This window comes from Reyranella sp. GW821-FHT12G01 (genome assembly GCF_058806575.1).
This window is the reverse complement of sequence record NZ_JBXAPV010000002.1, coordinates 783725-949448: the sequence shown is the minus strand read 5'-3', so window position 1 is coordinate 949448 and position 165724 is coordinate 783725. Positions and strand designations below refer to the sequence as shown.

Genomic DNA, 165724 nt, shown 5'->3' with positions numbered 1-165724 from the left:
ACCCCCTCCCCCCCCCCCCCCCCCCCCCCCCGACGGACTCTGTCTAGTTCTTCCCGTGCCCTTGCGGCATGGCGCCCATCGCCTCGGCGGTGAGCTGGACGTCGATGCTGCCGGCCTTCTCGAAGACCAGGGTCAGCGGGACCTTGGCGTCCTTGGCGATCGGCGCCTTCAGTTCCATGAACATGATGTGATAGCCGCCCGGCTTCAGCGTGACGGTGGCGCCCGGCGCGATCTCGAGGCCCTTGGTGAGCTCGCGCATGCGCATCACGCTGCCGTCCATCTGGACCTCGTGGATCTCGACCTTGTCCGACGCGGCGCTACGCGCGGAGACCAGCCGGTCGGCGGTGGTGCCCTTGTTGGTGATGGTCAGGAAGCCGCCGCCCGTGCGCGCCGAAGGCGGCGTGGCGCGCGTCCACGGCGTGGTGATCTCCAGCGAGCCGAGCTTGTAGTCCTGCGCCATTGCGGGCAGCGCGAGGAGGGAGACGGCGGCGGCGAGGATGAGGCGGCGGCAAAACATCAAACGGACTCCTGAGAGAAAACGAATTCGATTGCTCAGCGCTTCTTCTGTGCGTCGAGCCAGGCACGGACTTCAGCGAGGTTGGCGACGCCGGTGAGGACCGTCTCCTTGCCGTCGCGGTCGATCAGCAGGGTGCGCGGCAGTTCGCCCGCCCAGGCGGGATCGATCTCGTAGCGCAGCCGCTCGTTGAAGCGGTCGGCGAAGGCCCAGTTCTCGGCCTTGGCGAGATCGGCGCGCGTCAGCATGTCGGTCACGCGCGCGGGATCCTGCGGCACCGGATCGGCGGCGACGAGCACGAGCTTCATGTCGGGACGCTCGGCGCGCAGCTTGCCCCATTCCGGCATCTCGACGAGGCAGGGCGCGCAGGTCAGGCCCCAGAAATGCACGACGGTCGGCTGACCGTCGTGCGCCGCGCGCAGCTTGGACCAGCTTCCGCGTCCGAAGGCGTTAGGATCGGCGGCCTGTGCCCCGGTCGAAGCGACCGCAAACAGCAGGGCGAGAAGGAGGGGACGCATGTTCATGGCTGGTCCTCGAGCGGGATCAGGCGGTAGCCGTCGGCCTTGGTGAGCCAGGATAGATAGGCGCGGCCGGCGTGGGCGACCAGTAGTGGATGGTCGGAGGCGTCGTCGGTGTCGGCGACGGTGCGGGGATCGGTCCAGGTCCGGCCGCTGTCCTGGCTCACCTGCCAGCGCACGGACGACTTGTTGCCGTCGAATTCCTTCCACACGAGATGGAGCGCCGTGCCGTTGGCCAACAGGTAAGGCCGTGCCGGCTGGCGCTTGGGCGTCGACAAAGCGCGCGGCGCGCCGAACGGCGTGTCGCCATTGTCGGCGCGGGCATAGAACAGGCCCTTGCGCGCCGAGCCGTCGGTGAACCAGGCGACGTGATAGGAGCCGTCCGGCAGGATCGCGATGCTGGGGCCGTGATGCGGGCAGGCCTCGATCTTCCATTCGTCGGCGCTGACGCGGCGCACCGGGCCCGGCGTCTTCTCGTCCTTGAAGGTGACGACGCCGTGGTCGCGGATCGATCCGGGGAAGATGTTGCGGAACACGACAGCCGGCTTACCGGGACCGGCAAAGGCCACGCCGAGGCGGCAGCACTCGCATGTATTGTCGAGCGCGATGCTGGTCGGCCCGAAGCCCACCTCGCCGTCTTCCCAGGCATAAGCGAGCGCCGCACCGGGATAGGGCTTCCCGGCAGCGCGCGCCTTCGGCCCGTTGCGCTTGTCGAGCCAGGCGGCGAACACGCGACCGGTCGAGGGATCGACCGCCGCCGTCTCGAAGCGCTGGCTGGTCGTGTCGGCGGTGATCGGCGCGGGCTTGCTGAACGTCGCGCCATTGTCCTTGGAGCGCGAATAGAAGGCGCGGCCGTTGAAGTTGCGATCCTGGAAGATCGCGAAGGTGACGACCAGCTCGCCCTTCGGCGTGACCACGATGCGGGCGCGTGCGTCAGGGCCCCAGTCGAGGTTCATCGGTTCGGGCGTGACGGCGGCCGGCTCGGAGAAGGTCTTGCCGAGGTCGGTCGAGCGCACGACGACGATCTTGTCGGCCATCGCACGGGCCAGCCACAACGTGCCGTCCGGCCCGAAGGCCGGCGTGGCGGTAAAGGCTTCGGGCGTGCCGGCGGCCGGCTTGCCGTGCTGGTGCTGTGCGGCGGCGGTGCCGGCGAACAGCAGGAGGGCCACGAAGGCGAGAAGCGCGCGCATCAGAATTTCACCCTCAAGCCTGCGGTGGCAGTCAGCGGCATGCCGAGCTGCGGGATGGAGGTCGCACTGACCGTCGAGCCCTCGAACGACGTCGTCGTATAGCCCTGCGCCAGATACTGCACGTTCGTCAGGTTCTGGATACTGCCATAGATGTCGACGTCCTTCACCGGCGACCAGCGCATGCCGAGGTCGATCAGGGTCGCGCCGTCGTTCAACTGCGTGTGATTGGTGTCGTTCCAGTATTGCGGGAACGACTTCATCGACGCCGTCAGCACGAGGTTCTCGATCGGCCGCCATTCGACGCCGGCGGTGAACATGTAGCTCGGCACCTGGCCCAGCTGCACGCCGGTGCGCACCAGGGTCGGATTGACCGAGCTGGTGAGGTAGGCGTTGGTCTGGGTGAAGCCGCCGGTCAGCCGCAGCTGCTCGAACGGCTGCCAGGTGGCGATCAGCTCGACGCCCTGGAAGGTGGCGTTGCCGACATTCTGGTACTGGCGGACCGTCGTGAAGGCGGGGCTGAGGCCGGCCGCCGTCACGTAGGGCGCGGCGCAGGCCGGGTTGGTGTTACAGACCGTGATGAAGTCGATGAAGTTGGTCAGGTTGTTGTTGAAGTAGGTGCCGGAGAGGGTGAAGCCCTTCCATTCGAAGTCGAAGCCGACTTCCTGGCCGAAGTTCGTCATCGGCTGCAGGTTGGGATTGATCGTGGTGTAGCCGGTGCCGCTCGCGAACACGCGGTACATCTGGTTCATGCCCGGCGCGGAGAAGTTGCGATAGATCGCGCCGCGCAGGGTCAGCTCATCGCTGGCATGGAATTTCAGGCCAAGCCGCGGGTCGAAGCTCGACGCGCTGGCATTGGGCACGACGTTGTTGGTGCTCGAGTTCTGCGTGAGCACGCTGGCGTTCATCGCCTGCCAGAAGTCGCCGCGCAGGCCGACCGTGACGTCGAGCGGGATACCGCTAAAGCGGTAGGTGCCCTGCGCGAAGAGGCCCTGGAACCGGTGCTCGCCGTTCACCACGAACGTCGTGGGGTTGGCCGTCGCACTGGCGAACAGGTTGTTGTAGTCGGTGATCAAGGTGCGCCGCGCATCGACGCCGATCTTCACGTCGCGCAGCTCGCCCAGGTTGGCTTCGTAGAAGACCGAGCCGCCGATGTCGGAGTTGGGCGCGGCCTCGATCTGGCTGACGAACTGGTTGGTCGCGTTGATGTTGTTCAGCGTATAGGCGCCGCTCGCCACGTTGATGGTGCCGAACGAACCGCCGCTCAGCCAGCCGCTGAAGTTCAGCGACTGGTTCTCGTCGAACTTGTAGCTGCCGCCGGCCAGCAGGCGATAGGTCGACCAGTTGTTGTGGGCGAAGGTCCAGACCAGCCCGTCCTCGTAGGTCTGGTTCCAATAGCCCTTGGCGAAGAGCTTCAGGCTCTCGTTGGGCGTCAGGTAGACGCTGGCGGCGACATTGTCGGCCTTGGACGCGGTCGGCACGAGATTGACGTTCTGGTACTGCGCCGGCGTGAGGTTGTAGCCCGAGCTCTGGGCGTGATTGTAGGACAGCCCGACCTTCACCTTGTCGTTGACGACATAGTTGCCGGCGGCCTCCGCGGTCGAGGTGTTGTAGCTGCCGTAGCTGACGTCGGCCGAGACGCCGGTCTTCTCGGGCTGACGGGTGACGATGTTGATGACGCCGCCCATCGCCATGTTGCCCCACAGGCTGGTGGCGCCGCCGCCGCGGATCACCTCGATGCGCTCGACCGAGTTCTTCGGGATGGTGCTCCAGTTCATCGTCCGGAAGTACGGATCGTTCGCCGGCACGCCGTCGACCATGATCAGCGTGTTGATCGTCGTGCTGGTGCCGAAGCCGCGGATGTTCACCGGCTGGGCGGTCGGGTGGAGCTGGCCGGTCGGAATGTTGGGCAGCCAGACGCCGGGAATGCGGTTCACGAGCTGGTCGACGCCGGTCTCGGGCATCGCCTCGATCTGCTGGCGGGTCATCACCGTGGTGCTGACGTCGAGCTTCTCGAGGTCGGAGCCGCGGCCGGCGCTGACGGTGATGGGCGCCATGGTCACGGGCGCCGTGTTGCCGGGCGTAGCTGGCGGTGCGGCTGGATCGGCGACGGTGACCGGCGCGGGCTGCGCCCGGCCGAGCGCCGGTATCAGCGCCAGGGCTGCGAAGGCGGCGGCGGTGGCCGCACGAACGGATAACATGAAATCTCCCCACGAATGACAGACGAACGCGACGCACAGCGAAGTGCGTCGCGGGTTCAGGCGTCAGACGTGGGAGGGGGGACCGCGCGGTCGGTGAGGCCCGTCGCGGATGCCGACGGGGGCGAGCGCTTCGTCGTTCGCGGCAAAGACGATCGTCTCGGCAACGGGTTCGACGAGCAGGAAGGCGGTATCGGAGGGCTGGGCCAGGACCGGCGCGTGCGCCAGGCCGAGGCAGCATTCGTGGATCTTGCCGGCCTGCTGGCCGGGCGCCTGCGAGCGGTCCTCGTCGGCGCCGGGAAGGCAGAAGACGCCCCAGGTGCGGGCGGCGGCTTCCGGGCCGCCGTCGCGCATCAGGACGGCGTGGGCCAGCGGCTGGAAGAAATTGAGCGTGATCGCAAACAATGCCGCGGCGAAAGCCGCCGCGCGCCAGCCCCGGTCGGGTTGTCTGCGATCCATGGCCAAATTTACGCCCGAATGTGGGGGATGCGAAAGGGGACAGCTTGTCGCCCGGCGACCGCCCGGGGAAACAGGGTGTCTAGGCAAGAGGCTCCCGGCGGGATATTTGTCCGCCCGCAGCTTCTCGGGGGAGAAAGCCTATGGGTCGTAACGACATGCCGCGCGTCATCGCGGCTTTCCTGGACAGCGGCTTCGCCTGGTTTTTGGCGCGGCTGGTCCTGACCTTCGTCTTCTGGAGCGCGGGCCTCGCGCACATGATCGAGTTCCAGCACAGCGTGGTGGAGCTGAAGGGGCTGGGGCTCGAGCCGGCTCCCTTTCTCAACGTCGTGCTGGTCGCGACCCTGCTGATCGGTTCGTTGCTGATCCTGCTCGATCGCTGGCTGTGGCTGGGTTGCGGCATCCTGAGCGGCTTCCTGGTGGTCGCCATCGTGCTCGCCCATCCGTTCTGGAAGATGGTGGAGCCCGCCCGCACGCCGCACTTCCATGTCGCCATGGAGCATATCTCCATGATCGGCGCCTTCATGGTCTGCGCCGTCGCCGGCCGCCTGCGGGATTTGAAGCGGTAGGTCTAATCCAGCAGCGCCGCCAGGCGCTTGTCCTTCGTCTTGCGCGCGAAGCTGTGCAGCAGCCACATCGCGCCGCCCTGGAAGCCGTGGAAGGTGCGGCGACCGTCGCGCAGCTCCTCGAGGAACGTCACCAGCGGCACTTCGTGCGTGACGATGTTCTCGCCCTCGTCGAGTTTGGGCTCGGCGACCTTGCGCACGTCGAGCGCCACGAAGCAGTGCACACGATTGTTCAGGCGCGGCGCGTTGGCGAAGAAGGCGCCGAGCGGATGCCAGTCCGTGCCGGCGAAGCCGGTCTCCTCCAGCAGCTCCCGCTTCATATTCTCGATCGGCTCACTCGATCCCTCGATGATGCCGCTCGGCAACTCGACGACGGTCTGCCGCGCGCCATGGCGATATTCCTCGACCAGGACGATGTTGCCATCGTGCGTGATCGCAATGACGGTGACCCAGTCGGGCTGCTCGATGACATGGAAGGGCGTGAGCACGCGGCCGTTGGGCAGCTCGACCGTGTCGGACCGCAACGCCAGCCAGCGGTCGCGGTAATTGTATTTCGACTCCAGGACCTTCCACGGCCGGATAGTTGGACGGTCCTCTGCCACCTCAGACCGCCGTCCAGCCACCGTCGACCACCAGCTCGGCACCGGTGACGTAGGAGGATTCGTCCGACGCCAGGAAGAGAATGGCGTTGGCCACCTCGTCGACCTCGCCGGCGCGGCCGAGCGGCACGCCCTTCAGGGTCTTGGCGCGCTGCACCGGATCGGCGGTGCGGCCCGAGGTGCGCATCGGCGGCATCAGGCCCGGATGCACCGAGTTCACGCGGATGCCTTCCTTGCCGTGCTGCGCGGCGGCGGCCTTGGTGATCAGCCGCACCGCGCCCTTGGAGGCATTGTAACCGACGTGGATGTAGGGCTGGCCGACGATGCCGGAGATCGACGACAGGTTGATCACTGAGCCCGGCCCGCCGGTCTTGCGGATGGCGGCGATGCCGTACTTCATGCCGAGGAAGACGCCGGTCGAGTTGATGTCCATCAGCTTGTGCCACAGCGCCGTATCGTAGAGGTCTTCCGCCGCCGAGCCCGAGATGCCGGCATTGTTCACCAGCACGTTCAGCCCGCCATGCGCCGCCACGGTCTTGTCGACGGCGGCCTGCCATTCGGTTTCATTGGTGACGTCGAGATGCACGAAGGTCGCCGTGCCGCCGGCCTTCTTGATCTCCGCGACGACGGCTTCGCCTTCCTTGTCGAGCATGTCGGCCACCACGACGGCCTTCGCGCCCTCGCGCGCGAAAAGACGCGCGGTGGCTGCACCCATGCCGCTCGCGGCGCCGGTCACCAGCGCCACCTTGTCCTTCATTCTCATGGTTCGGGTCTCCTCAGGCGAGCTTGAGGCCGACGATGCCGGCCACGATGAAGGCGATCGAGACGATGCGGATCGTCGAGGCGGTGTCGCCGAAGGCCAGGATGCCCACGGTGAAGGCACCGACGGCGCCGATGCCCGTCCAGATGGCGTAGGCGGTGCCCATCGGGATGGTGCGTTGTGCCCACATAAGCAGCGCACCGCTCACGACGATGGCAACTGCGGCAAAGAGCAGCCATCCCGGCCGCACGCCTTCGTCGGTCCAGCCGAGCTTGAGGCCCACCGGCCAGCCGATCTCGCAAATTCCTGCCAGTAAAAGGCTGATCCACGCCATGTTTGTCTCCCCCGAATAGCCAGTGCTGTTTTGGCGCTGTCATTGACTGCAAGGTTACAGCCTGTAACGATCAAGGATTGCACGCATCTTGCAGCATAGCGAGGGCGGCATCGGGACGGGGACTAGGATCTTGGGAGTGTTGAAATGAACGAACGTGAACTGCGTGGCCTCATCGGGAAGGTGAAGGCCGGCAAGCTCTCGCGACGAGGCTTCGTGCGCAGCATGATGGCCGTGGGCATCGCCGCGCCGATCGCGAGCCAGATTCTCATGCATTCCGGCGTCGCGATGGCGCAGGCGGCCTCGACCTACAAGCCGACCAAGCGTGGTGGCGGCGGCCCGCTCAAGATGCTGTGGTGGCAGGGCCCCACGCTTCTCAACCCGCATTTCGCGGTCGGCACCAAGGACCAGGACGGTTCGCGCCTGTTCTACGAGCCGCTCGCCGCCTGGGATCCCGACGGCAACCTGAAGCCGAAGCTCGCGGCGGAAATCCCGACCAAGGAAAATGGCGGTCTCGCCGCCGACGGCACCTCGGTGACCTGGAAGCTGAAGCAGGGCGTCACCTGGCACGACGGCAAGCCGTTCACGGCCGACGACGTCGTCTTCAACTGGGAATACGCCAAGGATCCGGCGACCGCGGCCTACACGATCGCGTCCTACCAGGACGTCAATGTCGAGAAGGTCGACCAGTACACGGTCAAGGTGACGTTCAAGAAGCCGACGCCGTTCTGGGCCGACGCCTTCGTCGGCACGCGCGGCATGCTCATTCCGAAGCACCTGTTCGCCGACTTCATCGGCGCCAAGTCGCGCGACGCACCGACGAACCTGAAGCCGGTCGGCACTGGCCCCTACATGTTCAAGGACTTCAAGCCGGGCGATCTGGTGACGGGTGTCGCAAACCCGAACTACCACCAGGCCAACAAGCCGTTCTTCGACTCGGTCGAGATGAAGGGCGGCGGCGATGCCGTCTCGGCGGCGCGCGCGGTGCTGCAGACCGGCGAATTCGACTTCGCCTGGAACCTGCAGGTCGAGGACGAGATCCTCACGCGCCTGGAGAAGGGCGGCAAGGGCAAGGTCTCGATCACCCCGGGCGGCAACATCGAGTTCTTCCTGCTGAACACGACCGATCCGTGGACGGAAGTCGACGGCGAGCGGTCGAGCATGAAGACCAAGCATCCGACGCTCAGCGATCCGGAAGTGCGCAAGGCGATCGCGCTGCTGGTCGACAACAAGTCGATCCAGGACCACATCTACGGCCGCACCGGCCCGGCGACGCGCAACTACCTCTATGGTCCGGAGCGCTTCAATTCGAAGAACAACCCGATCGAGTTCAACGTCGACAAGGCCAACGACGTGCTCGAGAAGGCCGGCTGGAAGAAGGGCTCCGACGGCATCCGCGCCAAGGACGGCAAGAAGCTCAAGTTCGTCTACCAGACCTCGATCAACCAGCCGCGCCAGAAGACCCAGGCCATCATCAAGCAGGCGGCGCAGAAGGCGGGCATCGACATCGAGCTGAAGTCGGTGACGGCGTCGGTCTACTTCTCGTCCGACGTGGCCAACCCGGACACCTACACGAAGTTCTACACCGACCTCGAGATGTACACGACGACCATGGGCCAGCCGGATCCGGCGACGCACCTGCTCCAGTTCGCGTCGTGGGAAGCGGCCAGCAAGGACAACAAGTGGCAGGGCCGTAACATCACGCGCTGGCAGAGCCCGGAAGCCGACAAGCTTCTGCGCGATGCCGAGGTGGAGCTCGATCCCGTCAAGCGCGCCGCGATGTTCATCAAGGTCAACGACCTGGCCGTCCAGAACAACATCGTGATGGGCATCGTCGAGCGGCCCACGGTCTCGGCACAGGCGGCGAAGCTCAACTGCCAGATCAGCGGCTGGGACAACAACACGTCCGACCTCAGCGACTGGTTCAAAGACGCGTAGTCCGAAACGCCCTCCCCGCCTTGAGCGGGGAGGGCTTTTTATTTGCAGGTCCATCGCGTGAGCAGGCAGTACGTAATCCGGAAGCTCCTGATCATGATCCCGAGTCTGCTCGGGATCAGCATCGTGCTTTTCAGCCTCCTGGCCCTGGCGCCGGGAGATCCCTTCGACGAACTCGCGACCAACCCGGCGGTTCCGCCGGAAGTGCGCGCCGCTCTGCGCGCCAAGTTCGGGCTCGATGACCCGATCTGGATGCGTTACTGGCACTGGCTTGCCGCGCTGCTGCAAGGCGACTGGGGTTTCTCCTTCGTCAGCCGCATGGATGTGAGCACCCTGATCATGCAGCGCCTGCCGGTGACCCTGGTGGTCATCGGCGCCTCGCAGATCCTGGCCATCGCCGTCGCCATCCCGGTCGGCGTGCTGGCCGCGACCCGGCCCTATTCGCTGTTCGATCAGGTCGCCAACACCTTCGCCTTCATCGGCTTCTCGCTGCCGACGTTCTTCACCGGCCTGGTGCTGATCCTGGTTTTCTCGATCCAGCTCGACTGGCTGCCCTTCGTCTATCGCGCCGACATCACCGCGACCGGCTGGGCATTCTATTGGGAGCACATCAAGCAATCGATCATGCCGGTGACGGTGCTCGGGCTCTTCCAGGGCGCGGCTCTGGTGCGCTTCGTGCGCTCCTCGGTGCTCGACGTCATCCGCCTCGACTACGTCACCACGGCGCGGTCCAAGGGTATCGGCGAGCGCAAGGTCATCACCCGGCACGTCGTGCGCACCGCCCTGATCCCGGTCGTGACCCTGGTGGCGCTGCAGATGCCCATCGTGTTCAGCGGCGCCGTCGTCACCGAGCAGATCTTCCGCGTGCCCGGCATCGGCTCGCTGCTGATCACCTCGATGCTCTCCAACGACACGCCCGTCGTCATGGGCGTCACCTTCGTCTCGGCCTGCCTGGTCGTCATCTTCAACCTCATTGCAGATATCCTTTATGGCTGGCTCGACCCCCGCATCGCTTTCCGCTGACGCGCCCGTCGCGGCCGCCGCGCCGCGCAAGGCCCAGCGATTCTCACCCTGGCAGGAAGCGTGGCGTCGCTTCCGCCGACACAAGATGGCGCTGTTCTCGGCCGTCGTGCTGGGGCTGATCATGTTCGCCGTGCTGGCCGGGCCGTTCATCTGGCGCGTGCCGATCAACGAGATCGACTTCGCGGCCAAGCTGCAGGGCCCGTCCTGGGCCCATCCGCTGGGCACCGACGATCTCGGCCAGGACCTGCTGTCCCGCCTGATCTATGGCGGCCGCATCTCGATCGCGGTCGGCGTCGCGGCGATGGTCGTCGCCATCTTCTTCGGCCTGCTGGTCGGTTCGATCGCCGGCATGGCGAGCGGGCGGGTCGATGCGGCGCTGATGTGGGTCACCGACCTCTTCCTGTCGCTGCCGCAGCTCCCGTTGCTGCTGCTGGTCATCTACCTGTTCCGCGAGCCGGTGAAGGGCGTGCTGGGTGTCGAGGGCGGCGCCTTCGTGCTGATCGTGGCCGTCATCGGCGGCACGCGCTGGATGTCGGCGGCGCGCCTGGTGCGCGCGCAGTTCCTGTCCTTGCGCGAAAAGGAGTTCGTCGAGGCCGCCCGGGCGCTGGGCGCCTCGCGGCTGCGCCAGGTGCTGCAGCACATCCTGCCGAATGCCCTGGGTCCGGTGATCGTGGTCGCGACCATCGACATCGCCGCCGCCATCATCGCGGAATCGACGCTGTCGTTCCTCGGCCTCGGCTTCCCGTCGGACGTGCCGACCTGGGGCAGCGTGCTGCGCGACGCCAAGGACTACCTCGACATCGCGCCGCATTGGGCGCTGTTTCCCGGCTCGCTGATCTTCCTCACGGTGCTGGCGATCAACTTCATCGGCGACGGATTGCGCGACGCGCTCGATCCGCGACGTGTTCTCTAGGACTGGTGTAGCGTGGCCGAACCTCTTCTGGACATTCGCGGGCTGAAAACCTGGTTCAAGACCGACGACGGCATGGTGCGTGCCGTCGACGGCGTCGACCTCCACATCGATCGCGGCGAGACGCTGGGCGTGGTGGGGGAGTCGGGCTGCGGCAAGACCGTCACCGCGCGCTCGGTGCTGAAGCTGATCGACATGCCGCCCGGCCGCTTCGAGGACGGGCAGATCCTGTGGCAGGGCAAGGACCTGATCCCGCTTTCTATGGAGCAGATGGACAAGATCCGCGCCAAGGAGATCGCGATCATCTTCCAGGAGCCGATGACCTCGCTCAATCCGGTCTACACGGTGGGCGACCAGATCGCCGAGGTGATCGAGCTGCACCAGAAGCTCTCGCGCAAGCAGGCCATCGTGGCCGCGGCCGAGATGCTGCGGCTGGTGAACATCCCCAATCCGCAGCGCCGCGTGCACGACTATCCGCACCAGTTCTCCGGCGGCATGCGCCAGAGGGTCATGATCGCCATGGCGCTGTCCTGCCAACCCAAGCTGCTGATCGCCGACGAACCGACCACCGCCCTCGACGTCACCATCCAGGCGCAGATCCTGGAGCTGATGCAGGAGATGAAGGAGCGGTTCGGCATGGCGATCATGCTGATCACCCACGCGATGGGCGTGGTCGCCGAGACCTGCCAGCGGGTTACCGTCATGTATGCCGGCAAGGTCGTCGAGGAGGCGCCGGTCGAGGCGCTGTTCGGCAATCCGCGCCATCCTTACACGCAGGGCCTGATCCGCTCGATCCCGCGCGTCGATCGTTCGGCCGAGAAGAAGCAGCGGCTGGAGGCCATCGCCGGCACCGTGCCGAACCTGCTCGATCCGCCGCCGGGCTGCCGCTTCGCCTCGCGTTGCAAGTACGCGATGGACGTGTGCACCCAGGCCATTCCGCCGCTCAAGGAAGTCGGGCCGGGCCATTTCGTCAGGTGCGTGCTGTGAGCGCGCCCGTGGCGACCACGACTGCCGCGCCGGCTGCTGATACTGCCAAGCCGCTGCTCTCCGTTCGCGACCTGCGCAAGCACTTCGCCATCCGCGGCGGCATCCTCTCGCGCGTGGTCGACAAGGTGCATGCCGTCGACGGCGTCAGCTTCGACATCGGCGCCGGCGAGACGCTGGGTGTGGTGGGCGAGTCGGGCTGCGGCAAGTCGACGACCGGCCGCTGCATCCTGCGCCTGATCGAGCCGAGCTCCGGTGAGGTCTGGTTCCAGGGCAACGACGTGATGAAGATGAACCATGCCGAGCTGCAGGCGATGCGGCGGGACATGCAGATCATCTTCCAGGATCCCTATGCATCGTTGAACCCGCGCCTCACGATCGGCGCGATCATCGGCGAGGCGCTGACAATCCATAAGCTGGTCAAGTCGCGGCAGGAGCTGGAAGACCGCGTCGTGAGCCTGCTCGAAACGGTGGGGCTGCGGCCCGACCACATGCGGCGCTTCCCGCACGAATTCTCCGGCGGCCAGCGCCAGCGCATCGGCATCGCCCGCGCACTCGCCGTCGAGCCCAAGCTGCTGATCTGCGATGAGCCGGTGTCGGCGCTCGACGTGTCGATCCAGGCGCAGGTCATCAACCTGCTGGAGGACCTGCAGGAGCAGTTCGGCCTCACCTACATGTTCATCGCGCACGATCTCAGCGTCGTGGAGCACATCTCGACGCGCATCGCGGTGATGTATCTCGGCCGGGTGGTGGAGATCGCGCCGGCGGCGGAACTCTACGATACGCCGTTGCATCCCTATTCGGAGGCGCTGCTGTCGGCCGTGCCGATCCCCGACCCGACGATCAAGCGCAAGCGCATCATGCTGCAGGGCGACGTGCCCAACCCGATCCGCCCGCCGTCCGGCTGCCACTTCCACACCCGCTGCCCGATCGCACGGCCCGACTGCAGCCAGCGCTCCCCGGTGCTCGAGGAAAAGCGCCCGGGTCACTGGGCGGCCTGTCACTACAGGGACTAGGCGCTGCTTTCATATTCCTCTCCCCCTATCGGCGGAGAGGAGCTTGAAAATCACTTCTTCTCGGGAGCAGCCGGTGTCGGCGCCAATGACTGCACCGGCCGCGGCGTCTTGCCCGACGGCGTCACCGAGACCGTGGCCGTCAGGCCTGCCACGAGGCGGACCTCGGGCGGGATCGGGCCCAGGGCGATGCGGACCGGCACGCGCTGCGCGAGGCGCACCCAGGTGAAGTTGGGGTTGATGTTGGCCAGCAGGCCGACGCCGTCGACGCCGGCCTCGGCGATGCCGCGGCTCACGCCCTGCACGGTGCCCGGGATCACGACGTCGCCGGCCATGAGCTGGACCTCGGCCTTGTCGCCGTCGCGGACGTACGGAAGCTTGGTCTCCATGAAGTAGGCGTAAACGTAGAAGGCGTCGCTGTTGATGATGGCGAGGACCGGCGTGCCGGTATTGGCGTAGTCGCCGACGCTCGCGGTCAGATTGGTCACATAGCCGTTCACCGGCGAGCGGACTTCGGTGCGTTCCACATTGATGTTGGCCGTCTGGAGCGCCGCCACCGCCTGGTCGACCTCGGCTGCCGCCACGAGCGACGCGGCGCGGCGCGCCTCGACGTTGGCCGCCGAGATGGCGCCGGGATCGACCTTGAAGACGTCCTCGTCGCGCTTGGCGTTGTCCTTGGCGAGCTGCAGGCTGGCGCGCTTGTTCTCGACCAGCGCCTGGGCCTGCGCCTGCGCCGCGAGGAACCGGTCGCGTTCGACGACGAACAGAATGTCGCCCTTCTTGACCGCCTGGTTGTCGACGACGTTCAGCTTGGAGATCAGCCCCGACACGTCGGGCGCCAGGTTGACGATGATCGAGCGCACGCGGGCGTCGCGCGTCCACGGCTCGTACATGTAGACGTTCCAGAGCTTCCACCCGACCGCGACGGCGAGCACCGCCACGACGAGGGTGATGCCGACCCGGATCGCTTGCCTGCCTAGAGCCAACGCGTGCCTCCCGATAAGACCAGTCCCCCAAGGATTACGACAAAAAGCGCCGCGTCGAACAGCGGCCGATGCCAGATGAACGCATAGGCGCCGCTCCAGCTCAGCAGGCTGCGCAGGATCAGGAACGGCACCAGCGCCACCAGCGCCCACAGGAACATCGGCGGCAAGTAGAAGCCGAAGAAGTCGACCGGTTTCAGGCTCTCGATGCCGAGGGTGTTGTTCATGGTGTCACGATCAGGAAATCGCACGGGTGAGGAAGGCGCGGTCGATATCGAGCCGGTCGGCGATGAAATGCAACGAAGCCTGCGCGTGCGCCAGCGCAATCGTGCCGGCATCGCCCTGTATCTGCGGCAGCGCCGCGAGATCGGCGCGGGTCGAGGCCACTTCGGCGACCGCGGCATCGACGATCGCGGTGCGTGCCGCCAGCCCGTCGGCCGGCGCCAGGCGTTCGAAGCCCGAGGCCAGCGCCTCGAGGCAGGCCGCGGCGCGCGCCCGCGCTTCTTCGGGGAAGGACGGCGCCTCGATCCGGTTGCGCAGGCGGGCCAGTTCGAGGCTCATGGAGGCGAGGCCGAAGCTGCCGTTCATCATCTCGTCATCGGCGCTCCGCGTGAGGTCGAGGCGCGGCATCAGCTTCAGGAGCGCGAGCAGGATCGGCATGCGCGCGTTGATCTCGGGCCGCTCGCCGCGCGCCGCGCCCGGCACGGCACTCACCACGTCGATCCATTCGCGCTGCCGCGGCTGGGCCGGGTCGTAGGGCATGACCAGCGCGATCGTGAGCACGCCGCCGCACAGGCCGAGCAGCAGGCCGATCGCGTTGTCGATATAGGGGCCGAGGTCGAAGGTCGGCAGGTTGCCGAGGCCGACCTGCGTGGCGAAGAAGGCCGAGAAGACCGCCGCCGTGAAGGCATAGGCCGGCTTGGTCATCATCAGGCCCGCCGGGATCAGGATCAGCGCCAGGAAGGCCGCCAGCGGCACGAAATTGCCGGCCTGCGGCACGACGAAGGCCATGCCGAAGAAGCCGACGACCATCGACAGCGCCACGCTCATCACGAAGGAGGTCGCCATCTGCGCGGGGTTCTCGGCGGTGGCGAAGAACACCATCATCACCGCGAGGCCGGTCATGGCCATGGTGCCGGCGGTCCAGGCCGAGAAGATCCAGAAGACGCCGATCATCACGACCGCCGCGGCGGCGCGGGCGGCCTGGATCAGCGCCTTGGTCTGGTCGGGCTCGACGACGGCCGCCATGCGCGGTCCCGGCGGCTCGACCGCCGCGCCGCCCGTCGAGGCCGCGACGGCGCGGACGAGGCTCGCCACCATATCGCCGGTGCGCTGCAGGACCAGCAGGCTCTCGCTCACTTCGTCGGCCGGTGCGCGGCCCGCCAGCGCCTCGAAGCCGGTCCGGGCCTCGGCGATGGCCTGGCGTGCCTCGTCGAGGGTGCCAACGACGGCCGGCGAGTGCGGGCCGTCGGGCTCCGCGGCGATTGTGTCGAGCAGGGCCGCCACGCGCTCGAGCACGGGATCGAGCCGCGTGGTGATCGTCCGGTCGTCGCGGGCGCGCAGCTCGGTCAGCCGGATGAAGAGACCGCGCGCCACCGAGAGGAGGCCGAGGAACGCCCGCAATGTCCGCGACAGCGCCTCGTCGTCACGCTGAAGCGCCGGCGCCTCGAACACCGCGTACGAGCGGAGCGCGTCGAACTTCACGACGTCGCCCGCCATCTGCCGGCGCATCTCGTGGAAGCCTTCCTCGGTCATCTCGGGCTTGAGCACGGCGGCGGCGTAGCGCGCCAGCGCCGAGAAGGTCATGCGGATCGAGGCGTCCAGCGCGTCGCCGGCATAGCGCGGAAAGATCACGACATGGACGAGGGCCGTGCAGATGACGCCGAGCCCCACCTCGGTCAGGCGATCGCCCGCCATGCTCCAGGCCTGGTCGGGCGCGTCGACCGAGCCGAAGCCGATCAGCAGCGCCGAATAGGCGGCGAGCCCGAACCCGTAGGAGGCGAAGTTGCGCGACAGGGTGGCGCCGTAGGTGCAGACGGCAAGCCAGATCGCCATCGACAGGATGAACAGCGGCCCCGACTGCGCGAACAGGCCGAGCAGGACCAGCGCGAACACCGCGCCGCACGCCGTGCCGACCAGCCGGTAGGCGCTCTTGGACAGGATGGCGCCAACCATCGGCTGCGCCATCAGATAGACGGTGACGAGCGCCCATTGCGGCTCCTTCACCTCCAGCCAGTAGGAGATCAGCAGCGCGACGATCCCCGCGGCGAAGGTCTTCACCGAGTAGGCGAGGTCTTCTAGCGAGAAGGGCGACGTGAATGTGAAACGAGGCGTCACCGGCGGCCTGATCGGCGCCCGTACATCTCGGCTGGCAACTCCGGCGGTCTCGTTCATGGTCGTACTCGGACTATCGATCCTCACCAACTCCTCACCCTAGACCCGCTGAGGGACGAGGACTAGAAATCTGCGCCTAACAGCCGAGGGTCCCATGTCAGAGGATAGCAAGAAGAAGGAGAGTGCGATCCTCACCGAGAATGAGGAAGCGCTGTTTCAGATCATGAAGATCGTCATTGCGACCGTTGCGGCTGGCGATGCGGTCAAGGGCAAGCAGCTGGACGAACAGCTTACCTATCTGAAGAACGCCTTTTACTCGAACGGGAAGAAGAAGGCGGCGATCATGGCGGAGTCGATACGGATCGCGGCGTTCGCGTCGAGTCGCGATGCGGCTCGTCTGGCAAGCCTGCGGGGAAGCCCGAAGGGAACCGCTTAGTATTCCCGTTTCCACTTTCGACTGAGCTTCCGGCACCTTTGGTGCCCCCGGCCGGACTCGAACCGGCACGACCCTCACGGATCAAGCGATTTTAAGTCGCTGGCGTCTACCAATTCCGCCACGGGGGCCCCGCGCGGGTGACCATAGTGAGGGTCGATTCCCGTGTCATCCCGATCCGTCGTCCTGAGCGGAGCGCAGCGTAGTCGAAGGACCTCTTTTCGCTTCGACACACCGTGCGTTGGAAAAGAGATCCTTCGACTGCGCCGCCCGTTGGGCGGCTCCGCTCAGGATGACGGGTATTGCTTAGGTGCTCACCCTGCCGCGAAGCGCTTCGGCGACAGCGATTCTTCCGTAACGCCCAAGTCGGCGACTTCCGCCGGGAGGGGCTTGCCGAGGGCGAGGGCGGCGGCGAGCTGGCCGGCGGCGTAGCCGGTCTGGATGCCGTAGCCGCCCTGGCCGGCCAGCCAGAAGAAGCCCTCGATCTTGGGGTCGTAGCCGGCGACCAGGTTCTTGTCGTGCACGAAGGAGCGCAGGCCTGCCCACTTGTTCTTGATGCGGCGGATCTGCAGCGTGCTCGCGGTCTCGATCCGTTCGACGGCGGTGGCGACGTCGATCTCTTCGGGCTGCGCGTCGCAGGGCGCCGAGGGCGTCTCGTCAGCGAGCGAGCCGAGGAACTGCCCGACCTCGGGCTTGAAGTAGAAGCTCTCGTCGAAGTCGATCATCATCGGCAGCGGCCCGAGATCGAGGCCCTGCGGCGCGTCGAAGGTGAAGGCCGTGCGCCGCTTCGGCACCAGGCCGATCGGCACGCAGCCCGCGAGGCCGCCCAGCACGTCGGCCCAGGCGCCCGCGGCGTCGATGACGTTGGCCGCGCGGATGGCATCGCCGTCGCCGCGCAAGGTGATGTTCCACATCCCGTCGAGACGCTCGAGACCGAGAACCTCGGCGTCGAGCCGCAGCACGGCGCCCGCGGCGCGCGCGCCCTTCAGGAAGCCGCCGTGGATGGCGGCCACGTCCATGTCGTCGGCCTCGGGCTCGAACACCGCGCCGCCACCGGCAGCCTCGGGCTTGAGGATGGGGAGGCGGCGCAGCACCTCGGCCGGCTCGAGCCAGCGCACCGACGGCACCAGCCGTGCATAATCCGCGGCAGCAGCCTTCACCTCGGCTTCCTGCCCGGCATGGCCCGCGACCAGCGCGCCCCGGGGCGTCAGCAGCGCATGATCGGAGAAGCCCGCCGGGGGATTGCGATAGAAGCGGCCCGACGCGACCGTGATGGCGCGAATCTGGGCGCTGCCGTAGGTCTCCGAGTGCAGCGCGGCGGAGCGGCCTGTCGTGTGATAGGCGGGCACGTTCTCGCGCTCGAGGATGATCACCTTCGCATGGGGTGCGAGGTGAAAGGCGACGGAGACGCCGGCAATGCCGGCGCCGACAATGGCGAAATCGAAATCCTGCATGGGCGGCACATTGCAAGGTCGATGCCACGCCTGCAATAGTCGGCGCGCGAGGAAACGAGGCCCATGAACATCGCCCATCTGCTGCTGGGCTCCGCGCAGGAGTTCCGCGACCTGCCCGCGCTGGCGCGCGGGACGACCCTGCACCTCAATTATCGCGACCTCTGGCGCAAGGTCTCGGTGATGAGCACGCATCTCACCGGCCGGTTTGGCCTGTCGCGTGGGGATCGCGTGGCCTTCGCCATGAGCAACTGCGTCGAGTCGATCGAGGTCATGTACGCGATCTGGCACGCGGGCCTCTGCGCCGTTCCGATGAACGCCAAGCTGCATGCCCGGGAATTCGCGTTCATCCTGGAGAATTCCGGCGCCAGGCTCTGCTTCGTGACGCCCGACCTCGCCGACACCATCGCCGAGGCCGCGAAGGAAGCGCCCGGACTGAAGGAGATCGTGGACGTCACGACGCGCTCTTACACGTTCATGGCGGTGGGCGATCCCAGCCCGATCGCCGATGTCGAGCCCACCGATCTCGCCTGGCTGTTCTACACGTCGGGCACGACGGGACGGCCCAAGGGCGCGATGCTCACGCACCGCAATCTGCTGGCGATGACGCTCAACTACTTCGCCGACGTCGACCGGCCGCCGCCCGGCGGTTCGATCGTGCATGCCGCACCGATCAGCCACGGCTCGGGCCTGTGGAACTTCGCGATGCTGGCGCGCGGCTCGGTGCAGGTCTTCCCCGAGAGCGGCAAGTACGAGGTGCCCGAGACGGTCGAGCTGATGAATCGCTGGCCCGAATGCTCGATCTTCCTCGCGCCTACCATGGTGAAGCGGCTGATCGAGCATGGCAGCGTCGCCGACCTGAAACCCGATGCGCTGCGCCTCATCACCTATGGCGGCGCGCCGATGTACGTCTCCGATCTCAAGCGCGCGCTCGACCTTTTGGGCAACAAGCTGATGCAGCTCTATGGCCAGGGCGAGAGCCCGATGACCATCACGCATCTCAGCCGCGAGTATCACTGGGACCGCACCCATCCGCGCTGGGAGCAGCGCCTGGCCTCGGCCGGCCGCGCCGATTCCTGCATGGAGGTGCGGGTGGTCGACGAGGAGGGGCGCCAGCTTCCCGTCGGCGAGGTCGGCGAGATCATCTGCAAGGGCGATCCGGTGATGGCGGGCTACTGGAACAATCCCGACGCGACGGCGCGCTCGCTACGCGACGGCTGGCTGTGGACCGGTGATGTCGGCGCCTTCGACGAGGAGGGGCTGCTGACCCTCAAGGACCGCTCCAAGGACATGATCATCTCGGGCGGCTCCAACATCTATCCGCGCGAGATCGAGGACGTGCTGAACCTCCATGCCGGCGTCGCCGAATGCTCGGTGGTCGGCCGGCCGCATCCCGAATGGGGCGAGGAGGTCGTGGCCTTCGTCGTGGCGCGCGGCGGCGAGACCCTGTCGTCCGCCGAACTCGACAAGCTCTGCCTCGACAACATCGCCCGCTTCAAGCGACCGAAGGACTACAAGTTCATCGAGGCGCTGCCTAAGAACAATTACGGGAAGATTTTGAAGACGGAGCTGCGGAAGCTTTTGTGAAGGTGGAGGACAGGAACATGGGCAGTCTGATCGACTTCAAGCGTCCCGACGGATCGACCTGCAAGGGCTACCTGGCCGAAGCCGGGAAGGGCAAGCCGGGAATCGTCGTGATCCAGGAATGGTGGGGCCTCAACGACCAGATCTGTGGCGTCGCCGACCGCTTCGCGCGCGAAGGCTACAACGCGCTGGCGCCGGACCTCTACAAGGGTCGCGTGACGCAGAAGCCGGACGAAGCCAACCACATGATGAGCGGCCTCGATTTCGTCGGCGCGTCGGACCAGGACATCGCCGGCGCGGTCAAGCATCTGGCGGGCCTCGGCGGCAAGGTTGGCGTGATGGGCTTCTGCATGGGTGGCGCGCTCACCATCGCGGCCTGCGCGCGCATCGGCGGCATCTCCTGCGGCGTGCCCTTCTACGGCATCCCGCCGGGCCAGCTCGCCGATCCGGCCAAGATCAAGGTGCCGCTGCAGGGCCACTTCGCTAACAAGGACGACTGGTGCACTCCGGCCGCCGTCGATGCGCTCGAGAAGACGATGAAGGGTGCCGGCCAAAGCCCCGAGATCTTCCGCTACGACGCCGCCCATGCCTTCTCCAACGAGCGCAGCGAGGCCTACGACGTGAAGTCGGCGAACGCGGCGTGGGAGCGCATGCTCGGCTTCCTGAAGAAGCACCTCTGATTACTCCCGTCGTCCTGAGCGGAGCGAAGCCTAGTCGAAGGACCTCTTTTCCCTTCGAGACGTCGTGCGCTGGAAAAGAGGTCCTTCGACTGCGCCACCCTTCGGGTGGCTTCGCTCGGGACGACGGCGTTTTCCGATGACGATCCGTCCAGCCTTCGGCCTCGCCATCGTCGGGCTGGGCGCGTCGCTCGCCCCGCTCGACATCGCGGTCAACGTCGCGCTGCCGGCGATCACGGCGCATTTCAAGCTGGCGCTGGGCGACGTGCAGTGGCTCGTGATCTGCTACGTGCTGGTCTACGGCTCGCTGATGCTGGTGTGCGGCAAGCTGGGCGACCTGTTCGGGCACCGGCTGATCTTCCGCATCGGACTCGCGATCTCCGCGATCGGCTGTGCAGCTTGCGCGGCGGCGCCGGATTGGCCGCTGTTCCTGTGGGCGCGCGGCGCGCAGGGGATTGGCACGGCGCTGGCGCTGTCCTGTACGCCGGCGCTCGCGACCTCGCTGTTCCCGGAAAGCGAGCGCACCAAGGCGCTGGCGGGCTTCGCCAGTTCGATGGCGATCGCCGCCGCGGTCGGTCCGTTCCTGGGCGGCGTGCTGGTGCAGCTCTGGGGTTGGCCCGCCGTCTATTGGGTGCGCGTGCCGATCGCGCTCGCGACGCTCGCTTTGTCGGGCCTGCTGCCGGCGCCGAAACCCGATTCGCGGCCGTTCGATGCGCTGGGCGCGGTGCTGCTGGCGGCCTGCATGAGCACGCTGCTGCTCTCGCTGGTCTTCTCACAGCGCAAGGAGATCGCGGGCCTGTGGACGCTGGCGATGGCCGTCGTCGCGGTGGTCTTGATCGTGGCCTATGTCCGCCGCGCCAATCGCGCGCCCGAGCCGATCATCCGGCCGTCCCTGTTTGCCGATGCGCGCTTCACCATCCCCAACGTGCTGAATGCACTGGCCAACCTCGCGGGCTTCGCGATCCTGCTGCTGACACCCTATTACCTGGTGAACGTGCTGAAGCTCTCGCCGCTGGGTGTCGGCATCGTGCTGGCCATGACGTTCGGCGGCAGCCTGACCGGCGCACCGCTCTCGGCTTTCCTGGTGAAGCGCATCGGCCAGCGGCCCACCGTTTTCGTGGGCGTCGCGTGCGTGGGTCTCGGCCTGCTGCCGCTGGGCTTCACCGAGATCAACACGCCCGTGCTCGTGGTGGCAGCGCTTCTGGTGCTCGAAGGCATAGGGCAGGGCCTGCTCACCGTCGCCTACACCGACATCGTGACGGCGACGCTTCCCGCCCGCGATCGCGGCGTCGCGGGCAGCCTGTCGCTGCTGACCCGCACCATCGGCATCGTGGCCGGCGCCTCGGTCTTGACCGCGTTGCAGGCGCATGGCGCGCAAGGTTTCATGCACATGGCGGGCTTCCTCGCGGGCTATCGCTTCGCCTTCGTGGCCGCGGGCGGCGGCCTGTTGGCCGTGCTGTTCCTGTCGCTCTTCTGGCCGGGCGTATGGTCCTCGCAGCCCCTCAAGGCCAGGAGGTAGGCGGATGCTGACGACCCGTCTGGTGAAGGTGGCGATGGTCGCCGCGACGGCGGCCTTCGCAGGCCTGGTCACGGTGAACAACCTGGTCGACTACGGTTCGAACTACGCCTTCGTCGGCCATACCCTGTCGATGGACACGACCTTTCCCGGCAACGCGCTGCGCGGCCGCGCGATCGACAATCCCGCGATTTGGACGGCAGGCTACTGGGCGATCATCGCGGGCGAAGGCGCGGTCGCCATCCTCCTGGGCCTCGGCACGCTGCGCCTGTTCATGGCGCGTCATGCACCGGCTGCCACCTTCAACGCCGCCAAGCAGTTCGTCGTGCTGGGCGTCGGGTTGGGCTTCCTGCTGTGGTTCGGCGGCTTCATGGTCGTGGGCGGCGAGTGGTTCGCGATGTGGCAGTCCAAGACATGGAACGGCCAGGAGGCGGCCTTCCGCTTTTACATGACCTTGCTGGTCGTGCTGATCTTCGTGAACCAGCCCGACGGAGACCTCGCCCGATGAACACGACCCGCCGTTTCCTGCTCTGCGCCTGTGGGGCTGCTGGGCTGACCGCGTCGCTGCCGGCGGGCCTTAGGGCACGGACACCGCTGCCGACGATCACGATGGCGGAGCACGAGCGCTGCATGCGGCTGGCGATCGCCGAGGCGCGCGGCAATGCGATGTATCCGTTCGGCGCGGTGATCGTGCGGCCGGCCGCGAATGGCGGCGCGGGCGAGACGATGGCGCGCGGCGTCAACAATGCCGGCACGAACCCGATCCTGCACGGCGAGATCGCCTGCATGAACGACTATGTCCAACGCCACGGCAGCAAGGATTGGGAGGACATGGTCCTCTATACGACCGGCGAGCCCTGCTCGATGTGCATGAGCGCGCTGGTCTGGGCCGGCATCGGCGGCGTGGTCTTCGCCTCGTCGATCCAGGGAATCCTCGCGGCCGGTATCGGCCAGATCAACATCACCGCCAAGCAGGTGGCCGACGCCAGCCCCTTCTACAGCGGCCTGCTGCTGGGCGGCGTGTTGGCCGCCGAGACCGACAGGATGTTCCTGGAGCGCAAGCGCTGAGGCTGCTTACGGCAGCTTGATGTCGCCCTTCCGGACGATGTTGCCGAACATCGCGCTCTCGACGCCGATGCGCGCCTTGAAGTCCGCTGGATCGAGATAGGTCACGCGCATGCCGCCGCCATGGACTTTGGCGGCGATGTCGGGCGCGCGGACGGCGTCGGCGATGGCCTTGTCGAGGCGGGCGATCGCCTCGGGCGAGGTGCCGGCGGGCGCGAGGATGCCGAACCAGGACTCGCCGCCTTCCTTGCCGTAGCCGGTCTCCTGCAGGGTCGGCACGTCGGGGAAATCGGGATGGCGCACTTCGGCCAGGATCGCGAGCGCGCGCAAGCGGCCGGCCTTGATGTGCGGCAGGGTGGTCTGGTCGAACTGCGCCTGGATCTCGCCCGCCAGCAGCCCGTTGGTCGCCGGCGCGCTGCCGCGATAGGGGACGTGGGTCATCTTGATGCCGGCTTCGAGGCAGAGCATCTCGCCGAACAGGTGGGTGATCGTGGCGAGCCCGGCCGAGCCGTAATTCAGCTTGCCGGGATTGGCCTTCGCGTAGGCCACGAACTCCGCGACCGTCGTTGCCGGCACCGAGGGATGCACGGCGAAGGCGCCCCACGAGGTCGTCATGCGCGACACCGGCACGATGTCGCGATCGGGATCGAAGGGGATCGGCTGCAGGTGGCGCGTGATGCAGACCATCGCGGTCGTGGTGGTGAGGAACGTGTGATGGTCGACCGTCTGGTTCTTCACGAACTCCGCGCCGATCATGCCCGAGGCGCCAGCCTTGTTGTCGAACAGCACGCTCTGGCCCAGCAGGTGGGCGGCGCGCTCCATGACGATGCGGCTCGACACATCCGACGGGCCACCGGGTGGATAGGGGATGACGAGGCGGAGCGGCTTCGTCGGCCATTGCGGCTGCGCGAGTGCGGGAGTCGCAACTGCTGCCAGGGCCGAGGCGGTGAACGCGCGGCGACGCATGAACGCTCCTCCGATTCTTCTTTGTTGCCGGGAGCATTTCACGCGGACGTCCGGCTCGCCAGCTTCGTGTTAGAGTTCGGCCATGAAGCGGTTCGGCGATCCCAAGGTGGCGGCGGCCTTCAGGGCCTATGCGCCGGACGTGCGCGCCCGGTTGATGGCGCTGCGCGAGATCATCTTCGACGTGGCGGCGACGACCGACGGCGTCGGTGCGCTGACAGAGACACTGAAATGGGGCCAGCCCAGCTACCTCACCGAGGAGACCGGCAGCGGCACTACCGTGCGCATCGACCGGCTGAAGGGCGATAGCGGTGGCCATGCGATCTACTTCCATTGCCAGAGCGGGCTGGTCGGCCAGTTCCGCGAGCTCTATCCCGAGACCTTCGCTTACGAGGGTGAGCGGGCTCTCCTGTTCGGGGCGACGACGCGCGTTCCGGCCAGAGAATTGCGCCACTGCATTGCGCTGGCCCTGACCCATCATTTGCGGAAGAAGAGACAGAAATAGCGCGGGAGCGAAGCGGCATGTCGGACAAGCTGAAGGACAGGGTGGCGATCGTCGTCGGGGCGGGATCGAGTGGGCCGGGCTGGGGCAACGGCAAGTGCACGGCGCTCACCTTTGCGCGCGAGGGCGCCAAGGTGTTCTGCGTCGACCGCAAGCGCGCGGCGGCCGAGGAGACGGTCGGCCTGATCGAGAAGGAGATGGGCAAGGACGTAGCCGTCGCCTTCGAGGCCGACGCTTCGAACAATGCCAGCGTGAAGGCGATGGTCGATGCCTGCATGGACAGATGGGGCCGGGTCGACATCCTCGACAATAATGTCGGCATCGGCTCGCAGGGCGGCCCGGTCGAACTGAGCGAGGACGAGTGGCATCGCGTGTTCGACGTGAACGTCAAAAGCTTCTTCCTGACGGCCAAGCATGTGCTGCCGATCATGGAGGCGCAGGGCAAGGGCGCGATCGTGAACGTGAGCTCGATCGCCTCGATCCGCAGCCCCAAGGGTATCTCGTATCTCGCCTACAATGCCAGCAAGGGCGCGGTGAACTCGCTCACCATGGCGATCGCCTCGCAGTACGCGGAGAAGGGCATCCGCTGCAACGCGATCCTGCCCGGCCTGATGCACACGCCGATGATCGACTTCCTGGCCGAGCAGTACGCCAAGAACGAGAAGGACCACAATCAGGCCTACGACAAGATGATCGCCATCCGCGACCGCGCCTCGCCGACCGGCAAGATGGGCACGGGCTGGGATACGGCGAATGCGGCGCTGTTCCTGGCGTCCGACCAGTCGGCCTATGTGAACGGCCACCTGCTGGTGGTCGACGGCGGCATCACGCTGCGGGCCTGATCAGCGCCGGGCTCGCCTCAGGATCGTGCGGAAGACGATCGGGCCGGTGATGATGATCAGGAACATCCTGAAGAGATGGTGGGTCGCCACCATCGCGATCTCGATGCCGAGCGCCAGTCCGATCAGGCTCATCTCCGCGAAGCCGCCCGGCGCATAGCTCAGCACGGTGGCATCGAGGTTGAGGCCGGTCAGCGCCACCGTGATCTCGGCGAAGCCGACGGCGCAGCCGATCAGGATGACGGCGGCGCCGATCGAGGCCGCCATTTCCTTGTGCAGCTTGTCGAAGTTGGCGCCAACGAAGCGGCAGCCGATGCCGGTCCCGACCACGACCTGTGCCGCCGCGACGAGGAAGCCCGGCGGTTGAGAATTGGTCAGGCCGCTGAGATGGGCGATGGCGCTCATGATCATCGGCCCCATCATGAAGCTGGCGGGCAGGCGCAGCAGGCGGCCGGCAATGGCGCCGACGATGCCGCAGCCGATCAGGACGGCATAGTCCTTCCAGTCGTTGTTGGTCGGGCCGTGGACCATGGTGAGCACGCTGGTCTGCGCGCCGTTCACCAGCCGGTACCAGACCGGGATGGTGAGCACGACAGTGAGGATGCGCAGGGCGTGGGCGAGGGCGATCGCACGCTCCTCGCCTCCCATGGCGCCGCCCATGATGGTCATGTCGTTCAGCCCGCCGGGCATGGCGGCGAAGTAGCAGGTGACCTTGTTCCAGTCGGTGACGCGCCGCAGCCAGAGGTAACAGAGCGAGGCGCCGGTCATGGTCATGCCGGTCAGCACGCAGAGGCTCACCGCCCATTCGCCCAGTCGCTGCAGCAGCTCGGGCGAGAAGCCGGACCCCAACAGCACGCCCAGGATGATGATCATGCCCTGGCGCAGGCGTATCCGCATGCCGACGCGCAGGCCGAGGAAGGCCGCTATCGTCGAGAAGACGCAGGCGCCCAGCATCCAGGCGAGCGGCATGCGCAGCCAGTTGAAGAGGAAGCCGCCCGCCGTGCCGATGGCGATCGCCAGCACGAGCGGCTGCCAGCCCTCGTGGCCGATGATCTTCTTCTTTTCGGGCTTGAGGGGAACGTCGTTAGCGCTCAAGGAACGAACTGCTCCTTGAGGATACGCTCCTCGAGATCGTGCTCGGGATCGAACAGCAGGGTGAGGCGGGTATCGATGGCTTCCGTCACGATGACGTGGGCCACGTTGGCGATCTCCACGGAGTCGGCGGCCGCCGCCACCGGGCGCTTCTTGGGATCGAGGATCGAGAACTCGACCCGCGAGGTGCGCGACAGCAGCGCGCCGCGCCAGCGCCGCGGCCGGAAGGCGTTGATCGGCGTCAGGGCCAGCAGGCCCGCACCCAGCGGCAGGATCGGCCCGTGGGCGGAGAGATTGTAGGCGGTCGAGCCGGCGGGCGTCGCCACCAGCACGCCGTCGCAATGCAGCTCGGGCAGGCGCTTCTTGCCGTCGACCGCCACCTCGATGCGCGCGGTCTGCCGGCTGGAGCGCAGCAGCGACACTTCGTTGATGGCCAGCACCTCGGAGGCCTGGCCACGGGTGTTGTAGGCGACCATGCGCAGCGGGGTGAGCGCCACCTTGCGAGCCTTCTGCAGGCGCTGGAGCAGGCCGGTTTCCTTATAAGTGTTCAGCAGGAAGCCTACGGTGCCGAGGTTCATGCCGTAGATCGGCTTGAGGCGGCGCATGTTGCGGTGCAGGGCCTGCAGCATCAGCCCGTCGCCGCCCAGCGCTACGATGATGTCGGCCTCGGCCGGCGTCGCCGCGCCATAGCGCTTTTCGAGGCGCGCCTTGGCCTCGCGCGCCGTCGGGGTGGCGGCGCAAACGAAGGCGAGGCGGGGAGCGGGCGAGGGGCGGGAGGCCATCTGGGTGTCAGCAATGCTCTAGGTGCAAGAATCGTACTATAGCCGTCCGCTGTGTCGGTGCGATAAAATCCCCTCACAAAAGAAACCGCGAGGAGGAACGCGATGGAACTGGTCCCGCTGGCCGATGGCTTCGGCGTCGAAGTGAAGGGCGTCTCGCTGCTCGATGTCGCGATCGATGCCCAGGCCTATGCGGAGGTCCGCCAGGCCTTCGAGACGCATTCACTCCTTGTGTTCCGGGACCAGCAGATCGCCGACGATATCCAGGTCGCCTACAGTCGCGCTTTCGGGCCGCTGGAGCTGACCAAGGCGGCGTCGGTGGGCGAGAACAGCTTCTATTCGCGCCTGACCAATGTCGGCGCCCAGGGTGAGATCGTCCCGCCCGACCATCGCCAGGTGCTGGTCGCCAAGGCCAACGCGCTCTGGCACACCGATTCCTCGTTCAAGAAGACGCCGGCGCTGGCGTCGGTGCTGACGGCGCGCGTGCTGCCGGAGTCCGGCGGCGAGACCGAATACACGTCGACGCGGCTCGCCTGGGAACGGTTGCCGGCCGACCTGCAGGAGAAGCTGAAGAGCTCCGTCGCGACGCACTCCTATGCCAACAGCCGCGACCAGATCCATCCCGACCTCGCCAATGCCGCCGAGCGCGCGGCGCTGCCTCCGGTGCGCTGGCGGCTGAACTGGCGCAATCCGAGCAACGACCGTCGCGCGCTCTATGTCGCAAGCCATGCCTACGCGATCGACGGCATGGACGACCGCGATGCGCGCCAGCTCCTCGCGCAACTGCTCGACGAGGCGACGCGGCCCGAGTTCGTCTACAGCCACAAATGGCGCCAGGGCGATGCGGTGATGTGGGACAACCGCGCCATGCTCCATCGCGGCCGCCCCTGGGACTACGCGCGCGAACGCTCGATGGTGCGCACGACGATCTCGGCCACCGACGCCGACGGTCTCGGCGAGGTGAAGCCGCCGATGGTGCACTGATTTCATGTTCCTCTCCCCTTATCGGGGGAGAGGCACAAGATTGGCCAACCCATACACCTGTTGTGGGTCGTCGACGTCTTTCAAAGCGTACTGGCCGAGCGGTGTGGCGGCGGCTGTCGGCAATAGCGACGCTACGGCGTGCGAGAGCACGATCGACTGCCCCGAAGGCGCGCAGACCTTTTCCAGTCGCGCGGCATAGTTGACGGCGGGGCCGATCACCGTGAAGTCGAGGCGCGAGCTTGCGCCGATATTGCCGAACATGACCTCGCCGATATGCAGCGCCAGCCCGAAGCGCAGCACCGGCTGGCCCGCCGCGCTTCGGCGGTCGTTCAGCGCCGCGATCGACGTCGCGGCCTGAGCGGCGGCCTGGGTCGCACGCGCGACTGTCCCGGTGCGGCTGTCGGGTCCGTCGACCGGCAGCATCGCCAGCATGGCGTCGCCCATGAATTTCAGGATCTCGCCGCCCGCGGCCGACACGGCCGCGCCCATGGCGCCGAAATAGTCGTTGAGCAGGCAGATTACCGAATCGCGCGGCAAGGCATCGGAGGCGCGCGTAAAGCCGCGCAGGTCGCAGTACCAGATCACCGCCTCGATCGTCTGGCCGTCGCCGCGTCTCACTTCGCCGTCGAGGATGCGCAGGCCGGCGGCGCGCCCGACATAGGCGTCCAGCAGGTTGGCCGCGGTGTCGCGCAGGGAATGGTTCTCGACCACGCGCGTAAAGGCGAAGTGCAGGTGATAGAGCCGGTCGAGGTCTTCCTGCGCGAACCCGCCGGGCCGGTCGGACACGAGGCTGAGCGCATCGACATGGCCGTTGGAGAAGAACAGCGGCAGCGCCACGTAGTCGGTCGCGCCCTCGGCCTGGAGCTGGCGCAGGACAGGCGCCTGCGGCTCGGTGCCTTCGAGGCGGAAGCGGAAGATCTTGCGGTGCTGGTAGACGGCGGGCAGCGGATTGTCGCGATACTCCGCACCGGATTGGTAGCCGTGCGGGACGGAACCCGATTCGACGCCAAGGCCGCGCCGCCAGAAATAGCCCTTGCCGGAAAATTCCGGATGCAGCGTGCGCTGGAAGTAGGCGAGGCGGTAGAGCGGCAGGCCTGCCGCCACGATGTGCTCGCCGGTCGCTGCGATCAGCTCCGCCGTGTCGGCGATCCGGTAGGCCTCGGTGACAAACCAGCGGGCGAGCGGATCGCGGTAGACGCGACGCGAAGTCTCTTCGTCCATGCCGCCACATCCTAGCACGAGCCCGGTCATTCGTGCGGAGGGGGCATGCCGAGGCGATGATTGCGGTCCTGCGCGCGATCGCGCAGGGTTGGCGTCCCCAGAAGCGCTCCGGTGAAAGGCGCAGGGGGAGGGAACGAAAAAGACGTGAGCCTCATCGCGCGTGCGCCCGCTCTGGCGCCTTTCAGGATTCGGAGCTTCCGCTTCCAGTGGCCGGCCGATCTCCTCGCCTCCTGGGCGTTCGAGATGGAAGGCGTGATCCTCGGATGGTTCGTGCTGGTCTCGACCGGCTCGGTGCTGGCGCTGGCGGTGTTCGGCTCGCTGCAATTCCTCGGCACGCTGATCTCGCCGCTGTTCGGCATGGCGGGCGATCGCATCGGCAACCGCAACGTCCTGCTGCTGATGCGCTCGGCGTATCTCGTGCTGGCGGCCAGCCTGGCGACGCTGTTCCTGACCGGCCTCGCCGCCCCGGTGCCGGTGTTCATCCTCGCCACTGTCATGGGGCTGGTGCGCCCCTCCGACATCACGCTGCGCAACCTGCTGGTCGGCGAGACGATGCCGGCCGACTACCTGATGCGCGCCATGGGCGTGTCGCGGACCACCGCCGATTCCGCCCGCATCGTGGGCGCTCTGTCGGGCGCCACCCTGGTCGCGATGCTGGGCTCGGGCCTGGCCTATGTCGCGGTCTGCGGCGTCTACGCGGTCTGTCTGGCGCTGACCTTCGGGGTGGGGATCCGCCGCTTGCGCATCCTGAGCGAGGGCGAGGTGGCCCTCTCGGCGTTGAGCGCGCTGCGTCAGGGCTTCGCCTATGTCTGGTCGACGCCCGTGGTGCGCGCGGTGATGCTGCTGGCCTTCCTCGTGAACTTCGCGGCCTATCCGCTGACCGGTTCGATGCTGGCCTACGTCGCCAAGGACATTTACGGCATGGATCAGACCGGGCTTGGTTGGCTGATCGCCTGCTTCGCGGGCGGCGCGCTCGCCGGCTCGATCCTGCTGTCGATGTACGGCGCCTATATCCGGCCGGCGCGCACCATGATTGCCTGCGCCATCGTCTGGATGTCGCTGAACCTCGTCTTCTCGTGGATCACGGTGCCGCTGCCGGGACAGGTCGTCCTGTTCGTCTCTGGCTTCTTCCAGAGCTTCTGCATGATCCCGATGGCGGTGATCCTGCTCAGGGTCACTAACCCCGCGCTGCGCGGCTGCGTGATGGGCGTGCGCATGCTGGCCGTCTATGGCCTGCCGCTCGGCCTGCTGCTGTCGGGCCCGCTGGTCGAATGGAGCGGCTTCTCGGCGACGGGCACCTTCTACAGCGTGCTGGGCATCGTCTTCACCCTGGCGATCGCACTGTGGTGGCGCGCCGACCTGTGGGATCGCACGGCGCCCGTGAACGTGAGATAGGCGCAACCGGCGACGGGGCGTCGCGTTCCAGCCGGAATGCTCCATCGCCTCGCCAAGACCATCGCTCTGGCGATGGCCGCCTTTCTTGCCGCCGCGGCCTCCGCCGGTGCGCAGTCCTCTTCCGAAGAGAACAAGCCGCCACCCCGGCCCTCGGCGACCGAGGACGAGTTGCGCAGCATCTACACGTTCCAGGTCGAGAACGATGTCTTCAACCGCATCGGCAAGTCGGATCGCGACTATACCAGCGGCCTGCGGGTCGGCTGGCTGTCGCCCGCCATCACCGAGATGCCGCAGGGCGTCGTGGCGATGACCACGATCCCGACCTTTCTGGGCGAGGCTACGGCCGACTCGGTGATCCGCCGGTTTGCGATCTCGGCCGGGCAGAACATCTACACGCCCGAGAACACCTACGTTTCAAACCCTATCTACAACGACCGGCCCTATGCGGCGTGGCTCTATGCGAGCTTTGCGCTGCAGTACACCTACAAGCGGCACGACACGAAGACCGGGATAGACGAGCCGATGCGGCTCGACACGCTGCAGCTCGACGTCGGCGTGATCGGTCCGGCCGCCGGCGGCGAGTTCGTGCAGAATAATTTCCATCGGCTGATCGGTGTGGCGCAGGCCTACGGCTGGGCCAACCAGCTCCACAACGAGCCGACGGTCGGCCTCACTTTCGAACGGCGCTGGCGCACCGGGCGGGCCGTGCTGATCGACAATCCCAAGCTCGAAGTCGATTTTATCCCGCGCGCGGCCGTGGCCGTGGGCAACGTCGCGACCTATGCCAGCGCCGGCGGCACCGCCCGCATCGGCAAGAACCTGCGGGACGATTTCGGGCCGACGCGCGCACGGCCCGCGCTGCCGGGATCGGACGCGTTCATCGGCGACGGCAGCTTCGGCTGGTACCTGTTCGCGGGCTTCGACGGCCAGGCGGTGGCGCGCAACATCTTCCTCGACGGCAACACCGACGGCTTCAGCCAGCGCGTCTCGCACCGGCCCTTCGTCGGCGAGGTGCAGGCCGGCCTCGCGATCCTCTATCGCGGCATGCGGCTGTCCTACACGCAGATCCTGCGGACGCCGGAATTCTTCGAGCGAGATCGCATCACGCAGTTCGGCTCGGTCAATCTGACCTTCAGGTACTAAGGTCAAAATAAAAGGGGCGCCCGAAGGCGCCCCTTTGTCTGCCGGAGAGGGTCGCTATATGCGTCCCATCAACAGCAGGATGACCACGATGATGAGCACCAGGCCGATACCGCCGCTTGGGTAGTAGCCCCAGCCGCTGCTGTGCGGCCAGGTCGGCAGCGCCCCGACCAGTATCAGGATCAGGACGATCAGCAGGATGGTGCCCAACATTGCTTGCTCCTTAGTCTAGGTTCTTCTCGGCAAACGACCAGTTCGCGAGCTTGTCGAGCCAGGCCTGGATGTGGTCCGGGCGGCGGTTCTGGAAATCGAGGTAGTAGGCGTGCTCCCAGACGTCGGCGACGAGGAGCGGCTTGCCGCCGTGCGCGAGCGGGGTGTCAGCGTTGGCGGTCGTCTCGATCTTGAGCTTGCCGTCGGCGCCCTTCACGAGCCACGCCCAGCCGCTGCCGAACTGGCCGACGGCGGCAGCCTTGAAGGCCGCCTTGAACTTGTCGAGGTCGCCGAAGCTATCGTCGATCAGCGACTTCATCTTGCCGGTCGGCTCGCCGCCCTTCGGCGTCATGCTGTTCCAATAGAAGGTGTGGTTCCAGATCTGGCCGGCGTTGTTGAAGATCGCCTTGCCCTTCTCGTCCTTGGCCGACTTCTTCACGATCTCTTCGAGCGACAGGCCTTCATACGCGGTGCCGGGGACGAGCTCGTTCAGCTTGTCCACGTAGGCCTTGTGATGCTTGCCGTAGTGGAAGGAGATGGTGTTGGCCGAAACCACCGGCGCGAGCGCGTCATCGGCGTAGGGGAGTTTCGGGAGGGTGAAGTTAGACATAACGCGAGACCTCAAGCTGGCTAGCCCGGATCGACCCGGGCGGGCGGCGTCCGGTATGAACGCTCCTCACCTTATGACGTTGCGCGTTGCGATGTGGCTACGTTTTTTGCCGAAATATGCCCCGAAAGCCCTGATTTTGCGTGTGGGAACGGCCGGTCCGTGGAGCGGGCTCGAAGGGGAATCAAGTGAACGCGCGAAGCGCAGAGTCGGTTCCCACGACTTCCTCGCGGACATCTCGCGCGCATCTCATGACCTCTCGCAAAGCGACCGAGTCGATGTGCCGACGAGCTAATGATTCTCAGATGCGCGCGAGTGCTTCTCACGTGCGAGCAAGTCGTTCTCACTTGCTCGACTTCGATGCGTTACGAGCAGTTTTTTCAGCGAACGTTTCTCAGTCGCTCACTCTTCGGTTGCGCCCATAAAATCGCGGAGTATCTGTTGGAGATCGAATCAGTTCATAGGAGGTTTGCCATGAAGGGCAGCCCGCAGATCGTCGCCGAACTCAACAAGCTCCTGAAGAACGAGCTGACGGCGATCAACCAGTACTTCCTCCACGCCCGCATGATGAAGCATTGGGGCTTCGATCGACTCGGCAAGAAGATCTACGAAGAGTCGATCGGCGAGATGAAGCATGCCGACAAGCTCATCCAGCGCATCCTCATGCTCGACGGCTTGCCGAACCTGCAGGACATGGGACGCATCGCGATCGGCGAGACGGTGCCCGAAGCACTGGCGGCCGACCTCAAGCTCGAGACCGGCGCGCGCACCGCGCTCGTCGAGGCGGTGACGGCGTGCGAGGCGGCGAAGGACTATGTCAGCCGCGAGATCGCCGTCAGCATCCTCGAGGATGCCGAGGAGCATATCGACTTCCTCGAGACCGAGATCGGCCTGGTCGAACGGGTGGGCCTGCAGAACTACCTGCAGAGCCAGATGGGTGAAGGGAAGGGCCCGAGCTGATCGCTCGGGAATGCTAGCAGCGCAGCCGGCCTAGTCGGCCGCGAGCAGCGTCTGCTGGGGCGCACGCTCCAGGGCGGCGCATTCGTGGGCGATGGTCTGGGCGATTCGCTCGCGCATGTCGCAGGCGCAGGAGCCACACTGGGGGCTCTTGCCGCAGGCCCGGAAAACGTCGGCGGGACGCCGGGCGCCTGCCCGGACGGCATCGTCGACTTCACGCTCCCGAATCGCCTTACAAATGCAGATAAACATGCCTTGGAGGTCGTTTCTTCCCGCTGTTGCGACTTACTCGCAGGCGCAGAATAGGGGCGAGCACCCCGGCCGGTCAAGCCGGTCAAAAAGCCCCTGATTCGGGACTTTTCCCGGCCGAAGTGTAGAATCGGCCCCCATGACCCATCCGATTTTCAGCGAAGAACACGACCTCATCCGCGCCCAGATCCGGCGTTTCGTCGACGAGCGCGTCCGGCCCGAGGGGCCGAAATGGGAGGAGGCGGGCTTCGTCCCGCGCGACGTGCTGGCCGAGATGGGCTCGCTCGGCCTGTTCGGCCTCAGGGTGCCGGAGGCGCTGGGTGGCTCCGGGCTCGATGCGCGCGCCTCGGTCGTGCTGGCCGAGGAGGTCGGCCGCTCGACCCATGGCGGCTTCGCCATCACCGTGCTGGTCCATACCGACATGGCGAGCCCGCATCTCGTGCGCTTTGGCACGAAGCGCCAGCTTGAGAAGTACATGCCGGGCATCATCGCCGGCACGACCATCACCGCGGTCGGCGTCACCGAACCCGGTGCCGGCTCCGACGTGGCCGGCATCCGCACCCGCGCCGTGCGCGACGGCAATCACTACGTGCTGAACGGCACCAAGATGTTCATCACCAACGGCGTGCACGGCGATCTCTACTTCATCGCGGCCAAGACCGATCCCGACGCCAAAGGCAGCCGCGCCATCACCATGTTCATCGTCGAGAAGGGGACGCCCGGCTTCAAGGTCGGCCGCGCGCTCGACAAGACCGGCTGGCGCTCGTCGGACACGGCCGAGCTGATCTTCGAGGATTGCCGCGTGCCGGTGGAGAACGTGCTGGGCGAGGAGAACCGCGGCTTCTATTCGATCATGGCCAACTTCCAGACCGAGCGTCTGGTGATCGGTGCCATGGCGATGGCCGAGGCGCGCGAGGCGATCCGGCTCACCTTCGAGCACGTCAACCAGCGCACTGCCTTCGGCAAGCCGCTGTGGGACAAGCAGGCGATCCGCCAGCGCCTCTCCAAGCGGCTGGCCGAGGTCGAGGCGGCGCGGCAGCTCGTGCATCACACCGCGTGGCTCGATGCGCAGGGCGGCGATTGCGTCGCCCAGGTCTCGATGGTGAAGGCGCTGGCCGGCGACCTCGTGAACGAGGTGCTGTTCGACTGCGTGCAGTTCCACGGCGGCATGGGTTTTATGCGCGAGACTCCGGTGGAGCGCATGTCGCGTGATGTGCGCGTCCAGGCGATCGGCGGCGGCGCGTCCGAAGTCATGCTCGAGGAAATCGCCAAGCGTTTTGGCGCGGCGCTGGCGGATTAACTCAAAGTCGTCCTGAGCGCAGCGAAGGACCTTGCGGATCGAGCGGAGCACGCCTCGGCTAGCGCGAGATCCTTCGCTGCGCTCAGGATGACAGGTAGCGGCGTGTCGCTCGACCCTACTGCGGCGCGACCATGAACGGGCCGATGGCGGTGACGGCGCAGTCCGAGCCGCCGGCGTCGCGGCAGGCCTGCAGGGCAGCCGAGGTCGCGGCCTGTTCGTTCGGCTGGTTGCTTACGATGCCGATGCGGCCGTTGGGCGCCAGCGCCACGGCACGCCAGTCGTTGGCGATCAGGTACTGGTCGAGCGCCTTGAGCTGGGCGTCGTCGAGGTTCGACAGGTCCTGCGGTGTCAGCACGTCGATCGCGCGCATCGTCTGCGGGGTGCGGACCAGCACCTGGTCGTTCAGCGTGTAGACGACGCAGGGCCGTCCCGTGAGATGGCCGCAGATCTGCAGGTTACGGCGGATGGCGTCGGTGTCGTTCTCGCTCGGCGTCCACCAGTCGAACCGGTTGTGCCCCAATACCAGCGCGCGGTTATGGCGGTTCGGCACATAGAATTTGGCGAGGCGTTCGCGCGCCTGCGGATTGAGGAGCGGCGCGGTCGCGGGATCGAAGGCGACCGGCGGGGTCAGTTTGGCGGACGGAATGTAGGGCGCCGGCGGCATGGGCGGCGGGCGGAACGACCAGACCACATCGTTCTCGACCGCGTAGAGCATGCAGCGATCGTAGTCGCGCACGATCGGGACTTCCTTCGCCACCTTCCTGTTGCACTCCTCGAGGGCAACATGACGCGCGGTCGTCTCGTCGACCCGCTCGACCGCCATCGCGAAGATGCCGCGGACGTTCAGGGCGAAGGCCTTGGCGCCCTCGGCGTCGGCATAGTTCTGCAAGGCGCGCCAGCGGAAGTCGGGCGCGAAGGGAACGTCCTTGGCCACGAACTTGCGCATCGCAGGAGCGGCGGCTGGCGGCACGGCGGGCGTCGCCGGTGCCGTGGCGACAGAGGGTGGGGGCGCGGGCGTCTGCGGCGCGGTGGCGGGCGGCGGCGTGGGCGTCGTCGTCGTGCGCGGGGCGGACGTCGTGGCGACGGTCTCCGGCACCGGCCGGTTCGCGACCGGCAGGGCCGAGGTCGGCTCGGCGATCTGCAGTGACGCCGCGGGCGTGGGATGGCGCAGGTAGAAGGTGCCCGCGAGGGCCGCTAGGACCAGCACGCCGATCACGCCACCGGCCAGATAGAAGCGGGCGCGCGGCATCGCCTTGGCGGTGGCATGCGCGGGATGCGCCATGCCGGACGGCCGGCTGCCGTCGATCATCAGCCGGTAGGCATGGATCGGGCGGGGGATGTTCTTGACGTGCTGCTCGCCGATATCCTCGGCGCCCAGCATCAGCTTGCCGATGATCTGTTCGTGGACCGAGGCGGAGATGCAGACGCCGCCGGTCGCCGAGATCGATTCCAGCCGCACCGCGACGTTGACGGCATCGCCCATCAGGTCGTCGCCGCTCTCCACCACGTCGCCCAGGTTGACGCCGATGCGCAGCGTGAGCTGGTCGTCGGTGCCCGCCATGGCGTTGGCCGAGCGCATGGCCTCCTGGATCTCCAGCGCCGCGCGCACGGCTTCGACGGGACTCGCGAATTCCGCCAGCAGGCCGTCGCCCGTCATCTTGAAGACGCGGCCACGATGCTGGCGTACCAAGGTGCCCGCCGTATCCAGGCGCGCCGAGAGCAGCGCGAGCGCATGCTCCTCGTCGCGGGCCGACATGGTGCTGAAGGCCACGACGTCGATGGCGAGGATCGTGGTGAGCCGGCGGACGAGGTTGAGGTCTGTCATCTCGCGTTCGTTTTCCGCCGACAGGGTAGCATAGGGAGCGGCAGAGGACATGCTTGCGTGATTGCCCATGCTCTGCGAAGACCGGAGCATGCAGTCCTCAGAGCCCCGCTATTGGGAAGACTACGAAGTCGGCAGGAAATACCCGCTCGGCTCGACCAGTTTCACGGCCGAGGAAATCATCGAATTCGCCGAGAAGTTCGATCCCCAGTCTTTTCATGTGGATGCAGAGGCTGCGAAGTCCTCACTGTTCGGAGGCCTTTGCGCCTCGGGCTGGCATGTTGCTGCGAAACTGATGCGGCTGTTCGTCGACAGCTACGTCGACAAGCGCACTGCGCTGGGCTCGCCCGGCATCGACGAACTGCGCTGGCTGAAGCCGGTGAAGCCCGGCGACACGCTGACCGCCTGGGTCGAATGCGCCGATAAGGTGCCGTCCAAGAGCCGCCCGACCATGGGCGTGATCCACGAGCACTGGACGGCGATCAATCAGAACGGCGAGTTGGTCATGACCTCCAAGGGGGTCAACATGGTGCGCAGGAGGCCGGTATGAAGCGTGCGGTGAAGGGGCTCGACCATGTGGTGGTCATGGTCGACGGCATCGACGCGGCCGAGGCGGCCTACAAAAAGCTCGGCTTCCAGGTGCAGCCGCGCGGCTTCCACAAGAAGCTCGGCACCGCGAACCACCTGATGATCTTCGACACCGACTATTTCGAGATCCTGGGCGTGGTCGAGGATACCGAGTTCAACGCCGAGCGGCGCGAGTGGCTGAAGGCAGGCGGTGGCCTTGCCAACGTGGCGCTGGCGACCGACGGCGCGGACCTGGCGTTCGAGACCTTCAAGACGGCCGGGCTCAATCCCGATGCGCCGCTGTTCTTCGATCGCGCGGTCGAGGTGGCGGGCAAGACCGAGCTCGCCAAGTTCCGCACGGTGCGGATTCCCAAGATCAACATGCCGGTCGTCGGCTTCTTCGTCTGCGAGCACCTGACGCCCGAGTTCGTCTATCGACCGGAATGGGCCGCCCATCCCAACGGCGCGCGCGGCATCCTGGGCGTCACGGTGATCGCCGAGCAGCCGACCAAGTGGATCCCCGAGCTCGAGAAGTATTTCGGGCCGGATTCGGCCAAGCGCGAGGGCGACGGGCTGGTGGTCGACACCGGCACGCAGCCGATCCGCTACATGACGCCGAAGGACTATGCCGTGCGCTATCCCGGCATCGAGCCGGTGCGGCCGGGCGATCATCCCGCGCTGCTGACGGTGCGCGTCGAGAACCTCGCGGCCTGCGAGGATCTCCTGAAGAACAACGGCGTGAAGACGATCAAGCCCGACTCGGGTCGCCTCGTCGTGCCGCCGTCGGAAGCAGCCCATCTCACCCTGGAATTCTCGGAGCGTTAGTCTTCATGGCGTTCGATCTTGCCGACCGCGGCATCTACGGCTTCTCGACCACCGAAAACCTGCGCTTCGCCGACGTCGACGCCAACGGGCACATCAACAACGGCGCTTTCCTCGAACTGCTGGAGAATGCGCGCGTCACCTACCTGAAGCGTATCGTGCGCTCGGGCATGCCGCGCTTCCGGCTGGTGATCGGCCGCATCGAAGCCGACTTCAAGCGGCAGATGTTCTATCCCGGCACCGCCGTCGCCTGCGTCCGCATCATCGAGGCGCACGACCGCAAGTGCGTGATCGGCCAGGGCCTGTTCGACGGCGAGGGCAATTGCACCGCCGTCCAGAAGGTGATCATGGTGTCGCTGAACGAGGAGACGCACCGCGCCACACCGTTCGATCCCGTGGTGCGCGCCATGCTCGACCGGCTCGCCGCTTCCAAGGATGGACTCGACGCATGACCGCTTCCGCCCTGGCGCCCGAAGGCTTCCGCAAGCTCGAGGTCGGAGACGACTTCATCTCGCTGGTGGGACCGCTCTGGTTCAAGGCGGAGGAAGACGGGCTCCGGATCGGGCTTCCGCTCGAGAAGCGGCACGGCAATCCGATGGGCTGGGCGCATGGCGGCCTGCTCGTCACCGTGGCCGACATGGTGATGGGCGTGGGCTCGGGCTTCTCGACCGGCATGTTCTGGCCCCATCCCACGATCTCGCTCACCAGCGAGTTCGTGCGCGGCGCCAAACTGGGTCAATGGGTCGAAGGCAAGGCGCGTATCGCGCGGCGCACCCTCAATTTCTGCTTCTGCAGTTGCGATCTCGTCTGCGGCGGCGAGATCGTCCTGGTGGCCTCGGGCGTCTTCAAGGTGCCCGACCCGGACAAGATCCCCGAAGCCGCACGGGCTGCGGCGCTGTCGCCACCGTGGAAGCGCTGAGCGCTTCTCTGTCATCCTGAGCGAAGCGAAGGATCTCGCGCCAGCCAGGGAGTGCGTCGGTCGTTCCGTCAGGTCCTTCGCTGCGCTCAGGACGACCTTTATTTTTTGTCCTTCTTCCGCCGGTAGATCTGGTAGCGGTCGAAGTCCATCAGGTGTTCGTAGTTCTCGAAGGCGTCGGCGAACACCCGGTTCTGCATGAAGTATTCGAGGTAATCGAATTCCTTGCCCTGGCAGCGCGGGACGCCGGCGATGCGGTCGACGATCAACAGGTCGGGATGCTCGCGGGCGAAATCCTCGCTGAGCGTATCGAACACGAACTTTTCCGAATCGCCCATCGTGTCGGGCGGATTGTACAGGGCGGGGAAGTCGTCGCAGGTCGCGTAGACGCCCTGCAGCACCCACATGGTGAGGAACCGCGTGGTCATGCGGCCGCCGAGGTAGTTCACCATCGGCCAGAACGGATAGATGCCCGGCGACAGGACGAGGATGGTCCGGTTGGGCGCGTTCTGCTCGATGATGTGTTGCAGCCGGCCGCCGATCGAATCCTCGAACTGGCGCTGCTTGTAGAAGGGCGGATTGTAGAGCGCCGCCTGGAAGTAGAGCAGCACCATGAAGGTGGCGCAGAGCACGGCCACCGGCAGGCGGTGGGCGCTGCGGCTGATCGGCAGGTAGCGGTCGACGGTCTGCGAGACGGTGAGCGCCGCCAGCATGATCGCGGCGGAGAGCGCCGGCAGCACGTGATAGGGCCAGCCCTTGGCCTGGCCGATCGCCGAGAGCGCCGCGCCGACTCCAAACACGACCAGCACGCGGGCGGCGATCGTCTTGGTGAAGACGATGGCCAGCAGGCCGAAAATTGCCAGCGCGATCAGGGTTGGGCCCAGTACGTTGCTGGTCAGCACCTCGCGCCAGCCCGAATCGCCGATCGGCGCATAGGCCTCGATGGCGAGCGGCAGGACGAAGTGCCCGAACTCCGGGAACACCAGATACATGATCGCGAGATGCGCGACCGCCAGCAGGCCGATCGCCCAGGGGATCGGATCGGTGAAGGTCGTCCGCCAGCCGCGGCGCGTTAGCAGGTAGATCTCGACCGCGGCCGGGATCGCCAGGTAATGCGGCTTCATGGCCAGCGCCACGCCGGCCACCAGGCCGATGAAGATCGAGGACAGCCGCGTCGGGTTCACGCCTTCGGCGCGCGCCATCGAGGCGATCAGGTAGGGCGCGCAGGCCACGAACATGATGTGCTCGCGCTGGCCGAAATGCTCGTTGGGCAGCACCGAGAACAGGAACAGCAGCACCGGCGGCAGCAGCGCCTCGGTGAGCGCATGGTCGGCCGAGGGCACGAGATGGATCAACCGCCGGCAGGCCCAGAACGAGGCAAAAATGCCGGCCACGACCCAGGCCGTGAACCAGAATGTCACGGTGCCCGGCAGCAACTTCGCTGTCAGCACCGGCAGCCCGTGCACGATGAAGGTCAGCGGCAGGTTCTCGTCGAGAACCTCGACGTAGAGCTTCTCGCCGTTGATCCAGCGCGTCGACACGTCGAGGATCGCTGCGACGTCGTGATTGATGGGCGGGAAGAAGTAGCCGGCGAGCCAGAGGACCGGCAGCGCGAACAGCGGCACCAATAAGAGCCGCTCGATGCGCGGCGGAATGGTCGGGGGTTTGGTCTGAACGGTTGGCAAGGCGGTGGGAAGATATCATAAGCGGACAGGAAGAGGAGACTTCCCCGGGAGAGACGCCGCTTCATGGAACGGGCCGAATACGAGCTGATGCATGCGGTCGAAGACCGCATGTGGTGGTATCGCGGCCTGCGCCGGCTGGTCGTGGACCAGCTCGCCCGTGCGCTGTCGAACTCCCGGGCTGGCGGACCGGTGCTCGATGCCGGCTGCGGGACCGGGGGCATGCTGCACGTGATGGGGCCGGGCGTGGCCGGGCGGCCGACCATCGGCCTCGAATACGATCCGGTGGCCGCGAGTCTCGCCATGGCCAAGGCGGGGCGGCCGGTCGCCTCGGGATCGGTTAACGAAATGCCGCTGCGCGATGGAACCCTGGGCGGCTACGTTTCGCTGGATGTCCTGTGCCATGCCAACGTGGAACCCGCGCGTGCCCTGAAAGAGGCGCATCGTTGCCTCGGGCCGGGCGCGATCGCGGTCTTCAATCTGCCGGCCTATTCCTGGATGCTGTCGGCGCACGACAGGCGCGTCCACAATGCCCGCCGCTTCACCCGCGGCAAGGCCCGCGCCCTGGTCGCCGCCTCAGGCTTCCGTATTCTTCGTGCGAGCTACTGGAACACGCTCTTGTTTCCTCTGATGCTCCTCCATCGCCTGATCGAGCGCGACGACGCCCAGAGCGACGTGCGCGACTATCCGCGCTGGCTCGATACAATTTTCTCAACGGCGCTCGCCATAGAGCGGGCCGTCATCGGCGCCGGGCTCAGCCTGCCGTTCGGAGGATCCCTCATGATCGTGGCGGTGCGTGATGCCTGAGACTTCCGGAAATACTCCCGCCCTCTCGATCGTGGTGCCGGTCTACAACGGCGCGGCCACGGTCGGTGGCCTGGTCGCCGCGCTCCGCGCCCTCGAGATCGAGGGCGGGCTGGAGATCGTGCTGGTGGTCGACGGCAGCCCCGACAACAGCCTCGACGTCTGCAGGGAGCTGGTGGACCAGCCCGGCGCGCCGGTGATCGTGCTGAGCCTCAGCCGCAATTTCGGCGAGCACAACGCGGTGATGGCGGGGCTGGCGCGGGCGTGCGGCGACTACGTCATCACCATGGACGACGACCTGCAGAACCCGCCCGAGGAAGTGCGCCGCCTGTTCGAGCACGCCCGCGACGGCAACTACGACGCGGTCTACACCTATTACGAAGAGAAGAAGCACGAGGCCTGGCGCAACCTCGGCAGCCGCTTCACCAACTGGTGCGCCGACCGGCTGATCGACAAGCCGACGGGTCTCTATCTTTCGAGCTTCCGCTGCCTCTCGGCCTTCGTGCGCGAGCGCATCACCGCGAGCTACGAGGGGCCGTTCCCCTATGTCGACGGTCTGGTCTTCCAGGTGACGCAGAATGTCGGCCGCCTGCAGGTCAACCACCTGCCGCGCGCCGAGGGCCGTTCGAACTACACGCTGCGCCGGCTGATCCGGCTGTGGCTCGCGATGTTCCTGAACTTCTCGGTGATGCCGCTCCGCATAGCGACCCTGCTGGGGCTGGGGTTCGGCGCGCTGGGCGCGCTGGCCGCGGTGATCACGATCGTCGAGGCCATCGTCTCCGACAAGCCGCCACAGGGCTGGGCGTCGCTGATGGTCGCCGTGCTGGTGCTGGCGGGCGTGCAGCTCGTCGTGATCGGCATGATCGGCGAATATCTCGGCCGCATGTTCCTGGTCGTGAACCGCAAACCGCAATACCTGGTGCGCGAAGTGTTCCGGCGCGGCGCTGGCGGGCTCGACATCGAGCGTCCGAAGGTCGATACGCGGGCGGCCGGCCAGCCGCATCGCGAGCCATCTCGCGAATAGGCTGAAACGCCGGAGCCGAAGGGGGAGAGAAGACGGATGATGATCTATTACGTGGCGCTGGGCATCGGCATCCTGACCGGCATTGGCGGCCAGATGCTCCTGAAGGCGGGCGCCGACGCGCCGGATTTCATCAGCCAGCTGTTCCGCCCCTCGACCATCATGGGCCTGGCACTCTATGGCTCGGCCGCCTTCCTCTACATCGTCGCCTTGCGGAAGATCCCGGTCTCGGTCGCCTTTCCCAGCGTGTCGCTCTCCTATGCGATCGTTGCAGTGCTCGGGCACTTCCTTTTCGGCGAGCCATTCGGCATCAAGCAGATCGGCGGCATCGCCCTGATCGTGGGCGGCGTCGTTCTCATCAACCAGGCGTGAGGGGACGTTCCGTGGACTACGAGCAGATCAAGTACGAGACCAAGGACGGCATCCTCACCATCACGCTCAACCGTCCCGACAAGCTGAACGCCTTCACCGGCAAGATGCTGTCGGAGCTGCTCGATGCGATGGATCGCGCCGACCGTGACGACGACGTGCGCGCGGTGGTGTTCACCGGTGCGGGCCGCGGCTTCTGCGCGGGTGCCGACCTGTCGGGCGGCGCCAACACCTTCAACGCCGAGAATCGCGGGCCGGTCGATCCCGGCCTCGACGGCCATCGCGACGGCGGCGGCCTCTTCACCCTGCGCCTCTACGAATCGCTGAAGCCCACGATCGCCGCCTGCAACGGCCCGGCGGTCGGCGTCGGCATCACCATGCAGCTCGCCATGGACATCCGCCTCGCCTCGGAAGCCGCGCGCTACGGCTTCGTGTTCACGCGCCGCGCCATCGTCATGGAGGCCTGCTCGAGCTGGTTCCTGCCGCGCCTCGTGGGCCCGCAGCAGGCGCTGGAATGGGTGATGACCGGCCGCGTCTTCTCGGCCGAAGAGGCGCTGAATGGCCGCCTCGTGCGCTCGATCCATAAGCCCGACGACCTGCTGCCGACCGCCTATGCGCTGGCCCGCGAGATCGCCGACAACACCGCGCCGGTTTCGGTCGCGCTGAACCGCCAGATGATCTGGAAGATGCTGGGCGCGGACCATCCGATGGAAGCGCACAAGGTCGATTCCAAGGGTATCTACTCGCGCGGCAAGTCGGCCGACGTGAAGGAGGGCGTGACCGCCTTCCTCGAAAAACGCCCGGCCCGTTTCCCCATGAAGGTCAGCGACGGCATGCCGTCCTACTTCCCGTGGTGGCAGGAACGGAAGTTCAAGTAGCCCGATCCGTCGTTGCCCCTCCGTGAGGCTTGCGGCAAGCTGCCGGAAAACAAGCCTTTCGCGGAGGAAACGATGAGCAAGCTGCAGATGCGGCGCCGGACCCTGTTGGCAGCCGCCCCGATGGTGGTGGCGGCGCCCTATGTGGCGCGGGCGCAGGGCAAGCCCGAGAAGAGCAAGGTGATCCTCGCGGTCGGCGGCAAGTCCGCGCTCTACTACCTTTCGCTGACCATTGCCGAGCGCAAGGGCTTCTTCAAGGAAGCGGGTCTCGACGTCGAGATCAACGATTTCCAGGGCGGCGCCAAGTCACTGCAGGCCCTGATGGGCGGTAGCGCCGACGTGGTCGCGGGCGCCTACGAGCACACCATTCGCATGCAGCAACGCGGCCAGGACGTCACGGGCTTTGCTCTGATCGGCCGCGGCATGCAGATCGCCATCGCGCTGCGCAATGACGTCGCCGCCAAGGTGAAGGGCCCGGCCGACATCAAGGGGCTGAAGTTCGGCGTCTCCGCGCCCGGTTCGTCGACCCACATGCTGCTGAACTTCTGGGCCATCAAGGGCGGCCTGAAGCCCAGCGACGTGGTGGCGATCGGCGTCGGCGCCGGCGCGACCGTGGTGGCCGCGATCGAGAAGGGCGAGATCGACGGCGTCTCCCAGACCGATCCGGCGGTGACCGTGCTCACCGACAAGAACCTGGTGAAGGTGGTGGTCGACACGCGCACGACCAAGGGCAACCAGGAAGTGTTCGGCGGCGCCTTCCCGGCGGCCAGCCTCTATTCGCAATCCGACTTCATCAAGAAGAACCCGGGAACGACACAGGCGCTCGCCACCGCCATCGTGCGCGCCGACCAGTGGCTGCAGACGGCGTCGCCCGCCGATGTCGCCAGCACTGTGCCCGAGGGTTACCTGCTGGGTGACCGCGCTGTCTACGAGAAGTCGTTCGCGGGCGTGCGCGAAACCATCTCACCCGATGGCACGATGCCCGCCGGCGCGATGGAGAATTGTCTCAAGTTCCTGGTCGAGAGTGATCCCGCCATCAAGGCCTCGTCGGTGAAGCTCGCCGACACCTGGAACAACGAGTTCGCCCAGCGTGCCGCCAAGCGCAGCTAACCGGACGTGACGACCGCGAACGGAGTGCCGGCGCTCGCGCTGGCCGACATCACCTGCCGCTTCGCCGCGCGCGACGACGCGAGCAAGCCCTACACCGCCGTCGCCAACGCCACGCTGAACGTGGCGCGGGGCGAGTTCGTGTCGGTGGTCGGACCGACCGGCTGCGGCAAGTCCACGTTGCTCAACGTGGCGGCGGGGCTTCTCGAACCGTCGTCCGGCACGGTCGAGGTGTTCGGCGAGCGGCTCTTGCCGACCCATGGTGTGAACAAGCGCGCCGGCTACATGTTCCAGGCCGATGCGCTGATGCCGTGGCGCACCGGCATCGACAATGTGATCGCCGGTCTCGAATTCCGCGGCGTGTCGCGCGCCGAGGCGCTGGGGCAGGGCGAGGCGTGGCTGCGCCGCGTCGGCCTGGCGGGCTTCGGCGACCGCTATCCGCACCAGATGTCGGGCGGCATGCGCAAGCGCCTGGCGCTGGCGCAGACGCTGATCCTGAGCCCTGACATCCTGCTGATGGACGAGCCTTTCTCGGCGCTCGACGTGCAGACGCGGCAGCTCATGGAGAACGAGCTGCTGGCGCTGTGGGCCGAGGATCGCAAGTCGGTGCTGTTCATCACCCACGATCTCGAGGAGGCGATCGCGCTGTCGGATCGGGTCATCGTCCTGTCGGCGGGTCCGGCGACCCATCCGATCGGCGACTTCAGGGTCGATCTGCCGCGCCCCCGCGACGTCTCGGAGATCCGCATGACGCCGGCTTTCCTCGACCTGCATCGCGAGATCTGGAGCGCGATGAAGGAAGAGGTGCTGAAGGCCTACGAACAGCAGAAGGCGGTCTGAGATGCGGCTCAGGATCCTGCAACTGCTCGTGCTCGGCCTGCTCGTGCTGCTCTGGTACGTGATGACCAAGCCGGGCCTGGTGCCACCGTTCTATTTCGACAAGGACAATCGCGCCGCCTTCTTCTTCGGCGAGCCGCAGAAGGTCTTCTGGGTGATCTTCGACTGGTTCACGACCGGCGAGATCTTTCCCCATCTTGGCATCACCCTGCTCGAGACGGCGTTGGGTTTCGTGATCGGCGCGGCCTCGGGGCTGGGGATCGGCCTGTGGCTGGCCCTGTCGCCCACCGCGTCGGCGATCATGGATCCCTACATCAAGGGCTTCAATTCGATGCCGAGGGTCGTGCTGGCGCCGATCTTTGCGGTGTGGTTCGGGCTCGGCATCTGGTCGAAGGTGGCGCTGGGCGTCACGCTGGTCTTCTTCGTGGTGTTCTTCAACGTCTACCAGGGCGTGCGCGAGGTCAGTCCCAACCTGATCGCCAATGCCCGCATGCTGGGCGCCTCGAAACGCCAGCTCCTGCGCGCGATCTACCTGCCGAGCGCCATGAGCTGGGTGTTCGCCAGCCTGCACAACGCCGTGGGCCTCGCCTTCGTTGGCGCGGTGGTCGGCGAGTATCTCGGCTCCTCGATGGGCGTCGGCTACCTGATCCTCCAGGCCGAGGGCACGTTCGACATCAACACGGTGTTCGCCGGCATCCTGGTGCTGACCGCCTTCGCGCTGGTGCTCGACGGGCTCGTGGGCGTCGTCGAGCGGCGGTTGATGACCTGGCAGCCGAAGGCCGGCCAGACCGAGAAGGTCTGATCAACTGGACCGCGGGTCTCCAGACCCGCTCATGAGGCGGGTCTGGAGACCCGCGGTCCAGAAGAGGACCTATTTCCCGGTAAACCGCGCGGCGCGCTTTTCCAGGTAGTGCGCCACGCCTTCCTTGAAGTCCGAAGTCTGGAACGACAGTTCCATTTCGTGGTTCGCCTGGGTGGTGGCCTCGGCCAGGGTCTGGAACTCGGCCTCCCAGAGCTGGCGCTTCATGACCGCCACCGAGCGCGGCGAGACCGTGTTGGCGAGCAGGGTGGCATAGGCCCGCGCCTCGGCCAGCAGCTTGTCGTCGGGGATGACCCGGTTCACCAGGCCCATCGCCAGCGCCTCGGGTGCCCGGAACTTGCGGGCCGAGCAGAGCAGGTCCAGCGCGGTCGGCAGGCCGACCAGCCGTGGCAGCAGCCAGCTGATCCCGTGCTCGGCGATCAGCCCGCGCTGGGCGAAGGCGGTGGTGAAAACCGCGGATTCACCCGCGAAGCGCAGGTCGGCGTAGAGCGGGATCACCATGCCCAGACCGGCCGCCGGGCCGTTGATCGCAGCGATGATGAACTTCGGAATCGCCGGGAAATAGGAGTAGTTCATCTTGAATTCCGGCAGCGCGCTGCCGCCCGGGACCCCCTCCTGGACCTTGGTCGAGCGGTCGGCCGAGGCACCCGAACCGATCGCCTGGAGGCCTCCCATGTCGGCGCCGGCACAGAAACCGCGGCCCGCGCCGGTCAGGATGATGGCCCGGACCTCGCTGTCGGCGCCTGCCTTGTGCATGGCGTCCTTGAGGTCGAGATGCATCTGCCGGGTCCAGGCATTGAGCTTTTCCGGGCGGTTCAGGGTGATCGTGCAGATGTGGTCCGCGACGTCATAGAGGACGGTCTCGTACGCCATATGGGGGTCTCCTCCTGTGCATTCTTGTGAGTGGCATGATGGGCAAAACCCCGCGACGATACAAACTCGGGGAGCGGCCGGACGCGGCCAGGCATATGTTTCCGTGCTAAATTGCACTCAGTAAGCAATTAATGAAGTCGAGGCGGTAAATGGCAAAGCGAGAGTTCGCCCACCCCAACGAGATGCAGAAGCATGTGGGTGAGGAAATCGGCGTAAGCGACTGGGTCGAGATCACCCAGGAACGGATCAATCTCTTCGCCGACGCGACCGGCGACCATCAGTGGATCCATGTCGATGTCGAGCGGGCCAAGAAGGACATGCCGGGCGGCAAGACCATCGCCCACGGCTTCCTGACGCTCTCGCTGATCCCGATGCTCAATTCCGAGATCTCGCACATCAACAACGTGCGCAACGGCATCAACTACGGTTGCAACAAGGTGCGCTTCACCAGCCCGGTCCAGGCCGGCTCGAAGGTGCGTGCCCGCGCCAAGCTGATCGCCGCCGAACCGATGGACAAAGGCGGCGTGCGGCTGACCAACCAGGTCACCATCGAGATCGAGGGGCAGGAACGCCCGGCCTGCGTGGCCGAGACCATGGCCATCGTCTACGGCACCTGAGGATCGACGTTTGCTGACACGCGAAGACCTTACGACGGAGCGCATCGACCAGATCGTGGCCGATGCGCATGCCGCCGGTTACCACTTCTTCCAGTCGTCCGCCCAGCGCGAGGCGAGCCTCGTTGAGACCCTGCGCGAGCATCCGGCCGACGAGGAGGTCTGGGTCTTCGCCTACGGGTCGCTGATGTGGAACCCGGCGCTGGAATATGCCGAGGTCCAGCCCTGCAAGGTCGATGGCTGGCGCCGGTCGTTCTGCTTCTGGACGCCGATGGGCCGCGGCACGCCGGAACTGCCGGGCCTGATGCTGGCGCTGGAAGAGGGTGGGGAATGCGAGGGCATCGCCTATCGCCTGGCACCTGAACTGGTGCGCAGCGAACTTGGCATCCTGTGGAACCGCGAGATGCTGGCGGGCCTCTACAAGGCGCGCTGGGTACAGACGAAACTGCGCGACGGGCGTATCGTGAAAGCCATCACTTTCGTCGTCGATTCCGGGCACTGCCAGTATTGCGGCGACCTGCCGATGGAGCGGGCCGCCCACCATATCGCCTTCGCCGAAGGCCGCCGCGGCGCCTGCCGCGACTACCTGACCAACACCGCCGAGCATGCGCACACGCTCGGCATCCACGATCCCTACATCGAGGAGATGGTGGCGCTCGTGGCCCGCCTGCGTGAGCAGGCTGCGTCGGCAGCGCCGGTGCCGCTGCACGCGCTGGCGAAGTAGGGACCGCCGGCGAGGTCTGGCCTCGCCTCTCGGAAGCTGCTGCCCTGCAAATGATGCGGGGTTTCAGAGCCTGTGACATAGTCGCGGCGTGTCCGCCCTCGTTGCCCGCTGGCTCGCGCTGCCGCCGAATATGCGCGGCATCCTCTGGGTCGCCTTTTCGGGCGTTCTGTTCGCGCTGCTCAACGTCTTCACGCTGATCCCCGCGCAGCATCTCAATCCCTACGTGATGGCGTTCCTGCGCTATTTCTTCGGCGCGATGTTCCTCGTGCCGATCGTGATACGGCTCGGCCTCTACCGTTCGCTGCACACGCGACGCCTGCCGCTGCACATCTCGCGCGGCGCCATCCATACCGCCGGCATGATGCTGTGGTTCGTGGCGCTGCCGCTCACGACCCTGGCCGAGATCACCGCACTCGGTTTCACCGGTCCGATCTTCGTCACCATCGGCGCGGCGCTGTTCCTGGCGGAGAAAGTTCGGTTCCGGCGCTGGATGGCCGTCATCGTCGGCTTCATCGGCGCCATGATCATCATCCGGCCCGGCTTCGGCGCGCTGCATATCGGCGTGATCTGCATCCTGGTCTCGACGCCGATCTTCTCGGTCTCGAACCTGATCTCCAAGGCGCTGGCGCGTACCGATTCATCGACCACCATCGTGATCTGGCAGAACATCGTGATCGTGATCTGCGCCCTGCCGGTGGCGATCTGGTTCTGGCAGACGCCGGACCTGGGCGACATCTTGTGGTTCCTGCTAGCCGGTGCGGCCGGCACGCTGGGCCATATCTGCCAGCAGCGCGGCTACCAGCTCGCCGACATCACGCTCTTGCAGCCGATCGGGTTCTTGTCGCTGATCTGGAACACGATGCTGGGCTACTTCCTGTTCTTCCAGAAGCCCGACGTCTGGACCTTCGTCGGCGCCGCGGTGATCTTCGCCAGCGCCCTCTACATCTCCCACCGCGAGGCGGTGCGCCGCAGCCAGATCAAGACGGCGGGCACGCAGGCCAATCCGGAGGCGTGACCCCCGCGCGCCGTCGTCCTGAGCGAAGCCGCCCATAGGGCGCGCAGTCGAAGGACCTCTTTTCCGGCGCACAGTGTGTGGAAGCGAAAAGAGGTCCTTCGACTACGCGCCTTCGGCGCTTCGCTCAGGACGACGGGACATTTCAGCCGCCGGTCACGCTCATGTGGCGCGGCACCGCGGGGCCGCTGTGGCGGCGGTCGATGATGAAGTCGTGGCCCTTGGGCTTGCGAGCGATCGCCTCGGTGATGGCGCGGTCCAGCACCTCGTCGCTCTCCGAGGCGCGCAGCGGCCCGCGCAGGTCGGCGGCGTCTTCCTGGCCGAGGCACATGTAGAGCGTGCCGGTGCAGGTGAGGCGCACGCGATTGCAGCTTTCGCAGAAATTGTGGGTCAGCGGCGTGATGAAGCCCAGCCGTCCGCCGGTCTCCTCCACGCGGAAGTATCGGGCCGGGCCGCCGGTCCGGTAGTCGGTCTCGGTCAGCGTGAAATGGCGCGCAATGTTGGTGCGCGCCAGCGACAGCGGCAGGTACTGGTCGAGCCGCGCCGCGTCGCCGATCTCGCCCATCGGCATGACCTCGATCAGGACCAGGTCCATGCCGCGGCCGTGGCTCCAGCGGATCAGCTCCTCGAACTCGCCGTCGTTGACGCCGCGCAGCGCCACCGCGTTGATCTTGATGGCGAGACCGGCGCGCTGGGCGGCATCGAGACCGCGCATCACCTGGTCGAGATCGCCCCAGCGGGTGAGCTGGCGGAATTTGTCGGGATCGAGCGTGTCCATCGACACGTTCACGCGGCGCACGCCGATATCGGCCAGCTCCTGCGCGTATTTCGCGAGCTGGCTGCCGTTGGTCGTGAGGGTGAGCTCCTCCAGCGCGCCGCTGTCGAGGTGCTTGCCCAGCCCGCGGAACAGCGACATCACGTTCTTGCGCACCAGCGGCTCGCCGCCCGTCATGCGCAGCTTCTTGACGCCCCGGCGCACGAAGGCCGTGCACAGCCGCTCCAGCTCCTCGAGCGACAGCACTTCCGCCTTGGGCAGGAAGGTCATGTCCTCGGCCATGCAGTAGACGCAGCGGAAGTCGCAGCGGTCCGTTACCGATACACGCAAATAGGAGATATGGCGGCCGAACGGGTCGATCATGGCTCTACGGTTACAACGACGCCCGGATAATGGGCATGCGGCATACCCCCTGCAAGGGGCGATCCGCCCTACGAATCACTCGCAACGGGCGGCAGAACGGCGGTTTCCAGCAGCCGCAGGAGATTGTCGACCGTGTCGGCCTCGGCGGCGGGCTTGTCGGTCCGGATGCGGTTGATGCGCGGGAAGCGCATGGCCACGCCGGATTTGTGCCGGGTCGAGCGGGCGATGCCGTCGAAGGCGATCTCCAGCACCAGTTTCTGCTCGACCTCGCGCACCGGGCCGTAGCGGTTGGTCGTGTGGTCGCGCACCCATTTGTCGAGCCAGCGCAGCTCCTCGTCGGTGAAGCCGAAATAGGCTTTTCCGACCGGCGCCAGCTCGCGCCCGCCCGACGCGGTGTCGCGCCAGCAGCCGAAGGTGAAGTCGGAGTAGAACGAGCTGCGCTTACCGTGGCCGCGCTGTGCGTACATCATCACGCAATCCGCCAGCATCGGGTCGCGCTTCCACTTGAACCACGGACCCTTGGGGCGGCCGGCGAGGTAGGTGCTGTCGCCGCGCTTCAGCATCAGCCCCTCGATCCCGTCGGCGCGCATCTCCTCGCGCTTGACGGCGAGTTCTGCCCAATCGGTGAAGCTCACCAGCGGCGAGAGGTCGAAGCGCGGACGTTCCTTCAGCGCGATCCAGGCTTCGAGACGCGCGCGCCGTTCGTCGAAGGAGAGGCCGCGCAGATCCTCGCCCTCCAGCCACAACACGTCGTAGAGCCGGACATGGGCGGGATGCTCCTTCAGCATCTTCGCCGTCACCGTCTTGCGGTTCAGTCGCTGCTGCAGGTCGTTGAACGGCGCCACCGCGGTCTCGCGGCGCACTAAAAGTTCGCCGTCGAACACGCCCTCGAAGTCGATCGCCTCGATGATGTCGGGGAAGGCACCGGACACGTCCTCGCCGGCGCGGCTGTAGAGCCGCTTCAGCCCGCCCGAGGCCGCGACCTGCACGCGGATGCCGTCCCATTTCCATTCGGCGCGGAAATGCGCGGGATCGAGCGCGTCGAGTTCGGTGCGGTCGATCGGGTTGGCCAGCATCGCCGGCAGGAAGGCCGCACCCGCATTGCTCTGTGGCCGCGGCGCCCCGTTCAGCAGCCAGTCGAACAGCGGCCGGTAGGGCGCCTCCAGCCCGTGCCAGACTTCCTCGACCGCATCGACCGGCTGCTCGCCGATATTGGCCACCGCCTGCTTGGCCAGCCGCGCCGAGACGCCGACGCGCAGCGCGCCGGTCAGCAGCTTCAGCAGCGCCCAGCGGCCGGTGGAATCGAGCGCGTCGAGCCAGCGTTTGAGGATCGCCGGCGTCTGCGTGCGTGTCGCGCGTTGCAAGGTCTCGACGACTTCTCCGAGCGACGGCGGCGGCCCGGCGGTGGGATCGGTCTCCCAGATCAGAGCCAGCGTCTCGGCGAGATCGCCGACATAGTCATAGGAGAGGGCGAACAGCTCCTCACCGATCTTCTCCTGGCCGAAGCCGCGCAGCAGCGCGGGCTTCGCCGCGGGAAAATCGAGCCCGCCGGTCAGCGCTGCCAATGCCCAGCCGCGATCGGGATCGGGCGTCTCGCGCAGATAGGTCTCGATCAGCCGCAGCTTGGCGTTGCGCGCGGGCTGGAAGGAGAGGGCGTCGAGGAGACGGGCGAAGGCCTGCAAGGATCAGGAATCCTCTTCCTCGCGGCCGGCAAGATGCAATGCCTCGGCGTCGATGCCGAGTCCGCGCGCATAGTGCACCAGCGCTTCCTCGCGGCCGTGCGTCACCCAGACCTTGGGCGCGCCGACATCCTTCAGCGTCTGCGTCAGCTCGGGCCAGTCGGCATGATCGGAGATGATCAGCGGCAGCTCCGCGCCGCGCTGGCGCGCGCGGGCACGCACGCCCATCCAGCCCGAGCACACCGCGGCGATCGGCTCGGCGAAGCGCCTCGACCAGCGGTCGGCGATGGCGGAGGGCGGACAGAGCACGATGGCGCCCTTGAAGGTTTCGAGAATCGCCTCCGAGACCGGCGCCACGTCGCCGAGATCGACGCCATGCTCCTGGTAGAGTTCGCACAGGGACATCAGGCCGCCATGTAGCCAGATGCGCTTGTCGTAGCCCGCCTCGCGCAGCAGCCGAATGACCCGCTGGCACTTGCCGAGGGCATAGACGCCCACCAGATGAGTGCGCTCGGGAAAGGTCGCGACGGAGCGCAGCAGCTTGCCGATCTCGCCGGCATCGGAGGGATGATGGAAGACCGGCAGCGCGAAGGTAGCTTCGGTGATGAACACGTCGCACGGTACGGGCTCGAACGGCGGACAAGTCGGATCGGGCCGGCGCTTGTAGTCGCCCGACACGACGATGCGCTGGCCCTTGTATGCCAGCACTGCCTGCGCCGAGCCGAGGATGTGGCCAGCCGGCGCGAAGCCGACCTCGACGTCACCGATCCGCACACTCTCGCCGTATTTCAGCGCCTGCTGCTCGGTGTCGGGCATGTCCTGGAAGCGCGTGCGCATGATGGCCAGCGTCTCGGGCGTCGCCAGCGCCTTGCGATGCCCCGGCCGCGCATGGTCGCCATGCCCGTGGGTGATCACCGCGCGCGGCACGGCAAAGGCCGGATCGATGTAGAAATCGCCCGGTTCACAATAAAGGCCGCGCGGCGTCGGATAGAGCCACGTCCGGGGATTTAGGGTCTCGGTTGCCATGAGCCTCGCTGCATCCTACCCAACAGATATGGGGCTTCCCGACCTGTTTGCACGCTGGTTCGAGAGTCGCGGCTGGGCGCCGCGCCCGCACCAGCTCGCGCTGGTCGATCTGGCGCGGCAGGGCAAGAGCGCGCTGCTGATCGCGCCGACCGGCGGAGGCAAGACGCTGGCGGGTTTTCTTCCGTCACTGATCGAACTCACGGAGCGGCGGCAGGCCGGTGAGGACCTGGCTTACAAGAAAGGGCAGGGGGAGCTTCACACGCTCTACATCTCCCCGCTGAAGGCGCTGGCGACCGACATCCGCCGCAACCTCGAACAGCCGATGGCGGAGATGCAGTTGCCGGTGCGCGCCGAGAGCCGGACCGGCGACACGCCGCAGAGCCGCCGCCTGCGCCAGCGCGAACGGCCGCCCGACCTGCTGATGACGACGCCGGAATCGCTGGCGCTGCTGCTCTCCTATCTCGATGCGGCGAAGTTCTTCGCCAACCTGAAGTGCGTGATCATCGACGAACTGCACGCCTTCGCCACGACCAAGCGCGGGCATCATCTGGCGCTCTGCCTGTCGCGGCTGGCGACGCTCGCGCCGCAGGCACGTTTCGTCGGTCTGTCGGCCACGGTCACCGATCCGCCGGCGCTCGCAGAGTTCCTCAACCTGCGCGACGAGCCGGTGAAGATCGTGATGGGCGAGCCCGGCGCGCCGCCGGTCGTGTCGATCATCGACGCGCAGGAGCGTATCCCGTGGGGCGGCCACATGGGGCGCCACGCGGTGCCCGAGATCTACAACATCATCCGGCAGCACAAGACCTCGATCATCTTCGTGAACACGCGCGCGCAGGCGGAGCTGGCCTTCGATGCACTGTGGCGCATCAACGACGACAATCTCGCGATCGGCCTGCATCACGGGTCGCTCGCCGTCGAGCAGCGCCGCAAGGTCGAGGCGGCGATGGCGGCGGGCAGGCTGCGCGCCGTGGTCGCGACCTCGTCGCTGGATCTCGGCATCGACTGGGGCGATGTCGACCTGGTGATCCAGATGGGCGCGCCCAAGGGTGTCAGCCGCCTGATGCAGCGCATCGGCCGCGCCAATCACCGGCTCGACGAGCCGAGCCGCGCCATGATCGCGCCGGCCAACCGCTTCGAGGTGCTGGAATCGCTGGCCGCGCTCGAGGCCGTCGAGGCGCGCGAGCTCGACGGCGATCCAGCGCGGCCGCCCTGCCTTGACGTGCTGGCGCAGCACATCGTCGGTACCGCCTGCGCCCAACCGATCGACCGCGAGGCCTTCTTCGCCGAGGTGCGGCGCGCGCAGCCCTATCGCGACCTGCCGCGCCAGGATTTCGACGACACGTTCGACTTCGTGGCGACCGGCGGCTACGCGCTCGCGGCCTACGATCGCTGGCACCGGCTGAAGCAGCTGCCCGACGGCCGCTGGATGCTGGCCTCGCCTCTGGTGGCGAAGCAGTTCCGCATGAATGTCGGCACCATCGTCGAGCTGCCGCTCATGAAGGTGCGGCTGCGGCGCGGGCCGGTGCTGGGCGAGGTCGAGGAGGGTTTCGTCCAGGGGCTGGTGCCGGGTGACACGTTCATGTTTGCAGGCCAACTCCTGCGCTTCGAGGGCGTGAAGGAGCTGGCGGCAATCTGCTCCCACGCCTCGAGCGGCGATCCCAAGGTGCCGGCTTATGGCGGCGGCCGGTTGCCGCTCTCGACCTTTCTCGCCGACCGGGTGCGCGGCATCCTTCAGGATCCTCTCCGCCATCCGAAGCTGCCGGCCGAGGTGCAGGAGTGGCTGCGCATCCAGGTGTTCCGCTCGATGCTGCCGCCAGCCGACAAATTGCTGGTCGAGGGTTTCCCGCGCGGCGGCAAGCAGTTCATCGTGGCCTACTGCTTCGAGGGGCGTAACGCGCACCAGACCCTGGGCATGCTGCTGACCCGGCGCATGGAGCGCATGGGACTGCGGCCGTTGGGCTTCGTCGCGACCGACTATGTGCTCGGCCTGTGGGGGCTCAGGCCGCCGTCTCCCAAGCAGCTCGACGAGCTGTTCGATGAGGACATGCTGGGCGACGATCTCGAAGCCTGGATGGACGAATCGACCATGCTGCGCCGCTCGTTCCGCAACGTCGCGGTGATTGCGGGCCTGATCGAGCGGCGCTTTCCCGGCGAGGAGAAGTCGCGCCGGCAGGTCACCTTCAGCTCCGACCTGATCTACGACACGCTGCGCCAGCACGAGCCCGGCCACATCCTGCTGCGCGCCACCCGCCAGGACGCCGCCTGGCAACTCGCCGACCTGAAACGACTCGGCGACCTGCTGAAACGCGCCAAGGGTCGCATCGTCTACCGCCGCCTCGACCGCATCTCGCCGCTCGCTGTGCCCGTGCTGCTGGAGATCGGCCGCGAAAGCGTTCTGGGCGGCACCGCCGAGGACGAGCTTCTAGACATTGCCGCCCAGGAGCTGATCGACGAGGCGACGCGGCTCTGACGGCGCTAGGGCGCCTGCTCCAGGCTCGACACCGAGTTGGTGAGCGTGGTGCGGCGCATGTCGCGCACTTCTTTGGAATCGAAGCGGCGGGCGCGGTGCATGGTGGCGCGGTTGTCCCACATCACCAGGTCGTGCGGCCGCCAGACATGGGCATAGACGAACTGCCGCTGCGTCGCGTGCTCGGTGAGATCGCGCAGGAAGGCGCGCGCCTCGGGCATCGGCCAGCCCTCGATGCCGCCGGCATGGCTGGCGAGATAGAGGGACAGGCGGCCCGAGCCCGGATGGCGGCGCACGAGACGCTGGCGCACCGGCGCCCACTTCACCCGCTCGGCGTCGGTGAAGTCCTCGAAGCCCAGGATGCCGCGTGAAAAGATCTGGCTGTGCAGGCAGATCAGATCCTGCACTTCGCGCTTCTCCGCTTCGCTCAGCGCGTCGTAGGCCGCGCGCATGTCGGCGAACTCGGTGTTGCCGCCGGCTGACGGGATCGTGCGCGCCGACAGGAGCGAATAGAGCGCCGGCACATCCTTGAACGAGCTGTCGGAGTGCCAGAGCTGGTTGCCCAGGCTGAACAGGCGGCGGCGGTCGTCGCGCGCCAGCACGTTGCCGTTGCGGTCGAGGTTGGAGATGTCGTTGAGGTCCATGCTCATGCGCCGTTCCTCGGGCGGCATGATGTCTCCGGTCGCCTGTTCGAGCGGCCCGAGCTGTTTGCTGAAGGCGAGCTGGCTTTCGTCGTCGAGCTTCTGGTCACGGAACACCAGCACGCCGTACTGGTTCATCCCGTCGTGGATGAACGTGACCTCCTCGTCGGAGAGGCGGTGCGTGAGATCGATGCCCGAGACTTCACCGGCGAAGAATGGGCGATTCTGCGGATCGAGGGGGCGGATGGCTTTGGTCATGGTGCCACAGGCTAGCGCGGAAGGCCGCAAACGGCGAGGCGAGACGACGGCAATTTGCTATCTTGGCTCGCAATGCAACATGACCTTACCGCCTCGCCGCGGCGCAACATAAGCAAGGCGGAACTCTTTTTTGGCTTCCTCAAGATCGGCGTTCTGGGCTTCGGCGGCATCGCGCCGTGGGCCCGGCACATCATCGTCGAGGAGAAGCGCTGGCTCACCGACCGCGAGTTCGCCGAGCTTTTAGGCGTGGGGCAGGTGCTGCCCGGCCCGAACGTGATGAACGCCTCCATCCTGATCGGTGACCGCAACCAGGGGCTGATCGGCGTGCTGCTCTGCCTCTCGGGCCAGCTTGTGATGCCGTTGCTGATCGTGGTCGCGCTGGCGGTCTTCTACGACCGCGTCGCAACCGTCCCCGAGGTCAATGCCGCGCTGATCGGGGCGGCGGCGGCCTCCGCCGGCATGGTGCTGGGGACGGCGCTCAAGATGGTCCGCAACATCCGGCCGACGCCGCTGGCGCTCGGCATCGGCGCGGCGGGCTTCGCGGCGATCGGGCTGCTGCGCTGGCCGCTGGTGCCGGTCGTGCTCGTGCTGGTGCCGCTGGCCATCGTCGCCACCTTGTTGGGGCGCCGCAGATGACCGGTGTGCTTTTCGAACTGGCGCGGACCTTCGCGCTGCTCTCGCTGGTCTCGATCGGCGGCATCAATGCGCTGCTGCCCGAGATCCACCGGCAGATCGTCGACGTCCATGGCTGGATGACCGACCAGGCCTTCGCCAGCGCCTTCGCCATCGCCAATGCCTCGCCCGGTCCCAACATCATCTTCGTCAGCCTGATCGGCTGGCAGGTCGCGGGCCTGCCCGGCCTGCTGGTATCGACGCTCGCCATCCTGATCCCGTCGAGCACGCTCGCCTATTTCGCCGGCCGCGCGCTCACGCGCTGGTCCCACCATCCGTTCGTGGCGGCGCTGCGCGACGCGCTGATCCCGGTCGCGCTCGGCCTGATGTTCGCCTCCGGCGTTTCCATCATGCGCACCGTCGATCGCGACGTCGTCACGGTGCTGATCAGCCTGGCGACCGCGGCCTTCGTCTTCAAGACGCGGCGCAATCCGCTGTGGGCGCTGTCGGCGGGAGCCATCGTCAACGTGGCGGCGCTGCACGTTCTTTAGAAGGCCCCGTCATCCTGAGCGAAGCCGCCCGAAGGGCGGCGAAGTCGAAGGATCTCTTTTCCGGCGCACGGCGCGTTGAAACGAAAAGAGGCCCTTCGACTACGCTGCGCTCCGCTCAGGGCGACGGGACCTTTTGATCTGGCTTCACCTTCGGCAGTTCTGACCATTCGCGGAACAGGCGGCCATTGTCCTGGTCGAAATGCTCGTCGAGCACCTTCGAGGACTGGATGCGCTCGACGCGGAAGTTGCGGTAGCCGGTGCGCAGCTCGCACCAGGCGCCGACCAGGGTGACGTCGACGTAATAGGCCATGGCGATCGGCCAGATGGTGCGGTTGGTGCGCCGGCCTTTCTCGTCGGCATAGGCGATGTGGAGCTTGCGGCTGTCGCGGATGGCGGCGCGCACGTCGGCGAGATCGACGCCCTGCGGCTCGACGGTGTCGCCGGGTGAGACGAAGAAGGGCGTCGAGACGAGCTGGCGGCGCAGCGCCTCGGGCAGCACGACCGTCACCTTGGAGAAGACGCTGTCGGCCGCCTCCTGCAGCTTGGCGTCGCGCAGGCGGCGGACGAGGCGCGCGCCGATGGCGATGGCCTCGACCTCGTCGGCGGTGAACATCAGCGGCGGCAGGTCGAAGCTCTTGCGCAGCACGTAGCCGACCCCGGCTGCGCCATCGATCGGCACGCGACGCGCCTGCAGCGTGGCGATGTCGCGATAGATGGTGCGCGGCGTCACTTCCAGCTCGTCCGCCAGCATCGCGGCGGTGACCGGGGCGGTTGCGGTCCGCAGGTGCTGGATGATGTCGAACAGGCGGTCGGAGCGGCGCATGGGGCCCACTTTATGGGCTTCTTCTACTACTGACACAACGCTGTCAGGAGGCGGTCTTTAGGGTGTGGCCTCATCCAAACAGGAGAGATCGATGCCGAGACTGGAAATGACCATGCCGCACGTGCCGGCGCTGGCCAAGTTCGCCCAACGCAACACCGTGCCGACCTCGCCGGTCGTGCGGGCGGGCGACTGGGTCTATGTCTCCGGCCTGCCGCCGGTGAACCCGGAGACCGGGGCCTACGACATCCTGCCGATCGATGCGCAGGCGCGGCGCGTGCTCGACCATATGAAGTCGTGCCTAGAAGCGGCGGGCTCGGCGTTGAACCGCGTCGTGAAGTGCAATGTCTACTGCTCGAACCCGGCCTACTTCGCGACCATCAACACGGTCTATGCCGAGTATTTCGGCGACCACAAACCCGCGCGCATCTTCGTTTGCACGGCGGGCTGGTTCGGTCCCTTCGACCTGGAGATGGACTGCGTTGCGCTCGCCAACTAGGCAGGCCGTCGCCGGGACCGCGCTGCTCGCCGCCTCGGCCGTCGCCTATTCGAGCGCCGGCTTCTACACGCGCCTGATCGAGGCCGATGCCTGGACGATGCTGTTCTGGCGCGGCCTGTTCGGCGGGTTGTTCCTGGCCGGCATGGTGGCGTGGCGCGAGCGGGGACGTGTGAGACAGGCAGTGCGCGCCATCGGTCGCGATGGCGTGCTGATCGGTTTCGGGTCGGCGCTGGCGACCGTATGCTTCCTGAATGCGCTGCGGCTGTCGACGGTGGCCGACGTGCTGGTGATCGACGCCACGATCCCCTTCGTAACGGCGGGCATGGCATGGCTGGTGCTGCGCGAGCGCGAGGACTGGGTCACGCTCGCCGCGACCCTCGCCGCCGTCGCCGGCGTCGCGGTGATGATGGGCGCGGCGGGGGCGGGCGGCCGCCTCTCGGGCAATCTTCTGGCCTTCGGCATGGCGGTGCTGATGTCGTTGGTGCTGGTGCTGATCCGGCGCAATCCCGGTACCAGTATGCTGCCGGCGGTTTGTCTGTCCGCCTTCCTGTGCGCGCTGATCGTGCTGCCGTTCGCGCGGCCGCTCTCGGTGAGCACGAACGAACTGCTGCTGCTCGCGCTGTTCGGCATGAGCCAGTTCGGCCTCGGCCTCCTGCTGCTGGCGCTGGGCACACCGCTGGTCTCCGCGACGCGCGGTGCGCTGATCGGCGTGCTGCAGACGCCGCTCGGCACGCTCTGGGTCTGGCTGGCTTTCGGCGAGACGCCGGGCTGGGCCACGCTGGCGGGCGGCGTCATCGTCGTCGGCGCGGTGGTTTGCGACATCGCGATCCGCCGCCCACAGGAGGAAATAACGTAACGATTCGCGTGGGTTGACGGTCATTCCTGTGGCGCTTACATTTGAACAGTTATTCAAATGTCCAAAGCAAAGAAAACTCTCCTGTCCGACGACCACGCGGTGGCGCTGGCCGACCTGTTCCGGCTGCTGGGCGATCCGACCCGGCTGAAGATCGTGGTCTCCTGCCTGCGCACGCCGCTCGCGGTGTCGGACATCGCCGACCGGCTCGGCCTCTCGGTGTCGCTGGTGAGCCATCACCTGCGGCTGCTGAAGGGCGCGCGCCTGGTGCGGGCCGACCGGCAGGGCAAGCAGGTCTACTACGAAGCCGACGACCTCCATGTCCGCCGCATGGTCGAGGACATGGTCACCCACATTGCGGAGCACTGAAATGAGCGCCCATTGCTGCGATCACGGTCACGAGCACGCCAATGCCGCGGCGAGTTCGCCTGCCTACAAGCGCGTCCTGTGGATCGCGCTGGCGGTGAACCTCGCCATGTTCGTCGTCGAGATCGGCGCCGGCGTCGCCGCGCAGTCGGTCTCGCTGTTGGCCGACTCGCTCGACTTCCTGGGCGATGCCGGCAATTACGGCATCAGCCTGTTCGTGCTGGGCATGGCCCTGCAATGGCGCGCCCGCGCCTCGCTGCTGAAGGCCGCCAGCATGGGCGCCTTCGGCCTCTGGGTCGCCTTCACCACGATCGGCCACGCGATGGCCGGCACGGTGCCGGAAGCGCCGGTGATGGGCATCGTCGGCGCGCTGGCGCTGGCCGCCAACTTCGGCGTGGCGCTGCTGCTCTATCGCTGGCGCGAGGGCGACAGCAACATGCGCTCGGTGTGGATCTGCACGCGCAACGATGCGATCGGCAATCTCGCCGTGCTGGCTGCCGCCGCGGGCGTGTTCGGTTCGGGCACCGGCTGGCCGGACTATGTCGTCGCCGCGATCATGTCCGGCCTGGCCCTGGTCGGCGCCTTCCAGGTGACGCGCCAGGCAATTGCCGAGCTGCGTCAGTCCCGGGAGGCATCAGCAGAGGCTCATACTCACGCGGTCGGGAGCTTGTAGTCCTCGAACTGCTTGCGTAGCGCCGTCTTCAGGATCTTGCCGGTGGCGCCGTGCGGGATGGCGTCGATGAACTGCACGTCATCCGGCATCCACCACTTGGCGATCTTGCCCTCGAGGAACTTCAGGACATCGCCTTTCTCGACCGAGGCGTCGGGACGGCGGACGACGATGAGAAGAGGCCGCTCGTCCCACTTGGGGTGAGCGACCCCGATCACCGCGGCCTCGGCCACGCCGGGACAGCCCATGGCGGCATTCTCGAGGTCGATCGAGCTGATCCACTCGCCGCCCGACTTGATCACGTCCTTCGAGCGGTCCGTGATCACCACCGAGCCGTCGGTCTCGATCTTGCAGACGTCGCCGGTGTGGAACCAGTCGTCCTCGACGAACTGGTGCTTGCCGTCGCCCTTCATGTAGCCCTTCACGATCCACGGACCGCGCACGACCATGTTGCCCGAGACGCTGCCGTCATGCGGCAGGTCGTTGCCGGCATCGTCGACGATCTTCATCTCGCAGCCGAACACCGGCCGGCCCTGCTTGGCGGTGATGGCGAAGCGGTCGGCGTCGGGCAGGTCGCGCTCGCCCTTGTTGAAGCGGGTGAGTGTGCCGAGCGGGCTCATCTCGGTCATGCCCCAGCCCTGGGCGACCTCGATGTCGTGCTCATTCCAGAAGCGCTCGATCATGGCGTAGGGCACGGCCGAGCCGCCGATCAGCGTGCGCTTCACCGAGTCCATCTTGAGCTTGTTCTGCTGGCAGTAGTCGAGCAACGCCAGCCACACGGTCGGCACGCCGGCCGACAGCGTCACCTTCTCCTTGTCCAGAAGCTCGTAGATGCTGGCGCCGTCGAGCTTGAAGCCCGGGAAGACCAGCTTGGTGCCGCAGAACGGGCCGGCATAGACGAGGCCCCAGGCATTGGCGTGGAACATCGGCACGACCGGAAGAATGGTCGTGTCGGGATCGAGCGCCAGCACCGGGCCCGAGCACATCATCATCGAATGGATCATCGTCGAGCGGTGCGAGTAGAGCACGCCCTTCGGATTGCCCGTCGTGCCTGAGGTGTAGCAGAGCGAGGAGGCGGTCTTCTCGTCGAACTCCGGCCACTTCAAGGTGCCCGGCTTGTCGGCGATCAGCTCCTCGTAGCAGAGCAGCTTGGGGATCTTGGCCGAGGTCGGCATGTGCGCGCGGTCGGTCATGACCACGACATGCTTCACCGTCTTGAGCTGGTCGTAGACCGCTTCGACGACCGGCACGAGGTTCAGGTCGACGAAGATGATCTGATCCTCGGCATGGTTGGCGATGTAGGCCACATGCTCGGGCGCCAGGCGCGGGTTCAGCGTGTGCAGCACCGCGCCGATACCGGAGATGCCGAAGTAGAGCTCGAAATGGCGATAGGTGTTCCAGGCGATGGTGCCGACCCGGTCGCCGAGCTTGATGCCCAGCCCCTGCAGCGCTTCCGCGAGCTGCTTGGCGCGCTTGTGCGCGTCCTTGTAGCCGTAGCGATGGATCGGACCCTCGACGGTGCGCGTCACGATCTCGACGTCGGGATAGGCGGCGGCCGCATAATCGATGATCTGTGAGATCAACAGCGGCCGGTCTTGCATCAAACCCTGCATGGCGTTCCCTCTTTTACGCGTGCCGCTCGATATGAAGGCTTCTTAGGGTTAGGAGCGGCTTGATGTCCGGTTCTAGACCGAGTCCTTGCCCGCCGGGAAGGCTGACGCTTCCGTCACGGACCGAAAAAACGTCCTGAAGCACGTCCTCGCGCAACGGGTTGCGATTGGCGTCGACCTCCAGCAGGCCGGGGCCGCGCACGGCCGCCAGCAGGTGCAGCGAATGGAGGAGGCCGATCCCGGCGCCCAGGTAATGCGGGCAGAAGCTGCGGCCGGCGGCCAGCGCGGCCCGGGCGACCGGCAGGCAGCCGGAATGCCCGCCCCACTTGGCGGCATCGGGCTGGATCACGCCGAACAGGCCGCTGTCGATTGCCTCCTGGAACGGACCGGCGCCGCGCAGGTTCTCGCCGGCGGCCAGCCGCGTCGGCGCCATTGCCGCGACCTGCGTCCACTCGATGAGCGGCCGGTCGGCCATCAGCGGCTCCTCGATCCAGCCCAGCCCGAACTCCGCGAGCTTCGGCACCATCGCGCAGGCGGTGCGCAGGTCCCAGCCCTGGTTGGCGTCGACCATCAGCCGTTCGCCGGCCTGGAGTTCGCTGGCGACGGGACGGAGCGAGCCGAGGTCGGTCTCCTCGCCAAAGCCGACCTTGATCTTGAAGGCTCGATAGCCGGCGGCACGCATGCGGCTCACCGTGTCGTAGGCGGCGCGGCCCGGATTGAGGCCCGACGCATAGACCGGCACGGCTGAATTGTCGGTGCCGCCCAGTGCCCGCCACAGCGGCAGGCCGCGCTTGCGGGCGCGCAGGTCGTGGATTGCGAGGTCGAGCCCCGCGGCCGCGGCGGAGAAGGCGCCCGCGTCGCCGCTCTGCACGCGGAGCACATGCAACGCGCGATCGATCTCGCCCCACAGGCCGACCGGATCGTCGAGCGACTTGCCGAGTGCGCGCGGCGCCACGATGTCGGCGAAGAGGAGCGCGCGATGCTCGGCGGCGGCGTTGGGGAAATTGCACCAGATCTCGCCCCAGCCGCGGGCGCCGTCGGAATCCTCGACCCGGACGAACACCGCGGCGCGTTCGGTCATGGTGCCGAAGGAAGTGCGGACGGGTTCCTTGATCGGGGTGCGGAAGACGTGGGCTTCGACGCGGGCGAGGGTTGCCGCACTCATGACCGGTTCCTCATTCGAGCTTGATGTCCTTTTCCACGATGATCTTGCCGTAGCGCGCGCGGTCGGTGTCGATCAGCGCCTTGAACTCGGCGGGCGTGCTGCCGACGGGCAGGGCGCCCTGGTCGATGAATTGCTGCCGCGTTGCCGGATCGGCGAGGACGGCTTTCACGTCGGCCGCGATCTTGTCGACGATCGGCTGCGGCGTGCCGCTGGGCGCCAGCAGGCCGATCCAGGAGATCGAATTGTAGCCGGGCAGGCCGGTCTCGGCGGCGGTCGGCACGTCGGGCAGAGCGGGCGAGCGCTTGTCGCTGGTGACGGCGATGGGCTTCAGCTTGCCGGATTTGATCTGGCCGCTGGTCTCCAGCACCGTCGCGAAGGACATGGTGACGTGGCCGCCGATCAGGTCCTGAATGGCAGGGCCGCCGCCCTTGTAGGGCACGTGCGTCAGCTTCAGCCCGGCCTGGTTCTCGAACAAAGCGGCGGCGAGATGCATCGAGCTGCCGTTGCCCGAGGTTGAATAGGTAAAGTCACCGGGCTTCGCCTTGGCCGCCGCGATCAGTTCGGCCGTGCTCTTCGCCGACGTCGAGGGATTGACGACGAGGACCAGCGGCAGTTCGGCCACCAGCGAGATCGGCGTGAAGGCGGTGTCGGCGTTGTAGGGCAGCTTCTTGTAGAGCGACGGGTTGATCGACTGCGTGCCGATATTGCCCATGACGATCGTGTAGCCGTCGGGCTTGGCCTTGGACGCGATCTCCAGCCCGACGATGCCGGCGGCGCCCGGCTTGTTGTCGACGACGACCTGCTGACCCCATTTCTCCGAGAGTTTCTGCGCGAGCAGGCGTGAGCCTGTGTCGGTGCCGCCGCCGGGCGGGAAGGGCACGATCATCGTGACGGTCTGCTGCGGGAACGACTGCGCGCTTGCGGCGACGCTCCAAGTCAACGCCAGTGCCGTTGCCGCCAGACGGCCGATCCAGATGCTGCGCATGTTCCTCCCGAGCCCCGGCTTTCTGCCGGTGACGCAGGAAGTCTATTCCTTCGTTTCGCTGAACGTAAGCTTGTTGGCGAACGGATCGCTCACCGTGACCGTGAGTGCGCCCCAGGGCTGGTCTTCGAGGCCGGGCCGGGCATAGCGATACTTCTTGTCGATGAGCTCGCGATGGAAGGCGGCAATGCCTTTGGTCTGGATGATGAAGTGCGTGCCCGGTGCGCCGTCGCCGTGATGCTCGGTGAGGTGAATGGCCACGCCGGCGCGCGAGACCTGTGCGTAGAGCGGCGCGTTGTCGTCGAAGCGATGTTCCCAGTCCCAGGTGAAGCCAAGGAAGTCGACGTAGAACTCCTTGGCCTTGGCGACGTCGAAGATGCGCAGGCTGGGGACGATCGGCCCGAACTTGAGGTCCGTGCTCATTCGGCGGCTTGCTGTGCTGCCTCGTTCAGCACGTCGTAGTTCCGCTTCAGGTACCAGGTCATGTAGTCGCTGTACCAGGTGGTCGGGTATTTCGGCGGCTTGTCGGGACCGACCGTGGTCGGCACGGCGGCGACCGGCCAGTCGATGCCGCTGTCGCAGAAGAAGGGCAGCGCATAGCGCGCGCCGGTCGTCTTGTTGATGGCGCGGTGCGGCGTCGCCAGGAAGAGATCGTTGGTGTAGCGCTGCAGCATCTGGCCGCCGTTAACGACATAGGCGTTGTCGATCGACGGCATGTCGATCCAGCTGCCGCTCTGGCTGCGGATCGACAGGCCCTGCACTTCGTTGGGCGCCAGCAGGGTCAGGAAGCTCGTGTCGGTGTGCGGCGCCAGACCGAACTCGTCGTCGACCGGTCCGTCCTGCGGCGGGTAGTGCGTCATGCGCATCGAGAACATCGGTTCGGAGAAGGCCGTGTCGAAATAGTTGGCCGGCAGATCGAGGGCGCGGGCGTAGAGCCGCACCATCTTCTGCACCAGCCGCTCCATCTCGTTGCAGTAGTCGACGACGGTGTCGCGGAAGCCCGGCAGGTCGGGCCAGCGATTGAGACCGCGGAAGCGGCGGCCTGACAGCACGTCGGGATGGTCGGCCGCCATCTCGCGCTTCACGAAGAAAGCCTCGTTTAGATTGGCCTTGGTGCCGGTCTGCACGGTGGAAGTACGCAGCGTGTTGCCGCGCATCGGAAGGTAGCCGGTGTTGTGCTGATCGAGCTTCAGTTCGAGCTTCTTCTCGATCGGCTGGGCGTGGAAGCGCTTCACCTCGGCGAACATGCCGGCGATCTTCTCGCGCGCGATGCCGTGATTGATGATGAAGTAGAAGCCGATCTCGGTCAGCGCGAAACGCAGCTCCTTCGCCGTGCGGTCCATCGCACCGGGCTCGCCTGCCAGATAGGGGCCTAGATCAATGACGGGAATCGTTTCGGTGGCCACGGTCTGCTCCTCCTCGGGCTCCCTATTCGGCCCGGAAACGAGGATAATGCAGCCGGAGCGACGCTATGGTCCAGCGCGCGGACGGAAGGAATTTCGATGGTTTTCGGTGTCCTGGCCCTGATGGTGGCGGCGCTTTTCGCCGGTGCGGCGTTCTACGTGAGCTTCGCCGAGCATCCGGCGCGCGCCGGGCTCGACGACCGCGCGCAGCTCCAGCAATGGAAGCCGTCCTACAAGCGCGGAACGATCATGCAGGGCACGCTGGCCGCTTTGGGTTTCGTGCTGGGCATTGCCGCCTGGTGGCAGGCGCGCGACGAACTCTACATCGTCGGCGCCATCTTCATGGGCGCCAACTGGGCCTACACGGCGCTGATGATTATGCCGGTCAACAACGAGCTGAAGGCAATCGCGCTCGACGATGCGGGCGAGGATAGCGCCACTTTGCTCCGCCGTTGGGGCAAACTCCACGTCAAGCGCACGATGCTGGGCGTGGGAGCGACCGCGCTGTTCCTGTGGGCGGTGTTGAGTCGATAGCCGTTAGATAGCGTGTCGATCCGAGCAAAACTGTCATCCTGAGCGAAGCGAAGGATCTCACGCCCGCCAGGGAGTTCGTCGCCCGCTCCACTAGGTCCTTCGCTGCGCTCAGGACGACAGCTGTTGCCGCTACGCCGTCGGCAGCTTGTAGTCCTTGAAGTCCTCGCGCAGGCGGGTCTTCAGGATCTTGCCGGTGGCCGTGTGCGGAATCGCCTCGACGAACTGGACGTCGTCGGGCAGCCACCACTTGGCGACCTTGGTCGCGAGGAACTCGACCAGTTCCTTCTTGTCGATCTCGGCATCCGGCTTCTTGTGGATGATCAGCAGCGGACGCTCGTCCCACTTCGGATGCGCGATGCCGATGACTGCGGCCTCGGCGACGGCGGGGTGCGCCATCGCGGCGTTCTCGAGATCGATCGAACTGATCCATTCGCCGCCCGACTTGATCACGTCCTTGGAACGGTCGGTGATCTGCATGTAGCCGTCGGGGTCGATGGTCGCGACGTCGCCGGTGGCGAACCAGCCGCCGCCCTTGCCCTCGATGGCGCGCAGCACCTCGCCGCCCTCGCCCTTGAAGTAGCCCGAGGTGATCCAGGGCCCGCGCACCAGCAGGTCGCCGAACGCCTTGCCGTCGCGCGGCAGCTCGTTGCCGGCATCGTCGACGATCATCATGTCGACGCCGAACGGCGGGCGGCCCTGCTTCAGGCGGACTTCCAGCAGGTCGGCCGGGGAGAAGGCGAGATGCTTCTCCTTGGGATGGTTCACCGTGCCGAGCGGGCTCATCTCGCTCATGCCCCAAGCGTGCAGCACTTCCACGCCGTAGTCCTTGTCGAAGGTCTCGATCATGGCGGGCGGCGCGGCCGAACCGCCGATCACCGCCTGCTTCACGGTCGAGAGCGTGAGCTTGTTGGCCTTCATGTGGTTGATCAGGGCGAGCCACACGGTCGGCACGCCGGCGGTGAAGGTGACGCGTTCCTTCTCGAACAGCTCGTGTAGGCTGGCACCATCGAGCGCGACGCCGGGGAACACCAGCTTGGCGCCGACCATGGCGGCCGAGTAGGGCAGGCCCCAGGCATTGACGTGGAACATCGGCACGACCGGGAGCACCACCGAGCGCGCCGAGAGGTTCAGCGTGTCGGGCAGCGCCGCGCCGTAGGCGTGCAGGATGGTCGAGCGGTGGTGATAGAGCACGCCCTTCGGGTTGCCCGTGGTGCCCGACGTGTAGCAGAGCGACGAGGCCGTATGCTCGTCGAACTCCGGCCATTCGTAGGTGCCGGGCTCGCCCGCGATCAGCTCCTCGTAGACCAGCAGGTTGGGGATCTTGCAGTCCGCCGGGATGTGCGCGCGGTCGGTCATCGCCACGACATGGCGCACGCCCTTCATCTGCGGCAGCAGCTTCTCGACGGCCGGCAGCAGGTTGAGGTCGACGAAGAGGAGCTGATCCTCGGCGTGGTTCACGATGTAGACGATCTGCTCGGGGAAGAGCCGCGGGTTGATCGTGTGGCAGACCGCGCCCATGCCGGAGATGCCGTAATAGAGCTCGAAGTGGCGATAGCCGTTCCAGGCAAGCGTGCCGATGCGGTCGCCGACCTTGATGCCGAGCTTTAGCAGCGCCTCGGCCACCTTCTTCGCGCGCTTGTTGGCGTCACGGTAGGTGTAGCGGTGGATCGGCCCCTCGACGGTGCGTGAGACGATCTCGGTGTCGCCGTGGTTCAGGGCTGCATGCTCGATGAGCTGCGAAATCAGAAGCGGGCGATCCTGCATGAGGCCGAGCATCGGGGCGTCTCTCCTGTCGTGTCGTCTGGCGGCTGGGCGCCAATTGCCTTAGGTTTGCGAAGACATTCTTTGAGGGACAATCGATGAAACGGTCAAGCAGCGGCAGCGCCTCTGCAATCGCGGGACTGACCGGTGTCTGGGCCTTCCCGGCGTCGGCCCAGGCCGTCACGGGCGGCGAGGGCGCCGCGGCCGGCTTCCTGACGCTGATGACCGAGCGATTCGAGTTCACCTTCGCCCAGCTTCCCGCACTCGGCGCGCATCTGCTGCGCCTGCCGCAGACGATCGGCGGTCACACGGCGCTGTTGCTGGTCGGAATTGTCGCCGCCGGTCTCATCGCCGAAACCATCGCCCGGCTGATCCTGAACCGCGCCCGGGTGAGGGCGTTCGATCGCCTGGCGAGCAAGACGCCGCTGCGCGCCTTCTTCCGTGCGCTGCTGCTCGACGCGCTGGCGCTGGTCGCGCTGGCCGTCGCGGGCCGGCTGGTGCTGGGCCAGATCGGGCCGGCCGACAGCGTGGCCGGTCAGCTCGGCCAGATCGTGCTGCATGCGCTGGTCTACTGGCGCGGTTTCAACCTGGTGTTCCGCGCCTTCCTGCGCCCCCACGCGCCCGAGGGCCGCATCGCGCCGGTCGACGACGGCGCGGCGCGGCGCCTGCTGGTCGCGCTCAACCTCGTGGTGCTGCTGCCGTTGCTGGCCAGCCTCGTGGCGCGCGGCCTCACGGTGACCGGCGCAACCCGCGAGATCACCAGCGCGGCCATCATCCTCTACGTGCCGGTGATCGCGGTGCTGCTGCTCAGCATCGTCTGGAAGTACCGCCTCGACATGGCGGCCTGGCTGACCGCCATGGTGCCGCCCACCGGCTTCAGCCGGCAGCTCAAGCTCGACGCGGCGCGCAACTGGTGGATGGCGGGTCTCGCCTTCTACGCGCTGATCGGCGTCGCCGCGGTCTATGCCGCCCTGACCGAGAGCGGCACCGCCTCGCGCGGCATGGCGACGATCGAATCGGCGCTGATCGCGCTCTTGCTGTTCGAGACGCTGATGCACCGGATCACGCGCCACATCGTCTCCGAACTGCCGATGGCGGGCGACGTGGTGGCCGACTGCGTGCGCCTGCTGGTCCGCCTCTATGTCGCGATCCTGATCGCCGAGGCGTTGATGGTCCGCGTGCTGGCCGCCGCGACGCCGGAAGAATGGGTGTCCCACGATCGCGGCGCCAAGTTCGCGGCGCTGAGCGCGGTCGCAATCTACGCCGGCTGGCGGTTCCTGAAGTATCGGATGGACTCCTACATCGCCTCCAACCCGCTGCCGTCGGCGGACGTATCCGGCGATTCGGAAGAGGACGTAGCGGTGGCGGCCTCCCGGCTGCGCACCTTGATGCCGCTGCTGCGGGTGATCGCGGGCGTCACCATCGCCGTCGTCGGCGGGCTCCTCGTCCTGTCGGAACTCGGCGTCAACATCACGCCGCTGATCGCCGGCGCCTCGGTGTTCGGTCTTGCCGTGTCGTTCGGCAGCCAGTCGCTGGTGCGCGACATCGTGTCGGGCATCTTCTTCCTCGCCGAGGATTCGTTCCGCATCGGCGAGTATGTCGATTGCAGCAAGGTCAAGGGCACGGTCGAGGGTTTTAGTGTCCGCTCGCTGAAGCTGCGCCACCAGAACGGCCAGCTCCACATCGTGCCGTTCGGCCAGGTCGGTCACATCACCAACTTCAGCCGCGACTGGACGATCGTGAAGTTCAACATCGCCTTCGCCAACGGCACCGATGTCGAACTGCTGCGCAAGACGGTGAAGAAGATCGGCCTCGCGATGATGGAGGAGCCGACCTTCAAGCCGATCCTGCTGCAGCCGCTCAAGATGCAGGGCGTGGTCGACATCAAGGACAATTCGCTGATCGTGCGCTTCAAGTTCATGGCGCGGCCGAAGAACCCCACCATGGTCCAGCGCATGGCGATCCGGCGCATGTACGAGCAGTTCCCGGCACTCGGCATCCAGTTCGCCACCGGCAACACCTACCCGTTCCCGCTGCCGGCGACGCCCTCCGTGCCGCCGCAGGCCATGGAACCCGCCGCCAAGCCCGACGCGCCTGCCCAGGCGCCGCCGAAGGCTGCCGAATAGATCCTAGAGGAGAGACAGATGCAGAAGCGCAAACTCGGAAAGTCCGACCTGGAATTCGTGCCCATCGCCTTCGGCGGCAACGTGTTCGGCTGGACCGCCGACGAGGCGACGTCGCACAAGCTGCTCGACGGCTTCGTCGATGCCGGCTTCTCCTTCGTCGACACCGCCGACGTCTATTCGCGCTGGTTCCCGGGCAACAAGGGCGGCGAGAGCGAGACGGTGATCGGTACGTGGCTGAAGAAGGACCCGTCCAAGCGTGACAAGATCGTGCTCGCCACCAAGTGCGGCATGGGGATGCCGAGCGGCGCGCTGGCGGCCAAGAACATCAAGGAATCGGTCGATGCCTCGCTGAAGCGGCTGAACACCGACCGCATCGATCTCTTCCAGTCGCACAAGGACGACAAGGACACGCCGCAGGAAGAGACGCTCTCGACCTACGGCGAGCTGGTGAAGGCCGGCAAGATCCGCGTCATCGGCGCCTCCAACTTCGACGCGCCGCGCCTGGCCGAGGCAACGAAGATCTCCAGGGAGAAGGGCCTGCCGCGTTACGAGAGCCTGCAGCCGCATTACAATCTCATGGAACGCGGCCTGTTCGAGGGCGAGCTCGAGAACGAGTGCCTGAAGGAGGGGATCGGCGTGATCCCGTACTACTCGCTGGCCAGCGGCTTCCTGACGGGCAAGTACCGCTCCGAGGCCGATGTCGGCAGCGCCCAGCGCGGCGCCGGCGTCAAGAAGTACATCAACCCCAAGGGCATGGCCGTGCTGAAGGCACTCGACGATGCGGCCAAGGCGGCTGGCGCCACGCAGGCGCAGGTGGCGCTGGCCTGGCTGCTGCAGCGCAAGGCGATCACCGCGCCGATCGTGAGCGCCACCAGCCTGAAGCAGCTCGACGACGTGCTCAACGCGACGACGCTGGAACTCGATCCGGCTTCGATCACCGCCCTCGACAAGGCCAGCGCCCCGGCCTGAGGAAGCAGGACCGATGCTCGTCTTCCGCCAGCTCTTCGACCCGACCTCGTCGACCTACACCTACCTGCTCGGTTGCAGCGTCTCGAAAGAGGCGCTGCTGATCGATCCGGTGTTCGAACAGGCAAGGCGCGACGCGGCGCTGATCGGCGAGCTCGGTCTAAACCTAGCGTGGACGCTCGACACCCACGTCCATGCCGATCATGTGACCGGCGCCTGGCTGCTGAAGCAGCGGCTGGGCAGCCAGATCGCGCTGTCGGCGGCGTCGGGCGCGGCGGGCGCCGACCGGATGCTGCAGGACGGCGACCGCATCGAGTTCGGCCGCCGTGCGCTCGAAGTGCGGGCGACGCCGGGCCACACGTCGGGCTGCGTCACCTACGTGCTCGACGACGAGAGCATGGCCTTCACCGGCGACTGCATCATGATCCGCGGCTCGGGCCGCACCGATTTCCAGCAGGGCGACCCGCGTGCGCTCTATCGCTCGGTTCGTTCGCGCATCTTTGCGCTGCCCGAGAGCTGCCTGCTCTATCCCGCGCACGATTATCGCGGCCTCACGGTCAGCAGCGTGATCGAGGAGAAGCGGTTCAATCCGCGGCTGGGCGGCGAGGTCGGCGAGAACGACTATGTCGGCTACATGAAGAACCTCGACCTGCCGCATCCGAAGAAGATCGACGAGGCGGTGCCGGCCAACCTGCGCTGCGGCCAGCCCGGCAACGGTGCGAGTGCACCGGCCGAACCCGAATGGGCGCCGCTGCGCTTCACTTTCGGCGGCGTGTGGGAAGTGGAACCGCACTGGCTCGAGGAAAACCTCGCCAAGGTGAATGTCGTCGACGTGCGCGAACCAAACGAGTTCTCCGGCCCGCTGGGCCATATCCGGGGCGCGACGCTCGTGCCCTTGGGCGAGCTGGCGGCACGCGCAAAGGAGCTGCCGAAGGACAAGCCGGTCGTCGCGGTCTGCCGTGCCGGCAGCCGTTCCGCGCACGCGACGGCTATCCTGCAGAAGGCGGGCCTCGCCGATGTCGCCAATCTGCCGGGCGGCATGTTGCGCTGGCGCGCCGAGGGCCGCGCGGTCGACGGTGGTTCGGCCTAGCGCTCTGTCATCCTGAGCGAAGCGAAGGATATGGCGTTAGCCACGCCGTACTTCGGTCGTTCCGCCAGGTCCTTCGCTTCGCTCAGGACGACAAGGGCTTAAAACCCGTAAAGCTTCGACGGCGTATCGATCAGGATCGTGCGCCGCGCCGCTTCATTCGGCACCCAGTCCTCGAAGGTCTTGAGCGTGATCGGATAGGTCGTGACGCGGTTGAGGTCGGTATCCGTGTGCGGCCAGTCGCTGGCCCACATCAGGCGTTCGGGCCCGAAGGCGTCGAGCAGCATCGGTGCCGCCTGACGCGCGCGCTCGGGTCCGACGCGATAGGCGCCGCACATCACGACGAACAGGCGCTCCGTCTTTGCGCTCTCCAGCAGGAGCTTGAAGCCCGGATCGCGCGCCGGGCCCAGCGTGCGGTCGAACATGCCGTAGTGCGGGATCACCACCTTGTGGCCGCCGTCGAGCAGGAACGGCAGCATGTCGGGCAGGCGCTTGCTCTCGACATAGAGATGGATCGGCCAGTCGCGCTTCAGCGCCTCGCCCAGCATGTCGCCATAGGCCGACCATTGCGGCGTCGGCAGGCCGAAGATTGGGAAGCGAAGCCCGCGCACGCCGATCCGCGCCATCTCGTCCCACTGCTCGGGAGTCGTCTCGACCGAAGGCGAGATCCACGGCACGCCGCGGAAGCGCTGCGGCTCGGCCTTGAGCGCCCCGAAGAGATAGGAATTGTCGTAACCCAGGAACGACGGCTGCAGCAGCACGGCGCGGCCCACGCCATTGGCTTCGGCGAGCGCCAGCAAGGTCTGCCACGAGGCGTCGTAGTCGGGCGCATAGCGCGCATCGACGGCGAGCTTGAGGCCTTTGACGAACGCGTGCGTGTGGGCGTCGACCCAGAGCGACGACGCGGCGCTCGCCGGCCGTGTCGCGGTGGCGGCCAGCGTCATCGCGCCGAGAGTGCGGCGCGTGAGCGTCATGCCGGCAGGGTCGCGTCGCGCGACGTTTCGCGGAAGGTGAGCAGCGTGGCGATCGAGATGGCGGCGGCGCCCATGAACAGCCAGGCCGGGCTGAGATCGACCTCGGTGCGTGCGACCAGCCAGGCGGCGGTGAGCGGCGTCAGGCCGCCGATCACGCCGAAGGCGATGTTGTAGCCCAGCGAGATCGCCGTGCAGCGCACGCGGCCCGCCACCGCTTCGGTCAGGATCGAGGGGATGATGCCAAGGCCCATGCCGGCGGGAATGACCAGCGCGAGCTGGCCCGCCAGGATCAGTGCCGGGTTGGGATGGTGCATCAGCCAGAGGCAGGGCACCGCGCCGATGAAGCCCAGCGCCATCGCCGTCAACATGAGCGGGCGGCGGCCGAAGCGATCGGACAGCCAGCCCGACGCGAGCATCACCGGCAGCAGGAAGAACATGCTTGCCGTGTTGATCTCCAGTGCGCGCGCCGGCGCCACACCGTCGACCGTCTGCAGCCAGGTCACGACGTAGAGGAACATCAGGTAGAAGCCGACGGCATTGAAGATGGTGATGCCGGCAACGCGCATCACCGCGCGACCGTGATGGCGGAAGGTCTCGATCAGCGGCGAGCCATGGCCTGATCGCGGCGGTGCTTCCTCGACGATGACCTGGCGGATCCACCAGCCGACGACGCCGAGCAAGAGGCCCAGCAGGAACGGGATGCGCCAGCCCCACGCCGCGAGCGCATCGGGCGGCAGGACGGCGGCGAAGGTGGCGCCGATCGCCGAGCCCAGCAGGAAGCCGCCGGTCGCGGCCAGGGAACAGAAACTGCCGACGAGGCCGCGACGACCGGGCGGCGCCTGTTCGACCAGGAAGACCATCGAGGTCGTGGCCTCGCCGCCGACCGACAGGCCCTGCACCATGCGCAGCAGGGTGAGCAGGATCGGTGCGGCCATACCGAGCGTCTCATGGCCCGGCAGCAGGCCCACGAGGAACGTCGGCACCGCCATGGCGGAGATCGAGAAGGTGAGGGCGGCGCGCCGTCCGTAATGGTCGCCGATATGGCCGACCACCATGCCGCCCAGCGGCCGCATCAGGTAGCCCAGCGCGAAGATGCCGAAGGCGGCCAGTACCTGGGCCACCGGATCTTCTGCCGGGAAGAAGACGCGGCCGATGGTGGCCGCGAAGTAGCCGTAGATCGCGAAGTCGTACCATTCGAGCAGATTGCCGATGGTACCGGCCGCGATGATGCGGCGTGTGCTGGTCGGGGTCATTCGCCCCGACTATGCCACGTCTCTATTTCTTTTCGATATTCCAGAAGACGGGGATGGGACTCGTCACGACGCCGCTCAGCCGGTCTGAACGCGTCGCGGTCGGCAAGGTGTACTGGCCGAGCGGGACGTGCGTGCCGTAGGTGATGGCGCGGGCCTGCAGATCGGCTGCGATCTTCTTGCGGCTCTCCAGGTCGGGAGCGCGCGCGAAAGCGTCGCGCAGCTTCTCGACCTCGGCGTCGCAAGGCCAGCCGAAATTGGCCTTGTCGCACGAGGCGGTGAGCATGCTGTTGGTCAGCGGGTTCATCATGTCGACCGACAGCCACGAGGTCATGAAGCCGTTCCAGCCGCCATCCTGCGGCGGCGTCTTGCGCAGGCGGCGCGAGACGATGGCCTGGAAGTCGAGCGGCACCATCTGGACCTTGAAGCCGCCCTTCTCGAGCAGGTCCTTGGCGATCGGCCCGGCATTGGTGAGCACGGCGATGTCGGTCGTGTGCAGCATCACGATCGGCGTGCCGTCGTAGCCCGCTTCCTTCAGGAGCTCCTTCGACTTGGCGAAGTTGCCGCGCACCAGGCCTTCCATGCCGGCGTTGCTTTCGAGCGGCGTGCCGCAGACGAACATGGCGTCGCAGGTCTGGTAATATTTCTCGTCGCCGATCACGCCCTGCAGGAAGGCCTTCTGGTCGAACGCATACTCGGCGGCGCGGCGCACCTTCTCATTGTCGAACGGCGGGACGACGGTGTTCCAGCGGAAGACGTACTGCGCGCCGATCTTGTTGTAGACCTCAAGCTTCACGTTCTTGTCGGCCTGCAGCAGCGACTTCAGGTCGTGCGGCGGCGCCTCGATGTAGTCGATCTCGCCGGCCAGCAGCGCGTTCACCGCCGTCTGGTGATCGGGAATGGCCAGCCACTCGACGCGATCGACCTTGGCGATCTTGCCGCCGGCCAGGCCCGAGGCGGGTTCGGCGCGCGGCTTGTAGTCGGGGTTCTTCACATAGACGGTCTTCTCGCCCGGCTTCCATTCGTCGGCCTTGAAGACGAACGGGCCGGAACCGACGATCTCGCTGATCTGCTTGGCTGGATCGGTGTCGGCGAGGCGCTTGGGCATCATCAGCGGCGTCGAGCCGCCGGGCTTAGCCAGCGAATCGATGACCAGGCCGTAGGGCTCCTTCAGCACGATCTTGAAAGTCTTGTCGTTCACCGGCTCAAAGGACGAGACGAAGCTCAAAAGCTTCACGCCGGTCGAATCGCGCGCGCCCCAGCGCTTCAGCGAGGCGATGCAGTCCTCCGAGGTGACGGGCTTGCCGTCATGCCACTTGAGACCGTCGCGCAGCGTGAAGGTATAGGTGAGCTTGTCGTCGCTGACCGTCCAGGTGTCGACCATCTGGGGCTGCGGCTGCAGCTTCTCGTCCATCGCGAACAGCGTGTCCCAGACCATGTAGCCGTGGTTGCGCACGATGTTGGCGGTGGTCCAGATCGGGTCGAGGACTTTCAGGTCCGAATGCATCACCGCCTTGATCGTCTTCGTCTGGGCGAAGGCAGGGGAGGCGAGCAGCAGCGCGACGGCGGAACCGGCCGCCAGCAGGGTACGCAAATGCATCGGGATCAGGCCTGCCAGCGCGAGGTGGCGCGCTCGCCCGGCGCGATCTCGGCTTCCGACGGCACCGGCACCTTTTGCATGTGGCCGTAGCGCTGGGCGGCGAACCACAGCGCATAGTCGCCAAACTTGATCGGCGGATACTTGGCCGGCTTCTCGGCCGACTGGCACGAGGGCAGGCACTCGATCATCGTGTCGTGGTCGGGATCGCAGAAGAACGGAATGGCGTAGCGCAGCTGGCCCGAGACGTTGCGCACGCGATGCGGCGTCGACAGGAACCGCTCGTTGCTCCAGCGATGGAGGATGTCGCCGCCGTTCACGACATAGGCATCCTCGAGGCCCGGCGCGTCCATCCATCGACCGTCGGGCAGCAGGATCGACAGGCCCTGCACCTTGTTGGGAGGCAGCAGGGTCATGAAGCCCGAGTCCGTGTGCGGCACCAGGCTCTCGACGCTTTCGTCGTTGCCGTCGATCTGGGGATAGCGCGACATGCGCAGGATCATGTGCGGCTTGGCGAAACAGGCGTCGAAGTAGGTCTCCGGCAGGTCGAGCGCCAGCGCGTAGAGCCGCACCAGCTTCTGGCAGAGCTTCTCGAGCGTCGCGATGTATTCCAGCGTCGTCTCGCGGAAGCCCGGCAGATCGGCTGGCCACTTGTTCGGCGCATGGAAGCGGCGGCCGGAGATCACGTCGGGATCGCTGGCGTCGCGCTCGCGGCGCAGGAAGTAGGCTTCGTTCTGGCTGGGCTTCTTGCCCTGCGCGGCGGCATTGGGCGGCGCCTTCTGGGCGATCGGCATGTAGCCGATATTGTGCTCGTCGACCTTGACCGCGAGTTTGGCGTCCATCGGCTGGGCGTGGAAGCGGGCGGCGGCGGCATAGGTGTCGTCGATCAGCTGCCGCGGCACGCCATGGCCCGCGAGATAGTAGAAGCCGACATTCTCGAAGGCGTAGCGCAGCTCGGCGGCGGCCTTTTCGGCGGCGCCCGGCACGCCCGCCAGGTAATCCGCGACGTCGATCAGCGGGATTTCGCCACCGACCAGGGGCGGGGCGACGGACTGGTGGCCCACAGGCTGCACGGATGATTGCATCGGTCGACCTCCCTCGAAAACGCGGCGCGAAAACTACCATGCGCGCCCGAGCCACTGCAAAAACCGAGCCGTGCCAGTTTCGCAGGAGGTGATAGAATCTGCGGGTCCGCCGCTATGTCGCGGCGCTCCCATGGAAGGTTCGACACCGTGCAGCCGATCTGGATTTCGCTCGTGGCCTGCGCGGTCATGCTCCTGGGCGCGGTGATCGGCATCCTGCTGCGGCGCATCCTGCCGGACGATCATCTCGACGAGCACGCCAAGGACATCGTGCGGATGGGATCGGGGCTGGTCGGCACGATCGCAGCCCTGGTGCTCGGCCTGCTGATCAACTCGGCGAGCGGCAGCTTCGAGGCGCAACGAAACGACGTCCGCCAGATCGCCACCGACGTCATCCTCCTCGACGATATCCTTCAGCAGTATGGGCCCGAGGCGAAGTCGGCCCGTGCCACCTTGCGGGAAGCCGTCGACGAAATGGTCGAGCGGATCTGGCGCGACCACGATTCGCGCAGCCTCGCGGTGGCCTATGGCGTGGGGACCGTCGGCGCCAAGGTCTATGCCGGCATCCACGCCCTGTCGGCCGATACGGCGGTGAAGAAGGCGTTGAAGGATCAGGCGCTGCAGATGGCGATCCCGATCTCGCAGGCGCGCCTCATGCTCTACGAGCGCTCGAAGTCGTCGCTGCCGGCGCCGATCCTGATCGTGCTGCTGTTCTGGCTCACCGTGCTGTTCACCAGCTACTGCCTGTTCTCGAGGGTCAATCCGACATCGGCCGTCGCGCTGGTGCTGGTGGCGCTCTCGGCCTCGGCGGCCTTGTTCCTGATCCTCGAAATGGGCGAGCCCTTCACGGGCTTCATGCAGATTTCGAGCTCGGCCATTCGCACCGCCCTGCCGCCGTTGGCGCCTTAGGACTGCCTCAACGCCCGCCGGATCAACTCAGGCGTCGATGTCGCGCCGAGCTTCAGCATCGCGCGGGCGCGATGGATTTCGACGGTGCGGTGGCTGATGCCAAGTGTTCGTCCGATGGATTTGTTGGCAGCACCTTCGAGCACCTGGACCAGCACCTCGGTCTCGCGCGGCGTGAGCTGGTCGAGGGCGGCCTGGGGCAGCCGCCGCAGCAGCTCGGCACCGGTGTAGGTCGTGGCCGGGAGATCGAGCGGCTTGCCGGCGATCTCGGACAATCTCAGCCGCGCCGTGCTGCCGATGATGCGGCAGGCGGTGACGACCGGCTTGCCGCTGGTGTGCGCGACCTGCTGAGCCATCTCAGCCGTGTAGCCGACCGAGTTCATCACGATCAGGTCCGCGCCCGACACGCGGTCGATCGCTTCGGTCAGGTCGGAGCTCTGGCCGCCGCCGATGGTCGCCAGCGAGCTTTTGAGCATCGTGCCGTAATCGCTCTCGCTGGCGGCCGATTGCTGGCTGGCCAGGGGAAAGATGATGCCGATCCGGGAGTTGCTGGCGGTCAGCGCGGAGATCCAGGCGTCGAGCGTATCCTGGCCGTGGATGTGCGGGGTCCGGGTCGAAAGCCGCGCGCGCATGCCGGTCATCGCCAGGATGAGAAGGTCGTAGTTGCGACCGTCGAGATCGGCGACCAGTGTCTCGACCCTGCCGGTCACGAAGCCGGCATCGACGATGACGTGACGGCCGTCGCGCAATTGCGTCGTGTAGCGCAGTTCGTCGCCGCGCGGCGCCATGCTCTCGATCAGCGCATCGGAGTCGTTGTCGAGGGCGCCGAACTCGTCGTGTTCGGCCTCGCCGAGCAGGGGACGGATTTCCTGCATCACATCGGGCCGCGGTGCCTGGCCCATGGTGATCACGGCGATGCGCGGCGTGCGCCTGGTCTCCACCTGTCTTCTCCCCATACGTGCTCGCACGTATTGATGGCTTTCCTGTTTATTCCATAGTCATGCCTGAATACGGGGCAAGATGTCATGCCGGCAGGAACTCATCGCGCGACGAAAGACGTCGTTTCGGTGGTCCCGATCTTGCAAGGCTTCGCTCCCGCGGATCCTCGTCTAACCTGACAAGAGCGACCTCGCTCGAAGTATCGGACCATGCCCCTGACCGACATCACAATAGACGACATCGAATCGCTGGCCGTCGGCGCCTGGGTCCTCGGGACCGGGGGCGGCGGCAGCCCGTATCTCGGTCTGCTGAACATGCGCGCCCTCTACAAGGAAGGCTATCGCGTCCAGCTCATGCCGTCGTCCGAACTGGCCGACGACGACTGGGTCGCGGCGGTCTCCAACATGGGTGCGCCGCTGGTCGGACAGGAGCGCCTCACCGACAGCCGCACCATCGCCCGCGCCGTCGACCTGATGGAGCGCAACACGCGCTATCGCTTTCGCGGGATCATGGCGCTGGAGATCGGCGGCGGTAACTCGATCCAGCCGCTGATGGCGGCGGCGCATCTGAAGCGGCCGGTGATCGACTCCGACATGATGGGCCGCGCCTATCCCGAAGCGCAGATGACTTCGGTCGCAGTGGGCGATCTGATGCCGTGCCCGCTCACCACCGTCGACGTGCGCGGTCTCGAATCGGTCGTGGACAAGGTGCCGACCTGGAAGTGGATGGAGCGTGTCAGCCGCAAGATCTGCGTCGAGTACGGCTCCATCGCCTCGACCTGCAAGGCGCCGCGTACCGGCGCCGAGGTGAAGAAGTGGGGCATCCACGGCACCACGACCAAGGCCATCGCCATCGGCCATGCCGTGCGCGAGGCGCAGCGCACGCACGGCGATCCGATCGCGGCCATCCTCTCGGTCGAGCCGGGCAAGGTCCTCTACAAGGGCAAGGTCATGGACGTGGAGCGCCGGGCGACCGAGGGCTTCCTGCGTGGCCGCACCCGTTTCGACGGCATGGACGAGTATCGCGGCTCGGCCATGGAGATCAATTTCCAGAACGAATGGATCGTCGCCTGGCTCGACGGCAAGCCGATCGCCATGTCGCCCGACCTGATCTGCGTGCTCGATTCAGTGTCGGGTGAGGCGGTCGGTACCGAGACCATCCGCTACGGCCAGCGGGTCACGGTGATCGCGCTGCCGCCGCCGCCGGTGTTCCTCAGCCCCAAGGGCCTGCAGCATGTCGGGCCGAAGGCGTTCGGCTACGACATCGAATTCAAGAGCGTCTTCGCTTGAGCCGACGGGACATCACCGAGGACGATATCGAATCGCTGGCCGTCGGCGCCTGGGTGCTGGGCACCGGCGGTGGCGGCAACCCGTATCTGTCGCTGCTCAACATGCGGGCGCTCTATCGCGAGGGGCGGCGTGTCCAGCTCATGCCGGCCTCGGAGCTCGGCGACGACGACTGGGTCGGCGTGATCGCCAACATGGGCGCGCCGCTGGTCGGCATCGAGCGCCTGACCGACCACCAGACCATCGCCCGCGCCGCCCGCCTGATGGAGCGCCATACGCGCCGTCGCTTCGACGCGGTGATGGGCATGGAGATCGGTGGCGGCAACGGCGTGCGGCCGCTCATGGTCGCGGCCCATCTCGGCGTCCCCGTTGTCGATTCCGACACGATGGGCCGGGCTTACCCCGAGGCGCAGATGACGTCGGTGGCGGTCGGTGGGCTAAAGCCCTGTCCGCTGACGGCGGTCGACGTGCGCGGCCTGGAGTCCATCGTCGAGACCGTGCCGACCTGGAAATGGGCCGAGCGGGTCGTGCGCAAGATCTGCGTCGAGTACGGCTCGACCGCGCCGACCTGCCAGCCGCCGCGCACCGGCGCTGAGGTGAAGAAGTGGGGCATCCACGGCACCACGACCAAGGCCATCGCCATCGGCCGCGCCGTGCGCGAGGCGCAGCGGACGCATGACGATCCGGTGGCCGCCATCCTCTCCGTCGAACCGGGCAAGCTCCTCTACAAGGGCAAGGTCGTCGACGTGGAGCGGCGCGCGACCGAAGGTTTCCTGCGCGGCGTGGTGCGGTTCGAGGGCATGGACGAGTGCCGGGGATCGGCCATGCACATCAATTTCCAGAACGAGTGGATCGTGGCGAACCGCGATGGCGAGCCGGTCGCCATGACGCCGGACCTGATCTGCGTCCTAGACTCGGTATCGGGCGAGGCGGTCGGCACGGAGACGATCCGCTACGGGCAGCGGGTCACCGTGATTGCGCTGCCTGGCCCCGACATTTTCCTCACTCCCGCTGGCTTGGCGCATGTCGGACCGCGGGCCTTTGGCTATGATCTCGAATTCAGGAGCGTGTTCGCGTCATGAGACGAATCGGTATCGATGTCGGCGGCACCAACACCGACGCTGTCCTGATCGAAGAGGGCAAGGTCGTCGGCGCGGTGAAGGCGCCGACCAGTCAGGACGTGACCACGGGCATCCTCGACTCGCTGAAGAAGCTCGGCGGCACCGGCGTGCTGAAGGGCGCCGACGGTAAGCCGAAGAAGGTCGACGGCGTGATGATCGGCACCACGCATTTCATCAATGCCGTAGTCCAGCGGCGGCATCTCACCAAGGTCGCGGCGCTGCGGCTCGGCCTGCCGTCGGGCGCTTCGCTGCCGCCGTTCTGCGACTGGCCGGAGGATCTCGCGGCGCTGGTGCGCGGTGGCGTCTGGATGGTCGAGGGCGGTCATGAATATGACGGCCGGCCCTTCATGCCGCTCGACGAGGCGGCGGTCCTGAAGGCCGCGCAGGAGATGAAGGCTGCGGGCCTGCATGCCGTCGGCATCTCCTCTGTTTTCTCGCCGCTCGATCCCACGCATGAAAAGCGAGCGGCCGAGCTTGTCGCCTCGGTGCTTCCCGACGCCGCCATCACCTGCTCGTCGGACTTGGGCCGCATCGGCCTGCTGGAGCGCGAGAACGCGGGCCTGCTGAACGCGGCGCTGGCCGACCTGTCGCGCGACACGATCGCGGCCTTCGAAAAGGCGATCCGCGATTCCGGCATCGATGCGCCGCTGTTCATCACCCAGAACGACGGCACCGTGGCCGAGGCCAGCCAGGCGCGACGCCTGCCGGTCTACAGCTTCGCCTCCGGCGCCACCAACTCGATGCGCGGTGCGGCCTATCTGTCGGGTCTCAGCGACGCGATGGTGATCGACGTCGGCGGCACCACGACCGACGTCGGCCAGCTCAAGCTCGGCTTCCCGCGCGAGGCCAATTCGGTGGTCAAGGTCGGCGGCGTGCGCACGCTGTTCCGCATGCCCGACCTGCTGTCGATCGGCCTGGGCGGCGGCAGTCATGTCGTGCTCGATCCGCTGTCCATCGGGCCCGTTTCGGTGGGCTACCGCCTGCTGACCGACGGCATCGCCTTCGGCGGCAAGCAGCTCACCACCACGGACGTGGCCATCGCTGCCGGCGTGCTGACACTCGGCGACAAGACGAAGGTCGCCCATCTCGATGCCGCAACCTGCGCCAAAGTGTTCGCCGAGGCCGCGCGCCTCGCCGAGGAAGCGATCGACCGAATGAAGACCGAGGCCGGCGACGTGCCGCTGGTCGCGGTCGGCGGCGGCGCCTTCCTGATCCCCGACAAGATGGCGGGTGTCTCGCAGGTCATCCATGTCGAGCATGGCGATTGCGCCAATGCGGTGGGTGCGGCCATCGCCCAGGTCTCGGGCGAGTGCGACCAGATCTTCAAGGACCTGACCCGCGTCCAGGCGATCGAAGCGGCGCAAGACATCGCCAATGACCGGGCCGTTGCGGCCGGCGCCGACCGTGCGACGCTTCATACGATCGAGAGCGAGGACATGCCGCTCGCCTATCTGCCCGGCAACTCCGTCCGCGTGCGCGTCCGCGTCGTGGGCGACGTTGCGGCGACTTCGTGATCGCCGCGCGATGACGAACGCCGCGCGCCCGTCGCCGATTGCCTGGCTGATCGCCCCGGCCGCGCTGCTGTTCGTCCTGTTCTTCGTGCTGCCGTTCGGTGTGATGACGGCGATGTCGTTCTATTCCGGCAATCCCGTCACCAACCCGAACGCCTTTTTAACGACGCGCCACTACGAGCGTTTCATCTTCGATCCGGCCGGCATCTTTCATGACGCGCTGTGGTCGACCCTGCGGATCGGCCTCATCACCACGATCATCGCGCTGCTGATCGGCTATCCGCTGGCGCACTGGATGGCTCGCATGCAGTCGCGGCTCGGTCATGCGCTGGTGCTGATGGCGGTGATCGCGCCGATGCTGACCGGCATCGTGGTCCGCACCTTCGCCTGGATGACGATCCTCCAGGACAAGGGCGTCATCAACACGACGCTGATGCAGTGGGGACTGATCCAGAAGCCGCTGCCGCTGATGTACAACGAGTTCGGCACCATCGTAGCGCTGGTCCATATCTACGTGCCGTTCATGGTGCTGACCCTGACCGGCGTGATCGGCCGCATCGACGAGCGGCTGGAGCAGGCGGCGCGCAGCCTGGGCGCCGGTCGCGTCCGAGCCTTCGTAGAAGTCACCTTGCCGCTCAGCCTGCCGGGCATCCTGGCCGGCTCGCTGCTGGTCTTCGCTTTGTCGATCAGTGCCTATGTCACGCCTTCGCTGATGGGCGGCACCGACGTGCTGACCTTGCCCATGCTGATCGCCCAGCAGGTCGGGACCAGCTTCAACCCGAACTTTGCGGGAGCGCTCGGCGTCATCCTGCTGCTGGTCTCGCTGGCCATCGTCGTCGCCTACAACCGCATCCTGGCCCGGCTGGCGGGCGGACAGGGGATGGCATGAGCGCCGCCCCGAACCGCCGGCCGTTCGACGCGGGCCGCGCCGCTTATCTGGCACTGAACGGGCTGCTGCTCGCCTTCCTGCTGCTGCCGATCGCCATCGTGCTGGTGTTCGCGCTCAATCCGACGCCGTACATTTCCTTCCCGCCGGTCGGTGTCAGCCTGCGCTGGTTCGAGAAGTTCTTCGGCAGTGCGGAGTTCATGAACGCGCTCTGGCTGTCGCTGTGGGTGGCAGCGGTGGTGCTGGTCCTGTCGATCGTGATCGGGGGCGCCTGCGCGCTGGCGCTGGCGCGCGGCAACCTGCCGGGGCGGGCGACGATGACTGCCTTCTTCATGTCGCCGCTGATGGTGCCGGCGATCCTGACCGGCCTGGCGCTGTTCCAGGCCTATCTCCTCTCGGGCATCGGCCGGCCGGTCTGGGGCCTGATCGCGGCGCATACGCTGGTCGCGGTGCCTTACGTCATCCGCACGACACTTGCCGTGTTGCACAATTTCGACCGCCGCATCGAGGAAGCCGCCGCCGTGCTGGGGGCGAGCCCCATCCGGGTGTTCTTCGAGGTCACCCTGCCGCTGATTCGGCCGGGCGTGTTCGCCGGCGGCGTCTTTGCCTTCATCGTGTCGTTCGACCAGTTCCCGGTCTCGCTGTTCCTCGTGGTGCCGAAGGGCGAGACCCTGCCGGTGGTGCTGTTCAACTACATGAAATTCGACCTCGACGGCGCCATCGCGGCCGCCTCGATGGTCTCGATCTTGCTCGCATTGTCGGTGGTTCTGGTGCTGGAGAGGCTGATCGGCCTCAAGGCCTACGTTAAGCTCTGATGGGAACGAACAAGGGGGTTGCCATGATTTCACGTCGCAAAGCGTTGCGTAGCGGTGCTGGCCTCGCGGCCCTGGCCACGGTCGGCGCGCCGTCGCTTCTTCATGCCCAGACCAAGACGCTCAAGATCACGACCTGGGGCGGCAAGTGGGGGGATGTGATGAAGGCCACGGTGCTGCCGGCCTTCGAGAAGGAGTTCAAGTGCACGGTGTCGGCCGACCAGGCCTTCCCGTTCCTGCCCAAGCTGCAGGTCAGCTCCAAGAGCGATCCGATCTACGACGTGCTGCACGCCAACTCGAACGAGCAGTGGAACGCCCTCACTGACGGACTGGTGATCGACAAGATCACGACCAAGGAAGTGCCCAACATTGCCGACGTCTATCCGTATGCGGTCAGCGACAAGATCGTGGGCGTCACGATCTTCACCAGCGCGATCGGCCTCGGTTACCGCACCGACAAGGGCCTGACCAAGCCGACTTCGTGGAAGGACCTTGCCGATCCCAAGTTGGCGGGTTCGCGCGGCGGCTATCTCATCCCGGTGAACAGCCTCGGGCAGGCGCACCTGATGATGCTGGGCAAGGTCTACGGCAAGGGTCTTACCGATCTCGACGCCGCCTACAAGGCGCTCGAGGCGCTGAAGCCGATCAAGCTGGTCGATTTCACCGGCCAGATGGAAAAGATGCTGCTGTCGGCCGAAGTGTCGATGGGCGTCATCCATGATTCGGGCGTCTATCGCTATGAGGGTCCGAATGCGCAGCCCGTCGACTTCGCCAGCCCCTCCGAGGGCGTGCTGGCGCTGGAGCAGGTGTTGAACGTCACGCCGGGCTCCAAGGTCAAGGAATTGGCCTTTGCCTACATCGACTACATGCTGCGGCCCGATGTGCAGAAGCTGCTGGCCGAGGCGGTGTGGTATTCGCCGGCCAACAAGAAGGTGAAGCTCGACGCCAAGTACGACGCGAAGCTGCTCACCACGCCGGAGAAGGTCGCGACGCTGATCCAGCCCGACTGGAAATGGTACAATGCGCGCCGCGAAGACATCGACGCCCGCGTCACCAAGATCCTGAAGGGCTAATGACTTCCGCTGCCATCAAGCTCGACCAGGTAACCAAGACGTTCGACGGCCGCGTGATGGCCGTCGACGCGGTCACGCTCGACATCGCCGCCGGCGAATTCTTCTCGCTGCTGGGCCCGTCGGGCTGCGGCAAGACGACGAGCCTGCGCATGATCGCGGGCTTCGAGCATCCCGACTCGGGTCGCGTCCATGTCGGCGGCAAGGACATCACCGATCTGCCGGTGCACAAGCGCGACATGGGCATGGTGTTCCAGTCCTATGCGCTGTTCCCGCATCGCACGGTGGCCGAGAACGTGGCCTTTGGCCTGCGCATGCGCGACGTGCCGAAGCCAGAGATCGAGCGGCGGGTCGCGGCGGCGCTGGCGCAGGTGGCGCTGACCGGCTTCGAGACCCGCAAGCCCGGCCAGCTTTCGGGCGGCCAGCAGCAGCGCGTGGCGCTCGCCCGCGCGCTGGTCGTCGAGCCGCCGGTGCTGCTCTGCGATGAGCCGCTGGGCGCGCTCGACCGCAAGCTGCGCCAGCAGATGCAGTTCGAGCTGAAGGAACTGCAGAAGCGACTGGGCGTCACGCTCGTTTTCGTGACGCATGACCAGGAAGAGGCGCTGGCCATGAGCGACCGCATCGCCGTGATGAACGGCGGCAAGGTCGAGCAGGTCGGCACGCCGACCGAGATCTACGAGCGGCCGCGCACGCGCTTCGTCGCGGACTTCATCGGCGAGATCAACATTCTGGAGGAGGGCGGCCGCCCGCGCGCTCTGCGCCCGGAGAAGATCCGGCTGGTCGCCACCGACGGCGCGCGCCTGGCCGGGACGGTCGAGACGGCCAACTATCTTGGCGGCTCGACGCTGTTGCGGGTGCAGCCCGCCGCCGGTCCCTCGATGCTGGTGCGCGAGACGCATGCCGGCGAACGCGCCTCGAGGATGCCGGGCGATGTGGTGGGACTTGCCTGGAACGACACCGACGCCGTCACGCTGGAGGGCTGAACCGTGAGCACCTTGGGAATTGTCACCATTGGCCAGGCGCCGCGCGACGACATCGTCGAGTTGTTTGCTGCCCAGGCGCCGGCCGGCACCAAAGTGATCCTGCGCGGTGCGCTCGACGGCCTGACCGATGCCGAGGTCGATGCCGTGCCGCCGATCAGCGGTGCCGACACGCTCTACACACGCCTGCGCGGCGGCCGCGATGTGAAGATCTCCAAGCAGGCGGTGATCGCGCGCTCGCCCGAGACGCTGGCCAAGCTGCGCGCTGACGGCTGCGACGCCATCGTCTATGCCTGCACCGGCGAATTCCCGCCGATGGAAGGCGATGCCGGCGTGCTCTTTCCGTCGCGGGTACTGAGCGGCATCGCCGAGGGTCTGCTGCCGCGCGGCCGGCTCGGCCTGCTGGTGCCGTTCGCCGAGCAGGGTGAGAAGCTCGCGACCAAGTGGGCGCGCAGCGGCGTCGCCGTCACGGTCGAGGCGCTGGTGCCGAGCGTCGGGCCGGAAGAGGCGGCGGAGGTCGCACGCAAGCTGGCGTCGACGAAGCCAGACCTCGTGGCGCTTGACTGCATGAGCTACGGGCCCGCGACCAAGGCGGCCGTGAAATCCGAAGTGAAGGTGCCGACCCTGCTGGCGATCACCGCCACCGGCCGCGTCCTGCGCGAGTTGCTCGACTGACCCTAGTTGCCGTCACCGACGGTAAAGGGAATCTCGCCGTCAAACTGCGGTTGGCCGCCGACCAGCCAGTGCAGGCTGTAGCGGCCCGGCTGCAGCGTGGGTGCGCGGGCGAACAGCACGTCGGGGGTCGATTCCAGCCGCGGATGCAGCACTTCGACGATCTTGCCGTCGCGCTTGATGGCGAGGCGGGAATCCTCGTGGTCGACCGGGCGGTTGAAGCGGACATAGAAGGCGCTGCTGCGCCCGCCGACCACCGCATCCGCCTTGGGCGCGGAGTCGAGTACCCGAAGTTCCTGGGCCTCCGCGGAGCCCGTGGCCCCAAGCAGGCCGGCCAAGCTGCATGCAAAAATGGATTGTCGCCGCGTGATCATCGTCCACGCTTCTTCGCACGGCGACGCTTGCATGGCTAGACGAGCCAGCCGTGTCCCGACGCGCTGGTGAAGTCGAGCTGAACGACGAGGTCGTTGTAGTCGCGGTCGCCGCCGCCGCGCAGATCTTCCCAGCCCCAGGTGTTGGCGCCGTAGTTCCAGAGATGCGCGACGTGCTCGCCGTTCACCACTTCGTTGGCCTGGCTGAAGGCCCAGAAGGTGTCGTTGTTGGTGACGTTGGTGAGCTGCATGGCGATCAGGTCGCCGGCATCGACGCCGGTGATCTGCGCCTGCCCGGCATTGCCGTCGCCGGGGCCGGCGATCGTCGTGCCGCCGCCCTGTACGTTGTAGGCGCGGCCCGCGGCGAGGGCGGCGTAGCCCGCCTGGTCGGGCGCCACGCCGTTGATGGTGCCGTTATAGTCGTCGACCTTGTAGAGCATCAGCGAAAGGTCGGCGCCCGCGACCTGGCGCATGCGCACCACGACGTTCACGTCGTCGGCGTGGTTGGCGGTTTCCGCGACCGCGACCGATTGGGCGAGACGCACCGAGTTGCCGCTGTCGGCATAGAAATCCGCAAAGCCGAACGCGGCGCTGAGACTGGCCTGCGCGGCGACCGTGCCGCTGCCGTTGAACGTGACCGACAGGCTGTCGCCGTCTGCGACGATCGCCTGCGTCAACGTTCCCTGCGTCTGGCCATCGAACAGGGCCAGCAGGGCGGAGTCGAAATCCTCCTGCAGCGACTGCTGTGCGAGCTGGCTGGTCCAGGCAAAGGCTGCATGGGCCACGCTGCTGGCGTCGGTCGAATCGGTGCCGGTGGTCACGGTCACCGTCGCATCCGCCGTCGCCGTGGTTTGCAGCAGCAGGGTCTGCGCCGTGCCGCTGGTCCAGCCGGCACCGTTGGAATCGATGACGTCAGGCACGGCGGTGCCGTAGTTGGAGTTCTCGAAATAGACCTGCGAATGGGCGATCCAGGTGAGGGCGCGGGCCAGCAGAACGCCGTTGGGCGTGCCCAGTCCCGTCACCAGATCGTAGCCCGGCCCGGCCGAATAGCCGTAGCCGGTCGGCGTGATGTCGACACCGTCGCTGGTGTAGTTGCCGCCGTAGAGGAAAGACGAGGTGCTGTTGCCGATCGTGATGTCGTTGAACGAGGCCGGCGCGATCGCTGCGGCGGTGTAGAGCAGATCGTTCATGTAACCCAGGTTGGGCAGGCCCTGATCGGCGAAGATGGCGTTGATCTGCGTGGCGAGAGAGGCCCATAGCGGCGTCGCGGCGCTGGTGCCGTCGTCGTGCTGGTTCGACGTCATGTCCGGGTTCGGCACGATGTACAGCATGTTGCCGCCGGCGTTGGCCGACACGTCGGGGATGCCGCGGCCCGGCGTTTGCGAGGGGTCGGACGTCGTCGGGTTGAGGCCGTAATCGACCTGGTAGCCGGGCGGCAGCTGGCTGGTATCGACGCCGCTCGCCCCGGTGTTGTTGTGGACGAAGCCGGTGCCTGCAGGATTGGCGATCGAGGTGCCGTCGACGTAGTAGTGGTTCCACACCGTCTCGACGAGCAGGTCCGCGCTGCCGGCGGCGGGCAACTGCGTCAATCCACCGGCAATGAGCTGCCACAGCGTCGGGAGATTGCCTGCCAACGCGTTGCTGACGATGCCGTTCAGCGTGCTGTCGGCCTGCGCGGCCGCGACCGTGCTGACGGAGGTGCCGCCGACGGTGACGACGTACTGGCTGTTGTGGGTGGAACTGGCATTGGGCAGGCCGTTGCCGAACATGTCGCCCGAGCCGCCATCGCCCGCATCGTTGAACACCGAGATGTTGCGCAGCGCGGCGTCGACGTAGAGCCCGTTCGACGCGATCAGGAACGGAGAACCGGGTGCCGACAGCGATGTGTAGTTGAACGACGAGGTGATGACTGCGGGATTGTTGACCGTGTCCCAGAAGGCCGACTGGTAGGCCGTATAGGCGTTGCGTTGCGCGTGGTTGTCGATGCCGGAGCCTGCGTAGGTGATCAGCGTGCTCATCGGGTTAATGGCCGTCACGATGCCGACGTCCAGCGAGCGCTCGCCGGCCGGGTTGAAGGCCGGGGGCGTCGTGTTCGGATATTCCTGGCCGCCGCTCGCGATCGCGATGACCTGGTCGGCGGTCAAGGGCGAGAGGCCGATCGAGGCGCGGTAGGTGTTGATTGCGGCCAGGAAGCCGTTGCCGTTCGGATCGTTGAGAAGGGCGGTGCCGACACCGGGCTCGACCAGCCCGATGGCGCCGGTCGCCACCGCGTCCGGCGAGGTCGGATCCCAGAGAGAGCCCGTGAAGGGAAAATTGTAGTAGTCCTGCGCAATCGTCTGCGGACGGGCGTCGACTGTTGCCGTGCCCGCGGCATTGCCAGGGCTCTGCCAGCCCTGAGGCAGGGTGACGCCCGGCGTCGACGGCGCGCTGTAATCCGGATACGGACCGAAATCACCGGAATCGAACCACAGGCCGGTGACGCCGTTGTCCGCCAGTTCCGTCGGCAGGGAGAGATTGCCGCTCCAGTAACGGACGGTTTGCGTTCCGGTGCCCGGGGCAGGCGCCGCCACCTCGACCGTCATCAGCGTTGCGCCGGGGCCGAACAGCGTCGTGAAATTGTCCTGGTTGACGTTGACCCAGATGGTCCGCGATTCGGGCGAAGAGACGTATTGTGCGTTGGCGGGCCCGTTCGTGTCGTACGTCGTGATGTGGAGATCGGCGAGGGCGGTCAGGACGTTCGAATAGGCCGTCGGATCGGCGCCGTAGGTCGACCAGATCGTCGCCTGGTCGGCGAGGGCCGCCTGTCGCGTCGCCCAGTTGGACGCCAGCAGATCCGTCGGATCGTTCGCGCGCTCGAGAACCAGCGCCACGTTGAACGAGAAGGTCGGCAACGGCGTGCCGCCGGTCGGCGCGTCGGCGTTGGTGCGCCAGCTCGCGAAATCGAGGTAAGTCGAATTCGCCAGTTCTACATAGTCGGCCATTGCATCCGGCACATGTTTGAAGGGGGCTGGCCGTCAACATAACAGGAGCCGACGTGCCGGCAATATGCGGCGCTGGCGCACGGCAATTGCGTGTTCCGTACGGCGTATGACGGCGAAGCCTGCGCGCCTAGTTGCGCTCCATCACGCGTTCCAGCCGGCGCGTCAGGAACCAGGCAAGCGCCAGGAAGGCCACCAGCATGACGATGCCGAACGTCGACAGCGCGTCGCTCATCGTCTGGTCCGATACATAGCCGAAGCCGTAGCCGGTCGAGACGGCGAGGCTGGCCCACAGGCCCGAGGCGATGAAATTCAGCAACAGGAAGCGCGGCCAGCGCAGGGTCGAGGCACCGTAGGCGAAGCCCGCGACGTTGCGGATGATCCGCGGGTAGCGGTGGATCAGGATCATCCAGACATGGTGGCGGTCCGCCAGCCGTGCGGCCGTCTCGACGGCGCGCTGCAGGCGCGGGATGCCGCGCAGCCAGCGTGTGCCGAAGCGGCGGCCGACCCAGAAGCGCACCACGTCGCCGGCAAAGGTGCCGGCCCAGCAGCCCGCCAGCGCCTGCTCGTAGCCTAGCGCGCCGGCATGCGCGGCATAGCCCGCGAAGATCGCCAGCAGGAGGCTGTTGGCCATCGAATAGACGGTGAGGAAAGCGTAGGCCGCATCGCCGTGCTGGCGGATGAAATCGAGGAAGGACGCAAGGTCGCCGGCGAACATCGGCCCTGCCTACAACGAAAAAGGCGGCCCCGCGAGGGGCCGCCTTCTGTCGTGTTTGGGCGTAGGTGTTTAGGTCTTAGGTCGGGCCGACCGGGCGGCCGGGCCAGCGATAGCCAGGAGCCGGCAGCGGGATCTTCGCATCGATCAGGGCGTCCTCGAGGGTCGGGATGCCAGCGGCGTAGTCGCCCGCTTCGCACTTCGCGATGGCGGCGGCCTCAGGCGTGCCGACCTGCGAGGTACGATACTGGCGCCACTTGTCGCTCAGCGCCTTACAGTAGGAGCGCGGATCCGAGAACACGGTGCTCACCGTGGTCTGGCCACCGACGACGATCTCGACGCGGCGGTTCTGCGGCTCACGGACGTTGTCGCCGGTCTGCACGAGCAGGCCTTCCTCGCCACGGCCGTTGACCGTGATGGCGGTGGCCGGCACGCCCTCGCGGACGAGCTGTTCCTTGACCGAGTTCGCGCGGCGCAGCGACAGCGCCATGTTGTACTGCGGCGAGCCCGACGTGTCGGTGTGGCCGGTGGCGACGATGTTGGCGGCGCCGCGGGTCTTGTAGGCCTGCGCAGCCTGGCGGACCGTGTCGACGGCCTGGCTGGTCAGGTTGGAACGGTCCCAATCGAAGAAGACCATAAAGGTCTGCGCCTGGACCGGCGGCGGCGGCGGGGGAGGAGGCGGCGGAGCGGGCTCCGACGCGCAAGCGCCCAAAAGGAATGTCGCCGCGGCGACGACCAGGAGTTTCTTCAGCATGGAATGGTTTCCCTCGATTTTTGGATCTGAACCCACGGCGGGTTCGTCCGATGGCTTTAACGAGGTAGCCGGCCAGAAGTTCCGCTAGCGTGCATAAAGAAACTTTGTACCGTCCAGATACCCCACTAATTGGGCCCCGGATCAGTAGTCCCACTCGGCCTTGACGCCGACCCGGCCGTTCGAGTTGGCGCCGATATCGCCCTCGACCTTGATGTTGTCGAACACGTCGAGCTGCACGACGCCCCGGCTGGAGTTGCCGGCCGCCCCCTGGCGGGCACCGACATAGACGCCCGGCGCCACATACCGGCCGGCCTCCAGGGAGACGCCGTTGGCGCTGGAGCCGGTCGGCTCCGTGCCCTTGGAGCCCGATGTGCCGACGCTCAACTGGTCGAGGCCCAGCCCCTTGCGCAGGCGGCCCAGCACGCCCTCGCCGGGCGACTGGCCGGCCAGCTCGGCCATGACCTGCGCCACCTCGAGCAGTTCCGAGGCGCCGAGCTGCGAGGCGGGCTTGCCGAAGATCAGCAGCGCCATCGCCTCGTCGGACGGCATCGAGGGGCTGGAGGTGATCTCGATCTTGGGATCGCGGGCGGTGCCGGTGATGGCGATGCTGACGGTGGCAGATTGCGCCGGCACCGAGGCCAGGAAGTCGAGTCGCGGGTCGATCGCGTCAAGATTGTCGAGGCTGACGATGCCTTTGGTGAAGGTCAGGCGGCGGCTGCCCAGGCTGAAAGTGCCGCGCCGCATGGTGAAGCCGCCGATCACCGCCGGGGCCGCCGGCGTGCCGCTGACCGTGAGCTGGCCGCTCATCTCCGCATCGAGGCCGCGGCCGCGCACGAAGATCGCCTGCGGGGCGCGCACGTCCAGCGCCAGCTTGATCGGTGTCGCCGTCGGCGGGGGCGGCGCCTTTTTAGTGGTCTTCTTCGCGGGCGTCGGCTGGGTGGCGGCAACGGCGGCGCCGGGCTTGTTGATCTCGCGCACGTCGATGGTGGGGAACGAGGCGGTCTGGCCGCCGCCCACCGAGATCTCGGCGCGGTCGATGGTGACGGGTCCCGAGATCTCGATGCCCGACGAGGTCGAGCCGGTGATCTTGAGCGCGCTGCTGACAGTGGCGACCAGGTCGGGCCGGCTGACCAGCAGCGCGCGCTGGGCGGCGAGGCCGATGTCGAACACCGCGCCGCGCTCGTCGAAGCGCACCGAGCCGCTGCCGTTCAGGGTGCCGGTGCCGGCCTGGAAGGTGAGGCGCTGGATCTGCAGGGTATCGCCCTGGAGCACGAAGCGGCCTTGGCCGCCGCTGAGCTTGAGGCCCGATTCCGGCATCGCCACCGCGCCGCCCTCGAAATCGACCGAGCCGCTGCCGGTGATCTTCTGGCCCGCGACGCTGACAGTGAGGTTGGGGCGCAGTCGACCGGTGATGTTGCGGATGTCGTTGCCCAGCAACGGCGCGAAGGGCGCGATGTCGACCGCGCCGCCCAGCGCGATCTGGGCAGCGACAGCACCGCCACCGCGCGGCAGGGTCGCCGTGCCTTTCACTGTCAGGTTGGTGTTGGCGCCGGCCGACAGCCGTGCGTCGAGGCTGGCCTGCTGTCCGACGAGGGAGCCCGTTCCCTGAACGGAGAGCGACGGGACCAGCGCGGTGTCAGGGCGGCGCACGCGGACGCCGGTCGCGGTGTAGCTCGCCTCCAGCCGGGGCGCCGCCATCGCACCGGTGGCGCGCACCTTCGACTGCAAGGTGCCTTCGAGGCCGGTGCCGGGGGCGAAGCTGTCGATCATGGCGAGCGGCAGGCCGGCGATGTCGATCTGCAGGTCGCTCGCCGACGGATCGAGGGCGCCGCGCAACGCGATGCGGCCGGCGCCGACGCGCAGGTTGGTCGGGTCGATCACGATGCGCGAGCCGGCGACGGCAATCTTCGTCGGCGCGGTCAGGCCGAGCGGAATGTCGAGATAGCGGCCGGTGAACTTCGACAGCGCGACGCGGATCTCCTCGGCCACGAATTCGATCTTCGCGGCGAGATCGGCGGCGAGTTGCGGGCCCGAGCCCTGCAGGGTGACGTCGATGCCGGTCGCGCGGTCGCCCTTGGCCGTCACCTTCAGGCTCGCGAGACCGCCGGCGCCGCGCAGGCGCGTGGCGTTCAGCGTCAGGTCGGCAGCGGCGCGGCCGGCCGGATCGTCGACATGGCCGCTGAGGTCCAATGTGCCGGCGCCCGCGCCCTGGCCCGCGAGATCGGTGCCCTTGACCGCGATGTCGAGCCTGCCTGCGGGAGCATTGGGATCGGCCGTGACGTCGGCCACCAGCGAGCCTTCGAGGCCGAACGCCTTCAGTGCCTCGATGTCCTTCAACTGCGTGATGGCGAGGCGCGCATGCCCCGTGGTGCGCGTCTGGGCGACGACGAGGTTGGCGACATCGAGGACGGCGCTCGACCAGCGACCCTGGAAGTTCGGCACCGAAAGGCCCGTCGTCGCGTCGTGCGCGAAGCGGCCGTTGAGCGTCAGCGGCTGGTTCTGCACGTCGCCCTCGGCCTGCACCGTGCCGCCGACCTTGCCGTCGGCCGCCAGCGACACGGTCGTGTCGAGCACGAGACGCCGCGAGGCAACGGTCTGGGCGGGGAGCTGGTAGGCGACATCGCGCGTCTCGACCTTGAGCTTCAGCGAGGTCTCGGGGCCGCCGAAGCCGACGGTGGCCTGTGCCGTCGCCGCGCCTGCGACGCCGGCGTGGAAGGCGACGAGGCGCGGCAGGTCAACATTGAGATCGAGCGTGCCAGCTTGCTCGCGACCGCGGCCCGACACCGTGAGCGTGCCGGTCTCACTGCCGACTTTCACGTCGCGAATCGTCCAGGTGCCGTCGGGTGCCAGGGTCGCGTTGCCGGCAAGAGCCACCGTTGCGATCAGGCCCGGCGGCACGCTGGGCGAGCCGAACTGATCGATGCCGCCCTGCCAACGGGCGGCGAGGTTGCCCTTGTCGAGGCCGGCCGTGAGCTGGACCTGCGCCTTGCCGGTAAGGGCCTGGCCCGCCATCGCCGAGAAGGGTTCGAGGCTCGGCAGGTCGACGGTGGCGCGCACTTCGCCTTTCTGATCGGCCGGCAGGTAGTCGCCGTCGCCCTTCACGCGCACCAGCGGCATGCCGACGTCGAACGACTGCACGGTGATCTTGCCGCCGGTGAGGCCGGCCACGGTGGCATCGACCGTGACGGTGCCGGGCTGTGGCAGGCGCGGGTCGAGCGTCGCGAGCTTCAGCTCCTCGACGCTGCCCTGCACGCGGATCTTGTCGGTGAGCTTGCCGTCGGCCTTGAGGTGCAGGCCCTTCCACGCGACGCCCTGGGCGCGGACATCGATCGGTCCGGCTTCGAGCGTCGACTGGAAACCGGTGTCGTTGCCGTCGGGCAGCCAGCGCAGGTTGCCCTTGGCCGTCGCCTGGTCGCCGGCCCTGGCGATGAGCTCGGCCGTGCCGTCGCGCGCATCGCCCTGTGCGGACAGCTTCAGCGAAATGTCGGGCAGGTCGGGCCGCTGCATCGCGGCCGCGACCATGCCGCCGGGATCCTCGTCGAGCGTGATGTCGGCCGCGATCCGGCGCGGCGAGCGGTCGACCCGCACTTCGGCGGTCAGCTTGCCCTTGGGGCCTTCGAGGCGGTCGGCGGCGAGCTTGCCGCGGATTTCGGCAAGGTCGCTCGAAACCGCGCCGTCGCCGCCGATCTTCCAGTGCGAGTCGAAACCGCCCAGCGCGGCGGCGAGATGAAGGTCGTCGATGCGCAGCGCCCGCAGCTCGATGCTGAACGGGAGCTGGATGCCGCCGCTGCTGCCGGGCTTGGTGTCCTTGGTCTCGGCCGGCTGCGGCGCGCGCAGCACGCCGATCTTCGCCGCCGACACGATTTCGATGCGCAGGCGCCGCTGCAGCAGCGAGGCGAACGACCAGGCGACATGCGCGTCCTCGACCTGCAGCCACGGGCCGGTGCGGTCGGCGATCTCGACCTTCGCCACGCGCAGGTCGGTTGGCACGAAGCCGTCAATGCCGCTGATGCTGATCTTCTGGTCGGGCGAAGAGGCGAGATCCGAAGCGATTGAGGCGAGGAAGCGCTTGCCCGGCGCGGTCTGGACGCCCGCGAAGGCGAGGCCGAGTACCGCGACGAGCGCGACGAAGACGTAGCCCGTGATGCGGAGCGCGCGCATCAGAAGGCCTGCCCCAGGCTGACATAGATGCCGAACGGCGGATCGGTCGGCCGGCGGTTCAGCGGCACGCCGACATCGGCCCGGATTGGCCCGAAGTCGGTGTAGTAGCGGATGCCGACGCCGGCGCCGACCCTCGGCGGCAACTGCGAGAAGTTCGGCAAAAGATCAGGATAGGCGCTGCCGGCATCGACGAAGGCCACGGCGCCGAACGCCTTGCCGATCCGCTGGCGCAGTTCGATGTTGGCCTCGACCACACTCGCGCCGCCCAGCGGGTTGCCATAGGCGTCGAGCGGGCCGGCGGTCTGGTAGACGAAGCCGCGCACCGAGCCGCCGCCGCCGGCATAGAACAGCTTGTCGGGCGGGATGCCGCTGATGCTGATGGCGGGCTCCGTGCCGAACGAGGCGCGGGTGGCCAGCACGGTGCGGCCAGGCTCGGCGATGTCCCAGTAGTGACGGCCTGTCAGGCGCAGGATGGTGAACATGTCGCCGCCCGGTCCGGTGTCGACCCACGGCTGGACGTTGAATTCGATGCGATAGCCGCGTGTCGGGTCGAGATCGCTGTTGGCACGATTATAGAGCACCGTGCCCTGCAGGCCGAGCATCCGATAGCTCTGGGTGATGCCGTTGCGGGTGATGTCGGCAATCTCGGCGGCGAAACCGACGCGGGCCTGCCACTGGGGCGAGAAGGTGCGGTCGAAGCCGCCATAGAAGGTGGCGGCCTTTCTCGTATAGGCGGGGACCACTTCGCGTAGCGCCGCCGCTTCCAGTCGCAGATCCTGTCCCGGCAGCCACCAGTCGGGCTTGCGGAAGGCAGCCCGGAACGCAAAGCCAGTGTCGAGGATCGCGTAGCCTTGGCCGATATGGTTGATCTCGCCCGACAGTCGCAGGCTCTCGGCCTGGCCGAACAGGTTGCGATGGACCCAGAATCCTTCGACCCCGAAACCGAGTTGGGTCTCGTAGCTCAGGCCAAAGCCGATCGAGCGCTGCAGCCGGTCGGTCAGCTCTGCCTCGATCGGCAGTTCGCCTTCGGCATTGAGTTCTGTGGCGGGCTTCAGGCGCACCGAGTTGAACGTGCCGAGCGAGGTGAGCTTGCCGCGCAGATCCTCGACCTTGGCGGGGGTGTAGGGCTCGCCCTCCTTGAAGGGCACGCGGCGCTGCAGCCAGACCGTGTCGACCTTCTCGGTGCCGCTGAAGCGCACCGGGCCCATCTTGGCGAGCGGGCCGGGCTCGGCGACGAACGTCACCTCGGCCTCGCGCGTGGCGTGATCGACGACGACCTCGCGGTCCTTGATCGAGGCCAGTGCGTAGCCCTGCTTGCGCAACTCGTCCAAAAGCTTGTTCTGCGCGGCGATGATGGCGGTGGCGTCGGCCGGATCGCCTGGCGCGAGGCCGATTTCCGCGCGGTCGATTCCGGGCAGGGATTGCTGCGTGCCCGGAGGCCGGATGGCCACCGACCCGATGCGATAGCGCGTGCCGGTGTCGATTGTGATGTTGACGTTGGTGGCGTCGGTGTCGGGGCGGGATTCGAGGGCTTCGAGCGCGGAAGGATCGGTGATCGGTTTGCCGTCGATCGTGGCGGTCAAGGTCGCGTCGTAGAAGCCGCGTGATCGCAACGCGGTATTGAGACGCGAGGCCACCGCCTGTGCGCCCTGGAGGACGCCCAGCGCGTCGCCGGTCAGCGGCTGCTGCTTCTCGAAATCCTCCGACAGCTCCTTGAGGTCGCCGGACATTCGCTCGTCTCCGGTTACCGTGAGAACGACCTTGCCGGTTCGCGCTTCAGCCACGCGCGGCGTGAGGCTCGCGATGCCGGCCCACGTCATCGAGACGAGGCAGCATATGCGCGCCCACCGCAGGAACTCGCTTCTTGTTAAACGGACCATGCCACGCAAGCCATACAACGCGTGGCGGCAAAAAGGGATGCGCCTTTATCTTGAGCCGGTGTGGAACTTCCCGGAAGCAAGGACGTTCGCGCCATTCGCTTGTGTCCATGCCGTGACAAAGGCCATCGAAGCGCTATTTCTTCTCGGCCGGCGGCCAGGCAATCGACGCCGCGGCGTCGATGATGACGGCGGCATCCTCGGCGAGCAGCAGCCGTTCCGCCTGGAGCTTGCGCGCGGCGGTCCGGATCTTCTGAACGTAGTCGTCGCGGCTCTTGTAGAGCGCGGCGATCTTCTCGGGCGCGAAGGCGAGGTAGGCGCCGGCGAGCGAGCAGCCGAACGAGGTCGGGTCCTGCTGCGCGGCGTGGACACCGAGCGGCGCTTCCATGTCGGGCAGGCGCACGCCGCCCATCACGTTGCCGTCGGCGTCGCGCTTGGGGCGCTGCACCACCGCCTTCGCAAGATGCTTGGGCGCGGCCAGCACGTCGGTATCGGTCGTCGGTTCCAGCGGCATCAATTTGTTGTCGGGCGGGGCTGCATTTGCGCCGACCCAGCGATCGAGCGCCACGAGCGTCGCACGCGACACCGGCGCCCAGTCGAGATGCGCGGGCGGCAGCTTGCAGTCGGGCAGGCGCGGCTGGACCACATGCGAGGCGCCGGCGACGTCGTACATGCGCACATTGGCGGGGATCGCCTGTTCCTGCGTGCCCTCCGCGCCGGTACGGCCGAGCGAGGCGCGCAGCGACAGGAAATCGCTCGTGCTGCTCACCATGACGATCTTCGGCGCGATCTCGCCGCGCTTCTCGACCGTGGCAACGATCTCGCCGATGGTCAGCGGGCTTTCGTGGACGCCGCGGAATTCCGGATCGGCGAAGGAGGGCGAGGCATCGCCGCTCGACTTCGGTCCCGCCGAAGAGGTCAGGATCGGCAGCAAGCCAGAGCCCGAGACGAACAGGTGCAACCCGTCCATCACGCGGCGCCCGTCGATCTGGTTAAAGCCGTTGAGTAGGTAGGTTTTCAGGAAGCGGCCGCTCTGCGACTTGCCGGTGCCGATTGTGCGATCGATCGAGCCGGCGAGCGGATTGGGCGTTCCCGCCTGATCCTTCGCACGACGCGCCAGGAAGTCGGCCGCGTCGCGCATGATGGCGAAGCCCACGCCCTCGACGTAGCGCGGCTTGCCGTCGGGACCGTCGAAGCTCGGCAGGGTGACGGCGGTGCCCAGCTCCCACTGCACCTCGGCCAGCGCGTAGCCGCGATCTTCCAGGAAGCCGGTGCCCTGCTGGATGTTGCCCGAGTTGAACGCCTCGTTGCGCGGCCCGTTGTAGAGCGCGATGCCGTAGACGCGGCCGCGATTGGGCACGTCGACCAGCAAGGTGCCATTGCCCTTCGCCGGATCGGCCGGCATCAGCAGCATGATCTCGGAGACATACTCGACCTTGCCGCGCGCGTTGCGCTTGGCCTTGTCGATGTCGGGGATCGCCTCGGTCGGCGCCAGCTCGCCGTGCAGCTTGCCGCGCCATAACACGTACTCGCCCGGCCGGAACGATCCGTAGGGCGTCTTAGACGTGATCTCGAGTCGCACGACTTCGGCGGCGGCGGGCGTCGCGGCGGCGAGCAACAGGGTAGTGGCGACCGATAGGGCCGTGGCGATGCGGGTCATGGGTTTCTCCTCCGGGAGAGACTGTTCTTGTTGCCCCGATCCTACGCCCGGCGATGGCCGCTGTCAGGGCGCGGCGGGGAAGCCCCGTGCTTCGTCCTGCAACCATTCGCAGAACAGCGAGGACTTCCGGTGACGGCGTGCGCGGCGCAGGGCGACGTAGCTCTTGCCGCTGCTCACGAAGCCGCGCGGCGCCACCAGCCGTCCCGCGGCGATGTCGTCGGCGACGAACGGCCAGGGCGCCACGCAGACACCGAGCCCGGCCGAGGCGGCTTCCAGCATGAAGTAGAGATGCTCGTACTCGGTGCCGGGCTCATGGTCCGCCGCGCGGCCCGCTCGCGCACACCAGTCCGTCCACGCCGAGAGACGCGTCCGTGAATGAAGACGTTGTATGCCCGCGAATTCGCGCGTCGTCGTCCGCGCGAGCGAGGGTGCGAGCACGGGGCCGACCGCTTCCTCGAAGAGCGTCGCCACGTCGCTGCCGTCCGGCCACGGGCCAGCGCCGGCGCGGATCGCGACATCGACGCCGTCGCGCGCGAAGTCGACGGGCTTCGACGACGAAGTCAGCCTCACCTCGATGTTGGGATGCGCCGCCTGGAAGCGGTGAAGGCGCGGAATGAGCCAGCGGATCGCGAACGTGCCCGCGCAGGAGACATCGAGCGAGCCGTCCTCGGTGTCGGCCACGAGCCGCACCGACATGTCCATCTGGTCGAACGCGGAGACGAGGCCGGACAGGAGGCGCGTTCCGGCCTCGGTCAGTCGCAGCGCATTCTTCGGTCCTTCGAACAGGGCGACGCCCAGCGTTTCCTCGAGCTGCTGCACCTGGCGGCTGATCGCGCTGTGCGTGACGTTCAGTTCCTGGGCCGCGAGCGTCATGCGGCCGAGCCGACCGGCCGCCTCGAAGGCGCGCAGCGCGTTCAGCGAGGGCAGGCGGCGCATGTGACTTTTGTGAACATGGCTTGTTCGATCATATCGTTTTTCTTCTCGTCTCCATTGCTGTTTTGTCATCCGGGCGAGCGATGTTCCATCGATAAAGGAACAATCGACCTGGGCAGCGGAGGCGTTCATGAGCGGCAGACACGGCGACGGCAGCGCGGGCGACGCCAACTACGGCGCTATCGGCACCGGCTACACGAACTACCGCCAGCCCGATCCGCGCATTGCGGCCGCTATCGGCGCCGCGCTGGGCGACGCCCGCAGGGTGTTGAACGTCGGCGCGGGCGCGGGCTCCTACGAGCCGCTCGATCGCGAGGTCACCGCCGTCGAACCCTCCGCCTCGATGCGCGCGCAGCGGCCGGCGCATCTGCCGCGGGCCATCGACGCGGTGGCGGCGAAGCTTCCCTTCGAGGACGCGGCGTTCGATGCCAGCATGGCGACCTTCACCGTCCACCAGTGGCCCGACCTCGGCGCCGGTCTCGTCGAGATGCGCCGCGTCACGCGCGGGCCGGTGCTGGTCCTGACCTGCGACCCGGCCGAGCTTCATCGCTCGTGGCTCAATGTCTATGCGCCCGAGATGATCGCGGTGGAGGCACGGCGCTATCCCTCGATGGCGGCGATCGCCGCCGCGATGGGCGGGGCGGCGGAGGTGCGGTCGATTCCCATTCCGCTCAATTGCACCGATGGGTTCAGCGAGGCCTATTACGGCCGACCGGAGCGCCTGCTCGATCCGGGCGCGCGCCTGGCGAACTCGGCCTGGAGCTTCGTCGACCGCGCGATCGAGGCGCGTTTCGAAGAGAAGCTGCGCGAGGATCTGCAGACGGGAAGCTGGGACGCGAAGTGGGGTCACCTGCGCGCGCTGCCCGAGTGGGAAGGCTCGCTGCGGCTGATCGTTGGGGGAGGACGCCAGGATGTCTGAGTTGAGGGACAGGCTTCGCGCCCTGAAATCGTTGCCCGGACCGTTTCCCGCTTTCGATCCCGCCGTCGCACCGGACGATCCGCGCGCTCTCTTCGCCGACTGGCTGGGCGCCGCCATCGATGCCGGCATCAACGAACCGCACGCCATGACGCTCTCGACGATCGATGCCGGCGGCCATCCCGAGGCGCGGGTGCTGATCCTGAAGAACCTCGACGAGGCGGGCTGGCATTTCGCGACGACGCGCACCAGTCCGAAGGGCAGGCAGATCGCGGCACATCCGCGAGCGGCGCTCACCTTCTATTGGCAGCCGCTTGGTCGCCAGGTCCGCATCAGCGGCAGCGTCGTCGACCTGGGCGTGGAAGCGGGGACTGCCGATTTTCGCGCAAGACCGGTCGGTGCCCGCGTTGCGGCCCTGCTCGCACGACAGAGCGACGTTCTCGAGAGCGACGAAGACTTGCAGCAGGCGCTGTCGCAGCAGCAGCGGCTCGTCGAGCAGGACCCCGACCGCATCGCGCCGGACTGGGCCGTCTATGCCGTCGCGCCGGCCCGCATCGAGTTCTGGCAGGGCGATACACAAAGACGTCACATCCGCCTGTGCTACCTCAAGACGGAGACAGGCTGGATCTGCGAACGCCTCTGGCCCTGAGGCGGCGCGCGTCCCGCGAAATTCCCAATAAAGTTCGGTGTTTGCGTTGTGCGCTCAGCCGCTATAGTCGGTCGTAATATTCAAACAGATATAACGACCGCCGGCGGGAGAAAGCGGCACCCTCGACATCCACCTCGTCGTTCGCGCGCGGACGTTCGGCGGTTTCTACGAACGGCTGCTCTGAGCGGCCCGATCCGCGTCCCACCCTTCAACAGGAGAAAACCATGGCCAAGCCCGTCAACCCGCGCGACCAGCTCCGTTCCTTCGTGCCGAAGCTGATCGACCTCACCGACAATGTCCTGTTCGGCGACGTCTGGGAGCGTCCCGGCCTCTCCAAGCGCGACCGCAGCCTGATCACCTGCGCCGCCCTCGTGGCGCTGAACCGCACCGAGCAGCAGCCCGGCCATTTCGTGCGCGCCATCAACAATGGCGTGACCAAGGAAGAGCTGATCGAGCTGATCACCCACATGGCCTTCTATTCGGGCTGGCCGACGGCGCTGTCGGCCGCCAATGTCGCCAAGGGCGTCCTCGAGGAGGACGACAAGAAGTAAGGGAAGCCATGTTCGAGGCCGCGACGATCGAGGCCGGCGACAAGCCGGAATTCTACCGTGAACTGTGCCGCCAGCTCGATGCCTTGCTGCACGGCGAGCGCGACCCGATCGCCAACGCGGCCAACACCTCGGCTCTGCTGTTCCAGACGATGCCGGACCTCAACTGGGCCGGCTTCTACTTCCTGAAGGAGGGCGAGCTGGTGCTCGGCCCCTTCCAGGGGAAGCCCGCCTGCGTGCGGATCGCCGTCGGCAAGGGCGTCTGCGGCACCGCCGTCTCGCGCCGACAGTCGATGCTGGTCGAGGACGTCCATGCCTTCCCCGGCCACATCGCCTGCGACGCCGCCTCCCAGTCGGAGCTGGTCGTGCCGGTGATGCGGGGCGGGGAAGTTTTGGGCGTGCTCGACCTCGACAGCCCGAAGGTCGCCCGTTTCGATGCCGACGACCGCGACGGTCTGGAACGCGCCGTCAAAATCTACGTCGACTCGATCGCATAGCCCGTTTTTCGATCTGGCTTGTCGTTTGGAGCGAAGACCTCAAGTTCTGTGTGAACATGAGGAGCCGCGTAATATTGCTCTGCGGCCAGATGAATTTGTGGTTTAAGTTTTGATAAAATATCATTCAATTACAGATATTTATTATTATTTCTTGATGTGATCTGTCTGATTTAAACGCGTTTTTTGTTTTCCGGATTTCATGCGACACATGAAGCCGAAATCTTCTGGAGGAATGCTCAATGGGATCGCCGCTTTTCGACCTTACCGGCAAGGTCGCCGTCGTCACCGGCTCGAGCAAGGGCATCGGCAAGTCGATCGCCATGCACCTGGCGCTGCAGGGCGCCAAGGTCGTGGTGTCGTCGCGCAAGGCGCCGGCCTGTGAGGAGGCGGCTGCCGAGATCAAGGCGGCGGGCGGCGAGGCTGTCGTCATCCCCTGCAACATCTCCGACAAGGCGCAGTGCGAGAACCTGATCGCCCAGACCAATAAGCAGCTCGGCCCAGTCGACATTCTGGTCTGCAACGCCGCCTCGAACCCCTATTACGGGCCGAACGAGAAGCTGCCGGACGACGTGTTCATGAAGGTGATGCACAACAACATCCTGTCGAGCATGTGGCTGATCAACTTCTGCCTGCCCGACATGCGCGCCAAGAAGGACGGCTCGATCATCATCGTCTCCTCGATCGGCGGCGTGCGCGGCACCCCGGTGATCGGCGCCTACGGCATCTCCAAGGCCGCCGACATGCAGCTCGCGCGCAACCTCGCCGTCGAGTACGGCAAGGACAATATCCGCGTGAACACGATCGCCCCGGGCCTGGTGAAGACCGACTTCGCCAAGGCGCTGTGGGATGACCCGAAGTACCTCGCCGTCCGCCTCAAGGGCGCGCCGCTTGGCCGTATTGGCGAACCGGACGACATTGGCGGCATCGCCGTGATGCTGGCCGGCAAGGCCGGCGCCTTCATCACCGGTCAGACCATCATCGCCGATGCCGGCGTCACCATCGGCAGCAGCGGCTAAAGAGACCCTCTCCGGGGCCCCCATGAGCCTCTACCAGGTCCAGAAGCTGATCTATCAGCTGAACCGCGATCCGCGGACCCGGCAGCGCTATGACGGGGAGCGGGACGCGGTCCTGGGCGAATACGAGCTCACGGCCGAGGAGATCGGTGCACTGGTGAAGCCCGATATCGGGCTTCTCTACGTGCTGGGGGTCAATGGCCAGCTCCTGATGCACTTCGCGGCCATGCACAGGATCGAATGGCCCGACTATCTCGAACGCATGCGGCAGGGACTGCGCGAGCACGGCCCGGTGCGCGAGGGCGTCTATGCCGCGACCGGCTACGAAGGCGTCGAGGCGCACCTGAAGGCCGAACGGGAGACGCGCTGATGCCCCTGGTCTATTGCGGTGCCTGCAGCCATGCCCCCGGCATGACCGGCCGCGCCGAGCGTGCCGACACCCAGACACGGCAGGCGCTGGAGAGCGCGTTCCGCCGCATGGGTGATGACATCCGCGCCACGAAGCCCGATGCGCTGGTGGTGATCGCGGCCGAGCATTTCGCCAACTTCTTCATGAACAATATGCCGGCTTTCGCGATCGGCATGGCCGACTCCTACGAGGGCCCGATCGAGGACGAGGCGTTCCTGCGCATCCGGCGGACGACCGTGCCCGGCAACAAGGCTCTGTCGCGCAGGCTGATCGAGAACGTGATGCAGTCGGTCGACGTGGCATATGCCGAGGAATGGAAGTTCGACCACGGCATCGCCGTGCCGCTGCACTTCCTGACGCCCGATTACGACCTGCCGGTCATCCCGGCCAACATCAACTGCCAGGGCCCGCCACTCGCCCCGTTGGCCCGCGCCTGGGCCTTCGGCGAGGCGCTGCGGCGCGCCGCCGATGCGGTGCCCGAGCGGATCGCCCTGATCGGCACCGGCGGCCTCTCGCATTGGCCGGCCACGCCGGACTCAGGGAAGATCAACCAGGAGTGGGACCAGGAGTTCCTGCGCCGCTGGTCCGCCAACGACCGCGAGGCGCTGCTCTCCTATACGGATGCCGAGACTTATCGCGAGGCAGGCCAAGGCGGCTTTGAGATCCGCACCTTCATCGCGGCAGCCGCGGCCGCAAGGGGCGCGAAGGGGACGGTCGAGTTCTGCGAGCCGATCCCGATCTTCGCAGTGAGCTGTACGCTCGGAAGTTTCCAACTATGTGCGTAACCGCCTCATCCAACCTCTTCCCCAATCGGGGGAGAGGAGGTCGAGATTAATATCTCTCGCCCCCGCTAGAGCTTCGACGAGTTCAAGCTGGGTGATCCGGCCGAAGGCATTGATCGGGCGAAGACAGCGCCAGGATAGAGACCTACCGAGCGCTTGCCCAAGCTGGAGTGCTGCGTGCGTTGAGCGCTACGCTCGACGGCCTGCGAGATCGGCTTGCCCGGTCTAGTCACTGGCGCGTCCTCCGCGGGGCGCCTGTTCGAGGCTTTGCCGCGCTGCGGCTACATCGAAATGGCCGAACTTTTTTTCAAGGCCTGTTCCAACGACCTGCTTGCAAATTCAAAGTCCGGTTCATCAGTAACTCGAGGGCTCGCTTCTCACAGGAGAGATATCCTTGGGATCATTTGATGGCCGTGGCGGTGACACCGTCTACCCCTCGTTGTCGCCGCCCCTGTGGCCGCATGCCTTGTCGCGCCCATTGAGCACCGATCCCCCGAAAGGTTGACCTGCGGCCTGACGGCAGACCGCCGCATCAACCGGGTCGAGCGCGCCGAAATCGCAAGCCGACGAGCAGACGATGACCGGGATGTCCGGGCGTCGGAACCGCTGAACGGAGACCAACATGGCAAGTATCGAGAAGGAGGAGCTGCCTTCGGCAGCGCCGGCCGCGGAGTCATGGCCGCGCAACGCCCTGGGGGACGACCATCCGCTGGGCCTGCAGGCCGACGAGATGTTCACGCGGCAGCTCGACACCGGGTTCGCGGGCGAGGTGCGCGGGCTGGTGACCGACCCGGCGACGGGTCTCGCGGGCCGCGACCCCGAGGCGGCGCTGGCCGGCATCGCCGGGACCATCCCGCTTCTGGCCGAGCTGAAGGACCGGTATCTCTCGCAGGCTGTCGGCCCGCGCCAGAAGGCGATGCTCGAACCGCTGATCGACCGCCGCCTCGACCGCGCCGGCGGCGACCTGGGGCGGATCGTGGCGCAGGCGACGTCGGTGCTGGACGACCGCATCGTGGCCGAGCGCCTCGCCGACCTGGCGCGTGACGCGGCGCTGTCCTGGCAGGACCGGGCCCATCTGCGCACGCTGGGCCGCACGGCGGTGGGCGAGCTGCGCTACCAGGGCGAACGCAAGGGCTGGGACGCGGTCCGGACCGACACGGCGGTGCGCACAGGCCTCAGCGATCTCTATGCCGGCGCGGTCGAGGCCGCGCTGGCTCAGGATCCCGAGTGGGCGGCGAAGCTCTACGATCACGCGCGCGACGTGATCCAGCCGGAGCGGCAGGCGGCGGTCGAGCGCCGGATAGAACGTGCGCGCGAGGAGCGTCGCGTGACGGAGATCGTCGGCGGCCTGGCCGACACGCCGGACGATCCGGCGCGGCGCCCGGACCTCGACGACTACCAGGCGCGTGCCTCCGCGCTGACGCCGCCGGACGCCTCGCCCGAGGTGCGGACGCAGGTGTCGAGGATGGCCAGCATCGAACAGGCGCGCGCCGACCGCGCGTGGCAGGCGGCGCGGGGCCGCGCGGCCACCCGCGCGCTCGACTGGCTCGGCGCCAATCCAGGAGCGCCGCTGATGGCGATGCCGGCGGAACTGCGCGACGGGTTGAGCCCGGAGCAGAGCGAGGCGCTCGACCGGACGGCCATGAACGGCGGCCGCGTCGTCACGGACCGCGACCTTTACGACAGGCTCGACGATCAGGCGGTGAACAATCCGGCAGACTTCACCAGCATCGATCTCACGCAATACCGGCTATCGCTCGGCGACAACGACTACAACCGCTTGACCAAGCTCCAACAGGCTCTCGCCGAGGGCAAACCCGATCCAGCCTTCGAGCGCCACCGCATCGGCCGCCTGTTCCTGGGAGAGGGACTGCACGCTGCCAACGTCGATCCAAACGGCGAGGAGGCCCGGGCCACGCGGCAACAGATCGACAGGCTTTTGGGCGCATTCGAGGCGGTCGAAGGCAGGCCGCCGACGATGGCGGACATTCGCGGCCTCGTCGGTGACGTGGTGGGCGACGTGCTGCCGCGCGGCGAAGGTGATCCGAATATCGTCCGGACCTCGGGCGGTGAGCCGATTGAAGCGAACAGCAATACAGAAATTGCGCCGCTGCAAGAGCCAGTCGAGGTACCCCGGGAGGTTGTGCCGCCACCGAAGTCGGCTCCGGGCAGTTCTGAATTTGCGGTTAAGGGTGTGCTCGATGGGGCAGAGCCCCGCATCGTTCACAACGAGGACGGCAGCGCAGAGGTCACGGCCGGCAAGATTCCGACGCCGGGTGGCCCGGCCGAGGCGACCATCCGCATCGATCGCGACCGGTTAGGCGTGTCGTCGGAGATGGTTTTGCCCAACGGGCACCGCGTCGAGAGCCGGCGGACCAGCCCCGACGGCCGGACCTGGTTTCAGATCGACACGATCCGCGATCCGCAAGGCATCGTTGTCGGCACGCAGACGACCACTTTCGACGGCACACGCTTCACGCAGACATGGGAGCCGGCCAATGGCCGGGCGCACACGGCGAGCTGGGAAGCGGAGCCGCCGTCCGGGGACGTACACCTGACGAACGCCGGCACTGCTACTCTTGGAGGTCTCGGCGCCGCAACCGCCAAGGCCATCGCCGGCGACGTGCTGGCGCTGGGAGCGAGAGCCCTCGGCCTGGCCGGTGCTGCCGTGGCGAGCGTCGCGGCGGGTGCTGCCGTCCTGCTTACACCGACGAACAGCCAGGGCACCACGGTCGATCTGGGCGATGGCTTGCGTCTGCGCCAACCGCCGGGAGATTCCAGCGGCGTCATCGAGAAGAGCGTCCTCGGCGGCAACATGTGGGACCGCACGCCTGTAGCGGTGCGCATCCGCGATGGTGCCGCTTCGGATCGCCCGCAGATGCTGGCGATCGATGCCACGGCGCTGGAGAAGGCGATCGGTCCGGAGGCAGCGGAACGCGTGCTGGCGGAGGCCGCGACGCACTTCGATGTCGTGCCGATCTATTCGAGCCGTCCGCCGGTCAAAGAAGATCGCCGCGATGGCACCAGCGATCCCATCGCAGCCAGCCCGAATAGCTCGCCGCCCGAAGAGCCCGACTTCAAGGAATTCGATCATATCGTCCGCTGGGTGGTCGAGAGGCGCCATCAGGTTAGCAAGGACAAATACACTGGCACCGACGGCATCGACACGGCCATCGGCGTCCGGCTCGATCCTCGCGTCGGGGAACCGGCGGCAGGGCGAAATTACCTACCCGACAACGAGAGCCATCGTAAGGGACTGCGCGGAGAACTCGGATTGGCCAACGACATCGCGCGGCATTTCCCGGATCACACGATCATCGAATTTGGCCGCAAGGCGGGGCAGCGAGGGCCGGACGTGATCTCGGTCGATCGTGACGGCAAGATTCATTTCTGGGATTCCAAATGGCGCGGGGCGGATACGTCGATCAGTCCGAGTGGGCGGGCGCATCAGACGGAAAAGTCACTCGACGATGCCTTGAGGCACATCGAGGAGAGCCTTCCCAAGGCAGTAGCCAGCGGGCGCCTGTCGCCTGAAGCCGCAGCCAGAGCACAGGAGAATGTGAACAAAGGTAACGTGACCATCGTTACAGTTGGCACTGGCAGCGCGCGCAACGGTGTGATTGAACGAATCGTCGGCGGCGAGCGAGCCGTCGTTCATCCAGAGCGGAGGCCATGATGCCGGGAGTTTTCGAGCCTGAAAAACGTCGCCAGCTCTTTCTCGATTTCGATATGGCGGTTGCGACGAAGTTCGAACCGGAGACAACTGGTCCGTTCAATCGCTCGCACTATATGGCTAGTAAATTGGAGCGTCTGGTCCATGCCCATCTCCTGGGACTGCGAGATCAGGTGCTCCCGGCGGTTCGGGCGCTAACGGACTGGATGGCCAATCAGCCTGGGCCAGCCGAGGGCAAGGATACCGACGGGTGCTTCCGCGGCTATCAATGGTGGCGGACGCTGGGCCTGTGCAAGTGGCTGATCGATGGCGATCTGGCGGTCGCCGAGTTCGGTCGCGCGAGCGAGGCCGACTGGCGACAGTGGGATCAGTTCGATCGCCTCCTGCCCAACGGGACGAAGCTGCTGATGCGGGAAGGGCTCGAGCTTGCCTTGCCACTCAACCTGGCGGCTCGACGCCATGAGGTCGGTCTGAAGCTCTGTCAGGAGGCCGGACTCACCACCAAGCCTTCGTCGGCACCGGCCATCGTGCGGGCGGAGCTGATGTACGGGCAATGGGCCTGCCGTCATCTCGCCGATGGCGGCAAGCCCGACGCGGTCTATGTCGCCAAGGGCGAGGAGATGCTGCGCAAGACGATGACGGAACGCTTCATCGAGAACGGCTATCATACGAAGATGGCGATGTGGCTGAAGGCGATCTATCACGATAGCGGCGTCACGCGGACGCCGGAAGAGACCATCCTCAAGGCCTACGACACCATGACCGGCGTCGAGAAGCCCGCCTTCGCAATGGTTTGATCTTGGGAAGAGTTTAGCGAGCAACTGCAGCAGCAGAGGGCGATGCCGGCGAGCCCGGCGGCGTCGATGTGAGCGGCGACAGGAACGCCCTTCAGGCCCCGATGGCCCGCTAACGGAGACGAACATGACAAGCATCGAGACAGAAGGGCTGCCGTCGGCAGCGCCGGCCGCGGAGTCGTGGCCGCACAACGCCGTTGGGCGACGACACCCCGCTCGGTCTGCAGGCCGACGAGATGGTCGCGCGCAGCTCGATACCGTGTTCGCGGGCGCGGTTCGCGCCCTGGTGCACCATGCGGCGACGGGTCTGGCGGGCAGGACCCCGAGGTGGCGCTGGCCGGCGTCACGGGGGCCTACCGGTGCTGGCCGCGTTGAAGGACCGGTAACTGGCGCAGAGGATCGGGCCACGACAGAGGGCCTAGACCAGCCCGCTAGGGGGAGAGGCTAGGTGAGTGGGCTTCGATGAACGCAGCGGCGACTACGCCGCCGGCTTCTTCTTGAACGTCACCACCAGCACGTCGCGATAGGCGGGGAGCGCCGGGTTTTCCGGCTCGACCGGCGTGACGCCGTGATAGCAACGGGCGTCATCGACCAAGGCCGCGTCGAGCGGATCGGTCAGGGTGAAGCTGCCCAGCGCGCGCTTGTCGAGGTCGTGCACGGTCGTCGTGCCGCTGGCGATGTTGCGGCGGTTGATCAGCAGCACCAGCACATAGTCGACGCCGTCGCGATGCATGCCTTCAGGCGTCGGCTTGCCCTGGACGCCGGTCTTGGCCTCGATGCGGAACTGGTGGACCTCGATGTGCCACTTCGCCGTCTCGGGCGCGAGGCGGCCAAACAGCGAGCGGCAATATTCGAGAATGGTGCGCATCGACGCGCCGTTGCCGATCTCGTCGGTCACCGGCTTGAACCAGCGCTCGATGCCGCCGTTCAGGTTGTTGTAGCTGAGCCCCTGGTAGTGCGGCTGGTGCGCGCCGCGCACGATGGCGCCCTGGCGCTCAGCCTCGTAGACGCCGAACCGGCGCTTCCGGTAGCGGCCGCCGTCGCCCATGTAGGTGTCGACCTCGAGATCGTTCCAGCTTTCGGCGAAGGCCGGCCAGTCGGCGAGCGTGCCGAAGCGCGTGAACGCCGTGCGCATGTCGGAAGCTTCGACGAAGGCATATCCCGCACGCTCGACGGAGGTGCGGATGCCCGATGCGTTTTGCAGGCCGGTACCGATTTCGCTCATGAGAGTCACTCTAGCATCACATATCCATCATTCAGCAGCAGAGGCGCATGAAGCTTTCTAGGGATTGGCGCGGCGATTGCAGATCGCGAGAGGTCACGCCGCCCTCGCGGCTCATGGAGATTCATACATGTTGCGACGCAAGCTCCTCGCCACCGCTGCCGCCTCTTTCGCCGCTCCCGCCATCGTCTCGCGCGCATCGCTGGGCCAGAACCTGCGCAAGGTGAAGATGGGCTCGGCCTTTACCACCACGACCAACGCGGCCTTTCTGATGCCGGCGCTTCTGAAGCCCGAGGGCATCGACCTTGAACTGGTCATGTTCCCTTCGCTGGTGCAACGCATGCAGGCTGTTGCGTCAGGCGATGTCGATATCGGCAACGGCGGCCTGTCGGCCACCATGCAGGTCGCGACCAAGGGCTTCCCGATGCAGGTGCTGGCCAATGGCTGCGACGGTGGCTGGATGGTGCTGGCGCAGCCGTCGATCAAGAGTTTCCAGGATCTCGTGGGCAAGAAGATTGCCGTCCAGAACGGCTCGATCGGCCTCGTGTCGCTGAACTGGAAGCTGAAGCAGGAAGGCGTGTTTGGGAAGGTCGAACTGGCGTTCATGGACAACCAGGACCAGCCGATCCCGTTGATGCGCGGCGACGTCGCGGCGATCTGCGTGTTCGAACCCTATGCGGCGCTGGCCGAGGTGAACGGCTGGGGCAAGCGACTGTGGGTGCCGTACGACTCTCCCATGGGCAAGACCAACCTGGGCTTCGTCGCGTCCTCGGCCTTCGTGAAGAAGGACCCGGACCTCACCAAGAAGATGGTGCAGGCGCATGTGAAGGCGACGAAGGAGATGGCCTCCAATCCCTCGATCGCCATCGAGACCACGATCAAGCAGTTCAAGATGACCAAGGAAGTGGCCGAGCTCTCGACCAAGAACCTGTTCTTCAGCGCCGACTCCGGCCCCGCCTTCGTGAGCGGCCTCAAGTCGCTGGCCAAGATGATGATCGACGACAAGATGCTCGAGAAGGAACCCGACTGGGATAACTTCCTGAACCTCGGTTACGTCTGATGCGGTTCCAGTGATGCAGTTCAAACGCGCGCTGGGGCTTCTGCCCCTGGCGCTGCTGCTGCTCGCCTGGGAACTGGCGGTGCAGGCCAAGGTCTATCCGCCGGTCCTGCTGCCGCCGCCCGCCAAGGTCCTGATGGTCTTCGTCGACGATTGGGACACGGTGCTGGGCAATGCGCTGGCCAGCATCAGCCGCGTCGCCGTGGGCATTTCGCTGTCGTTCCTGTTCGCGGTGCCGCTCGGCCTGATGATCGGGCGCTACCGGCTGCTCGACACGATGACGGACTGGTCGATCCAGATCTTCCGCTCGATCCCGCCGATCGCGCTCATTCCCATGGCGCTGCTGTTCCTCGGCATCGGCGACAAGCCGGCGATCGCGCTGATCTTCCTGGCCGGCACCTGGCCATTGCTGATCAACACCATCTTCGGCGTGCGCGGCATCGAGCGCACCCTGCTCAAGGTGGCCAAGGCGGCGCGCGCCAGCGAGTTCCTGGTGATGAAGGACATCATCCTGCCGGCCTCGCTGCCGGCCATCTTCACCGGGCTTCGCCTGGCCGTCGGTGGCGGCTGGCTGACCGTGGTGACGGCCGAGATGATCGCGGTGAAGTCGGGGCTGGGCTACATGATCCTGAACGCCCAGCTCACCTTCCGCTCCGATCTCATCATCGCTGGCATCATCGTCATCGGCGCGATCGGCCTTTTGGCCGACCAGGCGGTGCGCATGGTCCGCTCCTATGTCTGCCGCTGGCAGGAGGGCCTCACGGCGTCGCCCGAATGAGCAAATTCCTGGAATGTATCGGTGTCGGGAAGATCTATCCCGGCAAGACCGAACCGGTCGAGGCGCTGCGCGGCATCGACTTTACCTGCGATGCCGGTGACTTCGTCTGTCTGCTCGGCCGCTCGGGCTGTGGCAAGTCCACCCTGCTGCAGATGGTGGCGGGGCTGGAGACGCCGACCTCAGGCCAGATCGTGATCGCCAACCGCGAACTCGATGGCCCCTCGCCGGAGGCCGCCATCGTCTTCCAGGATCACGGGCTCTTTCCGTGGATGACGGTGCAGAAGAACGTCGAGTTCAACATGAAGGCGCGCGGCACGCCGGCCGCCGAGCGTCGCGCGACCGCCACGCAGTTCATCGAGATGACGAGCCTCACGGGCTTCGCCGACCGCTACCCGCACGAGCTGTCGGGCGGCATGCGCCAGAGGGTCGGTATCGCGCGCGCGCTGACCACGCGGCCCAAGGCGTTGCTGATGGACGAGCCGTTCGGTGCGCTCGATGCCCAGACCCGCGGCAAGCTGCAGGACGAGGTGCTGCAGATCTGGGAGAAGCAGCGCACCACCGTGCTGTTCGTCACCCATTCGATCGACGAGGCCTTGCTGCTCGCCGACCGCATTCTCGTGTTCAGCCCGCGGCCGGGCCGCATCGCGGCTGACATCAAGGTGGATTTGCCGCGCCCGCGTACGTCACAATCGCCGGGCTTCGTCGCCCTGGCCCGTGAACTGCGCGGGCTGGTCGGCGCCGACAGGGAGATTGATTGATGCCGTATGCAACGACCGACGATGGCGTGAAGCTCTATTACGAGGAGACGGGGGCGGGCGCGCCGATCGTGTTCGTGCACGAGTTTGCCGCCGACCATCGCTCGTGGGAAATGCAGATGCGCCATTTCGGCCAGCGCTATCGCTGCATCACCTACAGCGCGCGCGGCTATCCGCCGTCCGACGTGCCGGAGAAGCCCGAAAGCTACAGCCAGAACCGCGCGACCGACGACATCCTGGCGGTGATGGATCATCTCAAGATCGACAAGGCCCATGTCGTCGGCCTGTCGATGGGCGGTTTCGCGAGCCTGCATTTCGGCTTCCGTCATCCCACGCGCGCGCGGTCGCTGGTCGTGGCCGGCGTCGGCTACGGCGCGGAGAAGCACGAGACGGCGAAGTTCAAGGCCGAGGTCGGCATCGTCGCCAAGTCGCTACTGGAAGAGGGCATGGCCGTCTTTGCCGGGAAATACGCCTACGGCCCGACGCGCGTTCAGTTCGAGAACAAGGACCCGCGCGGCTTTGCCCAGTTCAAGAAGGAACTGGCCGAGCATTCGGCGCTGGGTTCGGCCAACACCCAGCTCGGCTGCCAGGGCGAACGGCCCTCGCTCTACGACCTCGTGGACAAGATGCGCGCGATGACAGTGCCGACCTTGGTGCTGACCGGCGACGAGGACTGGCCCTGCCTGGCGCCCTCGATGCTGATGAAGCGCGAGATCCCGTCGGCCGCGCTGGCCGTGATGCCGAACTGCGGCCACACGATCAATCTCGAGGATCCTGACCAGTTCAACCGGATCGTCGGCGACTTCATCATCCAGGTCGAAGCCGGCCGCTGGCCCAAGCGCGACCCGCGCGCGATCTCGGGGTCGATTACGGGGATGAAGAGCTAATACTGTCGTCCTGAGCGCAGCGAAGGACCTAACGGAGCGACCAGACGACTGCGTAGCGGACGTGAGATCCTTCGCTGCGCTCAGGATGACAAGAGTAAGCGAGGGTAGTCACGCTTACGCAGTCAAACCACCGTCACACACAAACTCCGACCCGGTCGAGAACGTCGATTCGTCGGAGAGCAGGAACAGGATCATGTGGGCGACCTCGTCGGCCTGGCCGAGGCGGCCGAGCGGGTGGAGGTCTTCGAGGGACTGGCGGCCGGTCATGTTGCCGACGTTGGTTTCCAGGCGCGGCGCGATCATCGGCGTGTCGATGTAGCCGGGATGCACCGAGTTGCAGCGGATGTTGTACTTCTGCTGCGCGCAGTGCAGCGCCACGTTCTTGGTGAGGGTGCGTACCGCGCCCTTCGAGGCGCAGTAGGCCATCGCGTAGGACGTGCCGCGCAGGCCCAGGACCGAGGAGATATTCACGATCGAGCCGCCGCCCGCCGCCTTCATCGCCGGGATGGCGTGCTTGCAGCCGAGAAACGTGCCCAGTGAGTTGATGTCGTTGACCCGGCGATACTCCGCGAGCGTGCAGTCCTCGATCGAGTTGCGCACGCCGACGCCGGCCGCGTTCAGCAGCCCGTGCAATGCGCCGAACTTCTCGACGGTGGCCGCAACGGCGGCCTGCCAGCTCTCTTCCTGGACGACGTCGAGCGGCACGAAATGCGCCGATGCGCCCAGTTCCGCGGCCAGCGCCTGGCCCTTGGCCTCATCGCGATCAGCCAGCACGGCCTTGCCGCCCTCGCGCACGATCATGCGCGCGGTCGCGGCGCCGATGCCGGAGGCGCCGCCGCTCAGCAGGACGGTCTTGTTCTCAAGACGGGGCAAGGAGCGACCTCCTGAGAAGTCCGGCGGTCACGCCGCCATCCGACGTGAACTCCGCGCCGGTGACGAAGGAAGAGCGGTCGGAGGCGAGCCACAGCACGAGTTCGCCCAGGTCCTGCGGCTCGGCCATGCGGCCGATCGGATGGCGCGAGCCCAAGAACGCCTTGCCCTGCTCGTGACCGACCGCCTGCCACAGCGGGTTGAAGATCGCAGTGTCGACGCCGCCGGGATGAACCGAGTTGCAGCGGATGCCGTATTTCTGCTCTGCGCAGTAGAGGGCCACGCTCTTGCTCAGCAGCCGCACCGCGCCCTTGCTGGCGGTGTAGGCGGTGGGGCCGGCGCCGCCGACCAGGCCGGCGATCGAGGAGATGTTGACGATCGAGCCGCCGGTCGCGGTCTTGCCCGCGCCGAGATGCTTCATGCCCTGAATGCCGTACTTGCAGCCGAGGAACACACCCTCGGAGTTGATCGCCTGGACCTTCTGCCAGTTCTCGACGGTGGTGTTCTCGGGATTGCCCGGACCGCCGGAGACGCCGGCATTGTTGACCATGATGTCGAGCCGGCCCTCGCGCTGCAGGACGTCTGCAAGCAGGGACTGCCAGGACTCCTCGGAGGCGACATCGTGGGCCACGAAGCGGCCGGCCGGTGTCGCCTTTGAGCCTTCGGCCAGATCGGCCACGATTACCGCAGCGCCTGCGGCTGCGAGCAGGGCGGCCGATGCGGCGCCGATGCCAGAGGCACCGCCGGTGACGACCGCCACCCTCCCGGAAAGTTCATCGCTCATATCGACGCGACCATAGCGACTAACCGCGCGGTGCGTTAGCGTATCGTTCAGGAGGATCGCATGGCGAAGCTGACAGGTATTCTCGCATCGATGGCGGTGCCGCTGGCAATCGCGGCCTGCACTCAGACGGCGGGTGGCCCGGCACCGGGGCAAGGCGGTCCGCCGCCCGGCATGACCGCGGCCCAGGGCGCGGCCTACTGCACCAAGCTCACGACGCTCTACAGCGAATATGTCGGCGGCGTCAGCACCGCGATGGGCGGCGTCGGCCGCGAGGGCACCGAGGCCGACATCAACGTCCGTGTCGCCATCGCCCAGTGCCAGGAAGGCAATACCGCGGCCGGCATCCCGGTGCTGCAGCGCGAGCTGCGCAACAACAAGATCGACGTTCCGGCCTCCTGATCCATCTCGTGATCCACTACATGAGCAGCCCCATGACCTCTCCGCATCGCACGCTGGCCCGCCTCGCCGGGCTCGCCCTCCTGCCGCTCCTGGCCGCCGCCTGCACGCAGACGGCCGGCGGTCCGCCGCCGGGCATGACGGTCGACCAGGCCGCGGCCTACTGCACCAAGCTGAGCTGGGCGTACGGCGAGTATGTCGCCGGCGGGCTGGGCGACAGCGCCGGCGACAATGACGACACCGACGCCGACATCAACGCCCGGCTGGCCATCGCCCGCTGTCACGAAGGCGATACTGCGGCGGCGATCCCGGTGCTGCAGAAGGAGCTCCAGCGCAACAAGGTGCCGGTGCCGCCGGTCTGAGTTTCCTGAACGCAGTCAAAGAAAAAGCCCGGACGGTCACCCGCCCGGGCTTTTGTTTGGGTCGGGAGGACCGGGCTAGAAGCCCAGGCCTTCCTTGATGACGATCCAGCGGCCGTTCTTGACCTGCTGCACCTGCGTGATCGTGTTCGCGAGGTGGTTGGTCTTGGAGAACTTGCTGGGCGGCGAGCTGAAGATGTCGAGGTACGGGTCGCCCGACTCGAGCGCGTCCAGCATCTTCTGGCCGGTCAGGTCCTTGCCCGCGAGCTTCGCATAGTGCGCGAAGGTCATGACGGCGTTGTAGCCGATGACCGACTGCGTGTTGGCATCGGTGCCGAACATCTTCTTGTAGGCTTCGACCCAGTCCTTGACCTTGCCCTTGGCCGTATCGGCATAGGGAGTCTCGAAGGCGCCGGCGGCGTAGAAGCCCTCGACCACGTCCTTGCCGAGCGTGATCGTGTCGGGAATGTTGGTCGGGGTCGCGCCGAGGAAGGTGACGTCCCAGCCGAGCTTCTTGGCCTCGGCGATGGCGCCGATCGTCTCGCGCAGGATGGTGCCCAGCACGACCAGGTCACAGCCGTCCGACTTCATCTTGGCGATCTGCGCACTGAAGTCCGACGCGCCGCGCTTGTAGGTCGTGACCGAGGCGGGCTTCAGCTTCATGACGTCGAGCTGCTGGGTGAAACCGTCGAGCACGTTCTTGCCGTACTCGTCGTCCTGGTACATCAGGCAGGGCTTCGTGGGTTTCTTCCACTCGACCATGTACTTCACGGCCGCGCGCGTGCTCTCGACATAGGGCAGCAGGTTGCTGAACTTCAGCCGCTCCTGCGGCTTGCCGGCGTCGAACTTGTAGGTGAACTCGGCGGCGGTCAGCGGGAAGAGCTGCAGCACGCCCGCGTCGAACAGGATGTCTTGCGCCGCGATCACGGGCGCGGAGCCCATGCCGCCGATCATCGCGAAGACCTTGTCCTTCTCGATCATCTTCTGGCTGGCGAGCACGGCCTTCTTAGGATCGTAGGCGCTGTCCTCGACGATCAGCTTCAGCTTGCGGCCGTTGATGCCGCCCGCCGCGTTGATCTCCTCGACGGCGAGCTTCATGCCGTTGGCGACCGGGACGCCCCAGGTCTTGATCGGGCCCGACAGATCCTGGTGCGTGCCGATGACGATCTCGGTCGGCGTGATGCCCTGGTTCGTGACCTTGGTCTGCGCGAGCACGGGCGTGACCGCCAGTGCCGTCGTGCAGGCAAGCGTCACCGCGAATGCCTTGAGATGCATTGTCCGTTTCCTCCACTGCTGCGCTCTTTAGTTTCTTCGGTGGGTGGCGCACACGACCCGGTCCGTCGTCGCTTTGCGCGACTTGTGCAGAATTAGAGCAGGTCCCGAGCGGTTATGCACGGCGAAACGGAGGATTCCGGGGTGCAAAAGAAAAGGCCCGGGACATGCCCGGGCCTTTGCCATCGACGGTAGTGGAACTCAGTTCTTGAGGTCGCGCTTCAGCACGACCCAGCGGCCGTCCTTGACCTGCTGCAGCAGGTAGACCGTGGCCGACAGGTGCTCGGTCGGTGAGAACTTCACCGGCGGCGAGTTGAAGATGTCCTGGAAGACGTCGCCCGATTCCATGGCGGCGAGGAACTTCGCGCCCGTCAGGTCCTTGCCCGCCAGCTTGGCGTAGTGGGCGAAGGTCATGACCTCGTTGTAGCCCAGCGCCGACTGGGTGTTCGGCTCCATGTTGTAGAGCTTGAAGTAGGCGTCGGCCCATTCCTTGGCCTTGCCGGTCGAGGTGTCGCGGTAGGGGATCTCCATGCCGCCGACGGCATAGAAGCCCTCGGTGACTTCCTTGCCGAGTGCCGGAACCTCGACGACGTTGGCGGCGGTGCTGCCAAAGTAAATCGGCGCGAAGCCGATCTTGCGGCCCTCGGTCATGACGCCGACGGTCTCGCGCACGACGGTGCCCAGCACGACGAAGTCGCAGCCGTCCGACTTCATCTTGGCGACCTGCGAGGAGAAGTCCGAGGCGCCGCGCTTGTAGCTGGTGGTCGAGGCGGCGGTCAGCTTGGCGTCCGCGACGGCCTGGGTGAAGCCGTCGAGCACGTTCTTGCCGAACTCATCGTCCTGGTAGATCACGCAGGGCTTCTTGCTGCCCTTTTCCGCCATCAGGTGACGGGCGCCGGCGCGCACGCTCTCGGTGTAAGGCGGCACGTTGTTGAACTTCAGCCGGTCCTGCGGGTTCTTCGGGTCCATCTTGTAGGTGAACTCGGCCGAGGTGACCGGGAAGAGCTGCGGAATGCCGGCCTCGAGCAGGATGTCCTGCGCGGCGAGCACCGTGGGCGAGCCGAGCGGCGCCAGCATCGCGAAGATCTTGTCCTTGTCGACCAGCTTCTGCGTCGCGAGCACGGCGCGCTTGGGATCGTAGCCGACATCCTCGACGATCAGCTTCAGCTTGCGGCCGTTGATGCCGCCCGCCGCGTTGACCTCGTCGATGGCCATCTTCATGCCGTTGGTGACGGGAACGCCCCACGACTTGATCGGGCCGGAGAGATCCTGGTGCGTGCCCAGCACGATCTCGGTGGGCGTGATGCCCTGGTTGGTGACCTTGGTCTGCTGCGCCACCGCCGGCAGGGCGGCGAGGCCGAACACGCCGCTCAACAGGGCGGCCTTTACGCTAAACGAACGCATGACTACTTGTTTCCTCCACTACGCTTTACGGAACTCTTCTTGGAACTAGGCCGCCTGAGGGCGGTACATCGCGTCGATCTGGTCCTTGTACTTGGTGTTCACGAACGACCGCTTCAGCTTCATGGTCGGCGTCAGCTCCTCGTCCTCGGGCGTGAGCTGCTGCTCGATCAGGTAGAAACGCTTGATCGTCTCGACGCGAGCGAAGTTGGCGTTGACCCGCTCGATCTCCGACCAGATCAGGTCCTGCACTTCCTTGGCGCGGCACAGGCTGGTGTAGTTGGTGAAGGGCACGTCGAGGTCCTGCGCGAACTTCTCGACCGTCTCGCGCTCGATCATCACCAGGCAGGTGAGGTAGGCGCGCTTGTCGCCGATCACGACGGCATCGCTGATATAGGGCGAGAACTTCAGCTGGTTCTCGATCTCCGACGGCGTGATGTTCTTGCCGCCCGCCGTGATGATGATGTCCTTCATCCGGTCGGTGATCTTGACGTAGCCTTCCTCGTCGATCAGGCCGACATCGCCGGTGTGCAGCCAGCCGTCCTTGTCGATAGTCTCGGCCGTCTTCTCGGGCTGGTTCAGGTAGCCCATGAACACCATGTCGCCCTTGATCAGGATCTCGCCGACGGGGGAGATGCTGACCTGGCCGTAGGGCACCGATTTGCCGACCGTGCCGAGCTTCATCGCATTGGCCGGCATCGCCGTGGCCAGCCCGCAATTCTCCGTCTGGCCGTAGACCTCGTACATGTCGAGGCCGAGCGCGAGATACCAGCGGATCAGCTCCGGCGAGATCGGGGCGGCGCCGGTGAACAGCCAGCGGCAGCGATCGAGGCCGATCATGCGGCGGATGTTTTTAAGCACCAGCCAGTAGGCGGCCTTGAACTGCAGCTTCTCCAGCGCCGTCGGCTCGCGCCGCGCCAGCCGCGCATCGGCGATGGCGAGGCCGGCCGCCAGCGCGCGCCGGTAGGCCCATTGCTGGAGCGGCGTGGCATCCTTCAGCGCGATCATGATGCCGGCGTAGAATTTCTCCCAGACACGCGGCACGGCGCCAAAGAGCGTCGGCTGCACCTCGCGGATGTTGTCGGGCACCGTCTCCGGGCTCTCCGCGAAGTTGGAGCAGACGCCGGTCGCGACCGAGTAGTAGCTGCCGGCGATGCGCTCGGCGACGTGGCAGAGCGGCAGGAAGGCCAGCCGCTCGTCGCCCTCGTACCAGGAGAGCGACAGCTCGGGATGCATGCAGTTCTGCATCGTGTAGACCACGTTGCGATGGCTGTGCATGGCGCCCTTGGGCGGACCCGTCGTGCCGGACGTGTAGACCAGGATCGCGAGGTCGTCGGGCTTGCGCGAGGCGACGAGCTCCTCGAACAGCGCATCCTTGCCTTGGCCGTAGTTGCGGCCGGCCGCCATGAATTCGTCGAGCGAGACCACCATCGGGTCGTTGAAGGTGCGCAGCCCCTCCATGTCGAACACGACGATCTTGCGAAGAGACGGGCAGCGCTCACGCACGTCCAGTGCCTTGTCCAGTTGCTCGTCATCCTCGACGAACAGGACCGAGGTTTTCGAATCGTTGATCAGGTATTCGACCTGCTTGGCCGAATCGGTCGGGTAGATGCCCGAGGAGACGCCGCCGGCGCAGAGAATACCGAAGTCGGCGTAGTTCCATTCCGGCACGGTGTTGGCCAGCACCGAGGCCACGTCGCCCGGTCGGAAGCCGGTCTCGTGCAGCGCGAAGGTCACGGACTTCGAGCGCTCCAGCCACTGGTTCCACGAGATCGCGTTCCAGATGCCGTAGAGCTTCTCGCGCATCGCCGGCCGCTCGCCGCGCGTCTTGCACGACAGCAGGAAGCTTTTAGGCAGGGTCTCGGCAACCGTCAGCGTGGCTTTGGTGGGCATGTTTCCTCGCTTCCCGTCAGCGCCAGTTCTTCTTCTTCTTCCAGCGGCGTTCGCCGCGGGCGCTCTCTTCCTTGGCGCCGAGATAGAATTCCTGGATGTCCTTGCTGCTCATCAGCCGCTCGCAGGTATCGTCCATCACCACGCGACCGACCTCGAGCACGTAGCCGTAATGCGCCGTCTCCAGCGCCATCTTGGCGTTCTGCTCGACCAGCAGGATCGACGTGCCTTCCTCGGCGTTGACCCTGCGGATGATGCTGAAGATCTCCTTCACCAGCAGCGGCGAGAGGCCGAGCGAGGGCTCGTCGAGAAGCAGGAGCTTCGGCCGGTTCATCAGCGCGCGGCTGATCGCCAGCATCTGCTGCTCGCCGCCCGACAGCGAGCCGGCGGGCTGGTCGATGCGTTCCTTGAGGCGCGGAAAGTAGGCGAAGATCTTTTCGAGGTCCTGGGCGACGCCGTCGCGGTCCTTGCGCAGGAACGCGCCCATGGCGAGATTCTCGCGCACCGACAGGAACGGGAAGACCTCGCGGCCTTCTGGCACGTGGCTGAGGCCCAGCCGCACGATCTTGTCGGCATCCATGCGCTGGATCGGCTTGCCCTCGAACTCGATCGTGCCCTTCAGCGGATCGAGCACGCCGGAGATGGTCTTCAGGATCGTCGTCTTGCCCGCGCCGTTGGCGCCCAGCACGGTGATGATCTTGCCGCGCGGCACGGCGAGGCTGACGCCGCGGATCGCCATGATCGGGCCGTAGTAGCTCTCGATGTTGGAGACCTTGAGGATCGGGTCGTCGCTCATGTCCGCTCCCTCAGGCGCCGAGATAGGCGGCGATGACGTCGGGATGCGCCTGCACCTCGGCCGGCGTGCCGGAGGCCAGCACCTTGCCGTAGTTCAGCGCCAGCACCCTGTCCGATACGCGGTTCACCAGGGTCATATCGTGCTCGACCATCAACACGGTGACGCCCAGTTCAGTGCGGATGTCGCGGATCCAGAACGACATGTCGTCGGTCTCCTCGACGTTGAGGCCGGAGGAGGGCTCGTCGAGCAGGATCAGCTTGGGCTCCGAGCAGAGAGCGCGGGCGACCTCGATCACCTTGCGCACGCCATAGGGGAGACCCGCGATCAGCTTGTCGCGATAGGCCTGGAGATCGAGGAACTCGATCACTTCCTCGACCTTGTGGCGGTGCTCCTTCTCGGCGCGCCGCACCGACGGCAGGAACAGGATCTCCTGCCAGAGTTGGGTCGTGGCATGGCAGTGCCGGCCGACCAGCAGGTTGGCCAGCATCGAGGCGTTCTCGAACAGCTCGATGTTCTGGAAAGTCCGCGCAATGCCCAGCTTGGCGATCTGGTGCGCCGGCACCTCGGTGATGTCGCGGCCCTCGAAGAACAGCTTGCCCGAGGTCGGGTCGTAGAGCCGCGAGATCAGGTTGAAGATCGAGGTCTTTCCGGCGCCGTTGGGGCCGATGATCGTGAAGATCTCGCCCTTCTCGATGCTGAAGCTGACGCTGTCGACCGCCTTGAGGCCGCCGAACTGCAGGGAGATGCCGTCGACCGTGAAGAAGCTCATCGGTTGCGCTCCGACTTCACGTAGGTCTTCTGGCGCTTGAAGGTGGCCTTCTTGTAGAGCGGGAAGAGCTGGAAGAAGAGCTTCACCTTGAGCCAGCGCCCGTAGAGCCCGTAGGGCTCGAACAGGATGAACATCATGATGATCAGGCCGTAGATCGCGCCCTTGAGGCCGGCCGCCGAGCCGATTGCCGACATCGTGTCGCGAAGCTTGCCGGCGCCCTCCGAGGACATGCCGAGCGAGGAGGCGAGGCTCGCGCCCAGCACCGGCACGTCGTCCTTCAGCGCCGTCAGGAACGGGTCGACCATGACGATGAAGATCGCGCCCAGCACCGCACCGTGCACGCCGAAGGCGCCGCCGATGATGATCACCATGATGAACTCGATGGAGAGCAGCAGGGTGAACATTTCGGGCGAGATGAAGGACATCTTGTGGGCGAACAGCACGCCCGCCATGCCGGTCAGGGCGGCGCTGATGGCGAAGGACTTCACCTTGTAGGCGGCGAGGTCGATGCCCATGCTCTTGCCGGCCGTCTCCGAATCGCGGATGGCGATGAAGGCGCGGCCGGTGGGCGAGCGCAGCAGGTTCAGCGCCAGCAGGATCGAGCCGACCAGCACCAGCAGGCAGAGGAAGTAGAAGGCGTCGCCGTCGCGCGGCAGGGGCTGGCCCAGCAGGTCGAGGGTGCGCACGCGCATACCCTCGTTGCCGTGAGTCACCGATTCCCAGCGCGCTAGGATCTCCTCGACGATGAAGGCGAAGGCGATGGTGGCGATCACCAGGTAGATGCCGGTGAGGCGCAATGCCGGGAAGCCGACCATGGCGCCGACCACGCCGGTGATGATGGCGGCCGCCGGAAAATACACGATGAACGGTATGCCCTGGCTCTGCATGAAGCCGGCGGTGTAGGCGCCGATCGCCAGGAAGGCGGCGTGGCCGAGCGAGGCCTGGCCGGTGAAGCCGGTGAGGATGATCAGCGCCACGCCGACGATCGCGTAGATGAAGACGAAGACGATCTGGCTCTGCAGGTAGCTGCCGACGAGATAGGGCGCGGCGATCACCACGGCCAGCAACAGCCCGTAGGACCACCAGTAGCCGCCGTGCTTCAGCAGCTTGATGTCCTGGTTGTAGTCGGTCTTGAAGACGAAACGCATGGGCTCAGACCTTCTTGCGCATGCTGGGGCCGAACAGCCCGTGCGGCCGTACCAGCAGCACGACCAGCAGGACGACGTAGGGGGCGACGTCCTTCCAGCCCTGCGGCAGGTAGAAGCCGGCCAGCGTCTCGATCACGCCGATGATCAGCCCACCGATCAGCGCGCCGGGGATTGAGCCGAACCCGCCCAGCACCGCCGCCGGGAAGGCCTTTAAGCCCAGCGCCAAACCGACGTTGGAGTGGATGAAGGTAATGGGGGCCAGCAGCACGCCGGCGGTCGCCGCGACGGCGGCGCTGATCGCCCAGATCAGCGAGACCACGCGTTTCACCGGGATGCCCATGTAATAGGCCGCCAGCATGTTCTCCGACGTCGCGCGCATCGCCGTGCCGAGCCGCGTGTAGTTGAAGAAGGCGTAGAGCACGATGCAGAGGATGACGGTGGCGACGATCACCGAGAGCTTGTCGTGGGCGATAACAAGGTCGCCGAGCTTCAGCACGCCCGTGGAGAACGGCGTCTCGATCTTGAGGTCGTCGGTTCCCCAGATCATGCCGGCGACGGAGCGCAGGAAGTAGCCCAGGCCGATCGTCGCCATGACGATCGAGAATTGCGGATAACCGAGGATCGGCCGGATCAGGATGCGCTCGGTCGCCATGCCGAACACGGCCATGCCGCAGACGGCGAACAGGAAGCCCAGCCAGTAGTCGAGGCCGATCAGGCCGATGAAGGTGAACACGAAGAAGCCGCCCAGCATCATCAGGTCGCCCTGGGCGAAGTTCACGACTTCCGTCGCCTTGTAGATCAGGACGAAGCCGAGCGCGATCAGGCCGTAGACGCAGCCGAGAGCGATTCCGCTCACCAGCTGCTGGATGAAGTCGAGCATTCCCTAACCCTGTAAACCGGCCGTTTATTGGCTTCGCGTTTAACTTGAATCATAAGACATGGCAGCGCTGCGGGGAGTCAATGGATTTTCAGCCGGCGCGCTATACTGTGGATCGATCCAGTGCTCGTTACCGGAGAATTTTCATGTCGCTCGCCGAGCAGGCCGTCCCCTCGGGAAGGCCGCCGTCGCCGTTCTATACCGAGGAGCACGAAGCGTTCCGGAGCACCGTTCGGCGCTTCGTCGAGCGCGAGATCATGCCCCATGTCGACCAGTGGGACGAAGCCGAAGAGTTCCCGCGCGAACTCTATCGCAAGGCCTCGGCTGCAGGGCTGATGCAGCTGGGTTTCCCCGAGGCATATGGCGGCGTTCCGACCGATCCGTTCTTCGGCATCGTCAAGGCCGAGGAGATGGCGCGCCACGGCAGCGGCGGCCTCAACGCCAGCCTGAACAGCCACACCATTGGTTCCCCGCCGATCGCGGCGCTGGGGCCGGAATGGATGAAGCGCAAGGTCCTGCCCGAGGTGCTGGCCGGAGAGAAGATCAGCGCGCTCGCCATCACCGAACCCAGCGGCGGCTCGGACGTGGCGAACCTCAAGACCACGGCGCGGCGCGAGGGTGACCACTATGTCGTCAACGGCTCGAAGATGTTCATCACCTCAGGGATGCGCGCCGATTACTACACGGTCGCGGTGCGCACCGGTGGGCCGGGCGCAGGCGGCGTCTCGCTGCTCCTGATCGAACGCGACCGCGAGGGTTTTGCCCGGACCAAACTCAAGAAGATGGGCTGGTGGGCGTCTGATACCGCGCAGCTCTTCTTCGACAATGTGAAGGTCCCGGTCGAGAACCTGATCGGCGAGGAGAATCGCGGCTTCATCGGCATCATGCTGAACTTCAATTCCGAGCGGCTGGGCATGTCGGCCGGCGCCTGCGGCTACGCCAAGGTCTGCCTCGACGAGGCGATCGCCTATGCTCGTGAGCGCCACACCTTCGGCAAACCCTTGATCGCCAACCAGGTGGTGCGCCACCGGCTGGTCGACATGGCGATGCGCATCAACGCCGTGAAGTCGACGCTCGAGCTGCTGGCCTACCGGGTCGGGCAGGGTGAGAAGCCGGTCGCGGAGATCTGCATGCTGAAGAACCTCGCGACCTCGACGATGGAATTCTGCGCCAACGAGGCGATGCAGGTGTTCGGCGGCGCGGGCTACCTGCGCGGCGCCAAGGTCGAGCGCATCTATCGCGAGACCAAGGTGATGTCGATCGGCGGCGGCTCGACCGAGATCATGAAGGATCTCGCCGCCCGGCAGATGGGGCTTTAAATGGAAAAAGACGCGCGCATCGCGCTCTTCCAGCAGTGGTTCTCCGACAACATCCCGCACAACAAGGCGCTGGGCCTGAAGGTGATCGGCGCCTCGCGCGGCTTTGCCTCGATGCAGCTCGACTGGCGCGAGGAACTTGTCGGCAATCCCGAGACCGGCGTGCTGGCGGGCGGTCCGTTGACCGCGATGCTCGACGGCTGCTGTGGCATGTCAGTCGCCACGATGCTGAAGGCGCCGGAGCCTTTCGCGACGCTCGACCTGCGCATCGACTATGTGCGGCCGGCGGAACCCGGCAAGCCGGTGATCGCCGAAGCCGAGTGCTACCGCATCACACGGTCGGTCGCCTTCACGCGCGCCTTCGCCCATCACGGCGATGCCAAGGACCCGATCGCGGCGGCGGCCGGCACCTTCATGCTGGGCACCAAGGGCAAGGCGACGCGGCCGGCGCTGGTGGACAAGCCATGAGCGCGCTGCTGCAACGCCTCGCCGAGGCACGCAAGGAGGGCAACGTCGCCCGCCTGGCCGAAGCCATTCCCTATGCGCGCTGGATGCAGATCGCGCCCGAGAACGGCACGGGCGAGCTGCTGACCCGCATGCGCTATCACCCGGAGCTTATAGGCAACACGTTCCTGCCGGCGATCCATGGCGGCACCTTGGGCGCCATGCTGGAGATGGCGGCGATCTTCCATCTCCTGTGGGAGACGGAGACCGAGACGGTGCCGAAGATCGTCAACATCACCGTCGACTATCTGCGTTCCGCGCGCCCGGTCGACGTGATCGCCTGCGCCAAGGTGACGAAGCAGGGGAGGCGCATGGTCAACGTCTTCGCCGAAGCCTGGCAGGAAGACCGCTCCCGCCCCGTCGCGACGGCCAACGCCCACTTCCTGGTCAAATCCGATGCCGACGCCCCGCCGTCGCTTTAGATCTTTTGGGAACCCAAAGCACATGGCGACGACTAGACGAAGAATACTTGGCGCTGCAATAGTTTCGGCAGCTCTTCTTGGGGCCGGCATTGCAACGAGTGTTCTTGCTAGGACTTCCAGCGAAGAGGAAAAAGTCTGCCCTTACGATGGCGTAAGGTTTCGCTTTACGGGGCAAGCCTCAGGCACGGTCTTCGGTCGGCAGCTTGATTTTCAGCAAGTCGGGATGATCAGTAGCCCTTGGCCAATTGCCGTCTGCCCTACAAACGGATTCGTATTCTATAAACACAAATTCGACGACGCCGAGCTCGACAAGTTGCGGCCGTTTGTTCTTTCGGCCGAATACCAAGCGACGAAGGACGAGACATCTTATTATCGGGCATTCTGGCTGATGGATCGGTCAGGAGGGGCGCATTCATTAGCTTCCGAGACGCTGCTTGCCGCTACCTGGGAAGCGGGCGGAGATCAATACACGCGTTACGCAGAGGAGTTACTGGCAAGACTGCCGGCTGACGTCGCTCTTGCTGAAGGAGCGCAGCGCCGCAAGTTTATTGTCCTGCAAGGTGAATTGCTGCGGCGACTTGAACGGTTCGATGATGCGGCTGAACATTTGCGGCGTTGGCAATCGGAGTTGGGTTCGACAAGCACAGAAGGCCTGATCGCGGCCTACGAGCTGCAATTGATCGCTCGGCGAGATTCGGGACACCAGCATCTTATCTCGGATGCTATCGAAGCAGGTGAGCGTGACCCAGCTGTCTGGACTGCGCGTCGGAGCCCAGCTTCTCTGGATGAAGCGTGGGCACAGACGAATGTGTTCAAGTTCCCTTCTTTCCGAGCCCGTCCCCGGTTTCAATGGTCGATTGACGGTGAAACGATCACAGGTACCGAAGCTCCGATAACGGAGTTTATTTGGCAGCGGGAAGACAAGAATCTTGTCCGGTTTGACCTCGCCTCAGGCACCCGAACGATCCTGAAAACTCCGGTCAGCTGGGCTTCCATAGCTCGTTCCCAGGATGGCAATACGATCTGGGCCATTGACAGTGGAGACAAAGCATCTTGGCGATTCCTTCAAATCGACAGTCGATCTTTGGAGGTGACTTGGAACGCGCCGGCAGCGCCATGGACGTCGCAATTTGCAGTATCTCACGATCAAAAATCGCTCTTGGTTCACGCCAAGGAAGGGCTTGCAGCATTCGATCTGGGCACTGATGGGCTGAGGCCACTCAAGTCTCCATCCTTCTCCGTGGAGCCAAATCGCTGGCAGCTGATTGGAGCTGACCCCTTCAATCCCAAGATTGTCATCGTGCACCAAAAGTCGATCTTTGTTTGGGATTATGAAAAGGGCGTATTCGAGACCCAGATCCGGCCCACGACTTGGACCGGCTCGCTTGATGCGCGGACGGCTCAGGCACTCTATGTTGCTGAGGGTCGACGTTTGGTTGTGGCCGCCAGTTTGGAGTCCGGCAGGACTTACGAGGTCTCTACATGGGATCTGCAAAGCGGAGCGCTGATCTCTCGCACGGTGGTAAACGAACAATCCTGCCAACTGTCAGGCAGTGGCGACAAGCAGCTGTTCGCGCTGGGATGCTGGAGCGGGGTGTATGCTACTGATGCGAACCATACGGATCGGTTCGTCAAGGTTTTGAACTCGGCGGAGGGCCACGAGATCGAGGAGATCGCGTTCAGCCCTGACGCCAAAAAGCTCGCAGCAAGAACGATGAGCGCCTTATTTGTCTATTCAATCCGCCGGTAGCGTCACCCCAGCGGATTGCTCAGATCCACGCCGTACTGCTTCGCGTTCCGCGCCATGTAGTGCTCGCGGCCGTGCACGGCCTCGCCGCGGACGGCGGTTTCGACCATGTCCATGAAGGTGTGCCAGCCCATGGCGTTCAGTTTCACGAACTTCTCGAGCACCGGCAGGTGTTCGAGCGTGAAGGTCGTGCCTTCGGCGGCGGCCGCCATGGTCAGGATCAGATAGGATTCAGGGTAGGGCGAGGTCGCATCCCCGGGATTGTACACGTTCCATGTGTAAGCCAGCCGGCCCGGCGGCTGCCATTGTGTGACAACACCGCGAATGTGGCCGCCCATCAGCGAGACGGCGCCGCCGACGCGTGGCTCGATCCGGCCCTCGCCGTACCAGCCGGGCAGGCGGCTCGTGTCGGCCAGGAAATTCCAGGCCTGTGCGGGTGGGCCGGGAAGGTGCCTCTCGAAGCGCACCATATGCGCATGGGTGAATTGCGCGCCGTCGCTCATGGACTTTCCTACTTCTTGGCTTAAAGAAAACGCCGCACATGGATTACGAATCCCTCAAGACCCCGGCCGACGACGTCGTTCGTGACGGCGCCAGCTTCGAGGCCTATCGACACCCGGGCGACTTGATCGATTCACATCACCCGATAATCGTGGCCTATGCAAGGCGTGTGGCCGGCGAGGGCAGCGATCGCGAGAAGGCGCTGCGGCTCTACTACGCCGTGCGCGACGAGCTGCGCTACGATCCCTACAACACACCGATGAAGCGCGAGGCCTATCGCGCCAGCGCGACCGTCGAAGCCGGTCATGGTTACTGCGTGAACAAGGCGGGCGTCATGGCTGCGGTCTGTCGCGCCGCCGGCATCCCGGCCCGGCTGGGCTACGCCGACGTGCGCAACCACATGACGACCAAGCGCCTGTCGGAGCTGATGGGCAGCGACGTCTTCTACTATCACGGCTACACCGACGTCTGGCTCGACGGGCGCTGGGTCAAGGCGACGCCGGCCTTCAACCGCGAGCTCACCGACAAGTTCGGCCTGAAGCCGCTCGACTGGGACGCGGTGGGCGATTCGATCTATCACCCGTTCGATCTCAGCGGCCGTCGTCACATGGAATATCTCGCCTATCGCGGCGTATTCGCCGACATCCCGTTCGACGAGATCCGCGACGCCTTCCGCCATTACTACCCGCGGCTGTCGCGGGCGCAGGAAGAGATGGCCCAAGGCGATATGGCACTGGGTGGCGATTTCGGCGCCGAGGGCGCTGCGGAAGTGGAACCCAAGTGAATCTCGCACCGCGTTCGCCCGCCTACATCGCATTGTTGGTGGCGCTGGGCAGTTTCGGCCCGCTCACCATGAGCATCTACACGCCGGTCATGCCGTCGGTCGGCCACGAGCTGCTGGCGACGCCGGACAATGTGAAGCTGACGCTCACCACCTACATGCTGGGCTTCGCGGTGGGGCAGCTCTTCTACGGGCCGCTCAGCGACCGGTTCGGGCGCCGGCCGGTCCTGCTGGCCGGGCTGCTGTTCTTCACGATCACCAGCTTCGCCTGTTCCTTCGCGCCGTCGATTGGCGGACTGATCGGCCTGCGTATCCTGCAGGGTCTTGGCGCGGCGTCGGGATCGGTGCTGGGGCGCGCGCTGACGCGCGATGCCTACACCTTCAAGGAAATGCCGCTGGTCATGAGCTGGATCTCGCTCGGCCAGAACATCGCGCCGTCGCTGGCGCCGACGGTCGGCGGCTTCCTCGGCGAATGGGCGAGCTGGCGCGCGACCTTCTGGTTCGTGGGCGGCTTCGGCACGATCCTGTTCCTGGTCACGCTGGCGGGCCTGCGCGAGACCAACAAGTTCCGCAGCGAGCGCATCGACATTTCGAGCCTGCTGAGCGGTTCGGGCGAGATGCTGCGCGACCGCCGCTTCCTCGGCCATATCCTGCCGCTGGGCTTTGCCTTCGCCATGAACTTCGGGATGCTCGCGGGCGTGCCGTTCGTGCTGCAGGAGAGCATGGGCTTCAGCCCGCGCGAGTTCGGGCTGATCGTGCTGCTCTCGGTCGGCGGCTTCACCGCGGGCACCTTCGTGAACAACCGACTGGTTGGCCGCGTCGCGCCGGTCGACATCATCATGTTCTCGGGCTGGTTCCACGTTGCGGCACTGGTCGGGATGGCCGCGCTTTCGCTCTCCGGCATCGTTACCTGGTGGGCCATCGTCGGCCCGCACATGCTGCTGAGCTTCGGCACCGGCATGATCGTTGCCAACGCAAATGCCGGCGCCGTGGGCATGTATCCGCGCCTGGCCGGCACCGCCTCGTCGCTGGCGGGCCTCGCGCAGATGGGCATGGGCGCCATGGGCACGGTCGCGGTGGCGGCGCTCACGGTGATCGGCAGCCGCTACATCGCGATGCCGATGGTGATCGGGCTCGCACCCTTCGCCGTTGCAACGGTGCTGAGCGCGCGGCTGTTGCGCGGCGAGCCGCGGACCCCGAAACTGGATCAATAGAAGAGGGAGAAGAAGACAATGGCGAACATGTTGAAGGACAAGGTCGTGCTGGTGACCGGCGCGGGCGGCGGCATCGGCCGCGAGATGGCGCTGCTGGCGGCCAAGGAAGGCGCCAAGGTCGTGGTCAACGATCTGGGCGGCGCGGTCGACGGCGAGGGCAGCGGCAGCGCGACGGCGGCCGAGAAGGTCTGCGCCGAGATCGCGGCGGCGGGCGGCCAGGCCGTTCCCAATGGCGACAGCGTGGCCGACCCGGCAGGTGCTGAGCGCATGATCAAGGCGGGTGTCGAGAATTTCGGCCGCATCGACGGCGTCATCAACAATGCCGGCATCCTGCGCGACCGCATCTTCCATCGCATGAGCCACATGGACTGGAAGATGGTCATCGACGTCCATCTGAACGGCTCGTTCAACACCAGCCGCGCCGCCGCCAACTACTTCAAGGAGCAGAAGTCGGGTGCCTTCGTGCACTTCACCTCGACCTCCGGCCTCGTCGGCAATTTCGGCCAGGCCAACTACTCGGCCGCGAAGATGGGCATCATCGGCCTGTCGCGCTCGATCGCGCTCGACATGGCGGCGTTCAACGTCCGCTCGAACTGCATCTCGCCGTTCGCCTGGACGCGTATGATCGGCACCATCCCCGCCGACACCGACGCGCAGAAGGCGCGCCTCGAGCGCTCCAAGAAGATGACCCCGGCCAAGATCGCGCCGATGGCCGTCTACCTCCTGTCCGATTCGGCGCAGCAGCAGGGCATCACCTCGCAGATCTTCGGCGTGCGCATGAACGAGATCATGCTGTTCAACGCCAACCGTCCGGTACGCTCCGTGCATAACTCCGAGGGCTGGACCTTGGAGGACATCGCCGAGCACGCCGTGCCGTCGATGAAGCCCTACTTCACCGACATGAAGCGCTCGCCCGAGTACTTCACCTGGGATCCGATCTAAGTCCCAGTATCCAACAGCCCCTCATCCCGGGAAGGCGCTCTTCCCGGGTGAGGGTCGCCAACCGGAGTTGAGAGACATGGCCGCCGAGAACATGAAGAACGAGCCCAAGATCGATCCCAAGGAGATCCTCGAAGGCATCGTCGAGTGGATCGAGATCGAGAGCCCGAGCCACGACGCGAAGGCGGTCAATGTCATGGTCGACAAGGTCGAGGGCCAGTGCCGCGACCTTGGCCTGAACCTCAACCGCACGCCGGGCCGCGACGGCTTCGGCGACATCCTGGAAGCCAAGACCCCGGCCGAATGGAGCACGGGGCAGGGCAAGGGCATCCTGGTTCTCGCCCATCTCGACACGGTCCATCCGCTCGGGATGAAGGAGAAGGAGCTGAAGATCCGCCAGGAAGGCGACAGCGTCTACGGCCCCGGCATCTACGACATGAAGGCGGGCGGCTACATCGCCTACTACGCGCTGCGTCACCTGGTCCGCCAGGGCAAGAAGACCAAGCTGCCCGTGACGTTCCTGTTCATTCCCGAGGAAGAAGTCGGCAGCCCGACCTCGCGCGCCCGCATCGAGGAAGCCGCGAAAGGCCACAAGTATGCGCTGGTGATGGAGCCGGGCCGCGACGGCGACAAGGTCGTGACCTCGCGCAAGGGCGTCGGTCGCTTCACCCTGACGGTGAAGGGCCGTGCCGCCCATGCCGGCGTGCGCCACGAAGACGGCCGCAGCGCCATCCTCGAGATCGCGCGCCAGATCGTGCGCATCGAGGAGAAGACCGACTATGCCCGCGGCATCACCTGCAATGTCGGCCTGATCCGCGGCGGCTCGGGCGTGAACGTGACGCCGGCCGAATGCTCGATCGACGTCGACCTGCGCGTGCCCAGCATGCAGCTCGCCGAGGAGATGACGCACTGGTTCCTGAACCTCGAACCGATCGGCAAGGAAGTCGAGCTGACGGTCGAGGGCGGCATGAACCGCCCGCCCTACCAGAAGGACGCGGGCATCACCGATCTCTTCCAGAAGGCGCAGGCGATCTATCGCGAGATCGGCAAGGAGCTGAACGACGTGCCGCTGACCGGCGGCGGCAGCGACGGCAACTTCACGGCGGCACTCGGCATCCCGACGCTCGACGGCCTCGGCGCCGACGGCAAGGGCGCCCACGCCATCACCGAGCAGATCTATTATTCGTCCTTGCAGCCCCGCACCTACCTCTGCGCCCGCCTGCTGGAGACGCTGGAGTAGGGGCTACTTGTCGTCCTGAGCGAAGCGAAGGACCTCCCATAGCGGGCAGACGAGTGCGCAGCGAACCGGAGATCCTTCGCTGCGCTCAGGATGACATGAGAAGCTGAGGCCCTCGTCGCGTCTCAGTAAGCCGCAGTGAAGCAAAAAAGCCCGTCGTCCTGAGCGAAGCCGCCCGTAGGGCGGTGCAGTCAAAGGACCTCTTTTCGCCTCGACACACCGTGCGCCGGAAAAGAGGTCCTTCGACTACGCGCCTTCGGCGCTCCGCTCAGGACGACGGGCTTTCTTAACGAGCGCTCAGTAAGCCGCCGTGAACCGCTTGTGCAGGTGCTTCGGCTTCTCGATCTCGTTCATGATCGCGACCGCGAAGTCCTCGCGGCTGATCTGGCTCACGCCTTCCTTGTCCTCGAGCAACTGGTCCTTGCCGAGGCGGAACTTGCCGGTGCGGTCGCCGGGCTGGATCGAGGCGGGCGGCGAGATCGCCGTCCAGTCGAGGTCCTTCACCTTGCGCACTTCCTCCAGCGCCAGCGATGCGGGCTTGGAGGTCGGCGGCTGGATGCCGCGATCGGCCATGTGGTCGAGATGGGTGCGGCCGTCGGCGCGCAGCAGGCTGCCGGCGCCGACTACGAACAGCACGCGCTTCACGCCGCTCTTGCGGACCGCTTCCAGCACGTGATGGACGCTGGCCTCGTTCCACTTCACCGAGGCCACGACGATGTCGTGACCCTTGAGGATCGCCGACATCGAGGTGACGTCGGTGGTGCTGCCCTGGCGGATGGTCATGCCGGCGCGCGGCTTCAGCTTCGAGGCATCGCGGGTGATGGCGGTGACGCTGTGCTTGCGCGACAGCGCCTCGTCGAGGACGTGGCTGCCGATATTGCCCGTGGAGCCGATGAGGGCGATGGCTGTCATTGCGTTTCCTTCATGAGGTCGCGCAGGGCCGCCACGGTCTCCGCCGGCGCCTCCTGCGGGACGTTGTGGCCGATCCGGGGCAGCATGCGGCGCTCGTAGCCGGCCTTGAACTTGTCGGATTGGCCGTCGCGGTCTGAGGCGGGACCGACGCCGTCGGCCGCGCCGTGGAGATTGATGGTCGGCACATTGATCTCGGGCTGCTTCGCGAGCCGTGCCTCGAGCGGTTCGAGCGCGGGGTCGCCCTTGGTGTAGCCGTAACGGTGCCGGTAGGACTGGATCACCACGTCGACGAAGTCGGGATTGTCGAACGAGGTCGCCGTCTTCTCGAAAGTCGCGTTGTCGAACTTCCATTCGGGCGACCACAGCGACCACAGCAACTTGCAGACGTCGCGGCGGTTCTTGGTGAGGCCGGCGCGGCCGCGTTCGGTGTTGAAATAGTACTGGTACCAGAGCCGGTGCTCGGAGGCGGCGGAAGCCGGCTCGACCGAGGCCGCGATGTTCTGGAGGTTGTAGCCGGTGCAGCTCACGAGGCAGCGTACGCGCTCGGGCCACAGCGCCGAGACGATGACGGCCGCCCGGCCGCCCCAGTCGTAGCCCGCCAGCGCGGCGCGCTGGATGCCGAGCGCGTCCATCAACTGCAGCAGGTCGTGGCCAAGTGCTGCCTGCTCGCCCGAGCGCAGCGTGTCCGGGGAGAGGAAGCGGGTGGGGCCGTAGCCGCGCAGATAGGGCACCAGCACGCGATTGCCGCCGGCCGCCAGCGCCGGGGCGACCTCGTCGTAGGCACGCACGTCGTACGGGAAGCCGTGCAGCAGGATAACCGGCGCGCCGTCGGGCGGCCCGTGCTCCTCGTAGGTGACGTCGAGGACGTCGGTGCGGACGGATTTGCGTTGCATCCGCTGACATATAGACGGCCCCGGGCGGCGTTGACAGCCGTCCGTGCCGCGACCAGCCTTCAAAGATGAGCCGGATCGGCGATTTTCTGACCCTGGAGCAGACGCGCAGGCTGGGCGCCAAATCGAACCTGGTGGGCGCGCTGCTGGTGCTGCACGCCTGGGCGCTGATCGGCGGCAGCATGGCGCTGTTCGCCTGGTGGCCCAATCCGTTCACCTTCCTGCTGGGCGCCATGGTGATCGGCGGCCGCCAGCTCGGCATCGCCATCCTGATGCACGATGCGGCGCACGGGCTGCTGTTCGCCGACAAGCGCCTCAACGACTGGGTCGGGAGCTGGCTCTGCGCCTATCCGGTGTTCACCAGCCTCACGCTCTACCGGCCCTACCACCTGCAGCATCACCGCTTCACGCAGCAGGCCGAGGATCCCGATCTCGGCCTGTCCGCGGCCTTCCCGACCAGCCGCACGAGTTTGCGCCGCAAGATCGTGCGCGACCTCACCGGACAGACAGCGTTCCTGCGGCGCGGCGAGCAGCTCCGCCGCGCGCTCGGTCCCGCCGATGCGCCGCTCGCCGTGCAGCTCGGCAATCTGTGGCGCAAGGAGAAGGGCTCGCTGATCGCCAACCTCGTCCTGCTCGCGGGCCTGTCGGCGATCGGCTACTGGTGGCTCTATCCGGTGATGTGGCTGCTGCCGCTCGCCACCTGGTACCAGCTCGTGAGCCGCATCCGGAACATCGCCGAGCATGCGATCGTGTCGGACAACGACGATCCCCTGCGCAACACCCGCACCACCTACGCCAATCCGCTGATGCGGCTTCTGGTGGCGCCCTACTGGGTGAATTATCACCTGGAACATCACCTGTTCATGTTCGTGCCGTGCTGGCGCCTGCCGCAGGCCCATCGCGCGCTGCTGGACGGCGGTCGCCGGCTTTCGATGGAACTGAAGCCCGGCTACCTTGCGGTGCTCAGGGCCGCCACGACCGCCACGACCGGCACGAAGGGCGGCGATCGCGGCTCCGGCGAACGCGCCGCGCAACACATCTGAATCATCGGGACGACGAGAAGGCAAAAGAAAAGGCGGTCCCTTTGGGGGGCCGCCTTTCCGTTTCGTCCTGTTTGACTCGTCTTGCTTACTGGGCCGGGCAGGGATGGATGTTCATCTCCGGGCCGAGGTCGTACGGCGGCGGCACCTGGGCCAGCGTCGTCACCTTCGGGTCCATCGCCCAATCGAACGCGCGCTTGCCACGAGCGCAGAACTCCTTGTCCGTCGGCGCGCGCTGCGCCGTGCGGTTGGCGATTTCCGTCACGATCACGTCGGTGTTGAAGCGCTTGCGACCGGCGATCTGCGAGAGCGAGCGGGCGTTGGTCGCGAACTCGTTGCGGAACTTGCCGACGAAGTCGGCATAGACGGTCTCGTAAGCGCGGCGTCCACCCGGACCCTGGCACTGCAGGGTCACGACCTGAAGCTCCTGCTGCACCATGCGGGCCCGCACGATGGAGAGGTCGGCTTCGTTGTAGCAGATCGCGCGGATCTGACCCGCGGGAGGCGACGGCGGAACGGGTGCCTGGTAGTCGGCCGCCGGCGCCTTCACGGGCGCTGCTGCCGTCTGGGACTGGCCGCCGAGCGTGCAGGCGCCCAATGCCAGGATACTTCCCGAAAGAATTGCCGCCTGCGTAAGCCTCTTGAACATTCAGGTACTCCCAAGGCCGTTGGCCGGAAACCGCCAGCGGGTACAACAGTTAGACGCCCGTTTCAAATCCAAATACCACTTACGGTCACGGAACGGCCGAATTACCGGAAATTTCACTGTAAAGCTTTGGTGAGCGCGCGGTCGAAGATCTCGAGGCCGAGGTCGATTTCCGCCTCGTCCACGGTGAGCGGCGGCGCGATACGGAATATCCCGAATCCGCCGCGGACGGTACTGGTCATCATCCCCATCTCCAGGCAGGTCCGCGCGACCTTCTGGGCAAGCTCAGGATCGGGCGTCCGCGAGCGCCGGTCCTTCACCAGGTCGAGGCCGAGCAGCAGGCCGCGGCCGCGCACGTCGCCGATGCAGTCGTAGCGCTGCTGTAGCGCCATCAGGCCATCCTTCAGCCGCTTCCCGAGGGTTGCCGCGCGTTCCGTGAATTTATCCCGCAGGATGACTTCGATCACCTTGAGCCCGACCGCGGCGGGCAGGGGGTCTGAGGCGTGGGTCGTATAGAAGAGGAAGCCGCGCTCGGCCGCCACGTCCTCGATCTCGGGCGTCGTCAGCATGGCGGCGAGCGGCAGGCCGGCCCCCAGCGTCTTGGAGAGGGTGAGATACTGCGGGGTCACGCCGTCGCGTTCGCAAGCGAACAGGGTGCCGGTGCGACCAAGGCCGGTCTGCGCCTCGTCGAAGATCAGGTGCATGTCGCGCTCGCCGCACTTGGCCTCCAGTGCCGCCATCCAACCCTCGGGCGGTTCCAGTACCCCGCCCGAACTCAGGATCGGCTCGACGATGCAGGCCGCCAGCGCGCCGCTCGACTGCCGGTCGATCAGCTCGAAGCCGAAGTCGAGTTCGCCCTGCCAGTCGTAGACGCCGCGATCGTCGATGAAGCGCGAGCGGTAGGTGTCGGGGGCGGGCAGGACCAGCGCGCCGGGTTGCGGCGGGCCATAGCCCTTGCGGGCCGACGCGTAGGTCGCCGAAGCGGCGCCGCCGGTGACGCCGTGCCACGACCGGCTCATCGCCACGATCTCGTGCCGGCCGGTCACCAGCTTGGCCATGCGTAGGGCGGCCTCGTTCGACTCGCCGCCGGTCGAGACCAGCAGCATGCGGTCGAGCTTGCCGGGGGAGACCTGGGCGATCAGCGCCGCCAGCTCGACCACGGGACGCGACAGGATCGTCGAATAGAGGTGGTCGAGCTCGCCGATGTAATGCCGCGCCACCTCGACGATCTCGCGATGGCTGTGGCCCAGGATCGCGCTCATCTGGCCGGAGGTGAAATCGAGGATCCGGCGGCCGTCGGCATCGGTGAAGTAGTTGCCCGCCGCGCTCTCGGCGATCAGCGGCGAGTAGGCGCCGCCATAGCGCACCAGATGGGCATTGGCCTTGGCCCAGAAATCGGGATCGGCGTTCTTGCTCATGCGGGCAGGGCCTCCAGCGCGGCCTTGACCAGCGGCATGCGGTCGTTGCCGAAATACATGTCGTTGCCGACGAAGATCGTCGGGCTGCCGAAGCCGCCTCGCGCGATCAGCTCGTCGGTGTTGGCCCTCAGCCGCGACTTGCAGGAATCGGTCTCGATGCCGGCGAAGAAGCGCTGGCGCTCGATGCCGGCTTTCTTGGCGATGTCTGCCAGCACGTCTTCCTTCGAAAGGTCGCGGTCGTCGCCCCAATAGGCTTCGAAGGCGGCGGTGGCGTAGGGGACGAGCTTGCCCTCGTCGAGCGCCACGAAGGCGCCGCGCATGGCCTTGACGCTGTTCACCGGGAAGACGGTGGGCGGGAACTTGATGGCGAGGCCATAGAGGCGCGCCCAGTCCTGCATGTCCTTCTGGCTATAGGCCTGCTTCAGCGGATTGGGCTTGGCGCGGTTCTCGTAGACGGTCTGGTTGACGGCGTTGAAAACCCCGCCGACCAGGATGGGCTTCCAGACGATCTCCGCGCCGGTCTCCGCGGCGACCGGCTGGACCGCGTGGAAGGCGAGGTAGGTCCAGGGACTCGAGCAATCGAAGTAGAAATCCAGTTGCCGCGCCATTTCGTCCCCCTTGAAGCCGTTCGCCTTGTCGTTGCCACACCTGGCGCATATCTTGCAAATCCATGACGGTATCGTCTGGTCAGAGTAGAGAAATGGGCCCCGAAAAGATCGCCCCCAAGAAGATCGCCATCGTCGTGCATCAGCAGCATTCGCGGCCCGGACGGGTCGGCGCCCTGCTCGAAAAGCGCGGTTACGAACTGCACCGTCTCTGCCCCAATCTCGGCTGCAATCTGCCTGAGGACATGTCCGACTATGCCGGCGTGGTGATCTTCGGCGGCCCGATGTCGGCCAACGATTGCGGCACCCTGGCCGGCATCAAGTGCGAGCTCGACTGGATTCCCAAGGTGGTCGACGCCGGCGTGCCGTTCCTCGGCCTCTGCCTCGGCGCCCAGCTGCTCACGCGCGCCGCCGGCGGCCGGGTCGGTCCGCATCCCGAGGGCCTGGTCGAGATCGGCTATGTCGATGTCGAACCGACCGAAGCCGGCCGTGCCTGGTTCAAGGCGCCGATGAAGGTCTACCAGTGGCACCGCGAGGGCATGACCATCCCCGACTGCTGCGAGCTGCTGGCCACCAACGACCGCTATCCGGTGCAGGGCTTCCGCTGCGGCCCCAACGCATTCGGCTTCCAGTTCCACCCCGAAGTGACCCTGGAGATGAAGGGCATCTGGACACTTTCGGCGGCTGAGCGCCTGAAGATGCCGGGCGCGCAGCAGCGCGGCGTCCATCTCTCCATGCACGCGCTCTACGATCCGCCGCTCGATCGCTGGATCAACGGCTTCCTCGACCGCTGGCTCGCGACCGACCAGCGCGTTGCCGCGCCTTCGCTCAAGGCATCCGCTCCCCAGGCCGAGTTCGCCGCCGCCGCAGCCGACTAGCGGCTTCATACCGGCGGCAAGATGGTTCGGCGTGCCCGCATGGGCTACGCTCCTTGTGAAATCCAGGGAGACGCTGAATGATATCGGGTGCGCTGATTTTCGTGCTGGCCGTCGTCCTCGTGGCGCTGGTGCTGATCTTCGCCGGGGTCAAGACGGTGTCCCAGGGGACAAACTGGACGATCGAGCGGTTCGGCCGCTACACGCGCACCCTGCCGCCTGGGCTGCATTTCATCGTGCCTTTCGTCGATACGATCGGCCGCAAGATGAACATGCAGGAGAACGTCCTCGACATCCCGCCGCAGAAGGTCATCACAAAGGACAATGCCAGCGTCCAGGTCGACGCGGTGGCCTTCTACCAGGTGGTCGATGCGGCGCGCGCCGCCTACGAGGTCCAGAACCTCCACCTCGCCATCACCAACCTCGCGCTGACCAACATCCGCTCAGTGATGGGCAATATGGCGCTCGACGAGGCGCTGTCGAAGCGCAACGACATCAACAACACGCTGCTCTCGGTGATCGACCAGGCGACCAGCCCATGGGGCGTCAAGGTCCTGCGCATCGAGGTCAAGGACATCGCGCCGCCCGAGGATATCGTCGTGGCGATGGGCCGGCAGATGAAAGCCGAGCGCGAGAAGCGCGCCACCATCCTCGAATCCGAGGGCGTGCGTGAATCGAGCATCCAGCGCGCCCAGGGCGAGAAGCAGTCGGCCATCCTGACCGCCGAGGGCCGCCGCGAAGCCGCCTTCCGCGATGCCGAGGCGCGTGAGCGCATGGCCGAGGCTGAAGCCAAAGCGACCTCGGTCGTCGCGCAGGCGATCGCCGGCAACGGCGTGCAGGCGACCAATTACTTCCTCGGCACCAAGTACGTGGAAGCGCTGTCCAAGATGGGCTCCAGCACCAATTCCAAGGTGTTCTTCCTGCCCGTCGAGGCGGCCGGCGTCATGGCGTCGATCGCGGGCATCGGCGAACTCGCCAAGGAGGCGCAGGCGCGCGGCGTCGAGGCCACGGCGCGACCGCGCGGCTCCGTTCCCAACGCGGGGTAGGCGGCGATGTTCAAGATCGTCTTCTGGTACTGGTGGGCGCTGGCCGCGGTGCTGCTCGTCCTCGAGATGATGCTGCCCGGCGTGATGTTCCTCTTCCTGGCGATCGGCGCGGCCGCGGCAGGCCTGTTCCTGCTGGTCGTGTCAGACCTTTCGCTTGAGCTGCAGTTGCTCACCTTCGCGGTGATATCGGTCGTGGCCGCAATCGGGCTGCGCCGGACCCTGCGTCGCCTGCAGCATGCCGACAACCCGGCGACCTCGACGCTCAACGCCCGTGCCGACGCGCTGATCGGCCGGGTCATCGTGCTCGAAGAGCCGATCCTGAACGGTCGCGGCCGGGTCAATCTCGGTGATGGAAGCTGGAGCGTGACCGGTCCCGACATGGTGAAGGGCGCCAAGGTGCGGGTGAAGTCGGTGAGCGGCACCGAGCTGGCCGTCGAGCCTGCACCATGAAGCGCAGGCTGCTGCTGGCGATGCCCGTCCTGCTGGCGCCGGCGATCTCGACGGCCCAGACGGCGTATCCCACGAAGACCGTCCGCCTAATGGTGGGCGCCAATGCCGGCGGTGGCACCGACATCGTGGCCCGTATGCTGGCCGAGAAGCTCGCTGAATCGATGAAGGGCACCTTCGTCGTCGAGAACAAGCCCGGCGCCTCCAACACCATCGCCGCCGATCTCACCGCCAAGGCGCCGCCCGACGGCCACACGATCCTGGTCGCGACCAACACCGGGCAGGCGATCGCGCCGCATCTGCTGAAGCTCGGCTTCGATCCGATCAAGGACCTGATCCCGATCGGGCTCGTCGTGAACGTGCCCAACGTGCTGGTGGTCGGCGCCTCGGTGCCGGTGAATTCCGTGCCGGAACTGATCGCGGCGATGAAGGCCAGGCCCGGCGAGTTCAAGTACGCCTCGTCGGGCGTCGGCAGCACGCAGCACATCGCGGGCGAGGCCTTCGACGTGGCGGCCGGCGTGAAGGGCCTGCACGTGCCCTACAAGGGTAGCGCTCAGGCGCATCTCGATATCATCGGCGGCAACGTCCAGATGATGTTCGACACGACGTCTTCGTCGATGGGCCAGATCAAGGCCGGCAAGTTCAAGCCGCTGGCCGTCACCTCAGACCGGCGCAGCAGCGAGCTGCCCGATGTGCCGACCCTCGCCGAGGCCGGCTTGCCGGGCTTCGACATGACGACCTGGTATGCCGTCTACGTGACCGCGGGCACACCGGCCGATGTCGTGGCGAAACTGCAGGCCGAACTGATCCGCGTCGTGGCGCTGCCCGACGTGCAGGTGAAGCTGCGCGGGCTGGGCGGCGAGCCAGGCACGATGACCGTCGAGGAATTCACGCGCTTCAATCTCAAGGAATACGAGCGCTTCGGCCGCCTGATCCGCGAGGCCAATATCAAGCCTGAGTGAGGGCCGAAGAAAGTTCGTTCGCTCAAGACCGCGTGATCCACGCCTTGATCTTGTCGACGGTCGCCCGCTCGATGCCGTTGTAGCCGTGATAGGCGCGCGCTTCGCAATCGTCGCCGGTCGACGTGCCGCCGGTCACTTCGATCGCCTCCGTGCCGTTGCTGCGCGCGGAAGCCGAGGAGGAGGGCTTGGTGTTCCGGCAGGCATCCATCGCGTGATAGATGATGAGATGCCGGCTCTTGAACTTCCTGGTGTCGAAGGTCGCGATGCGGTTCATCGACGAGGAATGGACGAAGCCCGCGACCATTCCATCGAGGGCCGGCGACAGCGCCATGGTCGACTCGGTGCTGCGGCTGGTGCCGATGACGTAGATCGCGATGTTGCCGTAACGCCGTTGAAGATCACGCACGATCGCCATGATGCGATCGGGTGTGGTGGTCGCATCGGTCGAGGCCGCCACGAACGGACCTTCGGCGAACAGCTCGCGGGAGCGGATGAGGAAGTTGCCGGCGAGGGAGAGCACGAGCTTTCCGTCCACCATGCGCGGATCGAGGTTGCCGTTTCCGCCTGGCATCAGGATGACGCCATAGCGCGGTGTCCCGCCGCTGGTCGTGAGGACGTAGGGGAACTCCTTGCCGTCCGACATGCGGGCGGCGACGAGTTCGTCGCGCGCGAAGGCCGTGCCGGTGGCTGCGATCAGCAGCAGGCCAGCCAGACAGAAGAGCCTTTTCAGCATTTGTGCCTCCTTGCCTGGTGCAGAGTCTGGCCGCGCGCGAGGGGGCTTGCAAATAGTTAACCGTTAAGTTAACAAATGATCGCAGAGTTCGGAGGGTCTCGATGGAACGGTCCTACGGCTGGGTGATCGTCGGCGCCGGAGCGCTGATGGGATGCGTCGCGATCGGCGCGTTGTTCTCGCTCGCGGTCTTCCTACAGCCCATGTCGGACGATACCGGCTGGTCGCGCACCGGCATCTCGAGCGCCATGACCCTCGACTTCCTGACGATGGGTGTCGCGGCCTTCGGCTGGGGTGCGCTCAGCGACAAATTCGGCCCGCGCATCGTCGTCCTGTCGGGCGCGATCCTGCTGGGCCTCGGCCTGGCGCTGGCCAGCCGCGCCACCAGCCTGCTCGAATTCCAGTTGATCTACGGCATCGTCGTCGGCGTCGCGGCCGGCGCGGTGTTCGCGCCGATGATCGCCACCGTTACCGGCTGGTTCGACAGGCATCGCAGCCTTGCCGTCTCACTGGTGTCGGCCGGCATGGGCGTGGCGCCGATGACCATCTCGCCGTTCGCGCAGTGGCTGGTCTCGTCTTACGACTGGCGCACGGCGCAGATGACGATCGCCATTGCGGCCTGGGTGCTGCTGGTGCCGGCGGCGCTGCTCGTGCGCGCGGCGCCCGTTGCCACCGAGGCGTCGCCCGGCATGGCGGCGGAAGGCGGCGAGGGGATGAGCGTGGGGCAGGCCTTGCGCTCGCCGCAGTTCATCGTGCTGTCGCTCACTTTCTTCTGTTGCTGTGCCGCGCACTCCGGCCCGATCTTCCATACGGTGAGCTACGCGCTCGCCTGCGGCCTGCCCGCGATGACCGCCGTGACGATCTACAGCGTCGAGGGACTGGCGGGACTGGGCGGCCGCATCCTGTTCGGCCTGCTGGGCGACCGGTTCGGCGCGCGGAGGGTCGTCGTCGTCGGGTTGATGGTCCAGGCGGTGGGCGCCGGCAGCTACTACTTCACGCGCGAGGCCGGGGAGTTCTATGCCGTCGCGATCCTGTTCGGCATGGCCTATGGCGGCGTGATGCCCCTCTACGCCGTGATCGCCCGCGAATACTTCCCGATGCGCATCATGGGCACGGTCTTCGGCGGCGCGGCGATGATCTCCAGCCTTGGCATGGCGCTCGGTCCGGCTGTCGGTGGCTGGATCTTCGATACCTTCCACGGCTACGGCTATCTTTACCTCGCTTCGTTCGGCATCGGACTGGCGGCCGTGGCTGTTGCGCTGGCTTTCCCACCATTCCCTTCGGCGACGCAAAAGACGGCGCCGCAGCCCGCCTAATTTTGCGCACACAGCGCAACGCCGGGACCGTCTCCCGAGTTAGGGAAGGACAGAACCCGGAGAATCCCATGAAGGTCGCTTTTACGGCCCTGTTGATCGTCGCTGCGTGCGGCACCGCCGCCCACGCCCAGCCTCAGCGCTTCAACTCGGACTTCAGCACGATGCAGGAGTCGGGTCCGCCGGTCGCGGGAGGCAATGGAGCGACGGCCGGTCCCAACTGGAAGAATCAGGCGATCCTGCCGATGCCCGGCTCGCAGGAGATCAGCGAGCTGCCGCGCTATCCGATCACGGAAGAACCGATCGGGGTGAGGCCGATGGCTCCACTGCCGCCTGCCAAGAAGCCGCCGCAGCGCGCCCAGCAGTAACGGCTAGATGATCGCTTCGCCGTCCTGAAGGAAGGCTTCGAGCGCGCGCTCGTGCGGCGCGAGGTCGAGGCCCTGCGCGGCGATCCAGTCGTCGTTGTAATAGGTGTGGCCGTAGCGCTCGCCGCTGTCGCAGATCAGCGACACCAGAGATCCCGTGCGGCCTTCCGCTTTCATGCGCGACGTGAGGATGCACAGCGCCACGAAGTTGGTGCCGGTCGAGCCGCCGACCTTGCGACCTAGCAACCGTGACAGCACCCGCATGCCGGCCAGCGACTGAGCGTCGGGCACGCGCATCATGCGGTCGATCATCTTGGGCATGAAGGAGGGCTCGACCCGCGGGCGGCCGATGCCTTCGATGCGCGAGCCGCGATCGCAGGTCGCCTGGAGATTGCCCTTCGAGAAGGCCTCGAAGAAAGCCGAGAATTCCGGATCGGCCACGCACAGCCGTGTGGCGTGGCGCATGTAGCGGATGTAGCGGCCGAGCGTCGCCGTCGTGCCGCCGGTGCCGGCGCTCATAACGATCCAGGTCGGGATGGGATTGGGCTCGCGGCTCATCTGCTCGAAGATCGATTCGGCGATGTTGTTGTTGCCGCGCCAGTCGGTCGCCCGCTCTGCATAGGTGAACTGGTCGACATAGACGCCGCCCAATTCGGTCGCGAGCGCTTCGGCGGCGGCATAGATGCCGCTGCCGTCGGCCACGAGATGGCAGGTGCCGTGCTGCCGCTCGATCTCGGCGATCTTCTCGGCCGAGGTCGAGGCCGACATCACCGCATGGAAGGGCAGGCCCAGCAGGCGCGCGAAGTAGGCTTCCGAGATCGCCGTCGAGCCCGACGAAGCCTCGACGATCGGCGTGTCGTGCCGGATGCGCCCGTTGCAGATGCCGTAGAGGAACAGAGAACGGGCCAGCCGGTGCTTCAGGCTGCCGGTGGGATGGGTCGACTCGTCCTTGAGATAGACATCGATACCGTCGAGCACCGGCAAGTCGAGGCGCAGCAGGTGGGTGTCGGCCGAGCGGCGCTGATCGTTGCGGATCAGCTCCAGCGCGTGGCGGGACCATTCGGCATCGTTGTGACGGGCGACCGCCTCGTCGAGGAGCTGCATATGCGTCATGGTCCGCTCGCCCGTTTCCCGGTTCTTGTCGTCAGCCGCCGATAATCTTCTTCGCGATCATGCAGTGGATGCCCTTGTTGCCGTCCACCGTCTGCGTGACGTGCAGGTCGGCCTGCAGGCTGCAGAGCATGTAGGCGTCCTCGGGCTTGAGGCCGGTCTTGGCACTGATCAGCCGGATCATGTCGCGCAGCGCTTCCTTGGCGGCGTCGTCGAGATCCTGGTCGAAGCCGTGGGTGATCCAGTGCGTCGCGGTCTCGGCGCGCGGATTGTTGAGCTTCATGCCCTTGTGCAGGGTGAACTTGAAGGTGCCGCTGAGGCTGGTCTCGAGCGCCGTCAGGTTGACCTCGCCGTCGCCCTGAACGCCGTGCCCGTCACCGGTCGAGAACAGGCCGCCATCGGCGAACACGGGGAAATAGACGGTCGTGCCGACCCGGAAGTGCTTGTTGTCGATATTGCCACCGAAAGCGCGCGGCTCGACCGAGCTGCACTGACCCCATTCCGGCGGCGGGGCGACGCCCATGATGCCGAAGAACGGATTGAGTTCGATCTCGGTGCCCCACGGCATGGTGCAGACGCCGCGATTGGAATCGATCGGAATGTGCGTCAGGCGATAGAAGGGGAAGTCCTCGGGCAGGGTGCCCATCAGCGGGCGCTGCACGTTCCAGCCCCAGTTGGTGCGGAACTTGATGTCGAGCACCTCGACCGCCAGCACGTCGCCGCGCTCGGCGCCCTCGACATGGACCGGGCCGGTCAGGATGTGGCGGCCGATATGCGGCTTCAGCGTGTTCAGGATCTCGCGGTGCTCGGGCAGCACGTTGAACGGCTCGCCCGGCAGGATCTCGGCGGCGCCGGACACGCAGTGGATGGTGGCGGTGTCGCCGGACTTGATGCGCAGCTGCGGCTTCAACTGGCTGTCGAAATAGCCCCAGTGGCAGGTGTCGGGCGAAGAATGCAGCTCGTGGTTGGCCATTTCGTTCCTCAATTGTAGTGTCCTGCGCCCGAAGCACATACCGTGCCCGGGGAATCATCTCAAATCGGTCCGGACAGGCTAACCCTTGAATTACCGCCACGGCTATCACGCCGGCAATTTCGCGGACCTGCTGAAGCACACCGCGCTGTGCGAGCTGCTGCGGCTGCTGACCGCCAAGGATAAGAAGCTGTTCGTGCTCGACACCCATGCCGGGGCGGGCGGCTACGATCTCGGCGGCAACCAGGCGCGGCGCACCGGGGAAGCCGAGGCAGGCATCGTGCGGCTGATGGCGGAAGCCCGCGCCGGCGTACCGGGCGCGGTCGCGCGCTATCTCGCGGCGGTGCAGGCCTACAATCGCAAGTTCGGCCCCGCGGGCGGCGCGCTCCATCGCTATCCCGGCTCGCCGCGGCTGGTGCGGGCGGCGCTGCGGCCGGGCGACCGGTTCGTCGCCTGCGAGAAGCATCCCGAGGAAGCGATGCGGCTGAAGCGCGAGTTCGCCGGCGATCGCGCGGTCGAGGTGCGCCAGGGTGACGGCTATCACGCGGTGAAGGAGTTCCTGCCGCCGGTCGAGCGCCGGGCGCTGGTGCTGATCGATCCGCCGTTCGAGGCGACCGACGAATTCGAAGTGCTCGCGCGCGCCGTGCGGCACGGACTGCGCCGCTTCCCGATCGGCTGCTATGCGATCTGGTATCCGATCAAGGACGAGGCGCCCGCGGCGTTCATCGCGTCGCTGGCCGACGTGAAGTACCTGAATATGGAACTCGATCTCGGCCCACGCGTGCCGGAAGGCAAGCTCGCGACCTGCGGGCTGGTCGTGATCAATCCGCCGTGGAAGTTCGAGGAAGCGATGCGCGAGGCGCTGCCGTGGATCGCGGCGAGGCTGGGCGAGGGCGTCAGGGCGACGTTCTCCGTGTCACCCGCCAGCGAACAGGCCCCGGCGTAACGCGCGCGACCTACTTGCTCTTCTTGGTCTTGTTGCCTTTGTCGCTATTTTCCGGCTTCCAGCCCCAGGCTTCGTAGGCGGCCTTGGCGATCTCGGGATCGAGCTCGTGGTCGCCTAGCTTGACGCCTTCGCCCAGCCGGTCGGCCACGACCTTCAGGCCCTTCAGGCGCGCATGCATCTTCTCGTCGCTGGCGATGACGTGCCACGGCGCATGCTCGGTGTCGGTCTTCACCAGCATGTCGTGATAGGCGTCGAGATACTGTTTGCGCTTGGCGATGTTACGGAAATCTTCCAGGCCGACCTTGTAGTGCTTGCTGGGCTTGCTCAGCCGCTCGATCATCCGCCGCTTCTGTTCTTCCTCGCTCACATGCACGAGCAGCTTCACGATACGGACGCCGTCATCGGCAAGCTGGCGCTCGAACTCGTTGATCTCGCGATAGGCGCGCTTCCATTCGGCCTTGTGGCAGAATCCCTCGATGCGCTCGACCAGGACGCGGCCGTACCAGGTCCGGTCGAAGATCGCCCAGTTGCCGGGCGCCGGCAGCCGGTTCCAGAAGCGCCAGAGATAGTGCCGGCCCTGTTCCTCGGGCGAGGGTGCGCCGATCCGGTGGACCTGCACCGATTTCGGTTCGAGCCCTGCCACCAGCCGCTCGATCAGGCCGCCCTTGCCGGCGGCGTCCCAGCCGTCGATGCCGATCAGCACGCGACCGCCTGTCCGGAGATGATGGACATGGAGGTCGAGCAGCCGGTCCTGCAGTTTCTTGAGTTGGTTTTCGTAATCGTGCTTGTCGATCGGACCGTCGATCATCTCGATCTTGTCCAGACGTGGCCATTTGCCCATCGAGTCCTCCGGCCCGGATCGTGACAGCGGGGCAGGCGCGAGGCAATGCGCAGGGAGATTGACAGCGCGAACCCGCCCGACGACTAATCTCGCGGATGGCCGACGCGGAACCCACAATTCGTTACACGGAGCGGGCAGGCAAGCCCGTCGTCGAGGTCGGCGGGACCTGGACCGTGTTCAGCGTCCGCGGCATCCGCAAGAAGGCCGAAAAGGCGCTGCAGGCGGCCGGTGCGGGCTCGAAGGACCGACCTTCCGTCGATGCGACCGGCCTCGACCGGCTCGATACCGCCGGGGCGCTCGAGATCCTGGAACTTGCCGGGTGTGGTCCTGACGGCGAGGTGGAGACGAAGAACGAGGCCCAGGCGGCCCTGTTCAAGATCGTCCGCGAGAATATGTGCGACGCCCACCCCGAGCATCAGGTCAACTGGCTGGCGCACTGGCTCGAGGAGATCGGCCGCGGCTCGGTCGACTTCTACAAGCAGATTCTCAATCTCTGCGCCTTCTTCGGCGAGATCCTGGTCGTCGTCGTCGAGGCCATTCTTCAGCCCAAGCGGTTCCGCCCGAGTGCGGTCATCCGGCAGATGTACGAGGTCTGGATCCGGGCGCTGGTGATCGTGGGCGTGCTCTGCTTCCTGATCGGCGTCGTGATCGCTTATCAGGGCGTCCAGCAGCTTCGCCAGTTCGGCGCCGAGACCTTCACCGTCGAGGCCGTCGGCATCGGCATGTTCCGCGAGCTGGGGCCGCTGCTGACGGCGATCATCGTCGCCGGCCGCTCGGGCAGCGCCTTCACCGCCCAGATCGGCACGATGCAGGTCAATCAGGAGGTCGACGCGATGCGGACGATCGGCCTGAACCCGGTCGAATGGCTGGTCCTTCCGCGCATCAGCGCGCTGCTGATCTCGATGCCGCTGCTGGCCTTCTGGGGCGACATGGCGGGCCTGCTGGGCGGCGCGGTCGCCTGCACCGTCTATCTCGACTTCACCTTCGTGCAGTTCTTCGACCGGCTGCGCGACACGGTCGGCGCCTGGCACTTCTACACCGGCATGATCAAGGCGCCGGTGTTCGGCATCGTGATCGCCACCATCGGCTGCTTCGAGGGTCTGCAGGTCAGCGGCAGCGCCGAGAGTGTCGGCCAGCTCACGACCAAGTCGGTCGTCGAATCGATCTTCTGCGTGATCGTGCTCGACGCGATCTTCTCGATCATCTTCCTGCTCGCGGGCGTCTGATGGCCGAAGCGGGCCAGCAGGCCGACACCGAAGACCTGCCGCCGAAAGCCCCTCTGGCGGAAGGCGGGCAGATCACCGATCACAGCGACGGGCGCGATGTCGTGCTGCGCCTGCGTGGGATCCGGACCCAGTTCGGCGACAAGGTGATTCACGACAATCTCGATTTCGACGTATTCCGTGGCGAGATTGTCGGTCTTGTCGGCGGGTCGGGCACCGGCAAGTCGGTGCTGCTGCGCACCATCATCGGCCTGAACCAGGCGCGCGAGGGCACCATCGAGATGCTGGGCGTCGACACAAGCACCCTGCACGGCAAGGCCCGGCGCGAGATGCTGGCGCACACCGGCGTCCAGTTTCAGGACGGTGCGCTGTTCTCCTCCCTGAATGTCACCGAGAACATCATCGTTCCGATCCGCGAGCATGCTGAGCTCGAGGAAGATACGATGCGCGAGATCGCGGCGCTCAAGGTGGCGCTGGTCGGCTTGCCGGCGGATACCGGGCAGAAGAAGCCCTCGGAACTTTCCGGCGGCATGCGCAAACGTGCGAGCCTGGCCCGCGCGCTGGCGCTCGACCCCGACCTCCTGTTCCTCGATGAACCGACCGCCGGTCTCGACCCGATCGGCGCCTCGCACTACGACGAGCTGGTCAAAGGCCTCAGCCGCAACCTGGGGCTCACCGTTTTGATGGTCACCCACGACCTCGACAGCCTGAATGCCATCTGCGACCGCATCGCGGTCCTCCTCGACAAGCGCGTCGTGGTTGGTACCATGGCGGAGTTGCTGGAATACGATCACCCCTGGGTCCGGGAATATTTCCATGGGCCCCGAGGTCGCGCAGCGCGGCAGGAGCAGAAGTAGTATCGGATGGAAAGAAAATCGCCCTACGTGCTGATCGGCGCGGCGATGATCCTGTTCGTCGCCGCCGTCGCGGGCTTCGTGATCTGGAAGCTGCGCGCCGGCGACCGCACGTCCTATGCCTATTACGACATTCTCTTCTCGGGCGACGTCCAGGGCCTGACCAACGATTCTCCGGTCTTCTATCGCGGCCTGCGCGTGGGGCGGGTGGTCAACATCCAGCTCACCTCGCGGGTCGACACCCAGCGCTCCACGGGGCGCGAGAGGCTATCGGAGAAGATCGAGGTCACGGTCGCGGTCGACTGGGCGATCGACATCCGCGATCGGTCCTATGCCGTGTTCGAGAAGCCGTTCATCGCCGGCGCGCCTTTCATCCAGATCGTGGGCCGCCTCGACGTCGACCAGGTGAAGCCCAAGAAGAAGCTGGGCGACAAGCCGTACCCCGAGATCCGTGAGGGCGCCTCGTTCCTGCAGGCGACCTCGACCTCGGCGCAGGAGCTGCTGACCAAGGCCAGCACGACGGTCGACCGGCTGAACGATCTGCTGAGCCCTGACAATATCGGCGCGGTCACCGATTCGCTGAAGAACCTGCAGACGGCGACCAACGCCTTCGCCAAGTCCGACCAGGCGATCCAGACCACCCTGGCCGAGCTGCCCGGCGCCATTGCCGACTTCCGCAAGACCTTTGCCAAGCTGAACGACCTCTCCGAGTCGCTCACCCTGATTGCCCAGGAAATCGGGCCGCAGGATGCCGAGACGCGCAAGGCGCTGGCCGGCAAGGATCCGGGCGAACTGCGCAAGACGCTGAACGAGACGCGGGCGGCGCTGGCCAATATCAATTCCGCCGCCGGCCAGCTCAGCAAGCTGGTCACCGACAACAGCCGTCCGATCAAGAATTTCACCGAGACCGGCCTGACCGAATTCTCGCTGGCGCTGCGCGACCTGCGCCAGCTCACCGCCAACCTCAACGTCATCGCCACACGACTGGAGCGCGATCCGGCCAACTTCGTGTTCAGCGGCAAGCAGGGATACACGCCGAAATGATCCGATGCCTGGCTGCCTGTGCGGCCGCCGTTGTCCTGTTGTCGAGCTGCTCGTTCGTCAGCGCCGTCGACTCGGCCGGTGAGCCGACCGACCTCTACACCATCTCGCCTAAAAGCACGTTCGACGCCGACCTGCCGTCGGTCTACTGGCAGCTCGCGGTCGAGGCGCCGGTGGCCGCCGCCAACCTCAACACCGGCCGCATCGCCATCGCGATGACGCCGACCTCGACCGACTACTACGCCAAGGTGGCGTGGACCGACCGGGCGCCGCTGATGGTGCAGACCCGCATCGTCGATTCCTTCGAGAACACCCGCAAGATCGTGGCGGTCTCCCGAGAATCGATCGCGCTGCGCGCCAACTACGTGCTGCAGCCCGACCTGCGCAATTTCGAGGCGATGTACTATTACGGCCAGCCGCCGATCGTGAAGGTCCGCATCATCGCCAAGCTGGTGCGCATGCCCGACCGCCAGATCATCGGCGTCGCCTCGATCGAGCGTTGCGTGCGTGCGCGCGCCGACAAGGTGCCGAAGGTCGTCGAGGCCTTCGACCAGGCGCTGGGCAGCGTGATCAAGCGGCTGGTGTCGTGGACTTTGCGCACGCCGCCCGCGCGTCCGCCGAGCGACTCGGCGCCCTACGACATCGAGCGTTATCGCAATCCGGCGAACGCCGTGATCGACAGCGAGAACTGCCCCAGGGGGCAGGACACCTCGATGGTGCCGTACACCGACGAGTAGTCGGCCAACTGTCGTCCTGAGCGAAGCGAAGGACCTGGCGGAACGACCAAAGAACTGCGTGGCGGGCGTGAGATCCTTCGCTTCGCTCAGGATGACAAGAGTGAAGCGCCCCCTTAGGCGCGCTTCTCGAGAATCTTCCAGGCGAGATCGGCCATGCCGCGGGCGCGGTTGCCGTACTTGGTCGCCGTCTCCGACGAGGCATTGCCGTCGAGGCCGCGCTTGTAGACGCCCTGCACGATGGCGGCGAGGCGGAACAGTGAGAAGGCGAGGTAGAAGTCCCAGGCCGGCACTTCCTTGCGGCCGGTGCGGCGGGCATAGGCGGCGAGATATTCCTGCTCGGTCGGGATGCCGAATTTCTTGAGGTCCTCGCCGGCATAGCCGCCCGAGGCGCCGAAACCCTGGCCGAAATGGTACATCATGCAGTTGTAGCCGAGGTCGGCCAGCGGATGGCCCAAGGTCGACAGCTCCCAGTCGAGCACGGCGATGACGCGCGGCTCGGTCGGATGGACGATCGTGTTGCCCAGGCGATAGTCGCCGTGATTGATGCGCGTCTCGTCGCCCGGCGGGATGTTCTCCGGCAGCCACTTCTTCAGGGCTTCCATCGATTCGATCTCTTCGGTGCGGGCGAGGTCGTACTGGCTCGACCAGCGCGCGACCTGGCGCTGGATGTACTGGCCCTCGCGGCCATAGTCGCCGAGGCCGACGGCGCGATAGTCGACATTGTGCAGGCGGGCCAGCACGTCGTTCATGGAATCGAAGATCTTGCCGCGGTCGGCCGGCGAGATGCCCGGCATGCGGACGTCGGCGAAAACGCGGCCGGGCAGGAACTGCATGATGTAGAAGGCCGTGCCGATCACCGAATCGTCCTGGCAGAGCGCATAGGGCTTCGGTACCGGCACGTCGGTATGGTCCGCCAGTGCCTTGATCACGCGATATTCGCGGTCGACCTGGTGCGCGGAGGGCAGCAGCTTGCCTGGCGGCTTCTTGCGCAGCACGTACTGGTTCCCGGCGCCGTCGGTGACATGGAACGTCGGATTGCTCTGCCCGCCCTCGAACTGGAGGATGCTGAGAGGGCCGCGATAGCCCTCGACGTTGGCCTTCATGTAGTCGGCGAGCTTGGCCTCGTCGAAGACGTGGGCGGCGCGGACGGGCGTGAGATTGTCGGGCAGATTGGACATGGATTGTTTCTAGAACCGTCGCAGTGGAAATTCGAGGCGCGTTTGTAGCCGGGTCCGCAGGGCGATTAGCGAGGCGGAGGGAAGGTGAGGGCGGTCAGTTGATGTTGCGCTCCCGGCCTTCCCAGTAGGGCTTGCGCAGCTCGCGCTTCAGGATCTTGCCCGTGGGATTGCGTGGCAGGGCGTCGATGAAATCCACCGACTTGGGCAGCTTGTAGCCGGCGATCCGATCGCGAGCCCAGCCGATCAGGTCGCCGGCGGTGATCTCGGCCTCCGCCTTGCGCACGACCACGGCCTTCACCGCCTCGCCCCAGCGCTCGTCGGGCACGCCGATCACTGCCACGTCGGCCACGGCGGGGTGGCCGAACAGGGCGCTCTCGACCTCGGCCGGATAGATGTTCTCGCCGCCCGACACGATCATGTCCTTCACGCGATCGAAGATGAACAGGTAGCCCTTGTCGTCGAGGTAGCCGGCGTCGCCGCTGAAGAACCAGTCGCCGTGGACGGCGCGCTTGGTGGCATCGGGCAGGCGCCAGTAACCGCGCATGACCTGGGGCGAGCGGATCGCGATCTCGCCGACCTTGCCGGCGGGCAGGTCGGCCCCCGCATCGTCGACGATGCGCAACTCGACGCCGACCTGGGCATAGCCGCAGGACAGCAGCTTCTTCGGATCCGAGGGATCGTGATCCTCGGGAGGGAGCAGGGTGATGGCGCCGGTTGTCTCGGTGAGGCCATAGACCTGCTGGAAGCCGCAGCCGAAGGTCGCCATCGCCTGCTTCAGCAGTTCGGCCGGGATCGGCGCCGCGCCATAGACGATCAGGCGCAGGCTCGACAGGTCGGTCTCGCGAATCTGCGGCGCCTGGACCAGGAACAGGATCATGGCCGGCACCAGCAGCATCACCTCGATGCGGTCCTGCTCGATGATCTCGAGCACGCGCGCCGGGATGAACTCGCGCACCACGTGGTTGGTGGCGCCGGCGAAGAGGCCCGCGATCGCCCAACCCGCGCCGCCGATATGGAACATCGGCAGGCAGACGATGTTCTGGGTGCCGGGCTGCATGTGCCAGCTCTGCGTCCACTGCTCGAACATGAACCTGAAATTGTCGTTGGTGAGCTCGGCGCCCTTCGGCAGGCCAGTCGTGCCGCTGGTGTAGAACTGGACGGCGGTGTCCTCTGAGCGGGAGGGCAGGCGCGGGTCGGCGTCGGGATGGCGGTCGCGCCATTCGGCGAAGCCCTCCCAGTCGCCGTGGCGCGGGCCCAGGGTCACGACCTTGCGGACGGTCTTGAGCTGGTCGCGGATCTTCTCGACGACCGGGAAATACTCCTCGCCGACGAACAGGATCTCGGCCTCGGCGTCGTTGACGATCTGCAGCACCTCGGGCGGCGCCAGGCGCCAGTTCACCGAGACCATCACGGCGCCGGCCTTGGCGACGCCGAACAGCAGCTCGAAATAGACGTCGCTGCTCTTGTCGAGATGGGCGACCCTGACCTGCGGCTTCACACCCTCGGCGATCAGGCCGGCGGCGATCCGGTTCGACGCGCGGTCGAGTGCGCCATAGGTGGTACGGCGACCTTCGTAGACGATCGCCACCGTCTCGGGCCGCGCCGCTCCGTGGACGCGCACGATGTCGGCCAGGCCGACCATCTCGATACTCATAGGACGCTTCCCCTGCGATATTGGCCCGTCCGTCGTTGCAGCCGGGCAGCGTCATCCTTCGGTGGTTTTGGAGTGAATTCAAGAGCTTGATCGCCTAGTGTCGGGCGCGAAACACGACGATTTCTTGCGGGCGATTCCAAGGGGCACCATGGGCAAGCGGATTCTGGTCACCGGCGGCGCGGGCTTCCTCGGGTCGCATCTGTGCGAGCGCCTGCTCGAGGCCGGCCACGACGTGCTCTGCGTCGACAATTACTTCACCGGCAGCAAGGCCAACGTCACGGCCTGCCTCGACAATCCGCGCTTCGAGCTGATGCGTCACGACGTGACGTTCCCGCTCTATGTCGAGGTCGACGAGATCTACAATCTCGCCTGTCCGGCCTCGCCGGTTCACTACCAGCACGACCCGGTGCAGACGACCAAGACCAGCGTGCACGGCGCCATCAACATGCTGGGCCTGGCCAAGCGCGTGCGCGCCAAGATCTTTCAGGCCTCGACCAGCGAGGTCTATGGCGACCCGACCGTGCATCCGCAGGTCGAGAGCTATCGCGGCAACGTCAATCCGCTGGGCCCGCGCGCCTGCTACGACGAGGGCAAGCGCTGCGCCGAGACGCTGTTCTTCGACTATCACCGCCAGCACAGCCTGCGCATCAAGGTGGCGCGCATCTTCAACACCTACGGCCCGCGCATGCATCCCAACGACGGGCGCGTGGTGTCGAACTTCATCGTGCAGGCGCTGAAGGGTGAGGACATCACGATCTACGGCGACGGCATGCAGACCCGCGCTTTCTGCTACGTCGACGATCTCCTCGATGGTTGGCTACGCCTGATGGACCACACGCCCGACGATTTCACCGGGCCGGTGAACATCGGCAACCCGGTCGAGATGCCGATCCGTCATCTTGCCGAGAAGATCCTCGACAAGGTCGGCGGCAAGAGCAAACTCGTCTTCGCGCCGCTGCCGGTCGACGATCCGATGCAGCGCTGCCCCGACATCACGCTCGCCCGCGAGAAGCTGAAGTGGGAGCCGAAGGTGCCGCTCGACCAGGGCCTGAACAAGACGATCGCCTTCTTCGACGACCTGCTGAAGAGCAACAAGGGCGTGAGCGGCATCGGGCGTTAGGGCCGAGCGAAGCTCGGCCCGCGGGCAAAGAAAAAGCGCCGCGAAGTTTCCTTCGCGGCGCTCTTAATTTCGGCGGATCCCGGCGCGCTTACTGCGCGGCGAGCGCCTGCTTCGGCAGCGCGTTGACGACCGAGACCTTGCCCGAGGTCATCTCGTCGTAGATCCACTTGTAGGTCTTCTCCATGCCGTCCTCGAGACGGATGGACGGAGCCCAGTTCATCAGCTTCTTGATCATCGTGTTGTCGCTGTTGCGGCCGCGCACGCCCTTCGGCGCGTCGAGCTTGTAGCTGCGCTTCAGCTTGATGCCGGCGATCTTCTCGACCATGTCGACCAGCGTGTTGATGCTGACCAGCTCGTCGCTGCCGATGTTCAGCGGCTCGATGATGTCGCTCTCGGCGAGCTTGATCGTGCCCTGGGTGCAGTCGTCGATGTACATGAACGAACGGGTCTGCTCGCCATCGCCCCAGATCTCGATCTCGTGCTTGCCCGAGAGCTTGGCGGCGATGACCTTGCGGCACATCGCGGCCGGAGCCTTCTCGCGGCCGCCGTCATAGGTGCCTTCCGGACCGTAGACATTGTGGTAGCGCGCCACGCGGGTCGCGATGCCGAAATCCTCGCGGAAGTGGCGGGCCATGCGTTCGCTGAACAGCTTCTCCCAGCCGTAGCCGTCTTCCGGCAGGGCGGGGTAGGCATCTTCTTCCTTGAGCGCGGTGACGTTGGCGTCGGTCTGCTTGTCGCCGTTGTAGACGCAGGCCGAGGACGAATAGAAGAAGCGCGGCACGCCGGCTTCCTTGGCCGCGACCAGCATGTGGGTGCTGGTGAGCACCGACAGCATGCACTCGGCCTTGTGGGTCTCGATGAAGCCCATGCCGCCCATGTCGGCGGCCAGGTTGTAGATCATCGCGGCGCCCTTGGCGGCCTTGCGGCAGGGCTCGAGCAGGGCGAGGTCGCCCACCTGGTTCTCGACACCCGGAGTCTTCTGATACCACTCCTCGAGCGGCTTCACGTCGACCGCACGGATCTTGGTGTGGCCCCGCTGCTGCAGGACCTTGACCAGATGGCCGCCGATAAAGCCACCGGCGCCGGTGACGACCACAAGATCATTCTTGGACATGAAATGAAGGCCTTTCGATCGAAGCGAGGGTTTTTATCCGACTTTTCAACGACTTGCGAGGATGGCGCCGCGCCTCGGTCGAGCACGCGATCGGGGCCCGGAGAGAGACGGGCCGCGCGAGGATGTCCGTTTGCTTGGAAGTACCGGTCTCGTCAAGCCACCCGGCGCCGCAGGGACTGTGCATGATCCCGCCGCCGGGCGGCCCCGCCGAAACTGCAAGGACGGTGAAAAAGATGGTCCGGCGCAAAAATTGATCTATACGAACCCCTTAGGCGTAATTTTCTCGCGATGTCCGACCTTTCCGCATGACCTACATCCTCGGCCTCAACGCCTATCACGCCGATGCGGCTGCCTGTCTGGTGAAGGACGGTGAACTGGTCGCGGCGGTCGAGGAGGAGCGGTTCCGCCGCATCAAGCATTGGGGCGGCTTCCCCAGCGAATCGATCCGCTACTGCCTGTCCGAGGCCGGCATCTCGCTGGGCGACGTCGACCATGTGGCCGTGAACAGCGACAACCAGGCCAACCGCTGGCGCAAGCTCGCCTACGCGCTGACGTCGGGTGTCAGCCTGAACTACGTGATGAGCCGGCTGCGCAATCGCGGTGAGCGCGCCGACATCGCGGGCAACCTGAAGCGCCATTTGCCCGAGCAGGAATTCCGCGGGACCACGCACACGGTCGAGCATCACCTCTGCCATCTCGCCTCGGCCTTCCTGGTCTCGCCCTACGACAAGGCCGTGGCTGTCTCGGTCGACGGCTTCGGCGACTTCTCCTCGGCGGCCTGGGGGCTGGGCGAGGGCGGCAATCTCGCGGTCGACGGCCGCGTCTTCTTTCCGCACTCGCTGGGTGTCTTCTACGAGGCGATGACGCAGTTCATCGGCTTCCCGCACTATGGCGACGAGTACAAGGTCATGGGCCTCGCGCCCTACGGCAAGCCGGCCTTCGTCGAGCAGATGAAGGAGATCGTCCACCTCAAGAACGACGGCACCTTCGCGCTCGACCTGCGCTACTTCCGCCACGCCTCGGGCGAGGGCGCGAATTACCAGGTGAAGGACGGCATTCCTTCGGGTGGTCGCCTGTGGAGCGACGAACTCGTGAAGCTGCTGGGCCCGGCGCGCGATCCGGCGGGGCCGCTCGAGGACAAGCATCGCGACATCGCGCGCTCGGCGCAGGTCACCTACGAGAACGCCTTCTTCAACCTGCTGAACGCGCTGCACGCCCGCTACGGCGCCGATGCCGTCGTGCTGGCCGGCGGCTGCGCCTACAACTCGGTCGCCAACGGCAAGGTGCTGGAGCGCACGCCGTTCAAGAAGCTCTACGTCCAGTCGGCCGGCGGCGATGCCGGCGGTGCGATCGGCGCGGCCTTCGCCACCTGGCACAAGACGGGTGGTGCCGCCGAGAAGCGCCACTTCGTGATGGACCATTCCTATTGGGGCCCTTCGGCGACGCCCGACCAGATTGCCGCCGCGATCGAGCAGCGCCTCGCCGATTTCGACGCCGCTGGCTGCAGCATCGAGCGCATCGCCGACGAGGCGACGCTCTGCCGCCACACCGCGCAGGCGATCTCGGAAGGCAAGGTGATCGGCTGGTTCCAGGGCCGCCTGGAATGGGGCCCGCGCGCGCTTGGCAACCGCTCGATCCTGGGCGATCCGCGCCGCGCCGACATGAAGGACATCCTCAACCTCAAGATCAAGCGGCGGGAGTCCTTCCGGCCCTTCGCGCCCTCGATCCTGCGCGAGGCGGTGCCGGAGTGGTTCGAGACCGACGACGACGTGCCGTTCATGATGCAGGTCTTCCGCATCCGCGAGGAGAAGCGGAAGGATATCCCGGCGGTCACCCATGTCGACGGCACCGGCCGCCTGCAGACCGTCACCTGGTCGGGCAATGCCCGCTACGCACGGCTGATCTCGGCGTTCCGCGACCTCACCGGCGTGCCGATCGTGCTCAACACCAGCTTCAACGAGAACGAACCCGTGGTCTGCAAGCCGGAGGAGGCGATCGACTGCTTCCTGCGCACGAAGATGGACGTCCTCGTGCTGGGCGACACGCTGATCCAGCGTTGATCCCGTGCGGCGACAGGACCGGTCCCTTCAATTGAGCTATCCTGCCGGCAAGACATCCGATCGGGGGACGGCTTAGTGCGTGTATTGGTGGCAGGGGGCGCGGGCTATATCGGCTCGCATACATGCAAGGCGCTCGCCCGTGCAGGCCATCTGCCGATCGTCTACGACAATCTGCACACCGGCCATCCGTGGGCCGTGAAATGGGGCCCGTTCGTCCAGGGCGACATCAACGATCCCGTGGCGCTCGCCGCCGCAATCCGCGAGCACCGCCCCGACTCGGTCATCAACTTCGCGGCGCTGGCCTATGTCGGCGAATCGACGGCAGAACCCGTCCGCTACTATCGTGCCAACGTCGCCGGGATGATCACCCTGATCGAGGTGATGCGGGCCCACGACATCGGCTCGATCGTCTTCTCCAGCAGTTGCGCCACCTACGGCGTGCCCGACCGCCTGCCGGTCGTCGAGGGCATGCTGCAGCGGCCGATCAATCCCTACGGCCATACCAAGCTGATGGGCGAGCAGATCCTGCGCGACGCCTGTGCCGCCCACGGGCTGGGCGCCATCGCGCTGCGCTATTTCAACGCCGGCGGCGCCGATCCCGAGGGCGAGCTGGGCGAGGAGCACGATCCCGAGACGCACCTCATCCCGCTGGTACTGAAGGCGGCGCAGGGCACGCGGCCGAGCATCTCCGTGTTCGGCACCGACTACGATACGCAGGACGGCACCTGCGTGCGCGACTATGTGCACGTGACCGATCTCGCCAACGCCCATGTCGCGGCGTTGTCGCGCTGCAAGGGCGGCACCTATCAGGCCTACAATCTCGGCGCGGGCCACGGGGCCTCGATCGGCGAGGTCATCGCGCGGGCGCGCGTGCTCACGGGGCGTCCCATCCATTCCGTCGAGGCGCCGCGGCGCGCGGGCGATCCGCCGGTGCTGGTGGCCGACGTGGCGTTGGCGCGGCAGGCGCTCGACTGGACACCGGCGCATTCGGGTATCGACGACATCATCCGCAGCGCCTGGACGTGGATGACGGAAAGCCGGTCCGGCGCGATGCAGGCCAAGGCCCGCTGAGCGCCAAGCCATGGACCGCGACACCGTCACGCCGCTGCTGATCACGTTCAACGAGATCGCCAACATCGAGCGGACGGTGTCGAAGCTCGGCTGGGCCAAGCGCATCGTGGTGATCGACAGCGGCAGCACCGATGGCACGCTCGACGTTCTGGCGAAGGACCCGCGCATCGACGTGATCCACCGGTCGTTCGACAGCTTCGCCGAGCAGTGCAATTTCGGCCTGACCCATATCCGCACCGACTGGGTCCTCTCGCTCGATGCCGACTACGAGCTGAGCGATGCCTTCGTTTCCGAGATGGCGGGCCTGCAGCCGTCCGCCGGAGACACCGGCTACAAGGCGGCCTTCGTCTACCGTATCTACGGGCATCCCCTGCGCGGCACGCTCTATCCGCCGCGCGCCGTCCTCTATCGTGTCGCCGGCGCGCGTTACGAGAACGAGGGTCACGGGCATCGCATCCGCCTGCAGGGCCGCGTGCAGGATCTCAAGGGCGCGATCTATCACGACGACCGCAAGCCGCTGTCGCGATGGCTGGGCTCGCAGCTCAAATACGCAGCGCGCGAGGCGGCGCATCTTCTCGAGACGCCGCGCGAGCGCCTCGGTCGCGCCGACAAAATACGGTTGATGGGCTGGCCGGCGCCGATCCTGGTGCTGGGCTACGTGCTGTTCGCCAAGGGCGCCGTGCTCGACGGCAAGGCCGGCTGGTTCTACGCCTTCCAGCGCCTGCTGGCGGAAGTGCTGCTGGCGCTGGAACTGCTGGACCGCCGCCTGTCCGGCGGTCGCTGACACCGCCGCTTCAGGTCTTCAGAAGACCCGGCCAGTAGTGGCCGTCCGGTGTCGGCCGCTTGCCGAAGATCGCCTGGCCGACGCGCACGACGTTGGAGCCTTCCTCGATCGCTTCCTCGAAGTCGCCCGACATGCCCATGGACAGTTCGGTGAGGTTGGCGTTGCGCTTGACCGCCTCGTCGCGCAAGCGGCGCAGCAGCGCGAAGCAGGGGCGGACCTTCACCATGTCGCTGCTGAGCAGCGCGAGGGTCATCAGGCCGCGCGGCTTCAGGCGCGGATACTGGCCCAGCGAGTCGATGAACGCCGGCAGGTCGTCGGGATGCAGGCCGTACTTGGTGTCCTCGTCCGACGTGTTGACCTGGATGTAAACGTTGAGCGTGCGACCCTCGATCTCCAGCCGCTTGTCGAGGATCTCGGCCAGCTTGGTGCTGTCGAGCGCATGGAACTCGGTGGCGAAGCGCGCCAGGTACTTCGCCTTGTTGCTCTGGAGGTGGCCGACGATGCGCCAGTCGATCGGAAGGTCCTGCAGCTCGTCGCGCTTGCCCATCGCTTCCTGGATCTTGTTCTCGCCGAACGGATGGATTCCGGCGGCATGGGCAAGTCGCAGGATATGCGCGGGCACGGTCTTGGTGATGGGCAGAAGGCGCACCGAGGCCCTGTCGCGCCCGGCCCGCGCGCAAGCGCGCGAAATGCGCTCCTCCACGGCGGCGAGATTGACGCGGAAGGCCGCCTCGGGATCGGGACCGAAGCGCTCGGTGTCTTCGGGAGAAAGCGGGGAAACCGGACTGGAAAAGGAACTCATGCGTTACTGTCCTGTTGCCGTTGGACGAGCCGGTGTGGGCGCGTCGCGGTTCATGAGCCTCACTCATTAGTGCATGCGGGATTACCTGACTATTCAGGCAATGCGAATTCTCTACTTTGAGAGGGCCTTGTGGAGGTCCCATGAAATCACGCGTACCCGCGCTGGCAGCTCTCCTGATGCTGCTGTCCCCGGCGACCCAGGCCGAGCAGCGGCCGGCTCTTTCATCCGACGATGTGAAGAAGGTCGCGCCCGCTCTCGATGCCTATGCCCAGTCGCGCCTGCTGGGCGATCTCTGGAAGCGGTCCCAGCTCTCGGCACGAGACCGCAGTCTGGTGACCCTGGCGGCGCTGATCGCACGCGGCCAGACGGTCGAAATGGCCTTCTATCTCGACCGTGCGCTCGATAACGGCGTAAGGCCCGCCGAAATCTCGGAGACCATCGTTCATCTGGCCTTCTATTCCGGCTGGTCGAACGGCATGGCAGCCGTTGCCGTCGCGAAGGACGTGTTTGCACGTCGCAACATCGGCGCGGACCAGCTTCCGGTGGCGGCGCCGCAGCCTTTGCCGATCGATGAGAAAGGTGAAGCCGATCGCGCCCAGCGCGTCGGCCAGCAGTTCAGCGGCACCGTGCCCGGTCTCGTGCAATTCACGACCGACGTGCTGTTCCGCGATCTGTGGCTGCGTCCGGATCTCGCACCACGCGATCGCAGTCTCGTCACGGTGAGCGCCCTGATCGCCAACGGCCAGGTCGCCCAAATTCCGTATCATCTCGGTCGGGCCATGGATAACGGGCTGACCGCAGTCGAGGCGGGGGAAGTCGTCACGCATCTTGCCTTCTATGCCGGCTGGCCCGCCGCCTTCTCGGCGGCGCCCGTGGTCAAGGACGTGATCGAGAAGAGGCCGAAGTAGGAGCGTGCCTCTACTTCCCGCGATGCCTTAGCGCTTCGACCAGCAATGAGAAGGCGGCCGAGGGCTGTCGCCGGCTGGGATAATAAAGGTGATAGCCGGAGAAGGGAGGGCACCAATCCTGCAGTACCCGCCGAAGCTTGCCCTTGCTTAAGTACGGCATCGCCACGCTCTCCGGCACATAGGCGAGGCCGAAGCCTTCGAGTGCGGCGTTGAGCATCTGGTTGGTGCCGTTGAACGTGAGCTGGCCGTCGACCCTGACCCGCATCTCGCGGCCCGCTTTCTCGAACTCCCAGGCATAGAGGCCGCCGCGCGTCGGCAGCCGAAGGTTGACGCAGGCGTGTTCGATCAGCTCCTGGGGTGAGCGCGGCGGCTTGCGCTTGGCGAAGTAGCCGGGCGCGCCGACCACGGCCATGCGCGTATCCGGCCCGATGCGAACCGCGATCATGTCCTTCGCCACCTGCTCGCCACCCCGCACGCCGGCATCGAAGCGCTCGGCCACGATGTCGGTGAGGCCGTAGTCGGTGATGATCTCGACCTTGATGTCCGGATACTTCCTGAGGAACGGCACGAGCCTGGGCCAGATCACCGTATCGGCCACGACATCGACGGCGGTGATGCGAATCGTGCCGGCCGGCCTGGTCCGCAGCTCGCCCAGCGCCTCTAGCTCGGCATCGATCTCCTCCAGGCGCGGCTCGACGGTGCGCAGCAGGCGTTCACCGGCCTCGGTCGGCGCCACGCTGCGGGTGGTGCGCGTCAGCAGCCGCAGATCGAGGCGCTCTTCCAGCGCGCGGATCGTGTGGCTGAGCGCGGACTGCGAGAGGCCCATCCTGGCAGCCGCGCGGGTGAAGCTGCGCTCCCGCGCCACCACCGAGAAGGCCATCAGGGCATCGAGGATGTTGCGGTCCATTCATGAGCCTCACTCATAGGTTCAACCCGATTTTATCGGCTAATCGCAGGTTCTCGCACTGTT

General features: G+C 66.4%; 164 protein-coding genes and 1 tRNA gene. 93 read left to right on the top strand and 72 right to left on the bottom strand.

Features of this window, described 5'->3' with window-relative positions; translation table 11 throughout:
* Nucleotides 1-43: 43 nt before the first annotated feature.
* From AC1RP5_RS24010 to AC1RP5_RS23990, 5 genes are all read right to left on the bottom strand, one after another.
* Nucleotides 44-517, bottom strand: coding sequence for a copper chaperone PCu(A)C (locus AC1RP5_RS24010; protein ID WP_493114886.1), 474 nt, complete (start codon nucleotides 515-517; stop codon nucleotides 44-46).
* A gap of 35 nt (nucleotides 518-552) precedes the next feature.
* Nucleotides 553-1038 carry a TlpA family protein disulfide reductase gene (locus AC1RP5_RS24005; RefSeq protein WP_493114884.1) on the bottom strand — a complete coding sequence of 162 codons (486 nt, stop codon included), beginning with the start codon at nucleotides 1036-1038 and terminating at the stop codon, nucleotides 553-555.
* A complete protein-coding gene (locus AC1RP5_RS24000; RefSeq protein WP_493114882.1) occupies nucleotides 1035-2222 on the bottom strand; it encodes a sialidase family protein in 1188 nt (395 codons plus the stop codon). Before AC1RP5_RS24000 ends, AC1RP5_RS24005 begins: the two co-directional genes overlap by 4 nt.
* Nucleotides 2222-4420, bottom strand: a complete 2199-nt coding sequence (locus tag AC1RP5_RS23995; protein ID WP_493114880.1) for a TonB-dependent receptor — start codon at nucleotides 4418-4420, stop codon at nucleotides 2222-2224. Before AC1RP5_RS23995 ends, AC1RP5_RS24000 begins: the two co-directional genes overlap by 1 nt.
* 63 nt (nucleotides 4421-4483) lie before the next feature.
* Complete coding sequence (locus AC1RP5_RS23990) at nucleotides 4484-4876, bottom strand: DUF2946 family protein (RefSeq protein WP_493114878.1); 393 nt, start codon at nucleotides 4874-4876, stop codon at nucleotides 4484-4486.
* A 140-nt stretch (nucleotides 4877-5016) separates the two neighbouring features.
* Here AC1RP5_RS23990 and AC1RP5_RS23985 point away from each other — a divergent pair, with 140 nt between their 5' ends.
* Nucleotides 5017-5442, top strand: coding sequence for a DoxX family protein (locus AC1RP5_RS23985; RefSeq protein ID WP_493114876.1), 426 nt, complete (start codon nucleotides 5017-5019; stop codon nucleotides 5440-5442).
* A gap of 2 nt (nucleotides 5443-5444) precedes the next feature.
* On the opposite strand, the gene AC1RP5_RS23980 is transcribed toward AC1RP5_RS23985, so the two are convergent.
* From AC1RP5_RS23980 to AC1RP5_RS23970, 3 genes are read right to left on the bottom strand one after another with little or no spacing between them, the layout of a single operon-like run.
* Entirely contained in the window at nucleotides 5445-6041 is a 597-nt protein-coding gene (locus AC1RP5_RS23980; protein ID WP_493114874.1) for an NUDIX hydrolase, read from the bottom strand.
* Nucleotide 6042: 1 nt separating this feature from the next.
* Nucleotides 6043-6801 (bottom strand): glucose 1-dehydrogenase, encoded by a 759-nt coding sequence (locus tag AC1RP5_RS23975; RefSeq protein WP_493114872.1) that lies wholly within the window; start codon nucleotides 6799-6801, stop codon nucleotides 6043-6045.
* 13 nt (nucleotides 6802-6814) lie between these two features.
* Nucleotides 6815-7132 carry a DMT family transporter gene (locus AC1RP5_RS23970; protein ID WP_493114870.1) on the bottom strand — a complete coding sequence of 106 codons (318 nt, stop codon included), beginning with the start codon at nucleotides 7130-7132 and terminating at the stop codon, nucleotides 6815-6817.
* A 144-nt stretch (nucleotides 7133-7276) separates the two neighbouring features.
* Here AC1RP5_RS23970 and AC1RP5_RS23965 point away from each other — a divergent pair, with 144 nt between their 5' ends.
* From AC1RP5_RS23965 to AC1RP5_RS23945, 5 genes are all read left to right on the top strand, one after another.
* A complete protein-coding gene (locus tag AC1RP5_RS23965) occupies nucleotides 7277-9067 on the top strand; it encodes a peptide ABC transporter substrate-binding protein (protein ID WP_493114868.1) in 1791 nt (596 codons plus the stop codon).
* Between the two features lie 57 nt (nucleotides 9068-9124).
* Nucleotides 9125-10087 carry an ABC transporter permease gene (locus AC1RP5_RS23960; protein ID WP_493114866.1) on the top strand — a complete coding sequence of 321 codons (963 nt, stop codon included), beginning with the start codon at nucleotides 9125-9127 and terminating at the stop codon, nucleotides 10085-10087.
* Nucleotides 10053-11000 carry an ABC transporter permease gene (locus AC1RP5_RS23955; protein ID WP_493114864.1) on the top strand — a complete coding sequence of 316 codons (948 nt, stop codon included), beginning with the start codon at nucleotides 10053-10055 and terminating at the stop codon, nucleotides 10998-11000. Before AC1RP5_RS23960 ends, AC1RP5_RS23955 begins: the two co-directional genes overlap by 35 nt.
* Before the next feature lie 72 nt (nucleotides 11001-11072).
* Nucleotides 11073-11984 carry an ABC transporter ATP-binding protein gene (locus tag AC1RP5_RS23950; protein WP_493115256.1) on the top strand — a complete coding sequence of 304 codons (912 nt, stop codon included), beginning with the start codon at nucleotides 11073-11075 and terminating at the stop codon, nucleotides 11982-11984.
* Between the two features lie 8 nt (nucleotides 11985-11992).
* Nucleotides 11993-12997 (top strand): ABC transporter ATP-binding protein, encoded by a 1005-nt coding sequence (locus AC1RP5_RS23945; RefSeq protein WP_493114862.1) that lies wholly within the window; start codon nucleotides 11993-11995, stop codon nucleotides 12995-12997.
* A gap of 50 nt (nucleotides 12998-13047) precedes the next feature.
* On the opposite strand, the gene AC1RP5_RS23940 is transcribed toward AC1RP5_RS23945, so the two are convergent.
* The 3 genes from AC1RP5_RS23940 to AC1RP5_RS23930 are packed head-to-tail and all read right to left on the bottom strand — an operon-like array spanning nucleotide 13048 to nucleotide 16371.
* Nucleotides 13048-13980 carry an efflux RND transporter periplasmic adaptor subunit gene (locus AC1RP5_RS23940; RefSeq protein WP_493114860.1) on the bottom strand — a complete coding sequence of 311 codons (933 nt, stop codon included), beginning with the start codon at nucleotides 13978-13980 and terminating at the stop codon, nucleotides 13048-13050.
* Nucleotides 13971-14204: a DUF1656 domain-containing protein gene (locus AC1RP5_RS23935; protein ID WP_493114859.1), complete on the bottom strand. Its 234-nt coding sequence runs from the start codon at nucleotides 14202-14204 to the stop codon at nucleotides 13971-13973. The genes AC1RP5_RS23940 and AC1RP5_RS23935 overlap by 10 nt, the downstream gene beginning before the upstream one ends.
* Before the next feature lie 10 nt (nucleotides 14205-14214).
* Entirely contained in the window at nucleotides 14215-16371 is a 2157-nt protein-coding gene (locus tag AC1RP5_RS23930) for an FUSC family protein (RefSeq protein WP_493114857.1), read from the bottom strand.
* A gap of 94 nt (nucleotides 16372-16465) precedes the next feature.
* Here AC1RP5_RS23930 and AC1RP5_RS23925 point away from each other — a divergent pair, with 94 nt between their 5' ends.
* Nucleotides 16466-16747, top strand: coding sequence for a hypothetical protein (locus AC1RP5_RS23925; protein WP_493114855.1), 282 nt, complete (start codon nucleotides 16466-16468; stop codon nucleotides 16745-16747).
* A 39-nt stretch (nucleotides 16748-16786) separates the two neighbouring features.
* Here the strand turns inward: AC1RP5_RS23925 and AC1RP5_RS23920 are convergent.
* Nucleotides 16787-16875 (bottom strand) — tRNA-Leu (locus tag AC1RP5_RS23920).
* 183 nt (nucleotides 16876-17058) lie between these two features.
* Nucleotides 17059-18198, bottom strand: coding sequence for an NAD(P)/FAD-dependent oxidoreductase (locus AC1RP5_RS23915; RefSeq protein ID WP_493114853.1), 1140 nt, complete (start codon nucleotides 18196-18198; stop codon nucleotides 17059-17061).
* Between the two features lie 63 nt (nucleotides 18199-18261).
* On the opposite strand from AC1RP5_RS23915, the gene AC1RP5_RS23910 reads away from it, so the two are divergent.
* From AC1RP5_RS23910 to AC1RP5_RS23890, 5 genes are all read left to right on the top strand, one after another.
* Nucleotides 18262-19782 carry an AMP-binding protein gene (locus tag AC1RP5_RS23910; protein ID WP_493114852.1) on the top strand — a complete coding sequence of 507 codons (1521 nt, stop codon included), beginning with the start codon at nucleotides 18262-18264 and terminating at the stop codon, nucleotides 19780-19782.
* Nucleotides 19783-19799: 17 nt separating this feature from the next.
* Nucleotides 19800-20459, top strand: coding sequence for a dienelactone hydrolase family protein (locus AC1RP5_RS23905; protein WP_493114850.1), 660 nt, complete (start codon nucleotides 19800-19802; stop codon nucleotides 20457-20459).
* A 136-nt stretch (nucleotides 20460-20595) separates the two neighbouring features.
* On the top strand, nucleotides 20596-21975 hold the full coding sequence (locus AC1RP5_RS23900) for an MFS transporter (RefSeq protein ID WP_493114849.1): 1380 nt from the start codon (nucleotides 20596-20598) through the stop codon (nucleotides 21973-21975).
* 7 nt (nucleotides 21976-21982) lie between these two features.
* Nucleotides 21983-22480 (top strand): DUF2165 family protein, encoded by a 498-nt coding sequence (locus tag AC1RP5_RS23895; protein ID WP_493115254.1) that lies wholly within the window; start codon nucleotides 21983-21985, stop codon nucleotides 22478-22480.
* Complete coding sequence (locus AC1RP5_RS23890; protein WP_493114848.1) at nucleotides 22477-23040, top strand: nucleoside deaminase; 564 nt, start codon at nucleotides 22477-22479, stop codon at nucleotides 23038-23040. Before AC1RP5_RS23895 ends, AC1RP5_RS23890 begins: the two co-directional genes overlap by 4 nt.
* A gap of 6 nt (nucleotides 23041-23046) precedes the next feature.
* Here the strand turns inward: AC1RP5_RS23890 and AC1RP5_RS23885 are convergent, their stop codons facing one another.
* Nucleotides 23047-24003 (bottom strand): Bug family tripartite tricarboxylate transporter substrate binding protein, encoded by a 957-nt coding sequence (locus tag AC1RP5_RS23885; protein ID WP_493114846.1) that lies wholly within the window; start codon nucleotides 24001-24003, stop codon nucleotides 23047-23049.
* Between the two features lie 82 nt (nucleotides 24004-24085).
* Here AC1RP5_RS23885 and AC1RP5_RS23880 point away from each other — a divergent pair, with 82 nt between their 5' ends.
* On the top strand, nucleotides 24086-24505 hold the full coding sequence (locus AC1RP5_RS23880) for a DUF1801 domain-containing protein (protein ID WP_493114844.1): 420 nt from the start codon (nucleotides 24086-24088) through the stop codon (nucleotides 24503-24505).
* Between the two features lie 17 nt (nucleotides 24506-24522).
* A complete protein-coding gene (locus AC1RP5_RS23875) occupies nucleotides 24523-25344 on the top strand; it encodes an SDR family NAD(P)-dependent oxidoreductase (RefSeq protein WP_493114843.1) in 822 nt (273 codons plus the stop codon).
* Here AC1RP5_RS23875 and AC1RP5_RS23870 read toward each other — a convergent pair whose 3' ends face one another.
* Together AC1RP5_RS23870 and AC1RP5_RS23865 are read right to left on the bottom strand one after the other, a co-directional pair.
* Nucleotides 25345-26436 (bottom strand): AbrB family transcriptional regulator, encoded by a 1092-nt coding sequence (locus AC1RP5_RS23870; RefSeq protein WP_493114842.1) that lies wholly within the window; start codon nucleotides 26434-26436, stop codon nucleotides 25345-25347.
* Nucleotides 26433-27215 carry an NAD kinase gene (locus AC1RP5_RS23865; protein ID WP_493114841.1) on the bottom strand — a complete coding sequence of 261 codons (783 nt, stop codon included), beginning with the start codon at nucleotides 27213-27215 and terminating at the stop codon, nucleotides 26433-26435. Before AC1RP5_RS23865 ends, AC1RP5_RS23870 begins: the two co-directional genes overlap by 4 nt.
* A 102-nt stretch (nucleotides 27216-27317) precedes the next feature.
* Between AC1RP5_RS23865 and AC1RP5_RS23860 the strand changes: the two genes are divergently transcribed.
* Nucleotides 27318-28196, top strand: coding sequence for a TauD/TfdA dioxygenase family protein (locus AC1RP5_RS23860; RefSeq protein ID WP_493114839.1), 879 nt, complete (start codon nucleotides 27318-27320; stop codon nucleotides 28194-28196).
* An 18-nt stretch (nucleotides 28197-28214) separates the two neighbouring features.
* Here AC1RP5_RS23860 and AC1RP5_RS23855 read toward each other — a convergent pair whose 3' ends face one another.
* Complete coding sequence (locus AC1RP5_RS23855; protein ID WP_493114837.1) at nucleotides 28215-29417, bottom strand: adenylate/guanylate cyclase domain-containing protein; 1203 nt, start codon at nucleotides 29415-29417, stop codon at nucleotides 28215-28217.
* Between the two features lie 144 nt (nucleotides 29418-29561).
* Here AC1RP5_RS23855 and AC1RP5_RS23850 point away from each other — a divergent pair, with 144 nt between their 5' ends.
* Both AC1RP5_RS23850 and AC1RP5_RS23845 read left to right on the top strand, forming a co-directional pair.
* Entirely contained in the window at nucleotides 29562-30812 is a 1251-nt protein-coding gene (locus AC1RP5_RS23850) for an MFS transporter (protein ID WP_493114835.1), read from the top strand.
* Nucleotides 30813-30848: 36 nt separating this feature from the next.
* On the top strand, nucleotides 30849-31955 hold the full coding sequence (locus AC1RP5_RS23845; RefSeq protein ID WP_493114833.1) for a lipid A deacylase LpxR family protein: 1107 nt from the start codon (nucleotides 30849-30851) through the stop codon (nucleotides 31953-31955).
* Between the two features lie 54 nt (nucleotides 31956-32009).
* On the opposite strand, the gene AC1RP5_RS23840 is transcribed toward AC1RP5_RS23845, so the two are convergent.
* Both AC1RP5_RS23840 and AC1RP5_RS23835 read right to left on the bottom strand, forming a co-directional pair.
* Nucleotides 32010-32165, bottom strand: coding sequence for a DUF3309 family protein (locus tag AC1RP5_RS23840; protein ID WP_493114831.1), 156 nt, complete (start codon nucleotides 32163-32165; stop codon nucleotides 32010-32012).
* Nucleotides 32166-32175: 10 nt separating this feature from the next.
* Nucleotides 32176-32772, bottom strand: coding sequence for a superoxide dismutase (locus AC1RP5_RS23835; protein WP_493114829.1), 597 nt, complete (start codon nucleotides 32770-32772; stop codon nucleotides 32176-32178).
* Between the two features lie 471 nt (nucleotides 32773-33243).
* On the opposite strand from AC1RP5_RS23835, the gene bfr reads away from it, so the two are divergent.
* A complete protein-coding gene (gene bfr / locus AC1RP5_RS23830) occupies nucleotides 33244-33729 on the top strand; it encodes a bacterioferritin (RefSeq protein ID WP_493114827.1) in 486 nt (161 codons plus the stop codon).
* 30 nt (nucleotides 33730-33759) lie between these two features.
* Here the strand turns inward: bfr and AC1RP5_RS23825 are convergent, their stop codons facing one another.
* On the bottom strand, nucleotides 33760-33978 hold the full coding sequence (locus tag AC1RP5_RS23825) for a (2Fe-2S)-binding protein (protein ID WP_493114825.1): 219 nt from the start codon (nucleotides 33976-33978) through the stop codon (nucleotides 33760-33762).
* Between the two features lie 136 nt (nucleotides 33979-34114).
* On the opposite strand from AC1RP5_RS23825, the gene AC1RP5_RS23820 reads away from it, so the two are divergent.
* Nucleotides 34115-35275: an acyl-CoA dehydrogenase family protein gene (locus AC1RP5_RS23820; protein ID WP_493114823.1), complete on the top strand. Its 1161-nt coding sequence runs from the start codon at nucleotides 34115-34117 to the stop codon at nucleotides 35273-35275.
* A 115-nt stretch (nucleotides 35276-35390) separates the two neighbouring features.
* Here AC1RP5_RS23820 and AC1RP5_RS23815 read toward each other — a convergent pair whose 3' ends face one another.
* Entirely contained in the window at nucleotides 35391-37100 is a 1710-nt protein-coding gene (locus tag AC1RP5_RS23815) for an adenylate/guanylate cyclase domain-containing protein (protein ID WP_493114821.1), read from the bottom strand.
* A 67-nt stretch (nucleotides 37101-37167) separates the two neighbouring features.
* Between AC1RP5_RS23815 and AC1RP5_RS23810 the strand changes: the two genes are divergently transcribed.
* From AC1RP5_RS23810 to AC1RP5_RS23795, 4 genes are read left to right on the top strand one after another with little or no spacing between them, the layout of a single operon-like run.
* The gene (locus AC1RP5_RS23810; RefSeq protein ID WP_493114819.1) at nucleotides 37168-37647 is read left to right on the top strand and encodes a MaoC family dehydratase; all 480 of its coding nucleotides are present in this window, start codon (nucleotides 37168-37170) and stop codon (nucleotides 37645-37647) included.
* Nucleotides 37644-38489 carry a VOC family protein gene (locus AC1RP5_RS23805; protein WP_493114818.1) on the top strand — a complete coding sequence of 282 codons (846 nt, stop codon included), beginning with the start codon at nucleotides 37644-37646 and terminating at the stop codon, nucleotides 38487-38489. The genes AC1RP5_RS23810 and AC1RP5_RS23805 overlap by 4 nt, the downstream gene beginning before the upstream one ends.
* 5 nt (nucleotides 38490-38494) lie before the next feature.
* Nucleotides 38495-38938, top strand: a complete 444-nt coding sequence (locus AC1RP5_RS23800; RefSeq protein ID WP_493114816.1) for an acyl-CoA thioesterase — start codon at nucleotides 38495-38497, stop codon at nucleotides 38936-38938.
* Nucleotides 38935-39405 carry a PaaI family thioesterase gene (locus AC1RP5_RS23795; protein ID WP_493114814.1) on the top strand — a complete coding sequence of 157 codons (471 nt, stop codon included), beginning with the start codon at nucleotides 38935-38937 and terminating at the stop codon, nucleotides 39403-39405. Before AC1RP5_RS23800 ends, AC1RP5_RS23795 begins: the two co-directional genes overlap by 4 nt.
* A 98-nt stretch (nucleotides 39406-39503) precedes the next feature.
* On the opposite strand, the gene AC1RP5_RS23790 is transcribed toward AC1RP5_RS23795, so the two are convergent.
* Complete coding sequence (locus tag AC1RP5_RS23790) at nucleotides 39504-41087, bottom strand: hypothetical protein (protein WP_493114813.1); 1584 nt, start codon at nucleotides 41085-41087, stop codon at nucleotides 39504-39506.
* A 63-nt stretch (nucleotides 41088-41150) separates the two neighbouring features.
* On the opposite strand from AC1RP5_RS23790, the gene AC1RP5_RS23785 reads away from it, so the two are divergent.
* From AC1RP5_RS23785 to AC1RP5_RS23755, 7 genes are all read left to right on the top strand, one after another.
* Nucleotides 41151-41891 (top strand): class I SAM-dependent methyltransferase, encoded by a 741-nt coding sequence (locus AC1RP5_RS23785; protein WP_493114812.1) that lies wholly within the window; start codon nucleotides 41151-41153, stop codon nucleotides 41889-41891.
* On the top strand, nucleotides 41884-42912 hold the full coding sequence (locus AC1RP5_RS23780) for a glycosyltransferase family 2 protein (protein WP_493114810.1): 1029 nt from the start codon (nucleotides 41884-41886) through the stop codon (nucleotides 42910-42912). Before AC1RP5_RS23785 ends, AC1RP5_RS23780 begins: the two co-directional genes overlap by 8 nt.
* A gap of 36 nt (nucleotides 42913-42948) precedes the next feature.
* A complete protein-coding gene (locus AC1RP5_RS23775) occupies nucleotides 42949-43281 on the top strand; it encodes a DMT family transporter (RefSeq protein ID WP_493114809.1) in 333 nt (110 codons plus the stop codon).
* Nucleotides 43282-43292: 11 nt separating this feature from the next.
* Nucleotides 43293-44156 carry a crotonase/enoyl-CoA hydratase family protein gene (locus AC1RP5_RS23770; RefSeq protein WP_493114807.1) on the top strand — a complete coding sequence of 288 codons (864 nt, stop codon included), beginning with the start codon at nucleotides 43293-43295 and terminating at the stop codon, nucleotides 44154-44156.
* Nucleotides 44157-44228: 72 nt separating this feature from the next.
* The gene (locus tag AC1RP5_RS23765) at nucleotides 44229-45263 is read left to right on the top strand and encodes an ABC transporter substrate-binding protein (protein ID WP_493114806.1); all 1035 of its coding nucleotides are present in this window, start codon (nucleotides 44229-44231) and stop codon (nucleotides 45261-45263) included.
* Nucleotides 45264-45269: 6 nt separating this feature from the next.
* A complete protein-coding gene (locus AC1RP5_RS23760; RefSeq protein WP_493114804.1) occupies nucleotides 45270-46100 on the top strand; it encodes an ABC transporter ATP-binding protein in 831 nt (276 codons plus the stop codon).
* Between the two features lies 1 nt (nucleotide 46101).
* Complete coding sequence (locus AC1RP5_RS23755) at nucleotides 46102-46899, top strand: ABC transporter permease (RefSeq protein ID WP_493114803.1); 798 nt, start codon at nucleotides 46102-46104, stop codon at nucleotides 46897-46899.
* Nucleotides 46900-46968: 69 nt separating this feature from the next.
* Here AC1RP5_RS23755 and AC1RP5_RS23750 read toward each other — a convergent pair whose 3' ends face one another.
* On the bottom strand, nucleotides 46969-47790 hold the full coding sequence (locus AC1RP5_RS23750; RefSeq protein WP_493114801.1) for an enoyl-CoA hydratase: 822 nt from the start codon (nucleotides 47788-47790) through the stop codon (nucleotides 46969-46971).
* 149 nt (nucleotides 47791-47939) lie between these two features.
* Here AC1RP5_RS23750 and AC1RP5_RS23745 point away from each other — a divergent pair, with 149 nt between their 5' ends.
* From AC1RP5_RS23745 to AC1RP5_RS23735, 3 genes are all read left to right on the top strand, one after another.
* A complete protein-coding gene (locus AC1RP5_RS23745) occupies nucleotides 47940-48407 on the top strand; it encodes a MaoC family dehydratase (protein WP_493114799.1) in 468 nt (155 codons plus the stop codon).
* A gap of 10 nt (nucleotides 48408-48417) precedes the next feature.
* A complete protein-coding gene (locus AC1RP5_RS23740) occupies nucleotides 48418-49128 on the top strand; it encodes a gamma-glutamylcyclotransferase (protein WP_493114797.1) in 711 nt (236 codons plus the stop codon).
* An 88-nt stretch (nucleotides 49129-49216) separates the two neighbouring features.
* Nucleotides 49217-50143, top strand: a complete 927-nt coding sequence (locus AC1RP5_RS23735; protein ID WP_493114796.1) for a DMT family transporter — start codon at nucleotides 49217-49219, stop codon at nucleotides 50141-50143.
* 142 nt (nucleotides 50144-50285) lie between these two features.
* Here AC1RP5_RS23735 and moaA read toward each other — a convergent pair whose 3' ends face one another.
* The 3 genes from moaA to AC1RP5_RS23720 all read right to left on the bottom strand — a co-directional run bounded on the left by moaA (nucleotide 50286) and on the right by AC1RP5_RS23720 (nucleotide 53983).
* Nucleotides 50286-51278: a GTP 3',8-cyclase MoaA gene (moaA, locus tag AC1RP5_RS23730; RefSeq protein WP_493114794.1), complete on the bottom strand. Its 993-nt coding sequence runs from the start codon at nucleotides 51276-51278 to the stop codon at nucleotides 50286-50288.
* Between the two features lie 68 nt (nucleotides 51279-51346).
* Entirely contained in the window at nucleotides 51347-52960 is a 1614-nt protein-coding gene (locus AC1RP5_RS23725; protein WP_493114792.1) for a cisplatin damage response ATP-dependent DNA ligase, read from the bottom strand.
* Nucleotides 52961-52963: 3 nt separating this feature from the next.
* A complete protein-coding gene (locus AC1RP5_RS23720; RefSeq protein ID WP_493114790.1) occupies nucleotides 52964-53983 on the bottom strand; it encodes a ligase-associated DNA damage response exonuclease in 1020 nt (339 codons plus the stop codon).
* On the opposite strand from AC1RP5_RS23720, the gene AC1RP5_RS23715 reads away from it, so the two are divergent.
* Nucleotides 53982-56453, top strand: coding sequence for a ligase-associated DNA damage response DEXH box helicase (locus AC1RP5_RS23715; RefSeq protein ID WP_493114788.1), 2472 nt, complete (start codon nucleotides 53982-53984; stop codon nucleotides 56451-56453). The two genes, AC1RP5_RS23720 and AC1RP5_RS23715, sit on opposite strands and share 2 nt — an antisense overlap.
* A 5-nt stretch (nucleotides 56454-56458) precedes the next feature.
* Here the strand turns inward: AC1RP5_RS23715 and AC1RP5_RS23710 are convergent, their stop codons facing one another.
* Nucleotides 56459-57349: a TauD/TfdA dioxygenase family protein gene (locus tag AC1RP5_RS23710; RefSeq protein WP_493114787.1), complete on the bottom strand. Its 891-nt coding sequence runs from the start codon at nucleotides 57347-57349 to the stop codon at nucleotides 56459-56461.
* 72 nt (nucleotides 57350-57421) lie between these two features.
* On the opposite strand from AC1RP5_RS23710, the gene AC1RP5_RS23705 reads away from it, so the two are divergent.
* Together AC1RP5_RS23705 and AC1RP5_RS23700 are read left to right on the top strand one after the other, a co-directional pair.
* Nucleotides 57422-57985, top strand: a complete 564-nt coding sequence (locus AC1RP5_RS23705; protein ID WP_493114786.1) for a chromate transporter — start codon at nucleotides 57422-57424, stop codon at nucleotides 57983-57985.
* On the top strand, nucleotides 57982-58512 hold the full coding sequence (locus AC1RP5_RS23700; protein ID WP_493114785.1) for a chromate transporter: 531 nt from the start codon (nucleotides 57982-57984) through the stop codon (nucleotides 58510-58512). The genes AC1RP5_RS23705 and AC1RP5_RS23700 overlap by 4 nt, the downstream gene beginning before the upstream one ends.
* A gap of 115 nt (nucleotides 58513-58627) precedes the next feature.
* Here AC1RP5_RS23700 and AC1RP5_RS23695 read toward each other — a convergent pair whose 3' ends face one another.
* The gene (locus tag AC1RP5_RS23695; RefSeq protein WP_493114784.1) at nucleotides 58628-59335 is read right to left on the bottom strand and encodes a helix-turn-helix transcriptional regulator; all 708 of its coding nucleotides are present in this window, start codon (nucleotides 59333-59335) and stop codon (nucleotides 58628-58630) included.
* Nucleotides 59336-59426: 91 nt separating this feature from the next.
* Here AC1RP5_RS23695 and AC1RP5_RS23690 point away from each other — a divergent pair, with 91 nt between their 5' ends.
* From AC1RP5_RS23690 to AC1RP5_RS23675, 4 genes are read left to right on the top strand one after another with little or no spacing between them, the layout of a single operon-like run.
* A complete protein-coding gene (locus AC1RP5_RS23690) occupies nucleotides 59427-59831 on the top strand; it encodes a RidA family protein (RefSeq protein WP_493114783.1) in 405 nt (134 codons plus the stop codon).
* The gene (locus AC1RP5_RS23685) at nucleotides 59815-60687 is read left to right on the top strand and encodes a DMT family transporter (protein ID WP_493114781.1); all 873 of its coding nucleotides are present in this window, start codon (nucleotides 59815-59817) and stop codon (nucleotides 60685-60687) included. The genes AC1RP5_RS23690 and AC1RP5_RS23685 overlap by 17 nt, the downstream gene beginning before the upstream one ends.
* A gap of 57 nt (nucleotides 60688-60744) precedes the next feature.
* A complete protein-coding gene (locus tag AC1RP5_RS23680) occupies nucleotides 60745-61053 on the top strand; it encodes an ArsR/SmtB family transcription factor (protein WP_493114779.1) in 309 nt (102 codons plus the stop codon).
* A 1-nt stretch (nucleotide 61054) separates the two neighbouring features.
* Nucleotides 61055-61723, top strand: coding sequence for a cation efflux transmembrane domain-containing protein (locus AC1RP5_RS23675; protein WP_493114777.1), 669 nt, complete (start codon nucleotides 61055-61057; stop codon nucleotides 61721-61723).
* Here AC1RP5_RS23675 and AC1RP5_RS23670 read toward each other — a convergent pair.
* The 5 genes from AC1RP5_RS23670 to AC1RP5_RS23650 are packed head-to-tail and all read right to left on the bottom strand — an operon-like array spanning nucleotide 61702 to nucleotide 66883.
* On the bottom strand, nucleotides 61702-63333 hold the full coding sequence (locus AC1RP5_RS23670; RefSeq protein ID WP_493114775.1) for a long-chain-fatty-acid--CoA ligase: 1632 nt from the start codon (nucleotides 63331-63333) through the stop codon (nucleotides 61702-61704). The genes AC1RP5_RS23675 and AC1RP5_RS23670 overlap by 22 nt on opposite strands.
* A gap of 13 nt (nucleotides 63334-63346) precedes the next feature.
* Entirely contained in the window at nucleotides 63347-64495 is a 1149-nt protein-coding gene (locus AC1RP5_RS23665; RefSeq protein ID WP_493114774.1) for a mandelate racemase/muconate lactonizing enzyme family protein, read from the bottom strand.
* Nucleotides 64496-64505: 10 nt separating this feature from the next.
* Nucleotides 64506-65480, bottom strand: a complete 975-nt coding sequence (locus AC1RP5_RS23660) for a Bug family tripartite tricarboxylate transporter substrate binding protein (RefSeq protein WP_493114772.1) — start codon at nucleotides 65478-65480, stop codon at nucleotides 64506-64508.
* 42 nt (nucleotides 65481-65522) lie between these two features.
* The gene (locus AC1RP5_RS23655) at nucleotides 65523-65900 is read right to left on the bottom strand and encodes a glyoxalase superfamily protein (protein WP_493114770.1); all 378 of its coding nucleotides are present in this window, start codon (nucleotides 65898-65900) and stop codon (nucleotides 65523-65525) included.
* Nucleotides 65897-66883: an isopenicillin N synthase family dioxygenase gene (locus tag AC1RP5_RS23650; protein WP_493114769.1), complete on the bottom strand. Its 987-nt coding sequence runs from the start codon at nucleotides 66881-66883 to the stop codon at nucleotides 65897-65899. Before AC1RP5_RS23650 ends, AC1RP5_RS23655 begins: the two co-directional genes overlap by 4 nt.
* A 96-nt stretch (nucleotides 66884-66979) precedes the next feature.
* On the opposite strand from AC1RP5_RS23650, the gene AC1RP5_RS23645 reads away from it, so the two are divergent.
* Nucleotides 66980-67414, top strand: coding sequence for an anthrone oxygenase family protein (locus tag AC1RP5_RS23645; RefSeq protein ID WP_493114767.1), 435 nt, complete (start codon nucleotides 66980-66982; stop codon nucleotides 67412-67414).
* 129 nt (nucleotides 67415-67543) lie between these two features.
* Here the strand turns inward: AC1RP5_RS23645 and AC1RP5_RS23640 are convergent, their stop codons facing one another.
* Entirely contained in the window at nucleotides 67544-69190 is a 1647-nt protein-coding gene (locus tag AC1RP5_RS23640; protein WP_493114765.1) for a 3-(methylthio)propionyl-CoA ligase, read from the bottom strand.
* 83 nt (nucleotides 69191-69273) lie between these two features.
* Here AC1RP5_RS23640 and AC1RP5_RS23635 point away from each other — a divergent pair, with 83 nt between their 5' ends.
* Genes AC1RP5_RS23635 through AC1RP5_RS23625 form a run of 3 tightly spaced genes read left to right on the top strand, consistent with a single transcriptional unit; the run spans nucleotide 69274 to nucleotide 73357 of the window.
* Nucleotides 69274-71301, top strand: a complete 2028-nt coding sequence (locus AC1RP5_RS23635) for a mechanosensitive ion channel family protein (protein ID WP_493114763.1) — start codon at nucleotides 69274-69276, stop codon at nucleotides 71299-71301.
* Between the two features lie 18 nt (nucleotides 71302-71319).
* The gene (locus tag AC1RP5_RS23630; RefSeq protein ID WP_493114761.1) at nucleotides 71320-72270 is read left to right on the top strand and encodes an aldo/keto reductase; all 951 of its coding nucleotides are present in this window, start codon (nucleotides 71320-71322) and stop codon (nucleotides 72268-72270) included.
* A gap of 13 nt (nucleotides 72271-72283) precedes the next feature.
* On the top strand, nucleotides 72284-73357 hold the full coding sequence (locus AC1RP5_RS23625; protein ID WP_493114759.1) for a rhodanese-like domain-containing protein: 1074 nt from the start codon (nucleotides 72284-72286) through the stop codon (nucleotides 73355-73357).
* Between the two features lie 98 nt (nucleotides 73358-73455).
* Here the strand turns inward: AC1RP5_RS23625 and AC1RP5_RS23620 are convergent, their stop codons facing one another.
* Genes AC1RP5_RS23620 through AC1RP5_RS23605 form a run of 4 tightly spaced genes read right to left on the bottom strand, consistent with a single transcriptional unit; the run spans nucleotide 73456 to nucleotide 78260 of the window.
* On the bottom strand, nucleotides 73456-74328 hold the full coding sequence (locus AC1RP5_RS23620) for an amidohydrolase family protein (protein ID WP_493114758.1): 873 nt from the start codon (nucleotides 74326-74328) through the stop codon (nucleotides 73456-73458).
* Complete coding sequence (locus tag AC1RP5_RS23615) at nucleotides 74325-75581, bottom strand: MFS transporter (protein WP_493114757.1); 1257 nt, start codon at nucleotides 75579-75581, stop codon at nucleotides 74325-74327. Before AC1RP5_RS23615 ends, AC1RP5_RS23620 begins: the two co-directional genes overlap by 4 nt.
* A gap of 22 nt (nucleotides 75582-75603) precedes the next feature.
* Nucleotides 75604-77178, bottom strand: a complete 1575-nt coding sequence (locus AC1RP5_RS23610; RefSeq protein ID WP_493114755.1) for an ABC transporter substrate-binding protein — start codon at nucleotides 77176-77178, stop codon at nucleotides 75604-75606.
* Nucleotides 77179-77183: 5 nt separating this feature from the next.
* On the bottom strand, nucleotides 77184-78260 hold the full coding sequence (locus AC1RP5_RS23605; RefSeq protein ID WP_493114754.1) for an isopenicillin N synthase family dioxygenase: 1077 nt from the start codon (nucleotides 78258-78260) through the stop codon (nucleotides 77184-77186).
* Between the two features lie 114 nt (nucleotides 78261-78374).
* On the opposite strand from AC1RP5_RS23605, the gene AC1RP5_RS23600 reads away from it, so the two are divergent.
* Nucleotides 78375-79166 (top strand): bestrophin-like domain, encoded by a 792-nt coding sequence (locus AC1RP5_RS23600; RefSeq protein ID WP_493114753.1) that lies wholly within the window; start codon nucleotides 78375-78377, stop codon nucleotides 79164-79166.
* On the opposite strand, the gene AC1RP5_RS23595 is transcribed toward AC1RP5_RS23600, so the two are convergent.
* Nucleotides 79163-80104 carry an AroM family protein gene (locus tag AC1RP5_RS23595; protein WP_493114752.1) on the bottom strand — a complete coding sequence of 314 codons (942 nt, stop codon included), beginning with the start codon at nucleotides 80102-80104 and terminating at the stop codon, nucleotides 79163-79165. The genes AC1RP5_RS23600 and AC1RP5_RS23595 overlap by 4 nt on opposite strands.
* A 207-nt stretch (nucleotides 80105-80311) precedes the next feature.
* Between AC1RP5_RS23595 and AC1RP5_RS23590 the strand changes: the two genes are divergently transcribed.
* From AC1RP5_RS23590 to AC1RP5_RS23555, 8 genes are read left to right on the top strand one after another with little or no spacing between them, the layout of a single operon-like run.
* Nucleotides 80312-81391 (top strand): S-methyl thiohydantoin desulfurase family protein, encoded by a 1080-nt coding sequence (locus AC1RP5_RS23590; RefSeq protein ID WP_493114751.1) that lies wholly within the window; start codon nucleotides 80312-80314, stop codon nucleotides 81389-81391.
* Nucleotides 81388-82470 (top strand): S-methyl thiohydantoin desulfurase family protein, encoded by a 1083-nt coding sequence (locus AC1RP5_RS23585; RefSeq protein ID WP_493114750.1) that lies wholly within the window; start codon nucleotides 81388-81390, stop codon nucleotides 82468-82470. Before AC1RP5_RS23590 ends, AC1RP5_RS23585 begins: the two co-directional genes overlap by 4 nt.
* Nucleotides 82467-84023 carry a hydantoinase/oxoprolinase N-terminal domain-containing protein gene (locus tag AC1RP5_RS23580; protein ID WP_493114749.1) on the top strand — a complete coding sequence of 519 codons (1557 nt, stop codon included), beginning with the start codon at nucleotides 82467-82469 and terminating at the stop codon, nucleotides 84021-84023. Before AC1RP5_RS23585 ends, AC1RP5_RS23580 begins: the two co-directional genes overlap by 4 nt.
* Nucleotides 84024-84033: 10 nt before the next feature.
* Nucleotides 84034-84909 carry an ABC transporter permease gene (locus AC1RP5_RS23575; RefSeq protein ID WP_493114748.1) on the top strand — a complete coding sequence of 292 codons (876 nt, stop codon included), beginning with the start codon at nucleotides 84034-84036 and terminating at the stop codon, nucleotides 84907-84909.
* Nucleotides 84906-85721 carry an ABC transporter permease gene (locus AC1RP5_RS23570; protein ID WP_493114747.1) on the top strand — a complete coding sequence of 272 codons (816 nt, stop codon included), beginning with the start codon at nucleotides 84906-84908 and terminating at the stop codon, nucleotides 85719-85721. Before AC1RP5_RS23575 ends, AC1RP5_RS23570 begins: the two co-directional genes overlap by 4 nt.
* A 23-nt stretch (nucleotides 85722-85744) precedes the next feature.
* Nucleotides 85745-86791 carry an extracellular solute-binding protein gene (locus AC1RP5_RS23565; protein ID WP_493114746.1) on the top strand — a complete coding sequence of 349 codons (1047 nt, stop codon included), beginning with the start codon at nucleotides 85745-85747 and terminating at the stop codon, nucleotides 86789-86791.
* Entirely contained in the window at nucleotides 86791-87771 is a 981-nt protein-coding gene (locus AC1RP5_RS23560) for an ABC transporter ATP-binding protein (protein ID WP_493114745.1), read from the top strand. Before AC1RP5_RS23565 ends, AC1RP5_RS23560 begins: the two co-directional genes overlap by 1 nt.
* 3 nt (nucleotides 87772-87774) lie before the next feature.
* Entirely contained in the window at nucleotides 87775-88443 is a 669-nt protein-coding gene (locus AC1RP5_RS23555) for an AroM family protein (protein WP_493114744.1), read from the top strand.
* 2 nt (nucleotides 88444-88445) lie between these two features.
* Here the strand turns inward: AC1RP5_RS23555 and AC1RP5_RS23550 are convergent, their stop codons facing one another.
* The 8 genes from AC1RP5_RS23550 to AC1RP5_RS23515 all read right to left on the bottom strand — a co-directional run bounded on the left by AC1RP5_RS23550 (nucleotide 88446) and on the right by AC1RP5_RS23515 (nucleotide 101892).
* Nucleotides 88446-88814 (bottom strand): copper resistance protein CopC, encoded by a 369-nt coding sequence (locus AC1RP5_RS23550; RefSeq protein WP_493114743.1) that lies wholly within the window; start codon nucleotides 88812-88814, stop codon nucleotides 88446-88448.
* 35 nt (nucleotides 88815-88849) lie between these two features.
* Nucleotides 88850-91792: a DUF4114 domain-containing protein gene (locus AC1RP5_RS23545; protein ID WP_493114742.1), complete on the bottom strand. Its 2943-nt coding sequence runs from the start codon at nucleotides 91790-91792 to the stop codon at nucleotides 88850-88852.
* A 127-nt stretch (nucleotides 91793-91919) separates the two neighbouring features.
* The gene (locus AC1RP5_RS23540; RefSeq protein ID WP_493114741.1) at nucleotides 91920-92507 is read right to left on the bottom strand and encodes a DedA family protein; all 588 of its coding nucleotides are present in this window, start codon (nucleotides 92505-92507) and stop codon (nucleotides 91920-91922) included.
* 76 nt (nucleotides 92508-92583) lie between these two features.
* Nucleotides 92584-93258 (bottom strand): OmpA family protein, encoded by a 675-nt coding sequence (locus AC1RP5_RS23535; RefSeq protein WP_493114740.1) that lies wholly within the window; start codon nucleotides 93256-93258, stop codon nucleotides 92584-92586.
* A 141-nt stretch (nucleotides 93259-93399) separates the two neighbouring features.
* Nucleotides 93400-97419: a translocation/assembly module TamB domain-containing protein gene (locus AC1RP5_RS23530; protein WP_493114739.1), complete on the bottom strand. Its 4020-nt coding sequence runs from the start codon at nucleotides 97417-97419 to the stop codon at nucleotides 93400-93402.
* On the bottom strand, nucleotides 97419-99149 hold the full coding sequence (locus tag AC1RP5_RS23525; protein WP_493114738.1) for an autotransporter assembly complex protein TamA: 1731 nt from the start codon (nucleotides 99147-99149) through the stop codon (nucleotides 97419-97421). The genes AC1RP5_RS23530 and AC1RP5_RS23525 overlap by 1 nt, the downstream gene beginning before the upstream one ends.
* A gap of 283 nt (nucleotides 99150-99432) precedes the next feature.
* Entirely contained in the window at nucleotides 99433-100956 is a 1524-nt protein-coding gene (locus AC1RP5_RS23520) for an alpha/beta hydrolase domain-containing protein (RefSeq protein ID WP_493114737.1), read from the bottom strand.
* Nucleotides 100957-101019: 63 nt separating this feature from the next.
* Nucleotides 101020-101892, bottom strand: coding sequence for a LysR substrate-binding domain-containing protein (locus AC1RP5_RS23515; RefSeq protein ID WP_493114736.1), 873 nt, complete (start codon nucleotides 101890-101892; stop codon nucleotides 101020-101022).
* Between the two features lie 127 nt (nucleotides 101893-102019).
* Between AC1RP5_RS23515 and AC1RP5_RS23510 the strand changes: the two genes are divergently transcribed.
* The 9 genes from AC1RP5_RS23510 (at nucleotide 102020) to AC1RP5_RS23470 (ending at nucleotide 111173) form a co-directional block, all read left to right on the top strand.
* Nucleotides 102020-102808, top strand: coding sequence for a class I SAM-dependent methyltransferase (locus AC1RP5_RS23510; protein WP_493114735.1), 789 nt, complete (start codon nucleotides 102020-102022; stop codon nucleotides 102806-102808).
* Nucleotides 102801-103454, top strand: a complete 654-nt coding sequence (locus AC1RP5_RS23505) for a pyridoxine/pyridoxamine 5'-phosphate oxidase (RefSeq protein ID WP_493114734.1) — start codon at nucleotides 102801-102803, stop codon at nucleotides 103452-103454. Before AC1RP5_RS23510 ends, AC1RP5_RS23505 begins: the two co-directional genes overlap by 8 nt.
* A 224-nt stretch (nucleotides 103455-103678) precedes the next feature.
* Complete coding sequence (locus tag AC1RP5_RS23500) at nucleotides 103679-104005, top strand: carboxymuconolactone decarboxylase family protein (protein ID WP_493114733.1); 327 nt, start codon at nucleotides 103679-103681, stop codon at nucleotides 104003-104005.
* Nucleotides 104006-104013: 8 nt separating this feature from the next.
* Entirely contained in the window at nucleotides 104014-104499 is a 486-nt protein-coding gene (locus tag AC1RP5_RS23495) for a GAF domain-containing protein (protein WP_493114732.1), read from the top strand.
* Between the two features lie 239 nt (nucleotides 104500-104738).
* A complete protein-coding gene (locus AC1RP5_RS23490) occupies nucleotides 104739-105515 on the top strand; it encodes an SDR family NAD(P)-dependent oxidoreductase (RefSeq protein ID WP_493114731.1) in 777 nt (258 codons plus the stop codon).
* A 22-nt stretch (nucleotides 105516-105537) separates the two neighbouring features.
* Entirely contained in the window at nucleotides 105538-105882 is a 345-nt protein-coding gene (locus tag AC1RP5_RS23485) for a hypothetical protein (RefSeq protein ID WP_493114730.1), read from the top strand.
* A complete protein-coding gene (locus AC1RP5_RS23480) occupies nucleotides 105882-106706 on the top strand; it encodes a DODA-type extradiol aromatic ring-opening family dioxygenase (RefSeq protein ID WP_493114729.1) in 825 nt (274 codons plus the stop codon). The genes AC1RP5_RS23485 and AC1RP5_RS23480 overlap by 1 nt, the downstream gene beginning before the upstream one ends.
* 619 nt (nucleotides 106707-107325) lie before the next feature.
* Nucleotides 107326-110379: a hypothetical protein gene (locus tag AC1RP5_RS23475; RefSeq protein WP_493114728.1), complete on the top strand. Its 3054-nt coding sequence runs from the start codon at nucleotides 107326-107328 to the stop codon at nucleotides 110377-110379.
* A 203-nt stretch (nucleotides 110380-110582) separates the two neighbouring features.
* Nucleotides 110583-111173: a hypothetical protein gene (locus AC1RP5_RS23470; RefSeq protein WP_493114727.1), complete on the top strand. Its 591-nt coding sequence runs from the start codon at nucleotides 110583-110585 to the stop codon at nucleotides 111171-111173.
* Nucleotides 111174-111648: 475 nt separating this feature from the next.
* On the opposite strand, the gene AC1RP5_RS23465 is transcribed toward AC1RP5_RS23470, so the two are convergent.
* Nucleotides 111649-112395 (bottom strand): 2OG-Fe dioxygenase family protein, encoded by a 747-nt coding sequence (locus AC1RP5_RS23465; RefSeq protein WP_493114726.1) that lies wholly within the window; start codon nucleotides 112393-112395, stop codon nucleotides 111649-111651.
* 127 nt (nucleotides 112396-112522) lie between these two features.
* On the opposite strand from AC1RP5_RS23465, the gene AC1RP5_RS23460 reads away from it, so the two are divergent.
* Genes AC1RP5_RS23460 through AC1RP5_RS23445 form a run of 4 tightly spaced genes read left to right on the top strand, consistent with a single transcriptional unit; the run spans nucleotide 112523 to nucleotide 115869 of the window.
* Nucleotides 112523-113452 carry an ABC transporter substrate-binding protein gene (locus AC1RP5_RS23460; protein ID WP_493114725.1) on the top strand — a complete coding sequence of 310 codons (930 nt, stop codon included), beginning with the start codon at nucleotides 112523-112525 and terminating at the stop codon, nucleotides 113450-113452.
* Nucleotides 113453-113465: 13 nt separating this feature from the next.
* Nucleotides 113466-114227 (top strand): ABC transporter permease, encoded by a 762-nt coding sequence (locus AC1RP5_RS23455; RefSeq protein ID WP_493114724.1) that lies wholly within the window; start codon nucleotides 113466-113468, stop codon nucleotides 114225-114227.
* Nucleotides 114224-114985: an ABC transporter ATP-binding protein gene (locus AC1RP5_RS23450; RefSeq protein ID WP_493114723.1), complete on the top strand. Its 762-nt coding sequence runs from the start codon at nucleotides 114224-114226 to the stop codon at nucleotides 114983-114985. The genes AC1RP5_RS23455 and AC1RP5_RS23450 overlap by 4 nt, the downstream gene beginning before the upstream one ends.
* Nucleotides 114985-115869, top strand: coding sequence for an alpha/beta fold hydrolase (locus AC1RP5_RS23445; RefSeq protein WP_493114722.1), 885 nt, complete (start codon nucleotides 114985-114987; stop codon nucleotides 115867-115869). Before AC1RP5_RS23450 ends, AC1RP5_RS23445 begins: the two co-directional genes overlap by 1 nt.
* 114 nt (nucleotides 115870-115983) lie before the next feature.
* On the opposite strand, the gene AC1RP5_RS23440 is transcribed toward AC1RP5_RS23445, so the two are convergent.
* A complete protein-coding gene (locus tag AC1RP5_RS23440) occupies nucleotides 115984-116742 on the bottom strand; it encodes a glucose 1-dehydrogenase (RefSeq protein ID WP_493114721.1) in 759 nt (252 codons plus the stop codon).
* Nucleotides 116729-117523: an SDR family oxidoreductase gene (locus AC1RP5_RS23435; protein ID WP_493114719.1), complete on the bottom strand. Its 795-nt coding sequence runs from the start codon at nucleotides 117521-117523 to the stop codon at nucleotides 116729-116731. The genes AC1RP5_RS23440 and AC1RP5_RS23435 overlap by 14 nt, the downstream gene beginning before the upstream one ends.
* A gap of 60 nt (nucleotides 117524-117583) precedes the next feature.
* On the opposite strand from AC1RP5_RS23435, the gene AC1RP5_RS23430 reads away from it, so the two are divergent.
* Together AC1RP5_RS23430 and AC1RP5_RS23425 are read left to right on the top strand one after the other, a co-directional pair.
* The gene (locus tag AC1RP5_RS23430; protein WP_493114718.1) at nucleotides 117584-117922 is read left to right on the top strand and encodes a hypothetical protein; all 339 of its coding nucleotides are present in this window, start codon (nucleotides 117584-117586) and stop codon (nucleotides 117920-117922) included.
* Between the two features lie 32 nt (nucleotides 117923-117954).
* Nucleotides 117955-118281, top strand: coding sequence for a hypothetical protein (locus tag AC1RP5_RS23425; protein WP_493114716.1), 327 nt, complete (start codon nucleotides 117955-117957; stop codon nucleotides 118279-118281).
* 75 nt (nucleotides 118282-118356) lie between these two features.
* On the opposite strand, the gene AC1RP5_RS23420 is transcribed toward AC1RP5_RS23425, so the two are convergent.
* The 7 genes from AC1RP5_RS23420 to AC1RP5_RS23390 form a co-directional block, all read right to left on the bottom strand.
* The gene (locus AC1RP5_RS23420) at nucleotides 118357-119553 is read right to left on the bottom strand and encodes an ABC transporter substrate-binding protein (RefSeq protein WP_493114715.1); all 1197 of its coding nucleotides are present in this window, start codon (nucleotides 119551-119553) and stop codon (nucleotides 118357-118359) included.
* A gap of 198 nt (nucleotides 119554-119751) precedes the next feature.
* Nucleotides 119752-120954 (bottom strand): ABC transporter substrate-binding protein, encoded by a 1203-nt coding sequence (locus AC1RP5_RS23415; RefSeq protein ID WP_493114713.1) that lies wholly within the window; start codon nucleotides 120952-120954, stop codon nucleotides 119752-119754.
* Between the two features lie 45 nt (nucleotides 120955-120999).
* Nucleotides 121000-122844, bottom strand: a complete 1845-nt coding sequence (locus AC1RP5_RS23410) for an AMP-dependent synthetase/ligase (RefSeq protein ID WP_493114711.1) — start codon at nucleotides 122842-122844, stop codon at nucleotides 121000-121002.
* 16 nt (nucleotides 122845-122860) lie between these two features.
* Complete coding sequence (locus tag AC1RP5_RS23405; protein WP_493114709.1) at nucleotides 122861-123637, bottom strand: ABC transporter ATP-binding protein; 777 nt, start codon at nucleotides 123635-123637, stop codon at nucleotides 122861-122863.
* 10 nt (nucleotides 123638-123647) lie between these two features.
* Nucleotides 123648-124406 (bottom strand): ABC transporter ATP-binding protein, encoded by a 759-nt coding sequence (locus AC1RP5_RS23400; RefSeq protein ID WP_493114708.1) that lies wholly within the window; start codon nucleotides 124404-124406, stop codon nucleotides 123648-123650.
* The gene (locus tag AC1RP5_RS23395) at nucleotides 124403-125554 is read right to left on the bottom strand and encodes a branched-chain amino acid ABC transporter permease (protein WP_493114706.1); all 1152 of its coding nucleotides are present in this window, start codon (nucleotides 125552-125554) and stop codon (nucleotides 124403-124405) included. The genes AC1RP5_RS23400 and AC1RP5_RS23395 overlap by 4 nt, the downstream gene beginning before the upstream one ends.
* 4 nt (nucleotides 125555-125558) lie before the next feature.
* Nucleotides 125559-126434: a branched-chain amino acid ABC transporter permease gene (locus tag AC1RP5_RS23390; protein ID WP_493114704.1), complete on the bottom strand. Its 876-nt coding sequence runs from the start codon at nucleotides 126432-126434 to the stop codon at nucleotides 125559-125561.
* 143 nt (nucleotides 126435-126577) lie between these two features.
* Here AC1RP5_RS23390 and AC1RP5_RS23385 point away from each other — a divergent pair, with 143 nt between their 5' ends.
* Genes AC1RP5_RS23385 through AC1RP5_RS23370 form a run of 4 tightly spaced genes read left to right on the top strand, consistent with a single transcriptional unit; the run spans nucleotide 126578 to nucleotide 130423 of the window.
* Nucleotides 126578-127750, top strand: coding sequence for an acyl-CoA dehydrogenase family protein (locus AC1RP5_RS23385; protein ID WP_493114702.1), 1173 nt, complete (start codon nucleotides 126578-126580; stop codon nucleotides 127748-127750).
* Nucleotides 127751-128215, top strand: a complete 465-nt coding sequence (locus AC1RP5_RS23380) for a PaaI family thioesterase (RefSeq protein ID WP_493114701.1) — start codon at nucleotides 127751-127753, stop codon at nucleotides 128213-128215. It begins immediately after the preceding gene.
* Complete coding sequence (locus tag AC1RP5_RS23375) at nucleotides 128212-128673, top strand: PaaI family thioesterase (RefSeq protein WP_493114699.1); 462 nt, start codon at nucleotides 128212-128214, stop codon at nucleotides 128671-128673. The genes AC1RP5_RS23380 and AC1RP5_RS23375 overlap by 4 nt, the downstream gene beginning before the upstream one ends.
* A 22-nt stretch (nucleotides 128674-128695) precedes the next feature.
* On the top strand, nucleotides 128696-130423 hold the full coding sequence (locus tag AC1RP5_RS23370; protein WP_493114698.1) for a YncE family protein: 1728 nt from the start codon (nucleotides 128696-128698) through the stop codon (nucleotides 130421-130423).
* 2 nt (nucleotides 130424-130425) lie between these two features.
* Here AC1RP5_RS23370 and AC1RP5_RS23365 read toward each other — a convergent pair whose 3' ends face one another.
* Nucleotides 130426-130923 carry an SRPBCC domain-containing protein gene (locus tag AC1RP5_RS23365; RefSeq protein ID WP_493114696.1) on the bottom strand — a complete coding sequence of 166 codons (498 nt, stop codon included), beginning with the start codon at nucleotides 130921-130923 and terminating at the stop codon, nucleotides 130426-130428.
* Nucleotides 130924-130961: 38 nt separating this feature from the next.
* On the opposite strand from AC1RP5_RS23365, the gene AC1RP5_RS23360 reads away from it, so the two are divergent.
* The 4 genes from AC1RP5_RS23360 to AC1RP5_RS23345 all read left to right on the top strand — a co-directional run bounded on the left by AC1RP5_RS23360 (nucleotide 130962) and on the right by AC1RP5_RS23345 (nucleotide 135095).
* Nucleotides 130962-131705 (top strand): transglutaminase-like domain-containing protein, encoded by a 744-nt coding sequence (locus AC1RP5_RS23360; protein WP_493114694.1) that lies wholly within the window; start codon nucleotides 130962-130964, stop codon nucleotides 131703-131705.
* Complete coding sequence (locus AC1RP5_RS23355) at nucleotides 131702-132916, top strand: multidrug effflux MFS transporter (RefSeq protein ID WP_493114692.1); 1215 nt, start codon at nucleotides 131702-131704, stop codon at nucleotides 132914-132916. The genes AC1RP5_RS23360 and AC1RP5_RS23355 overlap by 4 nt, the downstream gene beginning before the upstream one ends.
* 18 nt (nucleotides 132917-132934) lie before the next feature.
* A complete protein-coding gene (locus AC1RP5_RS23350) occupies nucleotides 132935-133858 on the top strand; it encodes an SDR family NAD(P)-dependent oxidoreductase (RefSeq protein WP_493114690.1) in 924 nt (307 codons plus the stop codon).
* Between the two features lie 76 nt (nucleotides 133859-133934).
* Nucleotides 133935-135095, top strand: coding sequence for a M20 family metallopeptidase (locus AC1RP5_RS23345; protein ID WP_493114689.1), 1161 nt, complete (start codon nucleotides 133935-133937; stop codon nucleotides 135093-135095).
* 294 nt (nucleotides 135096-135389) lie between these two features.
* Here the strand turns inward: AC1RP5_RS23345 and AC1RP5_RS23340 are convergent, their stop codons facing one another.
* Both AC1RP5_RS23340 and AC1RP5_RS23335 read right to left on the bottom strand, forming a co-directional pair.
* Nucleotides 135390-136004, bottom strand: a complete 615-nt coding sequence (locus AC1RP5_RS23340) for an NAD(P)-dependent oxidoreductase (protein WP_493114688.1) — start codon at nucleotides 136002-136004, stop codon at nucleotides 135390-135392.
* A complete protein-coding gene (locus tag AC1RP5_RS23335) occupies nucleotides 136001-136897 on the bottom strand; it encodes an alpha/beta fold hydrolase (protein ID WP_493114686.1) in 897 nt (298 codons plus the stop codon). The genes AC1RP5_RS23340 and AC1RP5_RS23335 overlap by 4 nt, the downstream gene beginning before the upstream one ends.
* Before the next feature lie 65 nt (nucleotides 136898-136962).
* Between AC1RP5_RS23335 and AC1RP5_RS23330 the strand changes: the two genes are divergently transcribed.
* On the top strand, nucleotides 136963-137937 hold the full coding sequence (locus AC1RP5_RS23330) for a fatty acid desaturase family protein (protein ID WP_493114684.1): 975 nt from the start codon (nucleotides 136963-136965) through the stop codon (nucleotides 137935-137937).
* An 85-nt stretch (nucleotides 137938-138022) separates the two neighbouring features.
* Here AC1RP5_RS23330 and AC1RP5_RS23325 read toward each other — a convergent pair whose 3' ends face one another.
* The 3 genes from AC1RP5_RS23325 to AC1RP5_RS23315 form a co-directional block, all read right to left on the bottom strand.
* Nucleotides 138023-138583 carry a hypothetical protein gene (locus AC1RP5_RS23325; protein WP_493114682.1) on the bottom strand — a complete coding sequence of 187 codons (561 nt, stop codon included), beginning with the start codon at nucleotides 138581-138583 and terminating at the stop codon, nucleotides 138023-138025.
* 113 nt (nucleotides 138584-138696) lie between these two features.
* The gene (locus tag AC1RP5_RS23320; RefSeq protein WP_493114680.1) at nucleotides 138697-139998 is read right to left on the bottom strand and encodes an aspartate aminotransferase family protein; all 1302 of its coding nucleotides are present in this window, start codon (nucleotides 139996-139998) and stop codon (nucleotides 138697-138699) included.
* Nucleotides 139995-140606, bottom strand: coding sequence for a 2-hydroxychromene-2-carboxylate isomerase (locus tag AC1RP5_RS23315; RefSeq protein ID WP_493114679.1), 612 nt, complete (start codon nucleotides 140604-140606; stop codon nucleotides 139995-139997). The genes AC1RP5_RS23320 and AC1RP5_RS23315 overlap by 4 nt, the downstream gene beginning before the upstream one ends.
* Nucleotides 140607-140698: 92 nt before the next feature.
* Here AC1RP5_RS23315 and AC1RP5_RS23310 point away from each other — a divergent pair, with 92 nt between their 5' ends.
* From AC1RP5_RS23310 to AC1RP5_RS23295, 4 genes are all read left to right on the top strand, one after another.
* Nucleotides 140699-141481 carry a glutamine amidotransferase-related protein gene (locus AC1RP5_RS23310; RefSeq protein WP_493114677.1) on the top strand — a complete coding sequence of 261 codons (783 nt, stop codon included), beginning with the start codon at nucleotides 140699-140701 and terminating at the stop codon, nucleotides 141479-141481.
* 80 nt (nucleotides 141482-141561) lie between these two features.
* Nucleotides 141562-142524 (top strand): SPFH domain-containing protein, encoded by a 963-nt coding sequence (locus AC1RP5_RS23305; RefSeq protein WP_493115253.1) that lies wholly within the window; start codon nucleotides 141562-141564, stop codon nucleotides 142522-142524.
* 6 nt (nucleotides 142525-142530) lie between these two features.
* Complete coding sequence (locus AC1RP5_RS23300; protein WP_493114675.1) at nucleotides 142531-142974, top strand: NfeD family protein; 444 nt, start codon at nucleotides 142531-142533, stop codon at nucleotides 142972-142974.
* Nucleotides 142971-143933, top strand: coding sequence for a Bug family tripartite tricarboxylate transporter substrate binding protein (locus AC1RP5_RS23295; protein WP_493114674.1), 963 nt, complete (start codon nucleotides 142971-142973; stop codon nucleotides 143931-143933). Before AC1RP5_RS23300 ends, AC1RP5_RS23295 begins: the two co-directional genes overlap by 4 nt.
* Before the next feature lie 22 nt (nucleotides 143934-143955).
* On the opposite strand, the gene AC1RP5_RS23290 is transcribed toward AC1RP5_RS23295, so the two are convergent.
* Nucleotides 143956-144666: a hypothetical protein gene (locus tag AC1RP5_RS23290; RefSeq protein WP_493114672.1), complete on the bottom strand. Its 711-nt coding sequence runs from the start codon at nucleotides 144664-144666 to the stop codon at nucleotides 143956-143958.
* 101 nt (nucleotides 144667-144767) lie between these two features.
* Here AC1RP5_RS23290 and AC1RP5_RS23285 point away from each other — a divergent pair, with 101 nt between their 5' ends.
* Both AC1RP5_RS23285 and AC1RP5_RS23280 read left to right on the top strand, forming a co-directional pair.
* Nucleotides 144768-145979, top strand: a complete 1212-nt coding sequence (locus AC1RP5_RS23285) for an MFS transporter (RefSeq protein WP_493114670.1) — start codon at nucleotides 144768-144770, stop codon at nucleotides 145977-145979.
* Between the two features lie 68 nt (nucleotides 145980-146047).
* Nucleotides 146048-146344 carry a hypothetical protein gene (locus AC1RP5_RS23280; RefSeq protein ID WP_493114668.1) on the top strand — a complete coding sequence of 99 codons (297 nt, stop codon included), beginning with the start codon at nucleotides 146048-146050 and terminating at the stop codon, nucleotides 146342-146344.
* A 3-nt stretch (nucleotides 146345-146347) separates the two neighbouring features.
* Here AC1RP5_RS23280 and AC1RP5_RS23275 read toward each other — a convergent pair whose 3' ends face one another.
* Nucleotides 146348-147454 (bottom strand): PLP-dependent cysteine synthase family protein, encoded by a 1107-nt coding sequence (locus AC1RP5_RS23275; RefSeq protein ID WP_493114666.1) that lies wholly within the window; start codon nucleotides 147452-147454, stop codon nucleotides 146348-146350.
* A gap of 31 nt (nucleotides 147455-147485) precedes the next feature.
* On the bottom strand, nucleotides 147486-148424 hold the full coding sequence (locus AC1RP5_RS23270; RefSeq protein ID WP_493114664.1) for an acetamidase/formamidase family protein: 939 nt from the start codon (nucleotides 148422-148424) through the stop codon (nucleotides 147486-147488).
* Between the two features lie 85 nt (nucleotides 148425-148509).
* Between AC1RP5_RS23270 and AC1RP5_RS23265 the strand changes: the two genes are divergently transcribed.
* Nucleotides 148510-149367, top strand: a complete 858-nt coding sequence (locus tag AC1RP5_RS23265) for a 23S rRNA (adenine(2030)-N(6))-methyltransferase RlmJ (protein ID WP_493114663.1) — start codon at nucleotides 148510-148512, stop codon at nucleotides 149365-149367.
* A 10-nt stretch (nucleotides 149368-149377) separates the two neighbouring features.
* On the opposite strand, the gene AC1RP5_RS23260 is transcribed toward AC1RP5_RS23265, so the two are convergent.
* Nucleotides 149378-150208 (bottom strand): polyphosphate kinase 2 family protein, encoded by an 831-nt coding sequence (locus AC1RP5_RS23260; RefSeq protein WP_493114661.1) that lies wholly within the window; start codon nucleotides 150206-150208, stop codon nucleotides 149378-149380.
* Nucleotides 150209-150303: 95 nt separating this feature from the next.
* Between AC1RP5_RS23260 and AC1RP5_RS23255 the strand changes: the two genes are divergently transcribed.
* The 4 genes from AC1RP5_RS23255 to AC1RP5_RS23240 are packed head-to-tail and all read left to right on the top strand — an operon-like array spanning nucleotide 150304 to nucleotide 154063.
* Complete coding sequence (locus AC1RP5_RS23255) at nucleotides 150304-151434, top strand: MlaE family ABC transporter permease (protein WP_493114659.1); 1131 nt, start codon at nucleotides 150304-150306, stop codon at nucleotides 151432-151434.
* Nucleotides 151434-152288 (top strand): ABC transporter ATP-binding protein, encoded by an 855-nt coding sequence (locus AC1RP5_RS23250; RefSeq protein WP_493114658.1) that lies wholly within the window; start codon nucleotides 151434-151436, stop codon nucleotides 152286-152288. The genes AC1RP5_RS23255 and AC1RP5_RS23250 overlap by 1 nt, the downstream gene beginning before the upstream one ends.
* 6 nt (nucleotides 152289-152294) lie before the next feature.
* Nucleotides 152295-153329: an MlaD family protein gene (locus AC1RP5_RS23245; RefSeq protein WP_493114656.1), complete on the top strand. Its 1035-nt coding sequence runs from the start codon at nucleotides 152295-152297 to the stop codon at nucleotides 153327-153329.
* The gene (locus AC1RP5_RS23240; RefSeq protein ID WP_493114655.1) at nucleotides 153326-154063 is read left to right on the top strand and encodes an ABC-type transport auxiliary lipoprotein family protein; all 738 of its coding nucleotides are present in this window, start codon (nucleotides 153326-153328) and stop codon (nucleotides 154061-154063) included. The genes AC1RP5_RS23245 and AC1RP5_RS23240 overlap by 4 nt, the downstream gene beginning before the upstream one ends.
* A 113-nt stretch (nucleotides 154064-154176) precedes the next feature.
* Here AC1RP5_RS23240 and AC1RP5_RS23235 read toward each other — a convergent pair whose 3' ends face one another.
* Together AC1RP5_RS23235 and AC1RP5_RS23230 are read right to left on the bottom strand one after the other, a co-directional pair.
* Nucleotides 154177-155241 carry a phosphotransferase gene (locus AC1RP5_RS23235; RefSeq protein ID WP_493114654.1) on the bottom strand — a complete coding sequence of 355 codons (1065 nt, stop codon included), beginning with the start codon at nucleotides 155239-155241 and terminating at the stop codon, nucleotides 154177-154179.
* Between the two features lie 94 nt (nucleotides 155242-155335).
* Nucleotides 155336-156895, bottom strand: a complete 1560-nt coding sequence (locus AC1RP5_RS23230; protein ID WP_493114652.1) for a fatty acid--CoA ligase — start codon at nucleotides 156893-156895, stop codon at nucleotides 155336-155338.
* A gap of 148 nt (nucleotides 156896-157043) precedes the next feature.
* Between AC1RP5_RS23230 and AC1RP5_RS23225 the strand changes: the two genes are divergently transcribed.
* On the top strand, nucleotides 157044-158015 hold the full coding sequence (locus tag AC1RP5_RS23225) for a UDP-glucuronic acid decarboxylase family protein (RefSeq protein WP_493114650.1): 972 nt from the start codon (nucleotides 157044-157046) through the stop codon (nucleotides 158013-158015).
* A gap of 88 nt (nucleotides 158016-158103) precedes the next feature.
* Here the strand turns inward: AC1RP5_RS23225 and AC1RP5_RS23220 are convergent, their stop codons facing one another.
* The gene (locus tag AC1RP5_RS23220; RefSeq protein ID WP_493114648.1) at nucleotides 158104-159129 is read right to left on the bottom strand and encodes an NAD-dependent epimerase/dehydratase family protein; all 1026 of its coding nucleotides are present in this window, start codon (nucleotides 159127-159129) and stop codon (nucleotides 158104-158106) included.
* Between the two features lie 305 nt (nucleotides 159130-159434).
* On the opposite strand from AC1RP5_RS23220, the gene AC1RP5_RS23215 reads away from it, so the two are divergent.
* The 3 genes from AC1RP5_RS23215 (at nucleotide 159435) to AC1RP5_RS23205 (ending at nucleotide 163044) form a co-directional block, all read left to right on the top strand.
* On the top strand, nucleotides 159435-161189 hold the full coding sequence (locus tag AC1RP5_RS23215) for a carbamoyltransferase family protein (RefSeq protein WP_493114646.1): 1755 nt from the start codon (nucleotides 159435-159437) through the stop codon (nucleotides 161187-161189).
* 75 nt (nucleotides 161190-161264) lie between these two features.
* Nucleotides 161265-162260 carry a UDP-glucose 4-epimerase GalE gene (galE, locus tag AC1RP5_RS23210; RefSeq protein ID WP_493114645.1) on the top strand — a complete coding sequence of 332 codons (996 nt, stop codon included), beginning with the start codon at nucleotides 161265-161267 and terminating at the stop codon, nucleotides 162258-162260.
* Nucleotides 162261-162270: 10 nt separating this feature from the next.
* A complete protein-coding gene (locus AC1RP5_RS23205; RefSeq protein WP_493114644.1) occupies nucleotides 162271-163044 on the top strand; it encodes a glycosyltransferase family 2 protein in 774 nt (257 codons plus the stop codon).
* 10 nt (nucleotides 163045-163054) lie between these two features.
* On the opposite strand, the gene AC1RP5_RS23200 is transcribed toward AC1RP5_RS23205, so the two are convergent.
* A complete protein-coding gene (locus AC1RP5_RS23200) occupies nucleotides 163055-163846 on the bottom strand; it encodes a YggS family pyridoxal phosphate-dependent enzyme (protein WP_493114642.1) in 792 nt (263 codons plus the stop codon).
* 176 nt (nucleotides 163847-164022) lie between these two features.
* On the opposite strand from AC1RP5_RS23200, the gene AC1RP5_RS23195 reads away from it, so the two are divergent.
* Nucleotides 164023-164754 carry a carboxymuconolactone decarboxylase family protein gene (locus tag AC1RP5_RS23195; RefSeq protein ID WP_493115251.1) on the top strand — a complete coding sequence of 244 codons (732 nt, stop codon included), beginning with the start codon at nucleotides 164023-164025 and terminating at the stop codon, nucleotides 164752-164754.
* Between the two features lie 10 nt (nucleotides 164755-164764).
* Here the strand turns inward: AC1RP5_RS23195 and AC1RP5_RS23190 are convergent, their stop codons facing one another.
* Nucleotides 164765-165661: a LysR family transcriptional regulator gene (locus AC1RP5_RS23190; RefSeq protein WP_493114641.1), complete on the bottom strand. Its 897-nt coding sequence runs from the start codon at nucleotides 165659-165661 to the stop codon at nucleotides 164765-164767.
* Nucleotides 165662-165724 lie beyond the last annotated feature (63 nt).

Coding starts and splice junctions, on each gene's coding strand:
- AC1RP5_RS23620 (WP_493114758.1), bottom strand. CDS start 74,328: ATGACGCTCACGCGCCGCACTCTCGGCGCGATGACGCTGGCCGCCACC.
- AC1RP5_RS23340 (WP_493114688.1), bottom strand. CDS start 136,004: ATGACAGCCATCGCCCTCATCGGCTCCACGGGCAATATCGGCAGCCAC.
- AC1RP5_RS23420 (WP_493114715.1), bottom strand. CDS start 119,553: ATGCATCTCAAGGCATTCGCGGTGACGCTTGCCTGCACGACGGCACTG.
- AC1RP5_RS23745 (WP_493114799.1), top strand. CDS start 47,940: ATGGCAAAGCGAGAGTTCGCCCACCCCAACGAGATGCAGAAGCATGTG.
- AC1RP5_RS23395 (WP_493114706.1), bottom strand. CDS start 125,554: ATGCGTTTCGTCTTCAAGACCGACTACAACCAGGACATCAAGCTGCTG.
- AC1RP5_RS23485 (WP_493114730.1), top strand. CDS start 105,538: ATGAGCCTCTACCAGGTCCAGAAGCTGATCTATCAGCTGAACCGCGAT.
- AC1RP5_RS23905 (WP_493114850.1), top strand. CDS start 19,800: ATGGGCAGTCTGATCGACTTCAAGCGTCCCGACGGATCGACCTGCAAG.
- AC1RP5_RS23695 (WP_493114784.1), bottom strand. CDS start 59,335: ATGCGCCGCTCCGACCGCCTGTTCGACATCATCCAGCACCTGCGGACC.
- AC1RP5_RS23565 (WP_493114746.1), top strand. CDS start 85,745: ATGATTTCACGTCGCAAAGCGTTGCGTAGCGGTGCTGGCCTCGCGGCC.
- AC1RP5_RS23990 (WP_493114878.1), bottom strand. CDS start 4,876: ATGGATCGCAGACAACCCGACCGGGGCTGGCGCGCGGCGGCTTTCGCC.
- AC1RP5_RS23515 (WP_493114736.1), bottom strand. CDS start 101,892: ATGCGCCGCCTGCCCTCGCTGAACGCGCTGCGCGCCTTCGAGGCGGCC.
- AC1RP5_RS23775 (WP_493114809.1), top strand. CDS start 42,949: ATGATGATCTATTACGTGGCGCTGGGCATCGGCATCCTGACCGGCATT.
- AC1RP5_RS23490 (WP_493114731.1), top strand. CDS start 104,739: ATGGGATCGCCGCTTTTCGACCTTACCGGCAAGGTCGCCGTCGTCACC.
- AC1RP5_RS23450 (WP_493114723.1), top strand. CDS start 114,224: ATGAGCAAATTCCTGGAATGTATCGGTGTCGGGAAGATCTATCCCGGC.
- AC1RP5_RS23995 (WP_493114880.1), bottom strand. CDS start 4,420: ATGTTATCCGTTCGTGCGGCCACCGCCGCCGCCTTCGCAGCCCTGGCG.
- AC1RP5_RS23335 (WP_493114686.1), bottom strand. CDS start 136,897: ATGCAACGCAAATCCGTCCGCACCGACGTCCTCGACGTCACCTACGAG.
- AC1RP5_RS23720 (WP_493114790.1), bottom strand. CDS start 53,983: ATGGCAACCGAGACCCTAAATCCCCGGACGTGGCTCTATCCGACGCCG.
- AC1RP5_RS23310 (WP_493114677.1), top strand. CDS start 140,699: ATGGGCCCCGAAAAGATCGCCCCCAAGAAGATCGCCATCGTCGTGCAT.
- AC1RP5_RS23680 (WP_493114779.1), top strand. CDS start 60,745: ATGTCCAAAGCAAAGAAAACTCTCCTGTCCGACGACCACGCGGTGGCG.
- AC1RP5_RS23520 (WP_493114737.1), bottom strand. CDS start 100,956: ATGACCCGCATCGCCACGGCCCTATCGGTCGCCACTACCCTGTTGCTC.
- AC1RP5_RS24005 (WP_493114884.1), bottom strand. CDS start 1,038: ATGAACATGCGTCCCCTCCTTCTCGCCCTGCTGTTTGCGGTCGCTTCG.
- AC1RP5_RS23600 (WP_493114753.1), top strand. CDS start 78,375: ATGTCGCGGCGCTCCCATGGAAGGTTCGACACCGTGCAGCCGATCTGG.
- AC1RP5_RS23605 (WP_493114754.1), bottom strand. CDS start 78,260: ATGCAATCATCCGTGCAGCCTGTGGGCCACCAGTCCGTCGCCCCGCCC.
- AC1RP5_RS23235 (WP_493114654.1), bottom strand. CDS start 155,241: ATGTCCAATCTGCCCGACAATCTCACGCCCGTCCGCGCCGCCCACGTC.
- AC1RP5_RS23430 (WP_493114718.1), top strand. CDS start 117,584: ATGGCGAAGCTGACAGGTATTCTCGCATCGATGGCGGTGCCGCTGGCA.
- AC1RP5_RS23195 (WP_493115251.1), top strand. CDS start 164,023: ATGCTGCTGTCCCCGGCGACCCAGGCCGAGCAGCGGCCGGCTCTTTCA.
- AC1RP5_RS23575 (WP_493114748.1), top strand. CDS start 84,034: ATGACGAACGCCGCGCGCCCGTCGCCGATTGCCTGGCTGATCGCCCCG.
- AC1RP5_RS23750 (WP_493114801.1), bottom strand. CDS start 47,790: ATGGCGTACGAGACCGTCCTCTATGACGTCGCGGACCACATCTGCACG.
- AC1RP5_RS23900 (WP_493114849.1), top strand. CDS start 20,596: ATGACGATCCGTCCAGCCTTCGGCCTCGCCATCGTCGGGCTGGGCGCG.
- AC1RP5_RS23530 (WP_493114739.1), bottom strand. CDS start 97,419: ATGCGCGCGCTCCGCATCACGGGCTACGTCTTCGTCGCGCTCGTCGCG.
- AC1RP5_RS23240 (WP_493114655.1), top strand. CDS start 153,326: ATGATCCGATGCCTGGCTGCCTGTGCGGCCGCCGTTGTCCTGTTGTCG.
- AC1RP5_RS23300 (WP_493114675.1), top strand. CDS start 142,531: ATGTTCAAGATCGTCTTCTGGTACTGGTGGGCGCTGGCCGCGGTGCTG.
- AC1RP5_RS23860 (WP_493114839.1), top strand. CDS start 27,318: ATGGAACTGGTCCCGCTGGCCGATGGCTTCGGCGTCGAAGTGAAGGGC.
- AC1RP5_RS23795 (WP_493114814.1), top strand. CDS start 38,935: ATGACCGCTTCCGCCCTGGCGCCCGAAGGCTTCCGCAAGCTCGAGGTC.
- AC1RP5_RS23550 (WP_493114743.1), bottom strand. CDS start 88,814: ATGATCACGCGGCGACAATCCATTTTTGCATGCAGCTTGGCCGGCCTG.
- AC1RP5_RS23840 (WP_493114831.1), bottom strand. CDS start 32,165: ATGTTGGGCACCATCCTGCTGATCGTCCTGATCCTGATACTGGTCGGG.
- AC1RP5_RS23700 (WP_493114785.1), top strand. CDS start 57,982: ATGACCGGTGTGCTTTTCGAACTGGCGCGGACCTTCGCGCTGCTCTCG.
- AC1RP5_RS23545 (WP_493114742.1), bottom strand. CDS start 91,792: ATGGCCGACTATGTAGAACTGGCGAATTCGACTTACCTCGATTTCGCG.
- AC1RP5_RS23360 (WP_493114694.1), top strand. CDS start 130,962: ATGGATTACGAATCCCTCAAGACCCCGGCCGACGACGTCGTTCGTGAC.
- AC1RP5_RS23560 (WP_493114745.1), top strand. CDS start 86,791: ATGACTTCCGCTGCCATCAAGCTCGACCAGGTAACCAAGACGTTCGAC.
- AC1RP5_RS23205 (WP_493114644.1), top strand. CDS start 162,271: ATGGACCGCGACACCGTCACGCCGCTGCTGATCACGTTCAACGAGATC.
- AC1RP5_RS23230 (WP_493114652.1), bottom strand. CDS start 156,895: ATGAGTATCGAGATGGTCGGCCTGGCCGACATCGTGCGCGTCCACGGA.
- AC1RP5_RS23535 (WP_493114740.1), bottom strand. CDS start 93,258: ATGCTGAAGAAACTCCTGGTCGTCGCCGCGGCGACATTCCTTTTGGGC.
- AC1RP5_RS23190 (WP_493114641.1), bottom strand. CDS start 165,661: ATGGACCGCAACATCCTCGATGCCCTGATGGCCTTCTCGGTGGTGGCG.
- AC1RP5_RS23805 (WP_493114818.1), top strand. CDS start 37,644: ATGAAGCGTGCGGTGAAGGGGCTCGACCATGTGGTGGTCATGGTCGAC.
- AC1RP5_RS23390 (WP_493114704.1), bottom strand. CDS start 126,434: ATGCTCGACTTCATCCAGCAGCTGGTGAGCGGAATCGCTCTCGGCTGC.
- AC1RP5_RS23925 (WP_493114855.1), top strand. CDS start 16,466: ATGTCAGAGGATAGCAAGAAGAAGGAGAGTGCGATCCTCACCGAGAAT.
- AC1RP5_RS23275 (WP_493114666.1), bottom strand. CDS start 147,454: ATGACGCATATGCAGCTCCTCGACGAGGCGGTCGCCCGTCACAACGAT.
- AC1RP5_RS23295 (WP_493114674.1), top strand. CDS start 142,971: ATGAAGCGCAGGCTGCTGCTGGCGATGCCCGTCCTGCTGGCGCCGGCG.
- AC1RP5_RS24010 (WP_493114886.1), bottom strand. CDS start 517: ATGTTTTGCCGCCGCCTCATCCTCGCCGCCGCCGTCTCCCTCCTCGCG.
- AC1RP5_RS23280 (WP_493114668.1), top strand. CDS start 146,048: ATGAAGGTCGCTTTTACGGCCCTGTTGATCGTCGCTGCGTGCGGCACC.
- AC1RP5_RS23590 (WP_493114751.1), top strand. CDS start 80,312: ATGCCCCTGACCGACATCACAATAGACGACATCGAATCGCTGGCCGTC.
- AC1RP5_RS23670 (WP_493114775.1), bottom strand. CDS start 63,333: ATGCAGGGTTTGATGCAAGACCGGCCGCTGTTGATCTCACAGATCATC.
- moaA (WP_493114794.1), bottom strand. CDS start 51,278: ATGATCGACCCGTTCGGCCGCCATATCTCCTATTTGCGTGTATCGGTA.
- AC1RP5_RS23380 (WP_493114701.1), top strand. CDS start 127,751: ATGGAAAAAGACGCGCGCATCGCGCTCTTCCAGCAGTGGTTCTCCGAC.
- AC1RP5_RS23755 (WP_493114803.1), top strand. CDS start 46,102: ATGCGGCTCAGGATCCTGCAACTGCTCGTGCTCGGCCTGCTCGTGCTG.
- AC1RP5_RS23215 (WP_493114646.1), top strand. CDS start 159,435: ATGACCTACATCCTCGGCCTCAACGCCTATCACGCCGATGCGGCTGCC.
- AC1RP5_RS23865 (WP_493114841.1), bottom strand. CDS start 27,215: ATGGCCTCCCGCCCCTCGCCCGCTCCCCGCCTCGCCTTCGTTTGCGCC.
- AC1RP5_RS23855 (WP_493114837.1), bottom strand. CDS start 29,417: ATGGACGAAGAGACTTCGCGTCGCGTCTACCGCGATCCGCTCGCCCGC.
- AC1RP5_RS23400 (WP_493114708.1), bottom strand. CDS start 124,406: ATGAGCTTCTTCACGGTCGACGGCATCTCCCTGCAGTTCGGCGGCCTC.
- AC1RP5_RS23445 (WP_493114722.1), top strand. CDS start 114,985: ATGCCGTATGCAACGACCGACGATGGCGTGAAGCTCTATTACGAGGAG.
- AC1RP5_RS23470 (WP_493114727.1), top strand. CDS start 110,583: ATGGCCAATCAGCCTGGGCCAGCCGAGGGCAAGGATACCGACGGGTGC.
- AC1RP5_RS23645 (WP_493114767.1), top strand. CDS start 66,980: ATGGTTTTCGGTGTCCTGGCCCTGATGGTGGCGGCGCTTTTCGCCGGT.
- AC1RP5_RS23315 (WP_493114679.1), bottom strand. CDS start 140,606: ATGGCGCGGCAACTGGATTTCTACTTCGATTGCTCGAGTCCCTGGACC.
- AC1RP5_RS23655 (WP_493114770.1), bottom strand. CDS start 65,900: ATGAGCACGGACCTCAAGTTCGGGCCGATCGTCCCCAGCCTGCGCATC.
- AC1RP5_RS23825 (WP_493114825.1), bottom strand. CDS start 33,978: ATGTTTATCTGCATTTGTAAGGCGATTCGGGAGCGTGAAGTCGACGAT.
- AC1RP5_RS23635 (WP_493114763.1), top strand. CDS start 69,274: ATGAAACGGTCAAGCAGCGGCAGCGCCTCTGCAATCGCGGGACTGACC.
- AC1RP5_RS23415 (WP_493114713.1), bottom strand. CDS start 120,954: ATGCGTTCGTTTAGCGTAAAGGCCGCCCTGTTGAGCGGCGTGTTCGGC.
- AC1RP5_RS23350 (WP_493114690.1), top strand. CDS start 132,935: ATGGCGAACATGTTGAAGGACAAGGTCGTGCTGGTGACCGGCGCGGGC.
- AC1RP5_RS23495 (WP_493114732.1), top strand. CDS start 104,014: ATGTTCGAGGCCGCGACGATCGAGGCCGGCGACAAGCCGGAATTCTAC.
- AC1RP5_RS23510 (WP_493114735.1), top strand. CDS start 102,020: ATGAGCGGCAGACACGGCGACGGCAGCGCGGGCGACGCCAACTACGGC.
- AC1RP5_RS23885 (WP_493114846.1), bottom strand. CDS start 24,003: ATGCGTCGCCGCGCGTTCACCGCCTCGGCCCTGGCAGCAGTTGCGACT.
- AC1RP5_RS23715 (WP_493114788.1), top strand. CDS start 53,982: ATGAGCCTCGCTGCATCCTACCCAACAGATATGGGGCTTCCCGACCTG.
- AC1RP5_RS23385 (WP_493114702.1), top strand. CDS start 126,578: ATGTCGCTCGCCGAGCAGGCCGTCCCCTCGGGAAGGCCGCCGTCGCCG.
- AC1RP5_RS23540 (WP_493114741.1), bottom strand. CDS start 92,507: ATGTTCGCCGGCGACCTTGCGTCCTTCCTCGATTTCATCCGCCAGCAC.
- AC1RP5_RS23285 (WP_493114670.1), top strand. CDS start 144,768: ATGGAACGGTCCTACGGCTGGGTGATCGTCGGCGCCGGAGCGCTGATG.
- AC1RP5_RS23665 (WP_493114774.1), bottom strand. CDS start 64,495: ATGAGTGCGGCAACCCTCGCCCGCGTCGAAGCCCACGTCTTCCGCACC.
- AC1RP5_RS23640 (WP_493114765.1), bottom strand. CDS start 69,190: ATGCTCGGCCTCATGCAGGATCGCCCGCTTCTGATTTCGCAGCTCATC.
- AC1RP5_RS23260 (WP_493114661.1), bottom strand. CDS start 150,208: ATGGGCAAATGGCCACGTCTGGACAAGATCGAGATGATCGACGGTCCG.
- AC1RP5_RS23660 (WP_493114772.1), bottom strand. CDS start 65,480: ATGCGCAGCATCTGGATCGGCCGTCTGGCGGCAACGGCACTGGCGTTG.
- bfr (WP_493114827.1), top strand. CDS start 33,244: ATGAAGGGCAGCCCGCAGATCGTCGCCGAACTCAACAAGCTCCTGAAG.
- AC1RP5_RS23225 (WP_493114650.1), top strand. CDS start 157,044: ATGGGCAAGCGGATTCTGGTCACCGGCGGCGCGGGCTTCCTCGGGTCG.
- AC1RP5_RS23460 (WP_493114725.1), top strand. CDS start 112,523: ATGTTGCGACGCAAGCTCCTCGCCACCGCTGCCGCCTCTTTCGCCGCT.
- AC1RP5_RS23570 (WP_493114747.1), top strand. CDS start 84,906: ATGAGCGCCGCCCCGAACCGCCGGCCGTTCGACGCGGGCCGCGCCGCT.
- AC1RP5_RS23200 (WP_493114642.1), bottom strand. CDS start 163,846: ATGAGTTCCTTTTCCAGTCCGGTTTCCCCGCTTTCTCCCGAAGACACC.
- AC1RP5_RS23690 (WP_493114783.1), top strand. CDS start 59,427: ATGCCGAGACTGGAAATGACCATGCCGCACGTGCCGGCGCTGGCCAAG.
- AC1RP5_RS23325 (WP_493114682.1), bottom strand. CDS start 138,583: ATGTTCAAGAGGCTTACGCAGGCGGCAATTCTTTCGGGAAGTATCCTG.
- AC1RP5_RS23290 (WP_493114672.1), bottom strand. CDS start 144,666: ATGCTGAAAAGGCTCTTCTGTCTGGCTGGCCTGCTGCTGATCGCAGCC.
- AC1RP5_RS23425 (WP_493114716.1), top strand. CDS start 117,955: ATGACCTCTCCGCATCGCACGCTGGCCCGCCTCGCCGGGCTCGCCCTC.
- AC1RP5_RS23880 (WP_493114844.1), top strand. CDS start 24,086: ATGAAGCGGTTCGGCGATCCCAAGGTGGCGGCGGCCTTCAGGGCCTAT.
- AC1RP5_RS23975 (WP_493114872.1), bottom strand. CDS start 6,801: ATGAGAATGAAGGACAAGGTGGCGCTGGTGACCGGCGCCGCGAGCGGC.
- AC1RP5_RS23675 (WP_493114777.1), top strand. CDS start 61,055: ATGAGCGCCCATTGCTGCGATCACGGTCACGAGCACGCCAATGCCGCG.
- AC1RP5_RS23970 (WP_493114870.1), bottom strand. CDS start 7,132: ATGGCGTGGATCAGCCTTTTACTGGCAGGAATTTGCGAGATCGGCTGG.
- AC1RP5_RS23875 (WP_493114843.1), top strand. CDS start 24,523: ATGTCGGACAAGCTGAAGGACAGGGTGGCGATCGTCGTCGGGGCGGGA.
- AC1RP5_RS23630 (WP_493114761.1), top strand. CDS start 71,320: ATGCAGAAGCGCAAACTCGGAAAGTCCGACCTGGAATTCGTGCCCATC.
- AC1RP5_RS23965 (WP_493114868.1), top strand. CDS start 7,277: ATGAACGAACGTGAACTGCGTGGCCTCATCGGGAAGGTGAAGGCCGGC.
- AC1RP5_RS23375 (WP_493114699.1), top strand. CDS start 128,212: ATGAGCGCGCTGCTGCAACGCCTCGCCGAGGCACGCAAGGAGGGCAAC.
- AC1RP5_RS23845 (WP_493114833.1), top strand. CDS start 30,849: ATGCTCCATCGCCTCGCCAAGACCATCGCTCTGGCGATGGCCGCCTTT.
- AC1RP5_RS23245 (WP_493114656.1), top strand. CDS start 152,295: ATGGAAAGAAAATCGCCCTACGTGCTGATCGGCGCGGCGATGATCCTG.
- AC1RP5_RS23615 (WP_493114757.1), bottom strand. CDS start 75,581: ATGACCCCGACCAGCACACGCCGCATCATCGCGGCCGGTACCATCGGC.
- AC1RP5_RS24000 (WP_493114882.1), bottom strand. CDS start 2,222: ATGCGCGCGCTTCTCGCCTTCGTGGCCCTCCTGCTGTTCGCCGGCACC.
- AC1RP5_RS23935 (WP_493114859.1), bottom strand. CDS start 14,204: ATGAACAACACCCTCGGCATCGAGAGCCTGAAACCGGTCGACTTCTTC.
- AC1RP5_RS23800 (WP_493114816.1), top strand. CDS start 38,495: ATGGCGTTCGATCTTGCCGACCGCGGCATCTACGGCTTCTCGACCACC.
- AC1RP5_RS23365 (WP_493114696.1), bottom strand. CDS start 130,923: ATGAGCGACGGCGCGCAATTCACCCATGCGCATATGGTGCGCTTCGAG.
- AC1RP5_RS23580 (WP_493114749.1), top strand. CDS start 82,467: ATGAGACGAATCGGTATCGATGTCGGCGGCACCAACACCGACGCTGTC.
- AC1RP5_RS23475 (WP_493114728.1), top strand. CDS start 107,326: ATGGCAAGTATCGAGAAGGAGGAGCTGCCTTCGGCAGCGCCGGCCGCG.
- AC1RP5_RS23320 (WP_493114680.1), bottom strand. CDS start 139,998: ATGAGCAAGAACGCCGATCCCGATTTCTGGGCCAAGGCCAATGCCCAT.
- AC1RP5_RS23410 (WP_493114711.1), bottom strand. CDS start 122,844: ATGCCCACCAAAGCCACGCTGACGGTTGCCGAGACCCTGCCTAAAAGC.
- AC1RP5_RS23765 (WP_493114806.1), top strand. CDS start 44,229: ATGAGCAAGCTGCAGATGCGGCGCCGGACCCTGTTGGCAGCCGCCCCG.
- AC1RP5_RS23815 (WP_493114821.1), bottom strand. CDS start 37,100: ATGACAGACCTCAACCTCGTCCGCCGGCTCACCACGATCCTCGCCATC.
- AC1RP5_RS23890 (WP_493114848.1), top strand. CDS start 22,477: ATGAACACGACCCGCCGTTTCCTGCTCTGCGCCTGTGGGGCTGCTGGG.
- AC1RP5_RS23270 (WP_493114664.1), bottom strand. CDS start 148,424: ATGGCCAACCACGAGCTGCATTCTTCGCCCGACACCTGCCACTGGGGC.
- AC1RP5_RS23955 (WP_493114864.1), top strand. CDS start 10,053: ATGGCTGGCTCGACCCCCGCATCGCTTTCCGCTGACGCGCCCGTCGCG.
- AC1RP5_RS23405 (WP_493114709.1), bottom strand. CDS start 123,637: ATGAGCGACGACCCGATCCTCAAGGTCTCCAACATCGAGAGCTACTAC.
- AC1RP5_RS23610 (WP_493114755.1), bottom strand. CDS start 77,178: ATGCATTTGCGTACCCTGCTGGCGGCCGGTTCCGCCGTCGCGCTGCTG.
- AC1RP5_RS23835 (WP_493114829.1), bottom strand. CDS start 32,772: ATGTCTAACTTCACCCTCCCGAAACTCCCCTACGCCGATGACGCGCTC.
- AC1RP5_RS23915 (WP_493114853.1), bottom strand. CDS start 18,198: ATGCAGGATTTCGATTTCGCCATTGTCGGCGCCGGCATTGCCGGCGTC.
- AC1RP5_RS23455 (WP_493114724.1), top strand. CDS start 113,466: ATGCAGTTCAAACGCGCGCTGGGGCTTCTGCCCCTGGCGCTGCTGCTG.
- AC1RP5_RS23435 (WP_493114719.1), bottom strand. CDS start 117,523: ATGAGCGATGAACTTTCCGGGAGGGTGGCGGTCGTCACCGGCGGTGCC.
- AC1RP5_RS23480 (WP_493114729.1), top strand. CDS start 105,882: ATGCCCCTGGTCTATTGCGGTGCCTGCAGCCATGCCCCCGGCATGACC.
- AC1RP5_RS23500 (WP_493114733.1), top strand. CDS start 103,679: ATGGCCAAGCCCGTCAACCCGCGCGACCAGCTCCGTTCCTTCGTGCCG.
- AC1RP5_RS23625 (WP_493114759.1), top strand. CDS start 72,284: ATGCTCGTCTTCCGCCAGCTCTTCGACCCGACCTCGTCGACCTACACC.
- AC1RP5_RS23330 (WP_493114684.1), top strand. CDS start 136,963: ATGAGCCGGATCGGCGATTTTCTGACCCTGGAGCAGACGCGCAGGCTG.
- AC1RP5_RS23525 (WP_493114738.1), bottom strand. CDS start 99,149: ATGTCCGGCGACCTCAAGGAGCTGTCGGAGGATTTCGAGAAGCAGCAG.
- AC1RP5_RS23930 (WP_493114857.1), bottom strand. CDS start 16,371: ATGAACGAGACCGCCGGAGTTGCCAGCCGAGATGTACGGGCGCCGATC.
- AC1RP5_RS23710 (WP_493114787.1), bottom strand. CDS start 57,349: ATGACCAAAGCCATCCGCCCCCTCGATCCGCAGAATCGCCCATTCTTC.
- AC1RP5_RS23820 (WP_493114823.1), top strand. CDS start 34,115: ATGACCCATCCGATTTTCAGCGAAGAACACGACCTCATCCGCGCCCAG.
- AC1RP5_RS23505 (WP_493114734.1), top strand. CDS start 102,801: ATGTCTGAGTTGAGGGACAGGCTTCGCGCCCTGAAATCGTTGCCCGGA.
- AC1RP5_RS23370 (WP_493114698.1), top strand. CDS start 128,696: ATGGCGACGACTAGACGAAGAATACTTGGCGCTGCAATAGTTTCGGCA.
- AC1RP5_RS23255 (WP_493114659.1), top strand. CDS start 150,304: ATGGCCGACGCGGAACCCACAATTCGTTACACGGAGCGGGCAGGCAAG.
- AC1RP5_RS23910 (WP_493114852.1), top strand. CDS start 18,262: ATGAACATCGCCCATCTGCTGCTGGGCTCCGCGCAGGAGTTCCGCGAC.
- AC1RP5_RS23220 (WP_493114648.1), bottom strand. CDS start 159,129: ATGTCCAAGAATGATCTTGTGGTCGTCACCGGCGCCGGTGGCTTTATC.
- AC1RP5_RS23705 (WP_493114786.1), top strand. CDS start 57,422: ATGCAACATGACCTTACCGCCTCGCCGCGGCGCAACATAAGCAAGGCG.
- AC1RP5_RS23950 (WP_493115256.1), top strand. CDS start 11,073: ATGGTGCGTGCCGTCGACGGCGTCGACCTCCACATCGATCGCGGCGAG.
- AC1RP5_RS23345 (WP_493114689.1), top strand. CDS start 133,935: ATGGCCGCCGAGAACATGAAGAACGAGCCCAAGATCGATCCCAAGGAG.
- AC1RP5_RS23785 (WP_493114812.1), top strand. CDS start 41,151: ATGGAACGGGCCGAATACGAGCTGATGCATGCGGTCGAAGACCGCATG.
- AC1RP5_RS23985 (WP_493114876.1), top strand. CDS start 5,017: ATGGGTCGTAACGACATGCCGCGCGTCATCGCGGCTTTCCTGGACAGC.
- AC1RP5_RS23250 (WP_493114658.1), top strand. CDS start 151,434: ATGGCCGAAGCGGGCCAGCAGGCCGACACCGAAGACCTGCCGCCGAAA.
- AC1RP5_RS23810 (WP_493114819.1), top strand. CDS start 37,168: ATGCTCTGCGAAGACCGGAGCATGCAGTCCTCAGAGCCCCGCTATTGG.
- AC1RP5_RS23780 (WP_493114810.1), top strand. CDS start 41,884: ATGCCTGAGACTTCCGGAAATACTCCCGCCCTCTCGATCGTGGTGCCG.
- AC1RP5_RS23465 (WP_493114726.1), bottom strand. CDS start 112,395: ATGAGCGAAATCGGTACCGGCCTGCAAAACGCATCGGGCATCCGCACC.